This is a genomic window from Pseudomonas neuropathica (assembly GCF_051174785.1).
Classification (GTDB): domain Bacteria; phylum Pseudomonadota; class Gammaproteobacteria; order Pseudomonadales; family Pseudomonadaceae; genus Aquipseudomonas; species Aquipseudomonas neuropathica_A.
Genome location: NZ_CP195111.1, coordinates 5,221,353 through 5,452,038, shown reverse-complemented (window position 1 = coordinate 5,452,038; position 230,686 = coordinate 5,221,353). Strand labels below are relative to the sequence as shown.

The following is a 230,686-nucleotide window of genomic DNA, read 5'->3' as shown; positions in this document are numbered from 1 at the left end:
TCCTACCTTTGGAATGCGTTTCCCTGTAGGAGCTGCCGAAGGCTGCGATCTTTTGATCTTATGCTGTTGATGCAAATCAAGAGCCCCATCGCCGCACCCCGATAGACTCGCTCACACTGCCAGCCTATCCGGGGGAATGCCCGCATGCTCGACGCCATTCGTTGGGACTCTGATCTGATCCGCCGCTACGACCTGGCGGGGCCGCGCTACACCTCTTATCCGACGGCCGTGCAATTTCACAGTCAGGTCGGCACCTTCGACCTGTTTCATGCCCTGCGCGACAGCCGCAAAGCCCTGCGCCCCCTGTCGCTGTACGTGCACGTGCCGTTCTGCGCGAACATTTGCTACTACTGCGCCTGCAATAAGGTCATCACCAAGGATCGCGGTCGCGCGGCGCCATATCTACAACGGCTGGAGCAGGAAATCCAGTTGATCGCCTGCCATCTCGACCCGGCACAGAAAGTCGAGCAACTGCACTTTGGCGGTGGCACGCCGACCTTTCTCAGCCACGACGAGCTGCGCCAGTTGATGGCGCACCTGCGCAAGCATTTCAATCTGCTGGACGACGACTCCGGCGATTACGGCATCGAGATCGACCCGCGCGAAGCCGACTGGTCGACCATGGGCCTGCTGCGCGAACTGGGTTTCAACCGGGTCAGCATCGGCCTGCAAGACCTCGATCCGGCGGTGCAGCGCGCGGTCAATCGCCTGCAAAGTCTGGAAGAAACCCGCGCAGTCATCGATGCCGCGCGCACCCTGCAATTTCGCTCGATCAATATCGACTTGATTTACGGCTTGCCCAAGCAGACGCCGGAAAACTTCGCCCGCACTGTCGAGGAAGTGATCAGTCTGCAACCGGACCGACTCTCGGTGTTCAACTATGCGCACCTGCCGGAGCGCTTCATGCCGCAGCGGCGGATCAATGGCAATGAGTTGCCGGCGCCAGCGCAGAAGCTGGAAATGCTCGAGCGCACCATCGAACAGCTGACCGCCGCCGGCTATCGCTACATCGGCATGGATCACTTCGCCCTGCCCGACGATGAACTGGCGATTGCCCAGGAAGAGCAGACCCTGCAACGTAACTTCCAGGGCTACACCACCCACGGTCACTGCGATTTGATTGGTCTGGGGGTGTCGGCCATTAGTCAGATCGGCGACCTGTACTGCCAGAACAGCAGCGACCTCAGCGCCTATCAGAACACCCTCGCCGCCGCCCAACTGGCGACCAGCCGGGGTCTGGTGTGCAACGCCGATGATCGCTTGCGCCGAGCGGTGATCCAGCAACTGATCTGCAATTTCAACCTGGAATTCGCCGAGATCGAGCAGCAGTTCAACATCGATTTTCTGGGTTACTTCGGCGCGCTGTGGCCGCAACTGCAAGGCATGGCCAGCGATGGCCTGATTGAGCTGGATCGCGAGCGGATCGCCGTGTTGCCGGCGGGGCGTCTGCTGGTGCGCTCGGTATGCATGGTGTTTGATGCCTACCTTGAGCAGCAGAACCGCCAGCGTTTCTCGCGGGTGATTTAGTTTTTCATCAGCAGCGAGCCGACTTTCATATTCTGATCCGCCGTCAGGCCCGACTGCCCGACCACTTTGGACAGGGCAAGATTGGCCGTGATCAACCCGGTGTTCAACGCGGCAATGGCGCCGCGCAGGCTGGCAACCTTGATGATTTTTTCTTCGTTGGAAAGACGCTTGTCGGCCATGATCGCTTCGATAAGCGCCTTTTTCTCGGCGATCTGTTTTTGCAGTTTGCGGATCATCTTCAGCAATTGCTGGATGTTCTCAGGCAATCCGCTGTCTTCGATGTCACTGTTTTCGCCACCGACACTGGCGGCTTTTTCGATCGATGCACCGGACAGCGACACTTTGACGCCCTCGACCAAGGTCGGGGTTGCCTCTTCGGTCGAGTCTGGGTCGTGTGCATTGCGCGACGACGCTTTAAACGTTTCCGGCACTGCCGCAACGTCGCTGCTACCGGGGCCCAGCGTGCCAATGGCGGCCATCGAATCGTTCCTTGTATGCACTTTGTTACCTGTTTATCGGCTGCTGGCCCTGTGGCTTTATGGCTGTAGGGCAAAGTCGCCCCAGACTGGCCTGAATGTCCTCCCGTGGGTTACCCTTACGTCTTATGTGTGTTTTCCCACAAGGATCTAAGAAATGTCCGAGCCAGTTAAACTGCGCGCTCACAACCAGGCCCATTGCAAGGATTGCAGCCTGGCCCCTCTCTGCCTGCCACTTTCTCTGAATCTGGAAGACATGGATGCGCTGGACGAAATCGTTAAACGCGGCCGCCCGCTGAAAAAGGGCGAGTTCCTGTTCCGCCAGGGCGACACGTTCGATTCCGTTTATGCAGTACGCTCCGGCGCCCTGAAGACCTTCAGCCTGAGTGACAGCGGCGAAGAACAGCTCACCGGTTTCCACCTGCCGAGCGAACTGGTTGGCCTGTCCGGCATGGACACCGAAAAACACCCGGTCTCCGCCCAGGCACTGGAAACCACCTCAGTCTGCGAAATCCCTTTTGAACGTCTTGATGAACTGGCCCTGCAACTGCCGCAACTGCGTCGCCAGTTGATGCGCGTGATGAGCCGGGAAATTCGCGACGACCAGCAAATGATGTTGCTGCTGTCGAAAAAAACCGCCGACGAGCGCATCGCCACGTTCCTGGTCAATCTGTCCGCACGCTTCCGCGCTCGCGGCTTCTCGGCCAACCAGTTCCGCCTGAGCATGTCGCGCAATGAAATCGGCAACTACCTCGGTCTGGCGGTGGAAACCGTATCCCGCGTGTTCACCCGCTTCCAGCAGAACGAATTGATCGCCGCCGAGGGCAAAGAGATTCATATCCTCGACCCGATCCAGCTCTGCGCGCTGGCCGGAGGCTCACTCGAAGGTTAATGTCGATCCGCGGTTGAGCGAACCGTTTCAGCCGCGGGTATACTGCGCCGTTTGCAGCCCTGCCAGGACACCTCGACGATGGTCTTCGACTCCTTCGACATCAAATCGCTTATCCGCCCTGTGATCGACTTCCCGAAACCGGGCGTGATCTTTCGCGACATCACCCCGCTGTTCCAGTCGCCAACGGCCCTGCGCCTTGTGATGGACAGCTTCGCCCACCGCTACGTCGAAGCCGACTTCACCCACATCGGTGCGATGGATGCCCGTGGCTTTCTGATCGGCTCGGTACTGGCCTATCAGTTGAACAAACCGCTGGTGCTGTTCCGCAAACAAGGCAAACTGCCGGCGGACGTATTGGCCGAAGGTTACGCGACCGAGTACGGCGAAGCGTTCCTCGAAGTACACGCCGACAGCCTCTGTGAAGGCGATTCGGTGGTGATGTTTGATGATTTGATCGCCACTGGCGGGACGTTGATTGCAGCAGCCAACCTGATTCGCCGCATGGGCGCGCGGGTGCATGAAGCGGCGGCGATTATTGATTTGCCGGAGTTGCAAGGTTCGCAGCGTCTTGAGGACATGGGCATCCCGACCTTCTGCCTGACGCAGTTTGCGTTGACCGATAAATAAGTAGCGCCTGTCAGACCGCTTTCGCGAGCAGGCTCGCTTGTATGGTAGGACTTGAAGGGAGGAGGAGGGACAAGGCTCGATTCTGGCTGTTGACGCAGCACAGACCGTGGGAGATTTCGCCCCTCCTCCTTTCACCCAAGCGCCGATAAAGAATGCATCTGGCTAGACCGACGATAGGAACAAGCCTGCGCCTCTGGGTGAGCCCTTCAAGTGCTCAAACCTTATCCCGGAGGAAATCCTGTGGCAATGCCAGTCGCTCTATCAAATCCGATCGTTGGCGTGGATGTCGCCAAAAGTGAACTGGTGATTTATCAGGCCGATAGCGATCTGCTTGAGGCGATCCCCAACACCAAAACATCCATCAAGCAGTGGCTGAAGGCCTTGCTCAACCCCGTGTCTATTGCCATTGAGGCAACCAACATCTACCACCTGGAATTCGCTGATTTGGCCTATGCGGCCGGTTGCACGATTTACATGGTGGGCGGCTATGAACTCAAACATTACCGCGAAGGCGTGAAGATCCGCGCCAAAACCGACGCCTTGGACGCCAAGTTGCTGGCCCGTTACCTGAAGAACGAAGCCGAGGAGTTGCGCCCCTGGACCCCGCCATCACCGCTGTACCGCCAGCTCCTGAGCCTTTTCCGCCGCCGCGCGGCTTTGGTCCAGGCAAGGGTCGGCCTGGTGCAGAGCTGGTCGAATGAGCCGCTGTTGAAGGCAGCTTTTGCTGAACAAATAAAATCCATGCAGCGGCTTGAAACGATGATCGAAAAGACGATCAACGATCAGCTCAAACAAGCCGGTTTACTCGGCCAATTGAAGCGTTGCCTGAAAGTTGAGGGCATTGGATTTCTGACCGGAGCGCGCCTGCTCACGGCGTTTCAGCGGGGGGAATTTAGCAACGCGGATGCGTTTATCGCCTTCCTGGGCATGGATTTACGGGTATCGAAATCAGGGCAAAAGGACGGTCGCCGCAGCTTGACCAAGCGCGGAGACCCCGAGGCCCGCCGACTTTTGCACAACGCAGCGATGTCGGCTAGCCGTACGATAGCCTGGAAAGGGTTTTACGAAGCCCAAAGAGCACGGGGTTTCAGCACCACGCAGGCGTTGGTGATGCTGGCTCGCAAACTTGCTCGGGTGGTATTCGCCTTGCTGAAAGGGCAAAGCGAATATCAGACAAAAGTCAGTTGAGGGCTTCCCCTCAACCATAGAATCTCCCACATTGGAATGCATTCTCCTGTGGGAGCGAGCCTGCTCGCGAAGGCGTCGGTCGCCTCAACGCAAAACCTATAGCCCCATCTGCTTGCTGATGATCTCGTTCATCACCTCCCGCGTCCCGCCGCCAATCGACAAGATGCGGTTATCCCGATACAGCCGCTCCACCAGGCTCTCGCGCATATACCCCAACCCGCCAAGAATCTGCACCGCCTCGGTGGTAATCCGGTCCGAAGTGTCCGTGGCAAAGTTCTTCGCCATGGAAATCTCCTTGATCACACTCTGCCCCGCCGCCATCTTCGCTGCCTGCCGATAGGTGAATTCCCGCGACACCTCCAGCGCCGTGGCCATCTCGGCGAGGCGATGCTTGATCACCTGAAACTTGCCGATCGGCTTGCCAAACGCTTCACGCTCGCGCGCCCATTTCAGACTCTCTTCCAACGCTAGCTGTGAAGTCATGTTGGCCATCAATGCCAGCGCCAGACGTTCGCTTTGAAAGTTACCCATGATGCAGGCGAAGCCCATGTTCTCCGCGCCGATCAGATTGCCTACAGGTACATGGCAGTCGTCGAAGAACAATTCGGCCGTGTCCGACGCCCACCAACCCATTTTCTTCAACTGACGGCCAACGGTGAAACCCGGCGTGCCCTTCTCGATCAGCAACAGGCTGATGCCGCCGAAACCCGGCGCACCGGTGCGCACCGCGACGGTGTAGAAATCGGCGCGTACTCCGCTGGTGATAAAGGTTTTGCTGCCGCTGACGCGATAGACATCGCCGTCACGCACAGCGCGGGTTTGCAGGTTGGCGACGTCGGAACCGCCGCTGGGCTCGGTGATCGCCAGTGCGCTGATCTTTTCACCGCTGAGCACTTGCGGCACAACGCGCTCGCGAACTTCGGGACGCGCCCATTTGACGATCGGTGGCAAGCCGATATCCAGCGATCCCAGCCCCGCTACCAGGCCGCCAGAGCCGCAACGCATCAACTCCTCACTGGCGGCGACCTTGGCGAACAGATCGCCTTCATGGCTGCCTCCCAGCGTTTCCGGGTAACCGATGCCAAGGATGCCCGCCGCGCCAGCCTTCAGGTACAGCTCGCGGGGGAAGCTTTCGGCTTCTTCCCACTGATCGATGTCCGGCAGGATCTCGCGTTCGACGAAACGCCTGACGCTGTCGCGGACCAATTGGTGGCTGGGGTCAAAGTATTCCTGAAAGGCAGGCATGTGCGAGCTCCACGGAAGGGTTCGCCGAACTTAACCGAGCGCTTGCTTGGTTTTCAACTCAATTGTGTGAATCAGATAGACCGAGGAGAACCATTCGCGAGCAAGCTCGCTCCCACAGGCGATTTGTGAACGACACAAAACCAATGTGGGAGCGAGCTTGTTCGCGAAGGCGTCAACTCAGGCGCTGCAAATTCAAAGAGCGATCGGTTTACGCCCGGCAAACGAATGCGCCAGCGTGCCGCCATCGACCAGCTCCAGCTCACCACCCAATGGCACGCCGTGAGCGATCCGCGAAGCGATCAGGCCTTTGTTGTTCAGCAACTGCGCGATGTAATGCGCTGTCGCCTCACCTTCCACGGTCGGATTGGTCGCGAGGATGACTTCGGTGAACGTGCCCGCCTCTTCGATCCGCGTCATCAACTGCGGAATACCGATCGCCTCAGGCCCCAGGCCATCAAGCGGCGACAAATGCCCCTTGAGCACAAAGTAGCGCCCACGGAATCCGGTCTGCTCGACCGCATAAACGTCCATCGGCCCTTCCACCACGCACAACAATGTATCGTCGCGGCGGGTATCGGCGCATTGCGGACACAGATCGTCTTCGGTCAGCGTGCGGCACTGGCGGCAGTGACCGACCCCTTCCATGGCCTGGCTGAGGGCCTGGGCCAAGCGCAAGCCGCCGCTGCGGTCACGCTCGAGCATCTGCAACGCCATGCGCTGGGCGGTTTTCTGACCCACGCCCGGCAGAGTGCGCAAAGCGTCGATCAGTTGGCGAATCAAAGGGCTGAAGCTCATGGGGAAAAAGTCCGACAAAACAACGAGACGCGGTTTATACCCGCGCCTCTGGCCAGCGTCAAATACTCAGTCCTGGGCGACCTTCACTACCAGTTTGCCGAAGTTGCGCCCTTCCAGCAGACCGATAAACGCCTCGGGCGCCTGCTCCAGACCTTCCACCACGTCCTCGCGGAACTTGACCTTGCCGTCGCGCACCCACGGCACCATGTGGCTGATGAATTCCGGCTGCCGATCGCCGTAGTCGTCGAACACGATGAAACCCTGAATACGCACGCGTTTGGTCAGCAGCGTGCGTTGCAGCATCGGCAGGCGGTCCGGCCCTTGCGGCGCTTCGGAGGCGTTGTAACCGGCGATCAGGCCACACAATGGAATGCGCGCCTTGGGGTTGAGCAACGGCACCACGGCATCGAACACATGACCGCCGACGTTCTCGTAATAAATGTCGATGCCATCGGGACAGGCCTTGGCCAGTTGCTCGGCGAAATCGGGCGCCTTGTGATCGATGCAGGCGTCAAAACCCAGTTCTTCGACCACGTATTTGCACTTCTCTGCCCCACCGGCCACGCCGACCGTGCGCAGGCCTTTGATCTTCGCCACTTGGCCGACCACCGAGCCCACAGCGCCGGAAGCTGCTGCGACAACGAGAGTTTCGCCTTCTTTAGGCTGACCGATGTCCATCAAACCCATGTACGCGGTCATGCCCGGCATACCCAACACGCCCAGCGCCATAGAAGGACTCGGCAGCCCGGCCGGGATCGGGATGATGTTGCGGCCGTCGCTGATGCTGTGACTCTGCCAACCGGTGGCGCCAACAACCAGATCGCCTTTATGGAATTTTGGATGACGCGAATCTTCGACACGGCTGACCGCGCCGCCGGTCATCACTTCGCCGATTTGTACCGGCGCGGCGTAGGACGGCGCGTCGCTCATGCGCCCGCGCATGTAGGGATCGAGGGACAGGTACAGGGTTTTCAGCAGTACTTCACCGTCCTGCAGATCCGGCAGCGCTTCGCGTTCGAGGCGGAAGTTTTCCGGGGTCGGTGCACCGACCGGGCGTGAGGCGAGGACGAAACGTTGGTTTAGGGTCAGAGGGTCGGACATGTCAGCGTCTCCTGTGAATAGTGAATTCAGCGGGTATAGGGAGCAGACCGTTGAGGCTTTTGCGCGTTCGATGTTTATTCAGTTGTACCGAGGTGAGTTCATTCGCGAGCAGGCTCGCTCCCACCTTTGGAATGCATTTCCCTGTGGGAGCGAGCCTGCTCGCGAAGGCGGCCTCAAAGACACCGCACTTCCAAGAGTCAGAAACAAAAATGCCAGGCGCAAGGCCTGGCATTTTGTGTAGCTCATCTGCCGCCGGTTGGCGAATCAGAATGGCAGTTTCATACCGGCTGGCAGGTTCATGCCGGCGGTCATGTTGCCCATTTTGTCCTGGCTGTTCTTTTCGATCTTGCGCACGGCGTCGTTGACGGCGGAGGCGATGACCGCTTCCAGCATTTCTTTGTCATCTTCGCTCATGCCTTCGACCAGACTTGGGTCGATGCTTACGCTTTTGACGTCGTGACGACCGGTCATCACCACGGTGACCATGTCGCCGCCGGCCTTACCGGTGACTTCGGCGTTGGCCAGTTCTTCCTGCATCTTGGCCATTTTTTCCTGCATCTGCTGCGCCTGCTTCATCAGGCCGGCCATGCCACCTTTCATCATGGGAATCACCTCAAAAGTACTTGGATCAAAACAGCGCCCGGCCAGCAAGGCCGGGCACCTTCAGTTATTAGCCTTGGGCGACCAAGGCGTCGACAGGTTCAATAGTATCGTGTCGCACCACCGCACCGAACTGCTGAACCATCTGCTGGATGAACGGATCGCCATGGATCGACTCCTCCGCCTCGCGCTGACGGTTGGCGCGCCTACGGGACGCGGCCTGGGCCGGGGTTTCCTGCTCGGGCTTGATCAGCTCGATGGTCAGGGTCAGCGTGCGACCGTGGAACTGGTTCAGCGCATCGTTCAGGCGCCGTTGCTGCGTGGCGTTGAACAGTGCGCTGTGCGCCGGGTCGAGGTGCATCAGCCAATGGTCGCCATCGACGGCGATCAATGTGCAGTTGGCGGCGATGCTGCCGGTCATGCCGGAGATTGGCAGTTTCGGGAACAGCTCCAGCCATTGCAGCGCCAGACCTGTGGCCGGTGCCGCAGCCGGTTCTGGCTCGGGTTCCGGGGCAGGCTCGGCGGCGTGCTCACTGGCCAGTTCGTCGAGATAGCTGTAGGCCGAATCGATGTCCGGCTCGATGTAGTCCTCGTCCAGCGGCGGCTCGTCATCCAGGTCCATGCCCGGTGTGGCGGCATCGACGTCGGCGACCGACGGCTCGGGAATCGGCGCGGCAGCCCACTCAGGCGCCTCCGGGACGACGCTGTCCGGGGTCGGCAGCGGCATCGGCGGCAACTCGGGTTGCTCAGCGGTGGTTTCCAGTACCGGCTCGACGGCGGGTTGCTGTGCAGGTTCGGGGTCGGCCTCGGGTTCCACCGGGTCATTCCACGGCAGGTCGACGACGGCCTCGGCAACGATTGGCGCAGGTTCAGGTTCAGGTTCTGGCGCAGCAACCGCAGCAACCGGTGCCGGCTCGGGAGCCGGTTCAGGTGCAGCCACTGGCGCAGGTGCTGCAGCAGGTGTCGGCGCAACAGCCGCAGCGACTACCGGCGCAGGTTCAGGCGCGGCAGCCACGGAGTTTGCGGAATCAACTGTGGCCTGGCTGATTCCCACTGGCTTTAGCGGTAGCCTCGGGGCGTCCGCGGTATCTGCCGGCCGGAAGGCGAGCATCCGCAGCAAGACCATTTCGAAACCACCGCGCGGATCCGGCGCCAGCGGCAAATCGCGGCGGCCGATCAGGCCCATCTGGTAATAGAACTGCACGTCTTCGGCCGGCAAGGCCTGCGCCAATGCCAGCACGCGATCGCGGTCGCCATGGCCGTTGTCGACACCTTCCGGCAACGCCTGAGCGATGGCCACGCGGTGCAGCACGTTGAGAATTTCCGAGAGCACGCCGTTCCAGTCCGGGCCTTGTTCGGCCAAGTGACGCACCGCTTCGAGCAACGCCTTGGCGTCGCCTTCGATCAACGAATGCAGAACGTCATAGACCTGACCGTGATCCAGCGTGCCGAGCATTGCCCGCACGTCGGTAGCGAGAACCTTGCCTTCACCGAAAGCAATCGCCTGATCGGTCAGGCTCATGGCATCCCGCATCGAACCGTCAGCGGCGCGACCGAGCAGCCAGAGTGCATCGTCTTCGAACGGCACGTTTTCGGCAGTGAGAACGTGGGTCAAATGCTCGACCACACGCTCCGGCGTCATGTTCTTCAGCGAGAACTGCAGGCAGCGCGACAAAATCGTTGCCGGAAGTTTCTGCGGGTCAGTGGTCGCCAGGATGAACTTGACGTACGGCGGTGGCTCTTCGAGGGTTTTCAGCAGCGCATTGAAGGAATGGCTGGAAAGCATGTGCACTTCGTCGATCAGGTAGACCTTGAAGCGCCCACGGCTTGGCGCGTACTGCACGTTGTCGAGCAGTTCACGGGTGTCTTCGACCTTGGTGCGGCTCGCGGCGTCGATCTCGATCAGGTCGACGAAACGACCCTCGTCGATTTCCCGGCAAACCGAACACTCGCCGCAGGGGCTGGAAGTGATACCTGTCTCACAGTTCAGGCATTTGGCAATGATCCGCGCAATCGTGGTTTTACCCACCCCGCGCGTACCGGTAAACAGGTACGCGTGGTGCAGCCGCTGGCTGTCCAAGGCATTGATCAGAGCCTTGAGCACATGGGTCTGGCCGACCATTTCGCGGAACGAGCGCGGACGCCATTTACGTGCAAGAACCTGATAACTCATCGAAAACCGTCGCAACGAAGGAAGCTGAAGCGGCTAATGCTAGCGGAGCAAGGGCAAAATTGCATCCGGTGTCCTCGTCTAATATGGCTAAGCTGCATGAGCAGAGGCTTTTATCGGTTCGGGATCGAAAATTACCGGAGCGTTTATGCGGTGGGCTGTGGGGGCGTTGCTGGGAATCAGCCTGAATGTAACGGCAGCGGAAACCCCGCTGCGCTTCGCCATGCCCGACAGCTGGGCGATGCCGATGGTGCAATACGAACGCGGGCGACCGACGCAAGGCATTCTTTACGACCTGTTGCTCAGCCTGGCCACGCAGGTCGGCGTACCCGCCGAGTTTCACGTCCTGCCCCGCGCCCGCGTGCAGACGTCTATGGAGCACGGCGAGATTGATGTGCGCTGCTATGCCGCACAATCGTGGCTGCCGAATCAGTCGGGGGATTACATCTGGAGTCTTCCGCTCTTCTTCCAGCGCGATCTATTGATCAGCCGCAAGGATCAACCTGCCAGCGCCGACCCCGCGCACCTGCCCCGCCAGTCCATCGGTACCGTTCTGGGCTACACCTACCCTACCCTGCAACCGTTGTTTGATGCTGATCGACTGCAACGTGAAGATGCGCGTAATCAGGAGCAGGTGTTGGAGAAATTGCTGGCCGGGCGTTATCGCTATGCGGTGAGTAATCAGTGGACGCTGGACTGGTTTAACCAGCGATTGATGCCTGAGCAGCAACTGCAAGGTGTCGCCGTGTTGCAGGAGCAGAAGGTGGGTTGCTATGTGAGGAATGATCCGAAGGTGCCGGTGCAACGGATATTGCGCACGTTGCTGCGGATGAAAATGTCGGGGGAGATTGATGAGATTATCCGGCTGTATACAGGAAACTCTAAAGACAACCAATAACTTCTCCCCCGGGCACTATAAACTCGAAGTACTCGGTAAAATCGCCGAAGTCACACCGATGAAAAAAATTGCAAAAACCTATTTACAATTAACGGCGCACTCTCCACACCCATATATAACCCACTGCTTCAGACAAAAATAAAAATACAACTCGAACCAACTCCCCCAATAAAACTTGACAAAATCCAAATCAAAGCAAAAACCAAAATCACCTATCCAGCTTCAACCATCGCTCTTCCAATCGCGCAAGCGCTGAAATTGATGACCCCGATCCTACGGCCAGTTTAAAGCTATCAGGCCAAACACCTATAGCGACAACCCTATTCCTATCAAGCTTATTAACCAACAATGTTTTTCCATGTTCAGTTGAAAGCAAAAGTAATGCACGCGAGATATCTTCCCTTGCCATTCGGGAATTAATCCTAATGCCATTCAACAAAACAACATCCCTAACGACCATAAAACACGATCTAGCCATGGACCACAAAATCACGAAAAACACAACAATCACCACCACACCAAGTAAGCCCCCCAATATGTAGCTAGTCACCTTATGATTTGCGAGGTAACCAAGTATATATTCCATAAAGCAGACAATCGAAACGGTCACGACCAACATCGCCGCCACCAAAAACAATGCTTTCAGATTACTAATATTTTTATAAAATGCACGAGCCGCACGCAGGGTCAACAACCAATCCAACATCAATCCGCCACAGACAATTAATCCAAGAGAGAGAAAATATTTAGGAACCGAATAACTTTCCTCGAACTCAGAACCATACAAACCACCAAAACCCCCTAAGCCATCTGGAACAGAGAGATAAAGCGCACCAACCACCAACAGAAGAATTCCTAGAAAAATCCTTGTAGTAGTAATGAAAAAATTCAACGTTGTAGAACCACGCAGCATTTTTCTTACAAAATCATTTATCGATCCACTCCCGCTTCTGCCCCCATTTTTCAAGGTCGCGACTGTCGCCTTTTGCTTAGTAGAATTCAGATGCGCTGCCACTCCAAAAAAAGCAAGCATGGTCAAAACGACATAGAACATACCAAATATCCAAATATACGGAACTGCAACCATTGAAGCCAACGCCGCAGATACTGACATCTTCAGATTAGCCTCTCTTACTCTAGACGTCCGATATACACCCTTTAAAGCCTCAGACAACGACAAACTCAAATTTATGCTTGTTCGATTCTTCCAGAAATGCACTATCGGGATTTCAGAAACATAACGGGAAATACCCTCTTCAAGTTTCTTCTCCATCCTTGGCAAATGCCGGCAAGCACGAAATGCCGTTTCTTGCAACCAAGTATCCGTACCAGAAATAGCGACAGAAAGCACAGGCGCAGACTCAATCTCAGATAACAAGCCTGTGCCTTCCAAGCATATTTTCGCGAGTATAATACTATCCCCACCAGAAACATGGCTCATAATAAATGCACTCAACTGCTCTTCAAACCCATCTATAGCCGATCGACGGGAACAGTAAGCATCAATCAAAAATCTCAGGCAATGGATCGCGCGAAGGCGCTGGGTGTCATCTTCAAAAGTGTCTTGAATCTCTTTCCAGCAGATATCTGCTAACCGTCTTGCCTCATCCAGCTCACAGAGCTGTGCATACAGCACCAATGCATCTCGCCCGCGGGAGTCTGTAGGAATATGGTCAATTGGGGCTTCTAACGGATTCTCAAGCAATTTTACAGTAACAAAATACTCCAAAAACCGCCGATGAACAAAGGCGAATGATTTATCATCGCCCTCCGTTACTCGAGCGATTCTCGCAAAATTTAATATATAAATAACGGCTTGAACCTTGCGCGACAAAACGTGATCATTAATCACTACCACGGGAGCTTCCAACCCGAACGAAGGAGAATTAAAAACAAACCAAGCGATATCGGTTGTTATTGCCAAAACCTCATCAATAGTTAAATCATATTGCGTCATCTTCGATGCGCACTGCCCAAGTCTAGACCTAATATAACTCTCATATATCTGAGCTTGGTTTTGCGGCAAATCATGTTGAAGACTGACCCAAGATCCGAGCAGCGTCATTAAAAATGGATTTCGCGCCAAGGGAATCAAATCAAGCCGATCTCTAAACAATGAGGCTTTGAGATCCGAGCTAAATTCAGGATAGCGATTCAAAGCCTCAAGAATACTAGACTCTGATAACGGTCGTATTTCGAGCGTCTTCTGTGCGAGAAATGCTTGCGTGGGTTTTCTGAATATTCGCGAGGCCAATACACCACGTGAGTTTTTGTGGCTCGAAATAAATCTCGAAATAACATCAGAAAGCGAGTTTATTATTTCCGAATCTTCGTTAGCGTCCAGCAATTCGGGAATTTCATCAAATGAATCAAAGATAAAAAATAATCGACCATGCCGCCAGAGATCTCTAAAATGCTCATCTACGAATTCTTCAACGAAAACATCACCTCTTTTTTTTATATTCTCAGTTACGAAAACTTCTAATTCCTTTACATCAAACCGAGTGCGCACGGCGTCGACATCCAGTTCAGAAACCCACTCCCTAAGATTTACATATATTGGTACTCGCCCGGTTCTTCCAACCTCCCTAAGCATATCTCGAGCAAGCTTTCGTAAGGCAACACTCTTACCAGCGCCAGGAACGCCTAGAATAAGGAACGATTGAGATGTCCGATCAGACCTAATTGCTTCCTGCAAATTCATTATCTTTCTTTTAGGTACCATTCCATGTGCAGGCAGCACCTCAACTTCAGCTTGAAGCTCAGTATAATGCTCTGGACTCCAATTACTCACCCTATCGATAACTACAAGACTTTGATAGAGACTGGAACAGAATGATTCAAGCTTTCCCTGAAACGTTTCACCCGGAAAATCCTTTTCAAGCGGGACGGGATGCCCGCTACCAATACTCCTGTCACGCATAAAAAAATTCACAACAAAAATACACGAAAATACAAAAAACAGCACCAAAGCGGACGGCTGAGAATCAAACTTCAAATATTTCAGCCATGGGTAATTATCCAAAACGCCCTGATCATGACTAAACGCAATAATCACTGAGTTAAGTGCTCCCGACCAAGCCCCCCAAGAAGCGGCCAATCCCAGAGCACCAATTAAAGATAATGTCCGAATTTTATTAGCACCGTAGCCAGCAGGCATTACCAATACGCGCAACATATACAGTAAAACGCACAAAAAACCTGCTGCAAAAACTGCCATGAGCCCCGAGGCAAAATATGCAATTCCAACAACAAAAAACCCAACAACAATCACCATGAGTACAAACTTATGATTTGCAGATAACTTCGATTCCATATCGCCCCCCTTGGCAACAACTCCAACGACTTTCACGGCACTCTAGCTTTGCTATTAGCCCATAACATTCGATAATACATCAACGCCACGTACGAATGGCGATAGAGATTAAATTTCAGCGATGACCTTTGACATAGCCTTTATCTGCCATCCCGAGAAGCACTGATTTACCGCTGCGATCAGATCGCTAACGCAGGCCGAGAAATGCCACGTTTAGGATCACCGATAACACTGACTCACGGAAAAAATGGTGATACTCAAAGATAATGATCGCATCAGTTCAACTTTAGGATTGATTGACATCCACCCGCTGCCCAGCATAAAAAACGTGTTGACTGATGACAAATCGCAGGCACAAAAAAACCGCAGTGGGCGAAACCCATGCAGTTCTGGTTGAAGCGTTCGATTGTTCGTTAAGGTGGTAACCCCACCAGCCACACCCCGGCACACAATGTTCCCGCTGTGGCTGCTGCCTTCCGGCTCTGACCAGGTTCACGGGTAATCGTTGCGGGGGGACCGATGGGGTCACCATAACGACGCTTGCCTGTCGGCGAGCCGCGCCATTGTACCTATCTGAGACGAAGTTACAACCGTTGGTTGCAGATTAAAAATATGAATCGCTTCAAGGACATAAAGATCGCAGCCGACGCCAGTGCCTACAGGGCCAACACCTCGTCCGCCCGGCCCACCGCCTGCTGGATCACCAGATGAATGAAGTGCAGCTTGGCAATCGCCGAGGCCGGCAGCACGAACGGGTAGAAATCCGGTTGGCCCATGCTGCGCGACAGTTCATTGAGCATGCCCGCCAGTTCGATCCACGCGTTGACGAATGAAAGGAACGCCTCACCGCCGGGATGTTCCGGGTCGTACAGCGTGCTGGTCGGAAACGGCTGGTAGTCGAAATCCATTTCCCGTGCGCTCATGCCGAAGCCCAGTGCCGTGTCGACCGCGTCCATCATGTGCAGGTAATGCGCCCAGGTTTCCGCCCAGTCTTCCCACGGATGCATGGTTGCGTAGGCGCTGACGTAGTGTTGCGGCCAGTCGAGCGGTGCGCCTTGTTGATAGTGACGATCGAGCGCCTCGGCGTAACTGGCGCGTTCGTCGCCGAACAGGTTGCGGAATGAGCCGAGCCATGGGCCGTCGGCGATCAGGCGATCCCAGTAATAGTGGCCGACCTCATGACGAAAATGCCCGAGCAGCGTGCGATAGGGTTCGTGCATCGCCGCCCTCACCTGCTCGCGGTGGGCGTCGTCGGCTTCTTTGATGTCGAGGGTGATCAGGCCGTTGGCGTGGCCGGTCATCGGCGCGTTGCCTTCGAGGTCGACGCCGATGAAATCGAAGGCCAGCCCGGTGTCTTCATCGACGGCTTTCGGGATGACTTGCAGGCCGAGGGTAATCAGTTGCGCGACGAGACGCCGCTTGGCGATTTCGACTTTGCGCCAGCGTTCGGGGTTGTCCGGGTCGGACAGGTCGGGAATGGTCCGATTGAGGCTGCAGGCGACGCACAGGCTGTCGTGATCGTTGGCCGGCAGCAGCCAGTTGCACGCGGCGGCTGTGTCGAGGTTGGCGCAGCGGCGGAACAGTCCGGCATCGGGATCGGCGTCGAGCGTCCAGGTGCCCTCGTACGGCCCCGGTTGCAGCGAAGTCAGGCGACTTTCTTCCGGTTGATAACCGAGCAAGGCGTTGCACGCCAGGCACTGGCTGTTGCGAAAGAACAGCGACTGGCCGCAGCGGCACGGCCAGACTTTGCTGTTGCGCGAGGATTCGCCCATGAACGGCGCGATGATGCGGGAACTGAGCTGCTCGAAAAAGCGGTGCATGGCGATCTCTCCCTGGGGCTTGCCAAGACTAGATCATTCTTGCGGGTTGATCGTTCCAACGCTCTGCGTGGGAATGCATCCAGTGACGCTCTGCGTCACAGCGGACGCGGAGCGTCCGGGGCGGCATTCCCACGCGGGAGCGTGGGAACGATCAGGTCAGGCGGAGATGCCGTGGGTTTTGAGGAAGGCGATGAAGGTTTCTTCGTCCATCACCTTCACGCCCAGCTCATTGGCCTTGGTCAGTTTCGACCCGGCGCCGGGGCCTGCAACCACACAATGGGTCTTCGCCGACACCGAACCGGCAACCTTGGCGCCCAGACTTTCCAGATGCTCCTTGGCGACATCACGGCTCATCAACTCAACCTTGCCAGTCAACACCCAAGTCTCCCCGGACAGCGGCAAACCTTCGACAACTTTCTTCTCGCTCTGCCAGTGCATGCCGAAATCACGCAGTTGCTTCTCGGAGGTCTCGGCCAGTTGCCGGTTCTCAGGCAGTGCAAAAAACTCGCGCACCGAATTCGCCTGTTTCTCCGGCAACGCCTGACGCATGTCCAGCCAGTCAGCATTCATCACCGCTTCCAGCGAGCCAAACTTGTCCGCCAGTTTCTGCGCGCCGCCCGGGCCGACCGAAGGAATGTGCAGCTTGTCGAGGAAGCCACCCAGCGTGGTGCTGGCGGCGAACTCCGCGCCCAACTCACCCTGATCCTGAATCTGTAAACCATGGCCGAGCAACTCGGTGATTACCTGCTGGTTATGCGCATCTTCGAAGAAGCTGTGAATCTCGTGCGCCACTTCCAGCCCAACATCCGGCAGGTATGTCAGCACTTGCGGCAATGCCTGCTGCACGCGCTCCAGCGAACCCAGCGAGCGCGCCAGCACCTTGGCCGTCTCTTCGCCGACATCGGGAATGCCCAAGGCATAGATGAAACGTGCGAGCCCAGGCTTCTTGCTGTCTTCGATCGCCGCCAACAGCTTGTTGCTGGAGACCTCGGCAAAGCCTTCGAGATCGACGATGTCGTCGAACTTCAGCGCATACAGATCCGCCGGCGAACTGACCAGACCTTCATCGACCAGTTGCTCGACGCTCTTGTCGCCCAGCCCTTCGATGTCCATCGCCCGGCGCGAGACAAAATGAATGATCGCCTGCTTCAACTGCGCACCGCAGGCCAGACGCCCGACGCAGCGATACACCGCGCCTTCGCTGACGGTTTCCTTGCCTTTGCTGCGTTTGATCAGTTGCGTGCGCTCGACGTGCGAACCGCACACCGGGCAGCTCTCTGGAATCTGTACCGCGCGCGCGTTTTCCGGACGGCGATCCATGACCACTTGCACCACTTGCGGAATCACATCACCGGCGCGGCGGATGATCACGGTGTCGCCGATCATCAAGCCCAGACGGGCGACTTCATCCATGTTGTGCAGCGTGGCGTTGGCCACGGTCACACCGGCAACCTTGACCGGTTTCAGACGCGCCACTGGCGTCACGGCGCCGGTGCGGCCAACCTGGAATTCCACATCGAGCAACTCGGTGAGTTCTTCCATCGCCGGGAATTTGTGCGCGATCGCCCAGCGCGGCTCACGGGCGCGGAAGCCCAGTTCGCGCTGATCGGCAATGCTGTTGACCTTGAATACCACGCCGTCGATTTCATAGGTCAGCGAGTTACGCCGCTCGCCGATATCGCGGTAGTAATCCAGGCATTCGCCAATGCCCTTGGCCAGTTTCAGTTCGTGGCTGATCGGCATGCCCCACTTCTGCAACTGCTTGAGGTTGCCGATGTGGGTGTCGGAAATATCGTGGGAAACCTGACCGATGCCGTAGCAGCAGAACTCCAGCGGACGGTTAGCAGTGATCTTCGAATCGAGCTGACGCAGGCTGCCGGCCGCAGCGTTGCGTGGATTGGCGAAGGTCTTGCCGCCGATTTCCAGTTGCGAGGCGTTGAGGCGCTCGAAACCGGCCTTGGACATGAACACTTCACCGCGCACTTCCAGGGTCGCCGGCCAGCCTTCGCCGTGCAGCTTCAGCGGAATGTTGCGCACGGTGCGCACGTTGACGCTGATGTCTTCACCGGTAGTGCCATCGCCGCGTGTGGCGCCGCGTACCAGCACGCCGTCCTGATAAAGCAGACTGACCGCCAGGCCATCGAGTTTCGGCTCGCAGCTGTATTCCACTGCTGCACCGCCACCGAACAGATCGCCGGCCGGCAGGTCCAGACCTTCGGTGACGCGGCGATCGAACTCGCGCATGTCGTTTTCTTCGAAGGCATTGCCGAGGCTGAGCATCGGCACTTCGTGACCTACCTGAGTGAATGCGGTCAGTGCCACGCTGCCGACACGCTGGGTCGGCGAGTCGCTGGTGATCAGTTCCGGATTGGCCGCTTCCAGTGCCTTGAGCTCGTGGAACAACCGGTCGTACTCGGCGTCCGGAATGCTCGGCTCGTCGAGGACGTGGTAACGGTAGTTGTGCTGATCGAGTTCAGCACGCAGCTCTAGAATGCGGTTTTTCGCGGCGGTCATGGGTGTTCTCTCATAAAGCAAAAGAGCAGCCGAGGCTGCTCTAATTCATCTATCTCTGGCAGCAGAAGCAAAAGATCGCAGCCTTCGGCAGCTCCTACAGACATCGCAGTCCTGCAGGAGCTATCGAGTGAAACGAGGCGGCGATCTTTTGATCTTGACCTTAGCGCTTCTGGGTCAGGGCGCGACGTTCGAATTCAACGATGCGCTGACGGTAGTGCTCAATCGTTTGTGCAGTCAGAACGCTGCGCTGGTCATCTTTCAGTTCGCCATTCAGTTCCTGCGACAGCTTGCGGGCTGCAGCCACCATCACGTCGAAGGCTTGCTTCGGATGACGCGGACCTGGCAGGCCGAGGAAGAAGCTCACCGCCGGAGTGCTGAAATGGTCGATATCGTCCAGATCGAAGATGCCCGGCTTGACCGCGTTGGCCATGGAGAACAGCACTTCACCGTTGCCGGCCATGCTTTCGTGACGGTGGAAAATATCCATCTCACCGAAACGCAGACCGCTTTCGAGAATGTTCTGCAACAGCGCCGGGCCTTTGAAGCCGGCAGCGTCGCGGCAGATCACGCTGATCACCAGAACTTCTTCAGCTTGCGGCTGGTCTTTGTCGACCACCGCTGGCGAAGGCTTGCTGTCTTCGGCGAAATCGTCGTCACGGCTGCTGAAGCTCGGGCCGCCGTCCAGATCCAGGTCGAGGTTCAGGTCGCCCTGCGCCGGACCATTGCTGCCACGCTTGCCACGTTTCGAACCGGATTCGCGAGGCTCGCGTGCTTCGCGGGCCGGCATGCTCACCGACGGCAGATCGTGTTCGTCCAGTTGCGGCTCTTTATGTGTGTCCAGCACACGGGCCGGGCCCAACAGCTCAGCGCTGGTGTCCTCGTCCGGCAGGTTGGACAGACTTCGGTCAAGACGGAATTTCAGTTTTCCCTTGCCGCCGCGCATACGGCGCCAGCCATCGAAAAGAATACCGGCTATCACAATGATGCCGATGACGATCAGCCACTCGCGCAGACCGATTTCCATGTAATCCCGTGCCTCTATAAAAAATGCTGAAAAATAAGGGGTTTACATTGTGCAAACCGCTTTAAAACGTGGCGCCAACTCTATGTTCTGACAGGCGTTTTGCCCACGTATACGAAAAATTGACATTAAACTAGCACGACCAAAGACAACTTTACACCGTCTGTCTCATTGGCTTGCGCGAATATGTCGATTGGCCAGCAAGTCGAAGCCGGTAAAAAAGTCCTACAGCACCCAATTACCTTTCCGACACCACGCTGACTCAGGCGTCCACCATCGCCATCGCCTCCTCGACATCCACGGCTACCAGTCGCGAACAACCCGGCTCATGCATCGTTACGCCCATCAACTGCTCGGCCATTTCCATGGCGATCTTGTTGTGGGTGATATAGATGAACTGCACGGTCTGCGACATCTCTTTGACCAAGCGTGCGTAGCGTCCAACGTTAGCGTCATCCAGTGGCGCGTCAACCTCATCGAGCATGCAGAACGGCGCCGGGTTCAACTTGAAGATGGCAAAAACCAGTGCCAGCGCGGTCAGGGCTTTTTCCCCGCCGGAGAGCAAATGGATGGTGCTGTTCTTCTTCCCGGGCGGCTGCGCCATGATCGTTACCCCTGTATCGAGTAGATCTTCGCCCGTCAGTTCCAAATACGCCCGTCCACCACCGAAAACTTTTGGGAAAAGCGCCTGTAAACCGCCATTGATCTGATCAAAGGTATCTTTGAAGCGGTTGCGGGTTTCCTTGTCGATCTTGCGAATGACGTTTTCCAGGGTCTCCAGCGCTTCGACCAGATCGGCGTCCTGCGCATCCAGATAACGTTTACGCTCGGACTGTTGCGTGTATTCATCGATGGCCGCGAGGTTGATCGCACCCAGGCGCTGAATCCGCGCATTGATGCGTTCGAGTTCTTCTTCGGCTTCGCGTTCACTGGCCTGTGCGGTTAATGTCGCGAGCACGCCGTTGAGATCGTAGCCGTCTTCGAGCAATTGATCCTGCAAGGCCTTGCGGCGCACGGTCAGGGCTTGCCATTCCATGCGCTGCTGTTCGAGCTGGCCGCGAATCAACTGCGATTGCTGTTCGGCCTGAGTCCGGCGTTTTTCCGCGTCGCGCAGTTCGCGGTCGGCGTCTTCCAGCGCGATCTGCGCGGTCTTGAGTTCTTCGTCGACGGTCATGCGCTTGTCGAGCAACTCTTCGAGTTTCAGGCGCAGCTCTTCCAGCGGTGCCTCGCCCTCCTCCAGGTTCAGACTCAACTGTTCGCGCTTTTCGGTCAGACGCTCGGCCTGCATCTCCAGACGCTCCAGCGCCTGACGCGTGGAGTCGTGCTGCGCGCGCAACGAGCCGAGACGCACGGCCAATTGATGGGCGTGATCCTTGTGCTGCCGCGCTTCCTGACGCACGCGGTCGAGGCGTTCGCGCAGGCTGTCGCGCTGAGCCAGCAGCAATTCGCGTTGCTCGGTGTCCAGCGCCATGGCATCCAGCGCGTCCTGCAATTGCATGCGCGCTTCGCCGATCTGTTCGTGCTCGAGTTCGCGTTGTTCGCCCAGTTCGACCAGCTCTTCATCGAGACGGGTACGGCGCAAGGTCAACTGTTCGGCCTTGGCTTTGCCGGCGGACAACTGCGCTTTCAGTTCACCTTGCTGACGCGCCTCGTCTTGCAGCAAACGACGCAAATGTTCGCGGCCGTTTTCTTGTTGACGCTGTTGCGCGCGCAGGGTTTGCAGACGGGTTTCCATGGCCTCGACCGTGGCTTCTTTCTCTTCGCGTTCGAGATGCAGCGCTTCGATTTCCTGGCCACGAGCGAGCATGCCGCTTTCTGCTTCGCTGGCCCGACGCACGCGCAGGAAATGCCGACCAACCCAGTAACCGTCACGGCTGATCAGGCTCTCGCCAGCGCTCAACTGCCCGCGCAAGGCCAAGGCCTGCTCAAGGCTGTCGACTGGCTTGACCTGACCGAGCCACGGCGACAGATCGATCTGCGCGTCGACCTTGTCCAGCAAGCTGCCCGCGACGCGCACGCCGTCGCTGGCCGGGCTGAGCAAGCGCAAATCGCCTTGGGTGAAACCGGACAAATCGAAGCCACTGAAATCGTCGACCAGCACCGCTTGCAGATCGGCGCCAAGCACGGTTTCCACCGCCAATTCCCATCCAGCCTCAACCTTCAGGCCTTCGGCCAGACGCGGACGCTCGGCGAGGTTGTGTTCCTTCAGCCATTCGGCGGTGCCGGTGCCCGGATCCAGCGCGGCTTGCTGCAAGGCTTCAAGGGACGCAAGGCGACCGTTGAGGCGCTGCAAGTCACCTTGAGCCTGCTGCTGCGCAGTCAGCGCTTGCTGCAACTCCTGACGCAGTTGTTCGAGTTTTTCGACCTGCGCTTCTTCGCTGGTCTGCAAATCTTCGAGGGTCGCTTCGGACTCGGCGAGCTGCTCGTTGAGTTCCATGATCGCCGCGTCTTCCGGGTCAGCCGAAAGCAACGCGCGCTCTTCGCCGAGACGCTTTTGCCGATCGGCGAGACGCTCCATGCTGGTTTCCAGCTGCTGGATGCGCGACTGCTGCACTTCAGCCTGACGACGCGGTTCGGCAGCGGTCAGGTTGAAAGCGTCCCACTGCTCCTGCCAGCCATGCATGACGGATTCGGAATCTTCCAGCGCGGCAGCAGCCTCTTCGGCGGCGGCGCTGGTGACTTCCTGCTCGGGGGTGAGCATGTCCAGCTCTTCGCCGAGGGTCAGCAGCAAGGTGCGGTCGTGGCCCAGGTGCGACTCGGTTTCGAGGCGTGCGCGTTCGGCTTCTTTCAAGTCGTCCTGCAACTGCCGCAAACGCTGCTGGCCGTGCTGGATACTTTGCTCGACCCGGGCGATGTCGCCGCCGACCGAATAGAAGCGCCCCTGCACCAGATTGAAGCGTTCGGACAGGTCATGGTGCCCGTCACGCAGGCGTTCGATGGCCGCATCCGCATTACGCTGCTCAGCAACCAAGGCTTCGAAACTGATTTCCTGGGTGCCGATGATCGACTCGCGCTGGCCAACCTGATCATTCAGGTCCTGCCAGCGCAAGGCCGACAATTGCGCCTTGAGCTGGCGCTCCTCGGCTTTGAATTCCTGATACTTCTTCGCCGCTTCGGCCTGACGGTGCAGGCGTTCGAGTTGGCGCTCGAGCTCCTCGCGCAAGTCAGTCAGGCGCGCGAGGTTTTCGTGGGTGCGACGGATACGGTTTTCAGTCTCGCGGCGGCGCTCCTTGTACTTGGAGATGCCCGCCGCTTCTTCGATAAAGTTGCGCAGATCTTCGGGCTTGGATTCGATCAGCTTGGAGATCATCCCCTGCTCGATGATCGAGTAACTGCGCGGGCCCAGACCGGTGCCGAGGAAGATATCGGTGATGTCGCGGCGACGGCATTTGGTGCCGTTGAGGTAATACGTGGTCTGGCTGTCGCGGGTTACTTTGCGGCGAATCGAGATCTCGGCGTAGGCCGCGTATTCGCCGAGCAAGGTGCCGTCGGAGTTGTCGAAGACCAGCTCGATACTGGCCTGACTCACCGGTTTGCGGCTGGTCGAGCCGTTGAAGATGACGTCGGTCATCGACTCGCCACGGAGGTTCTTCGCCGAACTCTCGCCCATCACCCAGCGTACGGCGTCGATGATGTTCGACTTGCCGCAACCGTTCGGCCCGACGACCGCCGCCATGTTACTGGGGAAGTTCACCGTGGTCGGGTCGACAAAGGATTTGAATCCCGCCAGTTTGATGCACTTGAGCCGCACGCTTAGGCAACCGTCAGGGCGGAAACCACCAGATCGCAGCTGCGCTGGGCATAAGCCGTGAGCACGATGCGGATCTGCGGCAAATCACGGGCAAGCACGGCGGCCAGCAGGCGTTCGAACAGTTCGAGAAACTCGCTCATTGAAGCCTTGCGCTGTTCGAGGGCGAGGAAGTAGGCGCGGCTCATCGCCGGTTGCAGGTTCTCGACGGTCTCTTGCAGATACGGGTTGTTGGCGAACGGATAAGCGGCGCGCATCACGCTGAAGCTGTCATCGACGAAGCTGCGGATGTCCTGACGCTCGTAGCTGGCGGTCAGGCGCTGCTGGATCTGCACGAACGGCGCCATGTCCGACTGCACTTGCCAGCCATTGGCCACCGAATTGCCGAGCAGGATGTACAGCTCGCTCATCAGCGTACACAGGCTCTGCACCTTGTGCGGCGTCAGCTCGGTGACGTGCGCGCCACGACGCGGCAGGATCGCGATCAGGTGGCGACGTTCGAGGATCAGCAAGGCTTCGCGGACCGAACCGCGGCTGACATTCAGTGCCAGCGTGACCTTCTGTTCCTGGATGCGCTCTCCCGGCTTCATTTCGCCACGAATGATGCGTTCGGCGAGGTGGTGAGCGATTTGCTCGGCGAGGCTGTCCGGCGCCTTGAACGTCATGGTTGTCCTTCAAACTCTATCGATCTGCACAAGCGGCGCAGTGTAGCGCAAATGCACGGTCATGGCGGAGTGCCCACTCAGCGGTTTTTGGCACGAATCCCGCAAAAAAGCACGGTGACCGATGAGGGTCAATACTGAATAGAAACGTTGGTGATCGACGAAAGGCTTTTTCCTGACCTTTAAGTCAGAAAACCATTGACCGAAAAGTCAGACCTGCTAAATTCGGTTCACGTCGGTTAACAACAATAATGAGTCTGCGAGGCCTTCCGTGATCCAGTTTTTACTTAACCAGGAACTCCGTAGCGAGCACGCCCTGGACCCGAATCTGACTGTGCTCAATTACCTGCGTGAACACGTGGGCAAGTCCGGCACCAAAGAAGGTTGCGCCAGCGGTGACTGCGGCGCCTGCACCGTGGTGGTCGGCGAGTTGCAAACGGATGACGCTGGCCGCGAACACATTCGCTATCGCAGCCTCAACTCGTGCCTGACCTTTGTTTCATCGCTGCACGGCAAACAATTGATCAGCGTCGAGGACCTCAAGCACAAAGGCGAACTGCACAGCGTGCAGAAAGCCATGGTCGACTGCCATGGCTCGCAGTGCGGCTTCTGCACCCCCGGTTTCGTCATGTCGCTGTTCGCCCTGCAAAAGAACAGCGATGCACCGGATCACGCCAAGGCTCACGAAGCGCTGGCCGGCAACCTCTGCCGCTGCACCGGCTACCGGCCGATTCTGGCGGCTGCCGAACAATCCTGCTGCGGCAAGCAACCAGATCAGTTCGATGCCCGCGAAGCGGAAACCATCGCGCGCCTCAAAGCCATCGCCCCGAGCGATATCGGCGAACTCAACAGCGGCGACAAGCGCTGCCTGGTGCCGCTGACAGTCGCTGATCTGGCCGACCTTTATGACGCGTACCCACAAGCGCGCCTGCTCGCCGGCGGCACCGATCTGGCACTGGAAGTAACTCAATTCCACCGCACTCTGCCGGTGATGATCTACGTCGGCAATGTCGCGGAAATGAAGCGCATCGAAACCTTCGACGACCGCATCGAAATCGGCGCCGCCACTGCCCTCTCCGACTGCTACGAAGCATTGAACGCCGAGTACCCGGACTTCGGCGAACTGCTGCACCGCTTCGCCTCGCTGCAAATCCGCAATCAAGGCACCCTCGGCGGCAACATCGGCAACGCCTCGCCGATCGGCGACTCGCCACCGCTGCTGATCGCCCTCGGCGCGCAGGTCGTGCTGTGCAAAGGTGAAACCCGCCGCACGCTGAACCTGGAAGATTACTTCATCGACTACAAGGTCACGGCCCGTCAGGAAAGTGAATTCATCGAGAAGATCATCGTGCCGCGCGCCACTGCCGAGCAGTTGTTCCGCGCCTACAAAGTCTCCAAGCGTCTGGACGATGACATCTCCGCCGTCTGCGCCGCCTTCAATCTGCGAGTGGAAAACGGTGTGATCACTGACGCGCGCATGGCATTCGGTGGCATGGCCGCGATCCCGAAACGTGCCGCCCACTGCGAGGCCGCGCTGATCGGTGCGCCGTTCAACAACGCCGTGGTCGAACGTGCCTGCGCCGCACTGGCGGAAGATTTCACGCCGCTCTCGGACTTCCGCGCCAGCAAGGAATATCGCCTGCTCAGCGCGCAGAACCTGCTGCGCAAATACTTCATCGAACTGCAAACACCGCACATCGAGACTCGGGTGACCGCTTATGTCTAACCATCACGGCGTAGAAAAAACCCAGGCGGAACTGGCCGAATTGTTCGCCAAGGACCTGACCACAGGTGTCGGCCGCAGTGTCAAGCACGACAGCGCCGCCAAACACGTGTCCGGTGAAGCGCAGTACATCGATGACCGCCTGGAATTTCCCAACCAGCTGCACCTGTATGCACGCCTGTCCGACCGCGCCCACGCGAAAATCATCAGCATCGACACCTCGCCGTGCTACGCCTTCGAAGGCGTGCGTATCGCCATCACCCACGAAGACGTGCCGGGCCTGAAAGACATCGGCCCGTTGATGCCGGGCGACCCGCTGCTGGCCATCGATGACGTGCAATTCGTCGGTCAACCGGTGCTCGCCGTGGCCGCGAAAGATCTGGAAACCGCGCGCAAAGCCGCGATGGCGGCGATCATCGAATACGAAGACCTCGAACCGGTGCTCGACGTGGTCGAAGCCCTGCGCAAACGCCATTTCGTCCTCGACAGCCACACCCATCAGCGCGGCGATTCGGCTTCCGCGCTGGCAACGGCTGAACACCGCATTCAAGGCACGCTGCACATCGGCGGCCAGGAACACTTTTATCTAGAGACACAAATCTCCTCGGTGATGCCCACCGAAGACGGCGGCATGATCGTCTACTGCTCGACGCAGAACCCGACCGAAGTGCAAAAGCTGGTCGCCGAAGTGCTCGACGTGTCGATGAACAAAATCGTTGTCGACATGCGCCGCATGGGCGGTGGTTTCGGTGGCAAGGAAACTCAGGCCGCCAGCCCGGCGTGCCTGTGCGCGGTGGTTGCGCACCTCACCGGCCAGCCGACCAAGATGCGTCTGCCGCGCGTCGAAGACATGCTGATGACCGGCAAGCGTCACCCGTTTTACGTCGAATATGACGTCGGCTTCGACAGCACCGGGCGCCTGCACGGGATCAACATGGACCTGGCCGGCAACTGCGGCTGCTCGCCGGACTTGTCCGCGTCGATCGTTGACCGCGCGATGTTCCACTCGGACAACTCGTACTACTTGGGCGATGCGACCATCAACGGTCACCGCTGCAAGACCAACACCGCATCGAACACCGCTTACCGTGGTTTCGGTGGCCCACAAGGCATGGTCGCGATCGAAGAAGTGATGGACGCGATTGCCCGTCACCTGCAACTCGATCCGCTGGCTGTACGCAAGGCCAACTACTACGGCAAGACCGAGCGCAACGTCACCCACTACTACCAGACCGTCGAGCACAACATGCTCGAGGAAATGACCGCCGAACTGGAACAAAGCAGCCAATATCACGAGCGCCGTGAAGCGATCCGTCGCTACAACGCCAACAGCCCGATCCTGAAAAAAGGCCTGGCCCTGACCCCGGTGAAATTCGGCATTTCCTTCACCGCGAGCTTCTTGAACCAGGCCGGTGCGCTGATCCACATCTACACCGACGGCAGCATCCACCTGAACCACGGCGGCACAGAAATGGGCCAGGGCCTGAACACCAAAGTCGCGCAGGTCGTGGCCGAAGTGTTCCAGGTTGAAATCGACCGCGTGCAGATCACCGCGACCAACACCGACAAGGTGCCGAACACCTCGCCGACGGCGGCGTCCAGCGGCGCTGACCTGAACGGTAAAGCGGCGCAGAACGCAGCGGAAATCATCAAGAAACGCCTGATCGAATTCGCTGCGCGTCACTACAAAGTCACTGAGGAAGACGTCGAATTCCACAACGGCCACGTGCGTGTTCGCGATCACATTCTGACTTTTGAAGCGCTGATCCAGCAGGCGTATTTCAATCAGGTCTCACTGTCGAGCACCGGGTTCTACAAGACCCCGAAAATCTATTACGACCGCAGCCAGGCGCGTGGTCGTCCGTTCTACTACTTCGCCTTCGGCGCGGCGTGCTGCGAAGTGATCGTCGACACCCTGACCGGTGAGTACAAGATGCTGCGCACCGACATTCTTCACGACGTCGGCGCTTCGTTGAACCCGTCCATCGACATCGGTCAGGTCGAAGGTGGCTTCATTCAGGGCATGGGCTGGCTGACCATGGAAGAGCTGGTCTGGAACAACAAAGGCAAGCTGATGACCAACGGCCCGGCCAGCTACAAGATCCCGGCCGTGGCGGACATGCCGCTGGATCTGCGAGTGAAGCTGGTGGAAAACCGCAAGAACCCGGAAGACACGGTGTTCCATTCCAAGGCGGTCGGTGAGCCGCCGTTCATGCTCGGGATTGCCTCGTGGTGTGCGATCAAGGATGCGGTGGCGAGCCTCGGTGACTACAAGCATCAGCCGCAGATTGATGCGCCGGCGACACCGGAGCGCGTGTTGTGGGGCTGTGAGCAGATGCGTCAGCTGAAAGCGGTGAAAGCCGTTGAAGCTGAAATCGAGTTGGCTCCGCTCTAAAGACCGAGGCGGGGCCGTTCGCGAGCAGGCTCGCTCCCACAGGGGATGCATTCCAAATGTGGGAGCGAGCTTGCTCGCGAAGAGGCCCGAACAGACAACGAAGATGTCGAGGTGAACATGTACAACTGGATCGACGCCCTCGCCGACCTGCAGAACCAGGGCGAACCCTGTGTGCTGGTGACGATCATCGAAGAACTCGGCTCGACGCCACGCAACGCCGGCTCGAAAATGGTCATCAGCGCTAACCGGAGCTTCGACACCATCGGTGGCGGGCACCTGGAATACAAAGCCATGCAGATCGCCCGCGAGATGCTCGCCAGCGGTAAGCAGGACACCCATCTGGAGCGCTTCAGCCTCGGCGCCAGCCTGGGCCAGTGCTGCGGCGGCGCCACCGTGTTGCTGTTCGAACCGATGGGCCAGGTGCAGGCGCAGATCGCTGTGTTCGGTGCCGGCCACGTTGGCCGCGCCCTCGTGCCGCTGCTTGCCAGCCTGCCCTGCCGGGTACGCTGGATCGATTCGCGTGATGCCGAATTCCCCGAACACGTCCCCCACGGCGTGCGTAAAATCGTCGCCGAAGAGCCTGTGGATGAAATCGATGACCTGCCCGCCGGCAGTTATTGCATCGTCATGACCCACAACCATCAGCTCGACCTTGAACTCACGGCCGCGATTCTCAAGCGTAACGACTTCGCCTACTTCGGCCTGATCGGCTCGAAGACCAAACGCGCCAAGTTCGAACACCGTTTGCGTGATCGCGGTTTCGACAGCGGCGTCGTGCAACGCATGCGCTGCCCGATGGGCATCGGCGAGGTCAAAGGCAAACTGCCTGTGGAAATCGCCATCTCCATCGCCGGCGAAATCATCGCCACCTATAACGCCAACTTCGGTCAGCAGACTGCCAGCGCCGAACCGATTGCCAAACTGCTGCCGGTTTCGCGGCGCAGTCAGGCGACCAAACTCAAAGCCTCAAACTGATTAGAGAACCCTCATGCCTCTGACTCGCAAAGCCTACCGCGCCGCCATCCTGCACAGCATCACCGACCCCGCCGAAGTCGGAATCGAAGCCTCCTACGAATATTTCGAGGATGGCCTGCTGGTGGTCGATGGCGGCAAGATCAGCGCCCTCGGCCACGCCAGCGAATTGTTGCCGACCCTGCCGGCGGACATCGAAATCGAGCATTACCAGGACGCGCTGATCACCCCGGGCTTCATCGATACCCACATTCACTTTCCGCAAACCGGCATGGTCGGTGCCTACGGCGAGCAACTGCTCGACTGGCTCAACACCTACACCTTCCCGTGCGAAAGCCAGTTCGGCGACAAGGCTCACGCCGACGAAGTCGCTGACATTTTCGTCAAGGAGCTGCTGCGCAACGGCACCACCACTGCGCTGGTGTTCGGCAGCGTGCACCCGCAGTCGGTGAACTCGTTCTTCGAAGCCGCCGAAAAGCTTGACCTGCGGATGATCGCCGGCAAGGTGATGATGGACCGCAACGCCCCGGACTATCTGACTGATACCGCCGAATCGAGCTACGTCGACAGCAAGGCGCTGATCGAGCGCTGGCATGGCAAGGGTCGCCTGCACTATGCGGTCACCCCACGCTTCGCGCCGACCAGCACTCCGGAACAACTGACCCTCGCCGGGCAACTGCTGACCGAGTACCCGGATCTGTACATGCAGACCCACATCAGCGAGAACCTCAAGGAAATCGAGTGGGTCAAGGAGCTGTTCCCGGAGCGCAAGGGCTACCTCGACGTTTACGATCACTACCAACTGCTCGGCGAGCGCTCGGTATTCGCCCACGGCGTGCACCTGTGCGACGACGAATGCGCGCGACTGGCAGAGACCGGCTCGGCAATCTCGTTCTGCCCGACCTCGAACCTCTTCTTGGGTAGCGGCTTGTTCAACTTGCCGATGGCCGAGAAGCACAAACTCAATGTCGGTCTGGGCACTGACGTCGGTGGCGGCACCAGTTTCTCGCTGCTGCAAACACTGAACGAAGCGTACAAAGTGATGCAGTTGCAAGGTGCGCGACTGAGCCCGTTCAAATCGTTGTATCTGGCGACATTGGGTGGTGCGCGGGCACTGCGTCTGGAAGACAAGATCGGCAACCTGCAACCGGGTTCCGACGCCGACTTCCTGGTGCTGGATTACAACGCTACGCCGCTGCTCAGCTACCGCTTGAAGCAGGCCAACAATATTGCCGAGACGTTGTTTGTGCTGATGACGCTGGGCGATGACCGCACGGTGCAGCAGACGTATGCGGCGGGTGCATTGGTGCATCAGCGCTAAGCTTTTCCGAGCAATAAAAAAATCCCCCGGTGGTGTTCACCCCGGGGGATTTTTATTGCCTGTCAGATCGCCTTCGCGAGCAGGCTCGCTCCCACAGGGGGAATGCATTTCAAATGTGGGAGCGAGCCTGCTCGCGAAGGGAGCGACTCGGTCTGACTTAAAGCTTCGCCGCAGGGCGCCCCGGCTTCTTGGTCTGCAATAAATGCGAGAACACCGCATGCAGATCATCCGACGCGCCTTCCTCATCGAGGTTGAGCTTGCTGTCGATGTGATCCATGTGGTGCATCATCAGATTCACCGCCAGCTCACCGTCGCGCTTCTCGATCGCGTCGATCAGTTGAGTGTGTTCGTCGTACGAGCAGTGCGAGCGGTTGCCGCTTTCGTACTGGGCGATGATCAGCGATGTCTGCGAAACCAGACTGCGCTGGAAGCTGATCAACGGTGCGTTCATCGCCGCTTCCGCCAGTTTCAGGTGGAATTCGCCCGACAGACGAATACCGGCGCCGCGATCGCCACGGGAGAAGCTGTCGCGTTCGTCGTTGACCATCTGGCGCAATTCGGCAATTTGCTCGGCGGTGGCGTGTTGCACCGCCAGCTCAGTGATCGCGCGCTCGACCAGACGGCGGGCGAGGAACACCTGACGGGCTTCTTCAACGCTGGGGCTGGCAACCACGGCGCCACGGTTCGGCCGCAACAGCACCACGCCTTCATGGGCCAGACGCGAGAGCGCGCGGCGAATGATGGTGCGGCTGACCCCGAAGATTTCCCCCAGCGCTTCTTCGCTCAACTTGGTGCCGGGCGCCAGACGCTGTTCGAGGATGGCCTCGAAGATATGCGCGTAGACAATATCGTCCTGGGTTCCGCTGCGGCCGGCTTTGCCTGCTCGCGGTTGTTTCTTGAGGGGTTGCAACTGTTCGTTCATGGGCACTCGAGTCGGGAGAACTGCGGCGAATAGACCGTGACTGTAATACGGCACAGTAGGTCGCTGGCAAGTATCGCGTAAAAAACAGCGCGATTGTACACAATGGAAGGTGGCAACACGACTGTACGGCTGTTTGTGACTTCGGCTGTATTGCAACGATCCGTTACGTTTGAGTTTAGGCTTGATCGCAGAATCCGCTGGTCGACCACAATCCCCTGTGGGAGCGAGCCTGCTCGCGAAAGCCGTTTCACATTTCAAAATGAATGTTGACTGACACACCGCTTTCGCGAGCAGGCTCGCTCCCACAGGGGTTTGGCGTACAGGGGACATCTTCATTGATATAAGGAACACCGTTGTCATGAACGACGCCACGCACACTCAACTGCGCCCACTGGCCGACACTTCGCCTTCAGCCATCGTCGCCGGTTTCATCGCGATGATGACCGGCTACACCAGTTCACTGGTGCTGATGTTCCAGGCCGGGCAAGCGGCGGGCCTGACCAGCGGGCAGATTTCTTCGTGGATCTGGGCGATCTCGATCGGCATGGCGGTGTGTTCGATCGGTCTGTCGCTGCGTTATCGCACGCCGATCACCATCGCCTGGTCGACGCCCGGCGCTGCGTTGCTGATCACCAGTCTGGGCGGCGTCAGCTATGGCGAGGCCATCGGCGCCTACATCACCTGCGCGGTGCTGGTGACGATCTGCGGCCTGACCGGCAGCTTCGAAAGGCTGGTGAAAAAGATTCCGGCTTCACTGGCGGCGGCATTGCTGGCAGGGATTCTGTTCAAGATCGGCAGCGAAATCTTCGTCGCCGCGCAGCACCGTACCGGGCTGGTGTTGGGGATGTTTTTCACTTATCTGCTGGTCAAACGCCTGTCGCCGCGTTATGCGGTGCTCGCGGCGCTGCTGATCGGCACCGCGCTGTCGGGGTTCATGGGTTTGCTGGATTTCAGCGGTTTTCATCTGGAAGTCGCGACGCCGGTGTGGACCACGCCGCACTTCTCGCTCGCCGCGACCATCAGCATTGGCATTCCGCTGTTCGTGGTCGCGATGACTTCGCAGAACATGCCTGGCATCGCCGTACTGCGCGCCGATGGCTACAACGTCCCAGCCTCGCCGCTGATCACAACCACCGGCATTGCCTCGCTGTTGCTGGCGCCGTTTGGTTCGCATGGCATCAACCTCGCGGCGATCAGCGCGGCGATCTGCACCGGACCGCATGCCCATGAAGATCGCAACAAGCGCTACACCGCTGCGGTCTGGTGCGGAATTTTCTACGGGATTGCCGGGGTGTTCGGCGCCACGTTGGCAGCGTTGTTTGCCGCGCTGCCGAAGGAACTGGTGCTGTCGATTGCCGCGCTGGCGCTGTTTGGTTCGATCATCAATGGTTTGAGCATTGCCATGGCCGAGGTCAAGGAGCGTGAGGCGGCGTTGATTACCTTTATGGTCACGGCGTCGGGGTTGACGCTGTTTTCCATTGGTTCGGCGTTTTGGGGGATTGTCGCGGGGGTTTTGACGCTGGTGATTTTGAATTGGCGTAAGGCTTAAGGTCAAAAGCCCCTCACCCTAACCCTCTCCCCGGGGGAGAGGGGACTGACCGAGGTGCTTGGAAGAAATACGCCGACGTGGGATACCGAGTCGAAATCAGGTGTTGAACAGCTCGCATATCGGCTCCCTCTCCTCGGGGAGAGGGCTGGGGTGAGGGGTAGCCTCACCACAAATCCCAAGCCGAACACCCAAACACCAGACGAAAAAAAACGGCGACCCTCAGGTCGCCGTTTTTTTCAGTATCACTTAGCCGCGTTGATCGGCTTTTCCGGATACCAAACGTCCAGCAACGGGCTGACTTCATACTTGGTCAGCTCGGAGCGGGTTTTCAGCCAGGCTTCAACGGCAGCGCGCTGCTCTTCGTTGACCGAGCCACGCTTCTGCAGGCATACCAGACCGAAGTCGTCGCCGCCAACATAACCCAGACCATTGGCTTCCATGGCTTCTTTGATGAAGGCTTCGAGGAAAGCGTCAATGGCTTCTTCGGACAAGTCTTCTTTGAAGTCCAGGTTCAGCTCGAAACCCAGCTCTTGAAATTCATCAACGCACAGTTTTTTGCGCAGACGCTGGGAACGGTTAGTCGCCATTGGAACAATCCTCTTAAGTATTAACGGCCGGCACTTTACCAGTTTAAGCGGTCGATTGCCCGACTCTCTGGCCCCTGAAGCCGACCGCCTGTAAAAAAATAACGTATTGGCCGGCCCCGACAAGGCACAAGCTGTAACACCTTGGGGCATAATGCCGACACTTTCATGACCGCTGAGGGCTTTTTCATCCATGTCCTCGTTATTTTCCCCTCGACTGTAGGGTTTTATTTCATATGATCAAATCGTTGCGTCCACTGTTTCTCGCCGGCCTTCTTCTGCCTCTGGCCCTGCCTGTTTCCGCTGCCACCATCAATACTTCACTCACCCCGAATGTCGAAAAAGCCCTCAAAGCGAGCAAATTGCAACCTAACGCCTTGTCGCTGGTAATGGTGCCGCTGGACGGCCCAGGCACGCCGACCGTGTTCAACGCCGACGTGTCGGTCAACCCGGCCTCGACGATGAAACTGGTAACCACCTACGCGGCGCTGGAAATGCTCGGCCCGAACCATCAGTGGAAGACCGAGTTCTACACCGACGGCGACCTCAGCGGCGGCATCCTCAACGGCAACCTCTACCTCAAGGGCGGCGGTGATCCGAAGCTGAACATGGAAAAACTCTGGCTGCTGATGCGCGACCTGCGCGCCAACGGCGTGACGCAGATCACCGGCGATCTGGTGCTCGACCGCAACTTCTTCGTGCAGCCGCAACTGCCGGAATTCAACGATGACGGCAACGACGAGAACAAGCCGTTTCTGGTCAAACCGGATTCGCTGCTGGTCAACCTCAAAGCCCTGCGCTTCGTCGCGCGCAATGATGGTGGCCGCGTGCTGATCTCGGTAGAACCACCGATTGCCAGCATCCACATCGAAAACACCGTCAAGGCACTGCCCTCCAAGCAATGCACCGGCGGCGTGCGCTACAACCCGGTGGCGCAACCCGATGGCAGCATGACCGTGACCGTCGCCGGCCAGTTGGGCGAAGGTTGCAGCTCGCAGACTTATCTGTCGCTGCTCGACCACGCGACCTATACGGCCGGCGCCGTGCGGGCGATCTGGAAAGAGCTGGGCGGCAGCATTCAAGGCAAGGATCGTCTGGCCTCGACCCCGGGCAACGCCAAACTGCTCGCTCGCGCCTACTCGCCGGATCTGGCGGAAATCATCCGCGACATCAACAAATACAGTAACAACACCATGGCCCAGCAGCTGTTCCTCAGCCTCGGCCAACGCTTCCGCAACGACGCCGACGGTGACGACGCCAAGGCAGCGCAACGCGTAGTGCGTCAGTGGCTGGCGAAGAAAGGCATCACTGCGCCGCATCTGGTGATGGAGAACGGCTCCGGTTTGTCTCGCGCAGAACGGGTCAGCGCCCGTGAGATGGCGAGCATGCTGCAAGCCGCCTGGCACAGCCCGTATGCCGCGGAGTACATCAGCTCGCTGCCGATTGCCGGTACCGACGGCACCATGCGTAAACGCCTGAAGACCACGGCGATGCGCGGTGAGGCTCACGTCAAGACCGGTACTTTGAACACCGTGCGGGCGATTGCCGGCTTCAGCCGTGATGTGAATGGCAATACCTGGGCGGTAGTGGCGATCCTCAATGACAAGGCACCGTTTGGCGCATCGTCGGTGCTGGATCAGGTGCTGCTGGATCTGTACAAGCAGCCGAAACTGGCGCAGACCGCTTCGGTCCTGTAACGCCGTTCAGGCAACACCACAAAACCCTGTGGGAGCGAGCTTGCTCGCGAAGGCGTCAGGTCAGTCAATAAATGTGCTGACTGATAGACCGCCTTCGCGAGCAGGCTCGCTCCCACATTGGTTGGGGGGCAGAGCCTAGCTCATCTGTTCGACACGATCGCGCCCGCGCTGCTTTGCCATATACACACCCGAATCCGCCCGCAACAGCAGCGCATCCGCACCCTCCCCCGGTCGCCAACTGGCGATACCGAAACTCGCGGTCACCACGCCGACCACATCCACTGGCGCACTGCGCAAACCCTGCCACAGCTCAACCGCCAACATGTACGCGTGTTCACCGTCGATGTCCGGGCACAGCACCATGAACTCCTCGCCGCCCAAGCGACAGAACACGTCGGTACGCCGCAAACGATGGCCAATCCGCTCGCACACCGCTTGCAGCACCCGGTCGCCGACAGCGTGGCCGTACTGGTCGTTGATGCGTTTGAAATGGTCGATGTCGAGCATGATCACCGACAGCTCGCCCCCGCCGCGCTCGACCCGGGCCATTTCCGTGGTCAAGCGTTCCTGGAAATAGCGGCGATTATGGATGCCGGTCAGCGAATCGGTCACCGACAGCGCGCGCAGTTCTTCTTCCACGCGTTTCAAATCGGAAATATCCGAGATATAGCCATGCCAGAGCACGCCGCCACCCGGCAGTTCTTCCGGCGTCGCCTCGCCGCGCACCCAGCGCAAACCACGTTCGGGCAGCTGCACGCGGTATTCCTCGCGCCACGGGCTGAGGCTGTCGGCCGAAGCGCGAATGGAAGAACGCACACGGGTGACGTCCTGTGGATGAATGCGCGTGAAGATCGCCTCGGCGTTGAACAGCAGCACGTCCGGCTCCAGCTCGTAGATCTCGCGGATGCCGTCGCTGGCGTAGATCACGCTGAAACGCCCATCGAATTCCATCTTGAATTGATAAATGCCGCCGGGCACATGCGCGCTGAGCTTCTTCAGCAACACATCCCGCGCCGCCAGCACCTCGTGCACGCGCTTGCGCTCGGTGATGTCGATGCAGATCGCCAGGTGCCCGACCCACAACCCCTGCTCATCCAGCACCGGCGTGGCGAGCATGTTCACCGGCAGATGACTGCCATCGCTGCGCACCAGCGTCCATTCGCGGGCCTCGTGGCCACCGACTTCGCCGCCCTCGACCAGCATCGCGTGGCAGGTCGGGATGCTTTTACCGTAGCGCGCACTCAATTCGGCAGCACGGGCCGTCAGCTCGCGGGGCAGGTGCAAGTTTTCCAGGGTCATGTGGCCGACGACGTCGGCGCTGCTGTAGCCGAGCATTTGTTCGGCGCCGGGGTTGAAGGTGTTGATCACCCCGCGCAGATCGGTGGCGATGATCGCCACCTGCGTCGCCGCATTCAGCACGCCGCGCAACTGGCCGTGGGTGCCACGCAGCTCCTGTTCGCTGGCATGCAACTCCTGCGTGCGCAGCTCGACCATGCGCAAGGCGCGCTGACGCTGACTGACCAACACGTAGAGCAAGGCGCTGAGCAGCAAACTGAGCAAGCTGCCCAGAATGATCACGCTACCGACCGACGAATGATTGGCCTGAACGAACGCCTCGCTCGGCAGAATATCGACCTGATAGTCGTGATCGGCCATGCGCAATAACCGCGTGGCCGACAGGGCGCTCGGCGCCGGCTCGTTGGTCGACTCGAACAACACTTCGTGCTGATCATTGGTCGACATGTCGAGAATGCGCACCGACAGATAGTCATGGAAAGCGTCCGGCAAACCGTCGGCCAGTAACTGACGCATGCTGATCACCGCCATCACGTAGCCGAACGATTGGCGCTGGCCACTGCGGCTCACCGGCGCCACCAGCAGCACACCGCGCGCGTAGGACGGCTCAATGCTGACCAGGTGCATCGGTTGCGACACCGCCAGCCCGCCGCGTTTGTCGGCACGTTGCAAGGTTTCGCGACGCAAAGGTTGCGCGAGCAGGTCATAGCCTAACGGTGAGCCGAGCCGACTTTGCGTCTGGCTATAGAGCACTGGCACGTATTCATCGCGCATGCCAGCCAGTTGCAGCTCGCCCTGAGCATTCAATTCTCGGAGGGTAAAGTTGGTCAGACCTTCATCACGCACCTGCTGCTCGAATGCGGCGCGCTCGGCTCCACTGACCTTGAGGGCAAACGAATAGGCCTGGGTACGCATTAATAAGGGTTGGGTGTAACCATCGAATTCGGCGCGGGACACCGATTCGGAGTTGGCGAAGAAGCGGCGCAGGCCGTCGAGGCGTTGCTCCTGATCCTGAAAACGTTCTTCGATGCGGGTGTAACGTTCGTTGGCCAGCAGTTGGAAACGCTGACGGATTTGTTGCTGGAACTGATTGAGGGTGGCCCAGGCGAGCAGCCCCGTGAGAATCCCGCCGGCGAGCAATACCAGCAGCGCGACCAGCCAGGCCGAGACGTCTTCACTGATGAAACCCAGAATCTTTGGGCGCACGGGGTGCAACGACATAAAGACAACTCACACTACGCCAGCATTTACGGGAAAACCCCATTGACCGTGTGTGAGTTATAGCTATTAGCCACTAATTTAGCCAGCGCGGGCAGATCCACGGAGCCTTTAAAAATCAAGGCTCTGTGGATCCAATATCGCAAAGCGTCAACGAGCCGTGATTTTCCAGGCGCGGTGAATCTTGGTGTTGCGGGCAAAATCCGGATCGATGGTCTGCGCGCTGATTTCCTCGACCGCGTAACGCTCAGCGAGATTTTCTTCCAACTGGAACTTGCGGAAGTTGTTGGAGAAATACAGCACACCGCCCGGCGCCAGACGCGCCATGGCCAGGTCGATCAACTGCACCTGGTCACGCTGCACGTCGAAGATGCCTTCCATGCGCTTGGAGTTGGAGAAGGTCGGCGGATCGATAAAGATCAGGTCGTACTCGTCCCGGCTGCTTTCCAGCCACGCCATCACATCGCCCTGCTCCAGACGGTTCTTGTCCGAGTAACCGTTCAGCGACAGGTTGCGGCGTGCCCAGTCGAGGTAGGTCTTCGACAGGTCGACGCTGGTGGTGCTGCGCGCGCCGCCCTTGGCCGCGTGCACGCTGGCTGTCGCGGTGTAGCAGAACAGATTGAGGAAGCGCTTGCCGGCAGCCTCTTTCTGGATGCGCATGCGCATTGGCCGGTGATCGAGGAACAGGCCGGTGTCGAGGTAGTCGGTGAGGTTGACCAGCAACTTCACGCCGCCCTCGCTGACTTCATTGAACTTGCCCTGTGCAGCCTGACGCTCGTACTGCTTGGTGCCGCTCTGGCGCTCGCGACGCTTGACCACCACGCGGCTCTTGTCGACGTTCAGTGCCTGCGGAATCGCTGCCAGGGCATCGAACATGCGCGCCGAGGCTTTTTCCGGGTCGATCGACTTCGGTGCGGCGTATTCCTGGACGTGCACCCAGTCGTGGTACAGGTCGATGGCCATTGCGTACTCAGGCATGTCGGCATCGTAGACGCGGTAGCAATCGATGCCTTCGCGCTTGACCCACTTGCCCATGGCCTTGAGGTTCTTTTGCAGGCGGTTGGCAAACATCTGCCCGCCTTCGCTCAAGCGCGGCTGCTCGATCACTGGCGCCGGGGCTGGCGTCGGTTTGATCGGGTTGCCGTTCTTGTTGAACTTGCGTTCTTGCGGCTCGTCCGGGGTCTGATCGTAAGCCGCTTGCTCGCGCTCGGCCTGACGCTGTTCCGGGGTTCGACGCTCGCCAGTGACGAACTGATCCGGCAGCACTTTGATCAACAGCAGCTTGCACGGCAGCGCGCCATTCCAGAACGAATACTGTTTGTGGCTGCGGATACCCATGCGCTTGCCCAGATCCGGTGCGCCGGTGAACACTGCCGCTTCCCAGTTCAGGCAGGCCTGACGCAGACGCTCGCCGAGGTTCTGGTAGAGATACAGCAGGCTGGCCTCGTCACCGAGACGCTCGCCGTACGGCGGGTTGCAGATCACCAGACCTTTCTGGTTCTGATCCGGACGCGGCTCGAAGGTCGCGACTTCGCCCTGGTAGATCTTGATCCACTCGCTCAGGCCGGCACGTTCAACGTTGTTGCGGCCGGGCTGAATCAGCCGTGGGTCGGCTTCGTAACCGCGAATCCACAGCGGTGGTTTGGCCAGACCGGCAGCGGCACGTTCAACCGCTTCTTCGTGGAGTTTTTTCCACAGCGCCGGGACGTGACCGAGCCAAGCGGTGAAGCCCCACTGCTCACGACGCAGGTTCGGTGCCATGTCGGCGGCAATCATGCCGGCTTCGACGAGGAACGTACCGACACCACACATCGGGTCAGCCAGCGCGCCGCCTTCAGCGGCAATACGTGGCCAGCCGGAACGGATCAGGATCGCTGCCGCGAGGTTTTCCTTCAGCGGTGCAGCGCCCTGCTGAAGACGGTAACCGCGCTGATGCAGGCTGTGGCCGGAGAGGTCGAGGGAGAGAATCGCTTCGCCGCGATCCAGGCGCAGGTGAATACGCAGATCCGGGTTGAGCTTGTCGATCGACGGACGGTCGCCCTGCGGGGTGCGCAGTTTGTCGACGATGGCGTCTTTGACTTTCAAGGCGCCGAAGTGGGTGTTGTCGATGCCGGAACCGTGGCCGCTGAATTCAACGGCCAGAGTACCGTCGCTGAGCATGTGATCCTGCCAGTCGATGTCGAGCACGCCGTGGTAGAGGTCTTCGGCGTCCTTCATCGGGAAGCGCTTGAGCACCAGCAACACACGGTTGGCCAGACGCGACCAGAGGCACAGGCGATAAGCGGTTTCCATGGTCGCCATGCCACGCACGGCGGAAGTGTGCTCGCGCGCTTCTTCAAGGCCAAGCCCGACGGCTTCCTCGATGAGCAGGCCTTCAAGGCCTTTAGGGCAAGTGAGGAAGAGTTCGAAACGGTCGGACATGGTATTTCCAGAGCCTTTGGCTTGTGAATCGGCAACGCATTGCCGATCCGGTTTTCAATCAGGCGCTTTTCTAAAAGAACGCCCGCGTGGCACGAAGGTGTGCCGTTCCATCCCCGCTGCTCGGGTTAAAAGAGCTTAGATGCCGGGACAGATAAAAAAGTTGATGAAACAAAAAGTCTTGAAGCGACCCTTCGTCGCTTTATACCCCAGCGCAAACGTGGGTCATTCTCACTAAAGAATTAACCCCATCATCCAGCGCGGGGCCGATCATACCGGGGTTTGCTGAAAAACCGTGCATGAAACCCGTCGTTACTTATGGCTGTAGCATTAATTTCGTTACGTCCTTATGACAAAACGATCATTCCCTCGGTGTGACTCATTGGTTAGAACTGAACCTAGGTTGACGTCGCAACGGCGTCAACACCTTGGCTCGCCACGCCGGCAGCGAGCCGCACCATGGCAGGTTTCTTCTGCCAGACCTCAGTTGAGGTCAACGCGACACAAAACAGTCAACAAGTGAGGGAAACACCCTATGAGAAGACTTAAGCGTGATCCGTTGGAAAGAGCATTTTTGCGCGGATATCAATATGGCGTTGGTGGCAAATCCCGTGAGCTTTGCCCATTTACTCTACCGTCGGTACGTCAAGCCTGGATCAACGGCTGGCGAGAAGGACGCGGCGACAACTGGGACGGTATGACCGGCACTGCGGGAATCCACAGACTCAACGAACTTCACGCCGTCGGCTGACACAGGGCATTTATTCCGACACGACAATCTGAATTTGTAACGACTTACCATGCACGTCCTTCCCGGACGGCGGGCTCCGGCCCAGGGGCTCCTTCGAGGAGCCCTTTTTTATGCCTGAAAACTGATGCTGGAACAGGAAACCTGTGGGAGCGAGCCAGCTCGCGAAAGCGGTGTGTCAGTCACAGAAATATTGACTGAACTGGCGCCTTCGCGAGCAGGCTCGCTCCCACAAAGGCTCAGCGCAGGGCGGCGATGGCGTCGACCGATTCACGGATCAGCGCCGGGCCTTTGTAGATGAAGCCGGAGTAAATCTGCACCAGGCTCGCACCGGCGAGAATCTTCTCGGCCGCATGCTTGCCTTCGGTAATCCCGCCAGCCGCAATGATCGGCAACCGCCCAGCCAACTCACCGGCCAGCACCTTCACGGTATTGGTGCTCTTCTCACGCACCGGCGCACCGGACAAACCGCCCGCCTCGTCGCCATGCTCCATGCCTTCGACACCGACACGGCTCAGGGTGGTGTTGGTCGCGATCACCGCGTCCATGCCGGTTTCGATCAGCGCCTGGGCAACCTGCGCGGTTTCTTCATCGGTCATGTCCGGCGCAATCTTGATCGCCAATGGCACGTGCTTACCATGACGCAAGGCCAGTTCGGCACGGCGCGTGGCCAGATCCGCGAGCAATTGCTTGAGCGAATCGCCGAACTGCAGGCTGCGCAGGCCCGGAGTGTTCGGCGAACTGACGTTGACCGTCACGTAGCTGGCGTGGGCGTACACCTTGTCCAGGCAGATCAGGTAATCGTCGACCGCGCGTTCAACCGGGGTATCGAAGTTCTTGCCGATATTGATGCCCAGCACGCCTTTGTATTTCGCCGCTGCCACCCGTGCCAACAGGTTATCGACACCGAGGTTGTTGAAACCCATGCGGTTGATGATCGCCTCGGCTTCCGGCAGACGGAAGATCCGTGGTTTCGGGTTGCCCGGCTGCGGACGCGGGGTCACGGTGCCGATTTCAACAAAACCGAAGCCCAGTTGCGCGAAGCCATCGATGGCCGCGCCATTCTTGTCCAGACCGGCCGCCAGACCCACCGGGTTCGGAAACTCCAGGCCCATGACCGTCACCGGTTTCCTCGCCGGCGCCTTGCACAGCAAGCCGTTTAAGCCCAAACGCCCACCCGCGCCGATCAGATCCAGCGACAGATCGTGGGAGGTTTCCGGGGAAAGTTTGAACAACAGCTGACGGGCCAGGGAATACATGGGCGGCAATGACTCGGGCGGCGAAAAGAGGCGGCGATTATAGCCGGGCATCGACCTGCCGCGCGAGGCGCACGCGCAAATCACTGGCAGTGGCATATGCCTTGCACCTTCCTTGCTATCAGTGCGTCGGCCAATGACGGCAGGCGGGCAAGGACAATGGCGTCGTCCCGGGTTTTGCCTGCGCAAAGTCCGCGGCGACGCTTTTTTTTCGAGGTGCGTTGGATGAATGAACTTTCGGTGGGGCCACTGGCCTGGGTCAATGGCAGCGATGCCCCGGAAAAGACCGCAATCAACCTCGGCTTCATGGCCCTGAGTGACTGCGCCTCGGTGGTCGTCGCGGCCACACAGGGCTTCGCTCAACCTTACGGATTGACGCTGAACCTCAAGCGCCAGACATCCTGGGCTAACCTGCGCGACAAACTGGTCAGCGGTGAACTGGATGCCGCCCACAGTCTGTACGGTCTGATCTACGCCGTGCACCTGGGCATTGGTGGCGTGGCGTCGACCGATATGGCGGTGCTGATGGGGCTGAATCAGAACGGTCAGAGCCTCAACCTCTCCCACGGTCTCCAGAACCTTGGCGTGAGCAGTCCTGAAGCGCTGGATCGGCACGTGCACCAAAGCCGCGCAAAACTCACCTTCGCCCAGACGTTTCCCACCGGCACCCACGCGATGTGGCTGTATTACTGGCTCGCGAGTCAGGGCATTCATCCGTTGCAGGATGTCGACAGCGTGGTGGTGCCGCCGCCGCAAATGGTTGCGCATCTGCAAGCCGGGCGTATTGATGGCTTTTGCGTCGGCGAGCCTTGGGCCGCCAGCGCGGTGCAGCAGGATCTCGGTTTTACCCTCGCGACCAGCCAGACCATCTGGCCCGATCACCCGGAAAAAGTCCTCGGCTGCACTCGCGAGTTTGTCGAGCAGTATCCGAACACCGCTCGGGCGCTGGTGATGGCGATTCTTGAGGCCAGCCGCTTTATTGAGGAGAGCCCGGAAAATCGTCGCAGCACCGCGCAGTTGCTCAGTGCGCCGGAGTATCTGGACGCGCCGCTTGCGTGCATCGAGCCGCGTTTTCTCGGTGATTATGCCGATGGCCTCGGCAATCGCTGGCAGGATCCGCACGCGCTGCGCTTTCACGGTAACGGCGAAGTGAATCTGCCTTATCTGTCGGACGGTATGTGGTTCATGACCCAGTTCCGCCGCTGGGGCCTGCTGCGCGAAGATCCGGATTACCTCGCCGTCACCCGTCAGGTTCAGCAACTGGACATTTACCGCGACGCCGCGACCGCTGTCGGCGTGGCGGCGTGGGGCACCGACATGCGCAGCAGCCAGTTGCTCGACGGCAAAGTCTGGGACGGCAGCGACCCGGCCGGATACGCGCGCAGTTTCAAGCTGCATGCGTTGAACGACGACGCTCCTCTTCTCGCCCGCCGCTGACAGGAGACCGCGAACATGTTGCGCATTCTGCTGATCAATGACACGGCGAAAAAAGTCGGGCGCCTGAAAGCCGCGCTGACCGAGGCCGGTTTCGAGGTAATCGACGAGTCCGGCCTGACCATCGACCTGCCCGCGCGCGTCGAAACGGTGCGCCCGGACGTGATTCTGATCGATACCGAGTCACCGAGCCGCGATGTCATGGAACAAGTGGTGCTGGTCAGCCGCGACCAGCCACGACCAATCGTGATGTTTACCGATGAGCATGATCCGGGCGTGATGCGCCAGGCGATCAAATCCGGGGTCAGTGCCTACATCGTCGAGGGCATTCACGCACAGCGTCTGCAGCCGATTCTCGATGTGGCGATGGCGCGTTTCGAGAGTGACCAGGCGTTGCGCGCGCAGCTTCAGGCGCGGGATCAGCAATTGGCTGAGCGCAAGCGTATTGAGCTGGCCAAGGGGTTGTTGATGAAAATGAAGGATTGCAATGAGGAAGAGGCTTACACCTTGATGCGGCGCCAGGCGATGAGCCGGCAGCAGAAGCTGATTCAGGTGGCGGAGCAGATTATTGCCATGAGTGAGTTGCTGGGCTGAGGCGTTCTCACCGCTGAAGAGCCCCTCACCCTAGCCCTCCCGAAACGTCGGACCGCCCCGAGGGAGAGGGAACCGATTGGGGGATGCTCGGGAAGTACGCCGCGCGGTGATTTTCTGCTGTGAATCCATAATCGACTCGGTCTTTCAGGTCGATGTTTGAAGTCCGACACCTCGGTCAGTCCCCTCTCCCTCCGGGAGAGGGCTAGGGTGAGGGGCTTTTGATCTTTCAGCTGTTGGCACAAATCTCGCTAAGTAAAACGCACAGGTAACCAACGGCGGTTGCCCCACCCACGACAAAGACGTCGCTCACCCGATCGCCCATCCCGGCGCATCAGGTAGCGGCGTTTTTGCGTTTTGGCCCCACAGACCGGGGCCGGTGGTGCGGCCGTGGTGGCGCCCCACCTGCTGTTGCATGACTCCATTCGAGACTCTTTTCAGCTGAGGTGCGCGATGAATTCAAGCTTCTGGAAATCCGGCCACACCCCGACCCTGTTCGCGGCCTTCCTCTATTTCGACCTGAGCTTCATGGTCTGGTACCTGCTCGGCCCGTTGGCGGTGCAAATCGCCGCCGACCTGCAACTGACCACACAACAACGCGGCCTCGTCGTCGCCACGCCAATTCTCGCCGGTGCGGTGCTGCGTTTTTTCATGGGCATGCTCGCCGATCGACTGTCGCCAAAAACCGCCGGGCTGATCGGTCAGGTCATTGTGATTTGCGCGCTGTTCGGCGCTTGGAAAATCGGCATCCACAGTTATGAACAGGCGCTGATACTCGGCCTGTTTCTCGGCATGGCCGGCGCATCGTTTGCCGTCGCTCTGCCACTGGCGTCGCAATGGTATCCGCCGCAGCATCAGGGCAAAGCCATGGGCATTGCCGGTGCGGGCAACTCGGGCACCGTGTTTGCCGCACTGCTCGCTCCGGTACTGGCGGCCGCGTTCGGCTGGAGCAATGTCTTCGGCTTCGCGTTGATTCCGTTGATCCTGACGTTGGTATTGTTCGCCTGGCTGGCAAAAAACGCTCCTGAGCGGCCGAAAGCCAAAGCCATGGCTGACTACTTCAAAGCCTTGGGCGACCGTGACAGCTGGTGGTTCATGTTTTTCTACAGCGTCACCTTCGGCGGTTTCATCGGTCTGGCCAGTGCCCTGCCCGGCTACTTCAACGATCAATACGGGTTGAGCCCGGTGACGGCCGGTTACTACACCGCCGCCTGCGTGTTCGGCGGCAGTTTGATGCGACCGCTGGGTGGCGCGCTGGCGGATCGCTTCGGTGGCATTCGCACATTGCTGGCGATGTATACGGTGGCAGCCATTTGTATTGCTGCCGTTGGGTTTAACCTGCCAAGTTCCTACGCGGCGCTGGCACTTTTCGTCTGCACCATGCTCGGCCTGGGCGCGGGCAACGGCGCGGTGTTCCAACTGGTGCCGCAGCGTTTTCGTCTGGAAATCGGCGTGATGACCGGGTTGATCGGCATGGCCGGCGGCATCGGCGGTTTTGCCTTGGCCGCCGGCATGGGTGCGATCAAACAGAGTACCGGCAGTTATCAACTAGCCCTGTGGTTGTTCGCCAGCCTTGGCGTTTTGGCATGGTTTGGCCTGCACGGCGTCAAGCGTCGCTGGAGAACCACCTGGGGCTCAGCGGCGGTAACGGCGGCGCGGGTCTAAGCGTAGATGGCCCTGCAACTGAATTTTGCCGAAGCCAGCGCCACCGGTCCGCGCGCGGAAAATCAGGACGCTTTGCGCCTGGTCACGCCCGCGCCGGCGCTGGCGGCGAGCAAGGGTTATCTGTTCGCTATCGCTGATGGCGTCAGCCAGTGTGCCGATGGCGGACTGGCTGCGCGTTCGACCTTGCAAGCGCTGGCGCTCGATTATTACGCCACGCCGGAAACCTGGAGCGTGGCCCAAGCGCTGGATCGCCTGCTGCTCGCGCAAAACCGCTGGTTGCAGGCCAATGGTGGCGGGCAACCGCTGCTCACCACGGTCAGCGCTTTGGTCTTGCGTGGTCGGCGTTTTACCCTCGCCCACGTCGGCGATTGCCGGGTGTATCGCTGGCACGCCGACAGCTTGCAGCGCATTTCTGAAGACCATGTCTGGGATCAGCCGGGCATGCAGCATGTGCTCAAACGCGCGCTGGGGCTGGATCAGCATCTGGTGCTGGATTTTCTCGACGGCGAACTGCGCGTCGGTGAAAGCTTTGTGCTGCTCAGTGACGGCGTCTGGTCGACGCTGGGCGATACGGCGATTGCGGCGATTCTGCGTGATCAGCCCGATCTGCACAGTGCCGCGCAGACGCTGGTCAATGCCGCGCATCTGGCGGGGAGTCAGGACAATGCCAGCGCGTTGCTGGTGCGGGTCGATGCTGTCGGCGAGGCGAGCATCGGCGATGCATTGATTCATTTGCAGCAGTGGCCCCTGCCGCCGGTGCTGAAACACGGCCAATCCTTCGAAGGCTGGCAAGTTCAGGGGATTGTCGGTCAGAGCCAGCAATCGCTGCTGTATCGGGTTGTCGATGGACAGGGCCAGGCATGGCTGTTGAAAACCCTGCCGTCGCGCAGCGCCGATGATCCTCACGCCGGGCAGGCGCTGCTGTCCGAGGAATGGTTCCTCAAACGCGTAGCCGGTCGCCACTTTCCTGAAGTCCATGCGTGCCAGCAGCGTCAGCATTTGTACTACGTGATGCGTGAATATTCGGGGACAACGCTGGCGCAGCTGTTTCAACAATCCGGCCCATTGCCGTTGGCGCAATGGCAGGACATCGCCGAGCGCCTGTTGCGCGCGGTCGGGCTGCTGCATCGGCGGCAGATCCTGCACCGCGACATCAAACCGGAAAACCTGCACGTGGGTGACGACGGCGAATTGCGTCTGCTGGATTTTGGCCTGGCGTACTGCCCAGGCTTGTCCGAGGACGCGCCGTCGACGCTACCGGGAACGCCCAGCTACATCGCCCCGGAAGCGTTTCGTGGGGATCCGCCGAATGTGCAGCAGGATTTGTATGCGGTAGGTGTGACTCTGTATTTCCTGCTGACCGGGCATTTTCCCTATGGCGAGATTGAAGCGTTTCAGCGACCGCGCTTTGGTCTGCCGGTGATTGCCAGTCGATTTCGGCCTGATTTGCCGGAGTGGCTCGCACAAAGCCTCGAGCGTGGAGTGGCGGCTGATCCGCTGATGCGCTTTGAAACTGCTGAAGAATGGTTGCTGGTGCTGGAACAGGGTGAGCGGCGTAGTTTGAGTGTGCGGCCCCGGCCCTTGTTGGAGCGAGAGCCTTTGAAGGTCTGGCGGTCCATGGCATTGGTGGCTTTGTTGGGGAATCTGGTGCTGCTGGTATTGCTGTTTCACAGTTAAATCGAGTCGCGCCATTCGCGAGCAAGCTCGCTCCCACATGGGATCTGTGGTGTTCACAAACCTCCTGTGGGAGCGAGCTTGCTCGCGAAGGCGCCAGCCCAATCACCACAAATCCACCTTCCTGAATGCCCCACGAACGAGCAACCCGCTTCGAATCAGTGCAAAAAAACCATCCTCAAAATCCGTCACCCCCCATAAAACCGCCACCGCCCCCACTTGGCACAACCACTGCATTACCCAACTCAACACACACATAAAGCCCAACCTTCAACGACGAAGGCTGCGCTTCCCGAGAGAACGGGACCAGGACAAAGGCGTCCTCGCTAGGCAACTAGCGGGACGCCTTTTTTTGTTTGCGCAAAATTTCTCGAGCAAGGCCTGACTGCCCACAAGAGGCCAGCCGCAGCTCCCCGGAGAACCTGATGAAAAAACTCAAACTGGTGATGATCGGCAATGGCATGGCCGGGGTCCGCACCCTCGAAGAACTGCTCAAGTTGAGCAACGAGCTGTACGACATCACGGTCTTCGGCGCCGAACCGCACACCAACTACAATCGCATCCTGCTCTCGCCGGTGCTGGCCGGTGAGCAGACCTTCGAAGAGATCGTGCTCAACGACCTCGACTGGTACCTGCAAAACAACATCAAGTTGTTGCTCAACCGCAAAGTGGTGGAGATCGACCGGGTCAAACGCCGAGTGATCGCCGAGGATGGCACCGAAGCCGCATACGACCGACTGCTGATCGCCACCGGCTCAACGCCGTTCATCCTGCCCATCCCCGGCAACACCCTGCACGGCGTGATCGGTTACCGCGATATCGCCGATACGCAGGCAATGATCGACACCGCGAAAACCCACAAACACGCGGTGGTCATCGGCGGCGGCCTGCTCGGTCTCGAAGCCGCCAATGGCCTGATGCTGCGCGGCATGCACGTCACCGTGGTACATATCGGCGAGTGGTTACTGGAACGACAACTGGACAAAACCAGTGGCCAATTGTTGCAAAGCGCCCTCGAATCCCGTGGCCTGCATTTTCGCCTGTGCGAACAAACCCAAGCCCTGCACGACGCCGGCAATGGCCGGGTCGGCTCGGTGCAATTCAAGAACGGCGACATCATCCCCGCTGATCTAGTGGTAATGGCCGCCGGTATTCGCCCCAACACCGAACTCGCTGAGAAGGCCGGCATTCCGTGCAATCGTGGGATTCTGGTCAACGACACCCTGCAAACCTACGACCCGCGCATCTACGCGATCGGCGAGTGCGCCAGTCATCGCGGCATTGCCTACGGTCTGGTCGCGCCATTGTTCGAACAGGCCAAGGTTTGCGCCAACCACCTCGCACAATTGGGCTTCGCTCGGTATCAGGGTTCGGTGACCTCGACCAAATTGAAAGTCACCGGCATCGATCTGTTTTCCGCCGGCGACTTCATGGGCGGCGAAGGCACGGAAACCATCACCCTCTCCGACCCGATTGGCGGCGTGTACAAAAAACTGGTGATCAAGGATGACGTGCTGGTCGGCGCCTGTCTGTACGGCGATACGGCAGACGGCGGTTGGTATTTCCGGCAGATTCGTGAGAATCACGCCATCGGCGAGATCCGCGATCACTTGATGTTCGGCGAAAACGCTTTGGGCGACGTAGGACATCAGGGCCAGGACAAAGCCATGGTCATGGCCGACACCGCCGAAGTCTGCGGCTGCAACGGTGTGTGCAAAGGCACCATCGTCAAAGCCATTCAGGAGCACGGCCTGTTCAGCGTCGACGAGGTGAAGAAACACACCAAGGCCGCCAGCTCCTGCGGCTCCTGCGCCGGGCTGGTCGAACAGATCCTGATCAACACCGTGGGTGGCGCAGCGGACGTCAAACCGAAAAGCGAAAAAGCCATTTGCGGTTGCAGCGACCTCAATCACGGGCAGATTCGCCAGGCCATTCGCGAACAGCATCTGCTGACCATCGCCGGCACCATGAGCTACCTCAACTGGCGCACGCCGAACGGCTGCGCAACCTGCCGCCCTGCCCTCAACTATTACCTGATTTCCACCTGGCCCGGCGAAGCCAAGGACGATCCGCAGTCACGCCTGATCAACGAGCGTGCGCACGCCAACATCCAGAAGGACGGCACCTATTCGGTGGTGCCACGGATGTGGGGCGGCGTGACCAATCCTTCGGAACTGCGGCGGATTGCCGATGTGGCCGACAAATATCAGGTGCCGATGGTCAAGGTCACCGGCGGTCAGCGCATCGATTTGCTCGGCATCAAGAAGCAGGACTTGCCCGGTGTCTGGAAAGACCTCGACATGCCGTCCGGCCATGCCTACGGCAAATCCATCCGCACCGTGAAGACCTGCGTCGGCAGCGAATTCTGCCGTTTCGGCACGCAAAACTCGACACAACTGGGCATCGAGCTGGAACACGACCTGTTCAACATGTGGTCGCCGCACAAAGTGAAGCTGGCTGTCTCCGGATGCCCACGCAACTGCTCGGAAGCGGGGATCAAAGACGTAGGAATTATCGGTGTCGACTCCGGTTGGGAGATGTACATCGGCGGTAACGGCGGGATCAAAACCGAAGTCGCCGAATTCTTCGTCAAGCTGAAAACCGCCGAAGAAGTGCGCGAATACAACGGCGCGTTCCTGCAGCTGTATCGCGAAGAAGCCTTCTACCTCGAGCGCACCGTGCACTACCTGCAACGGGTTGGCATGGAGCACATCAAGAAAGCCGTACTGGAAGATCCCGAGCGCCGCAAAGCCTTGAACGAGCGCCTGCAGTTCTCCCTGTCGTTCGAACAGGATCCGTGGAAAGAACGTCTGGCGCAGCCGCAACTGAAGAAAGAATTCGACGTAATCCCCGTGAAAAACCTGGAGGTGCCAGCATGAACTGGCTGGATATCTGTGCCCTCGACGAGATCAATGCCCTCGGCTCGCGGATCATTGCCGGGCCGAAAGGTGACATTGCGATTTTTCGTACAAGCGACGATGAGGTTTTCGCCCTTGATGACCGCTGCCCACACAAGGGCGGACCACTGTCGCAAGGTTTGATCTACGGCAAACGCGTGGCCTGTCCGCTGCACAACTGGCAAATCGACCTGCAATCAGGCGAGGCGCAGGCGCCGGACATCGGTTGTGCGCATCATCACCCGGCGCGAGTTGAAAATGGTCGCGTGCAATTGGCCCTGCGGGACGCTATCTGATGAGCCGCCAGACGACCGCCTCGACCTGCTGTTATTGCGGGGTCGGCTGCGGCGTGCTGATCGAGCATGACGGCGAGCGCATCCTCGGCGTCAGCGGCGATCCGGCGCACCCGGCCAACTTCGGCAAACTGTGCAGCAAAGGCTCGACCCTGCACCTGACTGGCGACCTCGCGGCTCGCGCGCTGTATCCGGAACTCCGCTTGGGCAAGGGCCTGGCGCGCAGCCGCACAGACTGGGACACCGCTCTGGAACACGCCGCCAACGTGTTCGCCGAAACCATCGCCGAACACGGCCCGGACAGCGTGGCGTTCTATATCTCCGGACAGTTGCTGACCGAGGACTATTACGCTTTCAACAAGCTGGCGCGGGCACTGGTCGGCACCAACAACATCGACAGCAACTCACGGCTGTGCATGTCCTCGGCGGTGGTCGGCTACAAGCGCAGCCTCGGCGCCGACGCCCCACCGTGCAGTTATGAGGACCTGGAACTCAGCGATTGCGTGATGATCGTCGGCAGTAACATGGCCTACGCCCATCCGGTACTTTTTCGTCGGCTGGAGGAAGCAAAATCTCGCCGCCCGCAGATGAAAGTCATCGTCATTGATCCACGGCGCACGGACACCTGCGACCTCGCCGACTTGCATCTGGCGATTCTGCCCGGCACCGATGTCGCTTTGTTCCATGGGATTTTGCATTTGTTGCTGTGGGAAGACTGGATCGACCGCGATTTCATCAAGGCCCACACCGAGGGTCTGGCCGAGCTGAAGAGTCTGGTGCGCGATTACACCCCGCAAATGGTTTCGCAGTTATGCGGCATCAGCGTCGAGCAATTGCAGCAGTGCGCCGAATGGGTCGGCACTTCGCCGAGTTTTCTGTCGCTGTGGTGCATGGGCTTGAATCAGTCCACCGCCGGCAGCGCGAAGAACAGCGCGCTGATCAATTTGCACCTGGCCACCGGGCAAATCGGTCGTCCGGGTGCAGGACCTTTCTCCCTTACCGGTCAGCCAAATGCCATGGGCGGACGCGAAACCGGTAGTTTGTCGAATTTATTGCCGGGTCATCGTGAGGCGGCAAACCCTGAGCATCGCGCCGAAGTGGCGGCTTATTGGGGTGTGGATCAACTGCCGGAAAGCACTGGTCTCAGCGCCATCGAACTGTTCGAGCAAGTGCGCAGCGGCAAGATCAAGGCGTTGTGGATTGCCTGTACCAACCCTGCGCAATCGATGCCGGACCAGAACTCGGTGCGCGCTGCGCTGCAAGCTTGCCCGTTTGTAGTGTTGCAGGAAGCTTTTCGCACGACTGAAACCGGCGCATTCGCCGACGTGCTGCTGCCCGCTGCCAGTTGGGGCGAGAAAGAAGGCTCGGTAACCAATTCCGAGCGGCGTATTTCCCACGTGCGCAAAGCCATCCTCCCACCGGGCGAGGCGCGGCCGGACTGGGCGATCACGGTAGATTTCGCACAGCGTCTGGAGAAACGTCTGCGTCCCGCTGAATCCAGCCTGTTTCCGTTCAACCAACCTGCGCAGTTGTTCGATGAATTCAAAGGGCTGACGCATGGCCGCGATCTGGATATGTCCGGGATCAGTCACGCGCTGATCGACGAGATCGGACCGCAGCAATGGCCCTTCCCTGTCGGCGCCCGAGAAGGAACACCCCGACTCTACGAGGACGGTATTTTTCCTACGTCCACTGGCCGCGCTCATTTCATTGCCGACCCTTACCGCGCCGCCAAAGAACAGCGTGATGCACGCTTTCCGCTGACATTGATCACTGGCCGCTTGCGCGATCAATGGCACGGTATGAGCCGCACCGGCACGGCGGCGCAACTGTTCGGGCATGTCAGCGAAGCGGTGCTGAGTCTGCATCCAGATGAAATGCGCCGGCATCGTTTGCAGCCGGGCGATCTGGTCAATCTGAAAAGTCGTCGCGGCGCGGTAATTGTTGCGGTCGGTAGTGATGACAGCGTACGTCCGGGACAAGCGTTTCTACCGATGCACTGGGGCGATCGCTTTCTCAAGGGCGGCGTGAACAGCCTGACCCTGCCTGCCTTCGATCCGTTGTCGAAACAACCCGAACTCAAACACAGCGGCGTGCGCCTGGAACCGGTCAATCTGCCGTGGCAGCTTTTCGCACTGATCGAGGGCGATGTTCAACGGCATTTCGAGACACTACGACCGCTCTGTGAGGCATTTTCCTACGTGAGTCTCAGCCTTGTCGGACGTGAGCGATCGGCGCTGCTGATACGCGCAGCGAACACTGAGGCGCCTGATGCGCAATTGCTCAGTGAAATCGATCATTGCCTGTCGCTGATCGACGGCCCGGTTTTGGCCTATGACGATCCGCGTCGGGCCATCGGCAAGCGCGTACGCATTGAAAACGGTCGCATCACCGCGATTCGCCTGGCCGGCGAAACCCTCGCCCGGCATTGGCTGCAAGGACTGTGGCTGGAGGGCCGTGCCGACGAACAACTGCGGCGTTGGTTGCTGGCGCCGATGAGTGCGCCACCGGGCAGTGCCGGGGCGCAGATCGCTGCGGATAGAACCCTGTGCAACTGCAACAACGTCAGCCTCAACGCGGTCTGCGCCGGCATTCGCCAAGGGCTGGATCTGCAAGGCTTGAAAACCAATTTGGGCTGCGGCACGCAATGCGGCTCGTGCGTCCCGGAACTAAAGCGTTTGCTGGCTGCCGAGTTGCAGCCGGTCGCCATCATCTGATGAGGAAAGCAGCATGAATGCAAAAGTCTGGCTGGTAGGCGCGGGCCCCGGCGATCCGGAACTGCTGACGCTCAAAGCGGTGCGCGCCTTGCGCGAGGCCGATGTGGTGCTGATCGATGATCTGGTCAACGCCGCGGTGCTGGAACACTGCCCTGGCGCCCGCATTATTGCGGTGGGTAAGCGCGGTGGTTGCCGCTCGACACCGCAGGCGTTCATTCATCGGTTGATGCTGCGCTATGCCCGCCACGGCAAGTGTGTGGTGCGGCTCAAGGGCGGTGATCCGTGCATCTTTGGCCGGGGCGGTGAAGAGGCGCAGTGGTTGCGTGAACGGGGTGTTGAGGTGGAACTGGTCAATGGCATTACCGCCGGGCTGGCCGGGGCGACGCAGTGCGATATTCCGCTGACGTTGCGCGGTATCGCTCGCGGGGTGACGCTGGTGACTGCGCATACTCAGGACGACAGCCAGTTGAACTGGCAGGCACTGGCGCAAGGCGGCACGACGCTGGTGATTTATATGGGCGTGGCCAAGCTGGGCGAGATTCGCGATCAGTTGTTGGCAGGCGGGATGGTGGCGGATACGCCGGTGGCGATGATCGAAAATGCGTCGTTGCCAGAGCAGCGCGAATGCCGGAGTGATCTGGCGAGCATGAGTGATGATGCGTGTGCGTTTGGATTGAAAAGTCCGGCGATTCTGGTAATTGGTGCTGTGGCTGCCATTGCTCAAGATCAAAGGATCGCGGCCTTCGGCAGCTCCTACAATGAGCATGTGCGCGCCCTGTAACGCCAAATCGCAGGCAAAGAAAAGCCCGGCCTAAGCCGGGCTTTTCTCAGAGCGGCAGCTAATTACTTAGCTTGAGCTTCAACCTGCGCTTCTACGCGACGGTTTACAGCGCGGCCAGCGTCAGTTTTGTTGTCAGCAACTGGGCGGGATTCGCCGTAGCCAACAGACTGAACGCGGGACGATTCAACACCGTACTGGTTGGTCAGAACTTGCTTAACGGCGTTTGCACGACGCTCGGACAGTTTCTGGTTGTAAGCGTCAGGACCGACGGAGTCAGTGTGACCTTCAACAGTAGTGGTGGTGGATGGGTACTGCTTCATGAAGTCAGCCAGGTTTTTGATGTCGCCGTAGCTGTTTGGCTTCACAACCGACTTGTCGAAGTCGAACTTAACGTCCAGCTCAACACGAACAACTTCAGCAACTGCTGGGCAGCCATCAGCGTCAACAGTTACGTTGGCTGGGGTGTCCGGGCACTTGTCAACGTTGTCGCAAACGCCATCGTTGTCGCTGTCGGAGCAGACTTCAGCTGGTGCTGGAACTGGAGCAGCAGCAGGCTTGGAGCCGCCACCGAAGTTCACACCGATACCAACGCTAGGAGCCCACTCGGTGTCGCCCTGGTCGATGTTGTACTGAGCTTCAACGCCAGCACGGGCGTAGAAGTTCTCGGTGAAGTACAGCTTGGCACCAGCGCCCAGGTTGGCGAAGGTGGAGCGGTCACGACCGCCGGAACCGTTCTGACCGATGCTCTGATCGGAGAAACCAGCCGATACGTATGGACGCAGCATGTCGCCTGGGTTGTTGAAGTGGTACAGAGCGTCCAGAGCGGTGTTCGCGCCCTTGATGTTACGACCGTCGTCGGAACGTACGTTGTGCACTTCGTCGTAGCCCAGACGCAGTTCAACGTCGTCGGTCAGGAAGTAACCGATCGAACCGCCGAACAGGTTGCCGTTGTTCTTGAAGTTACGAGCGCTGTCGAATTGTTCTTTCTTTGCGAAGCCTTCGATTTCAACTGCGCCTTGGCCTTGTGCCAGAGCGCCGAACGAAGTGGCGGCAATCAGAGAACCAATGGCCAAGCCCAAGGTGTTTTTCAGTTTCATCCGTTAAATCCCCATCTGGTGATTGTGAAGCAGTCCCGCAAACCGGGGGACAACTCGGCGGCAAGTCTATCAGAACTTGCCTACACGTAAGAGATATTTGCGCTGAACTAAGTTTCAGCAATGCCTGCAAATTTCTCACGCAATTTATCTAGAGCACGTTTGTAACGCATTTTTGTCGCACTCAAACCCATGTGCATGATGTCTGCGATCTCCTGAAATTCCAGCTCTGCGACAAATCGAAGCACCAGAATTTCACGGTCAATCGGGTTCACATACACCAGCCAGCGATCAAGCCCGCCCTTCTCCTCGGGTTTCGGCGCCTTTTCTTCAGACGCTTCCTCGAGGGGGTCAAGACTCAATGCGTCCATCAAGCGACGCTTTCGCCGTTCCTTCCGATACTGCGTAATACATTCGTTGTACGTGATGCTGTAGAGCCACGTCTTGAACTTCGATTTCCCCTCGAAGTTCTTCAGGCCATACAGCACCTTCAACATGACTTCCTGACAGACATCGTCTGCGTCGCGATCGTTCCCAAGATATCTCGCACAAACGTTAAATAATGTTCGCTGGTAACGCCGCATCAGTTCTTCATAAGCGCGCGTTACGTGAAAAAGCTCGGTATGCGAGCGCGCGACCAACTCCTCATCAGAGAGCTCGCGGGGGTCGTAGCGCGTGGATAGCGTTTGGGCTTTATTCAAAACAAGTCGTGCCGACAGTCAGGTCAATGTCCACCGCAACCAGCATCAGCTGGCATTTTGCGGCGGCATACATTAGCAGGGTTTGCCGGATTAGCGGCTACTCACATGCTGTTCCAGCAGGATCCGATTGGAAAGAGAGACTAGCTCACCCTCATCGGTCAGCAATGTGGTTTTAACCGTGCCGATCTCTTCGATCTGGCCTTCGACCTCGCCAACACGCACTTGTTGCCCAACCTGATACAACTCACGCACATAGATTCCCGCAAGAATCTGACCGGCAATTTCCCGGCTTCCCAAACCCATGGCCAGCGCAACGGCCAGACCAACGGTAATCAAAACGATGACAATCACATGGTTCAGCAGGTCGGTCTTGACCTCAAGCTGACTGATCGCGACCGAGATGCTGATGATGATCACCAGCCCCTGAGCAATTCGCCCAAGCCCCGAAGCGTAGTCCAGGCCTACGCCTTCTGCCGCCCCGCGCACCAACCCGTTGGCCAGTTGCGCTAGCAAAACACCCACCAGCAACACCAGCGCCGCGCCAAAAACTTTCGGCAAATAGAGCGCCAACATATCCAGCGTAGCTGAAACTCGCTCAAGGCCAAGGGATTCTGCTGCAGAAACCAGAAAAATCAGCAGAACGAACCAGTAAACGATTTTGCCGATAAGGGTCGAAATCGGGACTTGTAGCCCCGCACGCGACATCAATTTAGTCAGGCCGGTACCGCCCATCAAGCGATCCAGGCCGAGTTTGGCGAGCAGCTTGGAGAGCAAGGTATCGAGCAGCTTGGCCACGACGAAACCCAACAGCAGCACGACCAGTGCGCCGAACAGGTTCGGGATGAAGTTGGCTACTTTGGTCCACAACGCAGTCATTGCAGTGACGAGGCTCTGAGTCCAGAGGTCGAGTTCCATATTCAATCAGCCTTATCAGCAGTGCGAGCGGTAGGTTTACGAAGACGGGAAACCGGCGAGACATGGGCCGATCCGTTATTCAGGGCGATCATCAGCGCGGGCAGCCAGCGGCCCAGCAGGCTGAACAGATCGCCGGCGCCGACCTGGCGGTTGGCGGTTTTGAGTACGCGGCCCAGGCAGGCATCGTCGTCGCGGCTGGACGGCGAAGCGTTGAGCATGTCGCGCAAAGACTGTTCAAACGGATCGTGCATACGCACCTCTCGTGATGTCTGTGAAAGACGCGGGCAGATTTGCTCGGGTCACATGCGCCATCTTCAGACCCAGCGCAAACGACGGAATAACCACCACTGACCGAAGGCCAGGGCAAGCACCGTCAAACAGGCGATCAGGAAACCATAGGGGCTGCTGGCGAATGGAATTCCGCCTACGTTGATGCCCAGCAGCCCGGTGATAAAACTCATCGGCAAAAAGATGCAGGTGATGATCCCGAAGCGATACATCGTGCGATTCATACGCTCGCTCAAACGCCGGTCTTCGGCCTCCAGCACAAGTCCCACGCGCTCTCGGGTCAATTCGAGCTCTTCGAGATAGCGGGTCAGGCTGTTGTTCAGTTCGTTCCAGTAATCGGCGTCGTCATCAACGAACCATGGCAGTTTTATCCGCGTCAGTTGCCCGAAAATATCCCGCTGCGGTGCAAGAAAACGCTTCAGTCCGGCCGCCCTGCGGCGGATGTGCAAAATGGCGCCATGCTCGGGGGTATACCGTTCGTCGGCATCCATCTTTTCTTCTTCCTCATCGGCGATTTCCGAGAGGCAAGTGACCAGATCCTGCACCTTGTTAGTGAGGAACTGCGCCAGATAAAGGATCAGTTCAGAGGAGGTTTTCGGGCCTTTGCCGTCCGCCAATTGCACCAACAGTTCATCGGTGGCACGCAATGGGCGCAAACGCAGGGAGATTACCCGCTGGGCGGAAGCAAAAATCCGTACCGAGACCATGTCTTCCGGCTCGGCGCCCGGGTTGAGATTGACCCCACGCAAGAACAACAGCAGCTCGGAATCCGGCAGGGGCAACAGGCGCGGACGCGTGTTCTCTTCCAGCAGCAGATCGCAGGTGAATTCGTTGAGACCGCTGGATTTGCGCAACCAGGTCTGGGTTTGCGGATGGCTGCGATCCCAATGCAGCCAGAGGCTTTCATGGGTCTGCAACTGCAAATCGTCGAGCTCAGTCCGGGCTATCGAACGCGCACCGCCTTTACCGTCCAGCACCAGGGCATGCACCAGCCCCCATTGCGCGTTTTCTTCCTCGAACATCCGCATCCCTTTGTCGAAAAGCTTATTCAGGCATCTTCAGCGGGCTCGGCGAAACGATCACGCCGTTGTTGTCCGCATAAATGTACTGGCCCGGGTGGAACGTCACACCGGCAAATGTCACCGGGACGTTGAGGTCGCCGATACCACGTTTTTCGGTTTTCATCGGATGGCTGGCCAGCGCCTGCACGCCCAGATCGGTCTGGGCAATGACGTCGACGTCCCGGATGCAGCCGTAGATCACCAGCCCTTCCCAGCCGTTTTTAGCGGCTTTCTCGGCGATCATGTCGCCCAGCAGCGCGCGACGCAGCGAACCGCCGCCATCGACCACCAGCACCTTGCCGCTGCCCTTGAGTTCAGCCTGTTCCTTGACCAGCGAGTTGTCTTCGAAGCATTTGATGGTCACGATTTCGCCGCCGAACGAATCACGGCCACCGAAATTGCTGAACATCGGTTCCAGCACCTGCACCAGCTCCGGATAGGCGTCGCACAGGTCAGGCGTAAGGTAATGGTTCATCGAAAAACTCCTGTAACAAGGAAGACGATCAAGGATGACGCATTCTTTTGAGACGATCTCCGGCGGTCGCTGTTTACCTTAGTCCATCCCATGGTCGCTGAACGAACCTGAACAAACCCTGAAACGTAATCGCTAAACAGCCACCAAAAATGACCAGAACCGAACAATGCGTCATATCTTAGCCGCAAGCCAACCTGAACGAAATGCCCTTTACCCTGCTCCGGCTCAAACCACAGCGGCCAGATCCGGCTTCTCGCCCAGCAACGGCGTCTGCTGATCCTTCAACCAGCGCGCCACCATTGGCCAAACCTCAGTCTGCGCCGCTTTGCTCACCAACATTTCAACATGACCGAAATTATCGGTGAAACCCTGCTCGCGGCCCAGATTGACGAACTGCTTGTGCTCCGAGCCGATCTGCTCGAACAGTTTGCGACAGGCCCACGCCGGATCCTGATGATCGCCCGCGGCCGTCACTGCCAGCACCGGCACCTTGACGTCGGAAAGGCCCGCCCACCAATCCTTGTCCTTGTCACCGAAGCGGCCGAACAAGCCGTACCAGCGCATGCTTTCCAGCGCCAGACCGATCGGCTCATCTTCCGGGCCACGCTTGAGGCGTGAACCCGACAGTTGCGCGAAACGCTTGAGAATAAAGCGCCCGCTCCACTCGACCGGCGGAATTTTCAGCGGCCAGTAAGTACGGCTGACCTGGGTGCCGAAAAACGCCGCCGAAGCCACTGCCGGTTCGCCAAGGTATTCGCCACCGAGCGCCGCCGCCAGGGTGATGCCGCCCAACGAATGGCCGATCCAGTGCGGAATCTGCCCGCTCTGCTCACGCACGAACGCGGCAATCGCCGGCAGATCGTAACGGGCATAGTCGGCGACACGGTTGCGCCGGTATTCCTCGTTGCGCTGCGACAGGCCGTGACCGCGCATCTCCGGAATCCACACGTCAAACCCCAGTCGCGTCAGATACGCGCCCAGGCCCAGGCCTTTCGGTGAAAACCAGAAGCGGCGATTGGAGAAACTGCCGTGCAGCAGAATCACCGGCACGCCGCGTGGCTGCGAGTCATCAGCCATGCCCAAACGGGTCACAGCGATTTCCACAGACCAGTCGGGGCTGTTGCCGGGTTTCAGGCGATACACGTCTTCGCTCAGATCACCACGTCGTTCGGCGCTGATCAGGGCGACAGGAAACAGGTTGCTGCTGCTTTGCATAATGCTCTTGCACAAAAAAGGGCGGCATCTACAGGAGCCCGCCCCACTTCAATCCCAAGGCCCGCCTCCCACAAGGAAAGCGGGCCGTTCACATACTTATCAGGCCGGCGCTTGGCCTTCCGCCAGGAAGAACCAGGTTTCCAGCACGGTATCCGGGTTCAGCGACACGCTTTCGATGCCCTGCTCCATCAGCCACTTGGCCAGATCCGGATGGTCCGAAGGACCCTGACCGCAGATACCGATGTACTTGCCGGCCTTGTTGCACGCGGCAATCGCGTTGGCCAGAAGCTTCTTGACCGCCGGATTACGCTCGTCAAACAGGTGCGCGATGATACCGGAATCGCGGTCCAGACCCAGGGTCAGCTGAGTCAGGTCGTTGGAGCCGATCGAGAAGCCGTCGAAGAATTCGAGGAATTCTTCAGCCAGAATCGCGTTGGATGGCAGCTCGCACATCATGATCACGCGCAGACCGTTCTCACCGCGCTTCAAGCCGTTTTCGGCGAGCAGATCGACGACCTGGCTGGCTTCGCCGAGGGTACGGACGAACGGCACCATGATTTCGACGTTGGTCAGGCCCATCTCGTTGCGCACACGTTTCAGCGCGCGGCATTCGAGTTCGAAGCAGTCACGGAACGATTCGCTGATGTAACGCGAGGCGCCACGAAAACCCAGCATCGGGTTTTCTTCTTCCGGCTCGTAGAGCTTGCCGCCGATCAGGTTGGCGTATTCGTTGGACTTGAAGTCCGACAGGCGCACGATGACTTTTTTCGGCGTGAACGCCGCCGCCAGGGTGCTGATGCCTTCCACCAGTTTGTCGACGTAGAAGTCGACCGGGTCGTTGTAACCGGCGATACGCTTGTCGACGCTGTCCTTGATTTCCTGCGGCAGACCGTCGTAGTTCAACAGCGCTTTCGGGTGGACGCCGATCATGCGGTTGATGATGAATTCCAGACGGGCCAGACCGACACCGGCGTTCGGCAGTTGCGCGAAGTCGAAGGCACGATCCGGGTTACCGACGTTCATCATGATCTTGAACGGCAGCTCAGGCATGGCGTCGACGGAGTTCTTCTTGATGTCGAAGCCCAGTTCGCCTTCGAAGATGTAACCGGTGTCGCCTTCGGCGCACGAAACGGTCACGCCCTGGCCGTCCTTCAGCAGTTGGGTGGCGTTGCCGCAACCGACCACTGCCGGAATACCCAGCTCACGCGCGATGATCGCTGCGTGGCAGGTACGCCCGCCTCGGTTGGTGACGATGGCGCTGGCGCGTTTCATCACCGGTTCCCAGTCCGGGTCGGTCATGTCGGAAACCAGCACGTCGCCCGGCTGGACTTTGTCCATCTCGGAGACGTCCTTGATGATGCGCACTTTACCGGCGCCGATGCGCTGGCCAATCGCACGACCTTCCACCAGCACGGTGCCGGTTTCTTTCAACAGGTAACGTTCCATGACGTTGGCCTGGGTGCGGCTCTTAACGGTTTCCGGACGCGCCTGCACGATGTACAGCTTGCCGTCGTGACCGTCCTTGGCCCACTCGATGTCCATCGGGCAGCCGTAGTGCTTCTCGATGATCATCGCTTGCTTGGCCAGTTCGCTGACTTCAGCGTCGGTCAGGCAGAAACGCGCGCGATCAGCCTTGTCGACGTCGATGGTCTTGACCGAACGACCGGCCTTGGCCTCGTCGCCGTAGATCATCTTGATGGCTTTGCTGCCCAGGTTGCGACGCAGGATCGCCGGACGACCGGCCTCAAGCGTGCCCTTGTGCACGTAGAACTCGTCCGGGTTGACCGCGCCTTGTACGACGGTTTCACCCAGGCCGTAGGCGCCGGTGATGAACACCACGTCACGGAAACCGGATTCGGTGTCGAGGGTAAACATGACGCCGGCAGTGCCGGTTTCCGAACGCACCATGCGCTGCACGCCAGCCGACAGGGCGACCAGTTTGTGGTCGAAGCCCTGGTGCACGCGGTAGGAAATCGCACGGTCGTTGAACAGCGAAGCGAACACCTCTTTGGCGGCGCGGATAACGTTTTCCACACCACGGATGTTCAGGAAGGTTTCCTGCTGACCGGCGAACGAGGCGTCCGGCAAGTCTTCGGCGGTGGCGGAAGAGCGCACGGCCACGGCCACGTCAGGGTTGCCTGCCGACAGCGCGGCGAACGCGGTGCGGATCTCGGCATTCAGTTTTTCGGGGAATTCGGCTTCCATGATCCATTGACGGATCTGGGCGCCGGTCTTGGCCAAGGCGTTGACGTCGTCAACGTCGAGCGCGTCGAGGGCCTGGTGGATCTGGTCGTTGAGGCCGCTCAGTTCGAGGAAATCACGATAAGCCTGAGCCGTCGTGGCGAAGCCGCCGGGGACCGAAACACCGGCGCCTGCCAGGTTACTGATCATCTCGCCCAGGGATGCGTTCTTGCCCCCCACATGCTCAACATCGTGTTTGCCGAGCTTATCGAGGGAAACTACGTACTCTACCAAGGTGATCTCTCCACTAACTGTGTTGGAAAAGCTCAGAAACCGGCGGCCCGGGGGAGCCTTGGCCGGTTGTATGGCCTGGACCTGGAAAATAAGTGAGAATGCTGGCCATTGGCGGCCGGCAAATCGCGCCTATCATATCCAAGATTCGTTACTAGCTTAAGGCCCAAGGTGCAAATGAAACGATCTGCTTTCTTCATCTCCGATGGCACCGGCATCACCGCCGAAACCCTGGGTCAAAGCCTTCTGGCGCAGTTCGAAAACATTACCTTCAGCAAATTCACGCGACCGTACATCGACAGCGTGGATAAAGCGCGGGCCATGGTACAACAAATCAACAAAGCCGCTGAAACCGACGGCTTCCGCCCGATTATCTTCGACACCATCGTCAATCAGGACATCCGTGAGATTCTCGCAACGTCCAATGGTTTCATGATCGACATTTTCTCGACCTTTCTTGCCCCACTGGAGCAGGAACTGACCGAGCATTCTTCCTACACCGTCGGCAAGTCGCATTCGATCGGGCACAACTCCAATTACATGGAGCGCATCGAGGCGGTGAACTTCGCCCTGGACAACGACGACGGCGCGCGCACGCACTATTACGATAAAGCCGATTTGATACTAGTGGGCGTGTCGCGATGCGGCAAAACCCCGACGTGTCTGTACATGGCCATGCAGTTCGGCATCCGCGCGGCCAACTATCCGCTGACCGAAGACGACATGGAGCGCCTGACCCTGCCGACTGCCCTGCGCGCCCATCAGCACAAGCTGTTCGGCCTGACCATCGACCCGGACCGCCTTACCGCGATCCGCAACGAGCGCAAGCCCAACAGCCGTTATTCGAGCTACGCGCAGTGTGAGTTTGAAGTGCGCGAAGTGGAAAACCTGTTCCGCCGCGAGAACATCCCCAACATCAACTCCACGCATTTTTCGGTGGAAGAGATTTCGGCGAAGATTCTGGTGGAGAAAGGCGTGGAGCGGCGGTTCAAGTAGCTCTGCATTGCCTGATCTGACGCCTTCGCGAGCAAGCTCGCTCCCACAGGTTTCTGGAGTGTCTGCAAATTTTGCATTCACCACAAAACCCTGTGGGAGCGAGCTTGCTCGCGAAGAACGATTACACGGTCTCGGTTAATGCCCGCGCCAAAGCCTCGAATCCACTAAGCAACAACCGATCATCCCCCACCGCATTACACACACTCACCCGAATAAACTGCGGCACCGCTGCATGCCCGACCGCAAATGCCTCAGCGGTGGCCACCAGGTAATTGTTCTCCTTCAATTCCGCCGCAATATGCGACGCCCGCCACAACTCCGGCACTTGCACCCAGAAATGCGGACTGTAAGGGTGAGTCTTGTAATCCAAACCCTGCAGAACAGGCGCCACCAAGGCCTTGCGCCGAGCGATCTCGCTGATCTGCTCGTCCAGCAAACGCTCGGCCATGCCGCTTTCAATCCACAGGCTCGCGACCTCCATCGATAACGGATTGGCCATCCAGCAGGTGGCGCGGATGGCTGAACTCAAACGCCCGATCAACGCTTGCGGCGCATGCAGATAACCGACGCGCAAACCCGCCGAAACAGCCTTGCTCAGACTGCCGATCAACACCGAGCGCTCCGGCGCAAAGTAACTCAGCGGCAACGGGCGCTGGCGATCCAGAACCGCATGGGCTTCGTCTTCGATAATCAGCAAATTATGCTGGCGGCAGATGTCGGCAATCGCCTCGCGCCGTGGGATCGACATGACCGCAGCCGTAGGATTCTGGATCGTCGGCGTGCAATACAGCGCCGAAACACGATGTTGACGGCATATATCCTCCAGTGCCGACGGCAACAGTCCTTCGTCATCCATCGCTGCGCCGACAAGTTTTATCCCAAGCTGGCGTGCGACGCCGATCAATCCGGGGTAGGACAAATGCTCGGTGACCACTGTGTCGCCGGCCTTGAGCAGCCCCATCAACGCGCACAACAGACCATGCTGGCCGCCGTTGACGCACAACACCTGATCGGCGTGCGGGACATACGCTTCGTGCTGCAACCAGACCGCCCCGGCCAATCGGTGCCGTGCCAGCCCTGCTTCGGCGGTGTAGCCGGTCAACTGCTGTAACACCCGCGGATCACTGGCCAGTTCTTGCAGGCTCTGGCTCATGAACGCCGCTTCCTGTGCGGGAATTGGCTGATTGCGGCTCATGTCGAAACAGGCTGGCGGCTCATCGCTGACATTGCGAAAGCCTTTGTCCTGCGGCCGCTCCATCCCCCGCTGACAGACATAAGTGCCATCTCCGACGCGGGCGAGGACCAATCCCACACGTTCCAATTCACCGTAGGCACGGCTGATCGTACCGATGGTCACGCCCAGGCTGTCGGCCAGCAATCGGTGCGGCGGCAACTTGCATCCTGCATCGATCACACCTTCGTCGATAGCCTGTGCGACCGCTTCGGCCAAGCGTTTGTACTTCACGCCGACGCCATTGGCGAGGCCGTCGCGGAGGATTGACACCATGGCAATACTTGCTTTGACAGTCATTCTCGTCCCGAATAGCGTGCTGAAAACAGATTCAATGAGAAATAGACCGTTTCCGTGATCAGGTCAATTCCACCGCTCGGAGCACGCCACATGTCGACCGCCGTCAGCACACCGATGAACATCAGCAAACCCTGGCTCGCCGGATTGCTCACCAGCACGCTGTTTCTGATCGTCTGTCTGAGTTGGGGCACCACATGGCTTGGCATCAAGATCGCCGTGGAAAGCGTGCCGCCGCTGACGGCCGCTGGATTGCGTTTTTTGATCGCTTTTCCGCTGTTTCTGAGTTTCGCGCTGTTGCGCAAGGAACCGCTGCTATTTCCCCGGCAAAGCCGCTGGTTTTTCGTGTTCGTCACGCTGTCGTATTTCAGCCTGCCCTACTACTTGCTCAACTACGGCGAAATGCACGTCTCGTCCGGTCTGACTGCACTGCTGTTCAGTTGCATGCCGGTTCTTATCCTGATCTTTTCCGCGCTGTTTCTGCGCGAGAAAATCTACCCGTCGCAGATGCTCGGTATCGCGATCGGCTTTGGCAGTCTGCTCATGATTATCCGCAGTCAGGGCTTGCATCTGGATCAGGCCGAATGGCTTGGCGTGCTGGCGATTCTCTGCGCAGCGGTGATGCATGCGCTGTGTTACGTGGTGACGAAAAAACATGGCAGCGCGATCAGCGTGATCACCTACAACACCTTGCCGATCGGTATCGCCGGGCTGATGTTATTTATTGTCGGCTTATGTGTTGAAGCCCCGGAGTTTGCGCAGGTGACAGCACGTTCGTGGGGCGCCCTGCTCTATCTCGGGCTGGTGGCGTCAGTGGGCGGATTCATCGTTTATTTTTTACTGCTTAAACGCTTGAGCCCGATCATTCTGTCGTTCGTGTTTATCATTTTCCCGGTGTTCGCCGTGATCATCGGCGCCTGGTACGAGGGGCAAACCCTGTCCCGGGAACTGATGATCTATTCGGCGATTTTATTGAGCGGTTTTGCGATCACCAAATTGCCTGTGGAAAAGTGGTTCAGATAACAAACATATCCACAAAGCGGTTCACCGAGGTGGCTTCAAGCAGCGCCTGATCCTTGCACAACGCGAAGATCTCACCACTACGCTGACCGGTGAAACGCGTCGCCAGATTGGCCTTGAACTTGTCCTCCAGCAATGGAATACCCTCGGCACGACGGCGGCGATGACCGATCGGGTATTCCACCACGACATTGTCGGTGCTGCTGCCGTCCTTGAAAAACACCTGCACGGCATTGGCGATCGAGCGTTTGTCGGCCTCCAGATATTCGCGAGTGAAACGCGGATCTTCGACGATAACCATTTTCTCGCGCAGTACATCGATGACCGGATGCGCCCGATGGAAATCGTCCTCGTACTGCTCGGCGACCAGATTGCCAAACGCCAGCGGCACAGCGGTCATGTACTGGATGCAGTGGTCTCGGTCGGCGGCGTTGGCCAGCGGCCCGACTTTGGAAATGATGCGAATCGCCGACTCGTGAGTGGTGATGACGATGCGGTCGATTTCATGCAGACGATTGCGCACCTGCGGGTGCAAGGTTACCGCCGCCTCACAGGCGGTTTGCGCATGGAATTCGGCGGGGAAGCTGATTTTGAACAGCACGTTTTCCATCACGTAACTGCCGAACGGCCGCGAAAAACCGAAAGCGCGTTTATCTTCCGGTTTCAGCGCCAGATCGCTATTGGTGTGGCTGAACAGCACGTCATAAAAGCCCCACTGTTGCGCAGTCAGCACCCCGGGAATGCCCATCTCGCCGCGCATGGCGATGTCGGCCAGACGCACACCACGACTCGTCGCATCCCCCGCCGCCCAGGATTTTCGCGAACCGGCGTTCGGCGCATGACGATAGGTACGCAGGGCCTGACCATCGGCAAACGCGTGAGACAACGCCGACAGCAGTTGCTCACGATTGGCGCCCATCAGTTTGGCGGTGACCGCGGTTGAAGCGACTTTCACCAGGATGACGTGATCGAGTCCTACGCGGTTGAAGGAGTTTTCCAGGGCAATCACGCCTTGAATCTCGTGGGCCATGATCATCGCTTCGAGCACATCGCGAATCGTCAGCGGCGACTCACCGTTGGCCAGACGTTTTTGCGAGAGATGATCGGCCACCGCGAGAATCCCGCCGAGATTGTCGGATGGATGGCCCCACTCGGCGGCGAGCCAGGTGTCGTTGTAGTCGAGCCAGCGGACGATGCAGCCGATGTCCCACGCGGCCTTCACCGGGTCGAGGCGATAGGAGGTGCCGGGAACGCGTGCGCCGAACGGGACGACGGTGCCCTCGACAATCGGGCCAAGGTGCTTGGTGCATTCGGGGAAACGCAGCGCCAGCAGGCCGCAGCCCAGCGTGTCCATCAGGCAGTTGCGGGCGGTGTCGAGGGCTTCGGCAGAGGGGGCTTTGAAGGTGAGGACGTAGTCGGCAATGTCCTGCAGGACACGGTCGTAGTCGGGGCGGTTGTTCAGGTCGACGTTGGCGCTCATTGCGGTTCTCCTGTGCGGGAATGATGAGTGGTGCGGTCTTCCTCAGGGCTTGGCGGGTTTGGTTGATTGCAGGTCTGGGGTGCCTGCTCTTTTTGTGTTTCTTCAGTGGGAGGCCCCTCACCCTAGCCCTCTCCCGAGGGAGAGGGAACCGATTGGGGGATGCTGTGGAGGTTCACCGACGTGAGCGATCTGCGCTGAATCCATAATCGATCTGGTCAATGCACAACTTCAAACACCTCGGTCGGCCCCTGAATCCATAATCGACTCGCTCTTTCAGGTCGATATACAACCTCAGACACCTCGGTCGGCCCCCTGAATGCACAATCGACGCGATCTTTCAGGTCGATGTACTACTCCAGACACCTCGGTCGGCCCCTTGAACCCATAATCGACTCAATCTTTCAGGTCGATGCATAACCCCTGACACCTCGGTCGGCCCCCTCTCCCTCTGGGAGAGGGCTGGGCGGGCGGCGTTCCGATGAGGGTAAAAAATCTCAAATCAGAAAGAATCACCCGGGATGCGCACGTAGCCTTCCATGAGAACCCGAGCGCTGCGGCTCATGATGGCTTTCTTCACCACCCACTCGCCGTTTTCCAGACTGGCTTCAGCGCCAACGCGCAGAGTTCCGGACGGATGCCCGAAGCGCACGGCATTACGTTCAACGCCACCGGCGGCGAGGTTTACCAAGGTGCCGGAAATGGCCGCCGCCGTGCCAATCGCCACCGCCGCCGTACCCATCATCGCGTGATGCAACTTGCCCATCGACAACGCCCGCACCAGCAAATCCACGTCACCAGCGCCAACCGCTTTACCACTCGACGCCACGTAATCTGCAGGCTTGGCGACAAACGCGACTTTCGGCGTGTGTTGCCGTGTCGCCGCTTCGTCCAGATTCGATATCAGCCCCATGCGCAACGCGCCATAAGCCCGAATCGTCTCGAACATCTGTAGCGCTTTCGGATCGCTGTTGATCGCGCTCTGCAACTCGGTCCCGGTGTAACCAATGTCTTCGGCATTGACGAAAATCGTCGGGATGCCAGCGTTGATCATGGTCGCTTTGAACGTGCCGACACCCGGCACTTCCAGCTCATCGATCAGGTTGCCAGTGGGAAACATCGAACCACCGCCGCCCTCTTCTTCCGCCGCCGGGTCCATGAATTCGACTTGTACTTCGGCGGCCGGAAAGGTCACCCCGTCGAGTTCGAAATCACCGGTTTCCTGCACTTCGCCATTGGTGATCGGCACGTGGGCAATAATCGTTTTGCCGATGTTGGCCTGCCACACACGCACCACCGCGACACCGTTGTGCGGAATGCGGCTGGCGTCGACCAAGCCATTGCTGATCGCGAACGAACCGACCGCTGCCGAGAGGTTGCCACAGTTGCCGCTCCAATCCACAAAGGGCTTGTCGATGGAGACCTGACCGAACAGGTAATCGACGTCGTGATCGGCCTTGATGCTTTTCGACAGGATCACGGTTTTGCTGGTGCTGGACGTGGCGCCGCCCATGCCATCGATTTGCTTGTCGTACGGGTCGGGACTGCCGATTACGCGCAGCAATAAAGCGTCGCGAGCCGGGCCTGGAATCTGTGCCGCTTCGGGCAGATCCATGAGGCTGAAGAAAACGCCTTTGCTGGTGCCGCCACGCATGTAGGTGGCGGGGATCTTGATTTGTGGTGCGTGAGCCATGATGCTCCTTACCGAGGACACGGGACTAAAAATCCCGTGCCCACATCAGTTGATTTAAACGGCAACCGCCGACTCTTCAAGGAAGTCCTGAGCGAAGCGCTGCAACACGCCGCCGGCCTCGTAGATCGACACTTCTTCAGCGGTATCCAGACGGCAGGTCACCGGCACTTCAACGCGCTCGCCGTTCTTGCGATGGATCACCAGCGTCAGATCCGCACGCGGTTTGCGCTCGCCGATCACGTCATAGGTTTCGCTGCCGTCGATGGCCAGGGTGTGACGGTCGGTGCCTGGCTTGAACTCCAGCGGCAACACGCCCATGCCCACCAGGTTGGTGCGGTGAATGCGTTCGAAACCTTCTGCGGCAATCGCCTCGACACCGGCCAGACGCACGCCTTTCGCCGCCCAGTCGCGGGACGAACCCTGACCGTAATCGGCGCCGGCAATGATGATCAGCGGCTGCTTGCGTTGCATGTAGGTTTCGATGGCCTCCCACATGCGCATGACTTTGCCTTCCGGCTCGACACGCGCCAGCGAACCCTGCTTGACCTTGCCGTTTTCCACGACCATTTCGTTGAACAGTTTCGGGTTGGCGAAGGTTGCGCGCTGGGCGGTCAAGTGGTCGCCACGGTGGGTGGCGTACGAGTTGAAGTCCTCTTCCGGCAGGCCCATTTTCGCCAGGTATTCGCCGGCGGCGCTGTCGAGCATGATCGCGTTGGAGGGCGACAGGTGATCGGTGGTGATGTTGTCCGGCAGCACCGCCAGCGGGCGCATACCCTTCAGCGGCCGCGCGCCGGCCAGCGCGCCTTCCCAGTACGGCGGACGGCGGATGTAAGTGCTCATCTCACGCCAGTCGTACAGCGGCGTGACTTTCGGGCCGGTGTCTTCATGGACGGCGAACATCGGAATGTAGACCTGACGGAACTGCTCAGGCTTGACCGAAGACTTCACCACGGCGTCGATTTCTTCGTCGCTCGGCCAGATGTCTTTGAGGCGGATTTCTTTGCCGTCCACGACACCGAGCACGTCTTTTTCGATATCGAAGCGGATGGTCCCGGCAATCGCATAGGCGACCACCAGCGGCGGCGAAGCGAGGAACGCTTGCTTGGCGTACGGGTGGATGCGGCCGTCGAAGTTGCGGTTGCCCGAGAGTACGGCGGTGGCGTAAAGGTCGCGGTCGATGATCTCTTGCTGGATCACCGGATCCAGCGCGCCGGACATGCCGTTGCACGTGGTGCAAGCGAAGGCGACGACACCGAATCCGAGCTGCTCCAGCTCCGTGGTCAACCCTGCTTCGTCGAGGTACAGCGCGACGGTTTTCGAACCCGGCGCCAGCGAGGATTTCACCCATGGCTTGCGGGTCAGGCCGAGCTTGTTGGCGTTGCGCGCGAGCAGGCCGGCGGCGATGACGTTGCGCGGGTTGCTGGTGTTGGTGCAACTGGTGATGGCGGCGATGATCACCGCGCCGTCGGGCATTTGCCCCGGCACGTCATCCCACTGGCCGGAGATGCCTTTGGCGGCTAGATCGGACACCGCGACACGGGCGTGCGGGTTGCTCGGGCCGGCCATGTTGCGTACCACCGAGGACAGATCGAAAGTCAGGCCGCGCTCGTATTGCGCGCCTTTCAGGCTGTCGGCCCACAGGCCGGTGAGTTTGGCGTACTGCTCGACCAATTGAACCTGCTGGTCTTCACGGCCAGTGAGTTTCAGGTAATCGATGGTCTGCTGGTCGATGTAGAACATCGCTGCGGTGGCGCCGTATTCCGGGGCCATGTTGGAGATGGTCGCACGGTCGCCGAGGGTCAGCGCCGCCGCGCCTTCGCCGAAGAACTCCAGCCAAGCGCCGACGACTTTCTGTTTACGCAGGTATTCGGTCAGCGCCAGCACCATGTCGGTGGCCGTGATGCCCGGTTGAAGCTTGCCAGTCAGTTCGACGCCGACGCTTTCCGGCAGACGCATCCACGACGCACGACCGAGCATCACGCTCTCGGCTTCGAGGCCGCCGACACCGATAGCGATCACGCCCAAAGCATCGACGTGCGGGGTGTGGCTGTCGGTACCGACACAGGTATCAGGGAATGCCACGCCTTCGCGCACCTGGATCACCGGCGACATTTTCTCCAGGTTGATCTGGTGCATGATGCCGTTGCCCGGCGGGATCACATCAACGTTCTTGAAGGCCTTTTTGGTCCAGTTGATGAAGTGGAAACGGTCTTCGTTGCGACGGTCTTCGATGGCGCGGTTTTTCTCGAACGCCTGCTTGTCGAAACCGCCCGCCTCCACCGCCAGCGAGTGGTCGACAATCAGTTGCGTCGGCACCACCGGGTTGACCTGCGCCGGGTCGCCGCCCTGCAACGCGATCGCGTCGCGCAGGCCGGCGAGGTCGACCAGCGCAGTCTGGCCGAGAATGTCGTGGCAGACCACACGCGCCGGGAACCACGGGAAATCGAGGTCGCGTTTGCGTTCGATCAGTTGCTTGAGGGAGTCGGTGAGCGTGGCCGGGTCGCAGCGACGCACGAGGTTTTCCGCCAGCACGCGGGAGGTGTACGGCAAGGTGTCGTAACTGCCGGGCTGAATCGCCTCGACAGCCGCGCGGGCGTCGAAATAATCCAGAGGGCTGCCGGGCAGGGTTTTGCGGAATGCTGTGTTCATCGGGTCAGGACTCGGGTCACGGTAGTTTCAAAGGGTGGGCCTGGCACCGACCTCGAAATTCACACCGACCACTGTGGGAGCGAGCTTGCTCGCGAAGACGGATTGACATTCAACATCAATGTCGACTGATCTACCGCATTCGCGAGCAAGCTCGCTCTCACAGGATCTGGGTGATTTCAATGCCGATGGTTGGCACTCACCATTTCAGCGACGTTCGATTGGCACGAACTTGCGCTGTTCAACGCCGATGTACTCGGCGCTTGGACGGATGATGCGGTTGTTGGCGCGCTGTTCGAACACGTGCGCGGCCCAGCCGGTCAGGCGCGAGCATACGAAGATCGGCGTGAACAGCTTGGTCGGGATGCCCATGAAGTGGTACGCCGAGGCATGGTAGAAATCGGCGTTAGGGAACAGTTTCTTCTGCTCCCACATGGTCTTGTCGATGGCTTCCGAGACCGGGAACAACACCTTGTCACCGACTTCATCGGCGAGTTTTTTCGCCCAGCCCTTGATCACCTCGTTGCGCGGATCGCTGTCCTTATAGATCGCGTGGCCGAAGCCCATGATCTTGTCTTTGCGCTCGAGCATGCCGAGGGTGCCTTTGATCGCCTCTTCCGGAGACGAGAAGCGCTCGATCATTTCCATCGCCGCTTCGTTGGCGCCGCCGTGCAGCGGGCCGCGCAGCGAACCAATAGCGGCCGTTACGCAGGAATACAAGTCGGACAACGTCGAGGCGCAAACGCGGGCGGTGAAGGTCGAGGCGTTGAATTCGTGCTCGGCGTAAAGGATCAGCGAGACGTTCATCACTTTGACGTGCAGTTCGCTCGGCTTCTTATCGTGCAGCAAATGCAGGAAGTGGCCACCGATGGTTGGCTCGTCGCTGACGCAATTGATGCGTTTGCCGTCGTGGCTGAAGCGATACCAGTAGCACATGATCGCCGGGAATGCGGCGAGCAGACGGTCAGTCTTGTCGCGCTGCTCGGAGAAATCTTTCTCCGGCTCGATGTTGCCGAGGAACGAGCAACCGGTGCGCATTACGTCCATCGGGTGGGCGTCGGCGGGGATGCGTTCAAGCACTTCTTTCAGCGCTTGCGGCAGGTCGCGCAGTTTGCTCAGCTTGCCCTGGTATTCGTCGAGTTGCGCTTGAGTCGGCAACTCGCCATAGAGCAGCAGGTACGCGACTTCTTCAAATTGCGCATCGGCTGCCAGTTCGCGCACGTCGTAGCCGCGATAGGTCAGCCCGGCACCGGCCTGGCCCACGGTGGACAGTGCGGTTTGCCCGGCAACCTGGCCACGGAGCCCGGCGCCACTGAGTACTTTTGCTTCGGCCATTGTTTTCTCCAATTTTCTTGAATTTGTATGGAAAACCTGTGGGAGCGAGCTTGCTCGCGAAGGTGGGTGGAACACCTCGGTGCATCAGGGACACCGCGTTATCGTTGGCGTCCTTCGCGAGCAAGCTCGCTCCCACAGGGTTTGATTCAGCCTTTCTTTTGTGCAAACAACGCGTCGAGCTTCTGCTCGAAGGTGTGGTAATCGATGCGATCGTAAAGCTCCATGCGAGTCTGCATGGTGTCGATGACATTCTGCTGCGTGCCGTCGCGACGGATCGCCGTGTAAACGTTTTCCGCAGCCTTGTTCATCGCGCGGAACGCCGACAGCGGATACAGCACCAGCGACACGTCGGCGCCGGCCAGTTGTTCGGTGGTGTACAGCGGCGTCGCGCCGAACTCGGTGATGTTGGCCAGAATCGGCGCCTTCACACGGTTGGCGAACAGCTTGTACATCTCCAGCTCTGTGATGGCTTCCGGGAAAATCATGTCAGCGCCGGCCTCGATGCACGCGGCAGCACGATCGAGTGCCGATTCCAGACCTTCAACCGCCAGCGCATCGGTGCGCGCCATGATCACAAAGCTGTCATCGGTGCGGGCATCGACGGCGGCTTTGATGCGATCAACCATCTCCTGCTGGCTGACAATCTCTTTATTAGGACGGTGGCCGCAGCGCTTGGCGCCGACCTGATCCTCGATGTGAATCGCCGCCGCACCGAACTTGATCATCGATTTGACGGTACGCGCCACGTTGAACGCCGACGAACCAAAACCGGTGTCCACGTCGACCAGCAGCGGCAGATCGCAAACGTCAGTGATCCGCCGCACGTCGGTCAGCACGTCATCCAGACCGGTGATGCCCAGATCCGGCACGCCGAGAGAACCTGCGGCCACCCCGCCACCGGACAGGTAGATCGCCTTGAAACCGGCGCGCTTGGCCAGCAGCGCGTGGTTGGCGTTGATCGCGCCAACCACCTGCAAGGGATGCTCGCTGGCGACCGCGTCGCGGAATCGCTGGCCTGGAGTACTGTGCTTGGAACTCATGACTCACCTCGTTCAGTGGCTGTCTTATTGTGGGCGCCGTCCTGGTAATGACGGGCAATGTTGCGTTTCGAGGCGCCGATGTGGCGGCGCATCAACAATTCCGCGAGTTCGCCGTCACGGTCGGCGATGGCATCGAGAATCCGGTGGTGTTCGGCGAAGGCCTGGCGCGGGCGGTTCGGCGTGGTGGAGAACTGGATGCGGTACATGCGCACCAGTTGATACAACTCGCCGCAGAGCATCTGCGTCAGCGTGCGGTTGCCGCTGCCCTGAATGATCCGGTAATGGAAGTCGAAGTCGCCTTCCTGCTGGTAATAGCCAACGCCGGCCTGAAACGCTGCGTCGCGCTCGTGGGTTTCCAGCACCCGGCGCAGTTCGTCGATTTCTTCGACGCTCATGCGCTCGGCGGCCAGACGGCAGGCCATGCCTTCGAGGGATTCGCGGATTTCGTAGAGTTCGAGCAATTCGGCATGGCTGAGCGACACCACCCGCGCACCGACGTGCGGTACACGCACCAGCAGACGCTGACCTTCCAGACGGTGGATGGCCTCACGCAAAGGCCCGCGGCTGATGCCGTAGGTGCGCGCCAGCTCCGGTTCGGAGATTTTGCTGCCCGGGGCGATCTCGCCTTTGACGATGGCCGCCTGAATGCGTCGGAAGACGTTTTCCGACAGCGTCTCGGAATCGTCGCCGCTGATGACCGGGGGATCGAGTTGATCCAGCATGATTGTCGACACCTTTAAATCCAATGCGGCAAAAACTAGCCAATTCGCCCGCATCAGTCAAAGGATAAATAGGTATTGTCGACAATCGTCTAATAACCTTAAAAGATCGCAGCCTTCGGCAGCTTCTGCAGGGCGCACGCAAATCCAATGTAGGAGCTGCCGAAGGCTGCGATCTTTTGATCTTTTATAGACCGGCCCAAGCGCTGGCGCCATAAACCCACCGTGCTAGAATGCCGCCCGCATTTGCTGGCCATTTGTACGGCTTGTCATATAAAGCTGCCAGGCATACGAAGGGCCTTGCGCAAGTTTTGCCAAGGGCCTGAACCGAAAACGGAACGCTGCGCACCAGGATTTATGAGACTCAAGCCTTTTCCCACATTCTTTGCCCTGTTTTGCCTGCCCGGCCTCGCCGCCGCGGGGGAAAAAACCGTGTACGGCCTCAACGAATACGCTTCGCTTGACGGCATCAATCTCGAAGTTGCGGCGAAACTCGACACCGGCGCGAAAACCGCCTCGCTGAGTGCCCGCGACATCAAACGCTTTAAACGCAACGGTGAGTCCTGGGTACGTTTTTACCTGGCGATCGACGCCGCGCATTCCCACCCGATCGAACGGCCGCTGGCCCGGGTCAGCAAGATCAAACGCCGTGCTGGCGACTACGACCCGGAAGAAGGCAAGAAGTACACCGCCCGTCCGGTGATCGAGCTGGATATCTGCATGGGATCGGCGATGCGCAGCATCGAAGTGAACCTGACCGACCGAAGTGCGTTCCAATACCCGCTTTTGATCGGCTCCGAGGCGCTGAAACGCTTCGACGCGCTGGTCGACCCCAGTCTTAAATACGCTGCCGGCAAACCCGCCTGCACCATCGCCGCTCATACCGCCGAGTAATTTCCATGCGTTCTCTAACCTTCCACCTGAAAATCCTGATCACCATTCTGGTGCTCCTGGGCGTTTCGGTTACGGCCTATCAGATTTTCGTACTCGGCATCCCGGTGACCGAAGATGCGACCGACGACTTGTGGAACATCGACGCCAAGGTCGAATTCGTCGCCAGCACCAAGGATCCGGTGAAGATCCAGATGTTTGTGCCGCCGTTGAGCCGCGACTACGTCAGCCTCAACGAGAGTTTTATCTCCAATAACTATGGCGTCGCCGTCAACCGCGTCGACGGCAACCGCAAGGTGACTTGGTCGGCCCGTCGCGCCAAGGGCAACCAGACCCTCTATTACCGTCTGGTACTGACCAAGCGTTACACCGCGGAAAAGACCAAGATCAAAGGCCCGACCTTCCGCGACAGCATCGCCATCGAAGGCCCGGAAAAAATCGCCGCCGAAGCCCTGCTCGCGCCGATTCGCCAACATTCGGCCGACGTCGAAACCTTCATCGGCGAAGCGATCAAACGCGTTAACAACCTCAACGATGACAACGTGAAACTGCTGCTGGCGGGCGACCCGTCGACCGCGCACAAAGCCAAAATCGTCGAACTGCTGCTGTCCATCGCCCACGTGCCGGTGGAAAAAGTCCACACCATCCGCCTCGTCGCCGATCAGCCGCAAATGCCGGAACTGTGGCTGCGCAGCTTCAACGGCAACGACTGGCTGTACTTCAACCCGGAAACCGGCGAACAAGGCCTGCCCACCGACCGTCTGCTGTGGTGGACTGGCGATGAAAACCTGATCACCGTCGACGGTGGCAAGAAAGCCAACGTGACCTTCAGCCTGAACAACAGCGAGATGAACGCGATTCGTCTGGCCAAGCTGACCGACGAGAACACCGACGCCAACTTCCTCGAATACTCGCTGTACGGCTTGCCGCTGCAGACTCAGCAAACGTTCATGATCATGGTGATGATCCCGATCGGCGTGCTGGTGATTCTGATCCTGCGCAACCTGATCGGCCTGCAGACCCTCGGCACGTTCACCCCGGTGCTGATCGCCCTCGCCTTCCGCGAAACGCAGCTGGGCTTCGGCATTCTGCTGTTTACCGTGATCACGGCGCTGGGCCTGTCGTTACGTTCTTACCTGGAACACCTGAAGCTGCAAATGCTCCCGCGACTTTCGGTGGTGCTGACCTTTGTCGTGGTGTTGATCGCGGCGATCAGTCTGTTCAGTCATAAGCTGGGGCTTGAACGCGGCTTGTCGGTGGCGCTGTTCCCGATGGTGATTCTGACCATGACTATCGAACGCCTGTCGATCACCTGGGAAGAGCGCGGTGCCAGCCATGCGATGAAAGTCGCGATCGGCACGCTGTTCGCCGCTTCACTGGCGCACCTGATCATGACCGTGCCTGAGCTGGTGTACTTCGTGTTCACCTTCCCGGCGATCCTGCTGATTCTGGTCGGCTTCATGCTGGCGATGGGTCGTTATCGCGGCTACCGCCTGACTGAACTGGTGCGTTTCAAGGCTTTCCTGAAGAAGGCTGACGCCTGATGTTCGGTTTCTGGAAGACCTGGAAGGCCCTGGAGGCGCGGGGCATCATGGGCATCAATCGGCGCAACGCCGACTACGTGCTCAAGTACAACAAGCGCAGCCTGTACCCGATCGTCGATGACAAGATCATCACCAAGGAGCGCGCCATCGAGGCCGGCATTCATGTGCCGGAGTTGTATGGGGTGATTTCCACCGAAAAGGAAATCGACAAGCTCGGCGAGATCATCGGCGGGCGCAGCGACTTCGTGATCAAACCGGCGCAGGGCGCTGGCGGTGACGGCATCATCGTAATTGCCGACCGGTTTGAGGGTCGCTACCGCACGGTGTCGGGCAAGATCCTTGCTCACGAAGAGCTTGAGCATCACATCTCGAGCATCCTCACCGGTTTGTATTCGCTGGGCGGCCACCGCGATCGGGCGCTGATCGAATACCGGGTGACCCCGGACCAGATCTTCAAAAGCATCAGCTATGAAGGCGTGCCGGATATTCGCATCATTGTATTGATGGGTTATCCGGTGATGGCGATGCTGCGTCTGCCGACCCGGCAGTCCGGCGGCAAAGCCAACCTGCACCAGGGCGCCATCGGCGTCGGCGTCGATCTGGCCACCGGTCTGACCCTGCGCGGTACCTGGCTGAACAACATCATTACCAAACATCCCGATACCACTAACGCGGTGGACGGCGTGCAACTGCCCTACTGGGACGGTTTCATGAAACTCGCGGCGGGCTGTTATGAGCTGTGCGGGTTGGGTTACATCGGTGTGGACATGGTGCTGGATCAGGAGAAAGGTCCGCTGATTCTCGAGCTGAATGCGCGGCCGGGACTGAATATTCAGATTGCCAATGACTGTGGGCTGACGTTGCGTACCCATGCGGTGGAAGCGCGACTGGAAGAGCTGAAGGCGCGTGGGGTCACGGAGACGGTTGAGGAACGGGTGGCGTTTACTCAGGAAATGTTTGGGCATATTCCTGCTGTGGAGGGTTAATAGCTCAAGAGCTGAAAAGCTAAAAGCCCCTCACCCTAGCCCTCTCCCGGAGGGAGAGGGAACTGACCGAGTCGATTGTTCGAGATACATCGACCTGGGATATCGATTCGAACTCAAGTCTCGAAAAGCCCCCGATCTGCTCCCTTTCCTCCTCGCCCCCTTGGGGGCGGTCCGACGTTTCGGGAGGGTTGGGGTGAGGGGGTAGGCTTTTGATTTTGATCTGACAGCCGAGAGAGGTCTACAATCCCCACCCCGCCTCAACGGCCGATCTGCCCCGCCCATGTTGACCTGTTCCGTACACCCGCTGCCCTACCGCGCCAATCCCGCCGACTACTTCGCGGCCATCCGCAACGCCCCCGGCGCCGTGCTGCTCGACAGCGGCCGGCCGAGTGCCGACCGTGGCCGCTATGACCTGCTCAGCGCCTGGCCGCTGGAACAACTGGCGGTGTTGTCCGACGAAAGCGGTGGCGTTTTCCTGCAACGTCTGCGGGATAATCTGACCCGTCTGGGCGAGGCTGATCTGCCAGCAGGTTTCGATCTGCCATTCGCGGGCGGCTTGATCGGCTATCTGAGCTACGACTTCGGCCGGCATCTGGAAAACCTGCCGACCCAGGCCCGCGATGATCTGCAATTACCGGATGCACGTTTTGGCTTGTACGCCTGGGCGCTGATCACTGATCACCAAATGGCCACCAGCCAATTGGTCTTCCACCCGTCCGTGATCGACGGCGAAAAACAACGCCTGATTGCGTTGTTCACACAGCCGCAGGCTTACGCGCTGACACCCTTCAAACTGAACACGCCGATGACCGCCGACCTCTCGGCCGACGACTACCGCCAGGCGTTCGAACGCATTCAGCATTACATCCAGGCCGGCGACTGCTATCAGGTCAACTTCGCCCAACGCTTCCGCGCTTCGTGCCAAGGCGACCCATGGCTGGCTTACTGCGCATTGCGCGAAGCCTGCCCGACGCCGTTCTCCGGCTTCCAGAGCCTGCCCGACGGCGGCGCAGTGCTGAGCCTGTCACCGGAGCGCTTCGTCAAAGTCAGCGACCGCCAAGTGGAAACCCGCCCGATCAAAGGGACCCGCCCGCGAGGCCTGACCCCGGCCGAAGACGCCGCCAACGCCGCCGAACTGCTGGCCAGCCCCAAGGATCGCGCGGAGAACCTGATGATCGTCGACCTGCTGCGCAACGATCTCGGCCGCACCTGCCGCATCGGCTCGGTGCGGGTGCCCGAGCTGTTCAGCCTGGAAAGCTACCCGAACGTGCATCACCTGGTCAGCAGCGTCACCGGTGAGCTGGCGGAGGATCGCGATGCACTGGATTTGATTGCCGGCAGTTTCCCCGGCGGTTCGATCACCGGCGCGCCGAAGATTCGCGCAATGCAGATCATCGATGAACTGGAACCGACCCGGCGTGGCTTGTATTGCGGCTCGTTACTGTACCTGGACGTGCGTGGCGAGATGGACAGTTCCATCGCGATTCGCAGTCTGTTGGTCAAGGATGGGCAAGTGTGCTGCTGGGGTGGTGGCGGGATTGTTGCGGATTCGGACTGGCAGGCGGAGTATCAGGAGTCGATCACTAAAGTGAAGATTCTGCTGCAAACCCTGCAAAACCTTTAAAAGCTTCGCGAGCAGGCTCGCTCCCACAGGGTGAATGCATTCCAAATGTGGGAGCGAGCCTGCTCGCGAAGGCGTCCTTCCAGACGACTACAAACTCAACTCTCTATTAGAAGCCTTCAAGAATTCCTGCTTCAATTCAGCAAACGTATGCACCGCAGGAAATTGCGGAAACTCCCGAATCACATTCTCCGGCGCATGGAACAGAATCCCCGCATCCGCCTCGCCCAGCATCGTCGTGTCGTTATACGAGTCCCCCGCCGCAATCACCCGGTAGTACAGGCTCTTGAATGCCAGCACCGACTGACGCTTGGGATCTTTCTGGCGCAACTGATAGCTGGTCACACGCCCGGTTTCGTCAGTGATCAGACGATGGCAAAGCAAGGTCGGGAAGCCCAACTGGCGCATCAGCGGCTGGGAGAACTCGTAGAACGTATCCGACAGAATCACCACCTGAAAGCGCTCACGCAGCCAGTTGACGAACTCCACCGCGCCGTCCAGCGGCTTCAGGGTGGCGATCACTTCCTGAATATCCGACAGCTTCAGACCGTGCTCATCGAGGATACGCAGGCGCTGCTTCATCAGCACGTCGTAATCGGGAATGTCCCGGGTGGTGGCCTTGAGGGATTCGATTCCGGTTTTTTCAGCGAAGGCGATCCAGATTTCCGGCACCAACACCCCTTCAAGATCCAGGCAAGCAATTTCCACAAGACACTCCCGTTTGTATTGATTATTTGAGTCGAGCGATGCCGAACTCTAGCGACTCGCATGCAGGCGCGCAACGCACAGCGCGCCCCGAGCCTCGCAGCTTTTTGTTACCATCAGCCCCATATAGAGCGCCCAGCGCCACCGACCTGTAGGAAGCCGCCCTGATGAGTGCAACGTTCGACGTCGTGGAACTCGCCACGACCTATGCCAACAAATCCGCCCAGGACATTCTGAAACTCGCGTTTGCCGAGTTCGGCGATGACTTGTGGATATCTTTCAGCGGCGCCGAGGATGTGGTGCTGGTGGACATGGCCTGGAAGCTCAACAAGAACGTCAAGGTGTTCAGCCTCGACACCGGCCGCCTGCACCCGGAGACCTACCGTTTCATTGATCAGGTGCGCGAGCACTACAAGATCGACATCGAGCTGGTGTCGCCGGACTACACGAAACTCGAACCGTTTGTGAAGGAAAAAGGCCTGTTCAGCTTCTACAAGGACGGCCACGGCGAATGCTGCGGCATCCGCAAGATCGAGCCGCTGCGCCGCAAGCTGTCCGACGTCAAAGCCTGGGCCACCGGCCAGCGCCGCGACCAGAGCCCGGGCACCCGCAGCGCCGTGGCAGTGATGGAAATCGATACGGCGTTCTCCACGCCGGAGCGGACGTTGTACAAGTTCAACCCATTGGCACAGATGACCAGCGAAGAGATCTGGGGTTACATCCGCATGCTCGAGCTGCCGTACAACAGTCTGCATGAGCGCGGCTTCATCAGCATTGGCTGCGAACCGTGCACCCGCCCTGTCCTGCCGAACCAGCATGAGCGTGAAGGCCGCTGGTGGTGGGAAGAAGCGACGCAGAAAGAATGCGGGTTGCATGCCGGGAATATCATTAGCAAGGCTTGATCTCCAGTACCAGTGATATCCCCCTGTGGGAGCGAGCCTGCTCGCGAATGCGTCGTCTCAGTCGACATCTTCGTTGACTGAGACTACGCATTCGCGAGCAGGCTCGCTCCCACATTTTTGACCTGCGCAACTCTGAAAATGTGTACACACGAATGTCACCATCGGTGCCATTTATGTGTGCACTTTTTACTTTCAGCGCCCTGAAACGTTACATTCGTGCCAAAAGCCCCTCGCCTCAGCGCGTCATCAAAATCCCCCGCCAAAAATAAATACCTGTTCAGTCTGTCAATTTTTAACCACTTATTTTCAAAGGCTTAGGCATTTTCGATAACTATTCGAAATGAGTATGGCCACCTATAGATCCGCAACTGGCACAAATCTGGCTTTAGTGCATACATGTTTTGTATACAAAACCGCAAAACATAAAAACTTTCGATCCGCAAGCCTGAAGCGCCCTATCCCGTACAGGCTGCAGATGCCCCGTAACCAGTGATGCTTCACTGCCGCGACGAAGATTTGTCGAGCCTGAAGGCTCATGCACAGTCATCGCGGCCCTGAACATCAGGAGCCTGCCGGAATGCGTACAAGTCTCTCCAATAACATCGCGCTGAATCTGCCCGCCTCTGCCCTCGATCAACCGTCGTTCTACGACGGACTGACCGAACCGTTACAACTGAGCCCGCGATTGCACAACAGCGACCTGGCGCCAACCAAGGCCGAAGGGCGGCGCTGGGGCAAATACAGCATCTTCGCCCTGTGGACCAACGATGTGCATAACATTGCCAATTACTCGTTCGCCATCGGCCTGTACGCCTTGGGCCTGGGTGGCTGGCAGATTCTGTTATCGCTAGGGATCGGCGCGGCGCTGGTGTACTTCTTCATGAACCTGTCCGGCTACATGGGGCAGAAAACCGGCGTGCCGTTTCCGGTGATCAGCCGGATCAGTTTCGGCATCCATGGCGCGCAAATTCCTGCACTGATCCGCGCGGTTATCGCCATTGCCTGGTTTGGCATTCAGACGTATCTGGCGTCGGTGGTTTTCCGTGTACTGCTCACCGCAGTGCATCCAGGCTTCGCCGAATATGACCACAACTCGATTCTTGGCCTATCGACGCTGGGTTGGGTGTGCTTCGTGGCGATCTGGTTCGTGCAACTGGCAATCCTCGCCTACGGCATGGAAATGGTCCGTCGCTATGAAGCCTTTGCAGGGCCGGTGATTTTGCTGACGGTTGCGGCACTCGCTGGGTGGATGTACTTCCAGGCCAACGCGACCATCGCCTGGTCGATCCGCGAGCCGCTCACGGGTGGCGAGATGTGGCGCAACATCTTTGCCGGCGGCGCGTTGTGGCTGGCGATCTACGGCACGTTGATCCTCAACTTCTGCGACTTCGCCCGCTCTTCGCCATGCCGCAAGACCATCAAGGTAGGAAATTTCTGGGGTTTGCCGGTGAATATTCTGGTGTTCGCCGCGATTACCGTACTGCTGTGCGGTGCGCAATTTCAGATCAATGGCCGGATCATCGAAAGCCCGACCGAGATCATCGCCTCGATTCCCAACACCTTCTTCCTCGTGCTCGGCTGCCTGGCATTCCTGATCGTCACTGTGGCGGTGAACATCATGGCCAACTTCGTCGCACCGGCCTTCGTCCTCAGCAACCTGGCGCCGAAGTACCTGACCTTCCGCCGCGCCGGGCTGATCAGCGCCACCATCGCCGTGTTGATCCTGCCGTGGAACCTCTACAACAGCCCGCTGGTGATCGTGTACTTCCTGTCCGGCCTCGGCGCCCTGCTCGGCCCGTTGTACGGTGTGATCATGGTCGACTACTGGCTGATCCGCAAAGGCCGGATCAACGTCCCGCAGCTCTACAGCGAAGATCCCAATGGCGCTTATTACTACAGCCGTGGGGTGAATTTCCGTGCGGTGGCGGCGTTTATTCCTGCTGCTCTGATCGCCATCGTCCTGGCGCTGGTGCCGGGTTTCCACAGCGTCTCGCCATTCTCATGGCTGATCGGCGCGGGGATTGCCGGAATGCTCTACCTGATCATCGCCAAACGCCAACCGCACTACGCCGACATCAGCGGCGAATCGATCGCTGTCGACAACGTCTGCCATTAACCTCCTCGCGGCCCGGACTGCGGGCCGCAGAACTGCCCGCTATAAGGATTTCCCCATGCGTATTCTCGTGGTCAACGTCAACACCACCGAATCCATCACCGAGGCCATCGCTCGGTCGGCGCAGGCTGTTGCGTCACCCGGTACCGAAATCGTCGGTTTGACGCCGTACTTCGGTGCCGACTCGATTGAAGGCAACTTCGAAAGCTATCTGGCGGCCATCGCGGTAATGGATCGGGTGATGGCCTACGATCAACCGTTCGATGCGGTGATTCAGGCCGGTTACGGCGAGCATGGTCGTGAAGGTTTGCAGGAATTGCTCAATGTGCCGGTGGTGGATATCACCGATGCAGCAGCGAGTACGGCGATGTTTCTCGGCCATGCCTATTCAGTGGTGACCACGCTGGATCGCACCGTGCCGCTGATCGAGGACCGGCTGAAATTGTCCGGTTTGTGGGATCGGTGTGCCTCGGTGCGGGCCAGTGGTCTGGCCGTTCTGGAGCTGGAGCACGAACCGCAGCGTGCGCTGGAAGCGATCGTGCATCAGGCTGAGCTGGCGGTGACGCAAGACAAAGCCGAGGTGATTTGCCTGGGTTGCGGCGGCATGGCCGGACTGGATGAGCAGATTCGTCGGCGTACCGGGGTGCCGGTGGTGGACGGGGTGACGGCGGCGGTGACGATTGCGGAATCGCTGGTGCGCTTGCGCTTGTCGACGTCGAAGGTGCGAACGTATGCGACACCTCGGCGGAAGAACATCATTGGCTGGCCGGGGCGGTTCGCCCGCTGAGGTCATCCTCGGAAACCGAGTCGCCCCATTCGCGAGCAGGCTCGCTCCCACAGGGGAAATGCATTCCAAATGTGGGAGCGAGCCTGCTCGCGAAGGCCACACCTCGGTCTGATACCTTGCTCAGATAGCACTGAACCGCCGCGCCAACCCCTGCTCCGCAAACTGCTCAATCACATAATCGACAAACGCCCGCGTCTTGCCCGGCAGCAACTTATGTTCGGCGTAATAGATCGAGATGTTGCCGTCATCGACAAACCAGTCCGGCAGCACTCGCTGCAACGTCCCCGCCTCCAGATACCCCACCGCAAACGGCATGCTCACCAGCGCAATTCCCAATCCCTGCACCGCCGTCCTGCAAGCGGCCTCGGAATCGCTCATGGTCATCCGGGCCTTGAGCATCAACGGCCGACAATTCTGCGGATTGCGCCCGGTCAGTTGCCAGGAACGCACACGCCCGGTTTGCGGTGAGCGGATCAGAATCCCGTCGTGATGGCTCAGGTCGTCCGGTTCGAGGATCTCGGGATTGGCCTGTAGATAGTCGGCAGATGCCACCAATATCCGGTGCGCCGGGCTCAACTTGCGCGCGATCACGCCTTGCGGCAGTTCGAAACCGCCACCGATGGCTGCATCAAAGCCGTGGGCGATCAGATCGACCTGTCGATTATCGAAGTGCCAGTCCGGATTGATCGCGGGATAGCGCCGCAGAAACTCACCCAGCATCGGCACGATGTGCAGGCAGCCAAAAGCCGCGCCCATGCTGACCTTCAGCGTTCCCGCCGGAAGCCCTTCGACGCTGGACAGGTTGGCCACGGCATTTTGAATCGTGGTCAGGCTACCGCTGACTTGATCCAGAAACAGTTGTCCAGCCTCGGTCAGTGTCAGGCTGCGTGTACTACGCTGGAACAGCCGCACGCCGAGCCGAACCTCGAGTTTGGCCACGCTCTTGCCGACTGCCGCCGGGGTCAGACTCAAGCGCCGCGCAGCTTCGGCAAAGCTGCCGACTTCAGCGCTGCGCACAAAGCATTCGATACTGCTGAAGGTTTCCATGGCCGCCACTATAAACTTCTGGTTTACACAGACTATAGCAATCATGGTCTACACAGTTGTCGATACCACGCCGATACTCGCCACCAATACCAAGGCATTCCCGCCTTGAACACTCTGGAGATCGAACATGTCAACTCAACACCTCGGCGGCAAAGTCGCTCTGATTCAAGGCGGTTCCCGTGGCATCGGCGCTGCCATCGTCAAACGCCTGGCCGCTGAAGGCGCAGCAGTAGCCTTCACTTACGTCAGCTCCGCCGCGAAAGCCGAAGAATTGCAGAACAGCATCACCGCTAACGGCGGCAAAGCCCTGGCGATCAAGGCTGACAGTGCCGACGCCGCCGCTATTCGCCACGCAGTCAGCACCACGGTCGAAGCCTTTGGCCGTCTCGACATTCTGGTCAACAACGCTGGCGTGCTGGCTGTTGCACCGCTGGAAGACTTCAAACTCGAAGATTTCGACCAGACCGTGGCAATCAACATTCGCAGCGTTTTCATCGCTTCCCAGGAAGCCGCCAAACACATGGGCGAAGGTGCACGCATCATCAACATCGGCAGCACCAACGCCGACCGCATGCCCTTCGCCGGTGGCGGTGTGTATGCGATGAGCAAATCGGCACTGGTCGGCCTGACCAAAGGCCTGGCCCGTGACCTCGGCCCACGCGGCATCACCGTCAACAACGTGCAACCCGGCCCGGTCGACACTGACATGAACCCGGCGCACGGTGACTTCGCCGAAAGCCTGATCCCGCTGATGGCTGTAGGTCGTTACGGTAAAGCCGAAGAAATCGCCAGCTTCGTCGCCTATCTGGCAGGTCCGGAAGCCGGCTACATCACCGGTGCCAGCCTGACCATCGACGGTGGTTTCGGCGCCTGATTTATCTGAGTCGACTGAACGAAAAACGCCGCCCCTCTTGTTACAGAGGGGCGGCGTTTTTTATACATCAGGTGTTTAAGCCCATTCCAGCGCCGGCAAGCCGCAAGCACTTGGAGTGAACGCTTTCAGCGTACGAAGAATCCCGTCAGCGTGTGCGTATTTTTCATCGGCCATCGCTGCATCCGGAATGGCAATGGCGGTCATGCCGGCGGCTTTCGCTGCGGTCACGCCGAACGGTGAATCCTCGAATACCAGACAATCTTCAGGCGCGACGCCCAGACGCCGGGCGGCGGTGAGGAAGATATCCGGCGCAGGTTTCGCCGCGCCGACTTCCGGATCGTCCGCTGTAACGATGAAATCGAACAGCGCGAACCAGTCGCGGTGCAGCGTGGTTTTCTGCCCGAACGATTGGCGCGACGAGCTAGTGCCCACGGCAATCGGGATATTGTGCGCCTTGAGATGGCGGATCAACTCTTCGGCACCCGGCATCGCTTGCGCGGAGGGAAAGCGCTCGCGCATCAGTGGCTCGCGGATCACCAGAAACTCTTCGGCGGTGATCGGCAGATCCAGTGCCTGCACCACGTAATTGGCCAGATCATTGGCCCCACGGCCAATGATGTTCTGCTTGATGCTCCAGTCGAAGGTGCGCCCGTAACGCTGAGCAATCAGCGACGTGACTTCGGTGTAAATGCCCTCGGTGTCCAGCAACAAACCGTCCATATCGAAAATCACGGCCTTGATCGGGCCGAACGCCTTCAGCGGTGCATTCATCATCGGATCCGTTAACAAAGACATCCCAGGCGGCAGGTGGCGCCGCTGCTCGGATCTGATTAAAGGGTTCAGCAGCATAACGAGCGCGACGGACATTGAGCAACGGGCAATGTCCGTTGCAGCGATGAACGACTCGCGACAATTTAGCGAAACATCCTACAGACATCACCTACTCGCCCGACTTCTTTCCTGATTGATCCCCCGCAAAGTCCCCGCACCTTTTTGATGTGCGCGAGAACTGCGAATGCTTCCAACCGATCGGCTTCTGGCCCTGAACAACAGCATCGGCCTGCTCGTTGTTGCTGCTTTGAATCCCGATGAGCCGGATTTTGACAACCTGATCCGCGAGTTCCGCCTGTGTCTGAACCACTACGACGCCTGGGCCGAGCAGTTCTGGACGGGGACGGCGCTGGATGTCGAGCAGGTCTTCACTGTCGGTAACGACGTGCGCCTCAGTGCGCCGATCAAGTCGCGCCAACCGCTCAGTTCATCGGTGGTCATGTGCTCGGCCAGCGGGGAGTTGACGCTGGTGCATATGTTCGAGGCCGCGCGATTTGTGCCGATTGGCGATACGCCGGTAACCCTCGAACCGGTGCTTGCCGATGTCGGCGGTGTGCTGACTTTCGGCGAGCCGCTGCGTTACACCATCGGCCCCAGCGGCATTCTGCAAGTGACCGATTGCGATCGGGGCCAGCGTTATCGCATCACCTTCTTTCCCGATGTGTCCACCGACCATGTGCGTGCGCTGTATGCCTCTTATGAGGGTGTCATTGCAGGCCTGGAAGGCTGGCTGCGCGCTGAGTGGGCAGGGTTTCAACCACAGTGGAAGGAGTTTTCCAGCGCCGGTTTTCTGGACCGTTACGGTCAGTTGCAACAGGCCGATTGGCGCGGGTTCGAGAAGGCCCTGAATGGCGTCTGGGACGACATCAAACAGGTATTCGCCCTGCTCGCCGACTTGCAGGCCAACAGCGAAAAATTGCTGGAATACCTCAGCGAGGCCGAGCTTGAGGCGTTATTGACTGCCTCCAGCGACGCCATTGCCAACGGTCTGCTGATCCTCAGTGACGAACCGCTGCTGTTTATTCATCTGGCCGCGTTTACCAGTTGGTTGAAGATGCTGCCGCCGCAGTATCTGGCCGAAGTGGTGGCCGAGGTTCGGGCCGAACTGCTGGTCAGTTTTCTGCTGATGGGGTTGTCGGGTGGCGTCGGCGTGCCGGTGCGCTTGAGCAGCAAGGTGCTGGCGAAGATCAAGTCGCCGCGCGCGCGGGAATGGCTGGCGGCCTCGGCGTTGCGCTTGGCCGAACTGACGTCCTCGGCGGATTTGACGCGGCATGCCAGCGTTTTGAAGCCGCTGATGCTCAATGTGCGTGACGTTGAGTTGAAACCGACACCGGCGATACCGCTGAACATTCGTCAGGCCGACTCGCTGGTGTTGACCGTGCCGAATCCGGCGCCTGTTGTGCGGGACAAGTCTGGCGGTTCGAGCCGGATCGAGCGACATGAGCCGCACGACGACTCGCCGGATCAGGCGAAAAATCCTAACGGCGACAGCGCCGATTGCGTGCCACGCACCTGCACCAACGGCTGCCCGGTGTCGATGGTCACCGGCGAGGAACTGCTGACCCTGACCGATGCGCTGCTTGATGGTGTGTTGCCGTTCGAGTTCACCCGGTTGTATCGCAGCAGTGCCGCCGAAATCGATGTCGGGCTGGGGTTTGGCTGGAGCCATTCACTGGCGCATCGGCTGGAGTTTTTCGCTGATGAGGTTGTTTGGGTCGATCACGAAAACCGGCATACCCGTTTTCCGTTTCCGAGCGTTGAACGGCCGGCGATTCACAACAGTTTGTCGCGGGCGGCGATTTTTCTGGGTGATGAGCCGGAGGAGCTGATCCTCGCGCTGGCCGGGGAAACGGCGCGGTTCTATCACTTCCGCGCGGGACGGCTGACGGCGATCAGCGATGGCTATGGCAATCGTCTGACGGTGCAGCGCGATCGCTCTGACCGGGTGCAGCGACTGGACAACGGCGCCGGGCGTTCGCTGCTGTTGCGCTATGACCGCGCGCAGTTGCTCGGTGTGGATTACCAGGTGTTTCGCGACGGTGCCTGGAGCACCGAACAGGCGCTGGTCAGTTACCGCTACGACGCTTATCAACACCTGATCGAAGCGAGCAACGCCGTCGGCGACAGCGAGCGTTACGACTACGACGACGCTCACGTAATCCTGCAGCGGCAACTGGCCGGCGGCGCGAGTTTCTTCTGGGAGTGGGAGCGCTCGGGGAAAGCCGCGCGTTGCGTGCGTCACTGGGCGTCGTTTTCGCAGATGGACACGCGCTACGTCTGGAATGACGACGGCAGTGTCGCGGTGCATTACGTCGATGGCACCGAAGAGACGTACGTCCACGACGACCGTGCGCGGCTGGTGCGTAAAGTCTCGGCGGATGGTGGCGAGCAGCTCAAGGCCTATGACTCTTCGGGGCGCTTGATCGCCGAGCAGGATGCTTTAGGCGCCGTCACCGAATACCGCTACGACGAGATCGGACGGCTGATCGCGCTGATTCCGCCGGATGACGCGCCCACGTCCTACGAGTATCGCAACGGTTTCCTGCACCGGCGTTCGCGCGGTGATGCCGTGTGGATCTACCGGCGCAATGCCGAGGGCGATGTCACCGAAGCGGTCGACCCCGACGGTCAGGTCACCCATTACTACTACGACACCCGTGGCCAGTTGCTGTCGATCCGCTACCCGGACAGCAGCCGGCATCGCTTGGTCTGGAACAGTCTTGGCCAACTCATTGAAGAGACCTTGCCCGACGGTGGCGTACGGCGCTTTTCCTACGACGCACTGGGGCGGCGGACCACCACCGCCGACGAACACGGTGCGGTCACCCGTCAGCATTGGGACGCCGTTGGCCGACTGATCCAGACGACATCTCCTACCGGCAATACCCGTGCTTACAGCTACGGCGCCTACGGTCAGGTCACCGCCGAGCGCGATGAACTCGGGCGCATCACCCGCTACGAATACGACGACCTGCACCTGGTCTCGCGGCGCATCAACCCAGACGGCACGCGGGTGCAGTACCGCTACGACCATGCGCAACTGCTGCTCACCGAGATCGAAAACGAGTCTGGGGAAAAGTATCGGCTGGACTACACACCGACCGGGCTGATTCGTCAGGAAAGCGGTTTTGACGGCCGGCGCACGGCGTACGCCTATGACCTCAACGGGCATCTGCTGGAAAAGACCGAGTTCGGGGATGACGGCTCGACGCTGATTACCAGATATGCACGCGATGCTGTCGGGCGTCTGCTGGTCAAAACTCTGCCGGACGGGATCAAGGTCAGCTATCAGTACGACCGACTCGGTCGTTTGATCAGTGTCGACGACGGCCAGAACCACCCGCTGGCCTTCGAGTACGACCGCCAGAACCGCTTGATCACCGAGCATCAAGGCTGGGGCACCCTGCGTTACCGCTACGACGCCTGCGGCCAGCTCAAGCGCATGCGTATGCCGGACAACAGCGTGCTCGACTACCACCACGCCAAGGGCGGCGCGCTGACCGGCATCGACCTCAATGGGGCCGAGTTGAGCCGTCACGTCTATCAGTCCGGGCGTGAACAACAACGCCAGCAGGGCCTGCTGCTCAGCGAATATTCCTACGACGATCAGGGACGATTACTCGCCCACGCCGTAGGCCATCAGCGCGATGCGCTGTATCGCCGCGATTATGCCTACAACGCCAACGGTAATCTCGCGCACATCGCCGACACTCGCCACGGCCAGCGCACCTACGGCTACGACGCCCTCGACCGGCTGATCCGCGTACGCCACTCACGCGACGAACTGCCGGAAAGCTTCGCCCACGACCCGGCCGGCAACCTGCTGATGCAGGACCGCCCCGGCCCGAGTCAGATCAAGGGCAACCGCCTGCTGATGCAGGGCGATCGTCATTACGACTACGACGCCTTCGGCAACCTGATCCGCGAACGCCGTGGCCGTGCGCAGACACTCGTCACCGAATACCGCTACGACAGCCAGCACCGCCTGATCGGCCTGACCCGCCCCGACGGCCAGACCGCCAGCTATCGCTACGACGCCTTCGGTCGACGCATCAGCAAAACCGTCAACGGCGAGACCACCGAGTTCTTCTGGCAAGGCGACCACCTCGTCGCCGAAAGCAGCGAAAACGAATACCGCAGCTACGTCTACGAACCCGGCACCTTCCGCCCGCTGGCACTGCTCGACGGCAAAGGCCCGCAAAAAGCCTGCCCCTTCTATTACCAACTCGACCACCTCGGCACCCCGCAGGAACTCACCGACTACAGCGGCGACATCGTCTGGTCAGCGCAATACGACGCCTACGGCAAAGTCGCCGCACTGACCCTGGCCGGCGAGGACTACCTGAACCAGCCGCTGCGCTTTCAGGGACAGTACTTCGACGGCGAAAGCGGCCTGCATTACAACCGGCATCGGTATTACGACCCGAGGCTGGGGCGATATCTGACGCCGGATCCGATCAAGTTGGCCGGTGGGTTGAATCAGTACCAGTACGTGCCGAATCCCACGGGGTGGGTGGATCCGTTGGGGTTGAGCTCTAACTGCCCGCCGCCGAATAAGCCGGGTTGTGAGGTGCCAGGTGGAAGTGATGGGATTACGGTTGATGAAGGAGAGCCGAAACTACCGAACATTGCTCACAATATAGATCCAAAAACTTTGAAGCGAGTACATACAATAGAGGGCAAAACCTCAACCAAGACAGTCGAGGATTATAAAAATAAAATGCGCAGCGGATACGACCCAACAGATCCCATCGAAGTCGTCGAACATGACGGCAACCTATATATTCTGGACGGACACCATCGCGCAGCGGCTGCACGGCAAACTTCGACCAATGTGACAATCAAACTCGTAAGCGATCTTAAAACGTACAACGGAGCACTAAGAAGTATTGAAGATGTATTAGAGTCAGCAAACAATGTGGGCCTGGACAGATTGGAGCACCGGAGAAGAAGATGAGCGATCAAAATGAGACTTTGGACATCCTGATAAATGACTTTATCTCCATGGTGGAGTCCAGCACGCTGATATTTGAGCGCAAATTTGGCACTCGTGACATTCGAAGGCTTTGGTACACCAAGGCGATCAAGCGATGCGGAAGAGTCACTCGAGGCGTTAAATATGTATTACATGGTATTGGCTGCCGCATCAATTTATCGACAGGAAGCGTAGATTTTGACTATGGCCCTAACGGTGAAATCAATGGGTTTGATACTCGGCGCTTATACTACTTCGCCCGTGACAGACCCTCTAAACATAGAAAATATTGCGATGAAGCAACCATTAAAAAAGAACTCGAAGAATATCTGAAGCTAAAAAAAATCAAAAAAATGTCAGCCATAAGTAACCTGTATGTATTGGCTGACTCAAAAGAAACCGATTAAACACGACCACCAAAAGGGCCTGTTCACTCAGGCCCTTAAAACCAATTCCAGACTTTCAACCCAACCTATTCCCCTCACTCCTCATCCTCATCCTCTTCATACTCCATATCCGCCTCATCCGAATCATCCGAATCATTCAGCGGCACCGTCGCATCATCCATCACGACCCCGGATCCTCATTCCCCCGGGTCATTGATAAATGGCAGCCCACTCGAACCTCTCTCTTCCTTGCCTTCGGTTTCAGGAGTCATGGCAAACATCGTCATTTCAGGGAGTGTCAGGGAGTGTATGACTTTCGAAAAGCCCTACAGCTGATCGTTCCAGATTCGGATCAGCAAATACAAAAAACCGGCACATCGCCGGCAGTGAGCCCGGCACATGACTAAAAGATATCTCGTACAAATAATTGAAATCGATCCAATCATCGAAGAATTGGTTGTGCTTCGAGTTCAAGGGGTGATCATCCGATGCTTCGCAGGTTACTGTCCATCAGTCATTGAAGAGGGAAGAAACTACGAGGCTGAATTCGAAATGGTTTTACCTGATGAATTGGACATCACAAAAGCAGAGCATGAAGAAGCACGTATCGAGATGCTAGAAGATGGGTTTTCGTGTGATATCTATGGCTACATGGATAGCGACCTTTTCCAGTCTCTGATTGAATTTTCGGATCAAGACATTCATTTCGAATACCCGCATCTCAACGGACAGTTCGTCAAAATCACTGCTGTAAGAATTGATGTCTCGTTTTCAGTCCCAAGTAATATTCGAACCTAAAAAAGAGCCTGACAAAAAACAGGCTCTGAAGAATCGGCGATCACGCTAAAAGCAGGCGCGAATCTGATAATCACGCTCACTGCTCGTCTTCATCCTCCTCATACTCCATATCCGCCTCATCCGAATCATTCAACGGCACCGTCGCATCATCCATCAACGACCCCGGATCCTCATTCCCCGGATCATTGATAAACGGCAGTCCACTCGAACCCTTCTCTTCCTTGCCTTCGGTTTCAGGAGTCATGGCAAACCTCATCATCTGGTGGCGTGTATGACGTTCGAAAAGCCCTACAGCCAATCGTTCCGAAGTCCGACGAGCAAATACAAAAAACCCGGCAAAAAAGCCGGGTTTCCGTTTAACCCTCCATCAATGATGGCGGTTTTTATGTTTGTTCTTGTGTTTGTGACCGCCGCCCGAATGAGAGCCACCATCGTCACCCAGGTTATTACCGACCGCACCACCCGCCGCGCCGCCCAACCCTGCGCCAATGGTCGAGCCCGTAGAGCCGCCGAGGCTGTTGCCGACGACCGAGCCACCCGCCGCGCCGAGACCACCGCCAATGGCAGCTTCGGTGCGATTACGCTTATTCGCCCCGACGGCACTGCCGGCCGCGCCGCCAACACCCGCACCTACCGCCGCGCCAGTACTGCCACCGAGTTGTCCACCGACCACATTACCGAGTGCGCCACCCAGCCCACCACCCACAGCGGCGGTGCCATCACCGGCGGCCATCGCCCCTTGTGCTACCAGCAAACCGAAAAACAGTGCAGATAATGACAAGCGCATATGAACCTCACAGTTCCCGAAGCGGGACAGTCCGCCCAGACATGGGCCTATGTGAGATTGGAGAGTCGAACGGGGAAAACGTTCAGCCATGAAAAAGCCCGACATTCAGCCGGGCTTTTTCGGACAAACGATCAGTCTCAGTGACGCTTGTGACCTTTGGACAAGTTGCTGCCCACTGCGCCGCCAGCTGCGCCACCCAGGCCTGCACCAATCGTGGCGCCGTTCTTGCCGCCCAGGCTATTGCCGATCACCGAACCACCGGCTGCGCCAACACCGCCGCCAATCGCCGCTTTGGTCCGGCTCCCCTTGCGCGCCGCCACTGCGCTGCCCGCCGCGCCTGCTACACCGGCACCAATGGCCGCGCCAGTGCTGCCGCCCATTTTCTGGCCGACGACATTACCCAGTGCGCCACCCAGACCACCGCCCAGCGCAGCGGTGCCATCACCGGCAGCCATTGCACCTTGAGCAACCAGAAGGCCCAGAAACAGAGCAGGCAGTGTTAAACGCATGACGAAAACCTCGAAAATTGGGATGACGAAAAGGGCCGGGATTTAATGCCGTCGCGGCGCAAAAGTCCAGACGAAATCAGAGGCTTCGCGCACTCGGCGCCGATTGGACAGCGATTCTGCAAAAGGTTTTATGACAGGCAAAAAAAAGCCCGCTGGGGAGACGGGCTGGAGACTTGCTTTCTAACGGATGGCTTCACCCTACTGCGGCAGACGTGAAAAGTTTGTGAAATCCAGCCACATCCGCCAAACATCGTCCGTAAGATATTTCCTCGACCGTTCAAGCATAAAAAACCCCGTTCAATGACGAGGTTATTCAGAGAATGATTATTTTCTGGATCGCGCAGTGACCTTGGGCAGGAATTTAGCCTTCGGTCCTTTAGGTGCCGTGGATTTGATCTTGCCGATTTGCACCGGATCCTCGCCAAAACCTGACTGGTATTCGGTCTGACCGCACCGTACACAGTTATTGAAGGAAAATTCAGCGCCATCGTCTTCGATATACGGACCAGTCATATCCTTTCCCCTTCGCAACAGACCGATACCGGCAAAAACTCTTTTGCCTGAAAAAATACCGACCTCCTCTGCTTTTGAGACTAGTCGGTCATTCCTGGACTTGTAATTCAGATCAGCTGCGCCCGACGAATGGCCTGCAAAACTTAAACACACCGATGAACTGCTGTGGCCCTCACGCCGCAGAGCTGAACGCAGACAAAAAAGACCTCATTCAACTTCTGAATGGGCTCACAAGCCTATTTGACCAAAACTCAGCGCAACTTCACCGCCGTCCCCGTCGCAAACACCACCACCATACCGCCCTTGCCGCCGGGCATGCTGATCTCGAAATCCACTCCAACCACCGCATCCGCCTGCAGAGCACGTGCGCGCTCCCTGATTTCTTCGGTCGCCTGAATACGCGCCTCCTTCAACGCCCGCTCCAGCGTCTGCGAACGCCCACCGAAAAAATCGCGCATACCGGCAAACAAGTCGCGAATCACATTGACGCCCTGCACTGATTCCGCGCTGACAATGTCCAGATATGCAGTGATCTGTCGCCCTTCAATGCCGTGAGTGGTCGAAATGATCATGGAAGTCGTCCTTTTACCGGTCAATAAACCCGCAATTGTAATACTCAAAAAAGCATCTTTCCGCGCCCGAGAAATTTCAGACGCCAGAAACCACAAAACCCCTGACTTCTTTCGAAATCAGGGGTTTTGTGTGCTGAATATGGCGGTGAAGGAGAGATTCGAACTCTCGATACAGTTTCCTGTATACACACTTTCCAGGCGTGCTCCTTAAGCCACTCGGACACTTCACCGTATCTCTTCAAACATGTTCTGTCTGTCGAGGCGCGCTAATGTAGTCGAAAGCTTTTGCGATGGCAAACTTTTTTTCAGAATTTTCATGCGGTTAAGAGAAAAAGTCGTTTCGCCCGCTGGCAGGCCATGCCAAACCGGCCAATCTTCGGTGGGCACAACCCTTCTATATAGAAGCAGGATGCCTCGCTACGCTGGGTGGGCCGGGAAACGGTGACTGGCGGGTCAGTCACGGCGCTTTACCTGGCCTGCGGCGGTGGGTAACGTCTGCCCATCTTTCTTACAAGGAATAGCGTCATGAGTGAGTTGATTTCCTACCACCTCGAAGACGGTATCGCGACCCTGACCTTGAGCAACGGCAAGGTCAATGCCATTTCTCCGGACGTGATTGCGGCATTTAACGCGGCGCTGGATCAGGCGGTAAGTGATCGTGCCATCGTGATCATTACCGGTCAGCCGGGGATTCTGTCCGGCGGCTATGACCTGAAAGTGATGACCGCCGGACCTAAAGAGGCCGTGTCGCTGGTGACTGCGGGTTCGACCTTGGCGCGTCGCCTGCTTTCTCACCCGTTCCCGGTGATCGTCGCGTGCCCGGGTCATGCTGTGGCGAAAGGCGCTTTCATTCTGTTGTCTGCTGATTACCGCATCGGTGTCGACGGCCCGTTCAGCATCGGTCTGAACGAAGTACAGATCGGCATGACCATGCACCACGCCGGTATCGAGCTGGCGCGTGATCGTCTGCGTCGCTCGGCGTTCCACCGCTCGGTGATCAACGGCGAGATGTTCGATCCGCAAAGCGCGGTGGATGCCGGTTTCCTCGACAAGGTAGTTTCCGCCGAGGAACTGCAAGGCGCCGCCCTCGCCGCTGCGCGCCAACTGAAGAAGATCAACATGCTTGCGCACAAAAACACCAAGTTGAAAGTACGCAAGGCGCTGCTGGAAACCCTGGATAACGCGATCATCCAGGATCAGGAACATCTCGGTTAACCCCAGACACATGCAATAAAGAAAAGCCCGACCATCGTGTCGGGCTTTTTCTTGCACGCTCGGTTGAAGACGCCGTGGCTGCTCTAGGACGGGTCTGACAAGCACGTCTGAAACATGCGCTTAAACATCGGCTATCTCCGCACTCTATAGCGGCAATTGCCGAAAACAGTGCACATCCGTACACTGCGCCACCTTTTGTCCCGGTGTGGCCTGAAAATGCTGTTCGTGTTTCGTATGTTATTGATGGGCCTGCACTTTATTCTGGCCGGCGTGCTCGGAGTGATTCTCGGGATCTGCCGCCCGTTCAATCCGGACAACAGCCGTCTGTGCGCCCGCCTCTACGCATTGCCGGCGATGTGCATTTTGCGTCTGCGGGTGAAATCCGATGTCAGCGGTTTGATGAACAAGCCTGACAGCTGCGTGATCATCGCTAACCACCAGTCCAACTATGACCTGTTCGTGTTTGGCAACGTAGTGCCGCGCCGTACCGTGTGCATCGGCAAAAAGAGCCTGAAGTGGGTGCCGCTGTTCGGACAATTGTTCTGGCTTGCCGGCAATGTGTTGATCGACCGTGGCAATGCGCACAAGGCGCGCCAATCGATGCTCACCACGACCAATACCTTGCAGAACGAAGACACCTCGATCTGGGTGTTCCCGGAAGGCACGCGTAACCTCGGCGAAGAATTGCTGCCCTTCAAGAAAGGTGCGTTTCAGATGGCAATTGCTGCCGGGGTGCCGATCGTTCCGGTTTGCGTCAGCAGTTACATCAAGCACATGCGCCTGAATAGCTGGCGCAGCGGGAAAATCCTCATACGCTCGTTGCCGGCAATTCCTACAGCCGGATTGACCATGGATGACATGCCGATGCTCATCAATCAGTGCCGCGAACAGATGCGCGAGTGCATTGAATCGATGGACCGGCAACTGCAAGCCGCCTGAAAAGAAAACCCGCCTTGTGCGGGTTTTCTTTTCAGGCTGAACTGTACAGATTTCACTGACTCTCAAGCAGCGACACGGCTAAGCTGAAGCCTTGTATTCCCTGCCACCTGCCAAGAAGAAGTGAATCACCACCATGGGTCGAGTTGTTGCTGCTGCGGTGTACAGCGCAGGCAAGAAAGTCACCAATATTTCCCTCGACGAAGGCGCTGCCTGGGCCGCGAAAACCGGTCACTTTGTCTGGATCGGTCTGGAAGAGCCTGACGCTCAGGAACTGTCCAATCTGCAACGTCAGTTCAACCTGCACGAACTGGCCATCGAAGATGCCCTAGAAAAACACAGTCGACCGAAACTGGAAACCTTTGGCGATGCTTTGTTTATCGTCACCTACTCGCCCATCCGTGAAAACGGCGTTCTGCAATTTATCGAGACGCACATCTTTGCCGGCAAGGGCTACATCATCACCGCGCGAAACGGCCACTCGGCGTCCTACGCCCATGTCCGCCAACGCTGTGAGGCACGTCCGCTACTGCTGGAGCACGGGGAAGATTTCGTACTCTATGCGCTACTCGATTTTGTCATCGAGAACTATCAGCCCGTCGGCGAAGCGATCCATGCCGAAATTGATGAGCTGGAGCGCAACGTGTTGTGTAGCGCGTTGAATGAGCGTGACATTCAGAAGCTGCACGGCTTGCGCCGCGATGTCGTGCGCCTGCGTCGGTACGCAGCGCCGATGGTGGAGATTGGCGAGGAACTGCAGAAGCTGAGCTTCCCGTTTATCGACAAGAATATGCGCCCGTATTTCCGCGATGTGCAGATCCACGTCACGCGGCAAATGGAGGACCTAAGCACCCTGGCCGACATTGCCAGCCAGACCATCGAGATTGGCGTGCTGCTCGAAGCGTCACGGCAAAGCGTGGTGCAGCGCAAGTTTGCCGCCTGGGCGGCGATTCTGGCGTTTCCGACGGCGGTGGCGGGAATTTACGGGATGAACTTCCAGAACATGCCGGAGTTGAGCTGGCACTACGGCTATTTCGGTGTGCTAGGGTTTATTACCGTGGGATGTGTGAGTTTGTGGGCGAGTTTCAAGAAGTCGGGGTGGTTGTAGAGCAGACCGAGTTGTCTGGAACATTCGCGAGCAGGCTCGCTCCCACATTGATCGGCGGCGCATCGAAGACTTGATGTGGGAGCGAGCCTGCTCGAGAAGCTTTTGCCTTAGACAGTTTCTGGCTTGTGCGCCACAAACCGCATCATCCATTCCGCAACCGTAGCGCCATGGTGTTCCTGCTCCAGACTCGCCACGCCTTTGCTGTAGATCTGCGAGCCCAACGCTTCCTGACGCAGATCCAGCAGCGCACGCGAATAATCGTGGATGAATTCCGGGTGGCCCTGGAAGCACAACACCTGATCGTTGATGTGGTAAGCCGCAAACGGGCAAAAATCGCTGGAAGCAATGACCGTGGCGTTTTCTGGTAGTGCAGTGACCTGATCCTGGTGACTGATCAGCAGTGTCAGCTCTTCGCGTACAGGACTCATCCACGGCGCCTTGGCCGCGAGTTTGTAATTGTGGGTGCCAACACCCCAACCTTGCGTTGCGCGCTCGCTCTTGCCACCGAGCAGTAGCGCCAGCAGTTGGTGGCCGAAGCACACACCGAGCAGTTTGTCGCCACGCTTGTATCGGTTCAGCAGGTATTCCTTGAGGGTTTGAATCCACGGGTCGGTGCCGAACGAATCGGCCTTGCTGCCGGTGACCAGGTACGCGTCAAAGGTCAGGTCGTCGCTTGGGTATTCGCCCTGCATCACGTTGTAAACGGTGAACTCGGCGGCAATCGGTTGCTGCGAAAACAGGCGCTGGAACATCTGCCCGTAACCCTGATATTGATCGACCAATTCCGGACGCAGGATGTCGGTTTCGAGAATGCAGATGCGTAGCGACATAAAAAATACCTGACACGTGATGGGAATAATGAACACCCCAGAGCCTGCCCTGAAACACCCAGACAAGGCAAGCCCCGGAATGCTCATTGCCCTTAGAACATTTCACCTTTTGCCGCTTTATCCAGCAGCAACGCAGGCGGCGCGAAACGCTCGCCATACTGCTCGGCCAGATACTGCGCGCGAGCGACAAAATCTTTCACGCCGTACTGGTTGATGAACTGCAACGCACCGCCGGTCCACGGCGCAAACCCGATACCGAAAATCGAGCCGACGTTGGCATCCGCTGTCGAGGTCAGCACACTCTCCTCCACACAGCGCACGGTTTCGATGGCTTGCACGAAAAGCAACCGATCACGCACGTCTTTGGGCGAAATCTGCCCGTCGGGCTTCTCGAAGCACACCTTCAGTTCAGGCCACAAATGTTTCTGCCCGCCCGCCGGGTAATCATAGAAACCGCCACCTGCGGCTTTGCCCGGGCGCTTGTATTCGTTGAGCAGCAAGTCAATCACGGCGAAGGCCGGGTGCTCAATCAGCGGCTTCCCTTCTGCCTGTAGGTCTTTAGCGGTTTGCTGGCGGATATGGCTCATCAGGCTGAGGGAAACTTCGTCAGAGATCGCCAGAGGCCCGACCGGCATGCCGGCCTTGCGCGCCTCGGTTTCGATCATCGGCGCACTCACGCCTTCGCCAAGCATGGCGATGCCTTCGTTGGTGAACGTGCCGAACACCCGCGAGGTGAAGAAGCCGCGACTATCATTGACCACGATCGGCGTTTTCTTGATTTGCAGAACGAAATCGAAACCTCGGGCGAGGGTTTCATCACTGGTGCTCGCGCCTTTGATGATTTCCACCAGCGGCATTTTTTCCACCGGACTGAAGAAATGCAGGCCGATGAATTTGCCAGGATCAGGCACAGCCGCTGCCAACCCAGTAATCGGCAGTGTCGACGTATTCGACGCAATCACGGCTTCGGCACCCACCACCCGCTGGGCGGCCGAAGATACCTTGGCCTTGAGCTCGCGATCTTCAAACACCGCTTCGATGATCAAATCGCAACCCGCCAGATCAGCGTCACTTTCCGTGGCATGAATACGCGCCAGCACCGCTTCGCGCTTCGACGCATCCATCTGTCCGCGAGCGACCTTCTTGTCCAGCAACGCCGCAGAATGTGCTTTGCCCTTCTCAGCGGCCGCCAGATTGATGTCCTTGAGCACCACCTCTATGCCCGCCGACGCACTGACAAAAGCAATCCCGGCACCCATCATGCCCGCGCCGAGCACGCCAACCTTGCGCGTGACACACGGCGCAAAACCCTGCGGCCGCGAGCCTCCGGCGTTAATTTCATTGAGTTGAAACCAGAAGGTGCCAATCAGGTTTTTCGAAATCTGCCCTGTGGTCAGTTCGGTGAAGTAACGGGTTTCGATCAAGTGCGCGGTGTCGAAATCGACCTGAGCACCTTCGACTGCCGCACAGAGAGTCTTCTCCGGCGCCGGCATTGTTCCTTGGGTCTTGCTACGTAGAATCGACGGCGCAATCGCCAGCATCTGCGCGACTTTCGGATTCGACGGCGTGCCGCCAGGAATCTGATAACCCTTTACATCCCAACGTTGCACTGCCGTCGGATTGGCAAAAATCCAGGCGCGTGCCTTGGCCAGCAGTTCATCGCGATCCGCTGCCAGCTCATCAATCAAACCGGCCTGCAACGCCTGTTGCGGACGGACTTTCTTGCCTTCGAGCAGATACGGCAGCGCCTTCTCGATGCCCAGCATGCGCACCATGCGCACCACCCCGCCGCCGCCCGGCAGCAGGCCGAGAGTAACTTCCGGCAGACCGAGTTGCACCGCTGCATCGTCCAACGCCACGCGGTGGTGACAGGCGAGACAGATTTCCCAACCACCGCCCAGCGCCGCGCCGTTGATCGCTGCGACAACCGGTTTGCCGAGGGTTTCCAGAGTGCGTAACTGCGCTTTGAGGGTCAGCACCATGTCGTAGAAAGCTTTGGCTTCTGGCTTGCCGACTTTGATCAGCTCGTTGAGGTCGCCGCCAGCGAAGAAAGTTTTCTTCGCTGAGGTGATGATCACGCCGGCAATACTGTCTTTTTCCGCCACCAGACGGGCAACGCACGCGGCCATGGCCTCGCGGTACACGGCGTTCATGGTATTGGCGCTCTGGCCCGGCATGTCGATGGTCAGCACGACGATCGCGTCCTGGCCTTTTTCGTAACGAATGGCTTCGCTCATAACAAGGTTCCTTGTATTCGGGGCTCAGAGGCGTTCGATGATGGTGGCAATGCCCATACCGCCGCCGACGCACAGCGTCGCCAGGCCATAGCGCAGACGTCGCGCTTCCAGCTCATCGAGCAAGGTGCCGAGAATCGCGCAACCGGTGGCACCCAACGGGTGGCCCATGGCGATGGAGCCACCGTTGACGTTGACCTTGTCCGGGTCAACGGCCATGTCCTTGATGAACTTAAGCACCACCGAGGCAAACGCTTCGTTGACCTCGAACAGGTCGATGTCCTCAACGCGCAACCCGGCCTTGGCCAGTGCCTTGCGCGTTGCCGGCGCAGGGCCGGTGAGCATGATGGTCGGATCGGTACTGGTGACCGCGGTGGCGACAATGCGCGCTCGGGGTTGCAAACCCAGCGCCTGGCCTTTGGCTTCGGAACCAATCAGCATCAGCGCCGCACCGTCGACAATTCCGGAGCTATTGCCCGGTGTGTGCACGTGATTGATCCGCTCGACATGGCTGTAGACCCGCAGCGCCGTCGCGTCGAAACCCATCTGGCCGATCATTTCGAAACTTGGTTTAAGCTTGGCCAAACCTTCAAGGGTGGATTCCGCACGAATGAATTCATCGTGATCGAGCAGGATGATGCCGTTCTGGTCCTGCACAGGTACCAGCGACTTGTTGAACGAGCCGTCAGCCCGCGCCCGTGCGGCTTTCTGCTGCGAGTGCAGCGCGTAGGCATCGACGTCCTGACGACTGAAGCCTTCCAGCGTGGCGATCAGGTCCGCGCCAACACCTTGCGGGGTGAAGTGGCTGTGCAGGTTGGTTTGCGGATCCAGCGCCCAAGCCCCGCCATCGCTGCCCATCGGCACCCGCGACATCGACTCGACGCCACCGACCACCACCAGGTCTTCGAACCCCGAGCGCACTTTCATTGCACCAAGGTTCACCGCTTCCAGTCCCGAGGCGCAGAAACGGTTGATCTGCACGCCCGCCACGCTGACGTCCCAATCGGCCACTTGCACAGCGGTTTTGGCAATATCCGAGCCTTGATCGCCAATCGGCGTGACGCAGCCGAGCACCACGTCATCGACCTGGCTGGTATCCAGCGAGCTGCGTTCTTGCAGCGCGGTCAGCAGACCGGCCAGCAGATTCACCGGTTTGACGCTGTGCAAGGCGCCATCGGCCTTGCCTCTGCCACGGGGCGTGCGTAACGCATCGAATATCAAAGCTTGGGTCATGACGTCCTCGAACCTGTGCGGGGAGTGATTTCTTGTACCTGCACTCTTCGCCCGAGCGCTCCCGGATTCAATGACCACAGCGCTCAATGCGGTTGACCCACACGCTCAGACGGACGGTCATTGGCCAGCGGGTGAACCGGTTCAGGTCGGCGAGTTGTCTAGCCAGCGGGCGGCAAAGAAGCTGGCAATACGCCTCATGCCTTTTTAATCGCAATTGCCAAGCACTCCATATGAAATGGATCTAAGCCAAGCGTGACGCGGCCCCTAATGTAGAACATGTACGTCATGGTCGTCGGGTTTTGCCGGGACAGGCGTTCTTCAACAGGAAGTGCAACGCGTGCCGTCATGGATATGCAGGCAAGCATCAGGAAATAACAATAAAGGCGGTCAAGCCATGTTCAAACAACCGAAAGTTCGTCAAGCAGGACTCATTCTTTTCGCCACGACGCTGTTGTTGATTTTGCCGAATCTGACCAAGGTCATCGGCTGAACCGAGCGGCAGGTGCTGTTTATCGCCACTGAAAATGTGACTGGCCCGCTACCCGGGCCAGCGTGGCTGTGCCAACCTTGGCGCACTCCCACGACATGGACGGCGATCATTTGAAAGCGCTTATTGTGTTCGGGGCCATGCTGCTGAGCATGCCCTTGTCTGCCGCTCAGTTGGATCTGCAACTGGGCGCAAGCAGCCGCACCTGGCAGACCGAGGAATTGCTCAAGCATCCTCAAGTGCAAACCCTGACGATTAAAAACGATGTGTCCTACAAGAAGGACATGACCTATCGCGTCGTGCCCATTGCCGCGTTGCTGGACGGGATCAAACCGCAGGATCACCTGCAAGCGGTGGCACTGGATGGGTTTGCCGCCGAACTGGCCGCTGCGCCATTGCTCAATCGTGAGGGCGCACGGGCCTGGCTGGCGATCGAAGATCCGGCTCAGCCGTGGCCACCGCTGTCGCAAGGCAAGCACAGCGCCGGGCCGTTCTATCTGGTCTGGACCGATCCGCAGGCCGGCCATATCAGCCCGGAGCAGTGGCCGTTCGAAGTCGCAAGCATCAAGCGCATAGCGCCGGTGGCCGAGCGCTTCCCTGCCCTGCTGCCAGATCCTGCACTGAAAGCGGATGACCCGGTGAACCGAGGTTTTGCCCTGTTTCAGAAAAACTGTCTGGCGTGTCACCGGCTGAACGGTGCGGGGGATGCGCAGTTCGGGCCGGATCTGAATATTCCGTATAACCCGACCGAGTATTTTGGTGCGGACTTCCTCAAGCGTTACATTCGCGATCCGCAGAGTTTGCGTCAGTGGCCGCAGGCGAAGATGCCGGGGTTTTCGGCGGAGGTTTTGCCGGAGGGAGATTTGCAAACGTTGGTGGGATATTTGAAACACATGGCTGGGCGCAAGGTTAAGCCGTAACGCCATTTCCCTTGTGGGAGCGAGCCTGCTCGCGAAGGCGGAGTGTCAGACACTGCATCAGTGACCGATAAAACGCTTCGCGAGCAGGCTCGCTCCCACAGGAGTAAGGCGTTTACTGTTGTTGTACGGAGATGACTGGGGTCGGCGAGACGAACACTTTTGCGTGCATCTGCTCACACCCGCCGCCCCGGCGCATGCCGCGCACCGGGCAGGCGTCGAGATAATCGAGGCCCACCGCCAGTTTCAGGTGCCGCTCCGGCCGCGCCAGTTGATTGGTCACGTCAAAGCTGTACCAAGCGTCATCCAGCCACGCTTCTGCCCACGCATGGCTGGCCAGATGCTCGCAATCCTCGCTGTACAAATACCCCGACACATAACGCGACGGAATCCCGAGACTACGTGCGCAAGCCAGAAACGCATGAGCATGATCCTGACAAACCCCGGCACGCCCGGCAAAGGCCTCAGCGGCGCTGGTATCGACTTCGGTCGAACCGGGCGTGTAGGTCATGTGCTGATTCAAACCGTGCATCAGATCGATCAGCGCCGTGCGATCGCGCCGCTGCTTGCAGGACTTCTCGGCGAATGCGCGCAACGCCTCATCCGCCTCGGTCAATCGGGTAAAGCGCAGGAACGGCAGCGCCGACTGGCTCTCATGTTCGGCCTCGCGCAGTTCGTCGATATCGACCTGCCCGCGCGCGCCGATGATGATCGCTTCGTGCGGCTCATCCATGGTCAGCACATGCAGGATGTTGCCGAACGGATCGAGCTGCGCGCGCACCGGGCGTGGCAGGTCGAGCTGCCAGCTCAACACGTGCTGACGCTCGCTGTCGTGGGGTGTCAGTCGCAGGTACTGGATGCTCGCCCGCACCTGATCTTCGTAGTGATAGGTGGTCTCGTGGCTTATGGAAAGTCTCATGCAGCCTCCAGGTAGGAACTGTGAATGGCGTTGCCCAACTGGCGCACCAGCGGGATGAATTCGGTCAGCCAGGCGTGCAGGCCTTCCTCGAGAATTTCGTTGATGCCGGTGTAGCGCAGACGCGCGTCCATTTCCGCCGCCAGACGCTGCGCCGGGCGACCGTTGGCGCCGGGTAACTGCGCGAGGATCTGGTCGATCTCCTCAGTGCAGGCGCGCAGCGAACGCGGAACATCGGCGCGCAACAGCAACAACTCGGCAACATGCCGGGCGCCCGGCGCATCACGGTAGATTTCGGTGTAGGCCTCGAATGACGACAAGGCGCGCAACAAGGCACTCCACTGGTAATAGGCGTGGGCCGTGCCGTCGCTGACCGCTTCGGCTTGATCACCGGCCATTTCATAGCGGGCATCGAGCAAGCGCAGCGTGTTGTCCGCGCGTTCGATAAAGGTGCCGAGGCGAATAAAGCGAAACGCATCGTTGCGCATGATCGTGCCGTACGACGCGCCCCGGAACAGGTGTGAACGCTCCTTGATCCACTCGCAGAAACGGCTCATGCCGTAGCGGCTCAGGCCTTGCTCGGCGATCCCGCGAATCTCCAGCCACGTAGAGTTGATGTTCTCCCACATGTCCGCCGTGATGCGTCCGCGCACGGCGTGCGCACTGGCCCGCGCCGCGCCGAGGCAACTGTAGATACTCGCCGGGTTGGCCGCATCGAGAGCGAAAAAGTGCAGCAGGCGTTCAGCATGTAGCGCGCCGTGACGTTCCAGATAATCGTCGAGGGTGCCGGTGATCAACAGCGGCATGGCCAATTCGTGCAAACCATCGCCGCGACCGTCCTGCGGCATCAGCGACAGCGAATAACTGATGTCGAGCATCCGTGCGAGATTTTCCGCCCGCTCCAGGTAACGCGACATCCAATACAGATCCGAGGCAGTTCTACTTAACATGGCAAGCTTCCTTCAATCCTCGACCACCCAGGTGTCCTTGGTTCCACCGCCCTGTGATGAGTTCACCACCAGAGAGCCCTCACGCAGCGCCACACGGGTCAAACCGCCGGGCACCACGCGGGTTTCGCGACCGGACAAGACAAACGGACGCAAGTCGATATGGCGCGGTGCGATGCCGTTTTCGACAAAGGTCGGACAGGTCGACAGCGACAGCGTCGGTTGCGCGATGTACGCGTGCGGCTTGGCTTTGATCCGCTCGCGGAAGGCATCGATTTCGGCCTTCGTCGATGCCGGCCCCACCAACATCCCGTAACCGCCGGAACCCTGGGTTTCCTTGACTACCAGATCCGGAAGATTGGCCAGCACATGGGAAAGTTCAGACGGGTTGCGGCATTGCCAGGTCGGCACGTTCTTCAGGATCGGCTCTTCATCGAGGTAGAAACGGATCATGTCGGTGACAAACGGATACACCGATTTGTCGTCCGCCACGCCGGTGCCAATGGCGTTGGCCAGCACCACATTGCCCGAGCGATAAGACGACAGCAGCCCCGGTACACCAAGCATCGAGTCGGGGTTGAACGCCAATGGATCGAGGAATGCGTCATCGAGTCGGCGGTAAATCACGTCCACCGCTTTCGGGCCGTCGGTGGTGCGCATGAAGACCTTGTCATCACGCACGAACAGATCCGCACCCTCGACCAGTTCAACGCCCATTTCCCTCGCCAGGAACGCGTGCTCGAAGAAGGCACTGTTAAAGCGCCCCGGCGTCAGCACCACTACACTCGGGTCATCGATCGGACTTGAGCTTTTCAGGGTGTCGAGCAACAGGTTCGGGTAGTGATCGATCGGCGCGATGCGCTGCGCGGCGAACAGCTCCGGGAACAGGCGCATCATCATCTTGCGGTCTTCGAGCATGTAGCTGACGCCGCTCGGTGTACGCAGATTGTCTTCGAGCACGTAATACGTGCCGTCGCCATCGCGTACCAGATCGACACCGGAGATGTGCGAATAGATATCGCGGTGCAGATCCAGGCCCTGCATCGCCAACTGATATTGCTCGTTGGCCAGTACCTGTTCGGCAGGAATGATCCCGGCCTTGATGATGCGCTGCTCGTGGTAGAGGTCGGCGAGGAACATGTTCAGCGCCTTGACCCGCTGGATGCAGCCGCGCTCGACGATCCGCCACTCACTGGCAGGGATGCTGCGCGGGATGGTGTCGAAAGGAATCAGGCGCTCGGTGCCCTGCTCATCCCCATAGAGCGTGAAAGTAATGCCGGCGCGATGGAACAGCAGATCGGCCTCGCGTCGCCGTTGAGCCAGCAGCTCGTCAGGCGTGTCGGCCAGCCATCGGGCGAACTCCCGATAATGCGGGCGAACCTGGCCGCCGGCATCGTACATCTCATCAAAATAGGTGCGGATCATGCCGTACTCCTTGTCACCCGGACCTACAGGCCTTCGCAAGGCCCGTGCCATCGGCATAAACGCTTTGATTTCAATCGGTTGGATATTCACGCTACAGACACCGCACCATTCCTGTGCGGCAAATGTCTCAACCGTATTGCCCCCGCTTCATTGCGACGCACTGCATCGCCTATCACCAGCATAGTCAGAGTTGATTTCACTGCCCGGCGCTGCCTGCGGATAATCCGCGCATTCGCTGCAAAACTTCACCGGCCGCAAGGCTTTGAAGTCACCGGCTCAACTGATCTGGACTGCCATTGCAGCCCGCCCCGCTGTAACCCTGACCGGTTTCCTCTCCTTATCGGTCTTCCCTTTTAGCCACCCTCTCCGGTGGCTTTTTTTTGCCTCGGTTTCTTGTTTCAGGGTTTTGCTACAGCGTTTTGCTTACGCCGGAAATGACAACGGCCAACCCGAAGGTCAGCCGTTGTTCAACAAATGAAACCAAAGATCAGTTCAAACGGTGGCGGTTGCGCACCTCCTGTTTCACACCCCAGCCTTCGATAATGCCGCCCAGAGGTTCAACCACGGCAGAGAATCCCTGCTCGAAGTCGCCGATATCGTCGTATGTCGCGTACATCACCTTGCTCAATTCCAGCGCCCACGCGCCGTCATCACGCACGCTGACCTGGGCATTGATGGATTCACCGCGAAATTTGCCTGCCGCCCTGCGCGCCCGCTCCTCGTCCGGGAAAATCGCGTAGAACTCGATGGGATGGAATCGGGAAAAATCGAAACCGCCTTCTTTCATGCGGCGCAGAACATTGCTGCTGATGTCTTCTTGATAGGCTGTGCTCATGAATCGTCCCCCTCGCATAGATGGATAGACTTTCCGTATTCCCGCCCCGGGCCTTTGGCCAAAGTACTACGGCAACGTGGTTGCACGCGGGAACAAGCATGTAGCTGACAAGACCAGACCTTAGCGATCCGTTCGCTGATCTCGCTTGCAGAGTAGCCCCAAGTTAGAGCTGCTGCCAAGGCCTGGTTGCTTCGGATGAAGGAAGATTTTCAGATTGGAGTGATGCTGCGGATTTCGATGCTGTTCTGGGTTTTCAGGCTTTTTGCCCCGGCGTCGGGGGTACGCCCTTCCAGATCGTTTAGATCCAGTTCGGCGGCGACAGGCAGGAGCCGTGCCTTGATCAATTGAGCGGCCTCATCGTCGCTGGGGCATTCCGCGCGCTCGAACACCTCATCGACAATTTCACCATGATCGTCCACGAAAGTGACTTTCCACTTTTGCATCGGTGCCTCCTCGATCAAACCCGCAAATGGGCTTACCACTATCTCGACTGTGTACGCCGAAAGTTGGTTCAAAAGGATTAAAGCGGAAAAAGATGAAAAAAAACGACATCCATCGTGTGGCGCAAACTAATGTGGGAGCGAGCCTGCTCGCGAAGGGGCCTGTCCAGTCAACATATTCTTTGACTGACCTGACGCCTTCGCGAGCAGGCTCGCTCCCACAGGGAGTTGCAGTGTTCTTTTAGTCGTTACTTGGCTTGTTGATCGCCTGCAGGACGTACTGTGGCAAGGCGAACGCGCCGATGTGGATTTCCGGGTTGTAGTAACGGGTGACGATGCCGCTGCCGATGAAGCGCTGTTGCAGGGTTTCACGACTCAACTTGCGGTAAGCCGGGTTGGTCGAGCCCCAGGCAAAAGTCATCGAGCCGCCAATGTAGGTCGGCACCGCAGCCTGATAGAAGTGCCAGTCCGGGAACAAGCTGTTCAGGCGACCGGCAGTGGTTTTCACTTCGTCGATCTGCATGAACGGCGTGCCGTTCTGGGTCACCAGAATACCGCCCTCGTTCAGGCAACGATGGCAGGCCTGATAGAAGTTTTCCGAGAACAGCACTTCACCCGGGCCGATCGGGTCGGTGGAGTCGGAGATGATCACGTCGAATTTTTCGGTGGTGGTGGCGACGAAACGCATGCCGTCGTCGATCACCAGATTCAGACGTGGATCGTCATAGGCGCCGCTTGAATGGTTCGGCAGGAACTCTTTGCACATGTCCACCACGGTGCCGTCGATCTCGACCATGGTGATGTGCTCGACACCGGCGTGCTTGGTCACTTCGCGCAGCATGCCGCCGTCACCGCCACCGATGATCAGCACGCGCTTGGCGCTGCCGTGGGCGAGGATCGGCACGTGAGTGAGCATTTCGTGGTAGATGAATTCGTCGGCTTCGGTGGTCTGGATCACGCCGTCCAGCGCCATTACACGACCCATGCGCGGGTTCTGGAAAATCACCAGGTGCTGGTGTTCGGTGCGCACTTCGTGCAGCAGTTTTTCCATGCGAAAACGCTGGCCGTAGCCTTCGTAGAGGGTTTCCAGGTACTCGCTGGTTTTGGTGACGGTCATGGTCAAGTGCTCCGATGAATGCGCGGGCGCCAATCGTGGGGACGATTGCCCGGGAAAGGCGCGCATTCTACGTTGCCGAAGATGACAGGTCGAACCTCACTTCATCGGCGGACCACAATCCCATGTGGGAGCGAGCCTGCTCGCGAAGGCGGCGTACCAGTCAACATTGTCGTTGACTGATCTAGCGCTTTCGCGAGCAGGCTCGCTCCCACAGGGGTAATGCGGTGTTATCAGATCCGCACGTTGCCCCGCGGCCCGGCAATCGCCCAGATGATCAGGCCCAACACTGGCAGGAGGATGATCAGCAGCACCCAGACGATTTTCATCCCGGTAGTTGCGCCGCTTTTCAACACGTTAATGATGGCCCAGATGTCGAGGGCAAAAATGATCAGGCCGATCAGACCGTTGAACGTGGAACCCATGGTGTCGCTCCAGAATAGTGGCATGCACTTTTAGGATAGACGGTCGCGCGCAGGGTTCCCTTTTATTGCGATTGCGCTCAGACGTGAACGGCGATCTTCAGGGCTTCGAGCGATGGCGCGGCAGCGATACCGACTTCGGCGCACAGTTCCAGCACCCGTGGCACGTCGTTGCCGTAGACCAGCACCATTTGCAGTTCGTCATCGAGCAACTGGCTGAAGTTCATCAGCGTGTAGCCACCGTTTTCCTTGTTCATGCTGCTCATCTGCACCTGGATGCGATTGAGCGCAGTCAGTGCTTCGGTCTTGGCCAGTTGCTTGGGCTTGAGGTTGAAATCAACGCCCGGGCCAAAAGAGGCAACGATCTGCGCGAACAGGTCAACGTAGGTGTCAGCCTGGAACAGCACGGTTTCCGGCAGGCTACCGACTACGACCCACTCACCCAACGGGATCGGGAAGGTGTCGTCGTAGTTGATGTCCGGATTGGCTGCCAGAAAGGCATCGGCATCGGCGTAGGCCTGTGCCGCTTCGTCGGCGACTTTCAGGATCTCGTCCTCGCCCATGCAGCCGGAGCTGATTTTGCTGATGAGTTCGACGAGTACGGCTTTCATGAGGGCGGATCCTGTGGCGAAGGTGAATTTCGAGGGCGCGAAGGATAACGCATTCTCCCTTTCGCCACAGTCCATCAGAATGGATTTCAGCCCGACAGTTTTTCCAGCTGCGCAGTGGTGTCGACTGCGCCCATGGTGCGGGCCGCGTCCAGCGCCGTGACGCCATTGGCATCCTTGGCTTGCGGATTGGCGCCTTTGCTGATCAGGTAATCAACGATTTCCACACGGTTAAACATCGCCGCCATCATCAGCGCCGTACGTCCATCGAACGACGAGCCTTCAATCTCGGCGCCCGCCTCGACCAACGCCTTGACCACCGCCAGATCACCCTTGAACGCGGCACCGGCAATCGGACTTTGACCGTTGCCATTGCGCATTTCCGGGTCGGCTTTGTGTTTAAGCAGCACGTTCACCGCATCGACGTGGCCGTAATAACTGGCCAGCATCAACAGCGTGTCGCCCTTGCTGTTCTTCAGATTCACCGGCAAACCGGCTGTGACCAGGCGATCAAGCATATCGGCATCACCGTCGCGCGCCTTGTTGAAAACCTGCTCGGTGAATTCGGCAGCTTCTTCAGGGGTCATCTGGCGGCTTTGGTCGGACATGGGGCAACTCCACTTTCGGTCAATCGGAAAGCCGACAGTTTCCCGAGCGAGACGGTGGCTGTCACCCCCTTTTTCTCAAGCCAGCTAATAGCCAGATTCAATAACGATGCTTGCCCTGATGAATTTCTGCCAACACCTGGTCAGTCAACCGAACGTAGGTCTGGGTGCCGGGCAGCCATGCGTAAATCGGGTCATCACCCGTCTGGCCGGGGTCGAAACCTTCATTTTTCAGTCGTGTTTTCTGGTATTTGAAGGTGCCGGTGGTTTCCATTTTTACCTTCACTCGCAGGAATAACGGCACGGCATAGGCTGGCATACGTTCGCGGGCGAAGCTCAGCAACTCGGCGAAATCCAGCGTTGCAAGGGATTCCGCCGGGGTAATCGCCGCCATGCCGGCACGGCCGTTGGTGTTGCGGATCTCCACGCCATAGGCCACCGCTTCGGAGATATGCGGGTGCTGTAACAACAGGTTTTCAACCTCCGTGGTCGAGACGTTTTCGCCCTTCCAGCGATAGGTGTCACCGAGGCGATCAACAAATTGCGCGTGGCCGAAACCGATGTTGCGCAGCAGATCACCGGTGTTGAAAAAACGGTCACCCTTGGTAAACACATCGTGCAGCACAACCTTGGCGGTTTTCTGTGGATCGGTGTAGCCGTCCAGCGGCGCCTTCTCGTCGATTCGCGCCAGCAACAGGCCGTGCTCGCCTTTGCCGACCTTGCGCATGAAACCGTCGGTACTGCGCAGCGGCTCACCGCTGTCATGATCGTAGGCCACCAGTTCCCAGGCCATCAGTGAAAAACCGATGGTGTTGTCGAAGTTGAGAATATTGGTGAAACCGATGTTGCCGTCGCTCGCCGCGTACAGCTCACAGATGTGATCGACAGCGAAGCGTGTCTTGAACTCAGCCCAGGCGCCGGGGCGCAAGCCGTTGCCGATCATCTTGCGTACATCGTGACGGCTGTCATCGGCGCTGGCCGGTTGATCGGCCAGATAACGGCACAACTCGCCGACGTAGCCGATGGTGGTCGCGCGATAGCGGCGCACGTCGTTCCAGAACTGACTGGCGCTGAACTTGCGCCGGATCGCGAAGCCCGAGGCACCGTTTACCGCCGATCCCCAGCACACGCAAAGACCGGTGGCGTGGTACAGCGGTAAAGTGCAATAGACGACATCGTCTGGGCTCATGTTAAGGGCGATCATGCCGAAACTGGCGGAGCTGCGCATCCAGCGCCCGTGCTTGAATACCCCGGCCTTGGGCAGCCCGGTGGTGCCAGAGGTGTAAATATAGAAACAGGGGTCGTCGAAGTAGATCTGCTGGCTGCTCGGCGGATTGTCACTGGCGGCGTCGGCACTGGCGCTGATCAGGTTGACGTAGCCGTCGGGTGCAATGCCCGGGTGGCTGTAGGTGTGCTGATCGGCCACGAACCAGGTGCGTGACGCGGCAATCGCCACTTGATCGCGAATCGCCGCATACGCCGGAACGAGTTCTTCGCCAACCACAATGGCCACCGGCGCAACCAGATTCACGCTGTGGATCAGTGTATCGCGGGTTTGTGAGGTATTGAGCAGCGCGCTGACCGCGCCGACCTTGGCCAGCGCCAGAATGGTCACCAGCAATTCCGGGCGGTTTTCGATAAACACCGCGACCACGTCACCCTTGCTGATGCCCTGCGTATTCAGATAGTGGGCAATGCGGTTGGCCCACTGATTGACCTGCGAATAGGTCAGCGATACATCGCCCTGCAACAACGCCGGCCCGTCCGGGTTGCGCAGCGTCGCTTGCTCGAACGTCCAGCCAAGGCCACAGCTTTGGGTCGGATCCGTGACATTGGCCACCTTCATGCCCTTGACAACCCGCGGAATGGCTTTGGCAATCATCGGCAGTTTGCGGAGCATCATGCCCCAGGTAATCGTGTCGCTTGGCGCGTGACGCATGGAAGCTCCCCGTTCGACCTTGGCGTGCAGGTCGATGTTTTTATTTTTCGGGCTTTGGCTTGAAGCAACCGACGCTTTCGAGCGCGGGTCGAGATCGAAAATACGTCAGCGCTTCTCGGGCTGTACACGCGGTTTTTGCAATGTTTTGTATCCGCGGATCGGCCGGCGGCTGTGGTGATCACCGAGTGGGCGATTGGTTCCGTGGATTGGACAACGATCCCGCAAAATGCAGGATGCACGATGGCCATTCATGCACTTTGCACGACGCCCGGAATTTTATTGTTTTTTAAGCCATTGATTTGCAAGGATTTTATCTTTTCTAAATACTGGCACAATCACTGCAACCTCCTCTGCATGCTTGCCATTCAAGTGCATACGGAGCTGAAAGACATGAGCCTGATCCAAGAAAAATTTACCTCCCTGTTCTCCAACTTCGACGTCACCACTGCGCCACGCCCCGATGGCGGGATCCTGCTGACCCTGCGCAGCAGCGACGGCAAAGTGTTTAAACGCGCACTGACTTATCAACAACTGCATGCCGGCGACCAACTGTCGTGGGCGATCAGTGCGATCCGTCGTGACCTGGCTGAACAAGCCAGTGAACTGCCGCAAATTGCAATGCTGCAGAGCCAGCAGCGTTTTGCACTGCCGACGTATCACTCGTTGTAATTTTTAAAGCGCTTTAAGCAAAACAGGCCGAGGAGCATGCGCTTCACGGCCTGTTTTTTTGTGCCTGACGCCAATCCCTTGTGGGAGCGAGCTTGCTCGCGAAAGCGGTGTGTCAGGGAGAAATTTTTATCTGATATTTCGCCTTCGCGAGCAAGCTCGCTCCCACATTTGATTTGTGTGGGTCAGAAAGCTTCGGGTTCTATTCCGGTGAACGTGTCGACGGTGAGATGGTTGCCCAACTCGCCGCCTTCCCGAGCCAGGCCGCAGGTTTGCAGGCCTGCCGCTTGCGCGGCGTCGAGTTCTTCGACGATGTCCGAGAGAAACAGAATCTCCCCCGCTTCAACGCCAATGGCTTGCTGAATGTTGGTGTATGACTGCGCCTCACGCTTGGGTCCCGACGTGGTATCGAAATACCCGCTGAACAGCGGCGTCAGATCCCCCGCCTCCGAGCAGCCGAAAATCAGCTTCTGCGCCTGGATCGATCCCGACGAGTACACAAACAGTTGATAACCGGCAGCGTGCCAGCGTTTTAGCGCTTCAACGGCATCCGGGTACACATGCCCTTTCAACTGCCCGGCGTGATAACCCTGGGCCCAGACCATGCCTTGCAAAGCTTTGAGCGGCGTGGCTTTGCGATCTTCTTCGATCCAGCTCAAGAGAATCTCGACAACCCGTTCAACATTGGCCTGCGGCGCGTTGCTGTCACGGCGCACGGCGTCGAGTTGCTCGGCCACATCGGCGCGTTCGGCGTTGTGGCGGACGAAATCCGGCAGGTGTTTGGCCGCGTATGGGAACAGTACGTCGAAGACGAAACTCACCGCACTGGTCGTGCCTTCGATGTCCGTAACAATGGCTTTGATCGACATCGAATCAGTCCTCCAGACGCGGGAAACGACCGGCGATGTCTTCGCCGGTGAAGTTGGCAACCCAGCCTTCAGGGTTATTGAACAAACGGATCGCCACGAAGTGCGGATGCTCGCCCATGTCGAACCAGTGCTTGGTGCCGGCCGGCACGGAGATCAAGTCATTCTTCTCGCAGAGGACGGCGTAGACGTAATCGTCGATGTGCAGAGTAAACAGGCCACGGCCGGCGACGAAAAATCTGACTTCGTCTTCGCCATGGCGATGCTCTTCGAGAAACTTGGCGCGCAGTTCGGCTTTTTGCGGGTGATCGCTGTTCAGGCTGACGACGTCGACGGTGATGTAACCGCGCTCGGTCATCAGTTGGTCGATCTGTTCTTTATAAGCGCTGATCACTTCTTCCTGGGTGGCACCGGGCTGGATCTTTGCTGCGGCTTGCCAGCGGTCGAAGCGCACGCCTTGTTCGGCCAGGGTCGAGGCGATGTCTTCGAAGTGGGTCAGCACCTTGTTCGGAATGTCAGGGCTTGTGACGTGATAGACGGACAGGCTGCTCATTGGGGCAATTCCTCGGTATCGGCCTTGCCGTCCGGTTCTTGCAGACCGGTCGGGCACAGCATTTCATCAGGCAAATGGGCTACTTCCGGTGAAGTCAGCCTTGGCGGTTCATGACGCTGCGGGTTTTCAACTCGCATTCAAACAGAAATTCAAAGGCCTCGATCTGCCGCAGCGCGTCGCTCATCTGCGCGCCCCAGGTGTAGAGGCCGTGACCGCGAATCAGATAACCGACGCAATCGGGATGAGCGTCGAGCCAAGGCTGCACCTTGGCGGCGAGGCGCGCAATGTCCTGATCGTTGTCGAAAATCGGCACGCGCACCCGCGATTCGTGGGTCGAGATGCCGCTGAAGGCTTTTTGCAGTTCGTAATCTTCGAATTCGATGAAGTCTTGCGGGGTCAGGCGCGACAACACCGTGGCATTCACCGAATGGGTGTGCAGCACCGCGCCGATCTCTGGTCGCCAGCTGTAGAGCTGGGTGTGCAGCAAGGTTTCGGCAGAGGGCTTCTTGCCCGGTTCCAGGCTGTTGCCGGAAAGGTCGGTGGCGAGCACATCGTCCAGACCCAACTGGCCCTTGTGCTTGCCCGACACGGTCAGCAGCGCTTCGCTCGGCGACAGGCGCGTCGAGTAGTTGCTACTGGTGGCCGGCGACCAGCCGCGACCATAAAGAAAGCGCCCGGCGTCGACGATTTGCTGGGCGAGCTGTTCACGCGTAAGGCTCATGGCCTGTCCTCTTGCATACGTGTGGCAATGATAACGGCAGCAGCGAGCGCTGCGAGACTGGCAATACTAAAGGTCAATGTTGCGCCGAGGGCATTCCAGCTGTAACCGGAATACAACGCGCCGAGCGCACCGCCGGTGCCGGCCAGCGCCGCGTACAGCGCCTGGCCCTGCCCTTGCTGGCGGGCGCCGAAGCTACGTTGCACGAAGGCGATGGCAGCGGCGTGAAAACTGCCGAAGGTTGCCGCGTGCAGAACCTGAGCGAACAACAGCACCCACAGAAACTCGGCGAACGAACCTAGCAGCAACCAGCGCAGCGCCGCCAGCAGAAAACTTGCCATCAATACGCGGCGCAGGGAAAACCGCGCAAGAATTCGGCTCATCGCCATGAACATCAGCACTTCGGCAACCACACCCACGGCCCAGAGCATGCCGATGGTGCCGCGCGCGTATCCCAGTCGTTCCAGATGCAAGGTCAGAAAGGTGTAATACGGGCCGTGGCTCATCTGCATCAGCGCCACGCAGCCATAAAACGCCAGCACGCCGGGATTACGCAGTTGCTTGAGGAAACCCTCGCCGCTCGGCCGATTGCCTTGCGGCGGTTGCGCGTTCGGCACCCACAAACTGCTGAGGACGATGCCGGCCATGATCAGCACCAGCGCCGCCGGGTAGATGTCGAGGCTGAGCCACTCGAACAGCCGGCCCAGTACAACCACGGTGATGATGAAACCGATCGAACCCCACAAGCGAATCTGGCTATACCGTGAGGTCTGCCCTTGCAGATGCGCCAAAGTGATGACTTCGAACTGCGGCAGCACCGCGTGCCAGAAGAACGCATGCAGCGCCATGACCATCGCCAGCCAGGCGTAGGTCTTGCTGACGAAAATCAACGAGAAGGTCAGCAGTGTGCACACCGCGCCGAAGCGCACGATGGCCAGGCGTTTGCCGGTGTAATCGCCAAGCCAGCCCCAGATGTTCGGCGCCACGCAGCGCATCAGCATCGGGATGGCGACCAGCTCACCAATCCGCGCCGGACTGAATCCGAGGTGGTCGAAGTACAGCGCCAGAAACGGCGCTGTCGAACCGAGCAAGGCGAAGTAGAACAGATAGAAACTGGACAGTCGCCAGTAAGGGAGCGCCGTCACGCCGGTTATGCCGCGACGGCTTCAAGGCCTGCCATCAAAGCTGACCCAGCACCGGGGTGCTCACGCGCACATCGGCGTTCTGACCACGGTGGCGCAACAAGTGATCCATCAGCACGATGGCCATCATCGCTTCGGCAATCGGCGTGGCGCGGATGCCGACGCACGGATCGTGACGGCCCTTGGTAATCACGTCGACCGGATTGCCGTGGATGTCAATCGAACGGCCCGGAGTGGTGATGCTCGATGTTGGCTTCAAGGCCAGATGGGCAACGATCGGCTGACCGGACGAGATACCACCGAGGATGCCGCCGGCGTTATTGCTGAGGAAGCCTTCCGGGGTCATTTCATCGCGGTGCTCGGTGCCGCGTTGGGCCACCGAAGCGAAACCGGCGCCGATTTCCACGCCTTTGACCGCGTTGATGCTCATCAGCGCGTGAGCCAGCTCGGCGTCGAGACGGTCGAAAATCGGCTCGCCCAGACCGGGCATCACGCCTTCGGCAACCACGGTGATTTTTGCGCCGACCGAATCCTGGTCGCGACGCAATTGGTCCATGTAGGCTTCCAGCTCAGGGACTTTGTCTGGATCGGGGCTGAAGAAGGCGTTCTCTTCCACCGAGTCCCAGGTCTTGAACGGGATTTCGATCGGGCCGAGCTGGCTCATGTAGCCACGAATCACGATGCCTTGGCTGGCCAGGTATTTCTTGGCAATCGCACCGGCCGCTACGCGCATCGCAGTTTCGCGCGCCGAGCTGCGGCCACCGCCACGGTAATCGCGCTCACCGTATTTGTGGTGGTAGGTGTAGTCAGCGTGGGCCGGGCGGAACAGATCCTTGATCGCCGAATAGTCCTTGGACTTCTGGTCGGTGTTGCGGATCAGCAGGCCGATCGAGCAACCGGTGGTGCGCCCTTCGAACACGCCGGAGAGGATTTCGACTTCGTCGGCTTCCTGACGCTGGGTGGTGTGGCGGCTGGTGCCGGGCTTGCGGCGATCGAGATCGCGCTGCAGGTCTTCGAGGGAGATCTCCAGGCCCGGCGGGCAGCCGTCGACAATGGCGACCAACGCCGGACCATGGCTTTCGCCAGCGGTGGTGACAGTGAACAACTTGCCGTAGGTATTGCCGGACATGCAGGACGCTCCGTGAAATCAAACCCAAATTCGTGATGCGCGCCAGTATACGCAGGCTAACCGAGTAGTTCATCCTCGAACCTTAGTGGTGCTGGCGAGTCCAACCGGCACCTTGGCGAATGATGGCGTGATGATGCTGCGAGTTTTGATCTTGAGTCTTACCCTCTTTACAGGCTTTGCCCAAGCGACGGTCCTACAACGTCCGGTCACTTTGGATACCGGTACCGGTGAGCTTTTCGGCTCGCTGTTGCTGCCGAAGTCCGACAACCCGGTGCCGGTTGTCCTGATCATTTCTGGCTCAGGTCCTACGGATCGCGACGGAAACAACCCCGACGGCGGGCGCAACGACAGCCTCAAGCGCCTGGCGTGGGTGCTGGCCAAACACAACATCGCCAGCGTGCGTTACGACAAGCGCGGGGTGGCCGCGAGCCTGGCGGCGACACCCGATGAGCGCAATTTGTCGGTGGAGGCCTATGCGGCGGACGCAGTGGCGTGGGGGCAGAAACTCAAGGCCGACCCGCGTTTCGGCAAACTGATCCTGCTCGGCCACAGTGAAGGCGCGCTGATTGCCAGTCTCGCTGCGCCGAAAGTCGATGCCGCAGCGGTGATTTCCCTGTCCGGCAGCGCCCGCCCGGTCGATCAGGTGATCCGCGAGCAGCTGGCCCGCAGCCTGCCGCCGCCGCTGATGCTGCGCAGTAACGAACTGCTCGACAGCCTCAAGGCCGGCCACACCGACGACAATGTCCCGCAGCCGTTGCAGGTGATTTTCCGCCCGAGCGTGCAGCCGTATCTGATTTCGCTGTTCCGCCAGGATCCGGCAAAAGCGTTCGCGCAACTGAAGATGCCGGCACTGATTGTTCAGGGCAGCAACGACATGCAGGTCGGCGTTGGCGATGCGCAGGCGCTGAAAGCCGCCAAACCCGACGCCGAACTGGCGGTGATCGAGGGCATGAACCACGTCATGCGCATCGTCCAAAACGATATGAAGCGGCAATTGGCATCGTACAAGGATCCGAATTTGCCGCTGGCGGCGGAACTCGGTGCGAAGATCATTGAGTTTATTGACGGACTTCGCACCCGTTAACCGTTGTTTGCCCTCTAGTCCTGACAGAAACGGCCGATAAGCCTTTGTCGCCAGCGCAACAGCTGGCGACAAGCAGGGCTTGGACAGGATCTCGCCGTTATGACTGATACCCAGACTTCACCCGACACCACCGCTGAAAAAGACGCACCACCAGCGGCCGAGCTGCCGTGGGCGGATGTCCACGTCGAGCACCACAAGATGCTCCGCCTGGCCCCGCTGCAAACCGACCGCAACACTGGCGGGCGGCCGTTGCGCTTTGTCGAATTCGGTTACGCCGAACGCAACAGCAAGGAAAAAAGCCTGATGCGCATGGCGATCAAGCTGCCGAGCCAGCGTGTTCGCAAAGAGCAGAATCATCTCGATGTGTGGGTCGATCACACCACCAAGCGGGTGAGCTTCGGCCCGGACAGCGGTTTGCAGATCGAACCGTTGAACCGTGGCATCGGCCGTTTCATGGCCGCACAAGGCATCAACTGGGCGAAAAAACGCTGGCCCGCCTACACCGTCGACGGCATGGACTTGAACAACAAGGACGCGCTGAACGAAGACACCCGTCTGCGTCGCGATCACTTCCTGCGCGTGCATGGTTTTGATGTGGTGTACGCCGATGCCCAGCATCTGAAGGGCAGCGTCAAGGAAGTGCAGGTCGGCGATTTGCTCGGTGACTGGAACAGCGAGAAGCTGCAGATTGTCGAGATTCTCGAGGCAGCGCAGATGCTTCAGCAGGCCGAACAGAATCTGGCCGAGCAGGAAGTGAAGCTGAAGAAGCAGGACGAGAAGGTCAGCAAGTTCAAGCGTGAAGATGCCGGGTTGCGTTTCACCATTACCTGTCTGGTGGCGTTTGCGGTGTTTCAGGCGGGGTTGTTGATCTGGATTGCTACGCACCGCTGATCGCTTGAAACCGCGTCGCGGCCATTCGCGAGCAAGCTCGCTCCCACCCTGGAATGCATTTCCCTGTGGGAGCGAGCCTGCTCCGGGCGGCGCTCCGACGAAGCTTTTAGCCTTTAGACGCGGGAAGCGAACAAGGCCTGATGATCGCGGCACTGCTCCGCTGTCAGCATGAACACACCATGCCCACCGCGTTCGAATTCCAGCCAGGCAAAATCGACTTCCGGGTACAGCGCGTCAACGTGCACCTGGCTGTTGCCCACTTCGACAATCAGCAAGCCCTTCTCGGTCAGATGATCGGCCGCTTCAGCAAGCATGCGTCGAACCAGGTTCAGACCATCATCACCGCAAGCCAGTCCCAGCTCGGGCTCATGCTGATATTCGTCCGGCATGTCAGCGAAATCTTCCGCGTCCACGTAAGGCGGGTTCGACACGATCAGGTCGAAACGCTGACCCGGCAAGCCATCGAAACCATCGCCCTGCACGGTGTAGACACGTTCATCGACGCCATGCCGCTCGATGTTCTGGTTAGCCACTTCCAGTGCTTCGAACGACAGGTCGGCCAGCACCACTTCGGCGTTCTGGAACTCGTAGGCGCAGGCAATGCCGATGCAACCGGAACCGGTGCACAGGTCGAGAATGCGCGCAGGCTCGGTGCCGATCCACGGCGCAAAGCGGTTTTCGATCAGCTCACCGATTGGCGAACGCGGGATCAATACGCGTTCGTCGACGATGAACGACATGCCGCAGAACCACGCCTCGCCCAACAGATACGCGGTGGGAATGCGCTCTTCGATGCGGCGCTTGAGCAGGCGTTGCAGGTTAACCAACTCGTCGTCCTCCAGCGCGCAATCGAGGTAGCTGTCAGCGATTTCCCACGGCAGGTGCAAGGCACCCAGCACCAACTGCCGGGCTTCGTCCCAGGCATTATCGGTGCCATGGCCGAAAAACAGATCCTCCCCATGGAAGCGGCTGACGGCCCAACGGATATGGTCACGCAGGGTACGAAGTCGGGAAGTGATCACGGCGCAGAACTCCAGAAAAAACGACTGGCGATTCTACCAGCCAAAACGCCTGACGACGACGCAGGAAAAACATCGCGGCGACGGTAGGAGTTTTCTGTTTTTTGCATCGCCTATTGAACAGAACGTGTAACTTGACAAGGCTGCAGGCCAATAACGACGGTGCCTACGATGGTAGCGATTCACAGAACCGCTCAGCCAGAGGACAATGTCGCAAAAGCCCCACCCCAAGGAGCCCCAGAATGTCCGTTCCAAAAACGATGTTTCAACTCAGTGGTCGCGGTTACGCAGCGGCCACACTGAGTCATGCCACCGTGGTCATTATCGATGCCCAGAAAGAATATCTCAGTGGCCCGCTGGCCCTGAGCGGCATGGACGCGGCCGTCGCGAACATCAAACAAGTGGTTGCCGCAGCCCGTGCAGCCGGTCGGCCGATCGTGCACGTGCGTCATCTCGGCACCGTCGGTGGCCTGTTCGACCCGCAGGGCGAACGCGGCGAATTCATCCCCGGTCTCGAACCACAGGGCGATGAAACCATTATCGGCAAACTGCTGCCGAGCGCGTTCCACGGCACCGAGTTGCTCGATCGTTTGCAAAACCTTGGCTCGCTGGACTTGATCGTCTGCGGTTTCATGAGCCACTCCAGCGTCAGCACCACCGTACGTGCAGCGAAAAACCTGGGCTTCCGTTGCACCCTGGTGGAAGACGCCTGTGCCACCCGCGACCTGCCATTCAAGGGCCGCGTGCTCAGCGCCGCCGTGGTGCAGGAAGCCGAAATGGCGATCATGGCGGACAATTTCGCCACGCTCGCACTGACTCAAGACCTGATCTGATCTGCTCTGATGAGCGGCTCACGGCGCCGCTCATCCGCAAAGTCCTCTCATTTGCCGCAAATGCCATAGCCTCAGGAACAACCCGGTCAACTCCCGGTCGAAGGGCCGATACCCATTGAGGAAGGTCGGAATGAAGTTATCCGATGGATTTGACGCACGCCGCTTGCGGCCCAAAGGCCAAAGCAACTGGCGATTTCGATTCGGCGCGGCGATCGCCGCCATTCTGGCGACGTTCGGTGTGCTGCTGGCGATGGCCGGGGCCGCCAGTCTCCTCGGGCGCCCGCCAGCGCTCGGCGACTTGAACGCTACGCCAATGGGCTCGGCAATCATTCTGGCAGTCGGTTTGCTGTTTCTGTATTTCGGCGTCGCCCTGTGGCGGCGCTGCCGCCGTCGCGCACGGCAATCGCGGGAACTGAACATGTCCCCGCATCTGATGAAAAAACACGACTGACTCACCGGCCTGGCTTTTTGCCGGGCCGTTTTGTTTCGACTTGGGTAAACTGGCCGCCCTTCGCGGAGGCTGACATGCAAGACGACGATTTTTCCCTGTTCAAAAGTGCAATCCAAGGCGTCAAGCCGATCAAGCACGACCGCGCCGACACCGGCAAACCCAAGGCTGACCGCGCACAGATCGCCAAGCTGCGCCAATCCGCCACCGTGCGTACCGACACCGCTACCGTGGATGGCCTGTCCGATCAGTTCGTGATCGACGTCGGCCCGGAAGACGAGTTGATGTGGGCGCGCGACGGCGTGCAGGAAAGTCAGATGCGCAAGCTCAAGGTCGGCCAGATTCCGTTCGAAGGCAGCCTCGACCTGCATGGCATGAGCGTAGAAAAGGCCCGCGAAACGCTCTGGGCGTTTCTCGCCGAAGCGACCAAATTCGAAATCCGCTGCGTGCGCGTCACCCACGGCAAGGCTGTGCGCCTGGACGGCAAGCGGCCGATGATCAAAAGCCACGTCAACACCTGGTTGCGCCAGCATGCCCAAGTGCTGGGTTTCTGCTCGTGTCAGGCGAAACACGGCGGCGCCGGCGCGGTTTACGTGATGCTTAAACGCACCATGATGGAAGGCCGCGACGAATAATCGCGTTACACCGAACTTGCAGGGTTGTGTCCGCCACCGTACCCTTGCCCTTTGCGAAAATCCCCACAGGTAGTTTCATGTCCCTGGAACAGAATTACACCGCGATTCTCGGCCAATTGGGCGAGGACGTGTCCCGCGAGGGCCTGCTCGACACGCCAAAGCGTGCCGCCAAAGCCATGCAGTACCTCTGCCGCGGTTATGAACAGACGCTCGAAGAAGTCACCAACGGTGCCTTGTTCAGCTCCGATAACAGCGAAATGGTGCTGGTCAAGGACATCGAGTTGTACTCGTTGTGCGAACACCACCTGCTGCCGTTCATCGGCAAGGCGCACGTCGCGTATATCCCGAGCGGCAAAGTGCTGGGCCTGTCGAAGGTCGCGCGAATCGTCGACATGTACGCCCGCCGCCTGCAAATCCAGGAAAACCTCAGCCGCCAGATCGCCGATGCAGTGATGCAAGTCACCGGCGCGCTGGGCGTAGCGGTGGTGATCGAAGCCAAGCACATGTGCATGATGATGCGCGGTGTCGAGAAGCAGAATTCGTCGATGATCACCTCGGTGATGCTCGGCGAGTTCCGCGAAAACGCCGCGACCCGCAGCGAATTCCTCAGCCTCATCAAGTAATTTGCTGTAAGAAGAAAAAACCGGCATTCATCGCCAGTTTTTTTTCGCCTGTGAAAAATCGGGTAAGCTGCGCGCCTTTCTCAATTTGCACCGTGAGGCTTTAAACGTGTTCGTCAAAGCGCTTCGTGTCGGCCTCGGCCAACTGGTTATCTTCATCGACTTCATCACCCGCCCGGGCAAGAAACAGCGTCCTGCCGAAACTCAGGCCCAGGTCAATGCTGCCGCGCAAGGCCTGACTCTGTATCAGTTCCATGCATGCCCGTTCTGCGTGAAAACCCGCCGCACGCTGCGTCGTTTGAATGTGCCGGTGGCGCTGAAGGATGCGAAGAACAACGAGCAGGATCGTCAGGCCCTGCTGGAACAGGGTGGCCGGATCAAGGTGCCTTGCCTACGGATTGAAGAGAATGGCCAGACCACCTGGATGTATGAGTCCAAGGTGATTATTGATTATCTTGATAAGCGCTTTGCTGCGGTCTGAAGATTATGGGGTGGATTGATGACGCCTTCGCGAGCAGGCTCGCTCCCACCCTTAGAATGCATTTCCATTGTGGGAGCGAGCCTGCTCGCGAAGAGGCCCTCTCAGCCACCGCAAATCCCAGTTAAAAAATAAACCGGCCTGTGAGCCGGTTTATTTGTTTTCAAGCCGCTTTATCTACCTGCGCCCGCCGCACCACCGCCGCTAATCGCTTCAAACCTTCATCCAGCCGCGCCGGATCGATATGGCTGAAATTCAGGCGCAAATGCCCAAGATTGTTATCCGGATCGGGAAAGAACGGTTCCCCTGGCATAAACGCCACATCATTGGCCAATGCCTCATTGAGCAACGTTCGCGTATCCAGCGGTTGCTTCAACGTCAGCCAGAAAAACAGCCCGCCCTGCGGCATGTTCCAGTCGGCCAAATCAGCAAAGTGCCTTGCCAACGCTGCTTGAAACGCGTCCCGCCGCTGCCGATAGAACCCTCGCAATTCGCTCAAGTGCTGCTGATATTTCTCCGTGCCGATCCATTGCAGCGCCTGCCACTGACCGATGCGGTTGGTGTGCAGATCCGCCGATTGCTTGAGCTTAAGCAGATGCGGGAACAGATCGGGACTGGCAATCAGGTAGCCAACACGCAAACCAGGCAGCAGGGTTTTCGACACGGTGCCGGTGTAAATCCAGCTCGCCTTCTTCAGACGCCCGGCAATCGGTTTGGCGCTACCGCCATCGAAAGTCAGTTCACGATAGGGTTCATCTTCGATCAGGGTGACGCCGAATTCATCGAGCAATGCGGCGACGGCAGCACGTTTGGCCTCGCTGTAGCGGACAGCGGACGGGTTCTGGAATGTTGGAATCAGATAGATGAACGCCGGACGATGCTGCTCCAGACGCTCGCGCAATTGCGCCAGATTCGGACCGTCGGACTCCTGCGGCACGGTCAGGCAATCGGCGCCGAACAGCTGAAAGATTTGCAGCGCGGCGAGATAGGTCGGCGCCTCCAGCAAAATTTCCGTGCCCTTGTCGATGTACAACTTGGCTGCCAGATCGAGGGTTTGCTGGGAACCACTGACCACCAGAACCTGACTCGCCGAGCAATCCAGGCCAAGCGCCCTCGCCTCTGCCGCCAACGCTTCGCGCAACGCCGGTTCGCCTTCGCTCATGCCGTATTGGCCGAGCGCCAGCGGCATGTCGGCCCACTCGACCTTGGGCAGCATGGCTTCGGCCGGCAAACCGCCAGCGAACGACATCACCTGCGGTCGTTGGGCGGCGGCAAGGATTTCACGGATCAAAGAACTTTTAAGGCGTGAGACACGTTCGGAAAAAGCCATGGAAGTCACCGGTGGCAAGGGATGCGAAAAATGAGTCAAACTGGTTGACTGAAATTACGACAGCTTGAGCGAGTACGTCAACATGCTTGACCTTAAAAACCCTGCAAGCCAACAACAGGCGATGGAAGCGTTTTTCTTCGGCTATCAGGCCTTCACCGCCAAGGCTGATGAAATGCTCGAGCGCCGTGGGCTCTCGCGGGTACATCAGCGCATTGTGTTTTTCATCGCTCGATACCCGAATTTGAGCGTGAAGGAATTGCTTGGATTGCTCGGCGTCAGCAAACAAGCCTTGAACATGCCGTTGCGGCAGTTGCAGGAAATGCATCTGGTCGACAGCGTGGCGTCCGCGGCTGACAAGCGTAAGCGGCTGCTGGAGTTGACGGCGGAAGGTGCGAAATTTGAGCAGGCGTTGCGCCGTGAGCAGGTGAAATTGCTGGAGCGGGTGTTTGCCGAGGCCGGGGAAGCGGCAGTGAATGGCTGGTTGGCGGTGAATCTGGCGTTGGGGAACAGTCAGGCAGTTCTCGATTGAATGGGACTGCTTCTTCGCGAGCAGGCTCGCTCCCACAGAGGAACGCATTTCAAATGTGGGAGCGAGCCTGCTCGCGAAGGGGCCAGTGCAGGCGATATATCCCTATCGACGGAACTTTCGTAAACAAAACCAAAAACAATATTTGCTTTATTTGTACACAAAAGCATAATCCACAGCGTGCGAGTTCCTGACCGCATGGTCAACAAATTCGCGTATGCCTCAAAGGGCCGCTGCCACCCCTCATGGGTCCGGCCCTGGAAATAACAATAAAACTCTTGAGGAGTACTCGCTGTGGAAAGCCGCAAATCCGAAGCATCGACGCTGGACCTCTCGCCACCATTACGCAGTGGTCTGCTGGAACGTCTGTTCAAACTCAGCTTGCACGGCACCACGGTGAAGACCGAGCTGATTGCCGGTCTGACAACCTTCATCACCATGGCATACATCATCTTCGTCAACCCGAACATCATGGCCGATGCCGGGATCGATCACGGTGCAGCCTTCGTCGCCACCTGTATCGCCGCTGCACTGGGCTGCCTGTTGATGGGCCTGTACGCCAACTGGCCAGTGGGTCTGGCGCCAGGTATGGGCCTCAACGCGTTCTTCACTTATACCGTGGTCGGCACCATGGGCTACAACTGGGAAACTGCGCTGGGTGCGGTATTCGTCTCCGGTGTGCTGTTCATGATCCTGACTTTCTCGCGGATTCGTGAGTGGTTGCTCAACAGCATTCCGGTCAGCCTGCGCTTTGCGATGGGTGCAGGTGTCGGTCTGTTCCTTGGCCTGATCGGTCTGAAAACCGCCGGCATCGTCGTCGATAGTCCAGCGACCCTGATCAAACTCGGCTCCCTGCGTGAACCGGGCCCACTGCTCGCGGCCATCTGCTTTCTGATGATCGCCATCCTCAGCTATCACCGAGTCTTCGGCGCAATCCTCATCAGCATCATCACCGTGACCCTGGCCGGTTGGGGCCTGGGCATCGTGCACTACGAAGGAATCATGTCGACCCCGCCGAGCCTGGCCCCGACCTTCATGGCCATGAATGTTGCCGGTGTGTTTAACGTCAGCATGATCAGCGTGGTACTCGCCTTCCTCTTTGTGCACATGTTCGACACCGCCGGCACGCTGATGGGCGTTGCCCAGCGCGCCAATCTGGTCAATGCCGACGGCCGTATCGAAAACCTCTCCCGCGCAATGAAAGCCGACAGTGCCTCCAGCGTCTTCGGCGCCGTGGTCGGCGTTCCACCTGTCACCAGCTATGTAGAAAGTGCTGCCGGCGTGGCTGCTGGCGGTCGGACTGGTCTTACCGCAGTCACCGTAGGTGTGCTATTTATAGCGGCGATGTTTTTCGCACCGCTGGCCGGCATGATTCCCGCTTACGCCACCGCCGGTGCTTTGATCTACGTTGCGATGCTGATGATGGGCGGTATGGCTCACATCGAATGGGACGAAGCGACTGACGCCATCCCGGCCATCGTCACCGCGATCATGATGCCACTGACCTTTTCGGTCGCCGACGGTATCGCGCTGGGCTTCATTACTTATGTCGCGCTGAAGGCCGGCACCGGTAAATACAAAGAAATTTCCGTGAGCCTGTGGGTGCTCTGCGCGATCTTCATCGCCAAGTTCATCTTCTTGTAAGCGTCACGCGGTTCAAGCGTCAAAACAGCCTCACCCTCGCGGGTGGGGCTTTTGCACATTCTTGAGTACAACAAAAAAGGAGGAAAGTGATGAGTCTGGAAACCTGGCTGCTGTTCAGTGGTGCTGCGCTGGTGGTGATCCTGATTCCGGGGCCACTGTCGCTGTTGATGATCAGCAACAGCCTGAATTATGGCTTGCGGCGTTCTTACCCGGCCTTCCTCGGCGGTGTCAGCGCTTCGATCTGTCTGCTCAGCGCCTCGGCCCTAGGGCTCGGTGCGTTATTGCTAGCGTCGGAAAAACTGTTCAGCGCCCTGAAAATCGTTGGCGCCCTGTACCTGTTCTACCTCGCCTGGCAGAGCTGGCAGCAATCGCGTCAGCCATCGGTGGGTGCCGAAGTGCCGCAAGCTGCGCCGGTGCCACGCTTCCGTACGCTGTTCGGCCGCGCCTTCTTGCTGGGCGCAAGCAATCCGAAGGACATCCTGTTCTTCGCCGCATTCCTGCCGCAGTTTCTCAGCGCCGAACAACCGTTCCTCCCGCAGTTGCTAGTGATGATCGCCACCTGGACGGTGCTTGATCTGCTCTGCAAGCTGGCCTACGGACTGGGTGCCAATGGCGCCGCACATTATCTGCGCAGTGGGAAAGGCCAGAGCTGGTTCAACCGGATCAGTGCCGGTTTGTTTGGTGGTGCCGGCGCGGCGTCTTTGCTCAGCAGCCATTGAAACACTGGCGGGCTCATTCCTCCTGGAATCAGCCCGCCCCGCTACACACAACCTTGAGGATCACCGGCCTCAAGCAGCGGCAACGTCTTGCATCGTTTGCCTTCAGCTCAAAACATATATACCGCACGCAAGTGGCGAAGCAGGTCATTCACTAGTCAGGAGAAGTCCAGACGGATGCGTCAGGGCAAACTACTTCCTTTATTTTCAGAAACTGCTGTTCGAAACTTGCAGACAACAAAAACACTTCGCAACACTTAACATACTGTTATAAAAAGTTCCTCCGCCCCTCGATACAACCACGCACAATCGCTGAACATGGGCTCACCAAAAACACTGAAATCATTGTTCTGTATGGGAGTACGGAGTGACTCCCGCCTGGAAGAACCAGATTCCTCAATACTCAAGTAGACGAGCTTCCACCCCCTTCTTTAATTGAAACACATCGGTTCTTTACTCGTACTACATGAAGTTATATCTCTATCAGCAACATTGCTCCGTATGCTGCAGACTATTTGAACAAGGAAGTTTCAATGTCAAAAGCCACAACTGTTAAAAACACTTATGCCCAAAATGACACCGTCGAAGTGTTGGACATCGGCATGCACACCAATGAACGCACCGCCGACACGATCGACTTCGAAGCTACAGGCACCGATGTGACGGAAAATACATCTGCCTCGACCGGTCAACGAAAGCCCGGTCAGCTAAAGGTGCTCGACGATCTGTTCGGACCGTTCAAAATAGGTTCGTACACCGTGACACGCCGGGCCCTGGATGCGTTGGGAGCGACCATCGATGGCCAGCCGCTGACCGGTCATAACACACAGTTTCGCCAGCCCAGTCGATCTTTCGTCAACGCCCTGCAACTCAGCTATCCCGCCATCGAAAAGCGCATGAAAATTTCCACTTTCGGTGATGACTACTTACTGCCTTCATTTCTGTTCGAACTCGCCAATCTGCGCCCGGCCACTGCCCCGCCGGTCATCAGAGAAGACGTTGCGGCAAGTGTCGACGATAGTGGATACGCAAAAAAAATGGCTCGCCTGTTGAGCTCGGCCCAAACCCTCGATTTGCATTTGTCCTATTCAGCCAATCGCAAAAACCCGAGCTGGCTCATCATCAAGAACCATTCCATGATCGGCGCCAGCGTCGGTATTCAGGCTTTTGGCATATTCATGGGAATTCGCGGTATTCACGATGCCGTGAAGCGCAATGACAAGGATGAGATCATCTTCAACAGCGTCGGGATCGGCACAGAGGTGGTCTCGATCATCACCGACGTAGCCGTGACCAAAGTTGGCCAGCGCATGATCGAGGCCGGCAATGGCGCATTGAAGGACTTCATCAAAACCCGCGCCGGGATCCGCCTGGGTCGGTCCGGAGGACTCATCGGCGGCATATTCACACTGCCGTTCGATGTCGTCAGCGCCGTCAGAGAATTCAACGCAGCCAGCAATAAAACCGGCAAAGAGGCCTTGGATCATTATGTCAGCGGCGGTTTGAACATCGCCAGTGCCGCCATGACTGTCATTCTCGGTAGCGCCGCCATGGCCGGTTTCTCCTTCGCCGGCCCGGTCGGCCTCGCCGCGGGTGCGCTGATGGCGATTGGATCGCAAGTCTACGGCGCGGTACGCATGGTGGATGAAATCGATGACTACATCGAACTCACCGTTGAAGAGCGTTGGCGCACCGGATGGTTTTCCTTTGTGCCGTTGATGGACATAGACCAGGACATCAAAAATCGTTACGAACTGGCCAAAGCCAAAATCGAAACCGCCAAACGAATGCAGGCAACCGCCAAACAGATACTCGACGAGACGCAAAGGGACAGCATCGAAGCCGTCGTGTACGGCAGCTATGAAGATCGCCTGAAGAAAAGACGCGAGCGCGTAAAGCACTGGTGGGGGGTCGAAACCATGCCGATTGTCTACGTCCCGGAGGTGGTCGGCCTTGACGATACCATTGATGCTCGCGACGGCGTAACGGCTGAAACCCCTGGCGCAGTACTGGGTACCCCGGGGGAAACCAAAGGTATTTTGTGGTTGATCGGTAGTGGCAAGGACACCATCACCGGCGTTGCGCAAAAGCCCAATGCCTTTTATTACGGAGAAGGCGTAAAGGATCTGGCGGGAGGCGATAAAGATGACAGGTTCATTGCCCAGGATGCAGCGGATGACCTGGCAAGACATATCGAAAGCAGTGAGTTTTCCCGACTCAAGGGCGGTGCCGGCAGCGATACCTTGATCATGGATGGCATCCAGTCGCATCCGGACACTGGTCGCGGCTACGACATCGATCTGGTGGCGGGCACCTTGCAAACCTATAAGCCGAACCCGGACGCGTCTGTAGTGGATGGCGAGACGTACTCCTTCAAGGCACTGCTCGAAAGCATTGAGAACGTTCAGACGCTGCAAGACGGAAGAAGCGTCGTCACGGGCACCGCTGCATCAAACGTGATTACCTCAAGAGGCGCGGACACCATCAATGCTGGCGCCGGTAACGACTTGATTTATCTGTACAAGGCAAACGCCACCGCATTCGGTGAATCGGGAGTGGATTTTTATCACGTGGAATTGGCGGAGGGTTCAGTTCTCATCTCGGAAGATGGCGTCGACGAAAGCAGGATATCGTTGGGTTGGCGAATGGACCAGATCGAGAAATGGGAGGTGGACAGATGTCGTCTTTCCATCGAAGTGAGCTTCGACTTTCATTACGGTCGCCGAAGCAGAATAGCCATCGATAACGTGTACAAAAAAACCGACGGCCGTCGGGTGTTGCACAATGACAAATTAATAATCACTACTCGCGATGGATATCACCTGAAGCCGGATCTGCCTGAAACAATCGAGCACGACGATCCCGTTAAGATAAGCGCAGAAAAGACCAAGCAGGGACGCCCTGAACCAACGACCATTGTCCACGCAGCAGTGTGTCAGGTGCCCACCCGGCAAAATACCCACTTTTACCTTCAACGCTACAACCAGCACACTCAATTCATTACCGGCAGATCCCCCGATTCCACTTTCGGCACCCGCATCTTCCTTGATTACGATTACGCCGAATTGACCAGTGCGCATGTTGCCTTTGCCACCACCCCGTCCATTTTGAAGAACGCAGCGGCGGACAAGGACAAGATCAATGTCTCGGCAGATTTTCTGTTTTACTTCGGTGAAAACCTGTTGCAGATTGCCGGAGTCGGCCAGTATGCAGAAACGACGCTTGATGCTGCCCTGAAAAACCTCGCAGCCAGCGTCTCTACTCATGGCTATAAGCTGGTATTTCGCGATGGAAAATCCCATACGCTGATCCTGGAAAAGGAGTACGCCGTACCTCCGGCACACTATAAACACAGCGTTGTCGCCAATACACTGACCAGCCATAACTTGCGTTTCCCGCTGAGAACCCACGACAACGAGGTTTTCGAAATACCCGAAACCTACCCGGAGAAACTGGATCACGCTTCTTCCTGTATCGGGTTCTTGCCTATAACCGAACAAACTGCGATCGAAAACATTGCAGGTGCAGGTGCCACCTATGTGATCCATTTGGTCGAGAACAGAGTATTTCGGATTTCGACGCCGGGCGGCCTGGCGACTGCCGAAACTCGGCTGGACAACTCATCCACCTGGGAAATCGATGCGACGCAGATCAAAGACTTCAAAATCGTCCTGACGGGAAATCAGCTGTACATCGGAACGGTTACCCTGCATTTACCGCAGTACGGCCCCGAAGATCTGATTGACCAGATTTTTGTCATCGGGCCAAAAGGCGTGGTACACACCGTAGACCTGACTTTCGACCGGGTTTATATCGACAGCCTCGACGCCAGATATTTTGACCCGCCGTCTATGGAAGATTTGCCCGAAGAGTTTTCTGCGCTGGCTCAACGCGAGCTGTACGTGCGCAATGTTGCAATGAGCGACGGTACTCGAGGCAGACTGAAGTACAACCTGGCGAACCGCAAATGGATTCTGGACAGTAACAAATCTCGGGAAATAACTTATTCGCAGCTGAACGTTTTGCAGCGTTGCGAACATCAGAACAAAGCGCGCGCCGCCACTGTCGCTGCCCGATAATCGAGCCACTGGCAAAACGGCGTCAGAGCATAAATAAACCAGCCCTCAGCCCGGTTATTGTTTCCAGGCCGTTTTCCCAGCTGCGCCGCAACAGCCCACCCTGCGGCGTGTTCCACGCAGGCAGATCGGCAAAGTGTCTTTCCAGCGCCGCTGACTGACGGTGCAATTCCAGGTCCAGCACCCTCGCTGCTGCTGCCAAGGCTTCGCGCTGGAGTTTCGCAGCGGCCGCCGGGATTGCTCGCCCCCTATTCCCGCCTCAACAACTGCATTCCTCAAGCGCAATACACAGCAACAACCCGTTGATGTACATCGTCCGGAAATCGATCGTAGTATCACGCCTAGCGTTAATAAAAACTTGCCAGAACAAGGAAGTTCAGATGGCCACCATGATACGCAAAGCGTCATTGGAAACTGCAGAAGTCGCAGATGCTGTGGTCATCACAGACATGCGTTTTGAACGCAATGAGCATAATGTTTCAACCATTGATCTCAAACACAGCAACACAAAAAGAACAAGCAAAGTAGATCAGTTGAAACTCGCCGACTCAGTATTCGGCCCGCTGCAAATCGGCAGCATCTCAATAACTCGAGCATCTCTTGATGCATTAGGCGCTACGGTTGACGGCCATCCACTTAACGGCAAGAACACCTTTTTCCGGGTTCCCAAGCGATCTTTCATCAACTCGTTGCAATTTAGTGCTGTCGATATTGAACACTACATGAAGACGTCAACGGGCCAAGACAGCTATTTATTGACCACACTGCTTTTCGAAATGGCCAGCGAACGCCCACTGACCGCCCCGCACTTGATAGGAGAAAATTCGCAAGTCACTGCAGACAAAGATAATTACCGCAGCAAACTGGTTAAGCTATTAGGCTCCGCTCAGAAACTTGACCTGTATCACGCAAACTTGCCCAAACATAATCCCCGCTGGGTGGCAATGGCAAAAAGTTATGCGACGCTTGGTTCCAGTGTCGGCATTCAAGGTTTCGGCATATTCATGGGTTTGCGCGGTGTGGTGGATGCTATCAAAGCTGACAATACCACTGAAGTTGCAATCAACAGCGTGGGTATTGGCACCGAAGTCGCTTCCATCGCCGTTGATATTGCCGTCAGCAAAATTGCCTCCAATATGCTTTCGGCCGGACAAGGCGCCCTGCTGGATTTTGCCAAAACCCGTTTTGCGCTGAGGCTCGGCCGTTCCGGCGGGCTGATCGGTGGTGCACTGACATTGCCGTTCGATATCTTCACCGCCGTCAGATCGATCAATGCCGCAGAAAATGCAACCGGCAAACAAGCCATGGATCACTACGTGAGTGCTGGCCTGAGTATTACCAGCGCGGCCATGACCGTCATCCTTGGCACCGCCGCGTTGGCAGGGTTTTCATTTGCAGGTCCAGTAGGCTTGGCGGCGGGAGCCATCCTAGCCATCGGATCGCAAATTTATGGCGCAGTCCGCATTGTTGACGACATTGATGACTACATCGAACTGACACTGGACGAACGCTGGCGTACAGGCTGGTTCTCGTTCTGCATGATGGAACCCGACGAGGCCGTGCAGAACCGTTATCTGCTGGCTAAAACCAGCTTGCAACACGCGACACAATTGCAGTTAACAGCCAGAAAACTCCTGGATGGCCAATTAAAGGACACCACCGAAGCCATTGTGAACGGCAAATTCGAAGTCCACCTCAAACCATCCCTGGTGCGCAAGCGCAACTGGTGGACCAAACAAGACAGTTGGGAAACGATACAAGTCCCCGAGATCAAGGGGGGCGATGATGTCATTGATGCCCGCAGCGGTGTTACCAAAGACACCCCTGGCGCAGAGCTGGGAACATCTGCCGAACACAAGGGCATTCTTTGGTTCATCAGCGATGGTCAGGATTCGATCAAGGGCGTTGAGAACAAGCCAAACAGCTTTCATTACCGATCGGGAAAGAAACAGCTGACGGGCGGGGACAAAAACGATCGCTTCGTGTTTGAGGGCGCAGGTGATCTTCTGGTAAAGGATATCCCGGTAATTGAATACTCGACACTGAAAGGTGGCGCAGGTACCGACACCCTTGTCCTGGCCGGGAACAACTACACCCGTCGCAGAGATAAAAAAGGTTATCACGTCGATTTACTCGCCCAAACCCTGCAGCTATTAGAGACCGCCCCATCTGCCGAAGGTGGCGAAAAACATACCCTCCACAGCCTCTTGGAAAGTATTGAAAATGTCGAAACCGTAAGTGGCGCCATCAGTGTTGTGATCGGTTCAGAACATCGCAACATTATTAATTCACGTGGCGAGGACACGATCAATGCGGGTGCCGGGAACGATCAAATCCATCTGTCGCACACGGGAGCAACTGCCGCTGGCGAAGCAGGCGTTGACGAATACATCATTGAGCATAAACCGGGCCGGATCACCATCATAGAAGATGGCGCAGAAGAAAGTATTATCTTGCTCAACTGGAAATATGAACTGATCGATAGTTGGCTAATCGAGGATGGCTCACTGATCATCAGTTCACGGTTCCCATTCGCGGACACCCCGAAAAGTGTGGTGATCATTAAACACGTATATAAGAAAAGCGCAGAAAACTTCGTCCCACAGAATAATAAACTGACGTTCATGACCAGCGATGGCTACTTCTTAAAACTGCCTGACGCATCTGAACTGCCCGCCAATATCGAAAACGGCCAGGATCTTGAGGTCAAGGTCGTCGTTGTGAAAAAAGGTACTCCAGAAAGACCACTAATCCTCCACGCTTCCGAGTGCTCGATCGAGCATCAACGAGAAGCGAGTTATTACCTGCCAAGGTCCAGAAAAAATACGACATTCTGGTCCATAAAACGTGCCGAGGCAGTAGTCCGCCTGCATCTGGATTACGACTTAAGCGAACTCACAAAAGTTGAAGCGCACTTTGGCTCTGGCGAGTGGAAAAATAATCGAGAGCTCTTTGCTGGCTGTGACCTGCTTTATCACTTTGGCCAAAACACAATAAAGTTCAGAAATTTTGCCTACGCGCAAGGTGGATCCGACCCCAGAAACATGACCAGAATCCTGAGAACCATGGCCGCATATCCCAACTACCGGGTCGTGCTCATTTTTAAGGGTGGTATTCCTGTCAATGCAGGTCTTACACCTGAAACCGATATTTGCCCCCTTGAAAGCCATAACCCGTATGGCTTTGATCGTTGGCTGATGCAGATGTCACTGCCGTTGCCACGTCGCACAGACCAGACCCCTTTTGAACTGCCGGATTCCAAGCCCTTCGAATTCGACAGGGCAGGATGCGGTTCGCTTTTTTCCTACCCCGAACAAACCTCGATCCAGAATCTTGAAGGCAGTGGCGCCACGTACCTGATTCATCTGGTGGCCGACATCGCGATCAGACTCTCGACCCCGGGGGCACTTGCGAACGCTCCAGCCAGATTGCCTTACTCGTCTACCTGGGATCTTGACGCGACAACACTTGGCAAGGTCGAGATCAGGCTGGAAAACAACCAGTTGCATGTCGGCACCTGCATTGTTCATCTACCCGATTACGAAAGCGAAGACCTGATCGATCAGGTACGCGTCATCACCCAAAAAGGAGTCGTCCATATCGTCGATTTGTCCTTCGACAGGGTTTACCTGGACGGCCTGGATGCACGGTTCTTTGAAGAACCCGACCCGACAAAAGCCTTGCCGGAAGTCTTTGCGGCAATGGCCAATAAAGCGGCCAAAGTGAGAAACATTATCCTCGACGACAACCGGCCCGGGGCGCTGAGTTACAGCTTTCCCGCGCACGGCTGGATACTGCGCAGCGACAAATCCCGCGTTGAGTACTCCCGCCTAAGGGTAATCAACCGCTGCAGCCATCAAGATCTCAACCTCTTCAATGAGCCTGGCACTTAACACGCCGCACATCAGGCAAACCCGATAACCACGCGCGCGCTCCGAAGTTGAAGTAATCGAACTTCGCCATCGTTTCCCAACCTGGACTCTCCGGGATGTAGACGAGTGCGCCTGAAAAATGCGGCGAGGCACTTTCGTGCGGTCCGCGCCCCTCCTTCAACGAGTAATTTCACATGCCCAAACCACCCAAGAAAGCTCAAGTGACAACACCCGCCGATACGACTGCTACAACAAGAACTGTGCAGTCAGGCTCGGGTAGCCGTGTTACCACAAACTTACCTGACACCCTACTGTCGAGCCTTGATTCGTCCCCGGGATCGCCGCCTCCCGGCACCTCCACCAATCGGTCGCCCGCCGTCATCGTCAACGAATACAGAACCGCCCGCAGCGCAATCGCCTGGCCTCAGGACCGATTGCACGAGCTGACGCCGAGCGGAGAAAACACCGGTTTGTTCACCGGACCGGATCAGAGGACCTACGCACAAATCGGCAGCGAAGGCCGGTTCGTTGTCGAACGGGATTTGCAGGGCAACTATTACGTTCCATTGACCTTTGCGCCTGGTGTTCCCGGACCGGTGCTGACCAGGATCGAAGGCCAGGCCAGTTGGCACATTCAGCGCCCCGGCTGGCAATCGACAGAGTCTCGGCCCAGTACGCCTGCCACGCCACAAACCATCTCTTACCTGACACCCGAGGACGCCACAACGCTGACCAGAGCAGAGCTATCAACGAGTGGCATCCGTTACAACAAACTCAAACATACCTTCGTCGATACAGCGAAGGGCACGGTCATGGTCCGGAAAAACCAACAAGGTGAGTATCAACTTGCCTCGGTGACGAGCAGAAACTCGCCTGATGTATTTTTTGAACAGATTCCCGGAACAGTACTATGGCGTCGAAAGGGTACGGACTCACCATCCGGCGAGAGTCCTGCCGAGGGCGGCTCTCGGCAGAGTGGCGAAGTGGACGAATCGCAACCTGGCCCAAGCAAACGCCCACGGACCGTCCCCCCCGAAGATCCAGTGCCAGTGCCAGTGCCAGCACCCTCCCCCGACACAAGCGCCGCGGCCGAGCAAACACCGTTTTTCTGGTTACCGTGGGGCCATCTGAACAAACCACCGCTGGTGGAGTCCGTTCAACTTGGCTGGTTTCATTATCCCATCGTGCCCGTCGGCTCCAACCGCACACCTAAAGTCTACTTTGTGCAACATCCCGACTTCGCGCCAGCAGACTTCGATGCGTTCGAAAACATGCTCTACACGGCGCCCTCGTTACAGCCTGTTGCGACGTTTCGCATAGGTAACGATCCGGGAGAAATCAACCCCGGTAAACGTTTTTTTTCTGAACCGATATCGCAGTCGGTTGCCAGAGCGTTTCCCGACTTTTCTGATCCCACTGCATATGCCGTCGCCAGAAAACTGTTCGAACTCGCGGGCAACTCGCCAATGATTACCGGCACCGGACTGGTCAATATTCAAGCCGTGCTACATCAGTGGAAGCAGAACCCCTTTCCCTCCGCACCGGCTTATGCGGACCCGCTGAACATGCTGGCGGTGGCGCCATCCATCGATTTCGAGGGGAAAAAACTTATCCGGATGCCCTCCCAGATCGACAGCGAACTGGAACGGCTAACGTTCGATCCCAAGTACTTTCCTGTCGAGTGGAACCACTACAAAGCCTACCCGACAGATCTGAACCTCAGGCGCCTGCTGGGCGCCTTGTTGGTTCGAAGCGGCTACGACGTCTTTCCCCTGACGTATGAACACCGTAAGCCAACCCTGGTACTGCGACGTGAACCCCATGACCAGATCTACTTTCTGAAACTGGGTGCGGTGGAATATATCGGCCTGTCCCATACCCCAGGCAATGAGCTGGCAGACCCGGACTTGCCGGCCAGAATCGGCGCCGACGCGTTGCAAGCCCTGACAACCGCCGCGGCACAAAACAAATTGGTATGGCTGATCGGTGGCGTATTGAACGTCCAGTCGAATCCCGAATCCGTGTTCATCCTCAGAGAGCGGTGAAGGTCGATGTAAAAACTCTCGCCGGCGACGCTGCCATGAGAGTTTTTACACTTGCGCCGGATTACGCAACATCGTGCGGCAAACGCTGACAATGCAATACATATGTACCGCACGGCCGGAAGATCTTTTCCCGACAATGGCTCCTCCACCCCTATGCAAACGACTGGATCAACAATCTCAAGGAGTCATTCAATGGCAAAGCCCCCCAGGAAAATTCCGCGCACGCTTTCGCCCGATTCGTCCGGGGCCCCCATCGAACATTCAGGCAATCCTCTCGGACCAACTACCGGCGAAATCACTCATCCTGCTACAGGTGCCGTCAATCTGCCTGCCGCAACCGGCGCGTCTTCAAGCTCTTTACCGACAATAACCGCGCCCCGCACGGTCACCGTTAACCCCTTACCAGCTGTAACTTCCCCGCGCCCCACAATCACCATCCACCACTACCCTGAGGGTTCGCGTCAATCACACGCAGCCGACTGGGTGTCCCTGCATTTCAGGGAAAGCCGGCAGGCTGCTGTCGCAAGCACCTCCACCAGAGAGCAAGCGCAACACTCGGGGTTTATCAACGCCGAGTCGGCGAGCCAACTGAAGTTACAGCCAGGCACGGCAGAGGGGTTTCGATACGACAAGCACAATAAAGCGTATGTCGAAATGGACGACGGCATGATCATGGTGGGAAACACTGCGCACGGCTGGCGACAGACACATGCCGGGGAGGCGACTCCAACGGGTAAATGGGTTGAACGGATTCCGGGCACCAAGCGGTGGCGTGAAATCGACGGGCCGCGACACCACCATCAAGCCGCAACCGATCCAGCGTCCACCGAAACGACCGACGCCATACCCGGTCCGAGCAATCGCTCGCACCGAGTCCCGGAAGTCGACGTCGCAGCGACTACAAACGTGCTGGTCGAGCGTCTGTCAGCCCATCAAACAGCCGCATTGGACTTGTCCGTAGCGCAGTGGAAAAACTGGGGCAAAGCCACAAAACCGGAAACGAGTGAGTCCATAGAAATCGAGGGATTGCACTACCCACTGGTAAAGCAGGTTTTACACGCTGACACCGAGCTGGTTTATCTGCAACACCCGAGGTTTAAACCCGAAGGTTTCGACGAATTTGAAAACATGCTACGCCATGAATCCTCGATGCAGCCTAAATGGGCGCTGAAACGCAATGGCCAGTGGAGGGTTCTGGACAACCACGCGCCGTTCGAAATGTCGCCAACGCAATATGTATCCACCGCCCTGAGCTATCTGTCCGAACATTCGGTAAATAACCTCGCCAGAGCCGTATTTGATCGCGTGTCCACGCCTGAAGGGATTGATGCCGCCGGACTTTCCGCGATGACCCTGACGTTTCGCCATTGGACAGACAGAGTCAACGGGGCGATGCCACAGCACACTCTTTCCGACCCGTTGATGCTGCTGCCCAGATTGCCCGCACAGCATCATGACCAATATGCCGGAGGGCTGCTCACGTTGCCGGCGCTTACGTCGAACCGTTTGCAGCGTCTGGACTTCGACGCCCACCAACAGGATTCGATGCCAAGTGCCTCGAGTTCACGCGACTTGTTCGAAAGGATTCTTGGTCTGAGCGGTTACAGCATCAATCCGAACAGGCACCCGCACCCGAGTGGCGAGGACGTGATGATTTTTCACCGAGAAGATGTCGCCGCCATTTTCGTACTGAGGTTGACCCCAGTTACACAGACGCCCATTCCTCGTTACACAGTCGTCGGCTCCGAACTTGCCAACCCGGACTTCCAGAGCAGACTCAGCGAAGCGCAAAGACAGTCGCTGGCCGAGCATTTGAATCATTACGAAGTGGTTTATCTGGTGGGGGGCAAAGAACAGTTTTCCCCCGATAGCTCGAGCCTGTTCATTGTCAGAGAAGGTTGAATACACAACCCGGAATCTCTGCAACGCGTCCGCAAGTTTCTGTGGACAAGCCGCAATAAAACCTCTTGTTTCATACAGCGAGATCAAATCAATGGTCAAACCACCAAAGCGTGTGGCCGGGGTCACTGCGCCCGATATTCGCCCAAACATTGCAAGTACATCCCCCCGACAACCGGTTGAAATCCAGGCAACCACACCATTCTCCGTTGGCCTGCCGGACGCCCCAGTGCATCAACCGTCAGTGCAGGTCAACAAAATGGCTGAGTTCCACTCACCGCAAGTTGAGTCAGCGCTGCGATCAATTACCTGGCCTGCCGATCAAGTACACCTGCTCCAGCGGCTCGATCCCGATAGAGGCCTGTTCACCAGTCCGGGGGGCAAGTTGTACGCCAATGTTGAAAACGAAGGACATCTGCTGGTCGAGATGCAGCACGATGGTCGCTATCGAATTCCCTTCGATTTCACCCCGCACTTGCCAGGCACCTTTCTGATCAAGACAGAACGCCAGTCCGTCTGGACGTTCGAACGGCCCAATTGGCTGGCGCCCAGCTCAGAAAGTGATCGGCGAAACGTAGCCACCGAAGGTCTTCCTGCAGAACCCCCGATTTACCTGGCAACCGATGCAGCGGCCCTGCTCTCCCCCTCCCAGCAGACGCCAGACGGAATCCGCTACGACAAGCACCGCAAGACCTATATCGACACCGCCGAAGGAACCGTCATGGTGCGTAAAAACGCCAACGGTCAATATCAGCAAGCCTCCGCGAACGTGCGCGATGCATCCGCATTATTGTTCGAACAGATTCCCGGGACACGACTGTGGCGCCGTAAAACCGGGCAGACCGGTTCTGAACCGGAGCGTTCGCTACAGGAAAAACGCAAAGCCTCGACCGATCTGCCAGAACTCATGGCCGGCCCAAGCAAGCGACCGCATCATGGAGAAGGGACAGACGCCACCCAGGCGCTGACCGAGAGTTTGCTGTCCGCCAACCCCGACGCGATCAACCTGAGTTTCGGCTTATGGCGAAACTGGGGACAGAGTATCCGCCCACAATTGGGCCAGCATATCGAGATAGACGGGCAGTATTACCGGGTGATGCAACAGGACTTGAGTGCCAACCCGCGACTGGTTTATCTGCAACATCCGCTGTTTTCACCCGCCTTGTATGACGCCTTCGAATACATGCTGCGGGATAACCCGTCGATGCAGCCGAAATGGGCAGTTAAAAGAAACAACCAATGGACGGTACTGGACAGTGTCGTGCCCTTTGAGAGGCCGATTACTCAGTACATCTCCACAACCTTCAAATATCTGTCGGATCAATCGGTCAACTCACTCGCCAGAGCCATGTTCAATCAGGCGAACCGATCCGAAATCATCATTGCTCCCGGTTTGGCGTTGCTGAACCAGGTGTTTCGTTACTGGGCTAACAGGGATCAGCGAAGAGCGCCGCGTCGAGAACTTTCTGATCCGCTTTTAATGTTGCGCCCACTTTCCGGAACTGAAGAAACCCTGCCGATTCCGTCCTCGCTGGGTGAAGGCTTGATGCGACTGGATTTTGATCCTGGACGTTTCTCTCGGCACTGGAACGAATACGCCGCAGCGCCAACGGGTCCCAACTTGCGCAGGCTGTTCAGCCAGCTTCTGGAAGATGACGGTTACGTGATCAACCAGTCGAAGAGCACGCTTGCCGAGAACGAATTGCTCTTTTACCGGGAAAAGATCGATCACGTATTTGTGCTGAAACTGCCGCCTCTTATCGACGGACGCCTGCAGCGATTTCAGCCTGAGCGTTTTCAACGCAGTGAGGTTGTGGTGCAAACAGCCAGTCGTGAACCAACACCACTGTCGGCTTACAGCAAAGATAAAAAGATCAGCTACCTGCTTGGTGGAATCCAGACAGATGTTCTGGGGCAGACAACGCTGTTCATTTTCAAAGACCAATGATCGAGCAATACAGTGAGGAAAAAAACATGAATCACGCCGAGACATTTCAATGATCAAACCCACAAAGACCACGGTTCGCCCTGTATCGCCCGATACCTCGACTACCAACAGGCCTAACGCTGGCAATGGCAGCGGAACGAATCCTGGCAGCTCCAACATTCTTGCGCCAGGTACGAATCGACTGCCCGACACTTCCACTCCCATTGCGTCTGGCACCCCAACTACCGGCGCGCCACATGTTGTGGTTAGTCACATAACGGACCCGGTGAACACTGAAGCCAATGCCAGACTGGCCGAGATATCACTGCCGGTATTACAAGCCCCTCTGCTAAAGCCACACGGATCAGTCGACGGATTATTCGTGGCCCCGGACGGTCGGACTTACGCGCATATGAAAGACGGCAGTCATTACCGGGTTGAGCTCACTACCGCCGGTGACTACCAGATTCCCTGGCCCGCAGCGCCAGGCGTGACACCACCGATTGTGAAAAAAATCGACGGCCAGCCACATTGGCGAGTCGAGGCACAGTGGTACGCGGCTCAGTCCAGGCAGGGTCATCTGCCAGCGCACCAACAGTCTGCCGAACCATTACAAGCGATTATTTTCGTCGACCCTTATCTGGCAACCCTTCTCCCAGTCAGGCACCAGTCCCAAGACGGCATCCGCAAAGGGCCGATCGGAACTACGTATGTCGACATCGACGGAGGAACCGTCCAGGTTCGCAGGAATGAACAAGGCGAATACAAACAGGCTTCAGCGACAACGAAGAATGTGCCGGATATAACGTTCGAACGGATTCCGGGGCAATTCCTCTGGCGGCGTAAACTGCAGACCACTACAGATACACAACAAGCTCCACAACCGGGCAGTGCTCGTGCTATCAACCAGTCAGAGCAGCCCGGCCCGAGCCCAAATAAACGCCCTCGACTGCCAGAAGACAGTGATTCTCTCGATCCCATCGTACTCATGGGCATCAGTGCAATATGGAAAGGCTGGGGAACCACGACAAAACCGTCAGCCGGCGACTCCATCAAATTCGGCGGCAAGCACTTTGCGATACTTGACCAGCCGACCCACGTCGTTGACGCCTATGCCTTCATCAAGCCTCCACTGTTTTCTGCCACGGGTTTCGATGCTTTCGAAAAGCTGCTGCTGACCACGCCTGAGCTTCAACCCAGAGTGGCGGTAAAGGTAGCGGACAGGACAGGGCAAGGCAGTGACACCTGGAATATTGTCGAGAGTCGGCCATTTGAAAAAAGCCTGACTCAATATGTCAGCGATCAGTTCCCCTACCTTTCTGGTCCGACTGCAAGCAAAGCGGCGCGGGAGATGTTCAATCGGGCCAGTTACTCCGGTCAAATAACCGGGTCCGGGATCAGTGCATTGTTCGAGACTTTCAAGTTCTGGGAAAATCGACCTATGTTCGTGGGCGATAACAGGTTCGTTCGCCAAGACTTGAGCGACCCACTGGTGCTCCTATCGCCGCTTGCGACCGACGTAGATGGCCACATGCGTATGCCGCGACCGTCCGCTGAAGATCTGCGAACAATCGAAATCAGTCCGGAACTGCTCTCCGGTTCGCAACATCGAAGGGGTGGCCGAACTACGCGGGCACTATTCAAAGATCTTCTTAGCGCACACGGTTACTCCATTACCCATGAGTTTTCCCCCAGTCTGGGGGATGCCTTAGTGATCAAGCGAACGGGTGTTGAACATGTTTTCATCATGTTCATGGACAAAATTCAAAACAACACTGTTTTTCTCTCTAATCCCATTACCTGGCTGCAAAAAAGAATCTTGGTCGACAACATGGTTACCCATGTCAAAGATGACCTGGTGGAGCATTTGCACGCGAACAGGATCATTTTTTTGCTGGGCATCAACGCGCCTCTGCCAACGCAGGAACACAACCTGATCGTCATTCGACACAGCTGAATGGCCTTATAGGTAAGCGGAGCAACGCGCTCCGCAGTTCTCTGGAGCGCGCGCGGGCAAATCCACACAAAATGCAGAAATAAAAAAAGCCCGCAGTGTGAGCGGGCGAAAGACCAAAGAAGCTATATGCGCAGTCGCTTCCCGGTGGGGGCAGCTGCTTGGGGGTCAGCTGCCCCGGTACGTGGAATAGCTGTAGGGCGAAATCAGCAATGGCACGTGGTAGTGATCCTGTTCGGCAGAGATGCCGAAGCGCAGCACCACCACGTCCAGGAATGCCGGTTCCGGCAACTGAACGCCACGGGCGCGGTAGTAATCGCCCGCGTGAAACTGAACCTGATAAACGCCGGTGCGATAGTCATCGCCTTGCAGCAGCGGTGCATCGACCCGGCCATCGCTGTTGGTTACAGCACTGGCGACCAATTCCAGGTGCGATCCTTCAACGCGGTACAGCTCGACCTTGATCGAACTGCCCGGGCAACCGTGTGCAGCGTCCAAAACGTGTGTTGTCAAACGTCCCATTGATTCTGCGCGCCTGCCTGCATGGAGCAGTCAGACTTCGCGCCTCCCGAAGTCAGTTGAAAAGGAGACCGCACCGATTCGGAGCACGAAAAGCTGCGGCGAGCGATTGATTAAGACACTTTTCAAAAAAATTGTACACAATAAAAACGACATTTTTCACGCCACCCCCGCCATTCGGGGGTTTCCTCGCGTTCTGCCAACAACACGCCTATTCATTGCACCTCCCATCCATTAGCTGACTGGTCAGGCAGGTTTCTTGCAGGCTCACGCCAATAACAGCAAAAGATGACAGTCGGTGAAAAATGCGAAAATTCAGGCTTACAAATTGCGAATAAAGTTGTATACAATCAGCCCATCGCTGTGACGCCAGCCTGCCAGGCCGCCACACAAATCTGTCAACGAACAAGAAGGAAGACTGCAGTGAGCGCTGACTACCCACGCGACCTGATCGGTTACGGCAGTAACCCTCCTCACCCACACTGGCCGGGTAATGCCCGCATCGCCCTGTCGTTCGTACTCAATTACGAAGAAGGCGGCGAGCGCAATATTCTGCACGGCGACAAAGAATCCGAAGCGTTCCTTTCCGAGATGGTTGCTGCCCAGCCGCTGCAAGGCGCGCGCAACATGAGCATGGAATCGCTTTACGAGTATGGCAGCCGTGCCGGCGTCTGGCGGATCCTGAAACTGTTCAAGGAATTCGACATTCCGCTGACCATCTTCGCTGTCGCCATGGCCGCACAACGCCACCCGGACGTGATCCGCGCGATGGTCGATGCCGGCCACGAGATCTGCAGCCACGGCTACCGCTGGATCGACTACCAGTACATGGACGAAGCGCAGGAACGCGAGCATATGCTCGAAGCGATCCGCGTCCTCACCGAAATCACCGGTGAGCGCCCACTGGGCTGGTACACCGGCCGCACCGGCCCGAACACCCGTCGTCTGGTCATGGAAGAAGGTGGTTTCCTCTACGACTGCGACACCTACGACGATGACCTGCCCTACTGGGAACCGAACAACCCGACCGGCAAGCCGCATCTGGTGATCCCGTATACCCTCGACACCAACGACATGCGCTTCACTCAGGTGCAGGGTTTCAACAAGGGTGACGACTTCTTCGAATACCTCAAAGACGCGTTCGACGTGCTCTATGCCGAAGGCGCTGAAGCACCGAAAATGCTCTCGATCGGTCTGCACTGCCGCCTGATCGGCCGTCCGGGTCGCATCGCTTCACTCAAACGCTTTATCGAATACGCCAAAAGTCATGAACAGGTGTGGTTCAGCCGTCGCGTCGACATCGCGCGTCACTGGCACGAAACCCAGCCGTACCAAGGGACCGCCAAATGAGCCGCTTTCAAACCCTGCAACCGTCGAGCCTGAGCCGCGACGCTTTCGTCAACGCTTTCGCCGACATCTACGAACATTCGCCATGGGTGGCCGAGAAGGCCTATGACCTGAGCGCGGACACTTCGATCGACGAGATCGAAACCCTGCACCAGCGCATGAGCGACATCCTGTTGAGCGCCGATCACGCCAGCCAGCTTGCGCTGATCAACGCTCACCCGGACCTGGCCGGCAAAGCCGCCGTCCAGGGCCAACTGACCGAAGCCAGCACCAATGAACAGGCTGGCGCCGGTATTCACCAATGCACGGCCGAAGAGTTCCAGCGCTTCACCGAGCTGAACGACGCCTACAAAGCCAAGTTCAAGTTTCCCTTCATCATGGCGGTAAAAGGCAGCAACCGGCATCAGATCCTCGCGGCGTTCGAAACGCGCATTCACAACTCGCAAGATACCGAGTTCAAATGCGCGCTGGCGGAGATCAACAAGATCGCCCTGTTCCGTTTACTGACCCTATAGCGAGCCTGACCCGAGTACATCAAACGCGGAGAGTACCCAGGGTCTCGCAAGCATCCCCAGCCACTTATTTAAAGGCAGACAAGAAGAATGAAAGCTTACGCCGTACCTTTCGAAAAATTCGTCAACCTGGCCGATGCCCGTCTGGGCACCAAAATCATCTCGGTCACCGATGACTGGTTCGCAGACGCCAATCGTCTGTTCCAACCGACCCCGGCCGTATGGAAGGAGGGCGTGTTCGATGACAACGGCAAGTGGATGGACGGCTGGGAATCGCGCCGCAAGCGCTTCGAAGGCTTCGACAGCGCTGTGATTCGTCTGGGCGTACCGGGCTCGATCAAAGGCGTGGACATCGACACTTCATTCTTCACCGGCAACTTCCCGCCATCGGCCTCTCTGGAAGCGTGCTTCCTGGCGTCGGGCGAGCCTGATGAAAACACTCAGTGGACTGAAGTGCTGTCGGCCGTCGAGCTGCAAGGCAACAGCCACCACTACCACGAAATCAGCAACGACCAAGCGTTCAGCCACCTGCGCTTCAACATCTACCCGGACGGCGGTGTCGCCCGTCTGCGCGTGTACGGCATTCCGTTCCGCGACTGGTCGGCGGTTGGCGACAACGAGCAAGTCGATCTGGCAGCAGCCCTCAATGGTGGCCGCGCCCTCGCCTGCTCCGACGAACACTTCGGCCGCATGAGCAACATCCTCAACCCGGGCCGTGGCATCAACATGGGCGACGGCTGGGAAACTGCACGTCGTCGTACCCCGGGCAATGACTGGGTGATCGTCGCGCTGGGTCATCCGGGCGAGATCGAGAAGATCGTCGTCGACACCCTGCACTTCAAAGGCAACTACCCGGACACGTGCTCGATCCAGGGCGCGTTCGTGAAAGGCGGTACTGACAGCCAGATCGAGACCCAGTCGCTGTTCTGGCGTGAACTGCTGCCGAGCCAGAAGCTGGAAATGCACGCCGAACACACCTTCGTCGAGCAGATCAAGGCGCTGGGCCCGATCACCCACATCCGCCTGAACGTGTTCCCGGACGGTGGTGTGAGCCGCCTGCGCGTTCTCGGCAAGGTCGCTAAATAAGCAGTGAAGCCATTCGCGAGCAGGCTAGCTCCCACAAGGGATCGCATTCCAAAGGTGGGAGCGAGCCTGCTCGCGAAGGCGTCAGAACAGTCAACACAGAATTCGGATAAGAAGAACAGCATGCGCACACTACAGATTGAACCGCTGAGCAAAGAAGCCTTCGCCCCTTTCGGTGACGTGATCGAAACCGACGGCAGCGATCACTTCATGATCAACAACGGTTCGACCATGCGCTTCCATAAACTGGCGACGGTCGAAACCGCTCAGCCCGAGGACAACGCGATCATCAGCATCTTCCGCGCCGACGCGCAGGACATGCCGCTGACCGTTTGCATGCTGGAACGCCATCCGCTGGGCAGCCAGGCTTTCATTCCGCTGCTCGGTAACCCCTTTCTGATCGTGGTCGCGCCACTTGGCGATGAACCTGTATCAGGCTTGGTCCGCGCCTTCGTCACCAACGGCAGGCAGGGCATCAATTACCATCGCGGCGTTTGGCACCATCCGGTGCTGACGATCGAAAAGCGGGATGACTTCCTGGTGGTTGATCGCAGTGGCACAGGCAATAACTGCGATGAGCATTTTTTCAAAGAGGATGAGCGTTTGATCCTCGCCCCCCACCAATAAGAGAAGGTCTGATCACTCGACAACAAGAGTGACAGGCGAGAGGTAAAGACTGTGGAAGCACATCTGTTGGAATGGCTGAACCTGAGCGTGCGCTGGGTTCACATGATTACTGGCGTGGCCTGGATCGGCGCGTCGTTCTACTTCGTCTGGCTGGAGAACAACCTCAACCGCGTCAACCCGAAAACCGGTCTTGCCGGTGACCTGTGGGCGATCCACGGTGGCGGTATCTATCACCTCGAAAAATACAAACTGGCCCCGCCGGCGATGCCGGAGAACCTGCACTGGTTCAAATGGGAAGCCTACTTCACCTGGATGTCGGGGATCGCGCTGCTGTGCGTGGTGTTCTACTCCAACCCGACGCTCTACCTGCTGGCTCCGGGCAGCACCCTGAGCGGCCCTGAAGGCGTGGCCATCGGTATCGGCTCGCTGTTTATCGGCTGGTTCATCTACTCCTTCCTGTGCGACTCGGCCCTGGGTAAACGCCCTGCTCTGCTCGGCTTCATTCTGTTCGTGCTGATCATCGGTGCGGCGTATGGCTTCAGCAAAGTGTTCAGCGGTCGTGGTGCATACCTGCACGTTGGCGCGATCATCGGCACGATCATGGTCGGTAACGTGTTCCGCATCATCATGCCGGCGCAACGCGCACTGGTCGCGGCGATTGCCGAGAACCGCACGCCGGACCCGGCGCTGCCAGCCAAAGGTTTGCTGCGTTCACGTCACAACAACTACTTCACCCTGCCAGTGCTGTTCATCATGATCAGCAACCATTTCCCGAGCACCTATGGCAGCCAGTACAACTGGTTAATCCTCGCCGGGATCGCGGTGTTGGCGGTGTTGGTGCGTCACTACTTCAACACCCGTCACGACAGCCACAAGTTTGCCTGGACCCTGCCAGTGGCAGCGGTGGGCATGATCAGTCTGGCGTACGTCACCGGCCCGATGCCGATGTCGACCGCGCCGGAAGTGGCCAAGGCGCCAGCGAAAATCGAGTACCAACCGTTGCCGGAAACGGCACTGGGCGGTGGCGCGAAACCGGCTGAAGCAGCACCGGCAGCCCCTGCTGAACCTGCTGCACCAACACAAGCCTCCAACGCAGGTCCTGGCTTTGACAAAGTCCACACCGTGATTCAAGAACGTTGCGCGGTTTGCCACTCGGCCAAACCAACCAGTCCGTTGTTCAGTGCTGCACCTGCGGGCGTGATGCTCGATACCCCAGAGCAGATCCGTCAGAACGCGGCGCGCATCCAGGCGCAAGCCATCACCACGCAGATCATGCCACTGGGCAACATCACGCAGATGACCCAGCAGGAACGTGACCTGATCGGTGCATGGATCGCCCAGGGAGCGCAGACCAACTAAGTAACAAAGCTCCGCGAGCAGGCTCGCTCCCACAGAGATCGCGCATTTCCTGTGGGAGCGAGCCTGCTCGCGAATCGCCTTAGCGCAGTTTTACCTGATGCAAATAAACAGCTGTGAGCAACCCGGCAGCTGTTAATCACAAGAATAAAAAGATCCGAGGTGTTGCATGTCCGAGCTGTCCAAAGCGCGCATCCCCGACGCACCCGCCATTCAGCGATTGCCCCTTTTGCAACTGATCCTGGTCGGTTTGCAACATGTTCTGCTGATGTACGGTGGTGCCATCGCGGTGCCGCTGATCATTGGACAGGCCGCTGGCCTGAGTCGTGAAGAAATTGCCTTCCTGATCAACGCCGACCTGCTGGTCGCCGGTATCGCAACCATCGTGCAATCCATGGGCATCGGCCCGATGGGCATCCGCATGCCGGTGATGATGGGCGCCAGTTTCGCTGCGGTCGGCAGCATGGTCGCCATGGCCGGCATGCCCGGTATCGGCCTGCAAGGCATCTTCGGTGCAACGATCGCCGCCGGTTTCTTCGGCATGCTCATCGCGCCGTTCATGTCCAAGGTCGTGCGCTTTTTCCCGCCGCTGGTGACCGGCACGGTCATCACCTCGATCGGTTTATCGCTGTTCCCCGTGGCCGTGAATTGGGCCGGTGGCGGCGCCGCCGCTGCGCAATTCGGCTCACCGATTTATCTGGCCATCGCCGCTCTGGTGTTGGGCACCATTCTGTTGATTCACCGCTTTATGCGCGGTTTCTGGGTCAACATCTCCGTCCTGATCGGCATGTGCTTCGGCTACCTGCTGTGCGGCGCGATCGGCATGGTCGACCTGAGCGGCATGGCCAACGCGCCATGGGTTCAGTTCGTCACTCCGCTGCATTTCGGCATGCCGAAATTCGAACTGGCACCGATCCTGTCGATGTGTCTGGTGGTGGTGATCATCTTCGTCGAGTCCACCGGGATGTTCCTCGCCCTGGGCAAAATCACCGGCCAGGAGGTCTGCCCACGCATGCTGCGTCGTGGCTTGCTGTGTGATGCCGGCGCCTCGTTCGTGGCGGGTTTCTTCAACACGTTTACCCACTCCTCGTTCGCCCAGAACATCGGTCTGGTGCAGATGACCGGAGTACGTTGCCGCTCGGTGACCATCGTTGCCGGTGGCTTGCTGATCGTCCTGAGCCTGCTGCCGAAAGCAGCCTTTCTGGTGGCGTCGATTCCGCCGGCGGTACTCGGCGGCGCAGCAATCGCGATGTTCGGCATGGTTGCCGCGACCGGCATCAAGATTCTCCAGGAAGCAGACATCGGTGACCGTCGCAACCAGTTGCTGGTGGCGGTGAGCATCGGCATGGGCCTGATCCCGGTGGTGCGTCCGGAGTTCTTCGCGCATCTGCCGATGTGGATGAGCCCGATTACCCACAGCGGCATCGCCATGGCCACGCTCAGCGCGCTGACGCTGAACCTGCTGTTCAACATTCTCGGCGGCAAAGAGCGTGCAGCGATCAACGACTGCCACGCGCACCAGCATTAACGAAGTCACCACAAAACCTTGTGGGAGCGAGCCTGCTCGCGAAAGCGCTGTGTCATTCAACTGTGATGGTGACACGCCCTCTTCGCGAGCAGGCTCGCTCCCACAAGGGCTAAGCAACCGCTCTGCGCCTCAAACAATAAAAACAAGAGGGAGCAACCAATGATTCGCACGCAAACCAACGTTCTGTTGAGTGGCGGCCTGCTGGCCGCGAGTCAGGCCATGGCCGGCGATTTACTGCTGTGGCAGACCAACAGCCTGAGCTATCTGTACGGCAAGAACTTCGCAATCAACCCGTCGATCCAGCAGACGCTGACCTTCGAGCACGCCGATAAGTGGAAGTACGGCGACAACTTCCTGTTCGTCGACAAGATCTTCTACAACGGCAAGGAAGACGCGAACAAAGGCCCGCACGCCTTCTACGGTGAATTCACCCCGCGCTTCTCGTTCGGCAAGATCTTCGACCAGAAACTTGAGTTCGGCCCGATCAAAGACGTGCTGCTGGCCATGACCTATGAATACGGCGAAGGTGACAGCGAGGCCTACCTGATCGGCCCCGGCTTCGACCTCAAGGTGCCCGGCTTCAACTACGTCACCCTGAACATTTTCCGCCGCCAGACCGAAGGCCCGCGTCCCGGTGATGGCGTCTGGCAGATCACGCCGGGCTGGTCCTACAGCTTTCCTTTAGGCAACTCCGATGTGCTGATCGACGGCTACCTCGATTGGGTGGTCGACAACGATGAAAACTCGCGCGGCACCTACCACGCCAACCTGCACATCAATCCGCAGATCAAATATGACTTGGGCAAAGCCCTGGGCTGGAGCCACAAGCAACTGTATGTCGGCACCGAATACAGCTATTGGAAAAATAAATACGGCGTCGAAAACACCCACAACTTCGACACCAACCAGAACACCGCCAGCCTGCTGGTCAAGGTGCACTTTTAAGATGGCCCGCAACCGTGCCCCATACCTGTCGTCGGTGCTCTGTTGCGGGGCACTTGAGACCTGGCCGTTGAGTCAGTATTCTCCGCGGCCTCTTGAATTCGGTCTAAAAAAAAGCCCGGATTTAATTCCTGACCGAAAAGCCAACTTATCCCGGCCCCGGTCAGTACCGAGGCACCCGAAAACACACTCAATCGACTGTTTTTCAGCAGCCGAGCGGGTGTTTTTTTGCTTTTCGAAAGCCTTGGCTCGGCTCTTGCTAACAGCAACGAAGCTGACCGATCGGATGACTTTTGCAGCAACGAAAAAAGGCGCCACACCAGAGCGCCGATCTTAAAAAAATAAACGTGGAACACCTACTTTGGGAGCAACCGAATGAAACGTATGTGCACCAGCCTGATGCTCGCGGGATCGATGTTGGCCGGCGGCCAGGCCATGGCCGAGGGCCTGCTGCAGTGGCAGAACAACAGCCTGACCTATCTGTATGGCAAGGACTTCCAGGTCAACCCGCGCATCCAGCAGACTGTCACCTTCGAGCATGCCGATGCGTGGACTTATGGGGACAACTTCTTCTTCTTCGACAAGATCTTCTACAACGGTGGCAAGGACTTCAGCAACGGTCCGAACACCTACTACGGTGAGTTCAGCCCGCGCATCTCGCTAGGCAAAGTGCTCGACCAGAAGATCGAGTTCGGCCCGATCAAAGACGTGCTGGTGGCGATGACATACGAGTTCGGCGAAGGCGACACCGAGTCGTACCTGATCGGTCCAGGCTTCGACCTGGCGATTCCGGGCTTCGACTACTTCCAGTTGAACTTCTACCAGCGCCACACCCAAGGCGCTCGCGCCGGTGACAACGTCTGGCAGATCACTCCGGTCTGGTCCTACACCATCCCGGTCGGCAAGTCGGACATCCTGATCGACGGCTTCATGGACTGGGTCACCGACAACGACTCCAACTCCAAAGGCGATTACCACGCCAACCTGCACTTCAACCCGCAGGTCAAATACGACTTGGGCAAGGCGTTGAGTTTCGGCGAGAAGCAGTTGTATGTCGGTGTGGAATACGACTACTGGAAAGACAAGTACGGCATCGACGATACCGGTGCGTTCAAGACCAATCAGAGCACCACGAGCTTCCTGGTGAAGTTCCACTTCTGATTTCAAGAGCTTCGCGAGCAGGCTCGCTCCCACATTCGACCGAGTTCCAATGTGGGAGCGAGCCTGCTCGCGAAGGCCTCACCGCAGATTTCAGGCCGGAACCACCGCTTCGGATATCCCCAAAAACCGGCACAGCTCCTCGCGCTTGGCCAACGCATCACGCCGCCCCAGATCAATCAACTCGCTGCAATACCCCGCCTCGAACAGCAGATAACTCAATACCCCTGCCCCACTGGTCTTGGTCGCTCCCGGCCCACGCAGAAACAAACGCAACGCCGCCGGCAATTCCTGGCGATGCCGCGCCGCGATCTCATCGATCGGCTGACTCGGCGAAATCACCAGCACCTCCACCGGTGCCACACCCAACTCGCGCGTCGGCGTACCGGCGGGCATCAAGTGGCTGAACTGGTTGAGACGCTGGAGCAACTCGATGTCGCTTTCCAGGCTGTCAATAAACGTGCTGTTGAGCATGTGCCCGCCGATCTGCGCCAGCGTCGGCTGCTGACCGGTGTAGGCGCGCTCCTGCGGCTGCTGCGGATCAAATCCGCGCGGGTTGCCGCTGACACCGACCACCAGCACCCGGCTCGCGCCCAAATGCAATGCCGGGCTGATCGGTGCCGATTGCCGCACGGCGCCATCACCGAAATATTCATCACCGATTTTCACCGGCGCGAACAACAACGGAATCGCCGAACTGGCCAGCAGGTGATCCACCGATAGCTGCGTCGGCACACCAATACGCCGATGGCGCAACCACGAATCAATGGTGCCGCCGCCCTGATAGAACGTCACCGCTTGTCCTGATTCGTAGCCGAACGCGGTCACCGCCACCGCATGCAATTGCTTGCGCGCGATGGATTCGGCGATGCCAGGCATGTGCAGTTTTTCATTGAGCAGATCGCGCAGCGGCGAACTGTTGAGCAGTGCCACTGGCAATTGTCGACCGAGGCCGAGCAGGCTGTGGCTGACAAAGCGGCTGGCCTGACGGATAACCCCGGGCCAGTCACTGCGCAGCACGCGATGGCTGCGAAAGCCCTGCCAGAACAAGGTGAGGCGTTCGATGGCGGCGCGAAAGTCTGTAGCACCACTGGCGAGGCTGACGGCGTTGATCGCCCCGGCCGACGTGCCGACGATCACCGGAAACGGATTGTCCGCGCCCAACGGCAGTAATTCGGCAATCGCCGCCAGCACCCCCACCTGATACGCCGCCCGAGCCCCGCCGCCGGAAAGAATCAAACCTGTGACCGGTTCAGCTGGGCTCATCGCAACACTCCATGGTGCTTAAAGGGATGGGGCAATCAACCGCGCTTGGCGTACAGCTTCGGCTCGCCCGGTGGACGGCTCTTGAAGCGTCGATGCGCCCACAGATACTGCTCGGGGCAGGCGCGCAAAGCGCTCTCGACCCACTGGTTGATGCGGATGCAGTCGGCCTCTTCGGTTTCGCCGGGGAAATCTTCCAGCGGCGGATGAATCACCAAGCGATAACCGCTGCCGTCGGCCAGACGTTCCTGAGTAAACGGCACCACCAGCGCCTTGCCGAGACGGGCGAATTTCGTCGTCGCCGTCACGGTCGCGGCCTGAATGCCGAACAGCGGCACGAAGATACTTTGTTTGGCGCCGTAGTCCTGATCCGGTGCGTACCAGATCGCGCGACCGGAACGCAGTAGCTTAAGCATGCCACGCACGTCGTCGCGCTCCACCGCCAGCGAGTCGAGGTTGTGCCGCTCGCGCCCCTGACGCTGAACATAGTCAAACAACGGATTCTTGTGCTCGCGGTACATGCCGTCGATGGTGTGCTGCTGACCGAGCAACGCTGCGCCGATTTCCAGCGTGGTGAAATGCGCCGCCATCAGGATCACGCCTTTGCCTTCGCGCTGAGCTTTTTGTAAATGCTCCAGGCCTTCAACATGGGCCAGCTTGGCCAGACGTTCACGCGACCACCACCAGCTCATGGCCATTTCAAAAAAGGCGATGCCGGTGGAGGCGAAGTTTTCCTTGAGCAGGCGTTTGCGCTCGGCGGCGGATTTTTCCGGGAAGCACAGCTCAAGATTGCGCTTGGCGATGCGCCGCCGGTCGCCGGCCACGCGATACATCAAGGCGCCCAAAACTCGACCGATGGTCAGCAAGGCCGGATACGGCAACTGCACGATCAGCCATAAAAGCCCCAGACCGCACCAGAGCGGCCAGAAGCGAGGCGATAAAAATGCTTTTCGAAAACGCGGGCGATCCATTAAAGCTTCCGTAAATACAGTGGCCGCGCATTCTACATCGTTCGACCCGGCTTGCGGCTCGCGGGCGTTCTCGTTATAAGTCTCGGCACTTTTAGTGACAAGCCGTTGTATGCCGACATGAGCCAAACCGAACCGTTAGACCAAGATCCCGTATTCCAGCTCAAGGGCAGCATGCTGGCCATTACTGTGCTGGAACTGGCCCGTAACGACCTCGAAAGCCTCGATCGGCAATTGGCCGCCAAAGTCGCCCAGGCGCCGAACTTCTTCAGCAACGCGCCGCTGGTTCTGGCGCTGGACAAACTGCCGCCGAGCGAAGGCGCCGTCGATCTGCCGGGCCTGATGCGCGTCTGCCGTCAACATGGCCTGCGCACCCTGGCGATTCGCGCCAGCCGCATCGAAGACATCGCCGCCGCCATCGCCATCGACATTCCCGTGCTGCCGCCGTCCGGCGCCCGTGAGCGGCCGCTGGAAACACCCGAAGCCGAAGTCAAAAAGAAACCGGAAAAACCGCCGGAACCCACCGTCAAACCGACCCGCGTCATCACCACGCCAGTACGTGGTGGCCAACAGATATACGCGCAGGGTGGCGATCTGGTCGTGGTGTCCTCGGTCAGCCCGGGGGCGGAACTTCTCGCCGATGGCAACATCCATGTATACGGCCCGATGCGTGGTCGGGCGCTGGCCGGCGTGAAGGGTGATACCAAGGCACGGATTTTCTGTCAGCAATTGAGCGCTGAACTGATCTCCATCGCCGGTCATTACAAGGTTTCCGAAGATTTGCGCCGCGACCCTATGTGGGGCTCGGGCGTACAGGTCAGCCTGTCGGGCGACGTGTTGAACATCATTCGGCTTTAACGGATACTGCCGCATTTTCCAAGCATCTCTAAAACGTAGCGAAAACGGCTCAAACGAAGTAGGAAAAAGGCTCAACGCCGAATTCCAGCCAAGGCTGTCCGACTGCAGTAGTTTTCAAGAGATGTTTTTCAGGGGCTAAAAAGTCCTTCTTCCTTAGGGGTGAAACACCTTGGCCAAGATTCTCGTGGTTACATCCGGCAAGGGTGGTGTGGGTAAGACCACCACCAGCGCCGCTATCGGTACCGGCCTCGCTCTGCGCGGCCACAAAACAGTGATCGTCGACTTCGACGTGGGCTTGCGTAACCTTGACCTGATCATGGGTTGCGAGCGCCGCGTGGTGTATGACTTCGTCAACGTGGTCAACGGCGAAGCCAACCTGCAACAGGCCCTGATCAAAGACAAGCGCCTGGAAAACCTCTACGTACTGGCCGCCAGTCAGACCCGCGACAAAGACGCGCTGACTGTCGAAGGCGTGGAAAAAGTCCTGATGGAGCTCAAGGAACAATTCGAGTTCGTCGTCTGCGACTCCCCGGCCGGCATCGAAAAAGGTGCACACCTAGCCATGTACTTCGCTGACGAAGCGATCGTCGTGACCAACCCGGAAGTGTCCTCGGTACGAGATTCGGACCGCATGCTCGGCCTGCTGGCGAGCAAATCGCGTCGCGCCGAACGTGGCGAAGACCCGATCAAGGAACACCTGCTGATCACCCGCTACCACCCGGAGCGTGTTGAAAAGGGCGAAATGCTTGGCGTTGAAGACGTCAAGGAAATCCTCTCGGTAACGCTGCTTGGCGTGATCCCGGAGTCCCAGGCGGTGCTCAAGGCATCCAACCAGGGCGTGCCGGTGATTCTCGACGACCAGAGCGATGCCGGTCAGGCGTATAGCGATACCGTCGACCGTTTGCTGGGCAAAGAAAAAGCCCACCGTTTCCTCGATGTCGAGAAGAAGGGATTCTTCGAGCGCCTGTTTGGAGGTAGGTAATGAACCTTTTTGACTTCTTTCGTGCCAACAAAAAGCCAAGTACCGCCTCGGTAGCGAAAGAGCGTCTACAGATCATCGTGGCGCATGAGCGCGGCCAGCGCAGCACGCCGGATTACTTGCCAGCCTTGCAGAAGGAACTGGTCGACGTGATCCGCAAGTACGTCAACATCGGTAACGACGACGTACATGTTGCACTGGAAAGCCAGGGCAGTTGCTCGATTCTGGAACTCAACATCACCCTGCCTGATCGCTGAGTCGATCCGGCAGGTACGACGGCGGTTCAGGGCCATCCCCATGCGGGAATGGCCCTGAACCGCCGTTGGCATTTGTTACGAGGCTGTTTTAATGCCGCTGTCCAACATCCGCATCATCCATCAGGACGCCGCCGTACTGGTGGTCGACAAACCGACGTTGCTGCTCTCGGTGCCCGGTCGCGCCGACGACAACAAGGATTGCCTGATTACCCGTTTGCAGGAAAACGGCTACCCGGAAGCGCGCATCGTCCATCGCCTGGACTGGGAAACCTCCGGCATCATTCTGCTCGCGCGTGACGCCGACACTCACCGCGAACTGTCGCGCCAGTTTCACGACCGCGAAACCGAAAAGGCCTACACCGCTTTGGCCTGGGGTCAGCCAGAACTCGACAGTGGCAGTATCGACCTGCCGCTGCGTTACGACCCACCGACCAAGCCGCGTCATGTCGTCGACCACGAATTCGGCAAGCATGCGCTGACCTTCTGGCGTGTGCTAGAACGTTGCGGTGACTGGTGTCGCGTCGAGCTGACACCGATCACCGGCCGTTCGCACCAGTTGCGCGTGCACATGCTGTCGATCGGGCATCCGCTGCTCGGTGACGGGCTCTACGCACATGAGCAGGCGCTGGCCGCCTGGCCGCGCCTGTGCCTGCACGCAAGCATGCTCAGCTTCACCCACCCGCAAAGCGGCGAACGCCTGCGCTTCGAGTGCCCTGCACCGTTCTGACCGACAACACCGAACCCCTGTGGGAGCGAGCCTGCTCGCGAAAGCGGTATTACATTCAACATTGATGTTGACTGATCAATCGCTTTCGCGAGCAGGCTCGCTCCCACAGGGGACCCGGTGCAGATTCAATTCCCCGGCCGATGCGTTAAACTCCCGCCCATTGCTGTCTGGAGTTTCTTATGCGCGAAGAGTTGAACCAAGGCCTGATCGACTTTCTCAAGGCCTCCCCTACCCCGTTCCACGCCACCGCCAGTCTGGTGCAGCGTCTGGAGGCTGCCGGTTTCGTGCGCCTCGACGAGCGCGAGCCATGGAGCACCGAGCCTAACGGCCGCTATTACGTTACCCGTAACGACTCTTCGATCGTCGCGATCAAAATGGGCCGCACTTCGCCACTGCACGGCGGCATCCGTCTGGTCGGCGCGCACACCGACAGCCCGTGCCTGCGGGTCAAGCCGCAACCTGAACTGCAGCGTCAGGGCTTCTGGCAGCTGGGCGTTGAAGTCTACGGCGGCGCGCTGCTGGCGCCTTGGTTCGACCGCGATCTGTCGCTGGCCGGCCGCGTGACCTTCCGCCGTGACGGTAAAGTCGAAAGCCAGTTGATCGACTTCAAGGCGCCGATCGCGATCATTCCGAACCTGGCCATTCACCTCAACCGTGAAGCCAATCAGGGCTGGGCGATCAACGCGCAGACCGAACTTCCGCCGATCCTCGCGCAATTCGCCGGTGACGAGCGCGTCGACTTCCGCGCCGTACTCACCGATCAACTGGCCCGCGAACACGGTTTGAACGCCGACGTCGTGCTCGATTACGAGCTGAGCTTCTACGACACGCAAAGCGCAGCAGTTATCGGTCTCAACGGTGATTTCATTGCCGGCGCGCGCCTCGACAACCTGCTGTCGTGCTACGCCGGTCTGCAAGCCCTGCTCACCGCTGAAACCGACGAAACCTGCGTGCTGGTGTGCAACGACCACGAAGAAGTCGGCTCCTGCTCGGCCTGCGGTGCCGATGGCCCGATGCTCGAACAGACCCTGCGTCGTCTGCTGCCGGAAGGTGACGAGTTCGTCCGCACCATCCAGAAATCCCTGCTGGTCTCGGCCGACAACGCCCACGGCGTGCACCCCAACTACGCAGAAAAGCACGACGCCAACCACGGCCCGAAACTCAACGCCGGCCCGGTGATCAAGGTCAACAGCAACCAGCGCTACGCCACCAACAGCGAAACCGCCGGTTTCTTCCGTCATCTGTGCATGGCCGAAGAAGTCCCGGTGCAAAGCTTCGTGGTGCGCAGCGACATGGGCTGCGGCTCGACCATCGGCCCGATCACCGCCAGCCACCTCGGTGTGCGTACCGTCGATATTGGCCTGCCGACCTTCGCTATGCACTCGATCCGCGAACTGTGCGGCAGCCACGACCTGGCGCACCTGGTCAAAGTGCTCAGCGCGTTCTACGCCTGCCGCGAGCTGCCTTAAAGCTTAAAAGCTTCGCGAGCAGGTCGAATCGTCGCACCGTCGCTCCCACAGTTTGAAATGCATTCCAATGTGGGAGCGAGCCTGCTCGCGAAAGCGGCAGTCCAGACAACACAAATTTCATCTTTGGGCTGACTCAGTTCTGATACACATCAGCACGGCTCAGCCAAAACCGACCTAGACTTACATCATTCATTTCGACAAGGCAGTCTCCATGATCTCGATGTCTTCGTTCCACGCCATGCTCATTCCGATTCTGAGCGGAATGATCCTGCTGGCCATCGGCTTCAACTTCCGTGACAAGAACGCCGGCGTGTTCGCCATGTGGATCGGCATGCTCACGATCCTCGCCACCGTGGTCTACAAGATCCTCGCCAAACTCAACGAATAAATCCGCACCCGGCTCGCATTGCTTTAGTGGGCCTCGTACACTCCAGCGAATCCGCCCCTTGCGAGGTTGACCGCCTAGTGTTCGCTCGTCTTTTTGCTTTGCCCAATCTGTTCCTCGTCTGCCTGATGACGCTGCTGCCGCTGGCGCCCGCCCACGCGGTCGGCTTGCCCGGTCTGCTCAACACCAACAAAGCGCAGCCCGAAGCGCAGGAGCCGCTCGGTCAGTCCCTCGACGAAGTCATCAAGTCGCTGGAAAACGACAAGCAACGCGCACAGTTGCTGACCGATCTGAAGAAACTGCGCGACGCCACCAAAAAAGCCCAGGCCAGCCCTGAAGAAGGCGTGCTCGGCCTGATCGGCGGCACCCTGTCCAACTTCGAAAAACAATTTACCGGCGCCGACAGCCCGCTCAACCGCTGGGGCAACGAGTTCGACCTGGCCAAGGACGAACTGAGTGCAATGATGCTGCCGGCCAACGAATGGCTGCCGATCATCTTCGGCTTCGCCATGATCCTCGCCGTGTGGAGCCTGCTCGCCGCCGCGCTGATCTGGCTCGGCCATCGGGTACGCATGCGCTTTGGCCTCACCGAAGAATTGCCGCAACATCCCAAAGCCCTCGACATGTTGCGCTTCGCTTTGCGCAAGCTCGGGCCGTGGCTGATCGCCTTGGTGATGACCGTCTACATGAGCTACGCCTTGCCGTCGTCACTGGGCAAAAGCCTGGCGATGGTGCTGGCCTATGCGCTGGTGGTCGGCACCTGTTTTTCGGCGATCTGCGTGATCGCGTTTTCCCTGCTCGATGGCCCGCACCGCCATCGCGCGCTGTACATCCTGCGTCATCAGGCGTTCCGGCCGCTGTGGCTGATCGGCAGCTTCGCCGCGTTCGGTGAGGCGCTGAACGATCCACGCCTGATCGAAAGCCTGGGCGTGCATCTGGCCCACACCGCCGCGACCATCGCCAATGTCCTCGCGGCACTGTCGACCGGTCTGTTTATCCTGCGTTTCCGCCGACCGATTGCGCACCTGATCCGCAACCAGCCGCTATCGCGACGCCTGACCCGCCGCGCGCTCAGCGACACCATCGAAATCCTCGGCACCTTCTGGTACGTGCCGGCGCTGGTGCTGGTCGGCATCTCGCTGTTCGCCACGTTCGTTTCCGCCGGCGACACCAGCACCGCCTTGCGCCAGTCGCTGATCTGCACCGTGCTGCTAGTGATGTGCATGGTGATCAACGGCCTCGTGCGCCGCCACTCACTGAAACCGCAACGCGGGCCGAAACGCCACGCGCTCTACTCCGAACGCCTGAAAAACTTCTTCTACACCCTCGCGCACCTGGTGGTCTGGCTGGTCTTTATCGAACTCGGCCTGCGCGTGTGGGGCCAGTCGCTGATCGGTTTCGCCGAGGGCGAAGGGCATGATGTCAGCGTCAAACTGTTCAGCCTGATCGGCACGCTGATTTTCTCCTGGCTGATCTGGATCCTCGCCGACACCGCCGTGCATCACGCCCTCACCCGCTCGCGCAAAGGCCTGGCCAACGCCCGCGCACAAACGATGATGCCGTTGATCCGCAACGTGCTGTTCGTGGCGATCTTCATCATCGCGCTGATCGTCGCCCTGGCGAACATGGGCATGAACGTCACACCACTGCTGGCCGGTGCCGGTGTGATCGGTCTGGCCATCGGTTTCGGCGCGCAGTCGCTGGTCGCGGACTTGATCACCGGCCTGTTCATCATCATCGAAGACTCGCTGGCCATCGATGACTACGTCGACGTCGGCGGCCACCTCGGCACCGTCGAAGGCCTGACCATCCGCACCGTGCGCCTGCGCGACATCGACGGCATCGTTCACACCATCCCGTTCAGCGAAATCAAAAGCATCAAGAACTACTCGCGGGAATTCGGCTACGCGATCTTCCGAGTGGCGGTGCCGTACAACATGGAGATCGATGACGCGATCAAACTGATGCGCGAAGTCGGGCAGAAGATGCGGACCGATCCGCTGCAGCGGCGCAATATCTGGTCGCCGCTGGAAATTCAGGGTGTCGAAAGCTTCGAGTCAGGCAGCGCGATTCTGCGCGCACGGTTCAAGACCGCGCCGATCAAACAATGGGAAGTTTCCCGAGCCTTCAACCTGTCGCTCAAGCGCCATCTCGACGAAGCCGGACTCGATCTGGCAACGCCGCGCATGAGCGTGCAAGTGATCACTGCCGGTGGCGGTCAGCCGAAGGAATAGCACTCAGGCGCGCGATTGCAGTCACAGGCAGGGAAGCCCGACAACAATAATCAAGGAGAAACCGATGCAACTGACGCGCATTGCCCAAGCCGTTCTACTGACCCTGTTCGCCAGCCACGCCGGCGCCGCCACGCTGGAAAGCACCCGCACGCAAATCGCCGAACAAGCGCAAAAGCTTGAACCCGAACTGCTTGAAACCCGCCGCGACATCCACGCTCATCCAGAACTCGGCAACACGGAAAAACGCACCGCCGAACTGGTCGCCAAACAACTCAAGGCCATGGGCCTGGAAGTGAAAACCGGCGTCGCCCGCACCGGCGTGGTCGCCGTCCTCAAAGGCGCCCTGCCCGGCCCGACCGTAGCCCTGCGCGCCGACATGGACGCGCTGCCGGTAAAGGAAGTCGCCGACCTGCCGTTCGCGTCGAAAGCCAAGGGCACCTATCTCGACAAAGAAGTCGACGTCATGCACGCCTGCGGCCACGACGCCCACACCGCAATCCTGCTCAGCACGGCGAAAATTCTCACGGGCATGCGCGACACCCTGCCCGGCACCGTGGTGTTCTACTTCCAGCCCGCCGAAGAAGGCCCGAGCGACTTCATCCCCGACGGCAAAAACACTTGGGGCGCGAAGATGATGGTCGAGGAAGGCGTGATGAAATCACCGAAACCCGACGCCGTTTTCGGCCTGCACGTCTGGGCCGGCGTCCCCGCCGGCCAGATCGCTTACCGCCCAGGCGCCACCCTGGCCAGCTCCGACGACCTGCGCATCAAAATCCTCGGCAAACAAACCCACGCCGGCCGCCCGTGGGACGGCATCGACCCGATCACCGTCGGCGCACAAACCATCGTTGGCCTGCAAACCGTGGTCAGCCGCCGCACCGACATCTCCTCGTATCCATCGGTGGTCAGCATCGGCACCATCAACGGCGGCACCCGCTACAACATCATTCCCGAATCCGTCGACATGACCGGCACGATCCGCTCCTACGACTACGGCATCCGACAGAAACTGCATGCCGACGTACGCCAGACCGTAGAAAAAATCGCCGAAAGCGGTGGTGCGAAAGCCGACGTCACCATCATCGAAAAATACGACCCGACCATCAACAACCCGGCACTGACGGAAAAGATGCTGCCGACGCTGAAGTGGGCGGCCAAGGATGATGTGGTGAATGCACCGCTGGTGGGCGGCGCAGAAGACTTCTCGTTCTTCGCCAAAGAAGTGCCGGGACTGTTTGTGTTTCTCGGCGTGACGCCGCGGGATCAAGACATGAGCAAGGCTGCGCCGAATCACAATCCGGGGTTCTTTGTGGATGAGTCGGCGCTGGTTGTGGGGGTCAGGACATTGGCGTCGCTGGCGACGGATTATTTGTATGCCAATGCGGGGGCGGGCAAGTAGAGATGAGGTGACCGTGGGGGCGCTTTCGCGAGCAGGCTCGCTCCCACATTTGGATCGTGTGCAGCCAGTTAGAAATTGGTCGGCTGTCAGGCCGCTTTCGCGAGCAGGCTCGCTCCCACATTTGGATCGTGTGCAGCCAGTTAGAAATTGGTCGGCTGTCAGGCCGCTTTCGCGAGCAGGCTCGCTCCCACATTTGGATCGTGTGCAGCCAGTTAGAAATTGGTCGGCTGTCAGGCCGCTTTCGCGAGCAGGCTCGCTCCCACATTTGGACCGTGTGCAGCCTGCCAGAAATTGGTCGGCTGTCAGGCCGCTTTCGCGAGCAGGCTCGCTCCCACATTTGGATCGTGTGCAGCCAGTTAGAAATTGGTCGGCTGTCAGGCCGCTTTCGCGAGCAGGCTCGCTCCCACATTTGGACCGTGTGCAGCCTGCCAGAAATTGGTCGGCTGTCAGGCCGCTTTCGCGAGCAGGCTCGCTCCCACATTTGGACCGTGTGCAGCCTGCCAGAAATTGGTCGGCTGTCAGGCCGCTTTCGCGAGCAGGCTCGCTCCCACATTTGGATCGTGTGCAGCCTGCCAGAAATTGGTCGGCTGTCAGACCGCTTTCGCGAGCAAGCTCGCTCCCACATTTGGACCGTGTGCAGCCTGCCAGAAATTGGTCGGCTGTCAGGCCGCTTTCGCGAGCAGGCTCGCTCCCACATTTGGACCGTGTGCAGTCTGCCAGAAATTGGTCGGCTGTCAGGCCGCCATCGCGAGCAGGCTCGCTCCCACATTTGGACCGTGTGCAGTCTGCCAGAAATTGGTCGGCTGTCAGGCCGCCATCGCGAGCAGGCTCGCTCCTACAAGGGATTGAGTACATCCGCAGGAAACAGGTCGGCTGTCAGGCCGCCATCGCTGGCAAGCCAGTTCCCACAAGGATTGAGTCCAACCGGTAAACCTATATCGCCTCTGCTTCTCACCACTCAACACAATGAGCGTTAGCTCGAGTACCGCTTTTGATCTTGATCCACGGGCGACGTCGGAAGGCTGAGTGGAGGGATTGATCCGGGGGTGGGAGCGTAGCGACCGTTTGGCGAAGCCAAACACAGCGAGAGGAGGTGCAGCGAAGCAAACCGTAGGCGCTGCCCCCGGATCAATCACGGAGCGAAGGAACCCCGAGCCCCAGCGAGCGGGCCGCACGTAGGAGCAAGCCTTTTTGGTTACTTTTTCGGCGTCTGGAAAAAGTGACCCGCCGTAAGGGCGGAACCCTAATCAGCAACACCCGAAGCAACGGATATGCCCCCAAAACGATCAAAACACATCAACCCCTACGTGAATCGCATCATGCCGCCAAAACTCCAGATCACAATCAATCAACCGCTCATGCTGATCATAATTAACCCGAGCAATCCGCAACCCCGGACTCCCCACCGACACCCTTAAAGCCGCCGCCGCATCCACCGACAATGACGTAGGCACAATCTCAAACCGCACCCGCCCATAGTGCAAATCGTAATGCCGCGCATACAACTCGGTCATCGACTGATTCAAATCAAACCCAAGAATCCCCGGAAAAAACTGCGGATTCAAATAGTGCTCCACATACAACACCAACCGCCCATCAATGCGCCGCGACCGACAAATCTGAATCACGCTCGACAACGCCGGCAACTGCAACCACGCACACACCGCCGCCGAAGCCGGCTGCAACCGCGCCGAAATCACCTCGGTCGACGGCACCCGCCCCTGCGCACTGACCATCGCGTGAAAGTGACTGCGCTGCATCAGGTTGTACGCCAGACGCGGCGGCGAGACGAACCAGCCACGGCGCTCCTCACGATAAATCTGCCCCTGCGCCTCCAGCTGCAACAACGCCTCACGCACGGTAATCCGCGTGGTGCCGAACAACTCACTGAGCTTGCGCTCGGCCGGCAATTTGCTACCTGCCGCCAACAACCCGTGATCAAGCTGCTCCTGCAACACCTGGCCAATCGCTGTCACCGCTTTCGTTGCCTCATCGCGCATCAACGTTACCTATCTGGACTAGACCAGCACTGTTTCGGGGCAAAACCGCACGGAAATCGAGCCGTTTCCTGATATTGCAAGCCTAGGCAGTGCAGATGACCGAGAGATGACAAACTACCGAACGGTCGTCTTCACGACTTGCAATACATCGGCCAAGTCCCTTGCTCTCTGGGCCTTTGAGCATGGTCTACGCTTACTTGGCACCCGCCGATACCGGGCAAATAAACGGCCTGCCGCAGTGCTGCAGACATCAAAGTGTCATCCAGTCCGCATAAATTGGCTCAGGTATTGCTGACCTAGACCAACACATACCGCAATCGCAGCGTTGAACACGACCAAGGAGCTTCGGAATGAAACAGCTTTTCCTGGCAACACTGTTAGGCTCGACCATTGCAATGTGCACCTCCGCCATGGCGGCCGGCACCGATCTGAAAACCCTCGAAGCCGCTGCGAAAGCGGAAGGCGCCGTCAACAGCGTCGGCATGCCCGATGACTGGGCCAACTGGAAAGGCACCTGGGAAGACCTGGCCAAGACCTACGGCCTGAAACACATCGACACCGATATGAGTTCGGCTCAGGAAATCGCCAAGTTCGCCGCAGAAAAAGACAACGCCACTGCCGACATCGGCGACGTCGGTGCCGCCTTCGGCCCGATCGCGGTCAAGCAAGGCGTGGTGCAACCGTACAAGCCAAGCACTTGGGATCAAGTTCCGGACTGGGCCAAGGACAAGGACGGCAACTGGGCGCTGGCCTACACCGGCACCATCGCGTTCATCGTCAACAAAAAGCTGCTGCACGGCTCCGAAGTACCGACCAAGTGGGCTGACCTCAAGGGCGGCAAATACAAGGTCTCCATCGGTGACGTGAGCACCGCCGCACAAGCGGCCAACGGCGTACTCGCTGCGGCACTGGCCAACGGTGGCGACGAGAAAAACATCAAGCCTGCGCTGCTGCTGTTCGCCGACATCGCCAAGCAAGGTCGCCTGTCGATGGCTAACCCGACCATCGCCACCATGGAAAAAGGCGAGATCGAAGTCGGTGTGGTCTGGGACTTCAACGGCCTCAGCTACAAGGCCAAGATGGCCAACCCGGATGACTACGTGGTGCTGATCCCGTCCGACGGTTCGGTGATTTCCGGCTACACCACGATCATCAACAAGTACGCGAAGAACCCCAACGCCGCCAAGCTGACCCGCGAATACATCTTCAGCGACGCCGGTCAGACCAACCTCGCCCGCGGCAACGCCCGTCCGATCCGCGCCGAGCACCTGCAACTGCCGGAAGACGTGAAGGCCAAACTGCTGCCGAACGAGCAGTACAAAAAGGTCACCCCGATCAAAGACGCCGATGCGTGGGAAAAGACTTCCAAGGCCCTGCCGCAGCAGTGGAACGAGGAAGTCATCGTAGAGATGAAATAAGCCTGTAGATCCCTCTTCGGGATCCGCTGGAGTTCCAAATGTGGGAGCGAGCCTGCTCGCGAATGCGGTGTGTCATTCAACAATGATGTGACTGACATGACGCTTTCGCGAGCAGGCTCGCTCCCACAAGGGATTGAGTGGATTTCGGAATATTTGAATTTCGCGGAGTTTTTGCCCCTATGAAGCACAACGTCATCCTTGTCGTGCTCGACGGCCTCAACTATGAAGTCGCGCGTCACGCCATGGGGCATCTGCAGGCTTACGTTGGCGCAGGACGCGCCGCACTCTATCAATTGGAGTGCGAACTGCCGGCCCTGTCCCGACCGCTTTATGAATGCATCCTGACCGGCGTGCCGCCGATCGACAGCGGCATCGTCCACAACAACGTCTCGCGCCTGTCCAACCAGCGCAGCATTTATCACTACGCCCGCGATGCCGGTTTGAAAACCGCGGCGGCGGCTTACCACTGGGTCAGCGAGTTGTATAACCGTTCGCCGTTCCTGGCAGCACGCGACCGCCACACCGACAATCTGTCGCTGCCGATCCAGCACGGGCATTTCTACTGGAGCGATCACTACCCCGATTCGCACCTGTTCGCCGACGCGGAAAACCTGCGCCTGCGCCACGATCCGGACTTCCTGCTGATCCACCCGATGAACATCGACGACGCCGGGCACAAGCACGGCCTCGACTCTTCGCAATACCGCAACAGCGCGCGCTTCGCCGACATCATCCTCGCCGACTATTTGCAGAGCTGGCTCGACGCTGGCTATCAGGTATTGGTGACCGCCGACCACGGCATGAACAACGACCGCTCGCACAACGGCCTGCTGCCGGAAGAGCGTCAGGTGCCGCTGTTCGTCCTCGGTGACGCGTTCAGCCTCAACGCTGACGCCGCACCGAAGCAGACGGAAATCTGCGGCACTGTCTGCGAACTGCTCGGCGTGCCCCATGACAAACCTGTGTGCCGGGAGTTGCTCAAGTGAACTCAATGACTCGCGGCAAATGGCTGGCGGCGTTGTGCCTGGTGCCGTTCGCGCTGTTCTTTATCGTCTTCGAAATTGCCCCGCTGGTCTGGGTGATGATCAACAGCCTGCAATCGGAAGAGTTCGGCTGGGGTTTGGCCAACTTCAGCAAGATCTTCAGTTCGAAGTTCTATTTGCAGGCGATCCAGTACAGCCTCGAGATCAGTTTCTGGTCGAGCGTGTTCGGCATCATCATCGCCGTACTCGGTGCGTATTCCCTGCGCCGGGTCGATTCAAAACTGCGCAACTTTGTGAACGCCTTCGCCAACATGACCAGCAACTTCGCGGGGGTGCCTCTGGCCTTCGCGTTCATCATCCTGCTCGGTTTCAACGGCAGCATCACCATCATGCTGAAGCAGTCGGGGATCATTCAGGATTTCAACCTGTACTCGAAAACCGGGTTGATCATCCTCTACACCTACTTCCAGATTCCCCTCGGCGTGCTGCTGCTCTACCCGGCCTTCGACGCCTTGCGTGAAGACTGGCGCGAATCCGCCGCGCTGCTTGGCGCCAATGGCTGGCAATTCTGGCGGCACATCGGTTTGCCAGTGCTGACCCCGGCGTTGCTCGGCACGTTCGTGATCCTGCTGGCCAACGCCCTCGGCGCCTATGCCACGGTGTACGCGTTGACGACGGGCAACTTCAACGTCCTGCCGATCCGTATCGCGGCGATGGTCTCCGGTGACATTTCCCTCGACCCGAATCTGGCCAGCGCCCTCGCCGTGGTGCTGGTGGCGCTGATGACCATCGTCACCGTCGTGCATCAACTGCTGTTGAAGAGGAGCTACCATGTCTCGCGCTGAATCCGGCCCGGCCGGTCTCTACCACCGCGTCGTGGTTTACCTGCTGTTCGCGATCCTCTTGCTGCCACTCGTGGGCACGCTGATTTATTCGATTGCCAGCAGTTGGTCGGCGACCATTCTGCCCAGCGGCTTCACCTTCAAGTGGTACCTGCAGTTGTGGAGCGATCCGCGCTTCCTTCACGCCTTCGGCCAATCATTGATCGTGTGTGTCGGTGCACTGGTGCTGTCGGTGGTGCTGATTCTGCCGCTGCTGTTCGTGGTGCATTACCACTTCCCGAAACTCGATGCACTGATGAACATCCTCATCCTGCTGCCCTTCGCGGTGCCGCCGGTGGTGTCCTCGGTGGGACTGTTGCAGCTCTACGGTTCCGGGCCGATGGCGATGGTTGGCACGCCGTGGATTCTGATCGGTTGCTACTTCACCGTGGCGCTGCCGTTCATGTACCGAGCGATCACCAACAACCTGCAAGCGATCAACCTGCGCGACCTGATGGACGCCGCGCAACTGCTCGGCGCCAGCACCTTTCAGGCGGCGTTTCTGGTGGTGCTGCCCAACCTGCGCAAAGGCCTGATGGTCGCGTTGCTGTTGTCGTTCTCGTTCCTGTTCGGTGAGTTCGTCTTTGCCAACATTCTTGTCGGTACGCGCTACGAAACCCTGCAGGTGTATCTGAACAACATGCGCAACAGCAGCGGCCACTTCACCAGTGCGCTGGTCATCTCGTATTTCTTTTTCGTGCTGGTCCTGACCTGGATCGCCAACATCTTGAACAAGGACAAAAGCGAATGAGCTATGTCAGCGTCCAACACCTGCAGAAAAGCTACGCCGGTACCACCGTGTTCAGCGATATCGACTGCGAAATCAACAAAGGCGAATTCGTCACCCTGCTCGGCCCGTCCGGCTGCGGCAAGTCCACTCTACTGCGTTGCATCGCCGGCCTGACGCCAGTGGATGGTGGCAAGATCCTGCTGGATGGCGTCGATATCGTGCCATTGAGTCCGCAGAAACGCGGGATCGGCATGGTGTTTCAGAGCTATGCGCTGTTCCCCAACATGACCGTGGAACAGAACGTTGCGTTCGGTTTGCGCATGCAAAAGGTCAATGCCGACGACAGCCATAAACGCGTTTCCGAAGTGCTGAAACTGGTGGAACTGAACGACTTCGCCGGCCGCTACCCACATCAGCTATCCGGTGGCCAATGCCAGCGCGTCGCCCTTGCCCGCTCACTGGTCACGCGCCCGCGTTTGTTGCTGCTGGATGAGCCGCTGTCGGCCCTCGATGCACGGATTCGTAAACACCTGCGCGAACAGATCCGACAGATTCAGCGCGAACTTGGCCTGACGACGATCTTCGTCACCCACGATCAGGAAGAAGCGCTGACCATGTCTGACCGGATTTTCCTGATGAATCAGGGAAAAATCGTACAAAGCGGCGATGCCGAAACCCTCTACACCGCACCGATCGATGTGTTCGCCGCCGGCTTCATCGGCAACTACAACCTGCTCGATGCCGACGACGCTTCGAAGCTGTTGCAGCGTCCGATCAACCACCGCATCGCCATTCGCCCCGAAGCCATCGAACTGAGCCTTGAGGGCGAGCTCGACGCGCAGATCCGCAGCCACAGCCTGCTCGGCAACGTCATTCGCTACCGTATCGAAGCGCGCGGCGTGGAACTGGTGGTGGACGTGCTAAACCGTTCCGCCGCCGATCTGCATCCCGACGGTCAGCGCCTGGCACTTTCCATCGATCCGACGGCCCTGTGTGAGGTAGCCTGATGACTTTGCTGACGTTGAAGAGAGAACTGCACTGATGGCCCTGGCAATCTTTGATCTGGACGAAACCTTGATCCACGGCGACTGCGCCACCCTCTGGAGTGAGCAGATGGGGCGCCTGGGCTGGGTCGATCCCGAGTCGTTCATGCGCAAGAACAACGAACTGATGGACGCCTACAGCCATGGCAAATTGCGCATGGAAGAGTACATGGAGTTCAGCCTCGAACCGCTGATCGGCCGCACGCCGGAAGAAGTCGAGCACCTGGTCGGGCCGTGGGTTGAAGACTTTATCGAACCGATCATTTTCAGCGACGCGACGAAAACCATCGCCGCCCACCGCAAGGCGGGAGATCGGATTCTGGTGATCTCGGCGTCGGGCACCCACCTGGTCAGACCGATTGCCGATCGACTGGGCATCGATGAAATTCTCGGAATCGAACTGGAGGTCGCCCACGGCGTTTACAGCGGCCACACCGTTGGTACCCTGACCTACCGCGAAGGCAAGATCACCCGCTTGCTGGAATGGCTGGATGCGGAAGAGGAGAACCTCGAGGGCGCGAGCTTCTATTCCGACTCACGCAATGATCTGCCGTTGTTGCTGAAGGTGGATTTCCCGCACGTGGTCAACCCGGATCCAGTGCTGCTTGAGCACGCCGAAAAAGCCGGCTGGCCAATCCACCTCTGGAAATGACAAAGATTTAATCTGCAATTGCAGGCTGACATCCCAAACCTGAGTTCGACACCATGTGTCAGGTCGATGTACCTCGACAGAACAACTCCGTCAGTCCCCTCTCCCTTTGGGAGAGGGTTAGGGTGAGGGGCTTTTTGCCTTGATCTCAGCTCAGATTTTCGTTAATCACCAATACCAATTTTCCAGAAACGGTATTACTCGCGAGCTCCGCAAACGCCGCCTCGGCATCCTTCACCGCAAACGCCTTGGCCAACTGCGGACTCAACCGCCCCTCGGCAAAGAGCGGCCACACCTGCTGACCCAGATCACTCAACAGATCCGCCTTGAACTGATCGTCACGACTACGCAACGTCGAGCCCAGCAGTTGCACACGCTTGGCCAAGACCTGCGCCAGATCCAGTTTCGCCTCACGCCCGCCCATCAAACCGATCAACACCCAGCGTCCATCCAGCGCCATCAGCTTGAGGTTCAGCGCCGAATAATTACCGCCGACCGGGTCGAGAATCACATTGAACGGCCCGAAATCACGCAGACTCTCCAGATCATCGGTGCGCACTACACCGCCCTGGGCGCCCAGAGTCTCGCAGTAGGCCAAGCGCTCAGCCGAACCGACGCTGACCCAGCACGGATTGCCGAACGCCTTGCACAACTGAATGGCGGCTGAACCGATTCCACTTGCGCCGGCATGCAGGAGAACTTTCTCACCCGGTTTGAGCGCCGCAAGTTGAAACACATTCAGCCAGACTGTTGCATAAACCTCAGGCAATGCAGCGGCCTCGATCAGCGAGACGCCTTCGGGAACCGGCAGTACATGCCGCCCGTCGACGATCACCTCTTCGGCCATGCCGCCCCCGGCCAGCAAGGCGCAAACCCGATCGCCGACCTGCCAGGCACTGCCCGCACCGACCTCGCTGATCACCCCGGAGCACTCAAGACCGAGTACCTGGCTGGCCCCTGGTGGTGGCGGATAGAGCCCTGCTTTCTGTAATAAATCGGCGCGATTGAGGCCGGCTGCCGCCACTCGGATGCGGACTTGTCCTACATCGCACGTAGGACTCGGCTCTTCAACCCATGCCACTTGACCGTCAACGCCTTGCAATGCCTTCACAGTGCCTCCATAGTGAGTCTGGACTGAGCCCGAAGCTGTAGCGCCGGGCTTTTTGCATTATGCGACCGGCTCTCGTAGAACCGGCGACTTCAAAGACGGCCTAATATGCGTTATCAATTGTCCCCGCGTCGAATCAGCATGAAGCATTTGCTCCCCAGCACCGCCCTCGCTCTTTTCATCGGTATCGGTTTGTTGCCGGTGTCGGGCAATACATTCGCAGCCAACAGCTGGGACAAATTGCAGCCTGATCGCGATGAAGTCATCGCCAGCCTGAACGTCGTCGAGTTGCTCAAGCGTCACCACTACAGCAAGCCGCCGCTCGACGATGCGCGCTCGGTGATCATCTACGACAGCTACCTCAAGCTGCTGGATCCGTCGCGCAGCTACTTCATGGCCAGCGACATCAGCGAATTCGACAAGTGGAAGACCCAGTTCGACGACTTCCTCAAAAGCGGCGACCTCAACGCCGGGTTCACGATCTACAAGCGCTATCTGGACCGCGTCAAGGCGCGTCTGGACTTCGCCCTTGCCGAGCTGAACAAAGGCGTCGACAAGATGGACTTCACCACCAAGGAAACCTTGCTGATCGATCGCAAGGACGCCCCTTGGCTCAAATCCACCGCTGAACTCGACGACCTGTGGCGCAAACGCGTCAAGGACGAAGTGCTGCGGATGAAGATCGCCGGCAAAGAGCCGAAGCAGATCCAGGAAACCCTGACCAAGCGCTACAAGAACCAGTTGGCGCGCCTGGACCAGACCCGTCCGGAAGACATCTTCCAGGCGTACATCAACACCTTCGCCATGTCGTACGATCCGCACACCAACTATCTGTCGCCGGATAACGCGGAAAACTTCGACATCAACATGAGCCTGTCCCTCGAGGGCATCGGTGCCGTGTTGCAGAGCGACAACGACCAGGTGAAAGTCGTGCGTCTGGTGCCGGCAGGCCCGGCCGACAAGACCAAGCAAGTCGCCCCGGCCGACAAGATCATCGGCGTTGCCCAAGGCAACAAAGAAATGGTCGACGTGGTCGGCTGGCGTCTGGACGAAGTGGTCAAACTTATCCGTGGTCCGAAAGGCACCGTAGTGCGTCTGGAAGTGATTCCGGCGAGCAATGCGCCGAACGACCAGACCACCAAGATCGTGCCGATCACCCGTGAAGCGGTGAAGCTCGAAGACCAGGCCGTGAAGAAATCCGTGCTCAACCTGAAACAGGACGGCAAGGACTACAAGCTCGGCGTCATCGAGATTCCAGCCTTCTACCTCGACTTCAAGGCGTTCCGTGCCGGTGATCCGGATTACAAGAGCACCACCCGCGACGTCAAGAAGCTGCTCACCGAGCTGCAGAAAGACAAAGTCGACGGCGTGGTCATCGACCTGCGCAACAACGGCGGCGGTTCCCTGCAGGAAGCCACCGAGCTGACCAGTCTGTTCATCGACAAAGGCCCGACCGTACTCGTGCGCAATGCCGATGGCCGTGTCGACGTACTCGAAGATGAAAACCCGGGTGCGTTCTACAAAGGTCCAATGGCGCTGCTGGTCAACCGCTTGTCCGCCTCGGCTTCGGAGATTTTCGCCGGCGCCATGCAGGACTACCACCGCGCGCTGATCATCGGTGGCCAGACCTTCGGCAAAGGCACCGTGCAGACCATTCAGCCGCTCAACCATGGCGAACTGAAGCTGACCCTGGCCAAGTTCTACCGGGTTTCCGGTCAGAGCACCCAGCATCAGGGCGTATTGCCGGACATCGACTATCCGTCGCTGATCGACACCAAGGAAATCGGCGAGAGCGCACTGCCGGAAGCCATGCCGTGGGACACCATCCGCGCAGCAATCAAACCGGCGGCTGATCCGTTCAAACCGTTCCTGGCTCAGCTCAAGTCCGAACATGACACGCGCACCGCCAAGGATGCCGAGTTCGTGTTCATCCGCGACAAGCTGGCCCTGGCGCAGAAACTGATGGAAGAAAAAACCGTCAGCCTCAACGAAGCCGAACGCCGTGCCCAGCACAACGACATCGACGCCAAGCAACTGACGATGGAAAACATCCGTCGCAAAGCCAAAGGCGAAGAGCCGCTCAAAGAGTTGAAGAAAGAAGACGAGGACGCCCTCGCGGCCGCCGACCCGGACAAGGTCAAACCCGAAGACGATGCCTACCTGAGTGAAACCGGGCGTGTCCTGCTGGATTACCTGAAGCTGAGCAATCAGGTGGCCAAGAAGTAAGGTGATGGCAATTTAGTGCTGACGATCCCCGGATCGTCATCAAACAGTCATCATTCTGTCGTGCAATAAAGGACTGGGAGCCACTCTCTTCATCGAGAGCGCTCCCAGTCCTTTTTTTATCGCCAGAGATTGCCATGACCACGACCGAACAGCTGAGTGCCTTGAGCTCGATCCTGACTCAAAGCGGATTACACAGCCTGTTCCAACCGATCATCTGCCTCTCGGAACGGCGCATTCTCGGCTACGAAGCCCTCACGCGCGGCCCTTCCAACAGCCCTCTTCACTCGCCCATCGCACTGTTCGCCGTAGCACGACAGGCTGGGCGTTTAAGCGAGCTGGAAATCGCCTGCCGCCAAAGCGCTTGTCGCCGCTTCAACGAGCAACAACTGCCAGGCAAACTGTTCCTCAACGTCTCGCCGGAATCCTTGCTTGAAGCCGCCCATCAACCGGGGCGCACGTTGCAGTTGCTGCAGGATTTCGGCATTCCGCCGAGTCAGGTCGTCATCGAGCTGACCGAACAGACGCCCATCGACGATTTCCAGTTGCTGCAAACCGCCTTGCATCACTATCGGGCGATGGGTTTTTCCATTGCGCTGGATGATCTCGGGGCCGGTTATTCGAGCCTGCGGTTATGGTCCGAACTGCGCCCAGACTACGTGAAGATCGATCGACACTTCATCGACGGCATTCATCAGGACGCGCTGAAGCGCGAGTTCGTCGGCTCGATCCTGCAAATAGCCAAAGCCTCTCGCGCGCAAGTTATCGCCGAAGGCATAGAGCTGGCGGAAGAACTCGCGGTGCTGACGGAAATGGGCGTCGATCTGGTGCAGGGCTACCTACTCGGCCGCCCCCAGGAACACCCACCGCGCGATGCCCGTGCCTTGATGCCCAAACACGACAGCAGCAGCGTTGCGCTGAACGACGAAGGCAGCGACCTCAGCGCCCTGCTCAATGACCAACCAGCCGTGCATCGCGACACTCCCACCGCCACCGTGCTGGAAGCGTTCCGCCGCCAGGCCAACCTCAACTCACTGGCGGTACTCGACGAACAAGGCCAACCCTGCGGCATCGTCCATCGCCACTCGTTATCGGATGCCCTGCTCAAACCCTTCGCCACCGATCTGTTCGCGCGTAAACCGATCAGCCGCCTGATGAACGACGACTTCCTCGCCGTGGAAATGAGCCAGTCGCTGCAACAAGTCAGCCGCCTGATCACCAGCCGCGCCCCGGCAACGTATCGAAGAAGACTTCATCATTACTCTTAACGGCGGCTACCTGGGTCTTGGCCGGGTGATCGATGTACTCAAACTGATCACCGAACTGAAGATCCAACAGGCGCGTTATGCCAACCCGCTGACCCTGCTGCCGGGTAATGTGCCGATTCAGCAATGCCTGACTCGCCTGCTGCAACAAGGCCGCGAGTCGGTCATCTGCTACGTCGACATCGACAGTTTCAAACCCTTCAACGATATCTATGGCTACGGGCGTGGTGATGAAGTTCTGCTGTGCCTGGCGCAATGCCTCAACGAGCGCGTAGATCCGAGCCGCGACTTCGTAGGTCATATTGGCGGCGACGACTTCCTGCTCGTCCTCGGCCCGGAAGACTGGCGCAAACGCCTCAACCAGTTGCTCGACGACTTTCAGAGCCAGTGCCGACGCTTCTATCGCCCTGAACACCTTGAGGATGGCTGCTTCATCGCACCGAATCGCCAGGGGGTGCGGCAGGAGTTTCCGCTCTTGTCACTGTCCATCGGCGTCGTGCATTTACACCCCGAAGCGTGTCCACAGCTCGACGCTAGCCAACTCGCGGAAATGGCGTCGCAGGCGAAGCATCATGCGAAGAATGTTCCGGGGTATAGCGTGCATGTGATTGATAGTCTCGTCTCTGCCGAGCTACATCGATTACAGCTTAGCGTACAACGTTGACTTGATTTTTAGTTTACCAAGCCGATTTATCCTCACTAGCAGCCATCAACAGATCCTCTTTCCAGACTTCTGTCGCTATTTGATAGACATCTTGAAAAAAACCACGTGGACTTTCTAATGAATACCATTCCTCACGCGGCCAACTGCTTGTCTCGCATTCATCTATTTCAAATATAGCTTGAAAATCGAAGCTTGAATCCTTAAGCACCGCTTCTAGATTTTCAATGAGAGCCAGTTTATGCCTATGTGAGAAATAAGGCTGATTCAAGCAATACTTCTTTATTAGCATACTTCTATCAGCTTGATCATTCGGATCATAAGCCTCGAGTTCTACACCTTTGGACTCCTCTCTATCATAAACATCAAATATCCCAACGAACCACATTAAATCAGGTTCAAAGCGTTCATTTAAAAATGGGTCTTTCAGCATCATTTTCCCTCCGCGGGGAAGCCCGTGAAAGGCTCCTGTGTATTCACTTTGTCGAATTTAACCTCAAACCAATTCATATCCTCATTAAGCCCCGGGTTTTGTGCATCTTTTTTATTGGGCCTGTAACCGCGCCCAGCTCCAGGAAGCTCCAATCTAACTATTGGATTTTTCTTCTGATCCTTCCCTGTATGTCTAATCAATCCGTTTTTATCCTTCGTCATCGCTTTATTCAACGCCCCCAAATGCATACGCCAACTATGAAACTGAGAGCTTGGATTACCTTTGGCACCTTTCGGGACCTCACCGGTATGAGGATCTGCTCCATTGATCGCTCGCTGTTTGAGAGCTGGATCAGAAATTTCCGAACTATGTTTTTTCACAGTGTGCATGTCGTAAATTTTTTCATACTCACTAACACGCCGCTTTGCATTTCCTTCGGCTAGTTCATCAATCCTCGCTCTACGCTCCTGCGCCGTCATTTTCGGCAGCGCTGGCTCACCCTCATCAACCTTAGCCCCACCAATCCCACCCGGCACCTCACACCCAGGCTTATTCGGCGGCGGACAATTGGAGGTCAACCCCAACGGATCCACCCACCCCGTCGGATTCGGCACGTACTGGTACTGATTCAACCCACCGGCCAACTTGATCGGATCCGGCGTCAGATATCGCCCCAGCCTCGGGTCGTAATACCGATGTCGGTTGTAATGCAGGCCGCTTTCGCCGTCGAAGTACTGTCCCTGAAAGCGCAGCGGCTGGTTCAGGTAGTCCTCGCCGGCGAGGGTCAGCGTGGCGACTTTGCCGTAGGCGTCGTATTGCGCTGACCAGACGATGTCGCCGCTGTAGTCGGTGAGTTCCTGCGGGGTGCCGAGGTGGTCGAGTTGGTAGTAGAACGGGCAGGCCTTTTTCGGGCCTTTGCCGTCGAGCAGTGCCAGCGGGCGGAAGGTGCCGGGTTCGTAGACGTAGCTGCGGTATTCGTTTTCGCTGCTTTCGGCGACGAGGTGGTCGCCTTGCCAGAAGAACTCGGTGGTCTCGCCGTTGATGGTTTTGCTGATGCGTCGACCGAAAGCGTCGTACTTGTAAGAGGCGGTCTGGCCGTCCGGGCGGGTCAGGCCGATCAGGCGGTGCTGGCTGTCGTAGCGGTATTCGGTGACGAGGGTCTGCGCGCGGCCACGACGTTCGCGGATCAGGTTGCCGAAGGCGTCGTAGTCGTAATGACGATCGCCCTGCATCAGCAGGCGATTGCCCTTGATCTGACTCGGGCCGGGGCGGTCCTGCATCAGCAGGTTGCCGGCCGGGTCGTGGGCGAAGCTTTCCGGCAGTTCGTCGCGTGAGTGGCGTACGCGGATCAGCCGGTCGAGGGCGTCGTAGCCGTAGGTGCGCTGGCCGTGGCGAGTGTCGGCGATGTGCGCGAGATTGCCGTTGGCGCTGTAGGCATAATCACGGCGGTACAAGGCATCGCGCTGATGGCCTACGGCGTGGGCGAGTAATCGTCCCTGATCGTCGTAGGAATATTCGCTGAGCAGCAGGCCCTGCTGACGTTGTTGTTCGCGACCGGACTTATAGACGTGACGGGTCAGCGGCGTGCCGTTGAGGTCGATGTCGGTCAGCGCGCCACCCTTGGCGTGGCGGTAGTCGAGCACGCTGTTGTCCGGCATACGCATGCGCTTGAGCTGGCCGCAGGCGTCGTAGCGGTAGCGCAGGGTGCCCCAGCCTTGATGCTCGGTGATCAAGCGGTTCTGGCGGTCGTACTCGAAGGCCAGCGGGTGTTGCTGGCCGTCGTCGACCCCAATCAAACGACCGAGTCGGTCGTATTGGTAGGTGACCTTGATGCCGTCGGGCAGGGTCTTGATTAACAGGCGCCCGGCAGCATCTCTTGCATATCCAGTAATCAGCGTCGAGCCGTCATCACCGAACTCGGTCTTCTCCAGCAGATGCCCGTTGAGGTCGTAGGCGTACGCCGTGCGCCGGCCGTCAAAACCGCTTTCCTGACGGATCAGCCCGGTCGGTGTGTAATCCAGCCGGTACTTTTCCCCCGATTCGTTTTCAATCTCGGTGAGCAGCAGTTGCGCATGGTCGTAGCGGTACTGCACCCGTGTGCCGTCGGGGTTGATCCGCCGCGAAACCAGGTGCAGATCGTCGTCGTACTCGTAGCGGGTGATGCGCCCGAGTTCATCGCGCTCGGCGGTGACCTGACCGTAGGCGCCGTAGCTGTAAGCACGGGTATTGCCGGTAGGAGATGTCGTCTGGATCAGTCGGCCAACGGCGTCCCAATGCTGACGGGTGACCGCACCGTGTTCGTCGGCGGTCGTGGTCCGCCGCCCCAACGCATCGTAAGAAAAGCGCCGTACGCCACCGTCGGGCAAGGTCTCTTCAATGAGTTGGCCAAGACTGTTCCAGACCAAGCGATGCCGGCTGCTGTCCGGGTAGCGGATCGACAGCAACTGGCCACGGGTGTCGTAGTAGTAATGGGTGACCTGACCGTCGGGATCGACCGCTTCGGTGACATCGCCCTCGGCATTGCGCCGGTAGATCCACACGGCATCACCGCGCGAACGGCGGTGCAGGAAACCGTTGCGATACTCGTAGGACGTGGGCGCGTCATCCGGCGGAATCAGCGCCACCAGCCGTCCGACTTCGTCGTAGCGGTATTCGGTGACGGCGCCCAAGGCATCCTGCTCGGCGATCAAGCGCCCCGAAGAGTCATAGGCCTTGAGCTGTTCGCCGCCATCCGCCGAGACTTTACGCACGAGCCGCGCACGTTCGTCGTGGACGTAAACCTCTTCGGTGCCATCGACGTAATGCACTGCGACACTGCCGTCGTCGTTCCAGACGTAGCGCGTGTCCATCTGCGAGAACGATGCCCAGTGCCTGACACACCGAGCGGCTTTCCCCGAGCGCTCCCACTCCCAGAAGAAACTCGCGCCACCGGCCATCTGCCGCTGCAGAATCACGTGAGCGTCGTCGTAGTCGTAACGCTCGCTGTCGCCGACGGCGTTAGTGGCTTCGATCAGCTGCTGATAAGCGTCGTAGCGGTAACTGACCAGCGCTTGCTCGGTACTCCAGGCACCGTCGCGAAACACCTGATAATCAACACCCAGCAACTGCGCCCGGTCATAGCGCAACAACAGCGAACGCCCGGCGCCATTGTCCAGTCGCTGCACCCGGTCAGACCGATCGCGCTGCAGCGTCAGACGATTGCCGTAGGCATCGCTGATCGCCGCCAACCGTCCCGCACGAAAGTGATAAAACCGCGCCGTTTCCCCGGCCAGCGCGAGGATCAGCTCTTCCGGCTCATCGCCAAGAAAAATCGCCGCTCGCGACAGACTGTTGTGAATCGCCGGTCGCTCAATACTCGGCAACGGAAACCGCGTACGCCGGTTTTCGTGATCGACCCAAACAACCTCATCAGCGAAAAACTCCAGCCGATGCGCCAGCGAATGGCTCCAGCCAAAGCCCAGCCCAACATCGATTTCGACGGCGCTCGAGCGATACAACCGGGTGAACTCAAACGGCAACACGCCATCGAGCAGCGCATCGTTCAGAGTCAGCAGCTCTTCACCGGTGACCATTGATACCGGGCAGCCATTGGTGCAGGTGAAGGGCACGCAATCGGCGCTGTCGCCGTTAGGATTTTTCGCCTGATCCGGCGAGTCGTCGTGATGCTCGTCTTTCTTCAACAAGGTGTTGCGCTGCGCATCCCAGCGCAATTGCATGCGGCCCTTTTTCACCCCGGCGGCGATGCCTCGGGCGGCAACGGTTTTGTATTGATCGACGTACTTGATGAACCCTTCGACGATGCCGAACATCGCCTTCACCAAACGCTTCAGCGCCGACAGCAATTGAACAGCGCGGTCCGCCAGACGCAGCGTCAGATAAGCGATGCCTGCGCCACCACTGACAAACGTCAAAACGACGCTGATCAACACATCGATCAGCAACTGCACCATCATCATCGATGCAGCTTCAGCGGTTTTGCCGGCGACTTCACTGGGTGGCAGCATCTCCAGCCAAAGGCTGGCGGTGCGCAGCAATAAACACAGTGCAGCTTCGTCACTGACCAGCAATTGAAGCTTTTCCATGACATCGGGGGCAGTCGCTGCCAGCGCCATCAACTGTGTGGCGCCCTCACCCAGCCGCTCGGCGAACGCTCCGGGATCCTTGAGAATGTCCGACAGCAGGCCAATGCTTTCCCACACCCCCTCGATCGCCGCCCAGCTCCCGGCGAGCATGCCGTTGCCTGCCGCCGTCGCCACCGACTGCGACCACTGCGGCTTGAAACCCTTCCATTCACTGCGCAGCCAGCCATCCAGCTCAGCGGTCAGGCCGTCATAGGCTTTGAAAAGATCCTCGACCTGATCCGGAGTGACCTCGCTGTGCACCAGCACCCGATAGAACTTTCCAGGTATTCCTTTGAATGAACCCTTGCCTTGCGCATCAAGGGTGATGGGGGTGGTTGCGCCACCGTCCATGGCGATCACATCGACCACGATGTTGCCGAGTGGAATGTCGTACACCGACTCGAATTTGCTTTCGATCAGCATCAACCCGCCCTTCGGGCACTGGACGACGCCGGAGAAAAATTCGTTGTCGGCGCTGCTGACGGCAGTGCTATCGGAGCCGAAGCGAATGATCCGCTCCATGCCCATCAGCGACGGCAAATCTGCGGCGTGGCTGACCTTGTCCGCCGCTCGACTGGCCCAATGCTTGAGCTGCTCACGGTAAAGGCTGAGGGTGGCGGGAAAGCTGTCGAGTGCTTGCTCGATGCGGGTGACGGCTTCCATCAACGCACGCGGGTGGGCGAAGTGGACTGAATAAGCGGATCAAACATGAGCGTTCCCTCGCGCAAAAATTAGGCGCGGGAACTGTGCGGGGGATCAATCAGGAAAGAAGTCAGGCAAGTAGGCGATGACCGTAGGAATTGTCTGTAAAAAATCGCCAATAGATAAACAAGCGCGCAAAAACGCAAACGCGGCGTGAGGAAAACCTCACGCCGCGTTTATCAGGAAGGACACAAATGGATTTACTGAGTTGAATCCCGAGCACTTAACTCTTTCAATTTAAGCTCAGCCAACGGGTGCCCGGCTTTGACAGCCATGCCCCACCAGCGAGCTGCTTCGACAGGGTCCGGCGGTTTGCTCGGCGTTCCGGCCAAACTGATCACGCCGACCTGATAAGCTGCTTTGCCATCGCCAGCGAGCGCCGCCAGCCGCAACAGACGCACACCTTCTTCACGTGCCCCAAGGCCGACACCACGAAAGGTCAGGATGTGCCCATAGAAGCTCTGCGCACCGACATCGCCAAGGTTGGCCATGCGCGCAAACTGCCCTTCGAGCCAGCGCCAGCCGCGCGGTTGGCGAACAAACCATGACCAGTGAAACAGCCTGCGGGCCAGCCAGTAACTGGCCCGCGCCTTGAGTCGTAAAAACACTCAGGCCTCCGCCGATTCCGGGTACTCGTATTCAAAAACGCGGACGACTTCCGAAGCATGCCAAGAGGCTGCAGCAACACCATCGGACGGCCCGGAAAAGCGCCCCAGACGTTCAACGCACTCAAAAAAACCGGTGCGCGGCAGGCGACTGGCGCCTTGGCTGATCACCAGCGAGCTGCGCAAAGGTTGTTCGGCCTTGGCATCCAGCGCGGCCAGATGCTCAAGCGCGGCGGTCAAGGTTTGCATGGCCGGTGTCGGCAATTGCAACCGCTCGAGCAAGGCCCGATAAGTCAGCAGATGGCGCTGACGGCGCGCCTGATCCAGTTCCCCGAGCAATCCGTCCCAATGTTGACGACTGATGCGTACGCTCACGATTCATCCCTCCACCCTGGCACCGTCAGTTCCCAGGCCAGACTGCGGCGAATCGCGGCGTCGGGCTGACGCTCGCCACTTTCGATCATGGCCAGATAAGACGGGCTGATGCCTACCGTGCGGGCCAGCGCCTCAATGGCGATGCCCTTCCCTTCGCGCAAACTGCGTAGTTGATCCAGGCCTGGAAGAATCGGGTCTGGTGTGGCCGCGAGCGGCGTGGCTGCCGCACGCGACGGTGTTTCATTGAGGCCTGCAGCTTTTAGTAGAGCCTGATACTGAGCCCATGGCAGAACCGCGTATTCGGGTTCGCCATCGCGTGCAATTATCTGAATATCCATGACTACCCCGTAGGACAACAACACTTAGCGAGTCGGCACTTTTCCCTGGAAGTGTAATCCTAACAGCGGCCAAGGTCGCGGGGGGTATCTATCTGTAAGAGGGGTTTGATAATCAGGACTTTTTCGGTCCCTGAAGTTGCAATTGTTCGGGGGTATCCGGCAGGCGTTCGACGACGGCCAGTTTTTCCGGCTGCTGGCGGTTGCGCCAGAGGCGGAAGGCATTGAGTTCATCGTCGAGGGTTTTCATCAGCCAGGCGAGAACCGCGATGTCGTCGAGCATGCCGAACACGGGAATGAAATCGGGAATCGCATCGACCGGACTGAGGAAGTACATCAACCCCGCGACGACCGAAATCAACGCTTTGCCACTGATTGCCCGATACTCGCCGCGCCAATAGGCCAGGCACAATGCCTGGAGTAAACGTAAATCGTCCTTGAGTTTACCGAGGCGATTGCCTTGTGCAGCGCCTTTGCTGGCGACCGCAAATAATAAGGTCGGTAAGCGACCGCGTGCCAGCAGGCGGCCGGCAAGGGGCAGGAATCGAGCGAAATTCCACGGAGCTTTCATCTATTCCTCCCGTTGAAATGTTATCCACACAAATTGTGGATAACCTTGTGAACAGAGCTGCATTTCAGCGCTGAAAGCCCCGTTTCATAAGGGCTGCGCTCAGATCGGGCGTTTTTTACTCACATAAAAAACCCCAATATTTCATTGACTTGGCTGCTCAGGGCGGCTAGCGCGGGCTGCCTCAATGGCTATGACTCTTGCGACCGCCATCGGTTCGCTCTGTTTACCCTTGCCAGACTCCAGATGCAACAACGCCCCGCATAAGCGAGGCGTTGTTGTTGAAACCGTAACTGCTTACTTGGCAGCAGCGGCGTCTTCTTTGGCTGGATCCTTGATGGCCAGCAGTTCCAGGTCGAAGACCAGAACCGAGTTGGCCGGGATTGCCGGGCTTGGCGACTGAGCGCCGTAAGCCAGATCGCTAGGGATGTACAGTTTGTACTTCTCCCCAACGTGCATCAGCTGCAGACCTTCAACCCAACCCGGAATCACGCCGCTCACCGGCAGATCGATCGGGCTGCCGCGCTCGACGGAGCTGTCGAATACGGTGCCGTTGGTCAGCTTGCCGGTGTAGTGAACAGTCACTACGTCAGTCGGCTTAGGCTGTGGGCCGTCGGCTTTCTTGACCACTTCGTATTGCAGACCCGAAGCGGTGGTTGTCACACCAGCCTTCTTGCCGTTTTCTTCGAGGAACTTCTTGCCGGCAGCTGCCGACTCTTCGCTCACCTTGGCCATACGCTCTTCAGCACGCTTTTGCAGCGCGGAGAAGGCTTCGACCAGTTCTTCATCTTTCAGCTTCTGTTCTTTCTTGCCGACGGCATCTTCAATGCCCTGGGCTACCGCTTTGGAGTCCAGATCATCCATGCCTTCCTGAGCCAGGCTCTTGCCCATGTTCAGGCCGATACCGTAGGAAGCTTTTTGCGCCGGGGTTTTCAGCTCTACGCTGGTCTGCGAATCACAACCCGCAAGTACCAGGCTAACCAGGGCTACCGCCGCCGCCAACCGATGCTGTTTCATGCTATTTCCTTGTTCATGCGCCGAAAGGGCAATCGAGTAAAGCCGCGAGCTTATCAGGCCGCCACGACCAATGGCTACCGGCATGAGAGCAGGAATCTTCCGATAAGTTCAGGGATTAAAACGCATTGAGGCGAAGCGACGATGAAGCTTCTGTCATCTGGTCCCGACAACGACTGGCGTCTCTGCTTGCATCATCTGGCGTAATGGCCACTTGCTGCATCGGGTCTGGCTCAGGCATAACAGCGGAACAATTCGACAAGGATGTTTATCTTGCGCCTTTTATTCCGTGTGCTGACCCTGATCGTCGTGCTGCTGGGACTCGTGCTTGCAACGGTTCTGTATTACGTCGTCAACCCGAAATTGCCCTTCTACACCCCCGCCGAGCGGGTGCATTACCTCGATCAGTGGAGCGAAGAAGAGCGGCAAACCTACTATTTCACGCCCCAAGGTACACAGGTCAAAGGCCTGCGCTATGAGTGGTTCCAGGCGTTGGAGTTGCCCTTCTCGGCGCAACGTTTCGCCTCGCCCGAGTACCTCGCGCGCTTTGGTTTTCTGATCGATCCGCAGCAGACAGCCACAGCGAACAACCCCGGCAACCTCCCTGTCGGTTTTGCCCGCCATCAGAATCCCGGCAACTCCGAGCAATATCTGGACATCACTTGCGCCGCTTGCCACACCGGCGAATTGCGCTTCAAAGGCCAGGCCCTGCGGATTGACGGCGGTACTGCGCAACATGTGCTGCCTTCCAGTGTTCCTACTTTGCGCGGCGGCAGTTTCGGACAGGCTTTGGTGGCAAGTCTGACCTCGACTTACTACAACCCATGGAAATTCGAACGTTTTGCCAGAACCGTGCTGGGCGACGAGTACGGCGCGCACCACGAGCAATTACGCAAAGACTTCAAAACTTCTCTGAATACATTCCTCAAGGTCGCCTGGAACGACACCCATCGCGGCCTCTACCCGACCGAAGAAGGTCCCGGCCGCGCCGATGCCTTCGGACGCATTGCCAATGCGACATTTGGCGATGCAATTTCCCCCGCCAACTACCGCGTGGCCAATGCCCCGGTGGATTACCCGCAGCTCTGGGACATGTGGACGTTCGATTGGGTGCAGTGGAACGGCTCGGCACAGCAACCGATGGCGCGCAATATTGGCGAGGCGCTGGGCGTCGGCGCCACCCTGAGTTTTTTCGATGGCAACGGTCAGCCGCTGCAAGGCGACGCTCGCTATGCCTCCAGCGTGCGCGTACGTGATCTGCACAAGATCGAAGAAACCCTGCAAAAGCTCAAACCACCCACTTGGCCAGAAGATCTGTTTGGCGCCGTCGACAAGCCCCTGGCGGCTAAGGGGCGCTCGTTGTTTGCCGAGAATTGCGCCGGTTGCCACGTTCCGCGTCAGACTCAGGAAGGTGAGCGCTGGGTGCAGCATCTACACATGCTACCGGTTGATGTCATCGGTACCGACCCGACCGCCGCCAACAATATCGCCAGCCACCGTTTCGATCTGACAGCCCTGCAATGGGATCTGAAAGAACTGGAAAAAATGGACGTCAAACTTCACCCCAAGCCCAAGGAACCAGTGGATCTGAGCCAGTTGTCAGTGGCCAAGGGGCTGGCTTACGTCACCGCTTTTGTCGAAGACCGCGCCTACCGCGAAGCCAACGTCACGCCACAGGAAAAACCACAGCTGGACGGTTTCGGCCTGCCGATCGGCGTGCGCGAAAAAGTCGCCTACAAGGCCCGCCCGCTGGCCGGTATCTGGGCCACCGCGCCGTTTTTGCACAACGGCTCGGTGCCGAGCATCTATCAGTTGCTGTCGCCGCAGGATGAGCGCGTTACCAGCTTCTTCAAAGGCACCTTCGAATACGATCCGCGACATCTGGGCTATCGCACCGAAGCGTTTACCAATGGCTTCCTGTTCGACACGCGTATCACTGGCAACCACAACAGCGGTCATGAGTTTCGTGCCGGCGAACGCGGCAACGGCGTGATTGGTCGGCTATTGCAACCCGAAGAACGCTGGGCACTTCTTGAGTACCTGAAAGTCCTCGGCGGCCCACTGGAGGCGCAACTGCCATGATCTCGACCTTCAAGAAAGAATTGCCGCTTTTGGCCAGAATCTGGTTGTGGCTTGGACGTGTGCTTGGCAAAGCCCTGCTGATAATGGTCGCTATCGGCCTGCTTGGCTGGGGCATTGCCACGGCATGGTTTGCCTGGCAACACCGTGGCCCGGTTTCAGCGCTGGAGCAGATTCCGCCCGATGAAGCCGCGATGACTCGGGACGTGATCCAGACCGCCGTGCGCATCGTCGATCAGCATCGCGAAGGCACACGCTATTTGCGTGATGCTCATGCCAAGGCTCATGGCTGCGTAAAGGCCCAGGTGCAGGTTCTGCCGGAATTGGCGCAGTCGCTGCGACAAGGCGTGTTCAGTGAGCCCGGCAAAACCTGGCAGGCGATGATTCGCCTGTCCAATGGCAATGCCTACCCACAATTCGACAGCATCCGCGACGCCAGGGGCATGGCGATCAAACTGCTGGACGTTTCGGGAAAACAACTGCTCGGCACCCGCCAGGCACAGCGTGAGCAGGATTTCGTGATGTTCAGCCACCCGAACTTCTTTGTCAGCGATGTCGCCGAGTACCGTCAGAATGTGGCGGCGCAGGCTGACGGCAAGAAGGTTATGGCGTTTTTCCCTGGATGGGACCCGCGCAGCTGGCAGATCCGCCATTTGTTGATTGCGCTGGCAACCTTGTCGCCGCCGCCGGATAGCCCGACAGCGACGACTTACTTTTCGGTTTCGCCCTACAAATTCGGTGAGGCGAACGCAAAGTTTCGCATAGCACCTGATCCGGATAACTGCCCCGCTTACACATTGCCTAAACAGAATCACGATCTGCCGAACTTCCTGCGCAGCGCGTTGAATCAACAGCTGTCAACAGATCGCGTGCCCGCCTGCTTCGTGCTGCAGATTCAGCGTCAGGATGCCCATAAATACATGCCGATCGAAGACACCAGCATCGAATGGCGCGAGCAGGATTCACCCTTCGAAACCGTCGCGCGGATCACCTTGCCACCGCAGGATTTCGATAACCCGGCGTTGAATCTGCAATGCGACAACCTGTCGTTCAATCCTTGGTTTGGCATTGAAGCGCACCGCCCAATCGGCGGGATCAATCGGTTGCGCAAAGCGGTTTACGAGGCGGTCAGTGATTATCGTCACCAGCGTAATGACAAATGATCACTGCGCCGGCTCGGCAGACGGCCTGATCCGGCCGACATCCGGCCATGTTTTGCTCGGCAAGAGCACGCTCAGGTTTCCGGCTGCCGCTACTTTGTCGACAAACATCTGTGTGGTGATTTCACCCGAGACCAACTTCCGCTCAAAGTCCGCCGTCAACTCAACAATCAACGATCTGACTGGAATATCGGGTTGTGAAAAGCTCAAGACCGCCTCATCAGGCGTGATCATGAACAAGTGATGCTGAGGAGCCGCGACCAATCGATTCAGTCCGATTTTCATATCGGCAGGGGAAAAAAAGTTCTTGAAGAGTTCGGTATCCGCTGCAGGTAAATGGTCTGGAAGCGATGGTTTGCTCGAATGGTAGAAACCATAGACCCGGAAGTCCTCGGGAAGCTGGACGTTGCCATGCTGATCCTTGGGAAAGACCCTGGGCAAGTCAAAGTTGACGTACTCGCTGTGTTCGGCAGCGGTGGCAATAAACTCATCACGGGAGGCATGTTTGAGAACAATGCCGGCATATTGCCCGGCCAGTGAATTGTGCTGCCTCATACACCAATAAGACGCAACGCCCGCAATGTCATGGAAAACAGGACTGAAAACCGGCATCAACTCAACCGACGTATTCCTTGTCTTGTTATTCGGGTCGATATCCCATTTCCAACTGGCTTTCAGTGCGCCACGGCGGGACCACATCGCGTCTTCGACCACGCCTTTGACCACCATCTTGAGTTCACCGGCCCCGATAGCCAGCAGAATCCAGATGCTGGCCGGAAAAGCGCCTCTTTCATACAAGCGCTGAAAAAAACTGGCACTTTTGTCTGTATTTTTCGCAATCTGTCGGGCCAATTCAGATTCAAAGTCTGATGCGTTTGAAGTGTATGAAACAAGACCGTCCTTGCCTGTGGACAGATAGCACCTGGAGTACTGGCGCCGTGGGTTCATTACGCTCCACAGATCGGCCCAAGAAAAAAAGCGATTGCGATAAGACAACTCCACCGGGATCTCATTTATGCCGCCCTCTGCGCGTGGATGTAAATGGAAACTGGCGGCGACGGTATATCCGACAGGAACGCACAATTGCCCCCTCGCACACTTGGACACGAAGAGTGAATCTTCGAGTGAGGCGCTGTCGTTACTCACTTCCGGTGCGTCTGATTTCAAGAACTCGGCACAAACATACCGTCCCTGGCTATTTTTCAGGATAAACCAGAGAACCTCGGTGTTTGCCTCGAACTTCATGCCATGAAGAAAGGCGGCGGCGTCATCACACTCAAGAAACGACGGTTTGCGGGCCAGAAACGTTAGGTCCACCGAATTTTCGGCAGGTTTTGCTGGAAGGGAATCACTCATGAATTCTGTCTCTCGGTAGGCAATTGAACGGGTTCATGACGCGAAATGAGTCATGAACAACGTTGCTATTGTCCGAAAGCGACTTGGCTGGCAGGCACTACATAGATATATGCAGCGAAAAATACTCAAACGCCAGACAGCAAAAAGCCCGCACAAGGCGGGCTTTCTGTGGAATCTGGCGTTCAGTGTTCCAGATTCCGAATATGGCGCAGCGGACGGGACTCGAACCCGCGACCCCCGGCGTGACAGGCCGGTATTCTAACCGACTGAACTACCGCTGCGCGAAACGCTTGAAACGAATGGTGGGTGATGACGGGATCGAACCGCCGACATTCTGCTTGTAAGGCAGACGCTCTCCCAGCTGAGCTAATCACCCTTCGCTTCGTTACGGGACGCATTATGCCACAAGTTTTCGTAAAGTGTTGATTTAATTGAAGTTTTTTTCAAATAAATCCGAAAACCGGTACAACGACACATCCCGCGGGTACAACCTTGGAGCAGAAAAAAACCCGCCTTGGCGGGTTTTTCCGTGGCGACCTGGCGTTCAGTGTTCCAGGTTACCGAATATGGCGCAGCGGACGGGACTCGAACCCGCGACCCCCGGCGTGACAGGCCGGTATTCTAACCGACTGAACTACCGCTGCGCTAAACACTTGAAACGAATGGTGGGTGATGACGGGATCGAACCGCCGACATTCTGCTTGTAAGGCAGACGCTCTCCCAGCTGAGCTAATCACCCTTCGCTTCGGTGTGGCGCGCATTCTACGGAGCGACCCAACCTCTGGCAAGCACTTTTTTAAATAATTTTCTCAGGCCTTCCAAAGGCTTAGAGAAGGGTTGGCCTATGGGACGGCGAAGACAATAATGCCCCCCTTTGTATAAAGGAGAGACTCACCCCATGTGGTTCAAAAACCTGCTTATCTATCGCCTGACCCAAGACCTGCCTGTCGATGCCGAGGCGTTGGAAACTGCACTGGCCACCAAACTGGCGCGTCCATGTGCAAGCCAGGAGTTGACCACCTACGGTTTCGTCGCGCCGTTCGGCAAAGGCGAAGATGCTCCACTGGTGCACGTCAGCGGCGACTTCCTGCTGATTTCCGCGCGTAAAGAAGAACGTATTCTGCCAGGCAGCGTTGTGCGTGACGCGGTCAAGGAAAAGGTCGAAGAGATCGAAGCCGAGCAGATGCGCAAGGTCTACAAGAAGGAACGCGATCAGATCAAGGATGAAATCATCCAGGCGTTCCTGCCGCGCGCCTTCATTCGTCGCTCGTCGACCTTCGCCGCCATCGCGCCGAAACAGGGCCTGATCCTGGTCAACTCGGCCAGCCCGAAACGTGCTGAAGACCTGCTGTCGACCCTGCGTGAAGTGATCGGCACCCTGCCGGTCCGTCCGCTGACGGTAAAAATGTCGCCAACCGCGACCATGACCGAATGGGTCACCACACAGAAAGCCGCCGACGACTTCTATGTACTGGACGAGTGCGAACTGCGCGACACCCACGAAGACGGCGGTATCGTGCGTTGCAAGCGTCAGGACCTGACCAGCGAAGAAATCCAGCTGCACCTGAGCACCGGCAAAGTGGTTACGCAGTTGTCGCTGGCCTGGCAGGACAAGCTGTCGTTCATGCTCGACGACAAGATGACTGTCAAACGTCTGAAGTTCGAAGATCTGTTGCAGGATCAGGCGGAACAGGACGGTGGTGATGAGGCGCTGGGGCAACTGGATGCCAGCTTCACCCTGATGATGCTGACCTTTGGCGACTTCTTGCCGGCGCTGGTGGAAGCGTTGGGTGGCGAAGAGACTCCGCAAGGAATCTAAAGCCTGGCGAGTTTCAAAACTGTGGGAGCGAGCCTGCTCGCGAAGGCAAAGTGACAGTTAACATTAATGTGTCTGGCACGCCGCTTTCGCGAGCAGGCTCGCCCCCACAATTGTTTTTGTGGTGTTCATTTAATAATAAGGATCAGGCCATGCGCGCACTGGCTGCACTGAGCCGCTTTGTCGGCAATACCTTCGCTTACTGGGTTCTGATTTTCGCGGTGATTGCGTTCCTGCAACCGGCGTGGTTCCTCGGACTGAAAAGCGCGATTGTACCGTTGCTCGGGCTTGTCATGTTCGGCATGGGCCTGACCCTCAAACTCGACGACTTCGCTGCCGTTGCCCGCCATCCGTGGCGTGTGGCGCTGGGCGTGGTTGCACATTTCGTGATCATGCCCGGTGTGGCATGGTTGCTCTGCCAGGTTTTTCATCTGCCGCCGGAAATCGCCGTCGGGGTCATTCTGGTCGGCTGCTGCCCAAGCGGCACGTCGTCCAACGTGATGACCTGGCTGGCCCGGGGTGATCTGGCGTTGTCGGTGGCCATTGCTGCCGTCACCACCCTCCTCGCCCCGCTGCTGACCCCGGCGCTGATCTGGCTGCTGGCCTCGGCGTGGCTGCCGGTGTCGTTCATGGAGCTGTTCTGGTCAATCCTGCAAGTGGTATTGCTGCCGATCATTCTCGGCGTAGTTGCCCAGCGTTTGCTCGGCGACAAAGTGCGCCATGCGGTAGATGTGTTGCCACTGGTGTCGGTGGTCAGCATCGTGATCATCGTCACCGCCGTGGTGGCTGCCAGTCAGGCGAAAATCGCCGAGTCCGGTCTGCTGATCATGGCTGTGGTGATGCTGCACAACAGCTTCGGTTATCTGCTGGGCTACTTCACCGGACGCCTGTTCAAGCTGCCGCTGGCCCAGCGCAAGTCGCTGGCACTGGAAGTGGGCATGCAGAATTCGGGATTGGGCGCTGCGTTGGCCAGCGCGCATTTTTCGCCATTGGCAGCGGTGCCGAGCGCGCTGTTCAGCGTCTGGCACAATATTTCCGGCGCACTGCTGTCGACGTATTTCCGGCGCATGAGTGAAAAGGAAGATCGCGAGACACTGTCACAACAAGCGGCCGACTGAGGCGCAAACTTGATCCCCGGGTTAATGCTGGTCAAACTAGCGCGCAACGCGGGGACGACCCTGCGGCTCGATCGAGTCATTAATCTGGGGACGACCCCGTCAATCGATGGAGGTCTTGCATGTCCTGGATCATTCTGTTTTTCGCCGGCCTGTTCGAAGTCGGCTGGGCCGTCGGCCTGAAATACACTGACGGTTTTTCCCGCCCGCTACCCACCGTACTGACCATTGCGGCCATGGCCATCAGCCTTGGCCTGCTGGGCCTCGCGATGAAGGAATTGCCGTTGGGCACGGCCTATGCAATCTGGACCGGTGTCGGCGCGGTAGGCACGGTGATTGCCGGGATCATCCTGTTTGGCGAGTCGATGGCGTTGATTCGGCTGGCCAGTGTGGCACTGATCATTACCGGGTTGATTGGCCTCAAAGTCAGCGCTTGAACCACTACCGCTTACGCGAGCAGGCTCGCTCCCACATTCAATCGCGTTCCGTCAGAGGAATACGATCAACTGTGGGAGCGAGCCTGCTCGCGAAGAGGCCCTTAAAATTGCCGACTATCTGACTGCCCCGCGCAACTCCCCCACCAACCCCTGCAACTTCGCCGGCTCAGCCGCATCAACGCCCACCGGTGCTCCCGCCACCAACGTCACCCGCGACCACAACCGCCGAAACACACCTTTATTCGGATCGCGACTGAAGAAACTGCCCCACAACCCCTGCAACGCCAACGGAATTACCGGCACCGGCGTCTCCTCGAGAATCCGCGTCAGGCCGCCCCGGAATTCGTTCATCTCGCCATCGGCAGTCAACTTGCCTTCCGGGAAGATGCACACCAGCTCGCCTTCCTTCAGATACTGGGCAATCCGGGTGAAGGCCTTTTCGTAGATCTGGATGTCTTCGTTACGCCCGGCAATCGGAATTGTCCCCGCAGTGCGGAAGATAAAGTTCAGCACCGGCAAGTTGTAGATCTTGTAGTACATGACAAAGCGAATCGGCCGACGCACCGCGCCGCCTATCAGCAAGGCATCGACGAACGACACGTGGTTGCACACCAGCAATGCCGCACCTTCATCCGGAATCGCCTCAAGGTTGCGATGCTCGACGCGGTACATGGAATGGCTGAGCAGCCAGATCATGAAGCGCATGCTGAACTCGGGGACGATCTTGAAGATGTAAGCATTGACGCCGATGTTCAGCAGCGACACCACCAGGAACAGCTGCGGGATCGACAGCTTGGCCACGCTCAGCAGCACGATCGAGACAATGGCCGAGACCACCATGAACAGTGCGTTGAGAATGTTGTTCGCAGCAATCACCCGCGCTCGCTCGTTCTCGGCAGTGCGCGACTGGATCAGTGCATACAGCGGCACAATGTAGAAGCCACCAAAGATGCCAAGGCCGAGGATGTCGACCAACACCGCCCAGGTGTGCACGAAGCCCAGCACCTCAATCCAGCTGTGGCCGGTGACGCTGTCGGGAATTCCGCCGGAATGCCACCACAACAACAAACCGAACACGGTCAAACCGAACGAACCGAACGGCACCAGACCGATCTCGACCTTGCGCCCGGACAACTTCTCGCAAAGCATCGAGCCGAGCGCGATACCGACCGAGAACACCGTCAGGATCAGGGTGACCACGGTCTCATCACCGTGCATCCACTCCTTGGCGTAGGCGGGAATCTGCGTCAGATAAATCGCCCCGACAAACCAGAACCACGAGTTGCCGACAATCGAGCGCGACACCGCCGGCGTCTGGCCCAAACCGAGTTTCAACGTGGCCCACGACTGGCTGAAGATATTCCAGTTCAGACGCATCTCAGGCGACGCCGCCGCTGCGCGGGGAATGCTGCGACTGGCGAGATAACCCAGCACGGCAATCCCGATGATCGCGCAGGACACCAACGGCGCATAGTGCGAGGAAGACATGATGACCCCGGCACCAATCGTCCCGGCGAGAATCGCCAGAAACGTGCCCATTTCCACAAGGCCGTTGCCGCCAACCAACTCATCCTCGCGCAATGCCTGCGGCAGAATCGAATACTTTACCGGCCCGAACAGCGCCGAATGGGTGCCCATGGCGAACAGCGCCACCAGCATCAGCGACAAGTGATCGAAGAGGAAACCGACCGATCCTACGGCCATGATGGCAACTTCCGCGAGTTTGATCAGACGGATCAGCGCGTCCTTGGCGAACTTTTCACCAAACTGCCCGGCCAGCGCCGAGAACAGAAAAAACGGCAGGATAAACAGCAGCGCACACAGGTTGACCCAGATCGAACGGTCACCCTCGATGGTCAGCCGATAGAGAATGGCGAGGATCAGCGACTGCTTGAACACGTTGTCGTTGAACGCGCCGAGCGACTGCGTGATGAAGAACGGCAGGAAGCGCCGGGTGCGCAGCAGGTTGAACTGTGAGGGGTGACTCATCTTCCGTGTTTCCCTGATGTTTAAGGTAGAGAGGCCTGGGTACTGCTTATTGGAATCTCGAAGCGCGATCCAGGCCACACCTTACCTAAACTTTTCAGATTATTTCTTCAAACCTGCGATGCACGGCGAGACAAACAACTCGCCACGCCAGGCGCCCTGCACAGTACGTTTACCGACGATCAGCCACATCACCGCCAGCAATATCACCAACAGCGTGCCGACGATGCTGAAAAACGTCAGGTTCAGGGTGCTCGCCAGCTTCAGGGTGGCCAGCGAATAAACGCCCAACGGGAAGGTGAAGCCCCACCAGCCGAGGTTGAACGGGATGCCGTCACGCAAGTAACGCACGGTGATCAACAGCGCCATCAGCATCCACCACAACCCGAAGCCCCACAGGGTAATCCCGGCAATCAGCCCCAGACCCGCAGCGATCTCGCCGATGCCCGGCAGACCGTTTGCCGCGAAGATCGCTGGCGCATCACCACCCAGCAGCAACATGCCCAGCGCACCGGTGCCGATCGGGCCGAGGGCCAGCCAGCTCGAGGCGGCCATGTTTTCGTGGGGCAGTTTGTGCAGGGCCATGCGCAGCAGCAGGATCGTCAGAATGCTGAACGCTACCGGTAGGGAAAAAGCCCAGAGCACGTAGCTTGTCGTCAGCACCACCAGTTGCGAGTGGGCGTCGGTGAGATGCGGTGCGAGCAAACCACCGCTGGCCGCTGCCACTTCTGCCGCCACGACCGGCAGCAGCCAAACGGCGGTCATCTGGTCGATGCTGTGTTCCTGACGGGTAAACATCATGTACGGGATCAACACGCCGCAAGCCAGCGACATGGCCACATCAATCCACCACAGCACTTCGGCAAGATGAATCACACCGTCGCCCCAGCGCGGCAGGCCAAACAGTAGAAAGCCGTTGATGATCGTGGCCAGCCCCATGGGAATGGTGCCGAAGAACATCGACACGGTGGAATGGCCGAAGATCCGCCGTGCCTCATCGAAGAACAGAACCCAGCGGGCGGCGTAGGCAGCGGTAAACAGGCTGAACAACAGAATGTTGAACATCCACAAACCTTCAGCGATGGCGTGCAGACCTGGAATGGCGAATGGCAGTTGCGCCAACGCGAGCGCCAGCACTCCGGTGCCCATGGTCGCGGCGAACCAGTTCGGGGTGAATTGGCGGATCACTTCGCGCGGATGCTGAAGCTGGCTGAACGGCTTGATGCCGGGTTTGGCGCTGTTGGGGCAAATCATCATGAACTCCTGTCCTCTGGTGAGGTTGAATCCATGGTAGAACCGAATCGAATATCTATATAACGGGTAATATCTCTAACTGTTATCTGTTTTACTAATAAGCGGTTAAACGCTGCCTTCGCTCTCGATCACCAGAATCCGCGCCGCGCCTTGCGGATGGGCGACGTGCTCGGTGCCCACGCTCGCACAGAAGATGTCGCCGACATCAAGCTGCACCTGTTTTTCTTCGCCCTGCTCGCGGTAATGCATCAGCACTTGGCCATCGAGCACCACAAACACTTCCTCGCCATCGTTGACGTGCCATTTGTACGGCTGATCGGTCCAGTGCAGGCGCGTGGTGATGCCGTTCATATTGGCGATGTCCAGCGCGCCCCAGGCGCGCTCGGCGGTGAAGGTCTTGCTGCGAATAATCTTCATGAGTCGATCCTTGAGAAGAAGGCCGGGCAAGGCTAACCGAAAGCGCGCCGTTTATGGAGCGCGGCACACTTTGCCTGCCGCTGGGCGCAGGCTCAGCAACAGCGCGCCGACAGCCAAGACAATCAAAATCGCCCCGTACCCATCGGTGGTTGCCAGCAAACCGTAGCTGCGCGACAAGTGCCCGGCGAGCAATGCCGGCAGACAGAACGCCAGATAACTGAGTACGTAATAGGCCGCCATCAACCCAGCCCGTTCATGGGGCAAAGCCAGCGGCACCAGGCTGCGCACGGCGCCGAGAAATCCTGAACCAAAGCCGCAACCGGCTACCAGCGTGCCGAGGAAAAACAGCGGCAGACTGGCGCTGTGCACGCCCAACAGAATCAACACCAGACCGATCGGCAGCAGGCTTGCGCCCAACTGCAATGCTCGCGCGGCGGGACGATTGCGCAGCGTGAAAATCATCAATGCACCAGTCACCGTCAAGGCAGCCACGGTTGCGCCACCGATCAGGTTGGACGTTGAACCGGTGGCGGTGCGCACCAGCGAAGGTGCCAGCGATGCGTAAAATCCGCCGAGTGCCCAGGTTGCGGTATTCAGCGGCAACACGCGCCACAAAGTGGCTCGCGCTTGAGTCGGCACGTGCAAGGTCGGCCGCAACGATGCCCACGCCCCGGCTTGCGGGGTAACGCTTTCCGGCAAGCGCCAGACATAAATGCCCTGCAATACAAACAGCGCGAGTAGCAGCCAATAAGTCAGTTGCAATGGCGCTGGCGCGAACTGCGCCAGCAAACCGCACCCCATGCCGCCCAAGGCCATGCCGAGCAACGGCGCGACACTGTTGATCAGCGGGCCCTGCTGACGATCGGCGTCGAGCAGGGTCGCACTTAAAACAGCGGTGGCCATGCCGGTGGCAAAACCTTGCAGAACGCGGGCGCTGATCAGCCACGCCACGCTGTCGGCGTAGATAAACAGCAACATTGCCAACGCGTTGAGCAGAACAGCGGCGAAGATCACCGGTTTGCGTCCCAAGTGATCGGACAGCGAGCCGACTGTTAATAGAGCCGCCAACAGGCTGAGGGCGTAGACGCCGAAAATCAGGGTCAGAACAGCTGCCGAGAAATGCAGTTGATCCTGATACAAGTGATACAGCGGCGTCGGCGCCGTGGAAGCAGCGAGAAAACTGAGTAAGGTGATCGCCAGAAACCACAGGCTGGATCGATTGGAAGCAAGGCTGGTCATGGGCACACTCCACAAAAGCTAATTTTTTGCTTTTGCGGAGTGTGCTACTGCCTCGCGCTTAAAGCAAATTCTTTGTGTTAAGGTCTGCCGCATGGCTATTAAAGAAGGTTTACGCCCCGGCGGCCGTAGTGCCCGGGTGCAAGATGCAATTCATTCGGCGGTCCGCGCGCTCCTGCAAGAACAGGAGCGTTCGACCGTGACCGTCCCGCAAATCGCCGCGCGTGCGGGGGTGACGCCGTCGACGATTTACCGGCGTTGGGGTGATCTGGCGGCATTGCTGGCAGACGTCGCCCTCGCCCGCATGCGCCCGGACAGCGAACCGGCGCACACCGGCAGCTTGCGCAGTGATATTCGGGCGTGGGCCGAGCAGTATCTCGATGAGATGAGTTCGGAGCCTGGGCGCAACATGATGCGTGACGTACAGGCCAGCGCTACGCCGGGCTATTGCGTGACGATCATTGGCGCGCAGTTGCAGACGATTGTTGAGCGACATCCCGATGAGGCGGCGCCGAGTGTTGATCGGTTGATCAATCTGGTGGTGGCGCCGGTGGTGTTCCGGATCCTGTTTTCGGCGGCGGCGCTGGAGGTGGATGAGTTGCATCGGCTGATTGATATTGCGTTGCGTCTGGACTGACGCCTTCGCGAGCAGGCTCACTCCTACAGGGGAATGCATTTCAAATGCAGGCCTTCGCCTGCTCGCGATAGGGCCTCAAGAGTCACCGCAAAAACCACCCGGTTCCCCACCTGCGACACCCCGCCACGCCACGACCTTGGTCGACACTGACTAACCGCCCCGCGCATGCGAGACTGTCCGCCCGGGCAGGAGTGCCGGGGAGTCTTTTGTCGGGAGTGTTGCATGTCGCTGTCCACCGGGCTGATTGCCGCCGTCGCCCTGGCCTATATGGCCATCATGTTCGCCATCGCCTTCTACGGCGACCGGCGCAGCGCGCCGTTGCCGCCGCGCATGCGTGCCTGGGTGTACAGCCTGTCGCTGGCAGTTTATTGCACCAGCTGGACGTTCTTCGGTGCGGTCGGCCAGGCAGCCGAACAGCTCTGGTCATTCCTGCCGATTTACCTCGGGCCGATTCTGCTGCTGGTGGGCGCGCCATGGGTCCTGCAAAAAATGGTGATGATCAGCAAACAGGAGAACATCACCTCCATCGCTGACTTTATCGCCGCGCGTTACGGCAAATCACAATCGCTGGCAGTGGTCGTTGCGCTGATCTGTCTGGTCGGCGTCCTCCCCTACATTGCCCTGCAACTCAAAGGTATCGTCCTCGGCGTGAACCTGTTGATCGGCGCCGGTGCCGACGCCATGGGCACCCGCGCCCAGGACACCGCGCTCATCGTTTCGCTGGTGCTGGCGCTGTTCACCATCGTTTTCGGTACGCGCAACCTCGACGCCACCGAACACCACCGTGGCATGGTGCTGGCGATTGCCTTCGAATCGCTGGTCAAACTGTTCGCCTTTCTCGCCGTCGGCGCCTTCGTCACTTATGGTCTGTATGACGGTTTCGATGACCTGTTCAACCAGGCCATGCTCGCCCCGCGTCTTGAGGAATACTGGAAAGAAACCATCAACTGGCCGTCGATGGTGGTGCAGACCGGCGTGGCAATGATGGCGATCATCTGCCTGCCCCGGCAGTTCCACGTCACGGTGGTGGAGAACATTGATCCGCAGGATCTGCGCCTGGCCAAATGGGTATTTCCGGCGTACCTCGCCCTGGCGGCGCTGTTTGTAGTCCCGATCGCTTTAGCTGGTCAGATGATGTTGCCAAGTGACGTCTTGCCCGACTCCTTCGTGATCAGCCTGCCACTCGCTCAGGCGCATCCGGCGCTGGCGATGCTGGCGTTTATCGGTGGCGCGTCAGCGGCAACCGGCATGGTGATTGTCGCCAGCGTGGCGTTGTCGACCATGGTCTCCAACGACATGCTGTTGCCGTGGTTGCTGCGCCGCAATAACGCCGAGCGCCCGTTCGAAGTGTTCCGCCAGTGGATGTTATCGGTGCGGCGCGTGAGCATCGTGGTGATTTTGTTGCTGGCGTACGTCAGCTATCGCTTGCTCGGCTCGACCGCGAGCCTGGCGACCATCGGCCAGATCGCTTTCGCTGCCGTGACCCAACTGGCGCCCGCGATGCTCGGCGCGCTGTACTGGAAACAGGCCAACCGCCGTGGTGTTTTCGCAGGTTTGGCCGCGGGTACATTTCTGTGGTTTTACACGCTGATCCTGCCGATTGCTGCGCACAGTCTCGGCTGGTCGCTGAGCAGTTTTCCGGGGCTGGCGTGGCTGCACAGCAATCCATTGAATTTGCCGATTACTCCGCTGACGCAAGGCGTTGTGCTGTCGCTGGCCGGTAACTTCACACTGTTCGCCTGGGTCTCGGTGCTGTCGCGTACACGGGTGTCGGAGCACTGGCAGGCCGGGCGTTTCATCGGTCAGGAGATCAGCGCTCGTCCCAGTGCACGCTCGATGCTGGCGGTGCAAATCGACGACCTGCTGCAATTGGCCGCGCGTTTTGTCGGTGAGGAACGTGCGCGTCAGAGCTTTATTCGCTTCGCCTATCGACAGGGCAAAGGCTTCAACCCGAACCAGAATGCCGACGGCGAATGGATCGCCCATACTGAGCGTTTGCTGGCCGGTGTGCTCGGTGCGTCTTCAACGCGCGCGGTGGTGAAAGCCGCCATCGAAGGCCGGGAAATGCAACTGGAGGACGTCGTCCGAATCGCCGACGAAGCCTCCGAGGTACTGCAGTTCAACCGCGCCCTGCTGCAAGGTGCGATCGAGAACATTACCCAGGGCATCAGCGTGGTCGACCAGTCACTTAAACTGGTGGCCTGGAACCGGCGTTACCTCGAACTGTTCAACTACCCGGACGGTTTGATCAGTGTCGGCCGACCGATCGCCGACATTATTCGCTACAACGCCGAGCGCGGTTTGTGCGGCCCCGGTGAAGCCGAAGTACACGTTGCCCGCCGTTTGCACTGGATGCGTCAGGGCCGCGCGCATACATCTGAACGGCTGTTTCCCAACGGCCGGGTGATCGAGTTGATCGGCAACCCGATGCCGGGTGGCGGTTTCGTCATGAGTTTCACCGACATCACCGCGTTCCGCGAAGCCGAGCAGGCGCTGACTGAAGCTAACGAAGGGCTGGAGCAACGAGTCAGCGAACGCACCCAGGAACTGTCGCAACTCAACGTCGCGCTGACTGAAGCCAAGGGCACCGCCGAAGCCGCCAACCAGTCGAAAACCCGCTTCCTCGCCGCGGTCAGCCATGACTTGATGCAACCGCTGAACGCCGCCCGGCTATTCTCCGCCGCCCTCTCCCATCAGGACGACGGCTTGAGCAGCGAGGCACAGAAACTGGTGCAACACCTCGACAGTTCGTTGCGCTCGGCCGAGGATCTGATCAGCGATCTGCTGGATATTTCCCGCCTGGAAAACGGCAAGATCAACCCGGATCGCAAGCCGTTTGCGGTCAATGAGCTGTTCGACACTCTCGGCGCCGAGTTCAAGGCGCTGGCCCAGGAACAAGGCCTGACCTTCCGCGTGCGCGGCAGTCATTTGCGCATCGATAGCGACATCAAATTGTTGCGCAGGATTTTGCAGAATTTCCTCACCAACGCGTTCCGCTACGCCAAAGGCCCGGTGTTGCTGGGCGTGCGCCGTCGGGGTGGCGAACTGTGTCTGGAAGTGTGGGATCGCGGGCCAGGTATTCCGGAAGATAAACAGCAGGTGATTTTCGAGGAGTTCAAGCGCCTCGACAGTCATCAGACCCGCGCCGAAAAAGGCCTCGGGCTGGGTTTGGCAATTGCCGATGGCTTGTGCCGCGTGCTCGGCCACACCTTGCGAGTGCGCTCGTGGCCCGGCCGCGGCAGCGTGTTCAGCGTCAGCGTGCCGCTGGCCCGCTCCCAAGCTGTGCCGGCCAGCGCCGCCGTGGAGTTGAACGGCAAGTTGCTGAGCGGCGCACAAGTGCTGTGCATCGACAACGAAGACAGCATTCTGATCGGCATGAACAGCCTGCTGAGCCGCTGGGGCTGTCAGGTGTGGACGGCGCGTAATCGTGAGGAATGCGCGGCGTTATTGAACGACGGCGTGCGACCGCAAGTGGCGCTGGTCGACTATCACCTCGATCACGGGGATACCGGCACCGAGTTGATGGCGTGGTTGCGCACGCAACTGGGTGAGCCGGTGCCGGGGGTAGTGATCAGTGCTGACGGGCGACCGGAGATGGTCGCGCAGGTGCATGCGGCGGGGCTGGATTATCTGGCCAAACCGGTGAAGCCGGCGGCGTTGCGGGCGTTGTTGAGTCGGTATTTGCCGCTCTAAATATGTATGCGCTGCACTGGCCTCTTCGCGAGCAGGCTCGCTCCCACAGTTTGAAATGCATTCCAATGTGGGAGCGAGTCTGCTCCGGGCGGCGATCCGACGAAGCTTTTGGGGTTACTAGGGGAGCTCAACGAGACCATCGACATCGGTCATCGCCCGTTCCAGCAAATCCGCCGGCAAGCTCTTGCTCGCCCGCGCGCCGAGCAATTTCAGCTGCTCACTGCGACTGACCAGATTGCCGCGCCCCTCTGTGAGCTTGTTGCGCGCTGAACTGTAGGCTTTATCCAGCTGTTGCAGACGATTGCCGACCTCGTCGAGATCCTGAATGAACAGCACGAACTTATCGTAAAGCCACCCGGCGCGCTCGGCGATTTCCCGGGCGTTCTGACTCTGGCGTTCCTGCTTCCACAGACTGTCGATCACCCGTAGCGTCGCCAGTAACGTGGTTGGGCTGACGATAACGATGTTGCGGTCGAAGGCTTCCTGGAACAGGCTCGGCTCAGCCTGCAACGCCGCTGAAAACGCCGCTTCGATGGGCACGAAGAGCAAAACGAAATCGAGGCTGTGCAGGCCTTCAAGACGCTTGTAGTCCTTGCCGGCCAGACCTTTGACGTGATTGCGCAACGACAGCACGTGCTGCTTGATCGCGATTTGCCCGAGGCTGTCGTCGTCGGCAGCCACGTATTGCTGATACGCGGTGAGGCTCACCTTGGAGTCCACCACTACTTGCTTGTCGCCCGGTAGGTAAATGATCACGTCAGGCTGAAAGCGCTCGCCATCCGGGCCTTTGAGGTTGACCTGCGTCTGGTACTCGCGGCCCTTCTCCAGACCGGCGTGTTCGAGCACACGCTCAAGAATCAGCTCGCCCCAGTTACCTTGGGTTTTCTGACCTTTGAGGGCACGGGTCAGGTTGGTCGCTTCGTCGCTCAAACGCAGGTTGAGCGCCTGCAACCGTTCAAGCTCCTTGGCCAGCGAGAAGCGCTCGCGGGCCTCGGCCTGATAGCTTTCTTCCACACGCTTTTCGAAGGATTGAATGCGTTCTTTCAGCGGATCGAGCAGTTGACCGAGCCGTTGCTGACTGGTCTCGGCAAAGCGCTGTTCACGCTCATCGAAGATCTTGCCGGCCAGTTCGGCAAACTGCGCACGTAGCTCATCACGCGAGCCTTGCAGGTCGTTGAGGCGTTGCTGGTGGCTTTCCTGTTGCTCGCGCAGTTCGGCGTTCAGCGAAGCGGCCTGGGCGTCGAGGCGGCGCAGTTCAGCTTCCTTGTTGGCGCGTTCGAGGTTCCAGGCGTGGGAGGCATCACGGGCGTCGTCTCGCTCGATCTGCAGCAGTTCGACTTCCCGGCGCAGAGCGGCCAGATCAGCCTGCTTGGCGGCATTCGCCTGGCCGAGGTCGGCGACTTCATCACGGCTGGCGTCGAGCTGCGCGTTGAGTCCGTCCTGGGCCAGCTGTGCCATGGCCAGCCGCTCTTCGAGCAAGGCGACCTCGGCTTGGCCATTGCTCGCCCGACGCTGCAGTTGCCAGGCGAGTGCCAACAATGGCAGCCCTGCCCCTGCGAGACCGAGCAACACGCTGGTCAAGTCCATAGCCATAGCGACTCCTGCCGATTCGATAAAGCCTGAAGGTTAACCAAGGTGTCAGGTCTTGGACAGCTCAGTCTTCGAGCAGACCGAGTTCCTGCTGCGCGCGACGATCGCCAGCGCGGGCGGCCTGGCGCAACAGATCCTGACCGATGCGCCGATCCCGGGCATTACCGCACTCGCGACACATCAATTGACCGAGACGGCTTTGCGCAGCCACCACGCCATCACGCGCCGGTTGTTTGAGCAGGCGGCCAGCGAGGTGTTTGGCATTGTGACTGTCGCTCAGGCGCGGGCTGTCGAGCAGCCATTCGGCAACGCGAACGGAAAATCGCTTGGGCGGAGTAACACGAGGAGGTTCTGAGGTAACAGAGTCTGATACTGAGCGAAACTTCATAAAGCACTGTGGGACGAATCGGAAGGCGCGCCACTCTACTCTCTTTTTCTTACAGGTAAAGTCGAAAAACAACCCGGCACGCCCGTCCTAGAGCAAGCGCTCGGGACAATCCACAGAAGCTGTGGATAACTCAGTGGACAACCGCCCTCCAACTCTCGCAAAGCCTTATGGAATGGGGCTCGCAGTCAAACTGACGATTTTTTCACCAACTAAAAAAAGCGATGTTTTTCATTGACTTAAACTTTCGATGCAGGCAGCCACCGGGGTCAGGATTGATATGACAGCGCCGTGACAGCCTGCGCAACTAATGTGCACAAGTACCTGCTACCCGGTTATATCGATGCGCTTTTTCGGTTCGTTTTAGCCGTCGGGCTGGGGATAAAGCTGTCGGGCCAGCGGCTTGATGAACATTTCTTCAGCGACCGACGGTTATGAGATGCGCCAATTGCGGGCAATTCTGCGAAGTTCTAAACAGGCTGAGACTACGACTGCAATCTTTTTTGCGCGGCGTTTGCTTTACCAGTTTCGATCCGTTACTATCCGCGGCGTTAGTACCAAGCTGAAAGTCAATTCCGGTCGAACACATCCCCACGGTCAGCCTTCTACCAAGAAGCCCTACCGAAAAAAGCGGGAACGACCCCTCGATGGTTTCCAGGTAAATCTTGCGACGACACCGCCTTCGAATGATGCGAAGGGTGTTGCGAAGAGCACTTACTCTGACCGAACCAACCTGCAAATTGATCAGGATCTTCACCCCGGGCCCAGAACCTTTGCCCTTGATGTGTTGCCTGCCCTCCTAAGTACCTACCTGCCAGCCCAAGCGCGCCAACTTATATTGCGCTTCAAACTGGCTGCTTTGTTCCAGTCGGGTTCTTCGTTCGACCAATGGTGGTCGACGTTACTGGAACGTTTTAACGTTGCACGGGTTCTTATCCGTGTCATTTGTAGGAACACCTAATAACTATGTCTACTCAAATCCATACTCAGGATGCCATTCGCACCCTAACCAATGCTTTTGCTCCAATGAACTGCCTGATCATGGCAGCTCGCAAAGGCTGCTTCAGCTTCACCCTGGTCAACGAGCACGGTATCGCCCGCCACAGCGAGCGTCTGTACCCCGATCAATACTCCAGCGCCGAACCGCTGCAGGCCGTGATCGACCGTACTCGTCAGGCATTGATTGCCTGAGAGCCGCAAAGGCTGCAAAAGCAAAAGCCCCGCACAAAATGCGGGGCTTTTTATTGCCCGATGTTTCACTTTTTAGCCTTTGCGCTTAAGCACCATCCGATATAACGGTTATAACTCGAAGCCGGAAATATTTTAAAAACAGTCCTTTACGTCGCGAATATGACACTACACTTCAACTCAAGCGGCGTGATCCGCTTGCGGCGAGCCTGAATCGATCCACAGCTGCCAAGCCCACCTTCAGGACTCGCCATCAATAACAAGAACCGAGGGTTTTATGGGTATCGCTGCCAGCGAACTGTGCCGCTACGTGATCCGTCCTACGCTGATCTATCTGGGACGTCACAGCGCGACTGCCGAATCTCTGCTGCTGGGCATCGCCGCCAGCCAGTCAGCCCTGGGTTCCGCCCTGCATGACCGCCGTGGTCACGGCCTCTACCGTATTGCCGAGCATCGCCATCAAGCCCTTTGGGATGATTACCTTGCACTCGATCCGGAACGTGCCAGCCTGGTTCGCGGCCTCGCCAGTCAGCATGCCTTCCTGACCGGCCCGCACCTGGAACTGACGGTAAATCTGCGTTACGCCACGGCCATTGCCTGGCTGTTGGTCGAAGAGCAAAACCCCACCCTCCCCGATTCCAACGATTTGCTGGGAATGGCGCGCATCTGGCGTCAGACCTTTCAACCCCAAGGTCGTCTGCGCGACTTCACTTTTGCCTGGCACACCTGTGTTTCAACGGTGAATCAGGTCGCTTGCTGACCGACCGGTTTCAGAAGATCGCACAACAGGTCGCGATTCTGGTCGGATTGTCCTACAAAACCGCTCTAACTCAAGGCATACGGACTATAGCGCTGGGACGAAAATGTTGGTAATTTTCGCCCCGGTGATCACCAGGAGTTCTAATAATGAAAAAAGTCATGCTCAAAACCACCCTTAGCCTCGCCGTTACCCTTGCTTCCACTCAAATTTTTGCGGCCGGCTTTGCCCTCAACGAACAAAGCATCAGCGGGATGGGGACTGGTTTTGCCGGGCGATCTTCTTCTGCCGACGACGCAAGCACTGTTTATGGCAACCCTGCCGGCATGTCGCGCCTCAAGCGCGAACAAGTGACCGGTGGCGTAGCGGTTGTCGATGCTCATACCGATATCAGCAATGCCAGCTCCAGCCCCAACGGCGGCAGCAACAAAGGCGACATGGTGCCCTTCACCGCTGTACCTATGGGCTTCTACGTCAAACCGATCGATGATCACTGGGCATTCGGCCTTGGCGTTTATGTGCCGTTCGGCCTGATCACTGATTATGAAAACGGCTTTGCCGGCCGTTACTTCGGCAGCAAGTCCGAAGTACAAGTGATCACCTTCCAGCCAACCGTCAGCTACGCCTTCAACGACAAGGTGTCGATCGGTTTCGGTCCGACCATCAACCGCATCGACGGCTCGCTGGAGTCCAACCTGTCGATCTCTCCGGCGTTCCCGGACGGCAAGGTCAAGATCAAGGGTGACGACACCGCGCTGGGCTACAACGTCGGCCTGCTGGTACAAGCCACCGACACCACTCGCGTCGGTCTGACCTACCACTCGAAAGTCGACTACAAACTCGAAGGCAACACCAAGGTCAACTACGGTGTGCTCGGCGCGATCGGTCTGGGCGCCAACCAGAAGTACGACGCTTCGCTGAAGATCACCACACCGGAATCGGTGGATCTGTCGGTCACCCAGGCCATCAATGATCGCTGGAACGTGTATGCCGGTACCACCTGGACCCGCTGGAGCCAGCTGGAAAAAATCACCGTGAAAAACTCCGGTGTCCAGCCGCTGCTGGCCGGCCAGTTCGGTTCGATCAACGAAGACCAGAACTGGCATGACTCCTGGGCCTACGCCGTGGGCACGTCCTATCAGTTGAACAAGGAATGGGTATTGCGTACCGGTCTGACGTTCGACCAGTCGCCGACCAATAACGAAGACCGTTCGCCACGCATTCCGACTGGCGACCGCACCATCTTCAGTATCGGTGCCGGCTGGAGCCCGACCGACGACCTGACCATCGACGTCGCTTACTCGTACCTGAAGGAAGAGTCGGTCAAGATCCGCAACGAAAACAACCGTGGCCAGACCTACGATGCCAAGTATGAAAACTCGGCAAACGGATTCGGTGTCGGCGCGACCTACCGCTTCTGATGCTGTGTGGCGAGGCTAGTCCCTCGCCCACAAAAAGCCCCGCTCTCTTTGCAGAAAGCGGGGCTTTTTTGTGCCTGAAATTTGTGCGACCTGTTGGAGCTGTCGAGTGCAACGAGGCTGCGATCTTTTGATCTGTTTTTTTACAATCAAAAGATCGCAGCGTGCCGCAGCTCCCACAGATCAGGGCTTCAGCGGTTTCGAGGCGATAGCCTTTTCGATCGCGGCAATAAATTCCGGATCATCCGGCTTGGTCAGGCTGGAGAAATTGGCGATGACCTTGCCTTGGCGATCGACCACATATTTGTAGAAATTCCACTTCGGTGCGCTGCTCTGTGCGGCCAGCACCTGGAACAGATGCGTAGCGTCATCACCACGGACCTTCTGCGGCTCGGTCATGTTGAACGTCACGCCGTAATTGGCGTAACAGACCTTGGCGGTCTCGGCACTGTCCCTGGACTCTTGCTTGAAGTCATTGGAAGGCACGCCGAGCATTTCCAGCCCTTGCCCCTCATAGCGCTTATGCAACGCTTCAAGGCCTTCGAACTGAGGCGCAAAACCACAGAAACTCGCGGTATTGACCACCACCAACGGTTTGTCGGCATACTGCTTGCACAGATCGATGGATTCCTTGGCGCGCAGCTTGGGCAGCGAGCCTTGCAGCAATTCCGGACAGTCGGCGGCCTGGGCCAGGCCGGTCATCGCCATCAGTAACGCGGGAACAGCACACCAGCGCATCAGCATGTCGAGCATCCTTGAGCAATCGTTCAGAATTCGACGTTACTCGCCACGCCTCGTTCTAGCAAATGCTCATGCCCAACTGCATCAGCGCCAGACCGCCCTGATGCCAGCCCCACCACACCAACGCCAGCACAGCGGCGCCGAGTGCAGCGATGACCAATCGTGGCCAGAATCGACTCATGCGCCACTCGCCGCGGCTTGCAGGCGTGCGACCGGACGCTCGCGTACCGGCCAGTTCAGCGCGGCCGCCAGCAGACTCAAAAGAACAGCCACTTGCCAGATCAAGTCATAACTCCCGGTTCGGTCATACACCACCCCGCCCAGCCAGCCCCCGAGGAACGAACCCAACTGGTGGAACAGGAACACGATGCCGCCGAGCATGGACAGATTTCGCACCCCGAACAAGGTCGCCACCGTGCCGTTGGTCAACGGCACCGTCGACAGCCACAAGAAGCCCATGGCCATGCCGAACAGGTACGCCGACGCAGTCGTCACCGGTAGCCACAGGAACAACACGATCACCACCGCGCGCAACAGGTATAGGGCTGTGAGCAAGCGCGGCTTGGACATGCGCCCGCCGAGCCAACCGGCGGTGTAGGTGCCGAAGATATTGAACAAGCCGATCAACGCCAGCACCGTAGTACCAACGCTGGCTGGCAGATGCTGATCGACCAGATACGCCGGCAGATGCACGCCAATGAACACCACCTGAAAACCGCAGACGAAAAAACCGAACGCCAGCAGCCAGAAACCGGAATGCGAGCAAGCTTCGCGCAAGGCTTCGGAGAGGGTTTGCTCATGGCCGAGTACCGGCAGCGGTTTGTCCTTGAGCATGCTCACCAACGGCACGATCATCGCCACCAGCAGCCCCAAGACCAACAGTGCCGCCGACCAGCCGAGCCAGCCGATCAACCCGAGGGTGCCCGGCAACATGGCGAACTGGCCGAACGAACCGGCGGCGCTGGCAATGCCCATGCCCATGCTGCGTTTCTCCGGCGGCACGGCGCGGCCGACGACGCCGAGAATCACCGAGAACGAAGTGCCGGACAGACCGATACCGATCAGCAAACCGGCGCTCAGTGACAGCGTCACCGCTGAGTCCGACAGGCCCATGCACACCAGACCCAACGCATACAGCACGCCACCGATCAGCACTACTTTTGCCGCACCGAAACGGTCGGCCAGCGCACCGGTAAACGGCTGCGCCAGACCCCAGATCAGATTCTGCAAAGCGATGGCGAAGGCGAACACCTCACGCCCCCAGCCGAACTGCGCACTCATCGGTGACAGGAACAGACCGAAACCGTGCCGTACGCCCAACGACAACGCCAGGATCAGCGCACTCCCCAGCAATACCCAACCGCACGTACGCCACATCGATGTCATTGTTATTCTCCGCTTGCGGGTATATACCCGCTTGAGTTTGGAAAAAACCGGCCTTAGGCCAGTTCATCCAGCAATCTGAGCAAGGTTTCGCGCTTCTCGGCACCCAGTCGGTCGATCAACCGCTGCTGCGCCGCCTCCCAGGCTGGCAGTGCTGCTGCCAGGCGTTGCACGCCGGTTTCAGTGAGCTTGACGATGCGGTTACGCATGTCCTCGCCCTCGGCCAATGCCACCAGCCCCTCACCTTCCAGCACCCGTAAATTGCGCCCGAGGGTGCTGCGGTCCAGGCCCATGGCTTCGGCCAGCTCGGAAATACTCGGTTGATCCAGACGCTGCAGGTTGCACAGCAAAGAATACTGGGCAACGTTGATCCCGAAGCCGTCGAGAGCGCCGTCGTAATGCCTGCTGACGCCACGAGCGGCGCGACGCAGGTTGGTGCACAAACACTGAGAAGGAAGCATGATGCGTGTATATACCCGCGACTGTGTTAAATCAAGTTACAGATGAGTTTACCCATAACATTTCTGGTGTCTGACACACCGCTTTCGCGAGCAGGCTCGCTCCCACATTTGCAATGCGCTCCCCTGTGGGAGCGAACCTGCTCGCGAAGAGGCCGGCACAGACAATCCAAAACTGTCAGACCAAAACCCATCCAGCCAACACCATCATCTCCAGCAATTCCAGCAACGCCCCCGCCGTATCACCGGTCGTCCCGCCCAACCGCCGCATCATCACCTGCCGCAGCCAGACAAACACACCGACAGCGATCAGCAACGCGACAACCGCGCTAAAACCGGCAATCAGCAGGCAGCCCAGCGCACTTGCGCCCAACACCCACCATCCAGCTTTGCGCGGCAAATGATCCGCCAACGCCTGCCCCAACCCACCCGCACGCACATACGGTGTAGTCAGAAACAACCCGAGCAACGCCGCCCGCCCGAGCAACGGCACGATGATCAACGCAAGGCCTTGCTGTTGCTCAATCAGCGCCAACAGCGCCGCAAACTTGAGCAACAACACCAACACCAGCGTGACCACCGCAATCGGCCCGCTGCGCGGATCTTTCATGATCGTCAGCGTGCGCTCGCGATCACCAAAACCGCCGAGCCAGGCATCAGCGCTGTCGGCCAGGCCATCCAGGTGAAGTGCGCCGCTGAGCAACACCCACATCGTCAGCAACAACGCCGCATGCAACAGCAACGGCGCGCCCGCCAGCGCCAGACTCAACGCCCACAGGATCACGCCAAACAACAAACCCACCAGCGGATAAAACAGCAACGAACGCCCCAGCTGTTGCGGCTCAGGCATCCCCGGCAAACGAATCGGCAGGCTGCTGAGAAATTGCAGGGCGATCCACAGCGGCAACATGTCAGTAACCTTCCTTGAGTGAACCATCCACCTCGACCGTCAGCGCAAACAACGCGCCATGACCGACCTCGACATTGAGTAACTGCTCGCGCGGCAGCCCTCGCGCCTGCGCCAGCAACAAGCGCATCACACCACCGTGACTGATCAGCAAAACCCGCTGGCCCGCGTAGGCGTTGTGCAGGCGCGCGACGGCCGCCAACACCCGGGAGGAAAACTCGCTGACCGGCTCACCCTGCGGCGGCGTGAACGCGTACGGATCAGCCCAGAACAACCCCAACGCCTCGGCATCCGTTTCCATCAACGCCGCTGCGCTCTGCCCTTCCCACGCACCGAAATGCAGCTCTTGCAGATCCTTGTCCAATTGCACCGGCAGATCCAGCTGTTCACCCAGTTCGGCGGCAAAGCGCGCGCAACGCTGCAACGGCGAACTGACGATCCGATCCCACGACCCGCCCTCGACCACTGCCGCACGCATCTGCGCCCACCCCTTGTCGGTCAGCGCATCATCGAGGCTGCCGCGCAAACCACCACCCAGTTCAGTCTCACCGTGGCGCAGCAGATCCAGATGCAAGGTCATGCCGGACGATCCGCCACCGCCGCTTCGGCGAACGTCGCCATCTGCCCGTGCAGATCGCAAGCCAAGCGCAACAGAGGCACCGCCAGCGCAGCACCACTGCCCTCGCCCAGACGCAAACCGAGTTCCAGCAACGGCTCGGCCTTCAGGGTTTCCAGCACATGACGATGGCCCGGCTCGGCACCGCGATGACCGAACAACAACCACTCGCGGCAGTCAGGATTCAAACGCACCGCGACCAACGCCGCGACCGTGCAGATAAAGCCGTCAACCAGCACCGCCACACCTTCTTGAGCCGCTGCCAGATACGCGCCGACCAACGCGGCGATTTCAAAACCACCGAGATTGAGCAGGGTCTGCAACGCATCGCCACGCTGCGCTGCATGCAACGCCAGCGCCCGTTCGATCACTTGCGCCTTATGACTGACACCTTGGGCATTCAGCCCGGTGCCGGGGCCGGTCAAATGCACCACCGGGCAATCGAGCAAGGCACAGGCCAACGCGCTCGCTGCGGTGGTGTTGCCAATGCCCATTTCGCCACCGATGAACAGCTGCGCACCCGCCGCTTTCGCCCGCAACAGACTGTCGCGACCGGCTTGCAACGCGAGTTCGCCTTGGGCCTGAGTCATTGCCGCGCCCTGAACGAAATTCGCCGTGCCCGCGCCGATATTCAAGTGGCGCACACCCGGCAGGTCCAGCGCGGGATTCACCGTGCCCAGATCGACCACTTCCAGCTGCGCGCCGAGCTGACGCGCCAGCACGCTGATTGCCGCACCGCCGCTGACGAAGTTGAGCAGCATCTGCCCGGTGACTTCCTGCGGGAACGCCGAAACGCCTTCAGCGACTACGCCATGATCACCGGCAAAAATCGCGATCCAGACCTGTTCCAGCATCGGTTTGACCCGGCCTTGCAGGCCGGCCAGTTGCACCGCGACCGATTCCAGACGCCCCAGCGAACCCGCCGGTTTGGTCAGTTGCTGTTGCCGCGCCGCCGCCTGTTCAACGACGTTGAGATCAACCGCTTTGCACGGGTTCAGCCACCAGGTTTGAGTCATAACGCAGGTCCTTTCAGAGTCAGGGGCAGGCCGGCGACGGTCAGGACAACACGCTGACAGCGCTCGGCCAGAGCTTGATGCAGCCAACCGGCTTCATCGACGTAGCGGCGAGTCAATTCGCCCAGCGGCACGACACCCATTCCGGTCTCGTTGCTGACAAAAATGATTTCACCCGGCAGCGAGGCCAGGCATTCGAGCAGCGCTTCGCGCTCAGCGGCGAGGCGCTCAGCGTCATCGAGCATCAGCAGATTGGTCAGCCACAAGGTCAGGCAATCAACCAGCAGGCAACGCTCGGCGCTGGCGCTTTCGCGCAGGACGCGGGCCAGTTCCAAGGGTTCTTCGATGAGTGCCCATTCAGCGGGACGGCGCGCGCGGTGATGGGCGACGCGGTCGCTCATTTCACCGTCCAGCGGTTGGCTGGTGGCGATGTAGGCGACCGAGAGGTTGCTGTCGCTGGCGAGTTTTTCGGCCAGACGGCTTTTGCCGGAGCGGGCGCCGCCGAGGATCAGTTGGAGCATGGTGTTATCCACAGAATTATGTGTTGAGGCAATTGGCCCCTTCGCGAGCAAGCTCGCTCCCACAGGGTTATGGGGGTGCAACAGAATTCATGACCAACCGGGCCATTGTGGGAGCGAGCCTGCTCGCGAAGAGGCCCGCACAGTCAGCTCAAATCCCACAGAACCGTCGCAACAGATCAGTATCCAGATGCTTCTCCACCAGATCCGCCAGCCGCTCGATATCGCGCTCGCGTAAGCCGTGATAATCCACCTGCTGCACATCGCTCAACCCGGCCCAGCGCAGCAACGCTGCACTCGCCTTCGGCGATTCAAACAAGCCATGCAGATACGTGCCAAACACCTGCCCATCAACACTCCGCGCACCGTCGCAACGGCCGTCATCCAGATGCACCGCAGTGTTTTCCAGCGCCGGTCCTGTGGTCACGCCGGCATGAATTTCATAGCCACTGACCTCAGCATTTTCCAGCGCCAGTCGCCCACGCACATTGCGCAACTGCTTCTCGGCTTCAAGCGTGGTGTCGAACGCCAGCAAGCCCAAACCGGCACTCGTGCCTGCTGCACCTTCGAGGCCGAGCGGGTCATGCACCTGCTCGCCGAGCATCTGCAGACCACCACAAATCCCCAGCAGTTTGCCGCCATAACGCAAGTGCCGAGAGATCGCCGTATCCCAGCCATTGGCGCGCAAATAGGCCAGATCGCTACGCACACTCTTCGACCCCGGCAGGATGATCAGGTCGGCAGCAGGAATCGCCTGCCCCGGCCCGACAAATTGCAGATCGACCTGAGGATGCAAGCGCAGCGGATCGAAGTCTGTGTGATTGCTGATGCGTGGCAGCACCGGCACCACCACTTTCAGCACTTGTTCGGCCTTGTCGGTCTGGCGCTGATCAATGCCGTCCTCGGCCTCCAGATGCAGATCCATCACGTACGGCAATACGCCCACCACCGGTTTGCCGGTGCGTTGTTCGAGCCAGTCGAGGCCCGGTTGCAGCAAGGCGATGTCACCGCGAAAACGGTTGATGATGAAGCCTTTGACCCGCGCCTGTTCGCTCGGCGACAGCAGCTCCAGCGTGCCGACCAGATGCGCGAAAACCCCGCCGCGATTGATGTCGGCAATCAGCAAAACCGGGCAATCCACCGCCTCGGCAAAGCCCATGTTGGCGATGTCGCCTGCGCGCAGATTGATCTCGGCTGGCGAGCCTGCGCCTTCAACCATCACCAGCGGATATGCGGCGCTGAGTCGCTCGTGAGAAGCCAGAACGGCCTTCATGGCGATGGCTTTGTAGTCGTGATACGCCACGGCGTTCATCGACGTAACCGCGCGGCCATGAATGATCACTTGCGCGCCGGTGTCGCTGTTCGGCTTGAGCAGTACCGGGTTCATGTCGGTGTGCGGCTCAAGGTTCGCCGCTTGCGCCTGTACCGCTTGTGCACGGCCGATCTCACCGCCATCGGCGGTCACGGCGCTGTTGAGCGCCATGTTCTGCGGTTTGAACGGTACGACCGCCACGCCCTGCCGGGTCGCCCAGCGGCACAGTGCCGTCACCAGAGTACTTTTACCGGCATCGGAAGTGGTGCCCTGCACCATCAAGGTGGTCATGAGTTGTCCTTGGTGAAGGCGATTAAAGCGTGTTCGAGACGCGCCTCTTCAGTCGCATCGGCGGGCAAGCCAAAACGCAGACTGCTGTTGTGGGTAAAGATGCGCAGGAGAATGCCGCGCCGGGCCATGAATTCGTATAACGCTGGCGCTTGATCGGTGATCAGCCACTGAAACAACGCGCAGCCACCCTGCGGTTTGAAGCCGTAGCGTTCAAGCAGCGCCGCCAGCCGTTCGCTTGCTTCATCGCTGCGAATCCGTTGCCGCGTGTGCCCTTCGGTGTCTTGCAGGCAAGCCTGCCCCAGCACCCGCGTCGGCCCGCTGACGACCCACGGCCCGACCTGTTCGGCGAGCAGTCGGAGCAACTTGCGCTCGGCCAGGACAAAGCCCAGACGCACCCCGGCGAGACCGAAAAACTTGCCGAACGAACGCAACACGATCAGCCCGACTTGATGGGCATGGGCTGCCAGGCTCAGTTGTGGCGTGTTGTCCATGAACGCCTCATCGACCACCAGCCAGCCACCGCGCTGCGCAAGCCGCGCGTGCCAGTCGAGCAAGCGCGCCGGGGTCAGGCTCAGGCCGGTCGGGTTGTTCGGATTGACCACCACCAGCACATCGAGGCTGTCGAGAAAGAACTCGACTTCTTGCTCCAGCACTTCACGCACGATGTAACCGCTGCGGCGCCACGCTTCGGCATGTTCGGCATAACACGGCGACAACACACCGACCTTGCCGGCCCGGCGCAAGCGCGGCAGCAACTGGATGGCCATCTGCGAACCGGCCACCGGCAGCACTTGCGCGGTGCCGTAGTAGTCGCATGCGGCTTGCTCCAGACCGTCATCGGTTTCCGGCAAGCGCGCCCAAGCGCGCAGCGGGATGTCCGGGATCGGAAATGGCCACGGCGCCAGACCACTGGAGAGGTCGAGCCAGTCGACCTCGGCGATGCCGTAATCGCGAGCAGCCTTGCGCAGCCGGCCACCGTGCTCAAGCATAGAATTCAGCCCCCACGCAGAGAATCAGCAGCCATAACCATACGCCGCGCTGGACCAATTGCCAGCCACGGTCGATGGAATCTGCGTCAGCCGCTGCGCCCTCGCCAAGCTGCGGACGGTCGTGAAGTTCGCCGTGGTAAATCGCCGGCCCACCCAATTCCACGCCCAGCGCACCGGCACCGGCCGCCATCACCGGACCGGCGTTGGGGCTGTCCCACTGCGGCGCCTGGGTGCGCCAGCACTTCAGCGCGAGTCGGGTTTTGCCGAGTAGCGCGTAGGTCAATGCCACCAAACGCGCAGGAATGTAGTTCAACACGTCGTCGATTTTCGCCGCGGCCCAACCAAAACGCTCGAAGCGTTCGTTGCGATAACCCCACATCGCATCAAGCGTGTTGCTCAAGCGATAGAGCACCACGCCGGGCGCACCGGCGACGACAAACCAGAACAACGCGGCAAACACCGCATCACTGCCGTTCTCCAGCACTGACTCAGTGGCGGCGCGAGCGACAGCGGTGCTGTCGAGTTCATCGGTCTGACGGCTGACCAGATAGCCAACGCGTTTGCGCGCCTCGTCCAGATCATCCGCACGTAAAGCAGCAGCCACCGGCGCGACATGCTCACCGAGGCTGCGCATGCCGAGGGCGCAATACAACGCGAGAATCTCAACGACCCAACCCACGTACGGCGCCCAGGAAAACGCGGTGGCAAGCAAGGTCAGCGGCAACACCGCAATCACCCACGCAGTGACGCCATGGCTGCGCCAGCCACGACCACCGGCGTTGAATCGTTGCTCGATACGCCCGGCGAAATTGCCGAATGCCACCAGCGGATGCCAGCGTTTCGGTTCACCGAGCAGCGCATCCAGCGCCACCGCGGCGACACTCAACAACGCCACACTCATTGACTCACTCCCCAATAATTCTCAAACAGCAACTCATTGAGCGGACGCGCCTGCGCCCACCCTTCGAGTACCAGCATCGGCGCCGGATAGAATTCCTTGACCGGGCCCAGACACAAAACGGCCAGCGGCTTGGCGCCTTCGGGCAACCTCAACAGATCCGCCAGTGCCTGTGGCTCGAACAGCGAGACCCAGCCCATGCCCAGGCCTTCGGCGCGTGAGGCCAGCCACAGATTCTGGATCGCGCAGGACAGCGAAGCCATATCCATTTCCGGCAGCGTGCGGCGACCGAAAATGTGTTTTTCGCGATCGTCCATCAATGCAGCAACCAACACCTCGGCGCAGTCACTGATACCTTCGACCTTGAGCTTCATGAACTCGTCACTGCGCTCGCCGAGGGCTTCTGCGGTGCGGACGCGTTCTTCTTCCACGAGGTTCTGGATCTGGCCGCGCAAAGTTCGGTCGCTGATACGGATGAAGCGCCACGGCTGCATCAAGCCGACGCTTGGGGCCTGGTGGGCGGCTTCCAAGAGTCGGCGCAACAACTCCGGTTCCACGGAGCCGCCAGTGAAGTGACGCATGTCACGGCGTTCGGCAATGGCTTTGTAGACCGCTTGGCGTTCGGCTTCGGAGAATGCGTTGTCTGTCATGGCCTCTTCGCGAGCAAGCTCGCTCCCACATTGGACGGGGTGCTTGCTCAAGAAACACGATCCCCTGTGGGAGCGATGCTCGCGAAGGCGGCCTCACGGTCTGGCGCAAACAACGCGGCAATCGCAGTCGGATTCGACGGGAAGTAGAAGTGCACATAAGAAGCCGTCATCCGCCCTTCCCGATAAACCGCCTCGGCGCCGCGCCCACCGTTCGGGCTCAACCCTCGGGCAATCGGCGTCAGTTCGGTGGTGGTCAGCGAGTGATGATAGGTGTGCCCACGCAACGAACCTTCCGGCAGATCCACCGCTTGCAACGCCAGTGCCGCCAGACGCTTTTGCATCACTGCGTCCCCCTTGAGCAACCCAACCAACTCCGCGCGAGTGCCATCAACGTCCGTCAACGAATCCAGCAGATAAAGCATCCCGCCACACTCAGCGAGCAACGGTTTGCCCGCCGCATGATGCGCACGAATCGCTTCAAGCATTGCGGTGTTCTGTGACAACTCAACGTGGTGCAACTCCGGATAACCGCCGGGCAGATACAGACTGTCAGCGTCAGGCAATTGCGTGTCACGGATCGGCGAGAAGAAAGTCAGCTCGGCGCCCATCGCCCGCAACAGATCGAGACTCGCGCCGTAGGTGAAGGCAAACGCCTCATCGCGGGCGACGGCGATTCGCACGTTTTTCAGCAACGGTTCGACGGCGATCACATCAGGCGCGGCGAATTCTACGGTCGGTGGCAGAGCTACCTCGCAACTGCTGGCCAATGCATCGGCGGCGGCGTCGAGACGCACATCCAGATCATTCAGTTCGCTGGCCTGGACCAGGCCGAGATGACGACTTGGCAACTCGATGCCCGTCTCACGGGACAAAGCGCCATACCAACGCAGGCCTTCGGTGAGGCTGCCTTCGAGCAACTGCGCATGCCGCAACGTGCCGACACGATTGGCCAGCACGCCGGCAAACGGCAGATCCGGCTGATACTTCGCCAGGCCCAGCGCCAGCGCACCAAAGGTTTGCGCCATGGCCGTGCCGTCGATCACGCCGAGCACCGGCACGCCGAAGTGCCGCGCCAGATCGGCGCTGGACGGCGTGCCGTCGAACAGGCCCATCACGCCCTCGATCAGAATCAGATCCGCCTCGGCGGCGGCTTCCCACAATAGGCGACGACTTTCCTGCTCGCCGACCATCCACATGTCCAACTGATACACCGGCGCACCACTGGCGCGCTCGAGAATCATCGGATCGAGAAAGTCCGGGCCGCATTTGAACACGCGCACCTTGCGCCCCTGATTGCGATGCAAACGGGCGAGCGCGGCGGTGACGGTGGTCTTGCCCTGACCGGAGGCCGGAGCGGCGATAAGGACCGCCGGGCAGTGACGTGGTTGATTCAAAGTTCGACGCCTTTCTGCGCTTTGATGCCGGCCTGGAAGGCGTGTTTGAGCATGCCCATTTCAGTCACGGTGTCGCCCATTTCGATCATTTCCGGCTTGGCCGCGCGACCGGTGACGATCACATGCTGCATCGGCGGACGCGCCTGCAAATCGCTGAGCACCTGATCGAGATCGAGGTAGCCATGCTTGAGGGCAATGTTGAGTTCGTCGAGCACCACCAGACCGATCGACGGATCACGCAGCAGTTCGCGGGACACAGCCCACGCGGCTTCGGCGGCGGCGATGTCGCGCTGACGATCCTGGGTTTCCCAAGTGAAGCCTTCGCCCATTACGTGGAAGCGAACTTGCTCGGGGAAGCGGCGGAAAAACAACTCTTCGCCGGTGCTGTTGCGGCCCTTGATGAACTGCACCACACCGCACTGCATGCCGTGGCCCATGGCGCGGGCGAGCATGCCGAAGGCCGAGCTGCTTTTGCCTTTGCCGTTACCGGTCAGCACCAGCACCAGGCCGCACTCGTCGGGCGAGTTGGCGATGCGTTCGTCGATCACGGCTTTTTTGCGCTGCATACGGGCCAGATGGCGTTCGTCGCGCTCGGGGGAATCAGTCATGGGGGAGCTCTCCGTTGAGGCTGGATAACGGCGGGCAGGCACAAGAATAGACGGCAAAAAGCCTGGCATCGCCCACCGTGATGCCGCTGGATGGATCAGGCCGGTCTCCGGGCTCATGAGCGGCGTCTCGCCTGACTGCGCGCCTTCCCGCTTCTGTCGAGGCAGTGGCTCAAGGCGCAGTTTTCACTCATTTACCGTTGCGGGGGCAGCGCCGGGATCGTGGTGCTTCTTCGTGCGAAGACAACCCTCACCGGCTTCCCTGTTTCACTCTGTCGACGCAGGTCACAGAGCACCTGAAACAAGCCGCGAAGGTTAGAGGGTTGGGGGTGGAGCGTCAATTAAAGAGGCGGTCAGCGGGCGAATAACTGCCGCCGATCAATTATCTGACGGCAATCTTGTGCCACACTGATACAAATGATATCAAAGAGCCATGCTTTTCCCGAAAAGCCCACTACAACAATAAAGGATGATGACGATGCAAGGCATGATCATCAGCAACCCGCGCCTGGAATTCCTGCGCCCGGTGCTCGAACGCTGGTTTGACTGTATCGACCGTTACAACGCCGTGCGCGGCGACAGCGACACCCCTTACTGGCATGACGAGAAAGCCAATCTCGGATTGCTCTCGGCCGCAGCCTGGATGGCCGAGCTGGTGACTTTGAACGACACTGCCACGCGCAAACAGAATGAAGAAGGCGAGCGCAATGCCCGCGCCGATCTGTTTCTCGCCGGCGCCGAAGACCGCGCCTTCATTCAGGCCACGCAACGCTGGCCAAAGGTTACCAACCTTAATCTGACTCAAGCCCTGCTGGACATCACCAACGATGCCAAGCGCATCAGCTACGCCAGCGACCTCAAGCTCGGCTGCCTGTTTGTCGCGCCGCAAAAAGCCCAGCACAGCGCCAGCCCCGAAGAGCTGCAGGACATGGTCGACGACCTGCAAAAAGAACATACCTGCGCCGTAGCTTGGTATTTCCCCTACGCCTACCGCAAGTTACGCAGCGAAGCGGGCAACTATCACCCGGGCATCGCCGTGCTGTTCAAAGAGGCCCACGGCTGAGCAGTTGAACCATCGGGCTTGCGCCCTCCTCTATGATTAGGAATGCATTCATAGGGAAGATCAGCAATGCGCAAGCCCCAGCTCGTTTTTGTCATCGCCTTCGCCGGAGGACTCGCCGCCTGCGGCGAAACCTCCAGCCTGCAAGTATCCGACGGCACCGGCCCGTCACCGAAGTTGCCCGAACCGAACAAGACCCTGATCCCGACGGTGAATATCGCCCCGGCAATCGGCTGGCCGGAGGGCGCTAAACCGACGGCAGCGACTGGCACGCAAGTCGCTGCATTCGCCGAAGGCCTCGACCATCCGCGCTGGCTCTATGTCTTGCCCAATGGCGATGTGTTGGTGGCGGAAACCAACGCCCCGCCGAAGCCGGATGACAGCAGCGGTATTCGTGGCTGGGTGATGAAGAAGGTCATGGGCAAGGCTGGCGCTGGCGTGCCAAGCCCGAATCGCATCACTTTGTTGCGCGACGCTGATCACGATGGTGTGGCGGAGACACGCACGGTGTTTCTGCAGAACCTCAACTCGCCGTTCGGCATGACCCTGGTTGGCAATGACCTGTACGTCGCCGATACCGATCGCCTGCTGCGCTTCAACTACGAACCCGGCGCCACCGAGATCAAATCGCAGCCGATCAAGGTCGTCGATCTGCCCGGCGGCACCTTGAATCACCACTGGACCAAAAACGTCATCGCCAGCAAGGACGGCAGCAAGCTGTACGTCACGGTCGGGTCGAACAGCAACGTCGGAGAAAATGGCCTGGATAAGGAAGAAGGCCGCGCGGCGATCTGGGAAGTCGATCGAGCGACCGGCAATCACCGGATTTTCGCCTCAGGCATCCGCAACCCCAATGGCCTGGCCTGGGAGCCGAAAAGTGGCGCGTTGTGGACAGCGGTCAACGAACGCGACGAGATCGGCAGTGATCTGGTGCCGGACTACATCACCTCTGTGAAGGACGGTGGTTTTTATGGCTGGCCGTTCAGCTACTACGGCCAGCACGTCGATGTGCGTGTGTCGCCGCAAAACCCTGAGCTGGTGGCCAAGGCCATTTCCCCGGATTATGCAGTCGGGCCGCACACCGCATCGCTGGGCCTGAGCTTTGCCGAGGGCAACACGCTGCCAGCGCAGTTCAAGGAAGGCGCGTTCATCGGCCAGCACGGTTCGTGGAACCGCAAACCGCACAGTGGCTACAAAGTGATTTTCGTACCGTTTACCGGTGGCAAGCCGAGCGGCACACCAGTGGATGTGCTGACCGGTTTCCTCGACAAGGATGAGAATGCACTGGGTCGCCCGGTGGGCGTGGTGATCGACCAGCAGGGTGGCTTGCTGGTGGCGGATGATGTTGGCAACAAGGTGTGGCGAGTGTCGGCCACGAAGTGATGCTGAATGTGACCTGAAACAACTGTGGGAGCGAGCCTGCTCGCGAATGCGGAGTGTCAGTCTCCATTGAGTTGACTGATATACCGCTTTCGCGAGCAGGCTCGCTGCCACATCAGGATTGCTGCGATTTTTACTACGGGTTATGCGCCAGATGCTCCGGCTGCAACACCCGCTTGGCACTCAGATAAGCCTTCTGCCAATACGCCTTCGACAGACTATCCAGCTTCACCGTGCCGCCCGTGGCCGGCGCATGCACGAACCGCCCTTCGCCGACGTAAATCCCCGCGTGACTGACCTGCGAGCCGCCATTGGTGGCGAAGAAGATCAGATCGCCGGTCTGCAAGCCTTCCTTGCCGACATTCGGTGCCTGCATGACGATCAGCTCACGCGTCGAACGTGGCAAAGAAATGCCCGCCGCATCACGGTAGACAAAACCGATCAGCCCGCTGCAATCAAACCCCGAATCCGGCGTATTGCCGCCCCAGCGATAAGGCGTGCCCACCAGGCCAAGCGCGCGAAACAGCACGTCTTCAGCAGCAGGTGAAAAAGCTTGGGAGGGGCCGAACACGACCGGCGCGCGAACCACCGGCGCAGGTGGCGGCGTGCGACTGGCGCAGGCGCTGAGCAGCGCTGCGAAGAAGATCAATGTGAGGCGGGCCGACATCGTCATAAGCAGAACATCCTGATCTGGCTGCGGCTTTTTCTGCCGGTGGACAGAAAACAAAACCGCCTGCGTAGCACGCAGGCGGTTTGCCATCAATATAGATTCAGGATTCTAGCGGCTACGCGGCAAACTTCAAGTAAGACTTTAACTTCACCTTGTAAAGTCTAGGTCTACTCCGCTGCCGGGAGCCTGATTGTCGCCGCGAATGCAGCGACAACGAGGGAATTACTTGCGAGCGGTGACCACAGTCGGAGCGTTGGCCAATGCGCGTTTCGCTTCGATGAAGGTCTTGCTCCAGTAGCTGTCACCCAGGCTGTCGATGCGAACACCGCCGCTGCGACGACTGCTGGAGTGGATGAACTGGTTGTCACCCAGGTAGATCCCGGCGTGACTGACACGACCGCGACGACCGTTGGTGGCGAAGAACAGCAGATCACCCGGCTCAAGGTTGCTGCGCGAGACCAGAGGTGCATCGACGTTGATCATTTCGCGGGTCGAGCGTGGCAAGTTCATGCCGGCTTCTTCGCGGAACAGATAACCGATGAAACCGCTGCAATCAAAACCGGCTTCAGAGGTACCGCCGAAACGGTAACGGGTACCGATCAGGGACATGCCGCGTTCGAGGATGCTGTCGGCCAGAACAGGAAGCTGATAAGGCTTCTTGCCATTGAATTCGTTGAGTTCTTTTTCGGTGTCCAGTTCTTCCTGGTAAATAACGGAAGACTGGGCCGTGGCAGAATTTTTAACCTGTTGAGGCTGCTCTTGAACTGGAGAATGAGCAGCGCAACCGTACAACAGGGTGACGAGTGCGAGAGGCACGAGGGGTGCGAAGCGCTTTAGCATGGGCACGACCGTGGCTGATAGTTGTAAAGAAGCCGAGACTATGCCCGCTATCAACCTCATTTGCAAATTCAATCGATCTTTTTGTGACTTCTCGGTTTCTCGTTTACATCTAAGCGCTTAAGCCCATTTGAACCGATACGCGGCCTGCACAGCGTGTAGGAAAGCGGATTTTCTGGCGCCTGAAATATGCCGAAACACGCTGAAAGCCGCGCCGTTACCAGCCTAGCGTTTCTTTCAGGAAGGGAATTGTCAGCTTGCGTTGAGCCTGCAAAGAGGCCTGATCGAGCTGTTCTAGCAAGTCAAACAGCGCACTCATGCTGCGGGTGCCGCGAGTCAAAATAAAATGCCCGACTTCGTCAGTCAGGTGCAGACCACGACGCGACGCGCGCAATTGCAAGGCACGCAATTTGTCTTCATCGGAGAGCGGACGCATCTGGAAAATCAGCGCCAGGGTCAGGCGCGATTTCAAGTCAGCCAGTTTGACCGGCAATTCACGTGGAGAAGTGGAAGCGGCGATCAGCAGACGCCGACCGCTGTCACGCAGACGGTTGAACAGATGAAACATCGCCTCTTCCCAGTCAGCCTTGCCGGCAATCACCTGCAGATCGTCCAGGCAAACCAGTTCGTACTGTTCGAGATTGTCGAGGATTTCGACACCGCGATCCATCAACTCGGCCAACGGCAAGTACACCGCCGGCTCACCCATCTGCTCAAAACGCAGACATGCGGCCTGCAACAGATGCGTACGCCCTACGCCGTGTTTGCCCCACAGGTAGATCAGGCTTTCTGTCCAGCCGGCGTCGGCTTCGCATAGACGCTCGACATAGCCGAGTGCAGCGGCATTGGCGCCTGGGTAGTAGTTGATGAAGGTGGCGTCGTCACGCAGACGCACACCTAGGGGCAGCTGAATCGGTTTCATGCTGACTGAACAGTTCTCAAGGAACCGTTAGTGGCCTCTGTGTAAAGTTTGCGAAGTTTATACCCGTGAAGCTGAGCGCACAATGCGACAGAGTCCAAGCAAAATCAAAGGTTTGCGTTAACACGCTGGTTTTATGACAGATTCTTTGGCGCCAGCGCCTGCAGGACGCGGGCCAACCCGGCTATTCGCCGGGCCGCCCCTGCGCCATTACAACTGCGGATCGTCAACGCCACTATAGATGTCAGAGTCCTTGTACAAGTCGTGCACATGGCGAACCAGCACCATGATCACCGCCGCCACCGGCAACGCCAGCAACACGCCGGTGAAACCGAACAGCTCGCCACCGGCCAGAATCGCGAAGATCACCGCCACCGGGTGTAGGCCAATACGATCGCCCACCAGCAGCGGCGTCAGCACCATGCCTTCCAGCGCCTGACCGACCATGAACACCGCGACGATTCCGACCATCGGGTACAGATCGCCACCGAACTGGAACAAACCGGCAATCAGTGCCGCGCCAATACCGATCACGAAGCCCATGTACGGCACGATCGCCGCCAGGCCCGCTATCAGACCGATCAACAGCCCCAGCTCCAGACCGACGATCATCAGGCCCGCTGCATAGATCACGCCCAGCGCTACCATCACCAGCAACTGACCGCGAACAAACGCGCCCAGTACCTCGTGACATTCACCGGCCAGCGATACGATGGTCTCTTCCCGATCACGCGGCAGCAGGCTGCGGATCTTGGCCATCATCACGTCCCAGTCGCGCAGCAGGTAGAAACTTACTACCGGGATCAGCACCAGATTGGCCAGCCAGCCGATCAACGCCAGACTGGAGGCCGTTGCCTGACTCAGCACCACGCCGACAATGTCGGTGGTCTGACCCATGTGCTCGCTGATTGCGGCCTTGACCTTGTCAAACTTCCAGAAACCGTCCGACAGCCCCAGCTTCGACTGCGCCCACGGCACTGCCGTGTGCTGCAACCAGTCAAGCATCTGCGGTGCCAGTTCGTACAGTCGCAGCAACTGCTTGGCGAGCATCGGCACCAGCACCAGCATCAGCGCCGTGACGATCAAGGTGAACAAGGCAAACACCGCGATCACGCCCCAGGTTCGCGACAAACCGAGCCGCTCTAGGCGATCCACCAGCGGATCGAACAGATAAGCCAGCAGCAGCGCTACCAGAAACGGCGTGAGGATCGGGTGCAGCAACCAGACAAATGCGCAAAGCAGGACCACCCCACCGAGCCAGAACCAACGCCGCGTATCGGCCATGTACCACTCCTGTTGCTTCTATATAAGGAAAGACTTACCAGCGAAATCGCAACGACGGTGCTGCCGGGGTCGGGGCCGGAGCCGCAACCGGTGCTGCACCTGCAACCGCAGGCTGTGGCGCAGCCACCGGGGCTGGCGCGTCGGCCGGCAACTCCTGCAACTTGGCCAGCGACAACTGTGCACGCATCTGATCGGCGCTGCCATTGACCCGATAGACGATGCGATCGCCATCAACACTTTGCAGACGCACGCCGAACGGTTCGAGTAACCGTAACAGCGCCGCGTAATGCTCCAGATTCATACCTTGCACTTCCAGGGTCTGCTGCCCCGAAGCGCCGGGCTTGGCGACAAAACGTGGCGCCAGACGCTCAGCCACTGCCCGCATCACCGCGTCCGCGACAGCAGCCTGATCGGCGCCCTGCACATTGCCCGCCTCTTTCTGATCGCCCAGCCACAGGTGCCACTTGGCTTGCCACTGCCCGCCTTCTTCGCGGGCATGCACTGCCAGCAAAGCGTCAGCGTTGTAGCGTTCGGAGGCACCGCGCAACGGTGCCGGATCCGTGCCTTCCAGAGCCGGTGCAGTGGCAACCAGTTGCTCGCTCAGGTCTGCCAACGGCAAACGCAATGGCAAGCCGCGATGTTGCGCAGCTGTACGCAACGGCGCGGCGGCGGCCTGACCATCACCGACCAGACTCGAACCCTCAGCCGAATCGTTCAGCCACCAGCTCAGAATCGACGGGCGACTCGCCCCCCACACGGACAACCCGGCACGCCGCAGCGCCTGTTCGGTGGTCGCCGGATCGAAATCGACCTTCAGTACCTCCGGCGGCCCGGCATCGAAACCGAATTGACTGATGATCTGCTGCGGATCCTTGCGAATCGCCGCCAGCCCCGGGTTTTGCGCAGCTTTCGGATCGCCGGTCAAACGCAGCACCAACGTATCCAACGCCGCCTGGGTGGCGCGATCACGCTCTTCTGGCGCCTGGCCATTGACCGGCTCACGCACTTGATAAAGGCCTTTGAGGTTTTCGGCGTGACTCGCCAGGCTGATCAGAGACAAACAACCCACAAACAACAATTTACAAAAACGCATGGAGAATTCCCGTCGACAGGAGCGGCTGGAACAGGCCGCGTGAATCGGTTGAGCAAGGCTGTGACAATCTGCCAGCACCAAACATTCACACGACAGCGGTAAGTTTTTGCACAGTGATAACGATAGACGGTTAATTGCCCCACCTTATACAGGCGTTCATTCGCCTCAATTGCAAAAAATTTCCATGGATATGGCCCTGCCCGTCGGTGCGAGGATGGCCGCTGCCCCTCAAGCCTGATAAAATCGCGCGCCTTCGCAGACCGGCAACAGCCGGGCATCTCGAAACTCGCGTGAGGCCATCGTCCCGCCGATTTCGAAGTTCCCGCTGAACTCGGTCGTTACCCCTGAATCCCCTCCCCTAAAGGCCTGGATCATGAGCAAGCAACCCTCCCTGAGCTACAAGGACGCCGGTGTAGACATCGACGCCGGTGAAGCATTGGTCGAACGCATCAAGAGCGTCGCCAAGCGCACTGCGCGCCCGGAAGTCATGGGCGGCCTGGGCGGTTTCGGCGCCCTCTGCGAAATCCCGGCCGGCTACAAGCAGCCAGTGCTGGTTTCCGGCACCGACGGCGTCGGCACCAAGCTGCGTCTGGCGCTGAACCTGAACAAGCACGACAGCATCGGTATCGATCTGGTTGCCATGTGCGTGAACGACCTCGTCGTTTGCGGCGCAGAGCCACTGTTCTTCCTCGACTACTACGCCACCGGCAAACTCAATGTCGACACCGCGGCCCAAGTAGTAACCGGCATCGGCGCTGGCTGCGAACTGTCCGGCTGCTCGCTGGTCGGCGGCGAAACCGCTGAAATGCCAGGCATGTACGAAGGCGAAGACTACGATCTGGCCGGTTTCTGCGTCGGCGTCGTGGAGAAGTCGGAAATCATCGACGGCTCGAAAGTCGCCACCGGTGACGCGCTGATCGCACTGCCATCGTCCGGCCCGCACTCCAACGGCTACTCGCTGATCCGCAAGATCATCGAAGTGTCCGGTGCCGACATCGAAAACACCCAGCTCGACGGCAAACCGCTGACCGATCTGCTGATGGCCCCGACCCGCATCTACGTGAAGCCGCTGCTCAAGCTGATCAAAGACACCGGCGCCGTCAAAGCCATGGCCCACATCACCGGTGGTGGCCTGCTCGACAACATCCCGCGCGTTCTGCCAAAAGGCGCTCAGGCGGTGGTTGACGTGGCTAGCTGGACTCGCCCTGCCGTGTTCGACTGGCTGCAAGAGAAAGGCAACGTTGACGAAACCGAGATGCACCGCGTGCTGAACTGCGGCGTCGGCATGGTTATCTGCGTGGCTCAGGAGCACGTTGAAGTGGCGCTGAACACCCTGCGTGACGCCGGCGAACAGCCTTGGGTCATCGGTCAGATCGCTGCCGCTGCCGAAGGCGCTGCTCAGGTTGATCTGCAGAACCTTAAGGCTCATTAATGTCCGCAACCTGTGATGTCGTGGTGCTGTTGTCCGGCACCGGCAGTAACTTGCAGGCTCTGATCGACAGCACGCGGACCGGCGACAGCCCGGTCCGCATCGCTGCAGTGATTTCCAATCGCGCCGATGCCTACGGCCTGCAACGCGCCAGGGACGCGGGTATCGCCACCCGCTCACTGGATCACAAGGCCTTCGAAGGTCGCGAGGCCTTCGATGCTGCCCTGATCGAACTGATCGACGAATTCAAACCCAAACTCGTGGTGCTGGCCGGCTTCATGCGCATTCTCAGCGCTGACTTCGTTCGCCACTACCAGGGTCGCCTGCTCAACATCCACCCGTCGCTGCTGCCCAAATACAAAGGGTTACACACTCATCAGCGCGCGCTGGAGGCCAGCGACACTGAGCATGGCTGCTCCGTGCACTTCGTCACCGAGGAACTCGATGGCGGACCACTGGTCGTACAGGCAGTATTACCGGTAGAGTTGCACGACACGCCGCAGAGTCTCGCGCAGCGAGTCCACGTTCAGGAACACCTGATCTACCCGATGGCAGTACGCTGGTTTGCCGAAGGCAGGCTGGCACTCGGTGAACACGGTGCGTTACTGGATGGCCAGTTACTCGCGGCCAGCGGCCACTTGATTCGAAACTAGGAGATATTATGCGTCGCGCCCTGCTCTTCGCTTGCGCTCTGCTCGCCCTGCCCTTCGCGCAGGCAGCCGAACTTCAACCGTTCTCCGCCAGTTACACCGCCGACTGGAAGCAGCTGCCCATGAGCGGCACCGCCGAGCGCAGTCTGGTCAAGGAAGCCAACGGCGTCTGGAAGCTCAGCTTCAAGGCCTCGATGATGATCGCCAGCCTGACTGAAGAAAGCACCCTGACCCTGGACAAGGACACCCTGCTGCCGCAGTCCTACCACTTCGAACGTGGTGGCTTGGGCAAAGCGAAAAAGGCTGATCTGGATTTCGACTGGAACAGCAAAATGGTCACCGGCACCGACCGTGGCGATGCGGTGAAAATCCCGCTGAACCGTGGCATGGTCGACAAATCCACCTATCAACTGGCACTGCAGCATGATGTCGCTGCCGGCAAGAAGACCATGAGCTATCAAGTGGTCGATGACGGCGAAGTCGATACTTATGACTTCCGCGTGCTGGGTTCGGAAAAAGTCGAAACCAAGGCTGGCCAGATCGATGCGATCAAGGTCGAGCGCGTACGCGACCCGACACAAAGCAAGCGCATCACCGTCCTCTGGTTCGCCAAGGATTGGGATTACCTGCTGGTTCGCCTGCAACAGGTTGAAACCGACGGCAAGGAGTACAACATCATGCTCCAGGACGGCACGGTCAACGGTAAAACCGTTAAAGGCAGCTGATCCGCCGCAAAAACAAAGAGCCCCGCGAAATGCGGGGCTTCTTTTCGTCTGCTGGATTGGACATTT

General features: G+C 58.7%; 190 protein-coding genes, 5 tRNA genes, 1 other RNA gene, 1 pseudogene and 1 riboswitch. Of the genes and pseudogenes, 93 read left to right on the top strand and 104 right to left on the bottom strand.

The features are described from left to right. Positions 1–144: 144 nt before the first annotated feature. Complete coding sequence (gene hemN / locus ACRRSD_RS24620; RefSeq protein ID WP_435035821.1) at positions 145–1,527, top strand: oxygen-independent coproporphyrinogen III oxidase; 1,383 nt, start codon at positions 145–147, stop codon at positions 1,525–1,527. On the opposite strand, the gene ACRRSD_RS24615 is transcribed toward hemN, so the two are convergent. Continuing rightward, positions 1,524–2,006, bottom strand: a complete 483-nt coding sequence (locus ACRRSD_RS24615; RefSeq protein WP_435035820.1) for a hypothetical protein — start codon at positions 2,004–2,006, stop codon at positions 1,524–1,526. The two genes, hemN and ACRRSD_RS24615, sit on opposite strands and share 4 nt — an antisense overlap. 154 nt (positions 2,007–2,160) lie before the next feature. On the opposite strand from ACRRSD_RS24615, the gene fnr reads away from it, so the two are divergent. The 3 genes from fnr to ACRRSD_RS24600 all read left to right on the top strand — a co-directional run bounded on the left by fnr (position 2,161) and on the right by ACRRSD_RS24600 (position 4,710). Beyond that, on the top strand, positions 2,161–2,895 hold the full coding sequence (gene fnr / locus ACRRSD_RS24610; protein ID WP_003223347.1) for a fumarate/nitrate reduction transcriptional regulator Fnr: 735 nt from the start codon (positions 2,161–2,163) through the stop codon (positions 2,893–2,895). A 78-nt stretch (positions 2,896–2,973) separates the two neighbouring features. After that, positions 2,974–3,522 (top strand): adenine phosphoribosyltransferase, encoded by a 549-nt coding sequence (locus ACRRSD_RS24605; protein WP_007918333.1) that lies wholly within the window; start codon positions 2,974–2,976, stop codon positions 3,520–3,522. A 246-nt stretch (positions 3,523–3,768) separates the two neighbouring features. Beyond that, the gene (locus ACRRSD_RS24600) at positions 3,769–4,710 is read left to right on the top strand and encodes an IS110 family transposase (protein ID WP_435038538.1); all 942 of its coding nucleotides are present in this window, start codon (positions 3,769–3,771) and stop codon (positions 4,708–4,710) included. A 96-nt stretch (positions 4,711–4,806) separates the two neighbouring features. Here ACRRSD_RS24600 and ACRRSD_RS24595 read toward each other — a convergent pair whose 3' ends face one another. The 5 genes from ACRRSD_RS24595 to dnaX form a co-directional block, all read right to left on the bottom strand. Beyond that, positions 4,807–5,955, bottom strand: a complete 1,149-nt coding sequence (locus ACRRSD_RS24595) for an acyl-CoA dehydrogenase family protein (RefSeq protein ID WP_435035818.1) — start codon at positions 5,953–5,955, stop codon at positions 4,807–4,809. Positions 5,956–6,147: 192 nt separating this feature from the next. After that, on the bottom strand, positions 6,148–6,750 hold the full coding sequence (recR, locus tag ACRRSD_RS24590) for a recombination mediator RecR (protein WP_150650942.1): 603 nt from the start codon (positions 6,748–6,750) through the stop codon (positions 6,148–6,150). Between the two features lie 66 nt (positions 6,751–6,816). Continuing rightward, on the bottom strand, positions 6,817–7,851 hold the full coding sequence (locus ACRRSD_RS24585; RefSeq protein ID WP_435035816.1) for an NADP-dependent oxidoreductase: 1,035 nt from the start codon (positions 7,849–7,851) through the stop codon (positions 6,817–6,819). A gap of 264 nt (positions 7,852–8,115) precedes the next feature. Further along, a complete protein-coding gene (locus ACRRSD_RS24580; protein WP_016984747.1) occupies positions 8,116–8,454 on the bottom strand; it encodes a YbaB/EbfC family nucleoid-associated protein in 339 nt (112 codons plus the stop codon). A 67-nt stretch (positions 8,455–8,521) separates the two neighbouring features. Beyond that, entirely contained in the window at positions 8,522–10,624 is a 2,103-nt protein-coding gene (gene dnaX, locus ACRRSD_RS24575; protein ID WP_435035815.1) for a DNA polymerase III subunit gamma/tau, read from the bottom strand. Positions 10,625–10,769: 145 nt separating this feature from the next. On the opposite strand from dnaX, the gene ACRRSD_RS24570 reads away from it, so the two are divergent. After that, positions 10,770–11,519 (top strand): substrate-binding periplasmic protein, encoded by a 750-nt coding sequence (locus tag ACRRSD_RS24570; RefSeq protein WP_435035813.1) that lies wholly within the window; start codon positions 10,770–10,772, stop codon positions 11,517–11,519. Between the two features lie 208 nt (positions 11,520–11,727). On the opposite strand, the gene ACRRSD_RS24565 is transcribed toward ACRRSD_RS24570, so the two are convergent. The 7 genes from ACRRSD_RS24565 to ACRRSD_RS24535 all read right to left on the bottom strand — a co-directional run bounded on the left by ACRRSD_RS24565 (position 11,728) and on the right by ACRRSD_RS24535 (position 24,603). After that, positions 11,728–14,871 carry an NACHT domain-containing protein gene (locus ACRRSD_RS24565; protein ID WP_435035811.1) on the bottom strand — a complete coding sequence of 1,048 codons (3,144 nt, stop codon included), beginning with the start codon at positions 14,869–14,871 and terminating at the stop codon, positions 11,728–11,730. Between the two features lie 389 nt (positions 14,872–15,260). Continuing rightward, positions 15,261–15,357, bottom strand: an RNA gene (ffs, locus tag ACRRSD_RS24560) — signal recognition particle sRNA small type. 134 nt (positions 15,358–15,491) lie between these two features. Next, entirely contained in the window at positions 15,492–16,655 is a 1,164-nt protein-coding gene (locus ACRRSD_RS24555) for a zinc-binding metallopeptidase family protein (protein ID WP_435035810.1), read from the bottom strand. A gap of 156 nt (positions 16,656–16,811) precedes the next feature. Further along, positions 16,812–19,169, bottom strand: coding sequence for an NAD-dependent DNA ligase LigA (gene ligA / locus ACRRSD_RS24550; protein ID WP_435035809.1), 2,358 nt, complete (start codon positions 19,167–19,169; stop codon positions 16,812–16,814). Positions 19,170–19,329: 160 nt separating this feature from the next. Continuing rightward, positions 19,330–20,193: a cell division protein ZipA gene (gene zipA / locus ACRRSD_RS24545; protein ID WP_038365417.1), complete on the bottom strand. Its 864-nt coding sequence runs from the start codon at positions 20,191–20,193 to the stop codon at positions 19,330–19,332. A 259-nt stretch (positions 20,194–20,452) separates the two neighbouring features. Continuing rightward, a complete protein-coding gene (gene smc / locus ACRRSD_RS24540) occupies positions 20,453–23,941 on the bottom strand; it encodes a chromosome segregation protein SMC (RefSeq protein WP_401046921.1) in 3,489 nt (1,162 codons plus the stop codon). A 2-nt stretch (positions 23,942–23,943) separates the two neighbouring features. After that, positions 23,944–24,603: a GntR family transcriptional regulator gene (locus tag ACRRSD_RS24535; protein ID WP_038365421.1), complete on the bottom strand. Its 660-nt coding sequence runs from the start codon at positions 24,601–24,603 to the stop codon at positions 23,944–23,946. A 268-nt stretch (positions 24,604–24,871) separates the two neighbouring features. On the opposite strand from ACRRSD_RS24535, the gene xdhA reads away from it, so the two are divergent. The 4 genes from xdhA to guaD all read left to right on the top strand — a co-directional run bounded on the left by xdhA (position 24,872) and on the right by guaD (position 31,011). Further along, the gene (gene xdhA / locus ACRRSD_RS24530; RefSeq protein ID WP_435035806.1) at positions 24,872–26,326 is read left to right on the top strand and encodes a xanthine dehydrogenase small subunit; all 1,455 of its coding nucleotides are present in this window, start codon (positions 24,872–24,874) and stop codon (positions 26,324–26,326) included. After that, complete coding sequence (xdhB, locus tag ACRRSD_RS24525; protein ID WP_435035804.1) at positions 26,319–28,718, top strand: xanthine dehydrogenase molybdopterin binding subunit; 2,400 nt, start codon at positions 26,319–26,321, stop codon at positions 28,716–28,718. Before xdhA ends, xdhB begins: the two co-directional genes overlap by 8 nt. A 117-nt stretch (positions 28,719–28,835) precedes the next feature. Continuing rightward, complete coding sequence (gene xdhC, locus ACRRSD_RS24520; protein WP_435035803.1) at positions 28,836–29,693, top strand: xanthine dehydrogenase accessory protein XdhC; 858 nt, start codon at positions 28,836–28,838, stop codon at positions 29,691–29,693. A 13-nt stretch (positions 29,694–29,706) separates the two neighbouring features. Continuing rightward, on the top strand, positions 29,707–31,011 hold the full coding sequence (guaD, locus tag ACRRSD_RS24515; RefSeq protein ID WP_435035801.1) for a guanine deaminase: 1,305 nt from the start codon (positions 29,707–29,709) through the stop codon (positions 31,009–31,011). Positions 31,012–31,168: 157 nt separating this feature from the next. Here guaD and ACRRSD_RS24510 read toward each other — a convergent pair whose 3' ends face one another. After that, positions 31,169–31,933: a GntR family transcriptional regulator gene (locus ACRRSD_RS24510; protein WP_007918375.1), complete on the bottom strand. Its 765-nt coding sequence runs from the start codon at positions 31,931–31,933 to the stop codon at positions 31,169–31,171. 358 nt (positions 31,934–32,291) lie between these two features. Here ACRRSD_RS24510 and ACRRSD_RS24505 point away from each other — a divergent pair, with 358 nt between their 5' ends. Then, on the top strand, positions 32,292–33,482 hold the full coding sequence (locus ACRRSD_RS24505) for a benzoate/H(+) symporter BenE family transporter (RefSeq protein ID WP_095111814.1): 1,191 nt from the start codon (positions 32,292–32,294) through the stop codon (positions 33,480–33,482). 242 nt (positions 33,483–33,724) lie between these two features. Here the strand turns inward: ACRRSD_RS24505 and ACRRSD_RS24500 are convergent, their stop codons facing one another. After that, a complete protein-coding gene (locus ACRRSD_RS24500) occupies positions 33,725–34,069 on the bottom strand; it encodes a YggL family protein (protein ID WP_007916365.1) in 345 nt (114 codons plus the stop codon). Positions 34,070–34,302: 233 nt separating this feature from the next. On the opposite strand from ACRRSD_RS24500, the gene dacB reads away from it, so the two are divergent. Next, positions 34,303–35,763 (top strand): D-alanyl-D-alanine carboxypeptidase/D-alanyl-D-alanine endopeptidase, encoded by a 1,461-nt coding sequence (dacB, locus tag ACRRSD_RS24495; protein ID WP_435035799.1) that lies wholly within the window; start codon positions 34,303–34,305, stop codon positions 35,761–35,763. 135 nt (positions 35,764–35,898) lie between these two features. On the opposite strand, the gene ACRRSD_RS24490 is transcribed toward dacB, so the two are convergent. Both ACRRSD_RS24490 and rlmKL read right to left on the bottom strand, forming a co-directional pair. Then, the gene (locus ACRRSD_RS24490; RefSeq protein ID WP_435035797.1) at positions 35,899–38,280 is read right to left on the bottom strand and encodes a sensor domain-containing diguanylate cyclase; all 2,382 of its coding nucleotides are present in this window, start codon (positions 38,278–38,280) and stop codon (positions 35,899–35,901) included. Positions 38,281–38,427: 147 nt separating this feature from the next. Then, the gene (gene rlmKL, locus ACRRSD_RS24485) at positions 38,428–40,698 is read right to left on the bottom strand and encodes a bifunctional 23S rRNA (guanine(2069)-N(7))-methyltransferase RlmK/23S rRNA (guanine(2445)-N(2))-methyltransferase RlmL (RefSeq protein ID WP_123448553.1); all 2,271 of its coding nucleotides are present in this window, start codon (positions 40,696–40,698) and stop codon (positions 38,428–38,430) included. Positions 40,699–41,230: 532 nt separating this feature from the next. Between rlmKL and rmf the strand changes: the two genes are divergently transcribed. Beyond that, positions 41,231–41,446 (top strand): ribosome modulation factor, encoded by a 216-nt coding sequence (rmf, locus tag ACRRSD_RS24480; RefSeq protein ID WP_003223300.1) that lies wholly within the window; start codon positions 41,231–41,233, stop codon positions 41,444–41,446. A gap of 236 nt (positions 41,447–41,682) precedes the next feature. On the opposite strand, the gene ACRRSD_RS24475 is transcribed toward rmf, so the two are convergent. Next, a complete protein-coding gene (locus ACRRSD_RS24475) occupies positions 41,683–42,702 on the bottom strand; it encodes a quinone-dependent dihydroorotate dehydrogenase (protein ID WP_435035794.1) in 1,020 nt (339 codons plus the stop codon). Positions 42,703–42,924: 222 nt separating this feature from the next. Here ACRRSD_RS24475 and ACRRSD_RS24470 point away from each other — a divergent pair, with 222 nt between their 5' ends. The 8 genes from ACRRSD_RS24470 (at position 42,925) to cobA (ending at position 54,751) form a co-directional block, all read left to right on the top strand. Beyond that, on the top strand, positions 42,925–44,136 hold the full coding sequence (locus tag ACRRSD_RS24470; RefSeq protein WP_435035792.1) for a CmpA/NrtA family ABC transporter substrate-binding protein: 1,212 nt from the start codon (positions 42,925–42,927) through the stop codon (positions 44,134–44,136). A gap of 15 nt (positions 44,137–44,151) precedes the next feature. After that, positions 44,152–44,727: an ANTAR domain-containing response regulator gene (locus ACRRSD_RS24465; protein WP_007916390.1), complete on the top strand. Its 576-nt coding sequence runs from the start codon at positions 44,152–44,154 to the stop codon at positions 44,725–44,727. 450 nt (positions 44,728–45,177) lie between these two features. Then, the gene (locus tag ACRRSD_RS24460; protein ID WP_435035789.1) at positions 45,178–46,389 is read left to right on the top strand and encodes a nitrate/nitrite transporter; all 1,212 of its coding nucleotides are present in this window, start codon (positions 45,178–45,180) and stop codon (positions 46,387–46,389) included. A gap of 6 nt (positions 46,390–46,395) precedes the next feature. After that, positions 46,396–48,066 (top strand): protein kinase domain-containing protein, encoded by a 1,671-nt coding sequence (locus tag ACRRSD_RS24455; RefSeq protein WP_435035788.1) that lies wholly within the window; start codon positions 46,396–46,398, stop codon positions 48,064–48,066. 422 nt (positions 48,067–48,488) lie between these two features. Continuing rightward, on the top strand, positions 48,489–50,942 hold the full coding sequence (gene nirB / locus ACRRSD_RS24450) for a nitrite reductase large subunit NirB (protein ID WP_435035786.1): 2,454 nt from the start codon (positions 48,489–48,491) through the stop codon (positions 50,940–50,942). Continuing rightward, the gene (nirD, locus tag ACRRSD_RS24445; protein ID WP_007916394.1) at positions 50,939–51,256 is read left to right on the top strand and encodes a nitrite reductase small subunit NirD; all 318 of its coding nucleotides are present in this window, start codon (positions 50,939–50,941) and stop codon (positions 51,254–51,256) included. Before nirB ends, nirD begins: the two co-directional genes overlap by 4 nt. Next, positions 51,256–53,970, top strand: a complete 2,715-nt coding sequence (locus ACRRSD_RS24440; protein ID WP_435035785.1) for a nitrate reductase — start codon at positions 51,256–51,258, stop codon at positions 53,968–53,970. The genes nirD and ACRRSD_RS24440 overlap by 1 nt, the downstream gene beginning before the upstream one ends. Positions 53,971–53,983: 13 nt before the next feature. Further along, positions 53,984–54,751, top strand: a complete 768-nt coding sequence (cobA, locus tag ACRRSD_RS24435) for a uroporphyrinogen-III C-methyltransferase (RefSeq protein WP_435035783.1) — start codon at positions 53,984–53,986, stop codon at positions 54,749–54,751. 62 nt (positions 54,752–54,813) lie between these two features. Here the strand turns inward: cobA and ACRRSD_RS24430 are convergent, their stop codons facing one another. From ACRRSD_RS24430 to ppsA, 8 genes are all read right to left on the bottom strand, one after another. Continuing rightward, entirely contained in the window at positions 54,814–55,848 is a 1,035-nt protein-coding gene (locus ACRRSD_RS24430) for an OmpA family protein (protein ID WP_150751636.1), read from the bottom strand. Positions 55,849–55,955: 107 nt separating this feature from the next. Beyond that, complete coding sequence (sigX, locus tag ACRRSD_RS24425; RefSeq protein WP_011333251.1) at positions 55,956–56,546, bottom strand: RNA polymerase sigma factor SigX; 591 nt, start codon at positions 56,544–56,546, stop codon at positions 55,956–55,958. Between the two features lie 90 nt (positions 56,547–56,636). Then, positions 56,637–57,461 (bottom strand): mechanosensitive ion channel family protein, encoded by an 825-nt coding sequence (locus ACRRSD_RS24420; RefSeq protein WP_007916401.1) that lies wholly within the window; start codon positions 57,459–57,461, stop codon positions 56,637–56,639. 2 nt (positions 57,462–57,463) lie between these two features. Then, a complete protein-coding gene (locus tag ACRRSD_RS24415) occupies positions 57,464–57,712 on the bottom strand; it encodes a hypothetical protein (RefSeq protein WP_008076827.1) in 249 nt (82 codons plus the stop codon). Positions 57,713–57,775: 63 nt separating this feature from the next. Continuing rightward, positions 57,776–58,771 (bottom strand): zinc transporter ZntB, encoded by a 996-nt coding sequence (locus ACRRSD_RS24410; RefSeq protein WP_435035781.1) that lies wholly within the window; start codon positions 58,769–58,771, stop codon positions 57,776–57,778. A gap of 22 nt (positions 58,772–58,793) precedes the next feature. Then, on the bottom strand, positions 58,794–59,285 hold the full coding sequence (rraA, locus tag ACRRSD_RS24405) for a ribonuclease E activity regulator RraA (protein ID WP_435035779.1): 492 nt from the start codon (positions 59,283–59,285) through the stop codon (positions 58,794–58,796). Between the two features lie 225 nt (positions 59,286–59,510). Further along, positions 59,511–60,500 carry an alpha/beta fold hydrolase gene (locus ACRRSD_RS24400; RefSeq protein ID WP_435035777.1) on the bottom strand — a complete coding sequence of 330 codons (990 nt, stop codon included), beginning with the start codon at positions 60,498–60,500 and terminating at the stop codon, positions 59,511–59,513. 99 nt (positions 60,501–60,599) lie between these two features. Then, complete coding sequence (ppsA, locus tag ACRRSD_RS24395) at positions 60,600–62,975, bottom strand: phosphoenolpyruvate synthase (RefSeq protein ID WP_435035776.1); 2,376 nt, start codon at positions 62,973–62,975, stop codon at positions 60,600–60,602. Between the two features lie 174 nt (positions 62,976–63,149). Between ppsA and ppsR the strand changes: the two genes are divergently transcribed. Then, on the top strand, positions 63,150–63,968 hold the full coding sequence (gene ppsR, locus ACRRSD_RS24390; RefSeq protein WP_007916411.1) for a posphoenolpyruvate synthetase regulatory kinase/phosphorylase PpsR: 819 nt from the start codon (positions 63,150–63,152) through the stop codon (positions 63,966–63,968). 121 nt (positions 63,969–64,089) lie between these two features. Here the strand turns inward: ppsR and ACRRSD_RS24385 are convergent, their stop codons facing one another. Next, entirely contained in the window at positions 64,090–65,499 is a 1,410-nt protein-coding gene (locus ACRRSD_RS24385; RefSeq protein ID WP_435035774.1) for a PLP-dependent aminotransferase family protein, read from the bottom strand. Positions 65,500–65,613: 114 nt separating this feature from the next. Here ACRRSD_RS24385 and ACRRSD_RS24380 point away from each other — a divergent pair, with 114 nt between their 5' ends. Further along, the gene (locus ACRRSD_RS24380; protein WP_435038537.1) at positions 65,614–66,519 is read left to right on the top strand and encodes a DMT family transporter; all 906 of its coding nucleotides are present in this window, start codon (positions 65,614–65,616) and stop codon (positions 66,517–66,519) included. Here ACRRSD_RS24380 and prpD read toward each other — a convergent pair. From prpD to ACRRSD_RS24350, 6 genes are all read right to left on the bottom strand, one after another. Continuing rightward, positions 66,512–67,996, bottom strand: a complete 1,485-nt coding sequence (gene prpD, locus ACRRSD_RS24375; protein WP_435035772.1) for a 2-methylcitrate dehydratase — start codon at positions 67,994–67,996, stop codon at positions 66,512–66,514. The two genes, ACRRSD_RS24380 and prpD, sit on opposite strands and share 8 nt — an antisense overlap. Before the next feature lie 499 nt (positions 67,997–68,495). Beyond that, positions 68,496–69,686 (bottom strand): 2-methylaconitate cis-trans isomerase PrpF, encoded by a 1,191-nt coding sequence (gene prpF / locus ACRRSD_RS24370; RefSeq protein ID WP_435035770.1) that lies wholly within the window; start codon positions 69,684–69,686, stop codon positions 68,496–68,498. Positions 69,687–69,740: 54 nt separating this feature from the next. Continuing rightward, positions 69,741–72,335 carry a Fe/S-dependent 2-methylisocitrate dehydratase AcnD gene (acnD, locus tag ACRRSD_RS24365; protein ID WP_435035769.1) on the bottom strand — a complete coding sequence of 865 codons (2,595 nt, stop codon included), beginning with the start codon at positions 72,333–72,335 and terminating at the stop codon, positions 69,741–69,743. A 204-nt stretch (positions 72,336–72,539) separates the two neighbouring features. Beyond that, positions 72,540–73,667, bottom strand: coding sequence for a bifunctional 2-methylcitrate synthase/citrate synthase (gene prpC / locus ACRRSD_RS24360; RefSeq protein WP_435035768.1), 1,128 nt, complete (start codon positions 73,665–73,667; stop codon positions 72,540–72,542). Between the two features lie 146 nt (positions 73,668–73,813). Then, complete coding sequence (gene prpB, locus ACRRSD_RS24355; RefSeq protein WP_016983750.1) at positions 73,814–74,707, bottom strand: methylisocitrate lyase; 894 nt, start codon at positions 74,705–74,707, stop codon at positions 73,814–73,816. Continuing rightward, positions 74,704–75,426 (bottom strand): GntR family transcriptional regulator, encoded by a 723-nt coding sequence (locus tag ACRRSD_RS24350; RefSeq protein ID WP_172828118.1) that lies wholly within the window; start codon positions 75,424–75,426, stop codon positions 74,704–74,706. The genes prpB and ACRRSD_RS24350 overlap by 4 nt, the downstream gene beginning before the upstream one ends. Before the next feature lie 357 nt (positions 75,427–75,783). Here ACRRSD_RS24350 and ACRRSD_RS24345 point away from each other — a divergent pair, with 357 nt between their 5' ends. The 4 genes from ACRRSD_RS24345 to pabB all read left to right on the top strand — a co-directional run bounded on the left by ACRRSD_RS24345 (position 75,784) and on the right by pabB (position 80,471). Beyond that, positions 75,784–76,320: an ATP-dependent zinc protease family protein gene (locus ACRRSD_RS24345; protein ID WP_016983749.1), complete on the top strand. Its 537-nt coding sequence runs from the start codon at positions 75,784–75,786 to the stop codon at positions 76,318–76,320. 5 nt (positions 76,321–76,325) lie between these two features. Beyond that, a complete protein-coding gene (locus tag ACRRSD_RS24340; RefSeq protein ID WP_008080999.1) occupies positions 76,326–77,861 on the top strand; it encodes an inactive transglutaminase family protein in 1,536 nt (511 codons plus the stop codon). Further along, positions 77,861–78,847, top strand: coding sequence for an alpha-L-glutamate ligase-like protein (locus tag ACRRSD_RS24335; RefSeq protein WP_016983747.1), 987 nt, complete (start codon positions 77,861–77,863; stop codon positions 78,845–78,847). Before ACRRSD_RS24340 ends, ACRRSD_RS24335 begins: the two co-directional genes overlap by 1 nt. A gap of 280 nt (positions 78,848–79,127) precedes the next feature. Continuing rightward, positions 79,128–80,471 (top strand): aminodeoxychorismate synthase component I, encoded by a 1,344-nt coding sequence (pabB, locus tag ACRRSD_RS24330; RefSeq protein WP_435035765.1) that lies wholly within the window; start codon positions 79,128–79,130, stop codon positions 80,469–80,471. 87 nt (positions 80,472–80,558) lie between these two features. Here pabB and thrH read toward each other — a convergent pair whose 3' ends face one another. Next, complete coding sequence (gene thrH / locus ACRRSD_RS24325) at positions 80,559–81,176, bottom strand: bifunctional phosphoserine phosphatase/homoserine phosphotransferase ThrH (protein WP_095047760.1); 618 nt, start codon at positions 81,174–81,176, stop codon at positions 80,559–80,561. A 164-nt stretch (positions 81,177–81,340) separates the two neighbouring features. Here thrH and ACRRSD_RS24320 point away from each other — a divergent pair, with 164 nt between their 5' ends. The 3 genes from ACRRSD_RS24320 (at position 81,341) to ACRRSD_RS24310 (ending at position 84,975) form a co-directional block, all read left to right on the top strand. Continuing rightward, positions 81,341–82,075 carry a phosphoadenylyl-sulfate reductase gene (locus tag ACRRSD_RS24320; RefSeq protein ID WP_034152888.1) on the top strand — a complete coding sequence of 245 codons (735 nt, stop codon included), beginning with the start codon at positions 81,341–81,343 and terminating at the stop codon, positions 82,073–82,075. Between the two features lie 577 nt (positions 82,076–82,652). Then, a complete protein-coding gene (locus tag ACRRSD_RS24315) occupies positions 82,653–84,191 on the top strand; it encodes an NCS1 family nucleobase:cation symporter-1 (RefSeq protein ID WP_435035763.1) in 1,539 nt (512 codons plus the stop codon). Positions 84,192–84,246: 55 nt separating this feature from the next. After that, the gene (locus ACRRSD_RS24310; RefSeq protein ID WP_435035762.1) at positions 84,247–84,975 is read left to right on the top strand and encodes an aspartate/glutamate racemase family protein; all 729 of its coding nucleotides are present in this window, start codon (positions 84,247–84,249) and stop codon (positions 84,973–84,975) included. A 120-nt stretch (positions 84,976–85,095) separates the two neighbouring features. On the opposite strand, the gene ACRRSD_RS24305 is transcribed toward ACRRSD_RS24310, so the two are convergent. Continuing rightward, positions 85,096–86,022 carry a LysR family transcriptional regulator gene (locus ACRRSD_RS24305; RefSeq protein ID WP_435035760.1) on the bottom strand — a complete coding sequence of 309 codons (927 nt, stop codon included), beginning with the start codon at positions 86,020–86,022 and terminating at the stop codon, positions 85,096–85,098. A gap of 127 nt (positions 86,023–86,149) precedes the next feature. Here ACRRSD_RS24305 and ACRRSD_RS24300 point away from each other — a divergent pair, with 127 nt between their 5' ends. Continuing rightward, complete coding sequence (locus tag ACRRSD_RS24300) at positions 86,150–86,896, top strand: 3-oxoacyl-ACP reductase family protein (protein ID WP_435035758.1); 747 nt, start codon at positions 86,150–86,152, stop codon at positions 86,894–86,896. A gap of 75 nt (positions 86,897–86,971) precedes the next feature. Here the strand turns inward: ACRRSD_RS24300 and ACRRSD_RS24295 are convergent, their stop codons facing one another. Further along, positions 86,972–87,667 (bottom strand): HAD-IA family hydrolase, encoded by a 696-nt coding sequence (locus tag ACRRSD_RS24295; protein WP_435035757.1) that lies wholly within the window; start codon positions 87,665–87,667, stop codon positions 86,972–86,974. A gap of 244 nt (positions 87,668–87,911) precedes the next feature. Between ACRRSD_RS24295 and ACRRSD_RS24290 the strand changes: the two genes are divergently transcribed. The 3 genes from ACRRSD_RS24290 to ACRRSD_RS24280 all read left to right on the top strand — a co-directional run bounded on the left by ACRRSD_RS24290 (position 87,912) and on the right by ACRRSD_RS24280 (position 93,886). Further along, entirely contained in the window at positions 87,912–92,684 is a 4,773-nt protein-coding gene (locus ACRRSD_RS24290) for an RHS repeat-associated core domain-containing protein (RefSeq protein WP_435035756.1), read from the top strand. Beyond that, positions 92,681–93,109 carry a DUF6896 domain-containing protein gene (locus tag ACRRSD_RS24285; RefSeq protein WP_435035754.1) on the top strand — a complete coding sequence of 143 codons (429 nt, stop codon included), beginning with the start codon at positions 92,681–92,683 and terminating at the stop codon, positions 93,107–93,109. The genes ACRRSD_RS24290 and ACRRSD_RS24285 overlap by 4 nt, the downstream gene beginning before the upstream one ends. Positions 93,110–93,487: 378 nt before the next feature. Then, entirely contained in the window at positions 93,488–93,886 is a 399-nt protein-coding gene (locus ACRRSD_RS24280; protein WP_435035752.1) for a hypothetical protein, read from the top strand. Between the two features lie 76 nt (positions 93,887–93,962). Here the strand turns inward: ACRRSD_RS24280 and ACRRSD_RS24275 are convergent, their stop codons facing one another. From ACRRSD_RS24275 to ACRRSD_RS24250, 6 genes are all read right to left on the bottom strand, one after another. Next, positions 93,963–94,130 carry a hypothetical protein gene (locus ACRRSD_RS24275; protein WP_007914082.1) on the bottom strand — a complete coding sequence of 56 codons (168 nt, stop codon included), beginning with the start codon at positions 94,128–94,130 and terminating at the stop codon, positions 93,963–93,965. Positions 94,131–94,253: 123 nt separating this feature from the next. After that, positions 94,254–94,673 carry a YMGG-like glycine zipper-containing protein gene (locus ACRRSD_RS24270; protein WP_007914081.1) on the bottom strand — a complete coding sequence of 140 codons (420 nt, stop codon included), beginning with the start codon at positions 94,671–94,673 and terminating at the stop codon, positions 94,254–94,256. Between the two features lie 137 nt (positions 94,674–94,810). Beyond that, the gene (locus tag ACRRSD_RS24265) at positions 94,811–95,182 is read right to left on the bottom strand and encodes a bacteriocin (protein ID WP_435035750.1); all 372 of its coding nucleotides are present in this window, start codon (positions 95,180–95,182) and stop codon (positions 94,811–94,813) included. Between the two features lie 324 nt (positions 95,183–95,506). After that, positions 95,507–95,695: a hypothetical protein gene (locus ACRRSD_RS24260; RefSeq protein WP_077571808.1), complete on the bottom strand. Its 189-nt coding sequence runs from the start codon at positions 95,693–95,695 to the stop codon at positions 95,507–95,509. Positions 95,696–95,946: 251 nt separating this feature from the next. Beyond that, the gene (locus ACRRSD_RS24255; RefSeq protein ID WP_435035748.1) at positions 95,947–96,267 is read right to left on the bottom strand and encodes a YbjQ family protein; all 321 of its coding nucleotides are present in this window, start codon (positions 96,265–96,267) and stop codon (positions 95,947–95,949) included. 140 nt (positions 96,268–96,407) lie between these two features. Continuing rightward, positions 96,408–96,497, bottom strand: a tRNA-Ser gene (locus ACRRSD_RS24250). Positions 96,498–96,792: 295 nt separating this feature from the next. Between ACRRSD_RS24250 and ACRRSD_RS24245 the strand changes: the two genes are divergently transcribed. The 3 genes from ACRRSD_RS24245 to ACRRSD_RS24235 all read left to right on the top strand — a co-directional run bounded on the left by ACRRSD_RS24245 (position 96,793) and on the right by ACRRSD_RS24235 (position 99,526). After that, on the top strand, positions 96,793–97,482 hold the full coding sequence (locus tag ACRRSD_RS24245) for a crotonase/enoyl-CoA hydratase family protein (RefSeq protein ID WP_435035747.1): 690 nt from the start codon (positions 96,793–96,795) through the stop codon (positions 97,480–97,482). Between the two features lie 216 nt (positions 97,483–97,698). Next, positions 97,699–98,421, top strand: a complete 723-nt coding sequence (locus ACRRSD_RS24240) for a lysophospholipid acyltransferase family protein (RefSeq protein ID WP_435035745.1) — start codon at positions 97,699–97,701, stop codon at positions 98,419–98,421. Between the two features lie 133 nt (positions 98,422–98,554). After that, positions 98,555–99,526: a magnesium and cobalt transport protein CorA gene (locus ACRRSD_RS24235; RefSeq protein WP_038366894.1), complete on the top strand. Its 972-nt coding sequence runs from the start codon at positions 98,555–98,557 to the stop codon at positions 99,524–99,526. Positions 99,527–99,633: 107 nt separating this feature from the next. Here the strand turns inward: ACRRSD_RS24235 and ACRRSD_RS24230 are convergent, their stop codons facing one another. The 3 genes from ACRRSD_RS24230 to ACRRSD_RS24220 form a co-directional block, all read right to left on the bottom strand. Next, on the bottom strand, positions 99,634–100,356 hold the full coding sequence (locus tag ACRRSD_RS24230; RefSeq protein WP_435035743.1) for an amidotransferase: 723 nt from the start codon (positions 100,354–100,356) through the stop codon (positions 99,634–99,636). A gap of 92 nt (positions 100,357–100,448) precedes the next feature. Beyond that, positions 100,449–102,593 (bottom strand): 3-hydroxyacyl-CoA dehydrogenase NAD-binding domain-containing protein, encoded by a 2,145-nt coding sequence (locus tag ACRRSD_RS24225; protein WP_435035741.1) that lies wholly within the window; start codon positions 102,591–102,593, stop codon positions 100,449–100,451. 24 nt (positions 102,594–102,617) lie between these two features. Beyond that, positions 102,618–103,823: an acetyl-CoA C-acetyltransferase gene (locus ACRRSD_RS24220; protein ID WP_435035740.1), complete on the bottom strand. Its 1,206-nt coding sequence runs from the start codon at positions 103,821–103,823 to the stop codon at positions 102,618–102,620. A gap of 585 nt (positions 103,824–104,408) precedes the next feature. Between ACRRSD_RS24220 and ACRRSD_RS24215 the strand changes: the two genes are divergently transcribed. Beyond that, the gene (locus ACRRSD_RS24215) at positions 104,409–105,230 is read left to right on the top strand and encodes a c-type cytochrome (protein ID WP_435038536.1); all 822 of its coding nucleotides are present in this window, start codon (positions 104,409–104,411) and stop codon (positions 105,228–105,230) included. A 112-nt stretch (positions 105,231–105,342) separates the two neighbouring features. Here the strand turns inward: ACRRSD_RS24215 and ACRRSD_RS24210 are convergent, their stop codons facing one another. The 10 genes from ACRRSD_RS24210 to ACRRSD_RS24165 all read right to left on the bottom strand — a co-directional run bounded on the left by ACRRSD_RS24210 (position 105,343) and on the right by ACRRSD_RS24165 (position 114,478). Further along, positions 105,343–106,146: a transglutaminase family protein gene (locus tag ACRRSD_RS24210; protein WP_034151732.1), complete on the bottom strand. Its 804-nt coding sequence runs from the start codon at positions 106,144–106,146 to the stop codon at positions 105,343–105,345. Then, complete coding sequence (locus tag ACRRSD_RS24205) at positions 106,143–107,093, bottom strand: alpha-E domain-containing protein (protein ID WP_016982907.1); 951 nt, start codon at positions 107,091–107,093, stop codon at positions 106,143–106,145. Before ACRRSD_RS24205 ends, ACRRSD_RS24210 begins: the two co-directional genes overlap by 4 nt. Positions 107,094–107,105: 12 nt before the next feature. Next, entirely contained in the window at positions 107,106–108,515 is a 1,410-nt protein-coding gene (locus ACRRSD_RS24200; protein WP_007914061.1) for a circularly permuted type 2 ATP-grasp protein, read from the bottom strand. 487 nt (positions 108,516–109,002) lie between these two features. Further along, the gene (locus ACRRSD_RS24195; RefSeq protein WP_007914059.1) at positions 109,003–109,350 is read right to left on the bottom strand and encodes a ribonuclease E inhibitor RraB; all 348 of its coding nucleotides are present in this window, start codon (positions 109,348–109,350) and stop codon (positions 109,003–109,005) included. A gap of 209 nt (positions 109,351–109,559) precedes the next feature. After that, positions 109,560–109,793, bottom strand: coding sequence for a hypothetical protein (locus ACRRSD_RS24190; protein ID WP_435035737.1), 234 nt, complete (start codon positions 109,791–109,793; stop codon positions 109,560–109,562). Between the two features lie 238 nt (positions 109,794–110,031). Next, a complete protein-coding gene (gene speE / locus ACRRSD_RS24185) occupies positions 110,032–110,907 on the bottom strand; it encodes a polyamine aminopropyltransferase (protein ID WP_016982904.1) in 876 nt (291 codons plus the stop codon). Positions 110,908–111,137: 230 nt separating this feature from the next. Further along, positions 111,138–111,329: a PLDc N-terminal domain-containing protein gene (locus ACRRSD_RS24180; protein ID WP_435035735.1), complete on the bottom strand. Its 192-nt coding sequence runs from the start codon at positions 111,327–111,329 to the stop codon at positions 111,138–111,140. A gap of 77 nt (positions 111,330–111,406) precedes the next feature. Further along, positions 111,407–111,937 (bottom strand): hypothetical protein, encoded by a 531-nt coding sequence (locus ACRRSD_RS24175; RefSeq protein ID WP_435035734.1) that lies wholly within the window; start codon positions 111,935–111,937, stop codon positions 111,407–111,409. Between the two features lie 86 nt (positions 111,938–112,023). Then, positions 112,024–112,542, bottom strand: a complete 519-nt coding sequence (locus tag ACRRSD_RS24170; RefSeq protein WP_435035732.1) for an ankyrin repeat domain-containing protein — start codon at positions 112,540–112,542, stop codon at positions 112,024–112,026. Between the two features lie 97 nt (positions 112,543–112,639). Next, a complete protein-coding gene (locus ACRRSD_RS24165; RefSeq protein ID WP_435035731.1) occupies positions 112,640–114,478 on the bottom strand; it encodes a long-chain-acyl-CoA synthetase in 1,839 nt (612 codons plus the stop codon). Between the two features lie 390 nt (positions 114,479–114,868). On the opposite strand from ACRRSD_RS24165, the gene ACRRSD_RS24160 reads away from it, so the two are divergent. Continuing rightward, on the top strand, positions 114,869–115,147 hold the full coding sequence (locus ACRRSD_RS24160) for a DUF3509 domain-containing protein (protein ID WP_008080936.1): 279 nt from the start codon (positions 114,869–114,871) through the stop codon (positions 115,145–115,147). Between the two features lie 182 nt (positions 115,148–115,329). Here ACRRSD_RS24160 and mtnC read toward each other — a convergent pair whose 3' ends face one another. From mtnC to aroC, 5 genes are all read right to left on the bottom strand, one after another. Next, complete coding sequence (gene mtnC, locus ACRRSD_RS24155; RefSeq protein ID WP_435035729.1) at positions 115,330–116,013, bottom strand: acireductone synthase; 684 nt, start codon at positions 116,011–116,013, stop codon at positions 115,330–115,332. 4 nt (positions 116,014–116,017) lie between these two features. Beyond that, complete coding sequence (locus ACRRSD_RS24150; protein WP_435035727.1) at positions 116,018–116,563, bottom strand: 1,2-dihydroxy-3-keto-5-methylthiopentene dioxygenase; 546 nt, start codon at positions 116,561–116,563, stop codon at positions 116,018–116,020. A 94-nt stretch (positions 116,564–116,657) separates the two neighbouring features. Beyond that, on the bottom strand, positions 116,658–117,284 hold the full coding sequence (locus tag ACRRSD_RS24145) for a methylthioribulose 1-phosphate dehydratase (protein WP_007959997.1): 627 nt from the start codon (positions 117,282–117,284) through the stop codon (positions 116,658–116,660). Beyond that, positions 117,281–118,426: an MFS transporter gene (locus ACRRSD_RS24140; RefSeq protein ID WP_435035726.1), complete on the bottom strand. Its 1,146-nt coding sequence runs from the start codon at positions 118,424–118,426 to the stop codon at positions 117,281–117,283. Before ACRRSD_RS24140 ends, ACRRSD_RS24145 begins: the two co-directional genes overlap by 4 nt. 34 nt (positions 118,427–118,460) lie before the next feature. After that, entirely contained in the window at positions 118,461–119,552 is a 1,092-nt protein-coding gene (gene aroC / locus ACRRSD_RS24135; protein WP_077571784.1) for a chorismate synthase, read from the bottom strand. A 130-nt stretch (positions 119,553–119,682) separates the two neighbouring features. Between aroC and ACRRSD_RS24130 the strand changes: the two genes are divergently transcribed. Both ACRRSD_RS24130 and ACRRSD_RS24125 read left to right on the top strand, forming a co-directional pair. Continuing rightward, positions 119,683–120,636: an alpha/beta hydrolase gene (locus ACRRSD_RS24130; protein WP_435035724.1), complete on the top strand. Its 954-nt coding sequence runs from the start codon at positions 119,683–119,685 to the stop codon at positions 120,634–120,636. Between the two features lie 99 nt (positions 120,637–120,735). Beyond that, complete coding sequence (locus tag ACRRSD_RS24125) at positions 120,736–121,527, top strand: hypothetical protein (protein ID WP_273915232.1); 792 nt, start codon at positions 120,736–120,738, stop codon at positions 121,525–121,527. Between the two features lie 113 nt (positions 121,528–121,640). Here the strand turns inward: ACRRSD_RS24125 and prmB are convergent, their stop codons facing one another. After that, entirely contained in the window at positions 121,641–122,549 is a 909-nt protein-coding gene (gene prmB, locus ACRRSD_RS24120) for a 50S ribosomal protein L3 N(5)-glutamine methyltransferase (RefSeq protein ID WP_122605429.1), read from the bottom strand. 239 nt (positions 122,550–122,788) lie between these two features. Here prmB and ACRRSD_RS24115 point away from each other — a divergent pair, with 239 nt between their 5' ends. The 5 genes from ACRRSD_RS24115 to ACRRSD_RS24095 all read left to right on the top strand — a co-directional run bounded on the left by ACRRSD_RS24115 (position 122,789) and on the right by ACRRSD_RS24095 (position 125,563). Then, the gene (locus ACRRSD_RS24115) at positions 122,789–123,379 is read left to right on the top strand and encodes a cysteine hydrolase family protein (RefSeq protein WP_007914026.1); all 591 of its coding nucleotides are present in this window, start codon (positions 122,789–122,791) and stop codon (positions 123,377–123,379) included. Between the two features lie 130 nt (positions 123,380–123,509). Beyond that, the gene (locus ACRRSD_RS24110; RefSeq protein WP_007914024.1) at positions 123,510–123,830 is read left to right on the top strand and encodes a hypothetical protein; all 321 of its coding nucleotides are present in this window, start codon (positions 123,510–123,512) and stop codon (positions 123,828–123,830) included. A gap of 74 nt (positions 123,831–123,904) precedes the next feature. After that, positions 123,905–124,462: a Smr/MutS family protein gene (locus ACRRSD_RS24105; RefSeq protein WP_127926454.1), complete on the top strand. Its 558-nt coding sequence runs from the start codon at positions 123,905–123,907 to the stop codon at positions 124,460–124,462. 77 nt (positions 124,463–124,539) lie between these two features. Beyond that, complete coding sequence (folE, locus tag ACRRSD_RS24100; protein ID WP_003442011.1) at positions 124,540–125,085, top strand: GTP cyclohydrolase I FolE; 546 nt, start codon at positions 124,540–124,542, stop codon at positions 125,083–125,085. 106 nt (positions 125,086–125,191) lie between these two features. Further along, positions 125,192–125,563: a glutaredoxin family protein gene (locus ACRRSD_RS24095; protein ID WP_095120114.1), complete on the top strand. Its 372-nt coding sequence runs from the start codon at positions 125,192–125,194 to the stop codon at positions 125,561–125,563. 160 nt (positions 125,564–125,723) lie between these two features. Here the strand turns inward: ACRRSD_RS24095 and ACRRSD_RS24090 are convergent, their stop codons facing one another. Continuing rightward, positions 125,724–126,890 (bottom strand): PLP-dependent aminotransferase family protein, encoded by a 1,167-nt coding sequence (locus ACRRSD_RS24090; protein ID WP_435035721.1) that lies wholly within the window; start codon positions 126,888–126,890, stop codon positions 125,724–125,726. 82 nt (positions 126,891–126,972) lie between these two features. Between ACRRSD_RS24090 and ACRRSD_RS24085 the strand changes: the two genes are divergently transcribed. The 9 genes from ACRRSD_RS24085 (at position 126,973) to ACRRSD_RS24045 (ending at position 145,552) form a co-directional block, all read left to right on the top strand. Next, positions 126,973–127,419, top strand: a complete 447-nt coding sequence (locus tag ACRRSD_RS24085) for a MarR family winged helix-turn-helix transcriptional regulator (protein WP_435035720.1) — start codon at positions 126,973–126,975, stop codon at positions 127,417–127,419. Positions 127,420–127,710: 291 nt separating this feature from the next. Further along, entirely contained in the window at positions 127,711–129,060 is a 1,350-nt protein-coding gene (locus ACRRSD_RS24080) for an NCS2 family permease (RefSeq protein ID WP_007914003.1), read from the top strand. Between the two features lie 89 nt (positions 129,061–129,149). Then, entirely contained in the window at positions 129,150–129,779 is a 630-nt protein-coding gene (locus ACRRSD_RS24075) for a LysE family translocator (protein WP_435035718.1), read from the top strand. A gap of 530 nt (positions 129,780–130,309) precedes the next feature. Then, positions 130,310–133,855 carry a calcium-binding protein gene (locus ACRRSD_RS24070; protein WP_435035716.1) on the top strand — a complete coding sequence of 1,182 codons (3,546 nt, stop codon included), beginning with the start codon at positions 130,310–130,312 and terminating at the stop codon, positions 133,853–133,855. A 377-nt stretch (positions 133,856–134,232) separates the two neighbouring features. Continuing rightward, on the top strand, positions 134,233–137,745 hold the full coding sequence (locus tag ACRRSD_RS24065; protein WP_435035715.1) for a calcium-binding protein: 3,513 nt from the start codon (positions 134,233–134,235) through the stop codon (positions 137,743–137,745). Positions 137,746–137,918: 173 nt separating this feature from the next. Then, a complete protein-coding gene (locus ACRRSD_RS24060; protein ID WP_435035713.1) occupies positions 137,919–139,769 on the top strand; it encodes a hypothetical protein in 1,851 nt (616 codons plus the stop codon). Between the two features lie 192 nt (positions 139,770–139,961). After that, entirely contained in the window at positions 139,962–141,671 is a 1,710-nt protein-coding gene (locus ACRRSD_RS24055; protein ID WP_435035712.1) for a hypothetical protein, read from the top strand. A gap of 91 nt (positions 141,672–141,762) precedes the next feature. Then, complete coding sequence (locus ACRRSD_RS24050; protein WP_435035710.1) at positions 141,763–143,616, top strand: hypothetical protein; 1,854 nt, start codon at positions 141,763–141,765, stop codon at positions 143,614–143,616. 391 nt (positions 143,617–144,007) lie between these two features. Next, the gene (locus ACRRSD_RS24045) at positions 144,008–145,552 is read left to right on the top strand and encodes a hypothetical protein (protein ID WP_435035709.1); all 1,545 of its coding nucleotides are present in this window, start codon (positions 144,008–144,010) and stop codon (positions 145,550–145,552) included. A 165-nt stretch (positions 145,553–145,717) separates the two neighbouring features. Here the strand turns inward: ACRRSD_RS24045 and uraH are convergent, their stop codons facing one another. Continuing rightward, positions 145,718–146,071 carry a hydroxyisourate hydrolase gene (uraH, locus tag ACRRSD_RS24040; protein WP_007913983.1) on the bottom strand — a complete coding sequence of 118 codons (354 nt, stop codon included), beginning with the start codon at positions 146,069–146,071 and terminating at the stop codon, positions 145,718–145,720. 420 nt (positions 146,072–146,491) lie between these two features. Between uraH and puuE the strand changes: the two genes are divergently transcribed. The 8 genes from puuE to ACRRSD_RS24000 all read left to right on the top strand — a co-directional run bounded on the left by puuE (position 146,492) and on the right by ACRRSD_RS24000 (position 154,624). Further along, positions 146,492–147,418: an allantoinase PuuE gene (gene puuE, locus ACRRSD_RS24035; RefSeq protein ID WP_435035707.1), complete on the top strand. Its 927-nt coding sequence runs from the start codon at positions 146,492–146,494 to the stop codon at positions 147,416–147,418. Then, positions 147,415–147,930 (top strand): 2-oxo-4-hydroxy-4-carboxy-5-ureidoimidazoline decarboxylase, encoded by a 516-nt coding sequence (uraD, locus tag ACRRSD_RS24030; RefSeq protein WP_435035705.1) that lies wholly within the window; start codon positions 147,415–147,417, stop codon positions 147,928–147,930. Before puuE ends, uraD begins: the two co-directional genes overlap by 4 nt. Before the next feature lie 87 nt (positions 147,931–148,017). Then, positions 148,018–149,013, top strand: coding sequence for an allantoicase (gene alc / locus ACRRSD_RS24025; protein ID WP_007913974.1), 996 nt, complete (start codon positions 148,018–148,020; stop codon positions 149,011–149,013). 120 nt (positions 149,014–149,133) lie between these two features. Beyond that, the gene (locus tag ACRRSD_RS24020) at positions 149,134–149,637 is read left to right on the top strand and encodes an ureidoglycolate lyase (RefSeq protein WP_435035703.1); all 504 of its coding nucleotides are present in this window, start codon (positions 149,134–149,136) and stop codon (positions 149,635–149,637) included. A 51-nt stretch (positions 149,638–149,688) separates the two neighbouring features. Next, positions 149,689–150,996: a urate hydroxylase PuuD gene (locus ACRRSD_RS24015; RefSeq protein ID WP_435035701.1), complete on the top strand. Its 1,308-nt coding sequence runs from the start codon at positions 149,689–149,691 to the stop codon at positions 150,994–150,996. Positions 150,997–151,162: 166 nt separating this feature from the next. After that, positions 151,163–152,521 (top strand): nucleobase:cation symporter-2 family protein, encoded by a 1,359-nt coding sequence (locus ACRRSD_RS24010; protein ID WP_110721145.1) that lies wholly within the window; start codon positions 151,163–151,165, stop codon positions 152,519–152,521. Between the two features lie 159 nt (positions 152,522–152,680). After that, positions 152,681–153,466: an outer membrane protein OmpK gene (locus ACRRSD_RS24005; protein ID WP_016982869.1), complete on the top strand. Its 786-nt coding sequence runs from the start codon at positions 152,681–152,683 to the stop codon at positions 153,464–153,466. Positions 153,467–153,838: 372 nt separating this feature from the next. Beyond that, positions 153,839–154,624, top strand: coding sequence for an outer membrane protein OmpK (locus ACRRSD_RS24000; RefSeq protein ID WP_095119997.1), 786 nt, complete (start codon positions 153,839–153,841; stop codon positions 154,622–154,624). 90 nt (positions 154,625–154,714) lie between these two features. Here the strand turns inward: ACRRSD_RS24000 and ACRRSD_RS23995 are convergent, their stop codons facing one another. Next, positions 154,715–155,887, bottom strand: coding sequence for a patatin-like phospholipase family protein (locus ACRRSD_RS23995; protein WP_435035699.1), 1,173 nt, complete (start codon positions 155,885–155,887; stop codon positions 154,715–154,717). Between the two features lie 35 nt (positions 155,888–155,922). Then, the gene (locus tag ACRRSD_RS23990; RefSeq protein WP_095114336.1) at positions 155,923–156,855 is read right to left on the bottom strand and encodes a lipid A biosynthesis lauroyl acyltransferase; all 933 of its coding nucleotides are present in this window, start codon (positions 156,853–156,855) and stop codon (positions 155,923–155,925) included. A gap of 117 nt (positions 156,856–156,972) precedes the next feature. Between ACRRSD_RS23990 and minC the strand changes: the two genes are divergently transcribed. The 8 genes from minC to ACRRSD_RS23950 all read left to right on the top strand — a co-directional run bounded on the left by minC (position 156,973) and on the right by ACRRSD_RS23950 (position 165,160). Beyond that, positions 156,973–157,710 (top strand): septum site-determining protein MinC, encoded by a 738-nt coding sequence (minC, locus tag ACRRSD_RS23985; protein ID WP_026000431.1) that lies wholly within the window; start codon positions 156,973–156,975, stop codon positions 157,708–157,710. Positions 157,711–157,879: 169 nt separating this feature from the next. Next, positions 157,880–158,692, top strand: coding sequence for a septum site-determining protein MinD (gene minD, locus ACRRSD_RS23980; protein WP_007913953.1), 813 nt, complete (start codon positions 157,880–157,882; stop codon positions 158,690–158,692). Then, complete coding sequence (gene minE, locus ACRRSD_RS23975) at positions 158,692–158,946, top strand: cell division topological specificity factor MinE (protein WP_003223146.1); 255 nt, start codon at positions 158,692–158,694, stop codon at positions 158,944–158,946. Before minD ends, minE begins: the two co-directional genes overlap by 1 nt. 91 nt (positions 158,947–159,037) lie before the next feature. Further along, entirely contained in the window at positions 159,038–159,673 is a 636-nt protein-coding gene (locus ACRRSD_RS23970) for an RluA family pseudouridine synthase (protein ID WP_008080882.1), read from the top strand. 179 nt (positions 159,674–159,852) lie between these two features. After that, positions 159,853–161,142: a M18 family aminopeptidase gene (locus ACRRSD_RS23965; RefSeq protein ID WP_435035696.1), complete on the top strand. Its 1,290-nt coding sequence runs from the start codon at positions 159,853–159,855 to the stop codon at positions 161,140–161,142. Between the two features lie 211 nt (positions 161,143–161,353). Then, positions 161,354–161,530 (top strand): hypothetical protein, encoded by a 177-nt coding sequence (locus ACRRSD_RS23960; protein ID WP_163004785.1) that lies wholly within the window; start codon positions 161,354–161,356, stop codon positions 161,528–161,530. 77 nt (positions 161,531–161,607) lie between these two features. After that, positions 161,608–163,761, top strand: coding sequence for a mechanosensitive ion channel domain-containing protein (locus tag ACRRSD_RS23955; protein ID WP_435035695.1), 2,154 nt, complete (start codon positions 161,608–161,610; stop codon positions 163,759–163,761). 64 nt (positions 163,762–163,825) lie between these two features. Then, positions 163,826–165,160, top strand: coding sequence for an amidohydrolase (locus ACRRSD_RS23950; protein WP_435035693.1), 1,335 nt, complete (start codon positions 163,826–163,828; stop codon positions 165,158–165,160). A 1,286-nt stretch (positions 165,161–166,446) separates the two neighbouring features. Here ACRRSD_RS23950 and ACRRSD_RS23945 read toward each other — a convergent pair. Continuing rightward, positions 166,447–167,160, bottom strand: coding sequence for a UTRA domain-containing protein (locus ACRRSD_RS23945; RefSeq protein ID WP_435035691.1), 714 nt, complete (start codon positions 167,158–167,160; stop codon positions 166,447–166,449). 350 nt (positions 167,161–167,510) lie between these two features. Between ACRRSD_RS23945 and ACRRSD_RS23940 the strand changes: the two genes are divergently transcribed. From ACRRSD_RS23940 to ACRRSD_RS23915, 6 genes are all read left to right on the top strand, one after another. Further along, positions 167,511–168,578 (top strand): ABC transporter substrate-binding protein, encoded by a 1,068-nt coding sequence (locus ACRRSD_RS23940; protein ID WP_007916337.1) that lies wholly within the window; start codon positions 167,511–167,513, stop codon positions 168,576–168,578. A 179-nt stretch (positions 168,579–168,757) separates the two neighbouring features. Continuing rightward, entirely contained in the window at positions 168,758–169,564 is an 807-nt protein-coding gene (locus ACRRSD_RS23935) for an alkaline phosphatase family protein (protein ID WP_435035689.1), read from the top strand. A gap of 5 nt (positions 169,565–169,569) precedes the next feature. Then, the gene (locus ACRRSD_RS23930) at positions 169,570–170,406 is read left to right on the top strand and encodes an ABC transporter permease (RefSeq protein ID WP_163013661.1); all 837 of its coding nucleotides are present in this window, start codon (positions 169,570–169,572) and stop codon (positions 170,404–170,406) included. Next, positions 170,393–171,193 carry an ABC transporter permease gene (locus ACRRSD_RS23925; protein WP_186552485.1) on the top strand — a complete coding sequence of 267 codons (801 nt, stop codon included), beginning with the start codon at positions 170,393–170,395 and terminating at the stop codon, positions 171,191–171,193. Before ACRRSD_RS23930 ends, ACRRSD_RS23925 begins: the two co-directional genes overlap by 14 nt. After that, positions 171,190–172,179, top strand: a complete 990-nt coding sequence (locus tag ACRRSD_RS23920; protein WP_435035687.1) for an ABC transporter ATP-binding protein — start codon at positions 171,190–171,192, stop codon at positions 172,177–172,179. The genes ACRRSD_RS23925 and ACRRSD_RS23920 overlap by 4 nt, the downstream gene beginning before the upstream one ends. A gap of 34 nt (positions 172,180–172,213) precedes the next feature. After that, the gene (locus tag ACRRSD_RS23915) at positions 172,214–172,867 is read left to right on the top strand and encodes an HAD family hydrolase (RefSeq protein ID WP_008083714.1); all 654 of its coding nucleotides are present in this window, start codon (positions 172,214–172,216) and stop codon (positions 172,865–172,867) included. 145 nt (positions 172,868–173,012) lie between these two features. On the opposite strand, the gene ACRRSD_RS23910 is transcribed toward ACRRSD_RS23915, so the two are convergent. Beyond that, positions 173,013–173,975 carry a zinc-binding dehydrogenase gene (locus tag ACRRSD_RS23910; protein WP_435035686.1) on the bottom strand — a complete coding sequence of 321 codons (963 nt, stop codon included), beginning with the start codon at positions 173,973–173,975 and terminating at the stop codon, positions 173,013–173,015. Between the two features lie 138 nt (positions 173,976–174,113). Here ACRRSD_RS23910 and ACRRSD_RS23905 point away from each other — a divergent pair, with 138 nt between their 5' ends. Together ACRRSD_RS23905 and ACRRSD_RS23900 are read left to right on the top strand one after the other, a co-directional pair. Further along, the gene (locus ACRRSD_RS23905; protein WP_435035684.1) at positions 174,114–176,198 is read left to right on the top strand and encodes a carboxy terminal-processing peptidase; all 2,085 of its coding nucleotides are present in this window, start codon (positions 174,114–174,116) and stop codon (positions 176,196–176,198) included. A gap of 134 nt (positions 176,199–176,332) precedes the next feature. Beyond that, positions 176,333–178,124 (top strand): annotated as a pseudogene (locus ACRRSD_RS23900) (bifunctional diguanylate cyclase/phosphodiesterase). Between the two features lie 13 nt (positions 178,125–178,137). Here ACRRSD_RS23900 and ACRRSD_RS23895 read toward each other — a convergent pair. The 7 genes from ACRRSD_RS23895 to ACRRSD_RS23865 all read right to left on the bottom strand — a co-directional run bounded on the left by ACRRSD_RS23895 (position 178,138) and on the right by ACRRSD_RS23865 (position 186,277). Then, a complete protein-coding gene (locus ACRRSD_RS23895; protein WP_435035682.1) occupies positions 178,138–178,557 on the bottom strand; it encodes a hypothetical protein in 420 nt (139 codons plus the stop codon). Further along, positions 178,554–183,338, bottom strand: a complete 4,785-nt coding sequence (locus tag ACRRSD_RS23890; protein WP_435035681.1) for an RHS repeat-associated core domain-containing protein — start codon at positions 183,336–183,338, stop codon at positions 178,554–178,556. The genes ACRRSD_RS23895 and ACRRSD_RS23890 overlap by 4 nt, the downstream gene beginning before the upstream one ends. A 239-nt stretch (positions 183,339–183,577) precedes the next feature. After that, positions 183,578–183,985, bottom strand: a complete 408-nt coding sequence (locus tag ACRRSD_RS23885) for a sel1 repeat family protein (RefSeq protein WP_435035680.1) — start codon at positions 183,983–183,985, stop codon at positions 183,578–183,580. Then, a complete protein-coding gene (locus tag ACRRSD_RS23880) occupies positions 183,986–184,357 on the bottom strand; it encodes a hypothetical protein (protein ID WP_003223109.1) in 372 nt (123 codons plus the stop codon). It lies immediately after the preceding gene. Further along, a complete protein-coding gene (locus tag ACRRSD_RS23875) occupies positions 184,354–184,695 on the bottom strand; it encodes a helix-turn-helix domain-containing protein (protein WP_435035677.1) in 342 nt (113 codons plus the stop codon). Before ACRRSD_RS23875 ends, ACRRSD_RS23880 begins: the two co-directional genes overlap by 4 nt. 112 nt (positions 184,696–184,807) lie before the next feature. Beyond that, positions 184,808–185,263: a YkvA family protein gene (locus ACRRSD_RS23870; protein ID WP_122597321.1), complete on the bottom strand. Its 456-nt coding sequence runs from the start codon at positions 185,261–185,263 to the stop codon at positions 184,808–184,810. 294 nt (positions 185,264–185,557) lie between these two features. Then, positions 185,558–186,277, bottom strand: a complete 720-nt coding sequence (locus ACRRSD_RS23865) for an FKBP-type peptidyl-prolyl cis-trans isomerase (RefSeq protein WP_435035675.1) — start codon at positions 186,275–186,277, stop codon at positions 185,558–185,560. A gap of 270 nt (positions 186,278–186,547) precedes the next feature. Here ACRRSD_RS23865 and ACRRSD_RS23860 point away from each other — a divergent pair, with 270 nt between their 5' ends. Further along, positions 186,548–188,356: a di-heme-cytochrome C peroxidase gene (locus ACRRSD_RS23860; protein ID WP_435035673.1), complete on the top strand. Its 1,809-nt coding sequence runs from the start codon at positions 186,548–186,550 to the stop codon at positions 188,354–188,356. Then, positions 188,353–189,516 (top strand): catalase family protein, encoded by a 1,164-nt coding sequence (locus ACRRSD_RS23855; protein ID WP_435035672.1) that lies wholly within the window; start codon positions 188,353–188,355, stop codon positions 189,514–189,516. Before ACRRSD_RS23860 ends, ACRRSD_RS23855 begins: the two co-directional genes overlap by 4 nt. On the opposite strand, the gene ACRRSD_RS23850 is transcribed toward ACRRSD_RS23855, so the two are convergent. From ACRRSD_RS23850 to ACRRSD_RS23830, 5 genes are all read right to left on the bottom strand, one after another. Next, the gene (locus ACRRSD_RS23850; protein ID WP_435035671.1) at positions 189,517–190,869 is read right to left on the bottom strand and encodes a hypothetical protein; all 1,353 of its coding nucleotides are present in this window, start codon (positions 190,867–190,869) and stop codon (positions 189,517–189,519) included. A 204-nt stretch (positions 190,870–191,073) separates the two neighbouring features. Further along, a tRNA-Asp gene (locus ACRRSD_RS23845) sits at positions 191,074–191,150 on the bottom strand. A 19-nt stretch (positions 191,151–191,169) separates the two neighbouring features. Beyond that, positions 191,170–191,245 (bottom strand) — tRNA-Val (locus ACRRSD_RS23840). 191 nt (positions 191,246–191,436) lie between these two features. Beyond that, a tRNA-Asp gene (locus ACRRSD_RS23835) sits at positions 191,437–191,513 on the bottom strand. 19 nt (positions 191,514–191,532) lie between these two features. Beyond that, positions 191,533–191,608, bottom strand: a tRNA-Val gene (locus ACRRSD_RS23830). A 159-nt stretch (positions 191,609–191,767) separates the two neighbouring features. Here ACRRSD_RS23830 and rdgC point away from each other — a divergent pair. The 3 genes from rdgC (at position 191,768) to sugE (ending at position 194,237) form a co-directional block, all read left to right on the top strand. Next, positions 191,768–192,688 carry a recombination-associated protein RdgC gene (gene rdgC, locus ACRRSD_RS23825; protein ID WP_007919763.1) on the top strand — a complete coding sequence of 307 codons (921 nt, stop codon included), beginning with the start codon at positions 191,768–191,770 and terminating at the stop codon, positions 192,686–192,688. 149 nt (positions 192,689–192,837) lie between these two features. Then, positions 192,838–193,803 carry a bile acid:sodium symporter family protein gene (locus ACRRSD_RS23820; RefSeq protein WP_435035669.1) on the top strand — a complete coding sequence of 322 codons (966 nt, stop codon included), beginning with the start codon at positions 192,838–192,840 and terminating at the stop codon, positions 193,801–193,803. A gap of 119 nt (positions 193,804–193,922) precedes the next feature. Then, a complete protein-coding gene (gene sugE, locus ACRRSD_RS23815; protein WP_435035667.1) occupies positions 193,923–194,237 on the top strand; it encodes a quaternary ammonium compound efflux SMR transporter SugE in 315 nt (104 codons plus the stop codon). Positions 194,238–194,351: 114 nt separating this feature from the next. On the opposite strand, the gene ACRRSD_RS23810 is transcribed toward sugE, so the two are convergent. The 4 genes from ACRRSD_RS23810 to ACRRSD_RS23795 all read right to left on the bottom strand — a co-directional run bounded on the left by ACRRSD_RS23810 (position 194,352) and on the right by ACRRSD_RS23795 (position 199,133). Continuing rightward, a complete protein-coding gene (locus ACRRSD_RS23810; protein WP_435035665.1) occupies positions 194,352–196,226 on the bottom strand; it encodes an MFS transporter in 1,875 nt (624 codons plus the stop codon). Positions 196,227–196,325: 99 nt separating this feature from the next. Beyond that, entirely contained in the window at positions 196,326–197,477 is a 1,152-nt protein-coding gene (locus tag ACRRSD_RS23805; RefSeq protein WP_435035664.1) for a TDT family transporter, read from the bottom strand. A gap of 105 nt (positions 197,478–197,582) precedes the next feature. Continuing rightward, complete coding sequence (locus ACRRSD_RS23800; protein WP_435035663.1) at positions 197,583–197,894, bottom strand: cupin; 312 nt, start codon at positions 197,892–197,894, stop codon at positions 197,583–197,585. 51 nt (positions 197,895–197,945) lie between these two features. Further along, positions 197,946–199,133 carry an MFS transporter gene (locus ACRRSD_RS23795; RefSeq protein ID WP_435035661.1) on the bottom strand — a complete coding sequence of 396 codons (1,188 nt, stop codon included), beginning with the start codon at positions 199,131–199,133 and terminating at the stop codon, positions 197,946–197,948. Positions 199,134–199,224: 91 nt separating this feature from the next. Between ACRRSD_RS23795 and ACRRSD_RS23790 the strand changes: the two genes are divergently transcribed. Continuing rightward, a complete protein-coding gene (locus tag ACRRSD_RS23790; protein ID WP_435035660.1) occupies positions 199,225–199,767 on the top strand; it encodes a TetR/AcrR family transcriptional regulator in 543 nt (180 codons plus the stop codon). Between the two features lie 222 nt (positions 199,768–199,989). Further along, positions 199,990–203,460: a hybrid sensor histidine kinase/response regulator gene (locus ACRRSD_RS23785; protein WP_435035659.1), complete on the top strand. Its 3,471-nt coding sequence runs from the start codon at positions 199,990–199,992 to the stop codon at positions 203,458–203,460. A gap of 117 nt (positions 203,461–203,577) precedes the next feature. Here the strand turns inward: ACRRSD_RS23785 and rmuC are convergent, their stop codons facing one another. After that, the gene (gene rmuC, locus ACRRSD_RS23780; RefSeq protein ID WP_435038535.1) at positions 203,578–204,939 is read right to left on the bottom strand and encodes a DNA recombination protein RmuC; all 1,362 of its coding nucleotides are present in this window, start codon (positions 204,937–204,939) and stop codon (positions 203,578–203,580) included. 175 nt (positions 204,940–205,114) lie between these two features. Further along, positions 205,115–205,438 carry a sel1 repeat family protein gene (locus tag ACRRSD_RS23775; protein WP_435035657.1) on the bottom strand — a complete coding sequence of 108 codons (324 nt, stop codon included), beginning with the start codon at positions 205,436–205,438 and terminating at the stop codon, positions 205,115–205,117. A 963-nt stretch (positions 205,439–206,401) separates the two neighbouring features. Here ACRRSD_RS23775 and ACRRSD_RS23770 point away from each other — a divergent pair. From ACRRSD_RS23770 to ACRRSD_RS23760, 3 genes are all read left to right on the top strand, one after another. Continuing rightward, positions 206,402–206,626, top strand: coding sequence for a hypothetical protein (locus tag ACRRSD_RS23770; protein ID WP_034156218.1), 225 nt, complete (start codon positions 206,402–206,404; stop codon positions 206,624–206,626). 274 nt (positions 206,627–206,900) lie between these two features. After that, positions 206,901–207,383, top strand: coding sequence for a hypothetical protein (locus tag ACRRSD_RS23765; RefSeq protein WP_122597308.1), 483 nt, complete (start codon positions 206,901–206,903; stop codon positions 207,381–207,383). A 146-nt stretch (positions 207,384–207,529) separates the two neighbouring features. Further along, positions 207,530–208,801 carry an OmpP1/FadL family transporter gene (locus ACRRSD_RS23760; RefSeq protein ID WP_435035655.1) on the top strand — a complete coding sequence of 424 codons (1,272 nt, stop codon included), beginning with the start codon at positions 207,530–207,532 and terminating at the stop codon, positions 208,799–208,801. A 180-nt stretch (positions 208,802–208,981) separates the two neighbouring features. On the opposite strand, the gene ACRRSD_RS23755 is transcribed toward ACRRSD_RS23760, so the two are convergent. From ACRRSD_RS23755 to cobO, 14 genes are all read right to left on the bottom strand, one after another. Further along, positions 208,982–209,542 carry a glutathione peroxidase gene (locus ACRRSD_RS23755; RefSeq protein WP_435035653.1) on the bottom strand — a complete coding sequence of 187 codons (561 nt, stop codon included), beginning with the start codon at positions 209,540–209,542 and terminating at the stop codon, positions 208,982–208,984. Between the two features lie 55 nt (positions 209,543–209,597). Beyond that, the gene (locus tag ACRRSD_RS23750; RefSeq protein ID WP_263596898.1) at positions 209,598–209,720 is read right to left on the bottom strand and encodes a hypothetical protein; all 123 of its coding nucleotides are present in this window, start codon (positions 209,718–209,720) and stop codon (positions 209,598–209,600) included. Continuing rightward, a complete protein-coding gene (locus ACRRSD_RS23745; protein WP_273917060.1) occupies positions 209,717–210,925 on the bottom strand; it encodes an MFS transporter in 1,209 nt (402 codons plus the stop codon). The genes ACRRSD_RS23750 and ACRRSD_RS23745 overlap by 4 nt, the downstream gene beginning before the upstream one ends. A gap of 53 nt (positions 210,926–210,978) precedes the next feature. Beyond that, the gene (locus tag ACRRSD_RS23740) at positions 210,979–211,383 is read right to left on the bottom strand and encodes a MarR family winged helix-turn-helix transcriptional regulator (RefSeq protein ID WP_007919794.1); all 405 of its coding nucleotides are present in this window, start codon (positions 211,381–211,383) and stop codon (positions 210,979–210,981) included. Positions 211,384–211,558: 175 nt separating this feature from the next. Further along, complete coding sequence (locus ACRRSD_RS23735) at positions 211,559–212,290, bottom strand: adenosylcobinamide-GDP ribazoletransferase (RefSeq protein WP_435035650.1); 732 nt, start codon at positions 212,288–212,290, stop codon at positions 211,559–211,561. Position 212,291: 1 nt separating this feature from the next. Beyond that, entirely contained in the window at positions 212,292–212,867 is a 576-nt protein-coding gene (gene cobC, locus ACRRSD_RS23730; protein ID WP_435035649.1) for an alpha-ribazole phosphatase family protein, read from the bottom strand. After that, complete coding sequence (cobT, locus tag ACRRSD_RS23725) at positions 212,864–213,919, bottom strand: nicotinate-nucleotide--dimethylbenzimidazole phosphoribosyltransferase (protein ID WP_435035648.1); 1,056 nt, start codon at positions 213,917–213,919, stop codon at positions 212,864–212,866. Before cobT ends, cobC begins: the two co-directional genes overlap by 4 nt. Then, entirely contained in the window at positions 213,916–214,437 is a 522-nt protein-coding gene (cobU, locus tag ACRRSD_RS23720; protein ID WP_435035646.1) for a bifunctional adenosylcobinamide kinase/adenosylcobinamide-phosphate guanylyltransferase, read from the bottom strand. The genes cobT and cobU overlap by 4 nt, the downstream gene beginning before the upstream one ends. 148 nt (positions 214,438–214,585) lie before the next feature. Continuing rightward, positions 214,586–216,037, bottom strand: coding sequence for a cobyric acid synthase (locus ACRRSD_RS23715; RefSeq protein WP_435035645.1), 1,452 nt, complete (start codon positions 216,035–216,037; stop codon positions 214,586–214,588). After that, positions 216,034–217,026 carry a threonine-phosphate decarboxylase CobD gene (gene cobD / locus ACRRSD_RS23710; RefSeq protein WP_435035643.1) on the bottom strand — a complete coding sequence of 331 codons (993 nt, stop codon included), beginning with the start codon at positions 217,024–217,026 and terminating at the stop codon, positions 216,034–216,036. The genes ACRRSD_RS23715 and cobD overlap by 4 nt, the downstream gene beginning before the upstream one ends. Further along, on the bottom strand, positions 217,019–217,927 hold the full coding sequence (gene cbiB, locus ACRRSD_RS23705) for an adenosylcobinamide-phosphate synthase CbiB (protein WP_435035641.1): 909 nt from the start codon (positions 217,925–217,927) through the stop codon (positions 217,019–217,021). The genes cobD and cbiB overlap by 8 nt, the downstream gene beginning before the upstream one ends. Then, positions 217,924–218,574 carry a 5,6-dimethylbenzimidazole synthase gene (gene bluB / locus ACRRSD_RS23700; RefSeq protein WP_435035640.1) on the bottom strand — a complete coding sequence of 217 codons (651 nt, stop codon included), beginning with the start codon at positions 218,572–218,574 and terminating at the stop codon, positions 217,924–217,926. Before bluB ends, cbiB begins: the two co-directional genes overlap by 4 nt. A 47-nt stretch (positions 218,575–218,621) precedes the next feature. Further along, on the bottom strand, positions 218,622–219,968 hold the full coding sequence (locus ACRRSD_RS23695; protein WP_435035639.1) for a cobyrinate a,c-diamide synthase: 1,347 nt from the start codon (positions 219,966–219,968) through the stop codon (positions 218,622–218,624). Continuing rightward, the gene (gene cobO / locus ACRRSD_RS23690) at positions 219,965–220,576 is read right to left on the bottom strand and encodes a cob(I)yrinic acid a,c-diamide adenosyltransferase (protein WP_003223053.1); all 612 of its coding nucleotides are present in this window, start codon (positions 220,574–220,576) and stop codon (positions 219,965–219,967) included. The genes ACRRSD_RS23695 and cobO overlap by 4 nt, the downstream gene beginning before the upstream one ends. Before the next feature lie 81 nt (positions 220,577–220,657). Then, positions 220,658–220,888, bottom strand: a riboswitch (cobalamin riboswitch). A 163-nt stretch (positions 220,889–221,051) separates the two neighbouring features. Between cobO and ACRRSD_RS23685 the strand changes: the two genes are divergently transcribed. Both ACRRSD_RS23685 and ACRRSD_RS23680 read left to right on the top strand, forming a co-directional pair. After that, complete coding sequence (locus ACRRSD_RS23685; RefSeq protein ID WP_435035637.1) at positions 221,052–221,636, top strand: hypothetical protein; 585 nt, start codon at positions 221,052–221,054, stop codon at positions 221,634–221,636. Between the two features lie 66 nt (positions 221,637–221,702). Beyond that, a complete protein-coding gene (locus ACRRSD_RS23680; RefSeq protein ID WP_435035636.1) occupies positions 221,703–223,016 on the top strand; it encodes a PQQ-dependent sugar dehydrogenase in 1,314 nt (437 codons plus the stop codon). A 133-nt stretch (positions 223,017–223,149) separates the two neighbouring features. Here ACRRSD_RS23680 and ACRRSD_RS23675 read toward each other — a convergent pair whose 3' ends face one another. From ACRRSD_RS23675 to ACRRSD_RS23655, 5 genes are all read right to left on the bottom strand, one after another. Further along, on the bottom strand, positions 223,150–223,686 hold the full coding sequence (locus ACRRSD_RS23675) for a C40 family peptidase (protein ID WP_007919825.1): 537 nt from the start codon (positions 223,684–223,686) through the stop codon (positions 223,150–223,152). Positions 223,687–223,905: 219 nt separating this feature from the next. Next, the gene (locus tag ACRRSD_RS23670; RefSeq protein ID WP_007919826.1) at positions 223,906–224,523 is read right to left on the bottom strand and encodes a C40 family peptidase; all 618 of its coding nucleotides are present in this window, start codon (positions 224,521–224,523) and stop codon (positions 223,906–223,908) included. A gap of 214 nt (positions 224,524–224,737) precedes the next feature. Next, positions 224,738–225,442, bottom strand: a complete 705-nt coding sequence (gene hda, locus ACRRSD_RS23665; protein ID WP_007919828.1) for a DnaA regulatory inactivator Hda — start codon at positions 225,440–225,442, stop codon at positions 224,738–224,740. 207 nt (positions 225,443–225,649) lie between these two features. Then, complete coding sequence (locus tag ACRRSD_RS23660) at positions 225,650–226,723, bottom strand: AI-2E family transporter (protein WP_102900818.1); 1,074 nt, start codon at positions 226,721–226,723, stop codon at positions 225,650–225,652. 34 nt (positions 226,724–226,757) lie between these two features. Further along, on the bottom strand, positions 226,758–227,816 hold the full coding sequence (locus ACRRSD_RS23655; protein WP_435035634.1) for a DUF2066 domain-containing protein: 1,059 nt from the start codon (positions 227,814–227,816) through the stop codon (positions 226,758–226,760). Positions 227,817–228,189: 373 nt separating this feature from the next. On the opposite strand from ACRRSD_RS23655, the gene purM reads away from it, so the two are divergent. The 3 genes from purM to ACRRSD_RS23640 are packed head-to-tail and all read left to right on the top strand — an operon-like array spanning position 228,190 to position 230,620. Continuing rightward, positions 228,190–229,248 (top strand): phosphoribosylformylglycinamidine cyclo-ligase, encoded by a 1,059-nt coding sequence (gene purM / locus ACRRSD_RS23650; RefSeq protein WP_034156237.1) that lies wholly within the window; start codon positions 228,190–228,192, stop codon positions 229,246–229,248. Then, the gene (gene purN / locus ACRRSD_RS23645; protein WP_435035632.1) at positions 229,248–229,898 is read left to right on the top strand and encodes a phosphoribosylglycinamide formyltransferase; all 651 of its coding nucleotides are present in this window, start codon (positions 229,248–229,250) and stop codon (positions 229,896–229,898) included. Before purM ends, purN begins: the two co-directional genes overlap by 1 nt. An 8-nt stretch (positions 229,899–229,906) precedes the next feature. Beyond that, entirely contained in the window at positions 229,907–230,620 is a 714-nt protein-coding gene (locus tag ACRRSD_RS23640) for a DUF3108 domain-containing protein (RefSeq protein WP_095114118.1), read from the top strand. Positions 230,621–230,686: the final 66 nt, after the last annotated feature.

What these genes read in the sequence shown, in the direction of transcription:
- ACRRSD_RS24475 (WP_435035794.1), bottom strand. Translation starts at nt 42,702, where the DNA reads ATGTATTCCCTGGCCCGTCAGCTGTTGTTCAAACTTTCCCCGGAAACC.
- ACRRSD_RS24285 (WP_435035754.1), top strand. Translation starts at nt 92,681, where the DNA reads ATGAGCGATCAAAATGAGACTTTGGACATCCTGATAAATGACTTTATC.
- cobC (WP_435035649.1), bottom strand. Translation starts at nt 212,867, where the DNA reads ATGACCTTGCATCTGGATCTGCTGCGCCACGGTGAGACTGAACTGGGT.
- ACRRSD_RS23745 (WP_273917060.1), bottom strand. Translation starts at nt 210,925, where the DNA reads ATGACATCGATGTGGCGTACGTGCGGTTGGGTATTGCTGGGGAGTGCG.
- ACRRSD_RS24465 (WP_007916390.1), top strand. Translation starts at nt 44,152, where the DNA reads ATGTTGCGCATTCTGCTGATCAATGACACGGCGAAAAAAGTCGGGCGC.
- ACRRSD_RS24010 (WP_110721145.1), top strand. Translation starts at nt 151,163, where the DNA reads ATGTCCGAGCTGTCCAAAGCGCGCATCCCCGACGCACCCGCCATTCAG.
- hemN (WP_435035821.1), top strand. Translation starts at nt 145, where the DNA reads ATGCTCGACGCCATTCGTTGGGACTCTGATCTGATCCGCCGCTACGAC.
- ACRRSD_RS24020 (WP_435035703.1), top strand. Translation starts at nt 149,134, where the DNA reads ATGCGCACACTACAGATTGAACCGCTGAGCAAAGAAGCCTTCGCCCCT.
- nirB (WP_435035786.1), top strand. Translation starts at nt 48,489, where the DNA reads ATGAAAAAACTCAAACTGGTGATGATCGGCAATGGCATGGCCGGGGTC.
- ACRRSD_RS24165 (WP_435035731.1), bottom strand. Translation starts at nt 114,478, where the DNA reads ATGCGTCACGCGCCAAGCGACACGATTACCTGGGGCATGATGCTCCGC.
- guaD (WP_435035801.1), top strand. Translation starts at nt 29,707, where the DNA reads ATGCCTCTGACTCGCAAAGCCTACCGCGCCGCCATCCTGCACAGCATC.
- ACRRSD_RS23950 (WP_435035693.1), top strand. Translation starts at nt 163,826, where the DNA reads ATGCAACTGACGCGCATTGCCCAAGCCGTTCTACTGACCCTGTTCGCC.
- ACRRSD_RS24265 (WP_435035750.1), bottom strand. Translation starts at nt 95,182, where the DNA reads ATGCGTTTAACACTGCCTGCTCTGTTTCTGGGCCTTCTGGTTGCTCAA.
- ACRRSD_RS23915 (WP_008083714.1), top strand. Translation starts at nt 172,214, where the DNA reads ATGGCCCTGGCAATCTTTGATCTGGACGAAACCTTGATCCACGGCGAC.
- ACRRSD_RS23735 (WP_435035650.1), bottom strand. Translation starts at nt 212,290, where the DNA reads ATGTTGCCGCTGTGGATCGCCCTGCAATTTCTCAGCAGCCTGCCGATT.
- ACRRSD_RS23925 (WP_186552485.1), top strand. Translation starts at nt 170,393, where the DNA reads ATGTCTCGCGCTGAATCCGGCCCGGCCGGTCTCTACCACCGCGTCGTG.
- rraA (WP_435035779.1), bottom strand. Translation starts at nt 59,285, where the DNA reads ATGAACCATTACCTTACGCCTGACCTGTGCGACGCCTATCCGGAGCTG.
- prpD (WP_435035772.1), bottom strand. Translation starts at nt 67,996, where the DNA reads ATGAGCGCCAACGTCGACCTGAACAACCGCCCCGACTACGACCGTGTC.
- ACRRSD_RS23675 (WP_007919825.1), bottom strand. Translation starts at nt 223,686, where the DNA reads ATGACGATGTCGGCCCGCCTCACATTGATCTTCTTCGCAGCGCTGCTC.
- cobU (WP_435035646.1), bottom strand. Translation starts at nt 214,437, where the DNA reads ATGCTCCAACTGATCCTCGGCGGCGCCCGCTCCGGCAAAAGCCGTCTG.
- ACRRSD_RS24005 (WP_016982869.1), top strand. Translation starts at nt 152,681, where the DNA reads ATGATTCGCACGCAAACCAACGTTCTGTTGAGTGGCGGCCTGCTGGCC.
- acnD (WP_435035769.1), bottom strand. Translation starts at nt 72,335, where the DNA reads ATGAACACAGCATTCCGCAAAACCCTGCCCGGCAGCCCTCTGGATTAT.
- hda (WP_007919828.1), bottom strand. Translation starts at nt 225,442, where the DNA reads ATGAAACCGATTCAGCTGCCCCTAGGTGTGCGTCTGCGTGACGACGCC.
- ACRRSD_RS24215 (WP_435038536.1), top strand. Translation starts at nt 104,409, where the DNA reads ATGGACGGCGATCATTTGAAAGCGCTTATTGTGTTCGGGGCCATGCTG.
- ACRRSD_RS24225 (WP_435035741.1), bottom strand. Translation starts at nt 102,593, where the DNA reads ATGAGCGAAGCCATTCGTTACGAAAAAGGCCAGGACGCGATCGTCGTG.
- ACRRSD_RS23945 (WP_435035691.1), bottom strand. Translation starts at nt 167,160, where the DNA reads ATGCGCGATGAGGCAACGAAAGCGGTGACAGCGATTGGCCAGGTGTTG.
- pabB (WP_435035765.1), top strand. Translation starts at nt 79,128, where the DNA reads ATGTTGACCTGTTCCGTACACCCGCTGCCCTACCGCGCCAATCCCGCC.
- ACRRSD_RS23800 (WP_435035663.1), bottom strand. Translation starts at nt 197,894, where the DNA reads ATGAAGATTATTCGCAGCAAGACCTTCACCGCCGAGCGCGCCTGGGGC.
- ACRRSD_RS24280 (WP_435035752.1), top strand. Translation starts at nt 93,488, where the DNA reads ATGACTAAAAGATATCTCGTACAAATAATTGAAATCGATCCAATCATC.
- ACRRSD_RS23990 (WP_095114336.1), bottom strand. Translation starts at nt 156,855, where the DNA reads ATGGATCGCCCGCGTTTTCGAAAAGCATTTTTATCGCCTCGCTTCTGG.
- ACRRSD_RS24090 (WP_435035721.1), bottom strand. Translation starts at nt 126,890, where the DNA reads ATGGCTTTTTCCGAACGTGTCTCACGCCTTAAAAGTTCTTTGATCCGT.
- recR (WP_150650942.1), bottom strand. Translation starts at nt 6,750, where the DNA reads ATGAGCTTCAGCCCTTTGATTCGCCAACTGATCGACGCTTTGCGCACT.
- ACRRSD_RS23940 (WP_007916337.1), top strand. Translation starts at nt 167,511, where the DNA reads ATGAAACAGCTTTTCCTGGCAACACTGTTAGGCTCGACCATTGCAATG.
- cobA (WP_435035783.1), top strand. Translation starts at nt 53,984, where the DNA reads ATGAATGCAAAAGTCTGGCTGGTAGGCGCGGGCCCCGGCGATCCGGAA.
- ACRRSD_RS24430 (WP_150751636.1), bottom strand. Translation starts at nt 55,848, where the DNA reads ATGAAACTGAAAAACACCTTGGGCTTGGCCATTGGTTCTCTGATTGCC.
- ACRRSD_RS24595 (WP_435035818.1), bottom strand. Translation starts at nt 5,955, where the DNA reads ATGCCTGCCTTTCAGGAATACTTTGACCCCAGCCACCAATTGGTCCGC.
- ACRRSD_RS24240 (WP_435035745.1), top strand. Translation starts at nt 97,699, where the DNA reads ATGCTGTTCGTGTTTCGTATGTTATTGATGGGCCTGCACTTTATTCTG.
- ACRRSD_RS23820 (WP_435035669.1), top strand. Translation starts at nt 192,838, where the DNA reads ATGCGCGCACTGGCTGCACTGAGCCGCTTTGTCGGCAATACCTTCGCT.
- ACRRSD_RS23640 (WP_095114118.1), top strand. Translation starts at nt 229,907, where the DNA reads ATGCGTCGCGCCCTGCTCTTCGCTTGCGCTCTGCTCGCCCTGCCCTTC.
- fnr (WP_003223347.1), top strand. Translation starts at nt 2,161, where the DNA reads ATGTCCGAGCCAGTTAAACTGCGCGCTCACAACCAGGCCCATTGCAAG.
- ACRRSD_RS24420 (WP_007916401.1), bottom strand. Translation starts at nt 57,461, where the DNA reads ATGGAACTCGACCTCTGGACTCAGAGCCTCGTCACTGCAATGACTGCG.
- ACRRSD_RS24600 (WP_435038538.1), top strand. Translation starts at nt 3,769, where the DNA reads ATGCCAGTCGCTCTATCAAATCCGATCGTTGGCGTGGATGTCGCCAAA.
- ACRRSD_RS24490 (WP_435035797.1), bottom strand. Translation starts at nt 38,280, where the DNA reads ATGTCGTTGCACCCCGTGCGCCCAAAGATTCTGGGTTTCATCAGTGAA.
- ACRRSD_RS24235 (WP_038366894.1), top strand. Translation starts at nt 98,555, where the DNA reads ATGGGTCGAGTTGTTGCTGCTGCGGTGTACAGCGCAGGCAAGAAAGTC.
- ACRRSD_RS24460 (WP_435035789.1), top strand. Translation starts at nt 45,178, where the DNA reads ATGAATTCAAGCTTCTGGAAATCCGGCCACACCCCGACCCTGTTCGCG.
- alc (WP_007913974.1), top strand. Translation starts at nt 148,018, where the DNA reads ATGAAAGCTTACGCCGTACCTTTCGAAAAATTCGTCAACCTGGCCGAT.
- ACRRSD_RS23865 (WP_435035675.1), bottom strand. Translation starts at nt 186,277, where the DNA reads ATGAAACAGCATCGGTTGGCGGCGGCGGTAGCCCTGGTTAGCCTGGTA.
- ACRRSD_RS24345 (WP_016983749.1), top strand. Translation starts at nt 75,784, where the DNA reads ATGAGACTCAAGCCTTTTCCCACATTCTTTGCCCTGTTTTGCCTGCCC.
- ACRRSD_RS23895 (WP_435035682.1), bottom strand. Translation starts at nt 178,557, where the DNA reads ATGATGCTGAAAGACCCATTTTTAAATGAACGCTTTGAACCTGATTTA.
- uraH (WP_007913983.1), bottom strand. Translation starts at nt 146,071, where the DNA reads ATGGGACGTTTGACAACACACGTTTTGGACGCTGCACACGGTTGCCCG.
- ACRRSD_RS24580 (WP_016984747.1), bottom strand. Translation starts at nt 8,454, where the DNA reads ATGATGAAAGGTGGCATGGCCGGCCTGATGAAGCAGGCGCAGCAGATG.
- ACRRSD_RS23680 (WP_435035636.1), top strand. Translation starts at nt 221,703, where the DNA reads ATGCGCAAGCCCCAGCTCGTTTTTGTCATCGCCTTCGCCGGAGGACTC.
- ACRRSD_RS24505 (WP_095111814.1), top strand. Translation starts at nt 32,292, where the DNA reads ATGAACGACGCCACGCACACTCAACTGCGCCCACTGGCCGACACTTCG.
- cbiB (WP_435035641.1), bottom strand. Translation starts at nt 217,927, where the DNA reads ATGAGTGTGGCGTTGTTGAGTGTCGCCGCGGTGGCGCTGGATGCGCTG.
- folE (WP_003442011.1), top strand. Translation starts at nt 124,540, where the DNA reads ATGTCCCTGGAACAGAATTACACCGCGATTCTCGGCCAATTGGGCGAG.
- prpB (WP_016983750.1), bottom strand. Translation starts at nt 74,707, where the DNA reads ATGAGTTCCAAGCACAGTACTCCAGGCCAGCGATTCCGCGACGCGGTC.
- ACRRSD_RS24200 (WP_007914061.1), bottom strand. Translation starts at nt 108,515, where the DNA reads ATGATCCGCACCTATTTTGATGAGATGTACGATGCCGGCGGCCAGGTT.
- ACRRSD_RS23670 (WP_007919826.1), bottom strand. Translation starts at nt 224,523, where the DNA reads ATGCTAAAGCGCTTCGCACCCCTCGTGCCTCTCGCACTCGTCACCCTG.
- ACRRSD_RS24170 (WP_435035732.1), bottom strand. Translation starts at nt 112,542, where the DNA reads ATGTCCGACCAAAGCCGCCAGATGACCCCTGAAGAAGCTGCCGAATTC.
- sugE (WP_435035667.1), top strand. Translation starts at nt 193,923, where the DNA reads ATGTCCTGGATCATTCTGTTTTTCGCCGGCCTGTTCGAAGTCGGCTGG.
- purM (WP_034156237.1), top strand. Translation starts at nt 228,190, where the DNA reads ATGAGCAAGCAACCCTCCCTGAGCTACAAGGACGCCGGTGTAGACATC.
- ACRRSD_RS23995 (WP_435035699.1), bottom strand. Translation starts at nt 155,887, where the DNA reads ATGAGCCCAGCTGAACCGGTCACAGGTTTGATTCTTTCCGGCGGCGGG.
- ACRRSD_RS24320 (WP_034152888.1), top strand. Translation starts at nt 81,341, where the DNA reads ATGAGTGCAACGTTCGACGTCGTGGAACTCGCCACGACCTATGCCAAC.
- ACRRSD_RS24115 (WP_007914026.1), top strand. Translation starts at nt 122,789, where the DNA reads ATGTCCGTTCCAAAAACGATGTTTCAACTCAGTGGTCGCGGTTACGCA.
- ACRRSD_RS24315 (WP_435035763.1), top strand. Translation starts at nt 82,653, where the DNA reads ATGCGTACAAGTCTCTCCAATAACATCGCGCTGAATCTGCCCGCCTCT.
- rdgC (WP_007919763.1), top strand. Translation starts at nt 191,768, where the DNA reads ATGTGGTTCAAAAACCTGCTTATCTATCGCCTGACCCAAGACCTGCCT.
- ACRRSD_RS24205 (WP_016982907.1), bottom strand. Translation starts at nt 107,093, where the DNA reads ATGTTAAGTAGAACTGCCTCGGATCTGTATTGGATGTCGCGTTACCTG.
- ACRRSD_RS23685 (WP_435035637.1), top strand. Translation starts at nt 221,052, where the DNA reads ATGCAAGGCATGATCATCAGCAACCCGCGCCTGGAATTCCTGCGCCCG.
- ACRRSD_RS24335 (WP_016983747.1), top strand. Translation starts at nt 77,861, where the DNA reads ATGTTCGGTTTCTGGAAGACCTGGAAGGCCCTGGAGGCGCGGGGCATC.
- ACRRSD_RS24380 (WP_435038537.1), top strand. Translation starts at nt 65,614, where the DNA reads ATGAACATCAGCAAACCCTGGCTCGCCGGATTGCTCACCAGCACGCTG.
- ACRRSD_RS24070 (WP_435035716.1), top strand. Translation starts at nt 130,310, where the DNA reads ATGTCAAAAGCCACAACTGTTAAAAACACTTATGCCCAAAATGACACC.
- ACRRSD_RS24500 (WP_007916365.1), bottom strand. Translation starts at nt 34,069, where the DNA reads ATGGCGACTAACCGTTCCCAGCGTCTGCGCAAAAAACTGTGCGTTGAT.
- ACRRSD_RS24340 (WP_008080999.1), top strand. Translation starts at nt 76,326, where the DNA reads ATGCGTTCTCTAACCTTCCACCTGAAAATCCTGATCACCATTCTGGTG.
- ACRRSD_RS24195 (WP_007914059.1), bottom strand. Translation starts at nt 109,350, where the DNA reads ATGAGCACAGCCTATCAAGAAGACATCAGCAGCAATGTTCTGCGCCGC.
- ACRRSD_RS24455 (WP_435035788.1), top strand. Translation starts at nt 46,396, where the DNA reads ATGGCCCTGCAACTGAATTTTGCCGAAGCCAGCGCCACCGGTCCGCGC.
- mtnC (WP_435035729.1), bottom strand. Translation starts at nt 116,013, where the DNA reads ATGTCGATCAAAGCCATTGTTACGGACATCGAAGGCACGACCAGTGCG.
- ACRRSD_RS23755 (WP_435035653.1), bottom strand. Translation starts at nt 209,542, where the DNA reads ATGCTGATGCGCTGGTGTGCTGTTCCCGCGTTACTGATGGCGATGACC.
- ACRRSD_RS23760 (WP_435035655.1), top strand. Translation starts at nt 207,530, where the DNA reads ATGAAAAAAGTCATGCTCAAAACCACCCTTAGCCTCGCCGTTACCCTT.
- ACRRSD_RS23790 (WP_435035660.1), top strand. Translation starts at nt 199,225, where the DNA reads ATGGCTATTAAAGAAGGTTTACGCCCCGGCGGCCGTAGTGCCCGGGTG.
- ACRRSD_RS24615 (WP_435035820.1), bottom strand. Translation starts at nt 2,006, where the DNA reads ATGGCCGCCATTGGCACGCTGGGCCCCGGTAGCAGCGACGTTGCGGCA.
- cobO (WP_003223053.1), bottom strand. Translation starts at nt 220,576, where the DNA reads ATGACTGATTCCCCCGAGCGCGACGAACGCCATCTGGCCCGTATGCAG.
- ACRRSD_RS24105 (WP_127926454.1), top strand. Translation starts at nt 123,905, where the DNA reads ATGCAAGACGACGATTTTTCCCTGTTCAAAAGTGCAATCCAAGGCGTC.
- aroC (WP_077571784.1), bottom strand. Translation starts at nt 119,552, where the DNA reads ATGTCCGGCAATACCTACGGCAAGTTGTTCACTGTCACCACCGCTGGC.
- ACRRSD_RS23875 (WP_435035677.1), bottom strand. Translation starts at nt 184,695, where the DNA reads ATGGATATTCAGATAATTGCACGCGATGGCGAACCCGAATACGCGGTT.
- ACRRSD_RS24535 (WP_038365421.1), bottom strand. Translation starts at nt 24,603, where the DNA reads ATGACGTTCAAGGCGCCGGACAGCCTCGCCGAGCAAATCGCTCACCAC.
- ligA (WP_435035809.1), bottom strand. Translation starts at nt 19,169, where the DNA reads ATGACCGCCGCGAAAAACCGCATTCTAGAGCTGCGTGCTGAACTCGAT.
- ACRRSD_RS24060 (WP_435035713.1), top strand. Translation starts at nt 137,919, where the DNA reads ATGCCCAAACCACCCAAGAAAGCTCAAGTGACAACACCCGCCGATACG.
- ACRRSD_RS24410 (WP_435035781.1), bottom strand. Translation starts at nt 58,771, where the DNA reads ATGTTCGAGGAAGAAAACGCGCAATGGGGGCTGGTGCATGCCCTGGTG.
- ACRRSD_RS24305 (WP_435035760.1), bottom strand. Translation starts at nt 86,022, where the DNA reads ATGGAAACCTTCAGCAGTATCGAATGCTTTGTGCGCAGCGCTGAAGTC.
- speE (WP_016982904.1), bottom strand. Translation starts at nt 110,907, where the DNA reads ATGACCGTCACCAAAACCAGCGAGTACCTGGAAACCCTCTACGAAGGC.
- ACRRSD_RS24290 (WP_435035756.1), top strand. Translation starts at nt 87,912, where the DNA reads ATGCTTCCAACCGATCGGCTTCTGGCCCTGAACAACAGCATCGGCCTG.
- minE (WP_003223146.1), top strand. Translation starts at nt 158,692, where the DNA reads ATGAACCTTTTTGACTTCTTTCGTGCCAACAAAAAGCCAAGTACCGCC.
- ACRRSD_RS23850 (WP_435035671.1), bottom strand. Translation starts at nt 190,869, where the DNA reads ATGAGTGATTCCCTTCCAGCAAAACCTGCCGAAAATTCGGTGGACCTA.
- purN (WP_435035632.1), top strand. Translation starts at nt 229,248, where the DNA reads ATGTCCGCAACCTGTGATGTCGTGGTGCTGTTGTCCGGCACCGGCAGT.
- xdhB (WP_435035804.1), top strand. Translation starts at nt 26,319, where the DNA reads ATGTCTAACCATCACGGCGTAGAAAAAACCCAGGCGGAACTGGCCGAA.
- ACRRSD_RS23715 (WP_435035645.1), bottom strand. Translation starts at nt 216,037, where the DNA reads ATGACCACCTTGATGGTGCAGGGCACCACTTCCGATGCCGGTAAAAGT.
- ACRRSD_RS23855 (WP_435035672.1), top strand. Translation starts at nt 188,353, where the DNA reads ATGATCTCGACCTTCAAGAAAGAATTGCCGCTTTTGGCCAGAATCTGG.
- ACRRSD_RS23740 (WP_007919794.1), bottom strand. Translation starts at nt 211,383, where the DNA reads ATGCTTCCTTCTCAGTGTTTGTGCACCAACCTGCGTCGCGCCGCTCGT.
- ACRRSD_RS24585 (WP_435035816.1), bottom strand. Translation starts at nt 7,851, where the DNA reads ATGTCCGACCCTCTGACCCTAAACCAACGTTTCGTCCTCGCCTCACGC.
- ACRRSD_RS23660 (WP_102900818.1), bottom strand. Translation starts at nt 226,723, where the DNA reads ATGGCCGATACGCGGCGTTGGTTCTGGCTCGGTGGGGTGGTCCTGCTT.
- ACRRSD_RS24570 (WP_435035813.1), top strand. Translation starts at nt 10,770, where the DNA reads ATGCGGTGGGCTGTGGGGGCGTTGCTGGGAATCAGCCTGAATGTAACG.
- zipA (WP_038365417.1), bottom strand. Translation starts at nt 20,193, where the DNA reads ATGGAAATCGGTCTGCGCGAGTGGCTGATCGTCATCGGCATCATTGTG.
- nirD (WP_007916394.1), top strand. Translation starts at nt 50,939, where the DNA reads ATGAACTGGCTGGATATCTGTGCCCTCGACGAGATCAATGCCCTCGGC.
- ACRRSD_RS23870 (WP_122597321.1), bottom strand. Translation starts at nt 185,263, where the DNA reads ATGAAAGCTCCGTGGAATTTCGCTCGATTCCTGCCCCTTGCCGGCCGC.
- ACRRSD_RS23785 (WP_435035659.1), top strand. Translation starts at nt 199,990, where the DNA reads ATGTCGCTGTCCACCGGGCTGATTGCCGCCGTCGCCCTGGCCTATATG.
- ACRRSD_RS24160 (WP_008080936.1), top strand. Translation starts at nt 114,869, where the DNA reads ATGAGCCTGATCCAAGAAAAATTTACCTCCCTGTTCTCCAACTTCGAC.
- ACRRSD_RS24145 (WP_007959997.1), bottom strand. Translation starts at nt 117,284, where the DNA reads ATGAGCCTTACGCGTGAACAGCTCGCCCAGCAAATCGTCGACGCCGGG.
- prpC (WP_435035768.1), bottom strand. Translation starts at nt 73,667, where the DNA reads ATGGCCGAAGCAAAAGTACTCAGTGGCGCCGGGCTCCGTGGCCAGGTT.
- ACRRSD_RS24150 (WP_435035727.1), bottom strand. Translation starts at nt 116,563, where the DNA reads ATGAGCAGCCTGTCCGTCTATCACGTCACAAGCCCTGACATTCCGAAC.
- minC (WP_026000431.1), top strand. Translation starts at nt 156,973, where the DNA reads ATGAGCCAAACCGAACCGTTAGACCAAGATCCCGTATTCCAGCTCAAG.
- cobD (WP_435035643.1), bottom strand. Translation starts at nt 217,026, where the DNA reads ATGCTTGAGCACGGTGGCCGGCTGCGCAAGGCTGCTCGCGATTACGGC.
- ACRRSD_RS24125 (WP_273915232.1), top strand. Translation starts at nt 120,736, where the DNA reads ATGACTGATACCCAGACTTCACCCGACACCACCGCTGAAAAAGACGCA.
- ACRRSD_RS24415 (WP_008076827.1), bottom strand. Translation starts at nt 57,712, where the DNA reads ATGCACGATCCGTTTGAACAGTCTTTGCGCGACATGCTCAACGCTTCG.
- ACRRSD_RS24075 (WP_435035718.1), top strand. Translation starts at nt 129,150, where the DNA reads ATGAGTCTGGAAACCTGGCTGCTGTTCAGTGGTGCTGCGCTGGTGGTG.
- ACRRSD_RS24210 (WP_034151732.1), bottom strand. Translation starts at nt 106,146, where the DNA reads ATGAGACTTTCCATAAGCCACGAGACCACCTATCACTACGAAGATCAG.
- ACRRSD_RS24310 (WP_435035762.1), top strand. Translation starts at nt 84,247, where the DNA reads ATGCGTATTCTCGTGGTCAACGTCAACACCACCGAATCCATCACCGAG.
- ACRRSD_RS23930 (WP_163013661.1), top strand. Translation starts at nt 169,570, where the DNA reads ATGACTCGCGGCAAATGGCTGGCGGCGTTGTGCCTGGTGCCGTTCGCG.
- ACRRSD_RS24260 (WP_077571808.1), bottom strand. Translation starts at nt 95,695, where the DNA reads ATGACTGGTCCGTATATCGAAGACGATGGCGCTGAATTTTCCTTCAAT.
- ACRRSD_RS24045 (WP_435035709.1), top strand. Translation starts at nt 144,008, where the DNA reads ATGAAAGACGGCAGTCATTACCGGGTTGAGCTCACTACCGCCGGTGAC.
- ACRRSD_RS23655 (WP_435035634.1), bottom strand. Translation starts at nt 227,816, where the DNA reads ATGCGTTTTTGTAAATTGTTGTTTGTGGGTTGTTTGTCTCTGATCAGC.
- ACRRSD_RS24470 (WP_435035792.1), top strand. Translation starts at nt 42,925, where the DNA reads ATGAATGAACTTTCGGTGGGGCCACTGGCCTGGGTCAATGGCAGCGAT.
- ACRRSD_RS23970 (WP_008080882.1), top strand. Translation starts at nt 159,038, where the DNA reads ATGCCGCTGTCCAACATCCGCATCATCCATCAGGACGCCGCCGTACTG.
- uraD (WP_435035705.1), top strand. Translation starts at nt 147,415, where the DNA reads ATGAGCCGCTTTCAAACCCTGCAACCGTCGAGCCTGAGCCGCGACGCT.
- xdhC (WP_435035803.1), top strand. Translation starts at nt 28,836, where the DNA reads ATGTACAACTGGATCGACGCCCTCGCCGACCTGCAGAACCAGGGCGAA.
- ACRRSD_RS24055 (WP_435035712.1), top strand. Translation starts at nt 139,962, where the DNA reads ATGGCAAAGCCCCCCAGGAAAATTCCGCGCACGCTTTCGCCCGATTCG.
- prpF (WP_435035770.1), bottom strand. Translation starts at nt 69,686, where the DNA reads ATGGCTCACGCACCACAAATCAAGATCCCCGCCACCTACATGCGTGGC.
- rmf (WP_003223300.1), top strand. Translation starts at nt 41,231, where the DNA reads ATGAGAAGACTTAAGCGTGATCCGTTGGAAAGAGCATTTTTGCGCGGA.
- ACRRSD_RS23770 (WP_034156218.1), top strand. Translation starts at nt 206,402, where the DNA reads ATGTCTACTCAAATCCATACTCAGGATGCCATTCGCACCCTAACCAAT.
- ACRRSD_RS24050 (WP_435035710.1), top strand. Translation starts at nt 141,763, where the DNA reads ATGGTCAAACCACCAAAGCGTGTGGCCGGGGTCACTGCGCCCGATATT.
- ACRRSD_RS24270 (WP_007914081.1), bottom strand. Translation starts at nt 94,673, where the DNA reads ATGCGCTTGTCATTATCTGCACTGTTTTTCGGTTTGCTGGTAGCACAA.
- ACRRSD_RS23805 (WP_435035664.1), bottom strand. Translation starts at nt 197,477, where the DNA reads ATGATTTGCCCCAACAGCGCCAAACCCGGCATCAAGCCGTTCAGCCAG.
- ACRRSD_RS23890 (WP_435035681.1), bottom strand. Translation starts at nt 183,338, where the DNA reads ATGGAAGCCGTCACCCGCATCGAGCAAGCACTCGACAGCTTTCCCGCC.
- cobT (WP_435035648.1), bottom strand. Translation starts at nt 213,919, where the DNA reads ATGACTCAAACCTGGTGGCTGAACCCGTGCAAAGCGGTTGATCTCAAC.
- ACRRSD_RS24180 (WP_435035735.1), bottom strand. Translation starts at nt 111,329, where the DNA reads ATGGGTTCCACGTTCAACGGTCTGATCGGCCTGATCATTTTTGCCCTC.
- ACRRSD_RS24400 (WP_435035777.1), bottom strand. Translation starts at nt 60,500, where the DNA reads ATGCAAAGCAGCAGCAACCTGTTTCCTGTCGCCCTGATCAGCGCCGAA.
- ACRRSD_RS24220 (WP_435035740.1), bottom strand. Translation starts at nt 103,823, where the DNA reads ATGACCCAAGCTTTGATATTCGATGCGTTACGCACGCCCCGTGGCAGA.
- ACRRSD_RS24175 (WP_435035734.1), bottom strand. Translation starts at nt 111,937, where the DNA reads ATGAAAGCCGTACTCGTCGAACTCATCAGCAAAATCAGCTCCGGCTGC.
- bluB (WP_435035640.1), bottom strand. Translation starts at nt 218,574, where the DNA reads ATGACAGACAACGCATTCTCCGAAGCCGAACGCCAAGCGGTCTACAAA.
- ACRRSD_RS24295 (WP_435035757.1), bottom strand. Translation starts at nt 87,667, where the DNA reads ATGAATGCACCGCTGAAGGCGTTCGGCCCGATCAAGGCCGTGATTTTC.
- dacB (WP_435035799.1), top strand. Translation starts at nt 34,303, where the DNA reads ATGATCAAATCGTTGCGTCCACTGTTTCTCGCCGGCCTTCTTCTGCCT.
- ACRRSD_RS23775 (WP_435035657.1), bottom strand. Translation starts at nt 205,438, where the DNA reads ATGAAGTTTCGCTCAGTATCAGACTCTGTTACCTCAGAACCTCCTCGT.
- ACRRSD_RS23965 (WP_435035696.1), top strand. Translation starts at nt 159,853, where the DNA reads ATGCGCGAAGAGTTGAACCAAGGCCTGATCGACTTTCTCAAGGCCTCC.
- ACRRSD_RS24085 (WP_435035720.1), top strand. Translation starts at nt 126,973, where the DNA reads ATGCTTGACCTTAAAAACCCTGCAAGCCAACAACAGGCGATGGAAGCG.
- ACRRSD_RS24245 (WP_435035747.1), top strand. Translation starts at nt 96,793, where the DNA reads ATGAGTGAGTTGATTTCCTACCACCTCGAAGACGGTATCGCGACCCTG.
- ACRRSD_RS24065 (WP_435035715.1), top strand. Translation starts at nt 134,233, where the DNA reads ATGGCCACCATGATACGCAAAGCGTCATTGGAAACTGCAGAAGTCGCA.
- ACRRSD_RS24130 (WP_435035724.1), top strand. Translation starts at nt 119,683, where the DNA reads ATGATGCTGCGAGTTTTGATCTTGAGTCTTACCCTCTTTACAGGCTTT.
- ACRRSD_RS24385 (WP_435035774.1), bottom strand. Translation starts at nt 65,499, where the DNA reads ATGACTGTCAAAGCAAGTATTGCCATGGTGTCAATCCTCCGCGACGGC.
- ACRRSD_RS24440 (WP_435035785.1), top strand. Translation starts at nt 51,256, where the DNA reads ATGAGCCGCCAGACGACCGCCTCGACCTGCTGTTATTGCGGGGTCGGC.
- ACRRSD_RS23960 (WP_163004785.1), top strand. Translation starts at nt 161,354, where the DNA reads ATGATCTCGATGTCTTCGTTCCACGCCATGCTCATTCCGATTCTGAGC.
- ACRRSD_RS24190 (WP_435035737.1), bottom strand. Translation starts at nt 109,793, where the DNA reads ATGCAAAAGTGGAAAGTCACTTTCGTGGACGATCATGGTGAAATTGTC.
- ACRRSD_RS24555 (WP_435035810.1), bottom strand. Translation starts at nt 16,655, where the DNA reads ATGCACCGCTTTTTCGAGCAGCTCAGTTCCCGCATCATCGCGCCGTTC.
- ACRRSD_RS23935 (WP_435035689.1), top strand. Translation starts at nt 168,758, where the DNA reads ATGAAGCACAACGTCATCCTTGTCGTGCTCGACGGCCTCAACTATGAA.
- ACRRSD_RS24275 (WP_007914082.1), bottom strand. Translation starts at nt 94,130, where the DNA reads ATGACTCCTGAAACCGAAGGCAAGGAAGAGAAGGGTTCGAGTGGACTG.
- ppsR (WP_007916411.1), top strand. Translation starts at nt 63,150, where the DNA reads ATGAAACGATCTGCTTTCTTCATCTCCGATGGCACCGGCATCACCGCC.
- ACRRSD_RS24510 (WP_007918375.1), bottom strand. Translation starts at nt 31,933, where the DNA reads ATGAACGAACAGTTGCAACCCCTCAAGAAACAACCGCGAGCAGGCAAA.
- ACRRSD_RS23750 (WP_263596898.1), bottom strand. Translation starts at nt 209,720, where the DNA reads ATGAGTCGATTCTGGCCACGATTGGTCATCGCTGCACTCGGCGCCGCT.
- ACRRSD_RS24300 (WP_435035758.1), top strand. Translation starts at nt 86,150, where the DNA reads ATGTCAACTCAACACCTCGGCGGCAAAGTCGCTCTGATTCAAGGCGGT.
- ACRRSD_RS23905 (WP_435035684.1), top strand. Translation starts at nt 174,114, where the DNA reads ATGAAGCATTTGCTCCCCAGCACCGCCCTCGCTCTTTTCATCGGTATC.
- ACRRSD_RS24605 (WP_007918333.1), top strand. Translation starts at nt 2,974, where the DNA reads ATGGTCTTCGACTCCTTCGACATCAAATCGCTTATCCGCCCTGTGATC.
- ACRRSD_RS24255 (WP_435035748.1), bottom strand. Translation starts at nt 96,267, where the DNA reads ATGATCATTTCGACCACTCACGGCATTGAAGGGCGACAGATCACTGCA.
- ACRRSD_RS23810 (WP_435035665.1), bottom strand. Translation starts at nt 196,226, where the DNA reads ATGAGTCACCCCTCACAGTTCAACCTGCTGCGCACCCGGCGCTTCCTG.
- ACRRSD_RS24000 (WP_095119997.1), top strand. Translation starts at nt 153,839, where the DNA reads ATGAAACGTATGTGCACCAGCCTGATGCTCGCGGGATCGATGTTGGCC.
- ACRRSD_RS23920 (WP_435035687.1), top strand. Translation starts at nt 171,190, where the DNA reads ATGAGCTATGTCAGCGTCCAACACCTGCAGAAAAGCTACGCCGGTACC.
- dnaX (WP_435035815.1), bottom strand. Translation starts at nt 10,624, where the DNA reads ATGAGTTATCAGGTTCTTGCACGTAAATGGCGTCCGCGCTCGTTCCGC.
- ACRRSD_RS24230 (WP_435035743.1), bottom strand. Translation starts at nt 100,356, where the DNA reads ATGTCGCTACGCATCTGCATTCTCGAAACCGACATCCTGCGTCCGGAA.
- rlmKL (WP_123448553.1), bottom strand. Translation starts at nt 40,698, where the DNA reads ATGTCCGACCGTTTCGAACTCTTCCTCACTTGCCCTAAAGGCCTTGAA.
- ACRRSD_RS23795 (WP_435035661.1), bottom strand. Translation starts at nt 199,133, where the DNA reads ATGACCAGCCTTGCTTCCAATCGATCCAGCCTGTGGTTTCTGGCGATC.
- ACRRSD_RS23765 (WP_122597308.1), top strand. Translation starts at nt 206,901, where the DNA reads ATGGGTATCGCTGCCAGCGAACTGTGCCGCTACGTGATCCGTCCTACG.
- ACRRSD_RS24110 (WP_007914024.1), top strand. Translation starts at nt 123,510, where the DNA reads ATGAAGTTATCCGATGGATTTGACGCACGCCGCTTGCGGCCCAAAGGC.